General features: G+C 70.3%; 172 protein-coding genes, 10 pseudogenes and 1 riboswitch. Of the genes and pseudogenes, 94 read left to right on the top strand and 88 right to left on the bottom strand.

Features of this window, described 5'->3' with window-relative positions:
• Window positions 1-535: 535 nt before the first annotated feature.
• The 3 genes from M2271_RS23635 (at window position 536) to M2271_RS23625 (ending at window position 4,567) form a co-directional block, all read left to right on the top strand.
• The gene (locus M2271_RS23635; RefSeq protein WP_280889294.1) at window positions 536-1,627 is read left to right on the top strand and encodes a chitinase; all 1,092 of its coding nucleotides are present in this window, start codon (window positions 536-538) and stop codon (window positions 1,625-1,627) included.
• Window positions 1,628-1,781: 154 nt separating this feature from the next.
• A complete protein-coding gene (locus M2271_RS23630) occupies window positions 1,782-3,404 on the top strand; it encodes a ricin-type beta-trefoil lectin domain protein (RefSeq protein ID WP_280889293.1) in 1,623 nt (540 codons plus the stop codon).
• A gap of 257 nt (window positions 3,405-3,661) precedes the next feature.
• Window positions 3,662-4,567 carry a hypothetical protein gene (locus M2271_RS23625; RefSeq protein WP_280889292.1) on the top strand — a complete coding sequence of 302 codons (906 nt, stop codon included), beginning with the start codon at window positions 3,662-3,664 and terminating at the stop codon, window positions 4,565-4,567.
• Between the two features lie 141 nt (window positions 4,568-4,708).
• Here the strand turns inward: M2271_RS23625 and M2271_RS23620 are convergent, their stop codons facing one another.
• Window positions 4,709-5,347 carry a DUF6879 family protein gene (locus M2271_RS23620; protein WP_280889291.1) on the bottom strand — a complete coding sequence of 213 codons (639 nt, stop codon included), beginning with the start codon at window positions 5,345-5,347 and terminating at the stop codon, window positions 4,709-4,711.
• A complete protein-coding gene (locus tag M2271_RS23615) occupies window positions 5,340-5,609 on the bottom strand; it encodes a hypothetical protein (RefSeq protein WP_280889290.1) in 270 nt (89 codons plus the stop codon). The genes M2271_RS23620 and M2271_RS23615 overlap by 8 nt, the downstream gene beginning before the upstream one ends.
• 230 nt (window positions 5,610-5,839) lie before the next feature.
• Between M2271_RS23615 and M2271_RS23610 the strand changes: the two genes are divergently transcribed.
• Together M2271_RS23610 and M2271_RS23605 are read left to right on the top strand one after the other, a co-directional pair.
• On the top strand, window positions 5,840-6,250 hold the full coding sequence (locus M2271_RS23610; RefSeq protein ID WP_280889289.1) for a hypothetical protein: 411 nt from the start codon (window positions 5,840-5,842) through the stop codon (window positions 6,248-6,250).
• Window positions 6,247-8,400 carry a tetratricopeptide repeat protein gene (locus M2271_RS23605; protein WP_280889288.1) on the top strand — a complete coding sequence of 718 codons (2,154 nt, stop codon included), beginning with the start codon at window positions 6,247-6,249 and terminating at the stop codon, window positions 8,398-8,400. Before M2271_RS23610 ends, M2271_RS23605 begins: the two co-directional genes overlap by 4 nt.
• 269 nt (window positions 8,401-8,669) lie before the next feature.
• Here the strand turns inward: M2271_RS23605 and M2271_RS23600 are convergent, their stop codons facing one another.
• Window positions 8,670-9,068 (bottom strand): hypothetical protein, encoded by a 399-nt coding sequence (locus M2271_RS23600; RefSeq protein ID WP_280889287.1) that lies wholly within the window; start codon window positions 9,066-9,068, stop codon window positions 8,670-8,672.
• Window positions 9,065-9,361, bottom strand: coding sequence for a hypothetical protein (locus tag M2271_RS23595; protein WP_280889286.1), 297 nt, complete (start codon window positions 9,359-9,361; stop codon window positions 9,065-9,067). Before M2271_RS23595 ends, M2271_RS23600 begins: the two co-directional genes overlap by 4 nt.
• A gap of 143 nt (window positions 9,362-9,504) precedes the next feature.
• Here M2271_RS23595 and M2271_RS23590 point away from each other — a divergent pair.
• Window positions 9,505-9,732 (top strand): annotated as a pseudogene (locus M2271_RS23590) (hypothetical protein); the annotation flags it as partial.
• Window positions 9,733-9,918: 186 nt separating this feature from the next.
• Here the strand turns inward: M2271_RS23590 and M2271_RS23585 are convergent.
• Window positions 9,919-10,122 carry a DUF397 domain-containing protein gene (locus tag M2271_RS23585; RefSeq protein WP_280889285.1) on the bottom strand — a complete coding sequence of 68 codons (204 nt, stop codon included), beginning with the start codon at window positions 10,120-10,122 and terminating at the stop codon, window positions 9,919-9,921.
• Window positions 10,119-10,991: a helix-turn-helix transcriptional regulator gene (locus tag M2271_RS23580; protein ID WP_280889284.1), complete on the bottom strand. Its 873-nt coding sequence runs from the start codon at window positions 10,989-10,991 to the stop codon at window positions 10,119-10,121. The genes M2271_RS23585 and M2271_RS23580 overlap by 4 nt, the downstream gene beginning before the upstream one ends.
• Before the next feature lie 186 nt (window positions 10,992-11,177).
• Here M2271_RS23580 and M2271_RS23575 point away from each other — a divergent pair, with 186 nt between their 5' ends.
• Window positions 11,178-11,957 (top strand): ATP-binding protein, encoded by a 780-nt coding sequence (locus M2271_RS23575; protein ID WP_280889283.1) that lies wholly within the window; start codon window positions 11,178-11,180, stop codon window positions 11,955-11,957.
• 42 nt (window positions 11,958-11,999) lie between these two features.
• Here M2271_RS23575 and M2271_RS23570 read toward each other — a convergent pair whose 3' ends face one another.
• Entirely contained in the window at window positions 12,000-12,410 is a 411-nt protein-coding gene (locus M2271_RS23570; protein WP_348539186.1) for a MazG-like family protein, read from the bottom strand.
• A 183-nt stretch (window positions 12,411-12,593) separates the two neighbouring features.
• Between M2271_RS23570 and M2271_RS23565 the strand changes: the two genes are divergently transcribed.
• Both M2271_RS23565 and M2271_RS23560 read left to right on the top strand, forming a co-directional pair.
• On the top strand, window positions 12,594-12,920 hold the full coding sequence (locus tag M2271_RS23565) for a nuclear transport factor 2 family protein (protein ID WP_280889282.1): 327 nt from the start codon (window positions 12,594-12,596) through the stop codon (window positions 12,918-12,920).
• Window positions 12,921-13,441: 521 nt separating this feature from the next.
• A pseudogene (locus M2271_RS23560) lies at window positions 13,442-14,679 on the top strand (alkaline phosphatase D family protein).
• Here M2271_RS23560 and M2271_RS23555 read toward each other — a convergent pair.
• Window positions 14,666-15,673, bottom strand: coding sequence for a Gfo/Idh/MocA family oxidoreductase (locus tag M2271_RS23555; RefSeq protein ID WP_280889281.1), 1,008 nt, complete (start codon window positions 15,671-15,673; stop codon window positions 14,666-14,668). The pseudogene M2271_RS23560 and the gene M2271_RS23555 sit on opposite strands and share 14 nt — an antisense overlap.
• Before the next feature lie 87 nt (window positions 15,674-15,760).
• Here M2271_RS23555 and M2271_RS23550 point away from each other — a divergent pair, with 87 nt between their 5' ends.
• The 3 genes from M2271_RS23550 (at window position 15,761) to M2271_RS23540 (ending at window position 19,539) form a co-directional block, all read left to right on the top strand.
• Window positions 15,761-17,116: a multidrug effflux MFS transporter gene (locus M2271_RS23550; protein ID WP_280889280.1), complete on the top strand. Its 1,356-nt coding sequence runs from the start codon at window positions 15,761-15,763 to the stop codon at window positions 17,114-17,116.
• Window positions 17,117-17,150: 34 nt separating this feature from the next.
• Entirely contained in the window at window positions 17,151-18,266 is a 1,116-nt protein-coding gene (locus M2271_RS23545; protein WP_280889305.1) for a serine hydrolase domain-containing protein, read from the top strand.
• Between the two features lie 283 nt (window positions 18,267-18,549).
• A complete protein-coding gene (locus M2271_RS23540) occupies window positions 18,550-19,539 on the top strand; it encodes a small ribosomal subunit Rsm22 family protein (RefSeq protein WP_280889279.1) in 990 nt (329 codons plus the stop codon).
• A 12-nt stretch (window positions 19,540-19,551) separates the two neighbouring features.
• On the opposite strand, the gene M2271_RS23535 is transcribed toward M2271_RS23540, so the two are convergent.
• Entirely contained in the window at window positions 19,552-19,749 is a 198-nt protein-coding gene (locus tag M2271_RS23535) for a DUF6243 family protein (protein ID WP_280889278.1), read from the bottom strand.
• 120 nt (window positions 19,750-19,869) lie between these two features.
• Here M2271_RS23535 and M2271_RS23530 point away from each other — a divergent pair, with 120 nt between their 5' ends.
• Both M2271_RS23530 and M2271_RS23525 read left to right on the top strand, forming a co-directional pair.
• Complete coding sequence (locus tag M2271_RS23530; RefSeq protein WP_280889277.1) at window positions 19,870-20,490, top strand: TetR/AcrR family transcriptional regulator; 621 nt, start codon at window positions 19,870-19,872, stop codon at window positions 20,488-20,490.
• Between the two features lie 192 nt (window positions 20,491-20,682).
• Window positions 20,683-21,420 carry a bifunctional DNA primase/polymerase gene (locus M2271_RS23525; RefSeq protein ID WP_280889276.1) on the top strand — a complete coding sequence of 246 codons (738 nt, stop codon included), beginning with the start codon at window positions 20,683-20,685 and terminating at the stop codon, window positions 21,418-21,420.
• Between the two features lie 148 nt (window positions 21,421-21,568).
• Here the strand turns inward: M2271_RS23525 and M2271_RS23520 are convergent, their stop codons facing one another.
• The 4 genes from M2271_RS23520 to efeO are packed head-to-tail and all read right to left on the bottom strand — an operon-like array spanning window position 21,569 to window position 25,846.
• Window positions 21,569-22,570 (bottom strand): hypothetical protein, encoded by a 1,002-nt coding sequence (locus M2271_RS23520; protein WP_280889275.1) that lies wholly within the window; start codon window positions 22,568-22,570, stop codon window positions 21,569-21,571.
• Window positions 22,530-23,402 (bottom strand): iron uptake transporter permease EfeU, encoded by an 873-nt coding sequence (efeU, locus tag M2271_RS23515; RefSeq protein ID WP_280889274.1) that lies wholly within the window; start codon window positions 23,400-23,402, stop codon window positions 22,530-22,532. The genes M2271_RS23520 and efeU overlap by 41 nt, the downstream gene beginning before the upstream one ends.
• Window positions 23,403-23,405: 3 nt before the next feature.
• A complete protein-coding gene (efeB, locus tag M2271_RS23510; protein ID WP_280889273.1) occupies window positions 23,406-24,659 on the bottom strand; it encodes an iron uptake transporter deferrochelatase/peroxidase subunit in 1,254 nt (417 codons plus the stop codon).
• A 44-nt stretch (window positions 24,660-24,703) separates the two neighbouring features.
• Window positions 24,704-25,846, bottom strand: coding sequence for an iron uptake system protein EfeO (gene efeO / locus M2271_RS23505; protein ID WP_280889272.1), 1,143 nt, complete (start codon window positions 25,844-25,846; stop codon window positions 24,704-24,706).
• A 278-nt stretch (window positions 25,847-26,124) separates the two neighbouring features.
• Here efeO and M2271_RS23500 point away from each other — a divergent pair.
• Window positions 26,125-26,301, top strand: a pseudogene (locus M2271_RS23500) (phosphoserine transaminase); the annotation flags it as partial.
• 145 nt (window positions 26,302-26,446) lie between these two features.
• Here the strand turns inward: M2271_RS23500 and M2271_RS23495 are convergent.
• Window positions 26,447-27,118 (bottom strand): FadR/GntR family transcriptional regulator, encoded by a 672-nt coding sequence (locus M2271_RS23495; protein ID WP_280889304.1) that lies wholly within the window; start codon window positions 27,116-27,118, stop codon window positions 26,447-26,449.
• A 133-nt stretch (window positions 27,119-27,251) separates the two neighbouring features.
• On the opposite strand from M2271_RS23495, the gene M2271_RS23490 reads away from it, so the two are divergent.
• The 4 genes and pseudogenes from M2271_RS23490 (at window position 27,252) to M2271_RS23475 (ending at window position 30,268) form a co-directional block, all read left to right on the top strand.
• Window positions 27,252-28,592: an MFS transporter gene (locus tag M2271_RS23490; protein ID WP_280889271.1), complete on the top strand. Its 1,341-nt coding sequence runs from the start codon at window positions 27,252-27,254 to the stop codon at window positions 28,590-28,592.
• Window positions 28,576-29,187 (top strand): annotated as a pseudogene (locus M2271_RS23485) (AMP-binding protein); the annotation flags it as partial. The gene M2271_RS23490 and the pseudogene M2271_RS23485, both read left to right, overlap by 17 nt.
• Window positions 29,109-29,393 carry a uracil phosphoribosyltransferase gene (locus M2271_RS42570; protein ID WP_348539185.1) on the top strand — a complete coding sequence of 95 codons (285 nt, stop codon included), beginning with the start codon at window positions 29,109-29,111 and terminating at the stop codon, window positions 29,391-29,393. The pseudogene M2271_RS23485 and the gene M2271_RS42570, both read left to right, overlap by 79 nt.
• Before the next feature lie 230 nt (window positions 29,394-29,623).
• Window positions 29,624-30,268 (top strand): PhzF family phenazine biosynthesis protein, encoded by a 645-nt coding sequence (locus M2271_RS23475; RefSeq protein ID WP_280889269.1) that lies wholly within the window; start codon window positions 29,624-29,626, stop codon window positions 30,266-30,268.
• Between the two features lie 61 nt (window positions 30,269-30,329).
• On the opposite strand, the gene map is transcribed toward M2271_RS23475, so the two are convergent.
• A complete protein-coding gene (map, locus tag M2271_RS23470; protein ID WP_280889268.1) occupies window positions 30,330-31,187 on the bottom strand; it encodes a type I methionyl aminopeptidase in 858 nt (285 codons plus the stop codon).
• Between the two features lie 60 nt (window positions 31,188-31,247).
• Between map and M2271_RS23465 the strand changes: the two genes are divergently transcribed.
• Complete coding sequence (locus tag M2271_RS23465; protein ID WP_280889267.1) at window positions 31,248-31,478, top strand: hypothetical protein; 231 nt, start codon at window positions 31,248-31,250, stop codon at window positions 31,476-31,478.
• 360 nt (window positions 31,479-31,838) lie between these two features.
• Here the strand turns inward: M2271_RS23465 and M2271_RS23460 are convergent, their stop codons facing one another.
• Complete coding sequence (locus M2271_RS23460) at window positions 31,839-33,050, bottom strand: ROK family transcriptional regulator (RefSeq protein WP_280889266.1); 1,212 nt, start codon at window positions 33,048-33,050, stop codon at window positions 31,839-31,841.
• 180 nt (window positions 33,051-33,230) lie between these two features.
• On the opposite strand from M2271_RS23460, the gene M2271_RS23455 reads away from it, so the two are divergent.
• Window positions 33,231-34,865, top strand: a complete 1,635-nt coding sequence (locus tag M2271_RS23455) for a hypothetical protein (protein WP_280889265.1) — start codon at window positions 33,231-33,233, stop codon at window positions 34,863-34,865.
• 34 nt (window positions 34,866-34,899) lie between these two features.
• Here the strand turns inward: M2271_RS23455 and M2271_RS23450 are convergent.
• Both M2271_RS23450 and M2271_RS23445 read right to left on the bottom strand, forming a co-directional pair.
• Window positions 34,900-35,148: pseudogene (locus M2271_RS23450) on the bottom strand (MFS transporter); the annotation flags it as partial.
• A gap of 78 nt (window positions 35,149-35,226) precedes the next feature.
• On the bottom strand, window positions 35,227-35,829 hold the full coding sequence (locus M2271_RS23445; RefSeq protein ID WP_280889264.1) for a hypothetical protein: 603 nt from the start codon (window positions 35,827-35,829) through the stop codon (window positions 35,227-35,229).
• A gap of 106 nt (window positions 35,830-35,935) precedes the next feature.
• Here M2271_RS23445 and M2271_RS23440 point away from each other — a divergent pair, with 106 nt between their 5' ends.
• Genes M2271_RS23440 through M2271_RS23430 form a run of 3 tightly spaced genes read left to right on the top strand, consistent with a single transcriptional unit; the run spans window position 35,936 to window position 38,006 of the window.
• Window positions 35,936-37,009: a sialidase family protein gene (locus M2271_RS23440; RefSeq protein ID WP_280889263.1), complete on the top strand. Its 1,074-nt coding sequence runs from the start codon at window positions 35,936-35,938 to the stop codon at window positions 37,007-37,009.
• A gap of 33 nt (window positions 37,010-37,042) precedes the next feature.
• Window positions 37,043-37,753: an NADPH-dependent F420 reductase gene (gene npdG, locus M2271_RS23435; RefSeq protein ID WP_280889262.1), complete on the top strand. Its 711-nt coding sequence runs from the start codon at window positions 37,043-37,045 to the stop codon at window positions 37,751-37,753.
• A 4-nt stretch (window positions 37,754-37,757) separates the two neighbouring features.
• Window positions 37,758-38,006: a hypothetical protein gene (locus M2271_RS23430; RefSeq protein ID WP_280889261.1), complete on the top strand. Its 249-nt coding sequence runs from the start codon at window positions 37,758-37,760 to the stop codon at window positions 38,004-38,006.
• A 13-nt stretch (window positions 38,007-38,019) separates the two neighbouring features.
• On the opposite strand, the gene M2271_RS23425 is transcribed toward M2271_RS23430, so the two are convergent.
• Entirely contained in the window at window positions 38,020-38,820 is an 801-nt protein-coding gene (locus M2271_RS23425) for a site-2 protease family protein (RefSeq protein ID WP_280889260.1), read from the bottom strand.
• A 349-nt stretch (window positions 38,821-39,169) separates the two neighbouring features.
• Between M2271_RS23425 and M2271_RS23420 the strand changes: the two genes are divergently transcribed.
• On the top strand, window positions 39,170-42,700 hold the full coding sequence (locus M2271_RS23420) for a BTAD domain-containing putative transcriptional regulator (RefSeq protein ID WP_280889259.1): 3,531 nt from the start codon (window positions 39,170-39,172) through the stop codon (window positions 42,698-42,700).
• 57 nt (window positions 42,701-42,757) lie between these two features.
• On the opposite strand, the gene M2271_RS23415 is transcribed toward M2271_RS23420, so the two are convergent.
• From M2271_RS23415 to panB, 6 genes and pseudogenes are all read right to left on the bottom strand, one after another.
• Complete coding sequence (locus tag M2271_RS23415) at window positions 42,758-43,579, bottom strand: ABC transporter permease (protein WP_280889258.1); 822 nt, start codon at window positions 43,577-43,579, stop codon at window positions 42,758-42,760.
• Window positions 43,576-44,607: an ATP-binding cassette domain-containing protein gene (locus tag M2271_RS23410; protein ID WP_280889257.1), complete on the bottom strand. Its 1,032-nt coding sequence runs from the start codon at window positions 44,605-44,607 to the stop codon at window positions 43,576-43,578. Before M2271_RS23410 ends, M2271_RS23415 begins: the two co-directional genes overlap by 4 nt.
• A gap of 114 nt (window positions 44,608-44,721) precedes the next feature.
• Window positions 44,722-45,134 (bottom strand): annotated as a pseudogene (locus M2271_RS23405) (dihydrofolate reductase); the annotation flags it as partial.
• Window positions 45,076-45,873: a thymidylate synthase gene (locus tag M2271_RS23400; RefSeq protein ID WP_280889255.1), complete on the bottom strand. Its 798-nt coding sequence runs from the start codon at window positions 45,871-45,873 to the stop codon at window positions 45,076-45,078. The gene M2271_RS23400 and the pseudogene M2271_RS23405, both read right to left, overlap by 59 nt.
• Window positions 45,874-45,941: 68 nt before the next feature.
• Window positions 45,942-46,073 carry a hypothetical protein gene (locus M2271_RS23395; RefSeq protein ID WP_280889254.1) on the bottom strand — a complete coding sequence of 44 codons (132 nt, stop codon included), beginning with the start codon at window positions 46,071-46,073 and terminating at the stop codon, window positions 45,942-45,944.
• 177 nt (window positions 46,074-46,250) lie between these two features.
• Complete coding sequence (panB, locus tag M2271_RS23390) at window positions 46,251-47,171, bottom strand: 3-methyl-2-oxobutanoate hydroxymethyltransferase (protein WP_280889253.1); 921 nt, start codon at window positions 47,169-47,171, stop codon at window positions 46,251-46,253.
• 181 nt (window positions 47,172-47,352) lie between these two features.
• On the opposite strand from panB, the gene M2271_RS23385 reads away from it, so the two are divergent.
• From M2271_RS23385 to M2271_RS23360, 6 genes and pseudogenes are all read left to right on the top strand, one after another.
• Window positions 47,353-48,942: an MFS transporter gene (locus M2271_RS23385; protein WP_280889252.1), complete on the top strand. Its 1,590-nt coding sequence runs from the start codon at window positions 47,353-47,355 to the stop codon at window positions 48,940-48,942.
• A gap of 473 nt (window positions 48,943-49,415) precedes the next feature.
• Window positions 49,416-50,021 (top strand): TetR/AcrR family transcriptional regulator, encoded by a 606-nt coding sequence (locus M2271_RS23380; protein WP_280889251.1) that lies wholly within the window; start codon window positions 49,416-49,418, stop codon window positions 50,019-50,021.
• Window positions 50,022-50,207: 186 nt separating this feature from the next.
• On the top strand, window positions 50,208-51,257 hold the full coding sequence (locus M2271_RS23375; RefSeq protein ID WP_280889250.1) for an endonuclease/exonuclease/phosphatase family protein: 1,050 nt from the start codon (window positions 50,208-50,210) through the stop codon (window positions 51,255-51,257).
• 101 nt (window positions 51,258-51,358) lie between these two features.
• Window positions 51,359-52,594, top strand: coding sequence for an MFS transporter (locus M2271_RS23370; RefSeq protein WP_280889249.1), 1,236 nt, complete (start codon window positions 51,359-51,361; stop codon window positions 52,592-52,594).
• Between the two features lie 90 nt (window positions 52,595-52,684).
• A pseudogene (locus M2271_RS42565) lies at window positions 52,685-53,384 on the top strand (DUF4158 domain-containing protein); the annotation flags it as partial.
• Window positions 53,332-53,578, top strand: a pseudogene (locus M2271_RS23360) (Tn3 family transposase); the annotation flags it as partial. The pseudogenes M2271_RS42565 and M2271_RS23360, both read left to right, overlap by 53 nt.
• A 92-nt stretch (window positions 53,579-53,670) precedes the next feature.
• Here the strand turns inward: M2271_RS23360 and M2271_RS23355 are convergent.
• Window positions 53,671-54,066 (bottom strand): cupin domain-containing protein, encoded by a 396-nt coding sequence (locus tag M2271_RS23355; RefSeq protein ID WP_280889248.1) that lies wholly within the window; start codon window positions 54,064-54,066, stop codon window positions 53,671-53,673.
• 52 nt (window positions 54,067-54,118) lie between these two features.
• Here M2271_RS23355 and M2271_RS23350 point away from each other — a divergent pair, with 52 nt between their 5' ends.
• A complete protein-coding gene (locus M2271_RS23350; RefSeq protein ID WP_280889247.1) occupies window positions 54,119-55,111 on the top strand; it encodes a helix-turn-helix domain-containing protein in 993 nt (330 codons plus the stop codon).
• A gap of 34 nt (window positions 55,112-55,145) precedes the next feature.
• Here M2271_RS23350 and M2271_RS23345 read toward each other — a convergent pair whose 3' ends face one another.
• The 4 genes from M2271_RS23345 to M2271_RS23330 all read right to left on the bottom strand — a co-directional run bounded on the left by M2271_RS23345 (window position 55,146) and on the right by M2271_RS23330 (window position 58,835).
• The gene (locus M2271_RS23345; RefSeq protein ID WP_280889246.1) at window positions 55,146-56,120 is read right to left on the bottom strand and encodes a site-specific integrase; all 975 of its coding nucleotides are present in this window, start codon (window positions 56,118-56,120) and stop codon (window positions 55,146-55,148) included.
• Window positions 56,121-56,506: 386 nt separating this feature from the next.
• Entirely contained in the window at window positions 56,507-57,868 is a 1,362-nt protein-coding gene (locus M2271_RS23340) for a glutamine synthetase family protein (protein ID WP_280889245.1), read from the bottom strand.
• A gap of 293 nt (window positions 57,869-58,161) precedes the next feature.
• On the bottom strand, window positions 58,162-58,299 hold the full coding sequence (locus tag M2271_RS23335; protein WP_280889244.1) for a hypothetical protein: 138 nt from the start codon (window positions 58,297-58,299) through the stop codon (window positions 58,162-58,164).
• Between the two features lie 134 nt (window positions 58,300-58,433).
• Window positions 58,434-58,835 (bottom strand): DUF4234 domain-containing protein, encoded by a 402-nt coding sequence (locus tag M2271_RS23330; RefSeq protein ID WP_280889243.1) that lies wholly within the window; start codon window positions 58,833-58,835, stop codon window positions 58,434-58,436.
• Between the two features lie 263 nt (window positions 58,836-59,098).
• Between M2271_RS23330 and M2271_RS23325 the strand changes: the two genes are divergently transcribed.
• The 5 genes from M2271_RS23325 to M2271_RS23305 all read left to right on the top strand — a co-directional run bounded on the left by M2271_RS23325 (window position 59,099) and on the right by M2271_RS23305 (window position 65,621).
• Window positions 59,099-59,374 (top strand): hypothetical protein, encoded by a 276-nt coding sequence (locus M2271_RS23325; protein WP_348539187.1) that lies wholly within the window; start codon window positions 59,099-59,101, stop codon window positions 59,372-59,374.
• 382 nt (window positions 59,375-59,756) lie between these two features.
• Entirely contained in the window at window positions 59,757-60,422 is a 666-nt protein-coding gene (locus M2271_RS23320; RefSeq protein ID WP_280889241.1) for a DUF3105 domain-containing protein, read from the top strand.
• Complete coding sequence (locus M2271_RS23315; protein ID WP_280889240.1) at window positions 60,419-61,036, top strand: DUF305 domain-containing protein; 618 nt, start codon at window positions 60,419-60,421, stop codon at window positions 61,034-61,036. Before M2271_RS23320 ends, M2271_RS23315 begins: the two co-directional genes overlap by 4 nt.
• A 310-nt stretch (window positions 61,037-61,346) precedes the next feature.
• A complete protein-coding gene (locus M2271_RS23310; RefSeq protein WP_280889239.1) occupies window positions 61,347-63,293 on the top strand; it encodes a S53 family peptidase in 1,947 nt (648 codons plus the stop codon).
• A 288-nt stretch (window positions 63,294-63,581) separates the two neighbouring features.
• Complete coding sequence (locus M2271_RS23305; protein ID WP_280889238.1) at window positions 63,582-65,621, top strand: NAD(+) synthase; 2,040 nt, start codon at window positions 63,582-63,584, stop codon at window positions 65,619-65,621.
• Between the two features lie 27 nt (window positions 65,622-65,648).
• On the opposite strand, the gene M2271_RS23300 is transcribed toward M2271_RS23305, so the two are convergent.
• On the bottom strand, window positions 65,649-65,927 hold the full coding sequence (locus M2271_RS23300; protein WP_280889237.1) for a DUF397 domain-containing protein: 279 nt from the start codon (window positions 65,925-65,927) through the stop codon (window positions 65,649-65,651).
• Window positions 65,899-66,783 carry a helix-turn-helix transcriptional regulator gene (locus tag M2271_RS23295; protein ID WP_280889236.1) on the bottom strand — a complete coding sequence of 295 codons (885 nt, stop codon included), beginning with the start codon at window positions 66,781-66,783 and terminating at the stop codon, window positions 65,899-65,901. Before M2271_RS23295 ends, M2271_RS23300 begins: the two co-directional genes overlap by 29 nt.
• Window positions 66,784-66,894: 111 nt before the next feature.
• Here M2271_RS23295 and M2271_RS23290 point away from each other — a divergent pair, with 111 nt between their 5' ends.
• A complete protein-coding gene (locus M2271_RS23290; RefSeq protein ID WP_280889235.1) occupies window positions 66,895-67,119 on the top strand; it encodes a hypothetical protein in 225 nt (74 codons plus the stop codon).
• Window positions 67,116-67,529, top strand: coding sequence for an ATP-binding protein (locus tag M2271_RS23285; RefSeq protein WP_280889234.1), 414 nt, complete (start codon window positions 67,116-67,118; stop codon window positions 67,527-67,529). The genes M2271_RS23290 and M2271_RS23285 overlap by 4 nt, the downstream gene beginning before the upstream one ends.
• On the opposite strand, the pseudogene M2271_RS23280 reads toward M2271_RS23285, so the two are convergent.
• Window positions 67,480-67,701 (bottom strand): annotated as a pseudogene (locus M2271_RS23280) (hypothetical protein); the annotation flags it as partial. The gene M2271_RS23285 and the pseudogene M2271_RS23280 sit on opposite strands and share 50 nt — an antisense overlap.
• A gap of 115 nt (window positions 67,702-67,816) precedes the next feature.
• On the opposite strand from M2271_RS23280, the gene M2271_RS23275 reads away from it, so the two are divergent.
• Window positions 67,817-68,431, top strand: coding sequence for a DUF1326 domain-containing protein (locus tag M2271_RS23275; RefSeq protein ID WP_280889233.1), 615 nt, complete (start codon window positions 67,817-67,819; stop codon window positions 68,429-68,431).
• Complete coding sequence (locus M2271_RS23270) at window positions 68,428-69,186, top strand: DUF2182 domain-containing protein (protein WP_280889232.1); 759 nt, start codon at window positions 68,428-68,430, stop codon at window positions 69,184-69,186. The genes M2271_RS23275 and M2271_RS23270 overlap by 4 nt, the downstream gene beginning before the upstream one ends.
• A gap of 138 nt (window positions 69,187-69,324) precedes the next feature.
• On the opposite strand, the gene M2271_RS23265 is transcribed toward M2271_RS23270, so the two are convergent.
• Entirely contained in the window at window positions 69,325-69,837 is a 513-nt protein-coding gene (locus tag M2271_RS23265) for a pyridoxamine 5'-phosphate oxidase family protein (protein ID WP_280889231.1), read from the bottom strand.
• Window positions 69,838-70,026: 189 nt separating this feature from the next.
• On the opposite strand from M2271_RS23265, the gene M2271_RS23260 reads away from it, so the two are divergent.
• Window positions 70,027-73,059 carry a bifunctional [glutamine synthetase] adenylyltransferase/[glutamine synthetase]-adenylyl-L-tyrosine phosphorylase gene (locus M2271_RS23260; RefSeq protein ID WP_280889230.1) on the top strand — a complete coding sequence of 1,011 codons (3,033 nt, stop codon included), beginning with the start codon at window positions 70,027-70,029 and terminating at the stop codon, window positions 73,057-73,059.
• A 73-nt stretch (window positions 73,060-73,132) separates the two neighbouring features.
• Here the strand turns inward: M2271_RS23260 and M2271_RS23255 are convergent, their stop codons facing one another.
• Entirely contained in the window at window positions 73,133-74,092 is a 960-nt protein-coding gene (locus M2271_RS23255) for a phosphatase PAP2 family protein (RefSeq protein WP_280889229.1), read from the bottom strand.
• Between the two features lie 152 nt (window positions 74,093-74,244).
• Between M2271_RS23255 and M2271_RS23250 the strand changes: the two are divergent.
• The 5 genes and pseudogenes from M2271_RS23250 to M2271_RS23230 all read left to right on the top strand — a co-directional run.
• Window positions 74,245-74,469, top strand: a pseudogene (locus M2271_RS23250) (ABC transporter permease); the annotation flags it as partial.
• A 15-nt stretch (window positions 74,470-74,484) separates the two neighbouring features.
• Entirely contained in the window at window positions 74,485-74,628 is a 144-nt protein-coding gene (locus M2271_RS23245) for a hypothetical protein (protein WP_280889228.1), read from the top strand.
• 85 nt (window positions 74,629-74,713) lie between these two features.
• On the top strand, window positions 74,714-76,411 hold the full coding sequence (locus tag M2271_RS23240; RefSeq protein WP_280889227.1) for a glycoside hydrolase family 13 protein: 1,698 nt from the start codon (window positions 74,714-74,716) through the stop codon (window positions 76,409-76,411).
• Window positions 76,412-76,699: 288 nt separating this feature from the next.
• Complete coding sequence (locus M2271_RS23235; protein ID WP_280889226.1) at window positions 76,700-78,322, top strand: fused response regulator/phosphatase; 1,623 nt, start codon at window positions 76,700-76,702, stop codon at window positions 78,320-78,322.
• A 127-nt stretch (window positions 78,323-78,449) separates the two neighbouring features.
• Window positions 78,450-78,803: an isomerase gene (locus M2271_RS23230; protein WP_280889225.1), complete on the top strand. Its 354-nt coding sequence runs from the start codon at window positions 78,450-78,452 to the stop codon at window positions 78,801-78,803.
• A 9-nt stretch (window positions 78,804-78,812) separates the two neighbouring features.
• On the opposite strand, the gene M2271_RS23225 is transcribed toward M2271_RS23230, so the two are convergent.
• The 3 genes from M2271_RS23225 to M2271_RS23215 form a co-directional block, all read right to left on the bottom strand.
• Complete coding sequence (locus M2271_RS23225) at window positions 78,813-79,529, bottom strand: TetR family transcriptional regulator (protein ID WP_280889224.1); 717 nt, start codon at window positions 79,527-79,529, stop codon at window positions 78,813-78,815.
• A gap of 229 nt (window positions 79,530-79,758) precedes the next feature.
• Complete coding sequence (locus tag M2271_RS23220) at window positions 79,759-81,693, bottom strand: hypothetical protein (RefSeq protein ID WP_280889223.1); 1,935 nt, start codon at window positions 81,691-81,693, stop codon at window positions 79,759-79,761.
• 49 nt (window positions 81,694-81,742) lie between these two features.
• Window positions 81,743-82,219, bottom strand: coding sequence for a tetratricopeptide repeat protein (locus M2271_RS23215; protein WP_280889222.1), 477 nt, complete (start codon window positions 82,217-82,219; stop codon window positions 81,743-81,745).
• Window positions 82,220-82,379: 160 nt separating this feature from the next.
• Between M2271_RS23215 and M2271_RS23210 the strand changes: the two genes are divergently transcribed.
• Window positions 82,380-82,826: a hypothetical protein gene (locus M2271_RS23210; protein WP_280889221.1), complete on the top strand. Its 447-nt coding sequence runs from the start codon at window positions 82,380-82,382 to the stop codon at window positions 82,824-82,826.
• Window positions 82,827-82,980: 154 nt separating this feature from the next.
• Here the strand turns inward: M2271_RS23210 and M2271_RS23205 are convergent, their stop codons facing one another.
• The 10 genes from M2271_RS23205 to M2271_RS23160 form a co-directional block, all read right to left on the bottom strand.
• Entirely contained in the window at window positions 82,981-84,594 is a 1,614-nt protein-coding gene (locus tag M2271_RS23205) for a DUF1996 domain-containing protein (protein WP_280889220.1), read from the bottom strand.
• A 203-nt stretch (window positions 84,595-84,797) separates the two neighbouring features.
• Complete coding sequence (locus M2271_RS23200; RefSeq protein ID WP_280889219.1) at window positions 84,798-85,451, bottom strand: response regulator transcription factor; 654 nt, start codon at window positions 85,449-85,451, stop codon at window positions 84,798-84,800.
• Window positions 85,436-86,728 carry a sensor histidine kinase gene (locus tag M2271_RS23195; protein ID WP_280889218.1) on the bottom strand — a complete coding sequence of 431 codons (1,293 nt, stop codon included), beginning with the start codon at window positions 86,726-86,728 and terminating at the stop codon, window positions 85,436-85,438. Before M2271_RS23195 ends, M2271_RS23200 begins: the two co-directional genes overlap by 16 nt.
• Before the next feature lie 118 nt (window positions 86,729-86,846).
• Entirely contained in the window at window positions 86,847-87,884 is a 1,038-nt protein-coding gene (locus M2271_RS23190) for an SDR family oxidoreductase (protein ID WP_280889217.1), read from the bottom strand.
• Window positions 87,885-88,002: 118 nt separating this feature from the next.
• Complete coding sequence (locus M2271_RS23185; protein ID WP_280889216.1) at window positions 88,003-88,623, bottom strand: winged helix-turn-helix domain-containing protein; 621 nt, start codon at window positions 88,621-88,623, stop codon at window positions 88,003-88,005.
• Between the two features lie 447 nt (window positions 88,624-89,070).
• Window positions 89,071-90,099: a glutamine synthetase gene (gene glnII, locus M2271_RS23180; RefSeq protein ID WP_280889215.1), complete on the bottom strand. Its 1,029-nt coding sequence runs from the start codon at window positions 90,097-90,099 to the stop codon at window positions 89,071-89,073.
• A 345-nt stretch (window positions 90,100-90,444) separates the two neighbouring features.
• Window positions 90,445-91,140, bottom strand: a complete 696-nt coding sequence (locus tag M2271_RS23175; protein WP_280889214.1) for a hypothetical protein — start codon at window positions 91,138-91,140, stop codon at window positions 90,445-90,447.
• A 139-nt stretch (window positions 91,141-91,279) separates the two neighbouring features.
• On the bottom strand, window positions 91,280-91,639 hold the full coding sequence (locus tag M2271_RS23170; RefSeq protein ID WP_280889213.1) for an arsenate reductase family protein: 360 nt from the start codon (window positions 91,637-91,639) through the stop codon (window positions 91,280-91,282).
• Window positions 91,640-91,744: 105 nt separating this feature from the next.
• Window positions 91,745-92,596, bottom strand: a complete 852-nt coding sequence (locus M2271_RS23165; protein WP_280889212.1) for a helix-turn-helix transcriptional regulator — start codon at window positions 92,594-92,596, stop codon at window positions 91,745-91,747.
• A gap of 16 nt (window positions 92,597-92,612) precedes the next feature.
• The gene (locus M2271_RS23160) at window positions 92,613-93,371 is read right to left on the bottom strand and encodes a DUF6879 family protein (RefSeq protein WP_280889211.1); all 759 of its coding nucleotides are present in this window, start codon (window positions 93,369-93,371) and stop codon (window positions 92,613-92,615) included.
• A gap of 172 nt (window positions 93,372-93,543) precedes the next feature.
• On the opposite strand from M2271_RS23160, the gene M2271_RS23155 reads away from it, so the two are divergent.
• From M2271_RS23155 to M2271_RS23135, 5 genes are all read left to right on the top strand, one after another.
• Window positions 93,544-93,747: a hypothetical protein gene (locus M2271_RS23155; RefSeq protein WP_280889210.1), complete on the top strand. Its 204-nt coding sequence runs from the start codon at window positions 93,544-93,546 to the stop codon at window positions 93,745-93,747.
• Window positions 93,744-93,959, top strand: coding sequence for a hypothetical protein (locus M2271_RS23150; protein WP_280889307.1), 216 nt, complete (start codon window positions 93,744-93,746; stop codon window positions 93,957-93,959). The genes M2271_RS23155 and M2271_RS23150 overlap by 4 nt, the downstream gene beginning before the upstream one ends.
• A 247-nt stretch (window positions 93,960-94,206) precedes the next feature.
• Window positions 94,207-94,707, top strand: a complete 501-nt coding sequence (locus M2271_RS23145) for a hypothetical protein (protein ID WP_280889209.1) — start codon at window positions 94,207-94,209, stop codon at window positions 94,705-94,707.
• A gap of 72 nt (window positions 94,708-94,779) precedes the next feature.
• Window positions 94,780-95,436: a class I SAM-dependent methyltransferase gene (locus M2271_RS23140; protein ID WP_280889208.1), complete on the top strand. Its 657-nt coding sequence runs from the start codon at window positions 94,780-94,782 to the stop codon at window positions 95,434-95,436.
• A gap of 274 nt (window positions 95,437-95,710) precedes the next feature.
• A complete protein-coding gene (locus tag M2271_RS23135) occupies window positions 95,711-96,025 on the top strand; it encodes a hypothetical protein (RefSeq protein WP_280889207.1) in 315 nt (104 codons plus the stop codon).
• Window positions 96,026-96,184: 159 nt separating this feature from the next.
• Here M2271_RS23135 and M2271_RS23130 read toward each other — a convergent pair whose 3' ends face one another.
• The 6 genes from M2271_RS23130 to glnA form a co-directional block, all read right to left on the bottom strand.
• On the bottom strand, window positions 96,185-97,369 hold the full coding sequence (locus M2271_RS23130) for a winged helix DNA-binding domain-containing protein (RefSeq protein ID WP_280889206.1): 1,185 nt from the start codon (window positions 97,367-97,369) through the stop codon (window positions 96,185-96,187).
• Window positions 97,370-97,553: 184 nt separating this feature from the next.
• Window positions 97,554-99,215: an alpha/beta fold hydrolase gene (locus M2271_RS23125; RefSeq protein ID WP_280889205.1), complete on the bottom strand. Its 1,662-nt coding sequence runs from the start codon at window positions 99,213-99,215 to the stop codon at window positions 97,554-97,556.
• Between the two features lie 47 nt (window positions 99,216-99,262).
• Window positions 99,263-99,844, bottom strand: coding sequence for a hypothetical protein (locus tag M2271_RS23120; protein WP_280889204.1), 582 nt, complete (start codon window positions 99,842-99,844; stop codon window positions 99,263-99,265).
• Between the two features lie 2 nt (window positions 99,845-99,846).
• The gene (htpX, locus tag M2271_RS23115) at window positions 99,847-100,767 is read right to left on the bottom strand and encodes a zinc metalloprotease HtpX (RefSeq protein WP_280889203.1); all 921 of its coding nucleotides are present in this window, start codon (window positions 100,765-100,767) and stop codon (window positions 99,847-99,849) included.
• A 216-nt stretch (window positions 100,768-100,983) separates the two neighbouring features.
• Window positions 100,984-101,277 (bottom strand): hypothetical protein, encoded by a 294-nt coding sequence (locus M2271_RS23110; RefSeq protein ID WP_280889202.1) that lies wholly within the window; start codon window positions 101,275-101,277, stop codon window positions 100,984-100,986.
• A gap of 119 nt (window positions 101,278-101,396) precedes the next feature.
• A complete protein-coding gene (gene glnA / locus M2271_RS23105) occupies window positions 101,397-102,806 on the bottom strand; it encodes a type I glutamate--ammonia ligase (RefSeq protein ID WP_280889201.1) in 1,410 nt (469 codons plus the stop codon).
• A gap of 200 nt (window positions 102,807-103,006) precedes the next feature.
• Between glnA and M2271_RS23100 the strand changes: the two genes are divergently transcribed.
• Window positions 103,007-103,474 (top strand): RDD family protein, encoded by a 468-nt coding sequence (locus M2271_RS23100; RefSeq protein WP_280889200.1) that lies wholly within the window; start codon window positions 103,007-103,009, stop codon window positions 103,472-103,474.
• A 271-nt stretch (window positions 103,475-103,745) separates the two neighbouring features.
• Here M2271_RS23100 and M2271_RS23095 read toward each other — a convergent pair whose 3' ends face one another.
• The 4 genes from M2271_RS23095 to lipB form a co-directional block, all read right to left on the bottom strand.
• The gene (locus M2271_RS23095) at window positions 103,746-104,447 is read right to left on the bottom strand and encodes a DUF4191 domain-containing protein (protein WP_280889199.1); all 702 of its coding nucleotides are present in this window, start codon (window positions 104,445-104,447) and stop codon (window positions 103,746-103,748) included.
• 100 nt (window positions 104,448-104,547) lie between these two features.
• Window positions 104,548-104,778 carry a hypothetical protein gene (locus M2271_RS23090; RefSeq protein WP_280889198.1) on the bottom strand — a complete coding sequence of 77 codons (231 nt, stop codon included), beginning with the start codon at window positions 104,776-104,778 and terminating at the stop codon, window positions 104,548-104,550.
• 281 nt (window positions 104,779-105,059) lie between these two features.
• Window positions 105,060-106,049 carry a lipoyl synthase gene (gene lipA, locus M2271_RS23085; RefSeq protein WP_280889197.1) on the bottom strand — a complete coding sequence of 330 codons (990 nt, stop codon included), beginning with the start codon at window positions 106,047-106,049 and terminating at the stop codon, window positions 105,060-105,062.
• Window positions 106,050-106,170: 121 nt separating this feature from the next.
• Window positions 106,171-106,968: a lipoyl(octanoyl) transferase LipB gene (lipB, locus tag M2271_RS23080; protein WP_280889196.1), complete on the bottom strand. Its 798-nt coding sequence runs from the start codon at window positions 106,966-106,968 to the stop codon at window positions 106,171-106,173.
• A gap of 263 nt (window positions 106,969-107,231) precedes the next feature.
• Here lipB and M2271_RS23075 point away from each other — a divergent pair, with 263 nt between their 5' ends.
• Window positions 107,232-108,668 carry a regulator gene (locus tag M2271_RS23075; protein ID WP_280889195.1) on the top strand — a complete coding sequence of 479 codons (1,437 nt, stop codon included), beginning with the start codon at window positions 107,232-107,234 and terminating at the stop codon, window positions 108,666-108,668.
• 156 nt (window positions 108,669-108,824) lie between these two features.
• Here M2271_RS23075 and M2271_RS23070 read toward each other — a convergent pair whose 3' ends face one another.
• The 4 genes from M2271_RS23070 to M2271_RS23055 all read right to left on the bottom strand — a co-directional run bounded on the left by M2271_RS23070 (window position 108,825) and on the right by M2271_RS23055 (window position 113,051).
• Window positions 108,825-110,351: an NAD(P)/FAD-dependent oxidoreductase gene (locus tag M2271_RS23070; protein WP_280889194.1), complete on the bottom strand. Its 1,527-nt coding sequence runs from the start codon at window positions 110,349-110,351 to the stop codon at window positions 108,825-108,827.
• 158 nt (window positions 110,352-110,509) lie between these two features.
• Window positions 110,510-111,406, bottom strand: coding sequence for a TIGR01777 family oxidoreductase (locus M2271_RS23065; RefSeq protein ID WP_280889193.1), 897 nt, complete (start codon window positions 111,404-111,406; stop codon window positions 110,510-110,512).
• Window positions 111,407-111,505: 99 nt separating this feature from the next.
• The gene (locus M2271_RS23060) at window positions 111,506-111,721 is read right to left on the bottom strand and encodes a hypothetical protein (protein ID WP_280889192.1); all 216 of its coding nucleotides are present in this window, start codon (window positions 111,719-111,721) and stop codon (window positions 111,506-111,508) included.
• 145 nt (window positions 111,722-111,866) lie between these two features.
• Complete coding sequence (locus tag M2271_RS23055; protein WP_280889191.1) at window positions 111,867-113,051, bottom strand: MarP family serine protease; 1,185 nt, start codon at window positions 113,049-113,051, stop codon at window positions 111,867-111,869.
• Between the two features lie 202 nt (window positions 113,052-113,253).
• Here M2271_RS23055 and M2271_RS23050 point away from each other — a divergent pair, with 202 nt between their 5' ends.
• Window positions 113,254-114,069: a peptidoglycan recognition protein gene (locus M2271_RS23050; RefSeq protein WP_280889190.1), complete on the top strand. Its 816-nt coding sequence runs from the start codon at window positions 113,254-113,256 to the stop codon at window positions 114,067-114,069.
• A gap of 57 nt (window positions 114,070-114,126) precedes the next feature.
• On the opposite strand, the gene M2271_RS23045 is transcribed toward M2271_RS23050, so the two are convergent.
• From M2271_RS23045 to M2271_RS23015, 7 genes are all read right to left on the bottom strand, one after another.
• On the bottom strand, window positions 114,127-114,645 hold the full coding sequence (locus M2271_RS23045) for a DUF4240 domain-containing protein (protein WP_280889303.1): 519 nt from the start codon (window positions 114,643-114,645) through the stop codon (window positions 114,127-114,129).
• Between the two features lie 54 nt (window positions 114,646-114,699).
• On the bottom strand, window positions 114,700-115,674 hold the full coding sequence (locus M2271_RS23040) for a WYL domain-containing protein (RefSeq protein WP_280889189.1): 975 nt from the start codon (window positions 115,672-115,674) through the stop codon (window positions 114,700-114,702).
• A gap of 102 nt (window positions 115,675-115,776) precedes the next feature.
• Window positions 115,777-118,482 carry a pyruvate dehydrogenase (acetyl-transferring), homodimeric type gene (gene aceE / locus M2271_RS23035; protein WP_280889188.1) on the bottom strand — a complete coding sequence of 902 codons (2,706 nt, stop codon included), beginning with the start codon at window positions 118,480-118,482 and terminating at the stop codon, window positions 115,777-115,779.
• 424 nt (window positions 118,483-118,906) lie between these two features.
• Window positions 118,907-119,530: a GntR family transcriptional regulator gene (locus tag M2271_RS23030; RefSeq protein WP_280889187.1), complete on the bottom strand. Its 624-nt coding sequence runs from the start codon at window positions 119,528-119,530 to the stop codon at window positions 118,907-118,909.
• 362 nt (window positions 119,531-119,892) lie between these two features.
• A complete protein-coding gene (gene sucB / locus M2271_RS23025; protein ID WP_280889186.1) occupies window positions 119,893-121,650 on the bottom strand; it encodes a 2-oxoglutarate dehydrogenase, E2 component, dihydrolipoamide succinyltransferase in 1,758 nt (585 codons plus the stop codon).
• A 69-nt stretch (window positions 121,651-121,719) separates the two neighbouring features.
• A complete protein-coding gene (gene lpdA / locus M2271_RS23020; RefSeq protein WP_280889185.1) occupies window positions 121,720-123,108 on the bottom strand; it encodes a dihydrolipoyl dehydrogenase in 1,389 nt (462 codons plus the stop codon).
• 282 nt (window positions 123,109-123,390) lie between these two features.
• A complete protein-coding gene (locus M2271_RS23015) occupies window positions 123,391-124,929 on the bottom strand; it encodes a leucyl aminopeptidase (protein ID WP_280889184.1) in 1,539 nt (512 codons plus the stop codon).
• 290 nt (window positions 124,930-125,219) lie between these two features.
• On the opposite strand from M2271_RS23015, the gene M2271_RS23010 reads away from it, so the two are divergent.
• On the top strand, window positions 125,220-126,041 hold the full coding sequence (locus tag M2271_RS23010) for an endo alpha-1,4 polygalactosaminidase (RefSeq protein WP_280889183.1): 822 nt from the start codon (window positions 125,220-125,222) through the stop codon (window positions 126,039-126,041).
• Between the two features lie 81 nt (window positions 126,042-126,122).
• Here the strand turns inward: M2271_RS23010 and M2271_RS23005 are convergent, their stop codons facing one another.
• Window positions 126,123-126,971: an adenosylcobinamide-GDP ribazoletransferase gene (locus tag M2271_RS23005; RefSeq protein WP_280889182.1), complete on the bottom strand. Its 849-nt coding sequence runs from the start codon at window positions 126,969-126,971 to the stop codon at window positions 126,123-126,125.
• Window positions 126,972-127,042: 71 nt separating this feature from the next.
• Here M2271_RS23005 and M2271_RS23000 point away from each other — a divergent pair, with 71 nt between their 5' ends.
• Window positions 127,043-127,795 (top strand): hypothetical protein, encoded by a 753-nt coding sequence (locus M2271_RS23000; RefSeq protein ID WP_280889181.1) that lies wholly within the window; start codon window positions 127,043-127,045, stop codon window positions 127,793-127,795.
• Here M2271_RS23000 and M2271_RS22995 read toward each other — a convergent pair.
• The 3 genes from M2271_RS22995 to cobT all read right to left on the bottom strand — a co-directional run bounded on the left by M2271_RS22995 (window position 127,747) and on the right by cobT (window position 131,799).
• Complete coding sequence (locus tag M2271_RS22995) at window positions 127,747-128,433, bottom strand: hypothetical protein (protein WP_280889180.1); 687 nt, start codon at window positions 128,431-128,433, stop codon at window positions 127,747-127,749. The two genes, M2271_RS23000 and M2271_RS22995, sit on opposite strands and share 49 nt — an antisense overlap.
• Window positions 128,430-130,157: a phosphatidylglycerol lysyltransferase domain-containing protein gene (locus M2271_RS22990; protein ID WP_280889179.1), complete on the bottom strand. Its 1,728-nt coding sequence runs from the start codon at window positions 130,155-130,157 to the stop codon at window positions 128,430-128,432. The genes M2271_RS22995 and M2271_RS22990 overlap by 4 nt, the downstream gene beginning before the upstream one ends.
• Window positions 130,158-130,554: 397 nt before the next feature.
• Entirely contained in the window at window positions 130,555-131,799 is a 1,245-nt protein-coding gene (gene cobT / locus M2271_RS22985) for a nicotinate-nucleotide--dimethylbenzimidazole phosphoribosyltransferase (RefSeq protein WP_280889178.1), read from the bottom strand.
• A 42-nt stretch (window positions 131,800-131,841) separates the two neighbouring features.
• Between cobT and M2271_RS22980 the strand changes: the two genes are divergently transcribed.
• The gene (locus tag M2271_RS22980) at window positions 131,842-132,705 is read left to right on the top strand and encodes a class I SAM-dependent methyltransferase (protein WP_280889302.1); all 864 of its coding nucleotides are present in this window, start codon (window positions 131,842-131,844) and stop codon (window positions 132,703-132,705) included.
• A gap of 22 nt (window positions 132,706-132,727) precedes the next feature.
• Here the strand turns inward: M2271_RS22980 and M2271_RS22975 are convergent, their stop codons facing one another.
• Window positions 132,728-133,930, bottom strand: coding sequence for a bifunctional adenosylcobinamide kinase/adenosylcobinamide-phosphate guanylyltransferase (locus M2271_RS22975; RefSeq protein WP_280889177.1), 1,203 nt, complete (start codon window positions 133,928-133,930; stop codon window positions 132,728-132,730).
• Window positions 133,931-134,207: 277 nt separating this feature from the next.
• Between M2271_RS22975 and M2271_RS22970 the strand changes: the two genes are divergently transcribed.
• Window positions 134,208-134,423: a hypothetical protein gene (locus tag M2271_RS22970; protein ID WP_280889176.1), complete on the top strand. Its 216-nt coding sequence runs from the start codon at window positions 134,208-134,210 to the stop codon at window positions 134,421-134,423.
• Window positions 134,424-134,618: 195 nt separating this feature from the next.
• On the opposite strand, the gene M2271_RS22965 is transcribed toward M2271_RS22970, so the two are convergent.
• A complete protein-coding gene (locus M2271_RS22965; RefSeq protein WP_280889175.1) occupies window positions 134,619-135,320 on the bottom strand; it encodes a methyltransferase domain-containing protein in 702 nt (233 codons plus the stop codon).
• 83 nt (window positions 135,321-135,403) lie between these two features.
• The gene (locus tag M2271_RS22960) at window positions 135,404-136,042 is read right to left on the bottom strand and encodes a DUF3043 domain-containing protein (RefSeq protein ID WP_280889301.1); all 639 of its coding nucleotides are present in this window, start codon (window positions 136,040-136,042) and stop codon (window positions 135,404-135,406) included.
• Window positions 136,043-136,274: 232 nt separating this feature from the next.
• Here M2271_RS22960 and M2271_RS22955 point away from each other — a divergent pair, with 232 nt between their 5' ends.
• The 4 genes from M2271_RS22955 to M2271_RS22940 all read left to right on the top strand — a co-directional run bounded on the left by M2271_RS22955 (window position 136,275) and on the right by M2271_RS22940 (window position 139,424).
• Complete coding sequence (locus M2271_RS22955) at window positions 136,275-137,045, top strand: PspA/IM30 family protein (RefSeq protein ID WP_280889300.1); 771 nt, start codon at window positions 136,275-136,277, stop codon at window positions 137,043-137,045.
• 33 nt (window positions 137,046-137,078) lie between these two features.
• Complete coding sequence (locus M2271_RS22950) at window positions 137,079-137,357, top strand: hypothetical protein (protein ID WP_280889174.1); 279 nt, start codon at window positions 137,079-137,081, stop codon at window positions 137,355-137,357.
• A gap of 124 nt (window positions 137,358-137,481) precedes the next feature.
• A complete protein-coding gene (locus M2271_RS22945; protein ID WP_280889173.1) occupies window positions 137,482-138,744 on the top strand; it encodes a sensor histidine kinase in 1,263 nt (420 codons plus the stop codon).
• Window positions 138,741-139,424: a response regulator transcription factor gene (locus tag M2271_RS22940; RefSeq protein ID WP_280889172.1), complete on the top strand. Its 684-nt coding sequence runs from the start codon at window positions 138,741-138,743 to the stop codon at window positions 139,422-139,424. Before M2271_RS22945 ends, M2271_RS22940 begins: the two co-directional genes overlap by 4 nt.
• A 129-nt stretch (window positions 139,425-139,553) precedes the next feature.
• Here the strand turns inward: M2271_RS22940 and nadA are convergent, their stop codons facing one another.
• Complete coding sequence (nadA, locus tag M2271_RS22935; protein WP_280889171.1) at window positions 139,554-140,738, bottom strand: quinolinate synthase NadA; 1,185 nt, start codon at window positions 140,736-140,738, stop codon at window positions 139,554-139,556.
• Between the two features lie 291 nt (window positions 140,739-141,029).
• On the opposite strand from nadA, the gene M2271_RS22930 reads away from it, so the two are divergent.
• The gene (locus tag M2271_RS22930; protein ID WP_124004201.1) at window positions 141,030-141,386 is read left to right on the top strand and encodes an iron-sulfur cluster assembly accessory protein; all 357 of its coding nucleotides are present in this window, start codon (window positions 141,030-141,032) and stop codon (window positions 141,384-141,386) included.
• Window positions 141,387-141,543: 157 nt separating this feature from the next.
• Here the strand turns inward: M2271_RS22930 and M2271_RS22925 are convergent, their stop codons facing one another.
• Complete coding sequence (locus tag M2271_RS22925; protein WP_280889299.1) at window positions 141,544-143,064, bottom strand: hypothetical protein; 1,521 nt, start codon at window positions 143,062-143,064, stop codon at window positions 141,544-141,546.
• A 677-nt stretch (window positions 143,065-143,741) separates the two neighbouring features.
• A complete protein-coding gene (locus M2271_RS22920) occupies window positions 143,742-143,975 on the bottom strand; it encodes a hypothetical protein (RefSeq protein ID WP_280889170.1) in 234 nt (77 codons plus the stop codon).
• Between the two features lie 137 nt (window positions 143,976-144,112).
• On the opposite strand from M2271_RS22920, the gene M2271_RS22915 reads away from it, so the two are divergent.
• The gene (locus tag M2271_RS22915; RefSeq protein WP_280889169.1) at window positions 144,113-145,087 is read left to right on the top strand and encodes a carbohydrate kinase family protein; all 975 of its coding nucleotides are present in this window, start codon (window positions 144,113-144,115) and stop codon (window positions 145,085-145,087) included.
• Window positions 145,088-145,103: 16 nt separating this feature from the next.
• On the opposite strand, the gene M2271_RS22910 is transcribed toward M2271_RS22915, so the two are convergent.
• Window positions 145,104-146,480 (bottom strand): cysteine desulfurase/sulfurtransferase TusA family protein, encoded by a 1,377-nt coding sequence (locus M2271_RS22910; protein ID WP_280889168.1) that lies wholly within the window; start codon window positions 146,478-146,480, stop codon window positions 145,104-145,106.
• Between the two features lie 272 nt (window positions 146,481-146,752).
• Between M2271_RS22910 and coxB the strand changes: the two genes are divergently transcribed.
• The 4 genes from coxB (at window position 146,753) to M2271_RS22890 (ending at window position 151,236) form a co-directional block, all read left to right on the top strand.
• Window positions 146,753-147,712, top strand: coding sequence for a cytochrome c oxidase subunit II (gene coxB, locus M2271_RS22905; protein ID WP_280889167.1), 960 nt, complete (start codon window positions 146,753-146,755; stop codon window positions 147,710-147,712).
• Window positions 147,709-149,451: a cytochrome c oxidase subunit I gene (gene ctaD, locus M2271_RS22900; RefSeq protein WP_280889166.1), complete on the top strand. Its 1,743-nt coding sequence runs from the start codon at window positions 147,709-147,711 to the stop codon at window positions 149,449-149,451. Before coxB ends, ctaD begins: the two co-directional genes overlap by 4 nt.
• The gene (locus M2271_RS22895) at window positions 149,448-149,846 is read left to right on the top strand and encodes a cytochrome c oxidase subunit 4 (protein WP_280889165.1); all 399 of its coding nucleotides are present in this window, start codon (window positions 149,448-149,450) and stop codon (window positions 149,844-149,846) included. The genes ctaD and M2271_RS22895 overlap by 4 nt, the downstream gene beginning before the upstream one ends.
• Before the next feature lie 130 nt (window positions 149,847-149,976).
• Window positions 149,977-151,236 carry an Ig-like domain-containing protein gene (locus tag M2271_RS22890; protein ID WP_280889164.1) on the top strand — a complete coding sequence of 420 codons (1,260 nt, stop codon included), beginning with the start codon at window positions 149,977-149,979 and terminating at the stop codon, window positions 151,234-151,236.
• A gap of 136 nt (window positions 151,237-151,372) precedes the next feature.
• On the opposite strand, the gene M2271_RS22885 is transcribed toward M2271_RS22890, so the two are convergent.
• A complete protein-coding gene (locus M2271_RS22885; RefSeq protein ID WP_280889163.1) occupies window positions 151,373-151,783 on the bottom strand; it encodes a hypothetical protein in 411 nt (136 codons plus the stop codon).
• Window positions 151,784-151,973: 190 nt separating this feature from the next.
• On the opposite strand from M2271_RS22885, the gene M2271_RS22880 reads away from it, so the two are divergent.
• The 6 genes from M2271_RS22880 (at window position 151,974) to M2271_RS22855 (ending at window position 159,110) form a co-directional block, all read left to right on the top strand.
• Window positions 151,974-152,594: a heme-copper oxidase subunit III gene (locus tag M2271_RS22880; protein ID WP_280889162.1), complete on the top strand. Its 621-nt coding sequence runs from the start codon at window positions 151,974-151,976 to the stop codon at window positions 152,592-152,594.
• Window positions 152,595-152,656: 62 nt separating this feature from the next.
• Complete coding sequence (locus M2271_RS22875) at window positions 152,657-153,466, top strand: c-type cytochrome (RefSeq protein WP_280889161.1); 810 nt, start codon at window positions 152,657-152,659, stop codon at window positions 153,464-153,466.
• A complete protein-coding gene (locus M2271_RS22870; protein WP_280889160.1) occupies window positions 153,463-154,521 on the top strand; it encodes a Rieske 2Fe-2S domain-containing protein in 1,059 nt (352 codons plus the stop codon). The genes M2271_RS22875 and M2271_RS22870 overlap by 4 nt, the downstream gene beginning before the upstream one ends.
• Window positions 154,518-156,179 carry a cytochrome bc complex cytochrome b subunit gene (locus tag M2271_RS22865; RefSeq protein WP_280889159.1) on the top strand — a complete coding sequence of 554 codons (1,662 nt, stop codon included), beginning with the start codon at window positions 154,518-154,520 and terminating at the stop codon, window positions 156,177-156,179. The genes M2271_RS22870 and M2271_RS22865 overlap by 4 nt, the downstream gene beginning before the upstream one ends.
• 136 nt (window positions 156,180-156,315) lie before the next feature.
• Complete coding sequence (trpD, locus tag M2271_RS22860) at window positions 156,316-157,380, top strand: anthranilate phosphoribosyltransferase (protein ID WP_280889158.1); 1,065 nt, start codon at window positions 156,316-156,318, stop codon at window positions 157,378-157,380.
• A 72-nt stretch (window positions 157,381-157,452) separates the two neighbouring features.
• Window positions 157,453-157,569, top strand: a riboswitch (SAM riboswitch).
• 179 nt (window positions 157,570-157,748) lie between these two features.
• On the top strand, window positions 157,749-159,110 hold the full coding sequence (locus M2271_RS22855; protein ID WP_280889157.1) for an aminotransferase class V-fold PLP-dependent enzyme: 1,362 nt from the start codon (window positions 157,749-157,751) through the stop codon (window positions 159,108-159,110).
• 39 nt (window positions 159,111-159,149) lie between these two features.
• On the opposite strand, the gene M2271_RS22850 is transcribed toward M2271_RS22855, so the two are convergent.
• Window positions 159,150-159,431, bottom strand: coding sequence for an Lrp/AsnC ligand binding domain-containing protein (locus tag M2271_RS22850; protein ID WP_280889156.1), 282 nt, complete (start codon window positions 159,429-159,431; stop codon window positions 159,150-159,152).
• Window positions 159,428-160,171, bottom strand: a complete 744-nt coding sequence (locus tag M2271_RS22845; RefSeq protein ID WP_280889155.1) for a rhomboid family intramembrane serine protease — start codon at window positions 160,169-160,171, stop codon at window positions 159,428-159,430. The genes M2271_RS22850 and M2271_RS22845 overlap by 4 nt, the downstream gene beginning before the upstream one ends.
• A gap of 170 nt (window positions 160,172-160,341) precedes the next feature.
• On the opposite strand from M2271_RS22845, the gene M2271_RS22840 reads away from it, so the two are divergent.
• The 5 genes from M2271_RS22840 to M2271_RS22820 all read left to right on the top strand — a co-directional run bounded on the left by M2271_RS22840 (window position 160,342) and on the right by M2271_RS22820 (window position 165,701).
• Window positions 160,342-160,581 carry a hypothetical protein gene (locus M2271_RS22840; RefSeq protein WP_020939540.1) on the top strand — a complete coding sequence of 80 codons (240 nt, stop codon included), beginning with the start codon at window positions 160,342-160,344 and terminating at the stop codon, window positions 160,579-160,581.
• Window positions 160,582-160,649: 68 nt separating this feature from the next.
• Complete coding sequence (locus tag M2271_RS22835) at window positions 160,650-161,993, top strand: NYN domain-containing protein (RefSeq protein WP_280889153.1); 1,344 nt, start codon at window positions 160,650-160,652, stop codon at window positions 161,991-161,993.
• A 209-nt stretch (window positions 161,994-162,202) separates the two neighbouring features.
• On the top strand, window positions 162,203-163,249 hold the full coding sequence (locus M2271_RS22830) for a C40 family peptidase (protein ID WP_280889152.1): 1,047 nt from the start codon (window positions 162,203-162,205) through the stop codon (window positions 163,247-163,249).
• 203 nt (window positions 163,250-163,452) lie between these two features.
• On the top strand, window positions 163,453-164,475 hold the full coding sequence (locus M2271_RS22825; protein ID WP_280889151.1) for a C40 family peptidase: 1,023 nt from the start codon (window positions 163,453-163,455) through the stop codon (window positions 164,473-164,475).
• 32 nt (window positions 164,476-164,507) lie between these two features.
• Window positions 164,508-165,701, top strand: a complete 1,194-nt coding sequence (locus M2271_RS22820; RefSeq protein WP_280889150.1) for a hypothetical protein — start codon at window positions 164,508-164,510, stop codon at window positions 165,699-165,701.
• Between the two features lie 169 nt (window positions 165,702-165,870).
• On the opposite strand, the gene M2271_RS22815 is transcribed toward M2271_RS22820, so the two are convergent.
• Window positions 165,871-167,103, bottom strand: coding sequence for a glycosyltransferase family 87 protein (locus M2271_RS22815; protein ID WP_280889298.1), 1,233 nt, complete (start codon window positions 167,101-167,103; stop codon window positions 165,871-165,873).
• A 126-nt stretch (window positions 167,104-167,229) separates the two neighbouring features.
• Between M2271_RS22815 and M2271_RS22810 the strand changes: the two genes are divergently transcribed.
• Together M2271_RS22810 and M2271_RS22805 are read left to right on the top strand one after the other, a co-directional pair.
• Window positions 167,230-168,372 carry a glycosyltransferase family 4 protein gene (locus tag M2271_RS22810; protein WP_280889149.1) on the top strand — a complete coding sequence of 381 codons (1,143 nt, stop codon included), beginning with the start codon at window positions 167,230-167,232 and terminating at the stop codon, window positions 168,370-168,372.
• A gap of 284 nt (window positions 168,373-168,656) precedes the next feature.
• On the top strand, window positions 168,657-170,243 hold the full coding sequence (locus M2271_RS22805) for a GMC oxidoreductase (RefSeq protein ID WP_280889297.1): 1,587 nt from the start codon (window positions 168,657-168,659) through the stop codon (window positions 170,241-170,243).
• A 19-nt stretch (window positions 170,244-170,262) separates the two neighbouring features.
• On the opposite strand, the gene M2271_RS22800 is transcribed toward M2271_RS22805, so the two are convergent.
• A complete protein-coding gene (locus tag M2271_RS22800; protein ID WP_280889148.1) occupies window positions 170,263-172,059 on the bottom strand; it encodes an AMP-dependent synthetase/ligase in 1,797 nt (598 codons plus the stop codon).
• Window positions 172,060-172,431: 372 nt separating this feature from the next.
• Between M2271_RS22800 and M2271_RS22795 the strand changes: the two genes are divergently transcribed.
• The 6 genes from M2271_RS22795 to M2271_RS22770 all read left to right on the top strand — a co-directional run bounded on the left by M2271_RS22795 (window position 172,432) and on the right by M2271_RS22770 (window position 177,681).
• Entirely contained in the window at window positions 172,432-173,187 is a 756-nt protein-coding gene (locus M2271_RS22795) for a metallophosphoesterase (RefSeq protein WP_280889296.1), read from the top strand.
• A 277-nt stretch (window positions 173,188-173,464) separates the two neighbouring features.
• Complete coding sequence (locus M2271_RS22790) at window positions 173,465-173,908, top strand: SRPBCC family protein (RefSeq protein WP_280889147.1); 444 nt, start codon at window positions 173,465-173,467, stop codon at window positions 173,906-173,908.
• Between the two features lie 108 nt (window positions 173,909-174,016).
• The gene (locus M2271_RS22785) at window positions 174,017-175,186 is read left to right on the top strand and encodes an ArsA-related P-loop ATPase (RefSeq protein WP_280889146.1); all 1,170 of its coding nucleotides are present in this window, start codon (window positions 174,017-174,019) and stop codon (window positions 175,184-175,186) included.
• A gap of 91 nt (window positions 175,187-175,277) precedes the next feature.
• Window positions 175,278-175,775, top strand: coding sequence for a DUF5304 domain-containing protein (locus tag M2271_RS22780; protein WP_280889145.1), 498 nt, complete (start codon window positions 175,278-175,280; stop codon window positions 175,773-175,775).
• Window positions 175,776-175,830: 55 nt separating this feature from the next.
• Window positions 175,831-176,784, top strand: coding sequence for an ROK family glucokinase (locus M2271_RS22775; RefSeq protein WP_280889144.1), 954 nt, complete (start codon window positions 175,831-175,833; stop codon window positions 176,782-176,784).
• A gap of 150 nt (window positions 176,785-176,934) precedes the next feature.
• Window positions 176,935-177,681 (top strand): endonuclease/exonuclease/phosphatase family protein, encoded by a 747-nt coding sequence (locus M2271_RS22770; protein ID WP_280889143.1) that lies wholly within the window; start codon window positions 176,935-176,937, stop codon window positions 177,679-177,681.
• A gap of 105 nt (window positions 177,682-177,786) precedes the next feature.
• On the opposite strand, the gene M2271_RS22765 is transcribed toward M2271_RS22770, so the two are convergent.
• Entirely contained in the window at window positions 177,787-178,407 is a 621-nt protein-coding gene (locus M2271_RS22765; RefSeq protein ID WP_280889142.1) for a hypothetical protein, read from the bottom strand.
• Window positions 178,400-179,179, bottom strand: coding sequence for an alpha/beta fold hydrolase (locus M2271_RS22760; RefSeq protein WP_280889141.1), 780 nt, complete (start codon window positions 179,177-179,179; stop codon window positions 178,400-178,402). The genes M2271_RS22765 and M2271_RS22760 overlap by 8 nt, the downstream gene beginning before the upstream one ends.
• Window positions 179,180-179,358: 179 nt before the next feature.
• Between M2271_RS22760 and M2271_RS22755 the strand changes: the two genes are divergently transcribed.
• From M2271_RS22755 to M2271_RS22740, 4 genes are all read left to right on the top strand, one after another.
• Window positions 179,359-180,117, top strand: coding sequence for a lysophospholipid acyltransferase family protein (locus M2271_RS22755; RefSeq protein ID WP_280889295.1), 759 nt, complete (start codon window positions 179,359-179,361; stop codon window positions 180,115-180,117).
• Between the two features lie 81 nt (window positions 180,118-180,198).
• Window positions 180,199-181,404 (top strand): DUF5931 domain-containing protein, encoded by a 1,206-nt coding sequence (locus M2271_RS22750; RefSeq protein WP_280889140.1) that lies wholly within the window; start codon window positions 180,199-180,201, stop codon window positions 181,402-181,404.
• Window positions 181,401-182,093: a response regulator transcription factor gene (locus M2271_RS22745; RefSeq protein ID WP_280889139.1), complete on the top strand. Its 693-nt coding sequence runs from the start codon at window positions 181,401-181,403 to the stop codon at window positions 182,091-182,093. Before M2271_RS22750 ends, M2271_RS22745 begins: the two co-directional genes overlap by 4 nt.
• Before the next feature lie 99 nt (window positions 182,094-182,192).
• Window positions 182,193-183,221, top strand: a complete 1,029-nt coding sequence (locus M2271_RS22740) for a 6-phosphofructokinase (RefSeq protein ID WP_280889138.1) — start codon at window positions 182,193-182,195, stop codon at window positions 183,219-183,221.
• A gap of 137 nt (window positions 183,222-183,358) precedes the next feature.
• On the opposite strand, the gene M2271_RS22735 is transcribed toward M2271_RS22740, so the two are convergent.
• Entirely contained in the window at window positions 183,359-185,254 is a 1,896-nt protein-coding gene (locus tag M2271_RS22735) for an anthranilate synthase family protein (protein WP_280889137.1), read from the bottom strand.
• A 324-nt stretch (window positions 185,255-185,578) separates the two neighbouring features.
• Between M2271_RS22735 and M2271_RS22730 the strand changes: the two genes are divergently transcribed.
• Window positions 185,579-186,931 carry a 3-deoxy-7-phosphoheptulonate synthase class II gene (locus M2271_RS22730; RefSeq protein ID WP_280889136.1) on the top strand — a complete coding sequence of 451 codons (1,353 nt, stop codon included), beginning with the start codon at window positions 185,579-185,581 and terminating at the stop codon, window positions 186,929-186,931.
• Window positions 186,932-187,096: the final 165 nt, after the last annotated feature.

Genomic DNA, 187,096 nt, shown 5'->3' with positions numbered 1-187,096 from the left:
GGATTCGCTGTCCCCATGGGGAGTCGTGATCGCAGGGGTGGGGAATTACATGACGCTGATCATGCAGATCGTGGGGAATTGCCTGACCGTCGACACGTCCGAAGCCGGCAGGCGCGGCCAGGCTTCCGGGGCAACCGGGCGGATCACGCCCGAAGTCTAACCTTGGCTCTGTCGAGGATCTTGGTGTTCGGCCGCCGGTGATCATGGTGGTGAGCCAGTCCCGAGGGTATGTGGCCCGCGAGATTCCTGTTCCTGCACATGGCGCGCGAGACGCTGCGAGGCGGAAGTCAACGGTCCGTGGAGCGGCCGTCAACAAGCTATAGACACCCTGGCGGTTGTGTTGGGCAGGCGGCGGTCCACGCCGTCTCACCCAGGAGCGGCACGGCCTCACGCCAGGGAACACCGACGCCTACGGGGAAGATCCCCCGTTTCTCACACATTCGCGGCCTCGAGCCGACCAAGGAGTGGTATCCGCATGCCCACATCCCTCGTCCATCAGTTACCAGAGAGACGCGTTTCTTCTGCCACGTCCGCGGTGCTGACAGCACTCACGGTGCTTGCCGCACTCATCGCCGCACTGTTCGTGGCCGTGCCGACCGCCTCGGCAGCGGATGGCCAGATCCAGGGGCTGGCCGGCAAGTGCGTCGACATCGCGTCGGCGGACAGTACGAACGGCACACCCGTGCAGCTCTACGACTGCAATGGGACCAACGCTCAGATCTGGTCCAATTCAGGAGATGGAACCCTGCGTGCGCTTGGGAAGTGCCTCGACGTCGTCGAGCGCAGCACGGCGGACGGCGCGGCCGTTCAGCTGTGGGACTGCACGGGCGGCGCCAATCAGCAGTGGGTGGTCACCGCGGCTCGCGACATCGTCAACCCCGCCGCCGACAAGTGCCTGGACGTCCGCGAGAACAACTCCGCCAACGGCACCCCGCTGCAGATCTGGACCTGCACCGGCAAGTCGAACCAGAAGTGGACGGCACCTGCGAGCGGGGGCGGTTCGACGTCCGGCTTCGTGGTCAGCGAGGCCCAGTTCAACCAGATGTTCCCGAACCGGAACAGCTTCTACACCTACAGCGGGCTGGTAGCGGCGCTGAGCTCCTACCCGGCGTTCGCGAAGACCGGCAGCGACACGGTCAAGAAGCAAGAGGCGGCCGCCTTCCTCGCCAACGTCAATCACGAGACCGGCGGCCTGGTCTATGTGGTGGAGCAGAACACCGCCAACTACCCGCACTACTGCGACTCGAGCCAGCCGTACGGTTGCCCGGCCGGTCAGTCCGCCTACTACGGGCGCGGCCCCATTCAGCTCAGCTGGAACTTCAACTACAAGGCGGCAGGTGATGCCCTCGGCATCGACCTGCTTCACAACCCCTGGCTGGTTCAGAACGATTCCGCCGTGGCCTGGCGCACCGGTCTGTGGTTCTGGAACACGTCGACCGGCGCCGGCTCGATGACCCCGCACAACGCGATGGTGAACCAGGCGGGCTTCGGACAGACCATCCGCGCCATCAACGGCTCTCTCGAATGCGATGGGAAGAACCCCACGCAGGTGCAGAGCCGGGTGAGCGCGTACCAGAGGTTCACCGCGGTCCTCGGGGTCAGCCCGGGCGGCAATCTCTCCTGCTGAACCCCACCCGTGCGGCGCCGGAGCGGCCGGGATCGCACGGCACCCGAGCCCCCTCACTGGGCGGACACTCAGCGTTCCTGTGACTGTACGGCGCCCAGCGGCGCCGTGCAGTCACCACCACTTCGCTCTCTTGTCAACGGACAGGAAAACTCTTATGAATTCGATGCAGAAGCGCTTCGCGTTCGCGACAGCGTTTGGTTTTCTGATGCTCTCGGGGGCGTCAACGAGCGCCGTCGCGGCAGCCGCCGCGCCGAACTCGGCTCAGGTTTCGACCCAGGCTTCGACTCAAGCTTCGACTCAGGTTTCAGCTCCGCAGAGTTTCGCGCACCCGGGAGTAAACATAACCTCGACGCAACTCGAGTTCGTGCGGACCAAGGTCCAGCAGAACGCGGCCCCCTGGAAGGGGGCGTACGACGACATGATCAGCGATCCTCTGGCCTCGCTTTCGCGTGTCCCCACCCCTCGCCCGGTCGTCAACTGCGGTAAGAGCAGCAATCCGGACAACGGGTGCACGAACGAACGGCAGGACGCGATCGCCGCCTACACCGACGCACTCGCGTGGGCCATCAACGGTGACGAGCGGTACGCCAAGAAATCGATCGAGATCATGGACGCCTGGTCGTCCACGATCACGGGTCACACGGGGGAAAACACGGGTATTCAAACGGCGTGGTCGGCCGCATCGTGGGTGAAGGCCGCCGAGCTCATGAAGTACCAGTATCACAACTGGCCGAATGCCGACCGCTTCGCGAACATGCTGCGTTCTGTCTACCTTCCCGTCGTGGTGAACGGCGATGACAGAACCAGCAACTGGGACCTCGTCGAGGCCGAGGCCTCGATGGGGATCTCCGTCTTCACCAATGACGGGGCCACCTTCGACAAGGCCGTCGACCAGTACCTCGCACGCGTGCCCGCATTCGTCTATCTCGAATCGGACGGGCCCACGCCCCATCGGAGCCCGGACGGCGGTTTCAACTGGGAGACCGCGAACCGCTACATCACCGGGATGACGCAGGAGACGTGCCGGGACTTCGTGCACACCGGCTACAGCATCGCCTCGATGTCCCACATCGCCGAAACGGCTCTCATGCAGAACCTGGATCTCTACCCTCAGGTGGGAGAACGCCTGCGGCAGGCTCTGGGATGGCAATCCACCCAAGAACTGCGCGCGGCCCCGGAACCGGCGAATCTGTGCGGTAGCGGATCCCTCAAGCGTGGCCTCGGCCCGGTCACGGAGACCGGGTTCAACGCCCTGCACACGAGGCAGGGAATCGCCATGGCGAACACCCAGGCCCTGACGGAAGGCAGCCGCCCCTCGGGAACGAACTACCTGTTCGTGGCCTGGGAGACGCTGACCAACGCGAACAACCCGGTGATGCCCAACACCCAGCTGCCCACCGGGCCGATCACCGGCCTCGGCGGCAAGTGTGTGGACATCGCCGCGGCCAACAGCACCAACAACACCGCCGTCCAGATGTACGACTGCAACGGCACTGATGCGCAGCAGTGGACCGTGGGCGGCGACGGTACCCTCCGAGCGCTCGGCAAGTGCATGGACCTCGCCGCCGCCGGCACGGCGGACGGTACCAAGGTGCAGTTGTACGACTGCAACGGCAGCGCCGCCCAGGTCTGGCAGCGCGGCGACGGGGACACCCTGGTGAACCCGGCCTCAGGCAAGTGCCTGGACGTCACCGAGATGTCCACCGCCAACAACGCCCGGCTGCAGATCTGGTCCTGCACCGGCACCGCCAACCAACAGTTCCACCTGGCGGTCTGACCCGGGTTTCCCGCTGTCAAGCCGCCGGGACCCGTCCGGCGCCCCTGGTGATCAAGCCTCGTCGCACGCTCCACCGCGCAAGCGGCCGCAGGGCATGCGTCAGCGCCTGACCGTCAGGGGCCGGCTGATGGCGGAGCTGGACCGGGGGTGGCGGGGATGACGGTGCGTTCGATGAGGCCCGCCGCTGTCCATACGAGGCCACAACTGAGCTGACCCAGCACGGCCCTTGGAGCGCGGAACTACTGTAGGTTTCTGCTATGAAACCGGGCAAAGGCATCGAGAACCCCGAGTCGCGCTTCTCCGCGGTGCTGCTGGCGGCAGCGAAGCTTCCGGGTGTGCGTATCGACAGGGAGGCGTACCTCCGAAGTGCGCTGGCTCGTCATTGCTCCGAGGACGACATCCGGAGAGCGACAGAAGAGACACCCGCTGCGGCAGGCATCCCTGTCGAGGTTCTCGACAAGTTGGCCAACGACTCCATCCGCTTCGAAACCGCCAAGGTCAGCGCTCTCTCCGCCGCCGCCGGGATACCCGGCATCCTCGCCCTTCCTGCCACCGTGCCCGCCGACGTGGCCCAGTACTTCGGTCACATGGTGCGTATCGCGCAGAAACTCGCGTACCTCTACAGCTGGCCCGATCTGTTCTCCGGCGAGGGTGACGACGTCGACGACGCGACCATGGGGGTGCTCACGTTGTTCTTCGGCGTGATGTTCGGCACTCAGTCGGCGAACGCCGCGGTAGGGAAAGTCGCGGGGATGATGGCGGAGCAGGTCGCCAAGAAGCTGCCCCAGAAGGCACTCACCCAGGGTGTCGTCTACCCGATAGTGAAAAAGGTCGCGGCGTACCTCGGCGTCCAGATGACGAAGCAGTCGTTCGCGAAGACCCTCTCGAAGGCCATCCCTCTCGTAGGGGCCGCTGTCTCTGGCGGGCTCACTTTTGCGACCTACCTTCCGATGGCCAAGAGGCTCAAGAAGCACCTCGCCGGCCTGCCCCTGGCGGAACCGTCGCACCGAGTGACGGACAGTGAAGTCATGGATGGCGACTTCGTGGACGGTGAAGTCGTGGAGGGCGAAGTCGTGGAAGACCACGAGCCCTTCGCCGCAGCGCGCGTTGAAGAGCACGGCGCGGAGACCACGGCCGCCAAGCTGGAGGGACCTCACTCCTGACACCGCGAGCGCCCGTCTGAATCCCGTCTGAATCCCGTCTGAATGTCGAAGGGGCGGCCGAGGTGGCGGGTGTTCTCGTCGTCGCCGCCGGGGGCGGTGGGCTGTCAACGTGAGGGCTCGCTCGTCACCCCGTCCTGCTGATCACCGCGAACCGCGAAAACCCGTCGGAGTACCGGACGTCTCTGGCGGGGCGAGGGTGGCGATCTCCCGGTCGAAGAAATCGTGGAATCCCTCACCACGCTCATAAAGCGCGTCGAACCCGGCGTTCGTTTCTTGGATCAGTGAGCGGTCGGTGTAACGGTTGGCTCCGGACGCATTTCCGTCCTCGTCGTAAACGACCTCGTACATGGCTGCATCGCCGAGAATCACTACTTCTGGAACCGGGCGAGTTCTCTCGATGTTCGAAATATCGCGAGCGTCGAGAACCTTGATGTCGTCGCCCAGGTCCACGCGTACGCGCAGGACGAACAACTCCCATTGCACGTACGGCGTGATCGGGAATTCCACGACGCGAAGACGGCGCTGAGTGACGCCCAGTCGCGCTGCCTTGCGGAGCTCCTGCGCGTAGTCCTCGCGCCTCTCGTCGGCAAGGGACAGAGCCTTGTCCCAGTCACCGTCGGCGAAGGCCTCCCAGCTCGGGAAGCCGGGCTCCTTGAAGTGCTGGCCGCGCTCAAGCTTGTTGAGGAAGCCGATCCCGCTGGTGTAGACCCGCCCTAAATCCGCGTGGTAGGTGGGGCGGTCCAGGTGTTCGGAGGCGCTGCCGGGGAAGGAGTCAAACACTGGGGATGTCCGGCTTCGCCGCGATGAGCATGTTCCTGGGGATGACCACGAGGCGTTCGTCCGCCCCGATCGAGACCCCTTCGGGCAGGTTCCTGCCGAGTGACTGGGTGAGGTCCCGGCCGATGACAGCGATGTCGCCGTTGGTGAGTTCCCAGATGTCCGGGCAGTCAGGAGTTCCGGTTGTGTTTCCGAGTTCCTGGGGTGTTTTCCCCAGCCGCTGTTTGAAACTGGTGTCCGGATTCGCTTCCCATGGCCTGGTCATTTCCCTCGCCCCCTGGATCAGTCTGGATGCCTCACTGTAGCGTGCAACTTGCCTGCCTGGCCATGTGTGGGAACCGGTCCGCGGGGGTAATGGCGAAGATTGATTCCTCCTTGTCTCATGTCGCTCAGGGCTGGAATGATATTGATCGGAAAGAAAATCATGCCAACGCCCGACAGGCGACACCTTCCATCTGTGCTGTCGGAAAATCGGGTGAACGGAGGAGGGCGGCTGTGGACCCAGAAGTGACCGTGCTCGCACAGAGTGCGGGGACCACCTTGGTCACGTTGATGGCGACCGATGCCTGGCACCAAGTGCGTGACGGGATCACGCAGCTCTGGCGCCGGACGCAACCCGAGCGCGCCGAGACCGTCGCCGTCGAGTTGGAGGCCGGTCGCGAGGACGTGCTGGCCGCCGCGGCAGCCGACGACCAGGAAACCCTGGACGAACTACGCCTTCAATGGCAGGGGTTGGTGCGGCGGTTGCTCGTGGCCCGGCCCGCTGCCGTCGAGGAACTGCGCGCACTGCTGGACCAACTCGATCCCGGTGGCTCGGCCGCCCGGCAGATCACCCAGCACGCCACCGCGTCCGGTCAGGCCCGCGTCTACCAAGCGGGACGTGACCAGCACATCGCCGAGCGATGACGGGCGGGACGGACGGCCACGCCGAGGACCACGGACGGGTCTACCAGTCGCGGGGCGACCAGCACATCAGCGAGCACCACCACTACGGCGTTGACGGGCCGGAGCACGGCGGGCCGGACTCGGTGCGACGCCCGGCGGTCGGCCGGCCCCCCGTCGCGCTCCGCGACCGCAGCGACGTGATGGAACGCCTGCGGGCGAGCGTCGAGGCGGAGCGGGGCGGCCAGGTCTACGTGCTGTACGGCATGGGCGGCTCGGGCAAGACGGCGGTCGCCTGCGCCCTGTTCCAGGAGGCCACCGGAGAACAGGGTCGGGTGGGCCTGTGGGTCAACGCCTCCGACCGTGCGAGCCTGCGCGCCGGGATGCTCGCCGTTGCCGCCGACCGAGGAGCGGGGGACGGTGAACTGCTCGCCGCACGCAACGGTCTCAGACCTGCCGCCGATCTCGTCTGGACGTATCTCGACCGTTCCGCCGAGCCCTGGTTACTGGTCCTGGACAACACCGACGAGCCGGAGATCCTGCGGGACGGCGACTGGCTGCGCACCAGCCCGCGCGGCACCGTCCTGGTGACCACACGGCGAGCGGCGGCCCGGTGGTGGCCGGGCGCCGAGCTGCAGTACATCGGCGTACTGCCCCGAGAGGACGCCGCGCTGGTGCTGCGCGATCTCGCACCCCACAGCGGTACGACGGAGCAGGCGGCGCGGGTCGCGGACCGGCTCGGGCGGCTGCCTCTCGCCCTCACCCTGGCGGGCGGCTTCCTCTCCCACCAGGTCATCGACCCCTGGACGATGGACGCCTACGGGGACCAGCTCGACGGAGACGAACGGGTCCAGCTGATCGACCGGGGAGCCGAGGCGCTGTCCGAAGCGGACCCCCGGCGTCTGGTCGGCCTGACCTGGCAGCTGACCCTCGACGCGTTCGAAGCGCGCGGGCTGCCCGAAGCGGCGGCACTGCTCAGACTGCTGGCCCGGTTCGCCGCCGAGCCGCTGCCGCTGACTCTGCTCAACCACTCGGGCATCGGCGCCGTACTGCCTCGTGCCAAAACCGAGACAGCCCTCAGAGCCCTCCTCGACCAGTCCCTGTCCGAGGTGGTCGACGCCGCCGGCGCGCGCTGCGTACAGAGTCACGGCATCCTGCTCGACAGCGTCTCGGCCGCGACCCCCGCGGACCTGGTGCCGGCCCTCGACACGACAGCCGTCCGGCTGCTCGACGCGGCCGTGCCCGGCGTACCCGACGCGGGGCCGCACGATCCCGGACTGCGCCTGCTGGTACCTCACGCATTGGCCCTGCTGCGGCACGTCGGCGGGCCGTCCGCCGCCGACGCCCTGGCCGTCGCGACGCGGCTGTCGGTCGCCCTGCACCGGACGGGTGACTACCTCTCCGCCTGGGAGACCGCCCGCAGCGCGGCTGACCTGGCACAGCGACTCCTCGGCGCGAGCCACCGTACGGTCCTCGCCGCCCGCTCCAGGGCGGGGCGGGCGCTGTTCCGGCTGGGCAGGTACGCCGAAGCCGAAGCGGCGCTCCGCGCGGTCCGGGACGCCCAGGAGCGCCTGTTCGGCGCCGACGACCCCGACACCACGGACAGCGGCTACGGCCTCCAGCTCGTGCTGGCGAACCTCGGCAGACGCGAGGAATCCGTCGCGCTGCTCCGCGACACCGTCGCCGGGCGGCGCGCGGCGCTGGGCCCCACGCATCCGCTGACCCTGCGGGCCCGCGCCAGCCTGTTGGAGATGCTGCCCGCCGCCGAAGTGGTCACCGAGGAAGACGGTGCACTGCTCTCGTTGCCTTCGGAGTGCGACCGGCTCCTCGGCCCCGACCGCACCGTGACCCTGGGCGCCCGACACAACCACGCCTGGGCGCTGTACCTCCTGGGCCGCTTCGACGAGGCCGACCGTGAGATCCGGCGGGTCGCCGAGACGTATGTGCGGCGTTTCGGGCCCGAGTACCCGATCGTGCTCGCCGCCCGGCAACTGTTCTCCCGGACCCGGGCCGCGCTCGGCCATGTGGAGGAGGGGATCGAGCTGATGACCGATGTGGTCGCACGGCGGGAACGCGACCTGGGACCCGCGCATCCCTTCACGGTCGCGAGCCGTCGGTTGCTGGACGAGTACCGATCGGGTCGATGGCGCCCGCCGCAACCGCCTGGTGGATGACAGCGGGATGCGGCGACGGTGCGTTCCGGATCGCGCACTCTCCCCGGTGACGCTCAGCGTGCGGACGTTCGTAGGATTGGCACGTCGCGTGTATCGCCGCCTACCCGTATTTCCGGATTCTCCCCTACGATCTGGACCGGTGGCCGGCCTCGAACCGGGGCGGTGGACCGCACCACGTGGGCCGAGTCGGTGTGCCACGTCCGGGCATCAGGGGGAGCGGGGGCACACCGAAGGAAGCGAGCTGCGAACGGGGACGGGCCGTGGACGGCTCAGAGCTTCACGACGACCACGCGGTCGGCGCACAGCTTGCGCATGTCGTCCTCGTCCGACGTGAACACGGTGACCGGGCCGGGCTGTCGCAGAGCAACGACCGCGAGGGCCGCGTCGATGGCGTACTTGTGGCCGTGCAGGCCCGCCTCCTTCAAGAGGCCGGTCGCCTCCTTGGCGATCTCCTCCGTCACCGGTTCGATACGGATCTTGGAGAGAGCCCAGTGCCACTTGGGGAGGTAGCGCGTGGGGTCGTAAGCCTCGATGAGAGTCATCGAGGTGGTGACGACCGGGATGCCCGCATCGTCGGCGTGCCTCAGATAGGCACCTATGCGACGCCCCCCACGCACCCACTGCGAAAGCCCTTCGCTGTCGAGTACGTAGACCCGGTTTCCGGTCACGCGGCATCCCGCTTCCGCCTGAGCGGCTGCTCAGTGGTTTCGCGGGCACCGGTCCGCTCGGCGTGCTGCCGCTCCAGGTCGCGATGCTCGGCCTCGACCTCGGCCAGTTCCGCCTCGGTGATCTCCCCATACTCGGACTCCCACCACCGCACCGCCTCGTGCAACCGCTCCCGCTCTCGCTGGCGCTCTATGGCGTGCGTGACATAGCGGCTGAAGCCGCCCGGGCCGACCTCGGTCCGGATGGCCTCGGCGAGCTCCTCGGGAAGTGTCACGGTGTACTTCTTCGTTGCCATACCGCCGACCATACCGAGAGTCGGATCGGCTGGCCAGCGGGCAACGGACATCCCGCACGATCGAGTACAAGCGGTGGCGGAGACCACCAGATGGAGAGCGTGACCGGTAATGGCCCAGCAAGCCGCCCCTCCTCCGCGATGTCATCGACATCAAAGAGAACATCTCCACCTCGGACTTCGTACTGTCCCTCGCCGAGGCGACGACACCCGAAGGCGCCCAGAACGCGCTCAGGGACTACGTCGTCACCGAGCGGCTGCTGGAGAACTTCGACGAGGCGCTGGCGCTCATCAAGTCCTCGCTCGACGGGCACCGTTCCAAGGCGGCCTACCTGCACGGCTCGTTCGGTTCCGGTAAGTCGCACTTCATGGCGAGTCAGGCGGAGGGGAGCGCAAGGGGAGCGCGGACGCCTTTGGGCTGTGCGACACCGGGTAGGGACAGCCGGATTGTGGCACGTCCTCTGATGTGGGGAAAACGGGACCTGGGCCTTGGGGGAGGATCCGGAGTGAACTCGCCGGTGTGCGGGCCGACTTTCACTGCATGAGGCTCCCGGCTCCGCTCAGCGCAGGTGGGCGATGAACGGGCTCCAGGCGTGGGGGGTGAAGGCGATCACGGGGCCGGTGGGGTGCTTGCTGTCGCGGACGGGGATGAGGGCGGGGAGGTTGTCGGCGACTTCGAGGCAGTTGCCTTGCCCGCCGCTATAGCTGCTGGCACGCCATGCCGCTCCCGCGACTACGGGCTCTATGTGATGGTCCTGGCTCATGCTCGGTACTCCTTGGCGATGCGGCGGATCAGTGTGAGTGATTCCGCTGGCGGCAGCGCTGTGGTGCGGGCGTCGTCGAAGAGGGTGCGGTAGTACGCGACCTCTGGTTCGCGCTCCATCCAGATGTTGCCGGTCGGGGTCTCCGTCAAGACGAGGTCGAGAGATGTCACCTGAGGAAAGCTCAGCAGCAGATACGGGCCGAACATACCTGAGTGAGCACCGCGCGAGAACGGCAGTACCTGGACAGTGATGTTGGGGCGCTCCGCCACCGTGGCGAGGTGCTCCAGTTGTGCCTGCGTCACTGTGGGGCCACCTACGTGCTGACGGAGGGCCCCTTCCGCCACTACCGCCCAGAGGGACATGGGGTCCTCGTCGGTGAGCCGTTGCTGCCGGGCGAGCCGCACCTGGACGAACTGATCGATCTCCTCAGGTGTCTTCCAGGCGCGTGAAGCGACCGTCACTGCGCGGCCGTACTCCGCCGTCTGAAGTAGCCCTGGGATCAACTGCACCTCATAGGTTCGGACGCTGTCACAGATGGCCTCCAGTTCGATCTGATCGCGGTACGAGTCGCCCAGTACGGATCCGTATTGATGCCACCAGCCATCGCGGCGGCGTCGGTTGGCTCGCTGTGCCATAGCTCCGAGGCGGTTACGCGTCTCCGGGTCCTCGACCCGATACGCAGACATGAGTGCGTTCAGATCCGGGGTGCGGACGGGTACGTGCCCGTTCTCCATCCGGCTGATCTTTCCTTTGGTGCAGTCGAGCAGCTCGGCTGCTTCGGCCATGGACACACCTGCCGCTTCACGGAACTTGCGGAGTTCATCGCCGAGTTGGCGTCCGAGGACGGTGGACGGTTTGACAGTAGGCATGTGTGACTCCTACCAGAGGCCAGACCTGCAGGACGTGGGGCTTACTCGAATGAGTGAATCAGGCCTTGCAGGCTCCATGCAATATTGCGCCATTCTATATGCTGCGGAACGCTGTGAGTGGATCGCCAGTAATTGGCGCTGCAGCGCGAAGGCTTGATCAGCAGCTATCGACCCTCAGGGGGCGTCATGGCAGAGAGCTTGGGATCGAACGAAGTCGCGTTCCGGCTGTCCCGCTGCCGTCGAAGTGTGCCGAGATCCCGGGCGGCGTTACACGCTGTGCTCGGAGGCTGGGGAGTGGCCCAAGATGTTCTGGAATCAGCAGAGTTGGTGCTCTCGGAGCTGGTGACCAACGCGCTGCGTGTGCGTGTGCCGAGTGACCGGCAGGTGGGTGTACGGATCGTCAGATCGCTGGAGGACGGGTTGCTGCGGCTGGAAGTCAGCGACGCGGGCCCGGGCAGGCCCGAAGTGCGGACTCCTGGCGACGAGGAGACCGGCGGGCGCGGGCTGTTGCTCGTGGAGGCGTTGGCTCACCGCTGGGGAGTCGACGAGCGCCCGGGCGGGATCGGGAAGACCGTGTGGGCCGAGTTGAAAGCGCCGGACATCGTGGCTGCGTCCGACGGGCGAAAGGTCGCGGCGGTCATGGTGCGGGCTGGTCAGCGAGTGCGGGTGTGGGGTGAGTGGCGTGCTGTCCGTAGGGTGCGGACCGAGTCGTACGCAACCGGTGGACTCGCCGTGGTGCTTGGACTGGACGAGGGCCCGGCGCTACGGGTACACGCGGCCGAGCCCTTGACTGTCCGGGACGGTGGCGTGCCCTCCGCGCAGGAAGGCAGGAGGGCACGCCGGGGTGATCAGTGGTCCATCCCTTCGGCGGGGGCCGTAGGCCGGCTGGGACTGCAGGCCGGTTGGGGCCGTGTGCCCGAGTTCGGCGCGGCTGGTGCTCTGTGTGCACCGCCCGCGCCTCGGTGAGAGCGTGAGCGCGCGGTGAGCGCGGTGGCTAGTGCCGCGGCACTAGCCCAGCGAACGCTTCGTCACCTTCGCCAGATGCCGGGTGAAGACCTCGCGGGTGTCCGGGGTGAGCGTGCGCAGGGCCACCAGGGCGGTGATCACCACGTCGCACAGCTCGCCCTGGACGTCCTCCCAGGTGTGCGTGACGCCCTTGCGCGGGTTCTGGCCGGTCGCCCCGATCACCGCCTGGGCGACCTCGCCGACTTCCTCCGACAGCTTCAGCATGCGCAGCAGCAGGCCTTGGTCGCCCCCGTTCGCCCGGTTGGCGTCCAGCCACGCCCACAGCTCGTCGATGGAGTTCCATAGGTCAGGGGCCGGCTGGGGGAGGCCCGTGGTGGGCTGGGGGAGGCCTGCAGGCGGGGCGGGTGTCGTCCCGGGGGAGAGTGGTGCCGTCCGTGCGGCCGGATCAGTCATGTGGGCAGCGTGTCACGCGCCCCGGCACCGACGACATCGTGTCTCTGCTCGTCACCCCCTCGACCTACTCGTCGAACGCCTCCTCGAACAACGCCTCCTGCTCACCCCGACCCTCCCCGCTCCGTCCCGCCCCCGGTGCCCTTCAGGTGGCAGGCCACGGTGGGGGATGTGAGTCTGGCTGGCATGACGATTCAGACAGCCAAGCTGCGCGACCCGGCCGTCCGCGCCTTCGTGTCCGCCGTCAACGCCCACGACCGCGAGGCCTTCCGCGCGCTGCTCGCACCCGGCGCGACCATGGCGGACGACGGGTCCGACCGGGACCTCGACGAGTGGACCGACCGGGAGATCTTCTCCTCCCACGGCCACATGAAGGTCGACAACGAGTCCCGGGGCGGTCGCGCCCTCATCGCCCGCTACAGCAACGACAGCTGGGGCGAGATGCGCACCCGCTGGAGCTTCACGGTCGACGGCGACGGAAGGATCGCCCGCTTCGAGACCGGGCAGGCCTGAACCTCGTACGACCGACAGACCAGAGCAGACCAGAGCAGACCAGCCCAGCCCAGTTCAGCCGAGCTCTCGAAGCATGCGCGGATCAGCGCGGCATTCGACGTGGCGTTCAACGCGGCAGCCGTTCCCCTGCACCGGTGCGTCCTCGCGGTCCCGCGCGAGGCCACCCCCACCCGATGCGGTGGAACGGCTGCCGCCTCCCCCCTCGGGAGTGGCCAACGGAAGCCGTCTCCTCCAAGTGTGAAGCTCTTGTGGAGATGGTCAAGAGCATAAGCCTGTTCACCGGCTTATTTGAAGTGGAGCGCGTAATTCCGTTTGTGTAAGTTGGGCAGGCGGCGATCGGGCGCGCGACTCAGTCGCGGCCTACCTCGTTCGTTCGTATGGCGTTCACGGCCGCGCGGCGCAGGCGAGGGTCCGCCCTGCGGAACTCATCCATCCGCCATTTGGCTGTTGTGTACGTGCCAATCGGGTGTCGTCCCCGGCCACTCCAATGTCCCCTGACGCATTCGTCAGGGGAGGACCGGATGACACCCGCAGCACACCCGTCCCAGCATGCCGCCGAACTGCGCGCGGCCGCCCGGCACATCGGCCGCCGCCGTTTCCTGACCGTCACCGGAGCCGCCGCCGCGCTCGCCGTCTCCGTGAACCTGCCCACCGCCGGCACCGCGAGCGCCGCCGAGTTCGACGCCGCGCAGATCGGTGAGAACCCCTTCACCCTCGGCGTGGCCTCCGGCGACCCGCTGCCCACCTCCGTGCTCCTGTGGACCCGGCTCGCTCCCGCCCCGTACCAGCCCGACGGCGGCCTCCCGGGGAAACGGGTGCTGGTCCGCTGGGAGGTGGCGCACGACGAACGGTTCCGCCGGATCGTCAGACGCGGCGCAGCGGTGGCCCACCCGGAGTTCCACCACACCGTCCACGCCGAGGTCGGCGGCCTCGACTCCGACCGTGTCTTCCACTACCGCTTCCGCGTCGGCAGTTGGATCAGCCCGACCGGCCGTACCCGCACCGCGCCGGCGCCCGGGTCCCGTCGCTCATCCTCGCCGCCGTCTCCTGCCAGGCGTACCACGACGGCCACTTCACGCCGTACGGTCATCTCGCCGCCGACGACGTCGACGTGGTCTTCCACCTCGGGGACTACCTGTACGAGTACGCCGTCAACTCGGTCGGCGGCAACCGGAACTACACCGATCGGACCCTCCCCGCCGTCTTCAACCGCGAGACGCTGACCCTGGAGGACTACCGCCTGCGCTACGCCCTCTACAAGTCCGACCCCGACCTGATGGCCGCGCACGCCGCGCACCCCTTCGTGGTCACCTGGGACGACCACGAGACCGAGAACAACTACGCCGACGACGCCCCCGAGAACAACGTCCCGCCGGAGGAGTTCCTGCTGCGCCGCGCCTCCGCCTACCGCGCCTACTGGGAGCACCAGCCGCTACGCCGCCCCCAGCCGCCCGAGGGCCCCGACATGCGGCTCCACCGGCGCCTGCACTGGGGACGGCTCGCCCAGTTCGACGTCCTCGACACCCGCCAGTACCGCTCCGACCAGGCCTACGGCGACGGCTCCCAGCTGCCCGGACCGGACATCGACGACCCGGCACGCACCATGACCGGCGCCACCCAGGAGCCCGTCGCCCTGGGCCGCGAGCAGGCGCGGGCCGACTTCCGGACGGTGCCGTACGTGACCAGGCCCGGGGCGCCGGTCACCACGGCCGCGTCCTTCGTGACGCGGGTGGGGGAGCAGGGCCTCACGCCGGCGTGAGCGTGTCCTCCGAGGGATAGCGGACGCCGACGCGGTCCCGGATCGCGTCGAGCGTCCGCATCACGGCGAGGGTGCCGTCGAGCGGCACCAGCGGGGACTCGGTCCCGCCCGCGCGCAGGGCCCGCATCACCTCCTGGGCCTCGTGCCTGAGGCTGCCCCGCTCCGCCGGGCCGGTCGTGAACTCCTCCGGGTCACGGCCGTCCCGGTGCAGCACGAAGCGGTCGGTGTGGAAGAAGCCGTACGGGATGTCGATACGGCCCAGCGAGCCGGTCACGGACGCCGTGGTGGCCGTACCGCCGATGATGGAGCAGTGCACCGAGGCGAGCGCGCCGCTCTCCCAGGACAGCAGCGCGCCCGTCTGGAGGTCGACGCCCTCTTCGGAGAGCACCGCCCGCGCCACGACGTCCGCGGGCTCACCGAGCAGCAGATGCGCGAACGACACCGGGTACACGCCGAGGTCGAGCAGCGCGCCCCCGCCCTGCAGCGGGTCGCGCAGCCGGCTCTGGGGCGGGAAGGGCCCCGCCAGGCCGAAGTCGGCGTGCACGCTGCGCACCTCGCCGATCGCGCCGTCCCGCACCAGGTCGGCCAGGCGCCGGATCAGCGGGTTGCAGTACATCCACATGGCCTCCATCAGGAAGCTCCCGCGCGACCGGGCGAGCGCGACCAGCTCCTCCGCCTCCCGCGCGTTCAGCGTGAACGCCTTCTCGCACAGCACGTTCCGCCCGGCCTCCAGGCACAGGCCGGCGGCCGCCCGGTGCGCCGAGTGCGGGGTGGCGACGTACACGACGTCGACGTCCTCGTCCCGCGCCAGCGCGTCCCAGTCGCCGTACGCCCTCGCGATCCCGAACCGCTCCGCGAACGCCTTCGCCGACTGCTCGGTCCGCGAGGCCACCGCCACCACCTCCGCGTCCGGCAGGTCCACCAGTTCCGCGGTGAACGCGGCCGCGATTCCACCGGTCGCCAGGATCCCCCAACGCACCTTCTGCTCCGTCATCCCGGCTCCACCCTCGCTCACGTGACCCTCGGCACTCTGTACGAGCTGAGAGCATAGGTGGCGGATCACTTGAAGAGGGAGGGGCACATGCCCGACCAATGGGCATCGACATCACAGACATCACAGACATCAGCGACACCGCCGTCGCCATCGATACCCTCGCAGGCATCGGCATCGGCATCGGCATCGGACGTGGCGCGGGCGGCCGTGCCGACAACGGAACCGGCCGCCCGTGCGCTGCGCCGCACCGGACTGCTGGTCACCCTGATCCTGAGTTGTCTCACCGCCACGCCCCCGCTGGCGATGGACATGTACCTCCCCTCCCTCCCGGAGGTCACCGAGTCCCTGCACGCCCCCGCCGCGACCGTCCAGCTCACCCTCACCGCCTGCCTCGCGGGCATGGCGCTCGGCCAGCTGGTGGTCGGACCGATGAGCGACAAGTGGGGCCGCCGACGCCCCCTGCTCATCGGCCTCGCCGTCTACGTCGTCGCCACCGCCCTGTGCGCCGTGGCCCCCACGGTCGAGCTCCTGGTCGTCTTCCGGCTGGCGCAGGGCCTCGCCGGTGCGGCCGGGATAGTGATCGCGCGGGCTGTCGTCCGTGACCTCTACGACGGCGTGGCCATGGCCCGCTTCTTCTCCACCCTCATGCTGATCTCCGGGGTCGCCCCGATCGTCGCGCCGCTCATCGGCGGGCAGATCCTGCGCGTGACGGACTGGCGGGGCGTGTTCATGGTGCTGACGGTGGTCGGGACGCTGCTGGCGGGTGTCGTGTGGGCGAAGCTCCCCGAGACCCTCGCACCCGCCGACCGCCACCCTGGAGGGGTCGGCGAGGCGCTGCGCACGATGCGCACCCTGCTCGCCGACCGCCGGTTCTCCGGCTACATGCTCACGGGCGGCTTCACCTTCGCCGCGCTCTTCGCCTACATCTCGGCCTCGCCGTTCGTGATCCAGGAGATCTACGGGGCCTCCCCGCAGACGTTCAGCCTGCTGTTCGGGCTCAACTCGGTCGGCCTGGTGATCGCCGGCCAGATCAACGGCAAGGTGCTGGTCGGACGGGTGAGCCTGGACCGCGTACTGGCCGTGGGCCTCGCGATCGTCATCACCGCCGCGACCGCGCTGCTGCTGATGTCCCTGAACGTCTTCGGCGAGGTAGGCCTGGCCCCCATGGCCGCCGCGCTGTTCGTCCTGATGTCGGCGATGGGCATCACGATGCCCAACACCCAGGCGCTCGCCCTCATGCGTGTCCGGCACGCCGCGGGCTCCGCCTCCGCCCTGCTCGGTACGACGTCCTTCCTCGTCGGCGCGCTCGCCACACCGCTCGTCGGCATCGCCGGGGAGCACACCGCCGTCCCGATGGCCGTCGTCCAACTGGCCGCCGCACTGGTGGCACTGGGCTGCTTCATGGGAATGTGCCGTTCCCGGAAGACCGGAAGAGGCGTGTGACCGCGGAGGGAGCAGGGAGCTGAGCGCACCGAGACTGCGCCACGACACACCGGAACGGGCCGGACTCGATCCCGAGGAACTGCGCCGTCTCGCCCGGGAGGTCCACGACCTCACCACCGGCGAGCGACCCTGGGCGGCGGGCGCCGTGGTGGTCGCCGGGCGCGGACCGGTGATCGCCCTGGAGGAGGCCGCGGGCTGGGCCGTCCGCTACGCGTCCTACGACCCCGTGACGGACACGGGCGTGGAACTCCCGCCGGGAGCCCGCGTCCCGACGACCGTCGGCACCCCCTTCGACCTGGCCTCCCTCACCAAGCTGTGCACCGCGGTCGCCGTCCTGCAGCAGCTCGAACGGGGCACCCTGGGCATCGACGCCCGGGTCGGCGCGTATTTGCCGGACTTCCGCGCCGCCGCCGAACACGGCATCACCGTACGGGAGCTGCTCACCCACACCTCCGGACTGCGCCCCGAACTCCCGCTGTACGACTGTGCCGACGACGGGGAACGCCTGGCGCGGCTCCGGGCGGAGTCCCCGATCGGCGCCCCCGGCACGTACACCTACTCCGACCTCAACCCGCTCCTCCTCCAGCACCTGCTGGAACGCGTCACCGGCCGCACCCTCGACGTCCTCGTCCGCGACGGCATCACCCGCCCCCTCGGCATGACGGCCACCCGCTTCGGCCCGTGCCCCGGCGCGGCGGCCACGGAGGACCAGCGGCGGCCCTGGGCCAAGGCGGACCGGGGGATGCTGCGGGGCGAGGTCCACGACGAGAACGCCTGGGCGCTGGGCGGGGTGGCCGGTCACGCGGGCCTGTTCTCGACCGGCCGGGACCTGGCGGTGTTCTGCCGCGCGCTGCTGACGGGCGGTTCGTACGGCCCGGCCCGCGTCCTCGGCCCCGACTCGGTGGAGCTGCTGCTGACCCCGCCGGGGCTCGGCTTCGCCCTGGACCAGCCGTGGTTCATGGGCGAACTGGCGGGACGCGGAGCGGCGGGCCACACGGGCTTCACGGGAACGTCGTTGGTCCTGGACCGTGCGACGGACACCTTCCTCGTCCTGTTGGCGAACACGGTCCACCCACGAAGAAGGCCCCCGGACAACAGCCCGAGGGCGGCAGCGGGGACGCGGATGGCACGGGCGGTGCGGGGGAGCTGACGCAGGTGGTGCGGGGGAGCACGGGCGGTGCGGGGGAGCACGGGCGGTGCGGGGGAGCTGACGGCAGGTGGTGACGTACGGGGCCCACGTCCTGCCCAAAGCCAAGAGCCCGGAGCCAAGAGCCCGGAGCCGGGAGCCGGGAGCCCGGAGCCCGGAGCCCAACAAAGCCGGGAGCCCGGAGCCCAAAGCCGGGAGCCCGGAGCCGGGGAGCCCAAAGCCCCCAGCCCAAAGCCCCCAGCGAGTACCTCACCAACACCACGGCACCGCCCCATAGAATCACCGGGTGAACGCCCCCGTAGCCCCGGCCGAAACTCTCCGTACCGCCGTCGCCGCCCTGCTCGACGGGCTTCCGCCCAAGCAGGCCGCCCAGGCCGTCGACCGGCTGATCGCCACCTACCGGGGTACCACCCCCACCCACAGCCCCATCCTCCGCGACCGCGCGGACGTCGCCGCCTACGCGGCCTACCGCATGCCCGCCACTTTCGAGGCGGTGCACGCCGCGCTGGAGGCGTTCGCGGACGCCGTCCCCGACTGGACCCCGGCCGGCCACACCGATGTCGGCGGCGGCACCGGCGCCGCGACCTGGGCCGTCACCGCGACCTGGGACGGCGAACGCCCCGTCACCGTCCTCGACTGGGCCGAACCCGCCCTCACCCTCGGCCGCGAGGTGGCCACCGCCAACCCGGCCCTGCGCAACGCCCGTTGGCAGCGCGAGAGGATCGGCACGGCACTCACCCTCGACCCCACCGACCTCGTCACCGTCTCCTACGTCCTCAACGAGCTCACCGCCCCCGACCGCGCCGCCCTCGTCGACACGGCCGCTGCCGCCGCCCAGGCCGTGGTGATCGTCGAACCCGGCACCCCCGACGGCTACGCCCGCGTCATCGAGGCCCGCGACCGCCTGATCGCGGCCGGCTTCCACATCGCGGCGCCCTGCCCGCACAGCGCCGCCTGCCCCATCGTCCCCGGCGAGGACTGGTGCCACTTCTCGGCGAGGGTCAGCCGCTCCTCCCTGCACCGCCAGGTCAAGGGCGGCTCCCTCGCCTACGAGGACGAGAAGTTCAGCTACGTCGCCGCCGCCCGCTTCCCCGTGGCGCCGGCCCCCACCCGGGTGGTCCGGCGCCCGCAGATCCGCAAGGGCCAGGTCCTGCTCGACCTGTGCGAGGCCGAGGAACAGCTCAGCCGCCGCACGGTCGCCAAACGCCACGGTCACCTCTACAAGGCGGCCCGCGACGCCCACTGGGGCGATGCCTGGCCCCCGGCGGACCGTTAGGACCCCTTCTGGTCACGACGACTCGTCGCCCGTAGCCGCCTCCTTGCTCGCGCGTTCTTCCTGGAGCCTGCGCAGCAGCTCCCGTTTCTGGTCCTGGAGGGCCGGCCCGCCGAACCGGCCGCCGCGTTCGCCGCCCCGCAGGGCCTTTCGGCCGAGATTCCTGCGGGTGCCGCCGACGCCGAGCATGTTTCCTGATCCGCCCCGGGACATGAAGGTCTCCTCTCGATGGACTGCTCGATGGACTGCCGATATGACGAGACGTGTCGTCTCGCTCCTGCGTCATCACTGTCCGGCGAGACGCCGCGTCTTGTCAACTGATAAATTCGGGCCATGGCCGTCAAGAAGTCCGCCCCCGACACCGCCCGCCGCAGCGAGAAGTCCCGCCGTGCCATCTACGACGCCGCTCTCGCCCTGGTCGCCGAGGCCGGCTACCCCAAGACCACCATCGAAGGCATCGCCGCCCGCGCCGGCGTCGGCAAGCAGACGATCTACCGATGGTGGTCGTCGAAGGCGGACGTCCTGCTGGAGGCCTTCATCGACCTGAGTGAACAGGCGTCACGGGAGGCGGGCCCGCAGGACGTGTACGTCATCCCGGACACCGGCGACCTCGCCGCCGACCTCAAGGCCGTGCTGCGGCTCACCGTCGACCAGCTCAAGGACCCCCGGTTCGAAGCGCCGTCCCGTGCCCTGGCCGCCGAGGGCGTGGTCAACGAGGAGGTCGGCCGGATATTCATGGCCAAGCTCCTCGAACCGTCGCTCCAGCTGTACGTCGACCGGGTGCGCGCCGCGCAGGAGGTCGGCCAGGTCCGCCGGGACATCGACCCCCGCATCGCCCTGGAACTCTGGGTCTCGCCCCTCGCCCAGCGCTGGCTCCAGTACACGGGCCCGATCTCCTACGAGTACACCGACACCCTCGTCGACTACGCCCTCCACGGCATCGCACCCCGCTGAGATCAACTGCTCGACGGAGCGCCACAGTTGAGTGAGCGGTCACGGGCGCTGGACGCGCCGCACTCGGCGCCGGTGTGCGCCCCTCTTGCTCCGCCTGCCCCCTCCCTGTCGCCCGCCCCGGTCCCCCGGAGCGAGAGAGAATGGGACCATAGGGCATGCTGTTCCGCACGACAGCGAGGTGAGAGGGGATAGATGAGCGCGGAGTTCGGTGGCCGTACCGGCCGGCAGGGCAAACTCTCCCAATGGCTGCGGGGACGACGCCCGCAGGAGGCCGCCACGGACAACGGCGGCCGTGAAGCTCTGCTGCTCGCCGCCGCCGGAGCGGGCCTGCCGCTCGCCCCCGCCGCCCACCCCGCCCCCGGCTACGGTTGTTCCTGCGACCGCGTCGGCTGTCCCACCCCGGCCCGGCATCCGGTGTCGTTCGCCTGGCAGACCCAGTCGACCACCGACCCCGCGCAGATCGAGCGCTGGGCCCGCCATCAGCCGCAGGCCAACTTCATCACCGCGACCGGCATGGTGCACGACGTCCTCGACGTGCCGGTGGAGGCCGGTCTGGAGGCGCTGGAGAGGCTGCTCGGCGCCGGCATCGACGTCGGTCCGGTCGCCGAGAGCGACGACGGCCGCCTCCTCTTCTTCACCCTCACCCGCGGCACCCCCGAGGACGAGGACGAGTGGTGGCCCTGCGAACTGGACTGCCACCCCGAGACGATGGACGAGCACCCGGGCCTGCGCTGGCACTGCCGCGGCTCCTACGTCCTCGTCCCGCCCGCCCGGCTCCCCGGCGACCAGCGGGTGTACTGGGTCCGCGGCCCCGAACACCCGCTGCCCGACCCGCTGACCCTGCTGGAAGTCCTCACCGACGCCTGCGCCCGCCATATCGGCGAGGAGCCCTACCACCACACGAACGGTGCCTGGCCCCTGCGCCACTGAACGGCACGGGCGCCTCTGAGCGGCACGGACGCCCCTGAAACGCACGGAACGCCGCTGACGGCATGGAACGCCACGGAGCGCCCCGGAAAGCCGAGCCGCAACGGGTCCGCTACGACCACCACGAGCCGCTACGACCGTCCACGACCCGCTACGACCCCTGCGCCGAGGTCAGTCCCTGGATCCGTCCCAGCACCGTCACCCGCTGGTCGCCCGCCGCCTTCGCCGGTTCCAGGGCCACCTCGTTGGAGACGAACTCCATGGTGAGCGACTGCTTGATCTCGCCCTTCGTCAGGGCGAGCACGTCGTCGGTGGGCGTGGGGATCGAGGCACCCGGGTAGGCCGTCTGCTTCTGGTAGTGGTGCGTGGAGAAGAACACCAGCGCCCCGCCGTCCGCCGTCCGCAGGGCCAGCGGCGCGTAGTCACCGCTCGTCAGCGGCTCGTCGATGTACTGGCTGACCAGCCCCGGCCTCTTGGCTTCCTTCGCGCGCTGCGCACGCCACACGCTGGTGTGCGGGCCGTTCGCGAAGGCGCCCTGGCCGTCCTTCAGGTATGTGGTGTAGTCCTTGCTCACGTCCGCGGGCCTGACGGTCAGTCCGGCCGACTTCGTGTCGACCGCCTCGGCCCAGCCGTCCGTGTCCTTCTTGAACTCCGGCACCTTCCCGGGCGCGACCAGCGTCAGATAGGCCACCTGCCACGGCTCGTCGAGGCTGCCCCGGGTGAACGCCAACAGCCAGCGGGCGCTGCCGCCCTTGTTGCCGGCCGCGTCGACGACGAACCAGCGCGGCCAGCCCGCCTTCTTCGGGATCGTGTACTTCGCGTCCGACAGCTTCAGCGGACTGTGCGCGGGGTTGCCGTCCGGGTTGTTCGCGGCGCCGGCCTTCAGCCGGGCCGCGTCGATGGCGGAGAGGGCACCGGTGACATGGCCGGCGTCCAGCGAACTGTCGTACGCCTTGTCGGCGGCGTTGTATGCGGCGGTGAACTGTCCCAGTGCCTTGGCGGCCTCCGCCGCGGTGGTCGCGGGCAGCACCTCCCGCTCGCCGTGGACCACCATGCAACCGCTCGCCGTCAACGACAAAGCGGTCAGCGAGGCCGCTATCAGTGCGCTCCGGTCAAGCCTGCGGAGCCTCAGAGGGCCGCGATCCCTGCTCATCAGGTTGCTTCACCTTCCCCTTCCCGGAGGCGAACCCTACCGGGGACAGGAAGAGGGCGAGCGTCGGGATCAGGTACAGCAGCCACACCGTGACCTGGAGAACCGTCGGATCGGGCTGGAAGTTGAAGACGCCCTTGAGGAGAGTGCCGTACCAACTGTCCGCCGGGATGGTGTCGCTGATGTCGAAGGCCCTTTTGTTCAGGCCCGGCAGCCAGTCGGCCTCCTGGAGGTCGTGGAGGCCGTACGCCAGCACGCCCGCGGCCACCACGACCAGCATGCCGCCGGTCCAGGTGAAGAACTTGGCGAGGTTGATCCGCAGGGCACCGCGGTAGAACAGCCAGCCGAGGAACACCGCCGTGGCGATGCCGAGGGCGGCACCGGCCAGCGGGCGCGGGGTGCCGTCGCTGGCCGCGTGCACCGACGTCCACACGAACAGGGCGGTCTCCAGGCCCTCGCGGCCCACCGCGAGGAACGCGGTGGCGACCAGGGCGCCCGTGCCCATCGTCAGGGCGGCGTCCAGTTTGCCGTGCAGTTCCGACTTCAGGTGCCGGGCGGTGCGCCGCATCCAGAACACCATCCAGGTCACCAGGCCCACCGCGACGATCGACAGCGAACCGCCGAGCGCCTCCTGCGCCTCGAACGTCAGCTCCTGCGAGCCGAATTCGAGCGCGGAGCCGAACCCGAGCGCCAGGACGACGGCGACACCGATGCCGATCCAGATCGGCCTCAGGGCGTCCCTGCGGCCCGTCTTGACCAGGTAGGCGATCAGGATGCAGACGACGAGGCTGGCTTCCAGCCCCTCACGCAGACCGATCAGATAGTTGGAGAACACGGGTTACGCCTCCTTGGAGAACAGGGTGCTGCCCCACCAGTCGTCCTTGTCCCGGACGCCGGGTGGGATCGCGAACACCGCCGAACCCACGTGCTGGATGTACTCGTTGAGCGCGTCCGTGGCCAGGTTGCGCTGGATCTGGATGAAGCCCTTGCGGACGTCCCGCTGGTACGCGAGGAAGAACAGCCCCGCGTCCAGTCGGCCCAGGCCGTCCGTGCCGTCGGTGAAGGAGTAGCCGCGGCGCAGGATCGTCGCCCCGTGGTTGGCGGCCGGGTGCGCGAGCCGTACGTGCGCGTCGGGCTTCATCGCCTTCAGGAACGGCTCGTCGCGCTCCTTCGCCTTGCCGACCGGGGCGCCCTCGCCCTTGTCACGGCCGAAGACGTCCTCCTGCTCCTGCAGCGAGGTGCGGTCCCAGGTCTCGATGTGCATCCGGATGCGGCGGGCGACGAGGTAGGAGCCGCCGTTCATCCACTCGGGGCCGTCGGCGGAATCCGCCCACACGAACTTCTTCAGCCGGTCGGTCTCCGTGCCGGCGATGTTGCGGGTGCCGTCCTTGAAGCCCATCAGGTTGCGCGGGGTCTGCGCGTCCGGCGTGGTCGACGAGGTCTTGCCGAAGCCGAGCTGCGACCAGCGGATGACGACCGTGCCCATGCCGATCCGGGCCAGGTTGCGGATCGCGTGCACGGCGACCTGCGGGTCGTCCGCGCAGGCCTGGACGCACAGATCGCCGCCGCTGCGGTTCTTGTCGAGGTTGTCGCCGGCGAACTGGGGCAGGTCGACGAGGGCCTCGGGCCGCCGGTCCGCGAGGTCGAACTTCTCGAACAGCGACGGTCCGAAGCCGATGGTGAGGGTCAGCCGCGAGGGCTTCAGTCCCAGCGCCTCGCCGGTGTCGTCCGGCGGTGCCTCGGCGAGTCCGCCGTACCCACCCTCGCCGACCGCGTGACCGGCGGTCATCTTCCGCGCCGCCTCGGTCCAGTCCTTCAGCATCCGCGTGAGCTCGGCACGGTCGTCCGTCGTCACGTCGAACGCGGCGAAGTGCAGCCGGTCCTGCACCGGGGTGGCGATGCCGGCCTGGTGGGTGCCGTGGAAGGCGACCGCGGCGCCCGTCTCGGCGCCGGCCGGGTCCACGTCCGCACCGGCGCGGGTCATGGCCACCGTGCCGCCGGCCGCGACGGCACCGAGCGCGAGCCCGGCACCGCCCCAGCCGATCAGCGCGCGCCGGGAAGGCGCGACGGTGTCCGGGGTGTTGTCCGTCATGGTGGTGCCCCTTACGTCCCCTGGTCCCCTGGTCCCGTTCTCCACTACGACGTCGCGACCGCGGCGGCGAGCTTGGACAGCGGCTCCGCGAGCGCGTTGACCTGGTCCGACAGCTTCTTGCGAGCACCGTCGGCGACCTTGTCGTACGAGACGAAGTCGTAGGACGACGGGTCGGCGCGGTACTTGTCCAGCAGCGTGTTCAGCGCGGCGAACTGCTTGTCCAGCTCGGTGGCGAGCGCGGAATCGTTCTCCTTGGCGACCGGCTTCAGCAGTGCGTACGACTTCTGGGCGCCCTCGACATTGGCCTTGAAGTCGACGAGGTCGGTGTGGGAGTAGAGCTCCTCCTCGCCCGTGACCTTGCCGGTGGCGACCTCGTCGAGCAGTTCCTTGGCGCCGTTGGCCATGGAGGTCGGGGTGATCTGGGCCGTGCCGACCCGCTTCTGCCAGTCCGTCAGGTCGGTGATCAGCTTGCCGGCGAGGGTCTTCTCCTCGGCGCCGATCTTCTTGTCCTGCCAGAGTGCCTTCTCCAGCCGGTGCCAGCCGGTCCACTTCTGGCCGCCCTCCAGGCCGTCGGCGCGGACGTCGACCTTCGGGTCGATGTCACCGAAGGACTCGGCGATGGGCTCGGTGCGCTCCCAGCCGATGCGGGAGGGCGCGTAGGCCTTCTTCGCGGCCTCGATGTCGCCGTCCTCGACCGCTTTGGCGAACGCCTCGGCCTTGGGCAGCGTCTCGTCGGCCTGTTCCTGCGCGTAGGTGCGGTAGGCGGCGACGGCCTTGTCCAGGCGGGGGTCGCGCTGGGTGACCTTGCCGCCGGTGGCCTTGACGTCCTGTCGGATGCCGTCGCCCTTCATGCCGGGCTTGCAGGCGATCCGGTAGTCGCCCGCCTTCACCTCGGCGGTGATCTTCTGCTTGGTGCCGGGGCCGATGTTCTCCCGCTCGGTGACGATGCGGTCGTCCGGAAAGAGGACGTAGACCTCGGTGACCTTCGAGCCCTTGTTCTCGATGGCGAGTTCGAGGTGCCCGGCCGGGAACTCCTTCTTCGACACCTCGCACTTGTCGTCCGTCGCCGTCACCTTGATGACCCGGTCGCCGTCCGCCGACCCGCTCTTCTCGGTGCACCCCGTGACCGCGGCGAGCGCCGCCGCGGTGGCGGCGGCGGTGAGGGCGGAGAATCTGACGGCTCGCATGCAGGCTCCAAAGGAATGGCCGAAAAGGAACGCGTGACGAGCCTCACATAAGGTGAGGCTCGCCTAACATATCTAAGGTTTTCCTTACTCGTACCCGCCCAAGCGGTGATTCACCTCTCATGAATGCTGTATGGGCACGAATCGATCACGGTGGCCAAAAATGGATCTCATGGAATGGTCAAGCGATGGTCAAGGCATCCGATGCGGTTGATCTGGGCGGCTGTGTGGCGGTCTCCGTCGGCTCGTCGCCGGTCGTAGCGGGCGGCGGCCATCGGATCGAGGCGGGCGTCGACGTGTACGCCTTCACCCACAACGAGAGGTCCACCGGTGTCGCTCCCGTCAAGCGCGTACCGGGTGCCGACGACGGCTCCCTCGTCCTCGTGGACGCCACCTCCGGCGCCGGCGGTCTGCCCGTCGACATCGCGGAGACCGACGTGTACTGCTTCGCCCCGCAGAACGTCGAGGCGCTGACGAAGTGCGTCGACCACGTGATCGAGAAGCTCTCACCGCTTCCCGTACGAGGACGGGGCGCCCGGTGTTGATCACCGGGCGCCCCCGTCGTCGTAGCCGCAGGAAGAAGCGTGACCGTCGCTCCGACCGTTACTCGTACTTCTCGGCGGGAGCGCAGTCCATGTAGGAGCCGGACTCGTACGCCGCCCGGTCGCTGTCGCGTTCGCGGATCGCCTCGACGAGACGGGCGTGGTCCTGGAACTGCTCGGGGCGCAGCGTGTCGCCGAAGTGGTCCAGCAGCGAGTCCCGGATCAGCTCACCGAGGTCCGCGTGCAACTCGGCCAGCACGGTGTTGTGGGACGCGCTGACGACGGCCAGGTGGAAGGCGACGTCCGCGTTCGCGAAGCCGAGCCGGTCTCCGGTCGACCACGCCTGCTGCCGCTGCCCCAGGACGAGTTCGAGCCGTTCCAGATCCTCCGGGGTGCGGCGGGCACAGGCCAGCCGCGCCGCCCGGATCTCCAGGGCGCTGCGGACGTCGGTGACGTCCTCCGTCCGGGCCCTTTCGAAGCGGGTCCGCATCATGCCGGCGAGTTCGCTGGTCGCCTTCACGTAGGACCCGGAGCCGTGGCGGATTTCCAGCAGACCGGTGTGCGCGAGGGCCCGGACGGCCTCCCGCACGGTGTTCCGGGCCACGCCGAGCTGATCGACGAGCTCCGACTCGGTCGGGATGCGTGAGCCCACGGGCCAGGCCCCGGAGGTGATCTGCCGTCGCAGTCGGGTGATCACCTGGTCGGAAAGCGCCTGGCGGCGGATGGGATCCATGGTCATCCCATCAGTCTATGACAGTTCTTCTTGAGTGGACCAGTGGACCCACCTAAGACTCATCCCATGAATCCATGAATCTACTGCCGAACCACTAGACATCGAGTCATGGGATGAGTCTACGATGGGTCCTATGTCGAAGAGTGAGCTCAACAGGCACGCCTCGCACCCTGGCCCCGACCAGAACACCCCCGTCAGCACCTCCCCCACGTCTCCCACCCCCCGCACCTCGCGCACCCCCCGGGCTTCCCGGGAGATGCGAGGACTGGCGGTGGCGGCGCTCGTCCTAGCGGCACTCAACCTGCGGCCGGGGGTCACCAGCCTGGGGCCGGTTCTCGAAGAGGTGCGCGACAGCCTGTCCATGAGCGGCACTCTGAGCGGAGCCCTCACCTCCATCCCCGCCGCGTGCTTCGCCCTGATCGGCTCCACAGCCCCGGCCCTGGCCCGGCGTTACGGCGCGGCCGGTGCCATCGCCGTCGCCGGTACGGTGCTGACGGCCGGCCTCGCGCTGCGGCCGTTCGCCGCCGACCCCGCCCTGTTCGTCGCGCTGACCGCCCTGTCGCTCGCCGGCATCGCCATCGCCAACGTGCTGCTCCCGGGCGTCGTCAAAGAGCGCTTCCCCGACCGGGTGGGCGCGATGACCGGCGTGTACTCCATGGCGCTGAACGTCGGCGCCTCGTCCGCTGCCGCCGCGACCGTCCCGCTGACCGAGGCGTTCGGCGGCAACTGGCGGTACGGCCTGGGAGCCTGGTCGGTCCTGGCCGTCATGGCCGTACCCCCCTGGCTGGCCCTCGCCCGCCGCCGACGGCCACCGGGAGCGGAGCCGGTGGCCGCGAACAACCGGCACGACCCGCAGAACCCAGAGCACCCAGAGCACCCGCAGAACCCGCAACTCCCTCCCCGGGTCCGGCTCTCCCGGAACCGCACCGCCTGGGCGCTCACCGCCTACTTCGGACTCCAGGCCAGCTCCGCGTACATCATCATCGGCTGGCTGCCCCAGATCTTCCGCGACGCCGGGCTCTCCGCCCAGACCGCGGGCCTGCTCTTCTCGGGCACCTCCCTGCTCGGCGTACCCCTGTCCTTCGCCCTGTCGGCGATGGCCGGGAAGCTGCGTCACCAGAGCGGGATCGCGGCGGCGATCGGCGCGTGCGGCCTGGCCGGATTCACCGGGCTGTGGGTCGATCCGGCTGCCGCACCCTGGCTCTGGGCGCTCCTCCTGGGCGTGGCCAACTGCTCCTTCCCGCTGGCCCTGACCATGATCGGCATGCGCGGCCGGGACGCCGCCGCCGTCGTGCGGCTCTCTGGCTTCGTACAGGGCTTCGGTTATCTGTTGTCGATTCCCGGACCCGTCGTCGTGGGCGTTCTCTACGACCGCTCCGACGGCTGGCGGCTGCCCCTGGCCTTCATCCTCCTGCTGACCCTGGTCCAGATCGCGGCAGGCCTGCTGGCGGGCCGCAATCGCCAGATCGGCTGAAAAGAAAAAGACTCCTCCCGCTCCAGAAAAACCGTTTTTCGAGACGGTGCACCTCAATACAGAGGACCTCGCCTACGTCATCTACACCTCCGGCAGCACCGGAAAGCCGAAGGGTGTGATGGTCGAGCACCGGAGCGTCGTCAGTCAGATGCGCTGGCTGCACGACGACCGCGGAATCGACGACAGCGAGATCATTCTCCAGAAGACCCCCATGAGCTTCGACGCGGCGCAGTGGGAGATTCTCGCCCCCGCCTGCGGAAGCACCGTCGTGATGGGAGCGTCCGGCGTCTACCGCGACCCCGAGGCGATCATCGCCACGATCCAGCGGCACGGCGTGACCACGCTCCAGTGCGTCCCCACCCTCCTCCAGGCGCTCCTCGACACCGAGAACCTCTCCGCCTGCCGGTCCCTGCGCCACATATTCAGCGGCGGTGAGGCACTCTCCCGGACCCTCGCCGCCCAGTGCCTCGACACCATGCCGACGGCCCGCCTGGTCAACCTCTACGGCCCGACCGAGTGCACGATCAACGCCTCGGCCTTCGTCGTGGACCGTACGGCGGTGGACGACGGACCCCGCACCATGCCGATCGGCACGAGGTCCTGCGCGAGCTCGGCGTACCGGAGGAGCACATCGTCTTCGTCAACTTCATCACCGTGGCGGAGGGCATCACCGCCGTGTGCGAGCGCTACCCCGGGGTCCGGATCGTGACGTCCGCCATCGATGAGGGGCTGAGCGAGGACGCGTACATGCTCCCCGGTATAGGCGACTTCGGCGACCGCTACTTCGGAACGAACCGCTAGGCACCGGAAGAGGCCGGTAGGCACCGGAGTCAGGCGAGGCACTCCTCACCGGACTCCGGACTCCGGTGGCATGCTCCGTCAGGTCGCCGTAAACCTCATACCCGGCGCCCTTGCAGAGCTGAGAAGGGGCCACACGTCCCCGACCGGCTGCCGGTCCGACAGACCGAGCAGAAACCGCGGCACACAGACGGTAGCCGGCTGGGCCCTCCCAGGCAGGGCACAATGCCCGCGTGACTGACTACGACGTACTCCGCGTCTTCTGCGGAGCGAACGGTGGATACGGCAACGAACTCGGCGTCGTCCGTGAGGGCTCCGTCATGCCCGACCCGGCGGAGCGGCAGACGTTCGCCGGAAAGCTCGGCTTCAGCGAGACCGTGTTCGTGGACGACCCCGAGCGCGGGGTCATCGACATCTACACCCCCACCCTGCGGCTGCCCTTCGCCGGTCACCCCTGCGTCGGCACGGCCTGGCTCCTCGACGTGCCCGAACTGATCACCCCGGCCGGAGTCGTCGGCACCCGCCTGGACGGCGAGTTCAGCTGGATCGAGGCCCGCGCCGAGTGGGTCCCGCCGCGCACGCTGCGCCGGTACGCCACCGCCGCAGAGGTCGACGACCTGCCGTTCCCGCCGCCGGGGGAGTGGGTCTACGCCTGGGCCTGGGAGGACGAGGCCGCCGGCCGGGTCCGGGCCCGTGCCTTCCCCGGCCGCGACGACGGCATCGAGGAGGACGAGGCGACCGGCGCGGCGGCCCTGCTCCTCACCGACCGACTGGGCCGCGCCCTGAACATCACGCAGGGCGCGGGTTCACAGATCCTGACGGCTCCGCAGCCGGGCGGTTGGGTGGAGGTCGGAGGCCGCGTCCTACTGGAACGGTAAAAAGCACGGCGGCGGTGCTACCGCTGGGCCGCGGGAACACCACGGCTGGGCTACGGCAGGGCTACGGCAGGGTCAGAATGTCCGCCCCCGACTCCGTCACCACCAGCGTGTGCTCGAACTGGGCGGTCCGCTTCCGGTCCTTGGTCAGGACCGTCCAGCCGTCGTCCCACATGTCGTACTCGTGCGTCCCGAGCGTCAGCATCGGCTCGATCGTGAAGGTCATCCCGGGCTGGATGACGGTCGTCGCGTGCGGGCTGTCGTAGTGCGGGACGATCAGACCGGAGTGGAAGGAGGAGTTGATGCCGTGGCCGGTGAAGTCCCGCACCACTCCGTACCCGAACCGCTTCGCGTACGACTCGATGACCCTGCCGATGATGTTGATCTGCCGGCCCGGCCTGACCGCCTTGATCGCGCGGTCGAGGGACTCCCGGGTCCGTTCCACCAGCAGCCGGCTCTCGTCGTCGACGTCCCCGACCAGGTACGTCGCGTTGTTGTCGCCGTGCACCCCGCCGATGTACGCGGTCACGTCCAGGTTGACGATGTCACCGTCCCGCAGCACCGTCGAGTCCGGGATCCCGTGGCAGATGACCTCGTTGACCGAGGTGCACAGCGACTTCGGGAAACCGCGGTAGCCCAGCGTGGACGGGTAGGCGCCGTGGTCGCACATGTACGCGTGCGCCACCCGGTCCAGCTCGTCGGTCGTGACCCCGGGCACGATCAGCTTCGCGGCCTCCGCCATCGCCCGCGCCGCGATCCGGCCCGCGACGCGCATCGCCTCGATCGTCTCGGGTGTCTGCACCGCCGGTCCGGTGTACGGCGCCGGCGCCGGCTTGCCCACGTACTCGGGCCGACGGATGTTTCCGGGTACGGAACGGGTGGGAGACAGCTCCCCTGGTACGAGCAGCGACTGGCCAGACATGCCAGCGAGTCTAACCAGCGGACGTGGGGCACCATGTCCGTGGCGAAAGGAGAGCCGCTCATGGCCCTGTTCAAGAAGCGCACGGTCGGCAAGCCGGGCGAGTGGTACTACTGCCTGGAGCACAAGAAGGTGGAGGAGGGGCCGGAGTGTCCGGCCAAGGACCGCTTCGGTCCGTACGCCTCCCGCGAGGAGGCCGAGCACGCGATGGCGACGGCCCGCGAGCGCAACGTCGAATGGGAGAACGACCCCAAGTGGCACGACGCCCCTGCGGCGGGCCGGGACGACGACTGACCGCCATAGGAGCATCCCTTCCGGCTACGCGGCCTCGGCCGGTGCGGCTGCCGCACGCTGTTCACGCAGCCGCACCGCGTGCTCGTTTTCGACCGGCCGGTGCACCCCTGCACCGCCGCCCTGATGTCGGCCGCGCCCACCCTCGACTTTCCGGGACGGCGCACGACGAGGAGATCCAACTGCGCGGGAAAACCCCCTCCCCGTACGACATTCCGTCCGGCTGCCGGTTCCGCACCCGCTGCTGGAAGAGCGAGGCCCGGTGCGCCGAGCACGCTCCTGTGACCGTCACCCGCGGAAGCACGGCGGACTCCGGGCAGGAACCGCACCGGGGCCTGTGCCACTTCCCGCTGGGGGCCGGCGCTACGGGAGCATGAGCCCGCGGGCGGCCGCATTCGTGGTTCGTGCCAGGTGCGCGGCTCCGAGGAGCTCGGCGTCGTCGGCGAGCCGGCCGAGGGTGAGGGTCAGCGCGCGGTAGGCGCCGGCGGGCATATGCCTGCGCAGCCCGTCGTGGAGACCCTCGATGACGGGAGCGGCGGCGGGTCCGAGCGTGCCGTCCACGACGATCATCTCGGGGTTGAGCATCACGCAGGCGGGGGCGAGGTGACTTCCGACGAGGCGGCCGAAGTCGTCAAGGACACGGCGGACGGTCGCCTCGCCCTGTGCGGCGAGCCCGAGGACGTCGTAGATGCTCACGTCGGGGCCGAACAGCGGGCGGGCGGCTTCGAGGAGGTGATCGGTGGTGGCGACCACACCGAGACATCCGCGGGCACCGCAGCGGCACATGGGGCCGGCGGAGTCGACGTGGAGATGGGACAGTTCGCCGGCCAGGCCGTTCGCTCCGCGCACGAGCTGCCCGTTGACGATGAGCCCCGCGCCCATTCCGGTGACCAGATGCAGGTGGATCACGTGCCGACGCCCTCGTGCCGCGCCGAACGCCAGCTCGCCGAGGGCGGCGAGGTTGCACACGTTGTCGACGCTCGCGGGTACGCCGAAGGCCCTGGTCAGATCCGGTGCCACATCCCTGAACAGCCACGCGGACATGGGCGGGCGGTCCGCGGGTACCGGGTCGGGTGCCGGCGCGAGCATCGACAGTCCGGCCCCCTGCCGGTAGGGCACCGGCAGACCGAGCACCACGCCACTCATGGGCGCCGTACTGCGTGCGTCGTCGCGGGCCCTGGCCAGCAACCGGACGGATTCGGCGACGATGTCGGGGCACTGCATCCAGTCGTACGGTGTCTCGACCCGCCCGAGCACCTTGCCTTCGGTGGACACGAGCCCGGCGCGGGCGACGCGGTGCGTGATGACGACCGCGCCGACGAGGGAGGCGTGCCTGGCCAGCCGTAGCCCGGCGGCGGGGCGGCCTCGCCCGCGCGCCTCCTTTGCCGCGGGGCCGGGTGCCTCCTGAAGCAGTCCGCGCGCCAGGAGCCGGGCCGTTGCCCCGGCGACCGTGGAGAGCGGCAGCTGTGCGAGCCGGGCGAGCTGGGAGCGGGTGAGAGCCTCGTGCCGGCCGAGCAGCTCAACGACACTCCGCTCGGCACCGCGTGGGCCCGCCGGGCCGTGATTCACCGTCACGGCCGCACCGTATGGCTTTACAGCCGATTCCGCGAATATTAATCCGAACCGCAATGGTCGACTCGTTGTATCGGAGCCCCGGGAGACGTCTACTTTTCCTCCGTGTGATCACGCGCCGCCAAAGACCCGGTGAACAGCGCGAGCCCGCCTGTCCGTTCCCCGTGCACGTCGAGGAGAGCCATGACCGAACCCCACGCCCGCTCAACTGGGCCCACGCGGCGCCAGATCCTCCTCACCGGTGCGGCCACGGCCGGTACGGTCCTGGGCTCGGAACTGCTCGACGCCGGCCCCGCGGCGGCGGCCGACACCTCGTCCACCGCCGCTTCGGCCGCCGTGGACCTCACGCGGCCGACGTCGCCGTTCCCTCACGTGTGGGAGCGCGTCGTCAGCGGTGACTGGGCCAAGCAGGCGCTGAGACGCGATTACCAGGACCAGCTGTTCGACTGCCACGACGAGCTGGGCTTCGAGTCGCTCCGCGTCCACGGTGCCCTCAACACTTCGATGAGTACCTACTCCCCGACCGTGAACGGACGGCCGAGGAATCCGGCGTTCTCGAACGACGACTACTCGTTCTTCAACATCGACCAGATCTACGACGCTCTCGTGGATCGCGGCATGCACCCGTTCGTCGAGCTGAGCAGCATGCCTGCCAGTCTTCAGGCGTCCGCCCCGCCGTTCAGCCTCATGCTGTACGACTTCAACCAGATGGAGCCGAAGGACTACGCGCTCTGGGGCAAGGTCGTCGGCGACTTCGCGCGACACATGGTGGACCGGTACGGCCTCAGCGAGGTCCGCAAGTGGCCGTTCGAGGTGTGGAACGAGCCGAACCTGTCCGTGTTCTTCAACGGGGACCAGCAAGCCTATTTCAGGCTCTACCAGTACGCCGCGGAGGCCATCAAGAACGTCGACGCGAGCCTCCGGGTCGGTGGCCCGGCCACCTCGGCCGGACAGCTGAGCTTCGGGCCGCCCCGTTCGCCGGGTGTGCGGTACTACCGGGAGTTCATGCAGTGGGCCACCGACAAGGATGTCCCGGTCGACTTCGGCAGCGCCCACGGCTACGAGAGCGACACGGGAACGGGGCCCCAGGGCCCGGCGTCGTTCTTCAAGCAGAACCGCGCCGACACGCCGTCCGGCCTTCCGCTCTACATCTCCGAGACCAACGTCACCTCCGACATCGGAAACCCCGTCCTGGACCGGTCCGACGCGGCGGCGAGCTTCCTGCGCACGATCACCGAGACCGTCGGGGTCGTCGACGCGCTGGCCTACTGGTCGTTCACCGACATCTACGAGGAGATGGGTCAGGCCGACAAGCCGTTCCACGGCGGGTTCGGGCTGCGGACCATCCACGGCGTCAAGAAGCCCGCCTACCGCCTGCTGCAGATCCTGCACACGGTGGGCGAGCACCGCGTGCCACTGACCCTGGCGGGCGCCCCGGACACGGTGGGCGGGCTCGCGGTCACCGGCGGCGTGCGCGGCGGTGTCGACGTCCTGCTGTACAACCACGCCCTCGCCACCGGCGACGGCAGCGCCTCCGTCCCGGCGCGGCCCGCGACCCTCACCGTCACCCTGCGCGGCGTGCGGGCCGGGGCCCGGGCACGAGTCCGGCGGATCGACGAGGACCACACCAACCCCTACCGGGAGTGGGTGGAGCTCGGCTCGCCGGAGTATCCGACCCGCCGGCAGCTGCACGACATCGAGAAGGCGAGCGAGGTCGACGACCGGCCCCTGGAGCTCAAGTCCGACCGCGGTACCGGTGTCGCCCGGTTCACCCTCACCCTGCCCCCCGAAGGCGTCGCCGCGGTCCACGTCGGCTGACGCTCCTCGTCCGCGTTTCGATCAGGGGCCCGGACACCACCAGCGGCACCAGCTCCACCGCCCCGATCGCCCCCACCGCGGCGGCCGACCCGGTCAGATCCTTCAGCTGCACCGGAAGTGCCACGAACGTCAGGAACGTCCCGAAGTTCGAGATCAGCCCCGAGAACCACAGCCGCCGGAAGTCGAGGGATGCCCGCCAGGGGGCGAGATCGGGGAGGAGAGCACGGAGCCCGGACGGCGGGGCGTCGACGGGAACGGGAGGCGTGGGGGAGTCATCGGTCACGAGGGGTCATGGTCGGACGCGGGCCACTCACGGGCAACTGCTTTTCGCACCACCGCAGTTCGGGGCCACGGGCGCGGGTCACCAGCGGGGCGGGGGCGGGGCCGTCAGGGTTTCCGCCAGGTGGGACAGCCGGTCCCGGAAACGCCGGCGCCCCCGTGGCACCGGCACCGCGTTCTCCCCGGCCGCCGCGCTCACCAGGTGCTGGACCGTGTCCAGGTCCAGCTCCGCCCCGTCCGGCACGCGCAGCGCCTCGTGCGACATCGTCGACAGTTCGTTCCCGCCGTCGCCGAGCGCCAGTACCGTGGCCCCGGCCCGGCGGGCGTCGTGCACCCGCTCCAGCAGCTCGGCGCCCGGCTCGTCCGGTGACACCACCAGCAGCGTCTCACCCCGGCGCGCCGCGGCGAGCCTGCCCGGCCCGACCGCGAGGTGCGCCGGATCCGATGGGCGCGCGTCATGGCGGACGAGCGTCGGCGCCAGCTCCGGCATGCCCGACCACGCCGCCTCGTCGACCAGATGGGCCGCGAGATGCCACGGCTCGTACTGCGCCGTGCCCACCAGCAGCAGACCCCCGCCGTGCGACACCACGGCCCCCCGCAGCGCCCCCGCGAACCGGCGGGTGGCGCCCAACCACTCGGTCCCGGCGAGCACTTCGCGCAACAATGCGACCCGTACGGCATCCATACGTCCGCATCCTGCCGTAATTGACGGTTCGTTACACGCGGTTCACCCCGAATTCGCCCGACTCGGGAAGAAAGCCGACCGACCGTCCCTCAGGAGGAGCGCCACCATGCCGACCATCACCGTCCCCTTCCGTGCGGGCCACGAGGGCTACGCCGGCTTCCGTATCCCGGCGGTCGTCGTGACCGCCGCCGGTACCCTCCTCGCCTTCTGCGAGGGCCGGGTCGACTCCGGCCGCGACTGGGGACATATCGACATCGTCGTGAAGCGCTCCACGGACGGCGGCCGCACCTGGGGCCCCTTGCGGGTCGCCGCCGACAACGGCACCGACCTCGCGGGCAACCCCGCCCCCGTCGTCCTCGACACCGGCCGGATCCTGCTCGTCCACGTCCGCTCCGCCGCAGGCGCCTCCGAGGCCGCCCTGCTGCGCGGCGAGGTCCCGGAGGCCGACGGCCGCCGGGTGTGGGTGCGGCACAGCGACGACGACGGTGCCACCTGGTCCACGCCCCGGGAGATCACCGGCCAGGTGAAGCGGCCCGGCTGGCGCTGGTACGCCACCACCCCCGGTCACGCGATCCAGCTGAGCACCGGCCGGATCGTCGTCCCCGCCAACCACACCCTCCCGCCCACCGGCACCGACGTGGGCGACGAGGCCAAGTACAACGGCGGCCACTGCCTGCTCAGCGACGACCGGGGCGAGACCTGGTCCCTCGGCTACCTGGACGAGAACACCGACGGCTACGTCAACGTCAACGAGACCACCGCCGCCGAACTCCCCGACGGCCGCGTCTACTTCAACACCCGCACCGACTCCACCTCGCCGGGCAACCGGGCCGACGCCCACTCCGAGGACGGCGGAAAGACCCTGACGTACCCCTTCCGCCCGCAGGCCGGTCTCGACGGTCCCGTCTGCGAGGGCAGCCTCCTCCAGCTCCGCGCCCCCGACGTGCTTCTCTTCTCCGGGCCGGCCCTCCCCACCGGCCGGGCGCTGATGACGATCCGCGCCTCCACCGACGGCGGCACCACCTGGCGCCCCGTCCACACAGCCGACGGCCTCCCTGCCGCCTACTCCGACCTGGTCCGCGTCGACGCCGACACCGTCGGACTCCTCCACGAGACCGGCGACTTCGGGGCGTACGAGAGGATCGTCTTCCGGCGGATCCCCGTGACACGGCTCACCTGACCGAGGCGGGCGCGACGGACGTAAAGTCGGCCCATGACCTCTACCGATACCGAGAGTGCACAGAAGGCCCCCGCCAAGGACCCGTGGGACCTCCCCGACGTCTCCGGGCTCGTCGTCGGCGTGCTCGGCGGCACCGGCCCGCAGGGCAAGGGCCTCGCCTACCGGCTCGCCAGGGCCGGCCAGAAGGTGATCATCGGCTCGCGCGCCGCCGACCGCGCCCAGGCCGCCGCCGAGGAGCTCGGGCACGGCGTCGAGGGCGCCGACAACGCCGAGACCGCCCGCCGCAGCGACCTCGTGATCGTCGCCGTGCCCTGGGACGGCCACGGCAAGACCCTGGAGTCCCTGCGCGCGGAACTGGCCGGCAAGCTCGTCGTGGACTGCGTCAACCCGCTCGGCTTCGACAAGCAGGGCGCCTACGCGCTCAAGCCGGAGGAGGGCAGCGCCGCCCAGCAGGCCGCCGCCCTGCTGCCCGACTCCCGGGTCACCGCCGCCTTCCACCACCTGTCGGCCGTCCTCCTCCAGGACCCGGAGATCGACGAGATCGACACGGACGTCATGGTGCTCGGTGAGGTCCGCGCGGACGTGGAGATCGTCCAGGCACTGGCCGGCCGCATCCCGGGCATGCGCGGCGTCTTCGCGGGGCGGCTGCGCAACGCCCACCAGGTGGAGTCGCTGGTCGCCAACCTGATCTCGGTGAACCGCCGCTACAAGGCGCACGCGGGACTGCGGGTCACGGACGTGTGAGGGGATGGGGGACACTGGTCCTCACCGCCTTGTGTCCCCCGGTATCCGTGTCCCCCGACAGGAGAATCCCCGCATGCCCCGCCTGGCCCTCTACGCCCTTGTCGTCTGCGTCCTCGCCGTCGCCGCGGCGGTCGTCTCCTTCATGCAGGGCAACCTTCTCGGGATCGTGTGGGTGCTGCTCGCGGGCCTCTCGTCCAACATGTGCTGGTACTACGTGAAGCGCGAGAAGGTGCGGAAGGCCGTCACCCGCTGAGACCGGAAGGCCGTCACCCGTTGACCGAGCAGAACTCGTTCGTCCCCTGCCAGAAGCGGTAGAACTCCTGGCCGCAGTACGTGTCCAGATCGCTGATCCCGAGGCTCTTCAGGATCGCGTCGATCACGTCGAAGAAGACGCCGTTGACCGCGGGCAGCCACAGCAGCGCGAACACGAACAGCAGACCGAACGGCGCGAACGGCTCCACCTGGCGCTTGATCTTGTACGACAGCCAGGGCTCGATCACCCCGTAACCGTCCAGACCCGGCACCGGCAGGAAGTTCAGGAGCGCGGCAGAGACCTGGAGCAGGGCGAGGAAGGCCAGCGCGAACCGGAAGTCCGCCGGCACGCCGTCCAGCGCGTCCAGCCAGAACGGGGCCGTGCAGACGATCGCGAACAGGACGTTCGTCAGGGGCCCGGCCGCCGAGATGACACTGTGCCGCCACCGGCCCCGGATCCGCCCCCGCTCGATGAAGACGGCACCACCGGGCAGACCGATGCCCCCCATGATCACGAAGATGACGGGGAGCACGATGCTGAGCAGGGCATGGGTGTACTTCAGCGGGTTCAGCGTGAGGTAGCCCTTGTCGCCGACCGTGATGTCGCCGCTGTGCAGGGCGGTGCGCGCGTGCGCGTACTCGTGCAGACAGAGCGAGACGATCCACGCCGCCGTCACGAACAGGAACACGGCCACTCCGGGCTGCGCGGCGAACCCGGTCCAGGTGGCCCAGCCGGTGACCGCCGTGACGGCGAGGATCCCGAGGAAGACGGGACTGATCCGCCGATCGCTGTGACGGGTGGTGGCGGTGGTCATGGGGCTCCCTGACAGTCGTGCGCACAGTGGGACTGCCCGACCGTACCGGGCGTACGGGGGAAACGTCTCGGGGGTGGCCGGGGGTTCCGCGGCGACGGTAGGCGTGCGCGGCGGTGGAAGGTGTGCGCGGCGGTGGAGGCGTGCGCGGCCGTCGGCTCCTCGCTTTCGGCACCGGCCTCTGTCGGCTTCGGTGCCGTACCGGCCGGTGTCGGCTCCGGTGCGGTACCGGCCAGTGTCGGGCTGGGTACCGTACCGGCCTCTGCCCGCTTCGGTTACCGTACCGACCTTGCGGTCTCATGGCCGCCGCGCCGACAAAACCCCGTGACCGGCTCCGACGGCACCCGAGACAATGGACCCCGTGCACTATCGCATCCTCGGCACCACCCAGGTACTCCGTCCCGACGGTACGACCGTCCCGGTCGGCGGGGCGCGGCTGCGCGCGCTGCTGACCGTGCTCGCCCTGCGGCCCGGCCGCACGGTCCCCGCGAGCCTCCTGGTGGACGAGGTGTGGGACGGCGACTCGCCCGCCGACGCGACGGGCGCGCTGCAGGCGCTGGTGGGCCGGCTGCGCCGGGCACTCGGCGCGGACGCGGTCGCCTCGGCGGACGGCGGCTACCGCCTCACCGCCGCGCCGGACGACATCGACCTGCACCGCTTCGAGCGGCTGGCCGGCGACGGCACTCGCGCGCTGGCCGACGGCGACCCCGCGAAGGCGGCCGGCGTCCTCGACGACGCGCTCGCCCTGTGGCGCGACCCTGCTCTCGCCGACCTCCCCGACCGCACCGCCGAGGCGGCCCGCTGGGAGACCCGGCGCCTGGACGTGCTGCGCGCCCGCCACACCGCCGCCCTCGCCCTCGGCCGCGCCGACCAGTCCCTGCCCGAGCTGACCGCCCTGTGCGACAGCCACCCCCTGGACGAGTCGCTCCAGGCCCTGCGCCTGGGCGCCCTGCGCGACACGGGCCGCACAGCGGAGGCCCTGGCCGCCTACGAGGACGTACGGCGACTTCTGGCGGAACAACTCGGGGCGGACCCGGGACCGGAACTGCGGGCGCTGCACGGGGAGTTGCTGCGGCCGAAGAGCGGGGAGCAGGGCGGCTCCCACGTCCCGCCCGTTCCCGGTTCCGGCCCCGGTCCCGGCTCCCACGTCCCGCCCGTTCCCGGCCCCGGCCCCGGCTCTCACGCCTCCCCCGCCTCCAGCGCCGCCGGATCCCCCGCCGTTGAGCCCCGCGCAGCCCACGCCCCCGCATGGCCCGCGCCCCCCACCTCCGCGCATGGCCCCAACTCCGCACCTCCTCATGCCTCCGTGCCTCCTCATGCCTCCGCGCCTCCCCATGCCCTCGCGCCTCCCCTCACCCCCGGGGCGCCCCCGCACCCCGGCAACCTCCGGGCCCGTCTCACCTCCTTCGTCGGCCGGGAAAGCGACATCGAGGTAATCCGGGGGGATCTCGTCCAGGCGCGGCTGGTGACGTTGCTCGGGCCCGGTGGGGCCGGGAAGACGCGGTTGTCGCAGGAGGCTGCCGAGACCGTGCGGGACGCGGCGCGGGACGGGGTGTGGCTGGCGGAGCTCGCGCCCGTCGACGACCCGGCAGCCGTACCGGAGGCCGTGCTGACCGCCTTAGGGGCCCGGGAGACCGTGTTGTACGGCGCCGGTGCCGAGGCGATCCGGGCCGGGGCCGAGCGGCACGACGACCCGGTCGAGCGGCTCGCGGAGCACTGCGGCAGGCGCCGCATGCTGATCATCCTGGACAACTGCGAGCACGTCGTCGACGCGGCGGCCCGGCTCGCCCAGGAGCTGCTGGAACGCTGCCCCGGACTGACGGTCCTGGCCACCAGCCGCGAACCCCTCGGCATACCGGGGGAGTTGCTGCGCCCGGTGGAGCCCCTGCCCGAGCCGGTCGCGCTGCGACTGTTCGCCGAGCGGGGCGCGGCGGCCCGGCCCGGATTCCGCGTCGAGGACGCCCCCGACGCCTGCGGGGAGATCTGCCGGCGCCTCGACGGACTGCCCCTCGCCATCGAACTCGCGGCAGCCCGCCTCCGCATGCTGACGCCCCGTCAGATCGCCGACCGGCTCGACGACCGCTTCCGTCTGCTCACCTCCGGCAGCCGTACCGTCCTGCCCCGCCAGCAGACGCTCAGGGCCGTCGTCGACTGGTCCTGGGAGCTGCTGGACGAAGGCGAACGGGACGTCCTGCGACGGTTGTCGGTGTTCGCGGGCGGCTGCGACCTCGCCGCCGCGGAGGCCGTATGCGGGCCGGCCGTACTGGACGCCCTCGGCTCGCTGGTCGACAAGTCACTGGTCGTGGCCGCGCCTTCGGGTGACGGGGAGATGCGCTACCGGCTCCTCGAAACCGTCGCCGAGTACGCGCGCGAACGGCTCGACGAGACCGGCCGGCGTGCCGAGGCCGAGCGCGCCCACCTCACGCACTACCGCGAACTCGCCCGCACCACCGACCCGTTGCTGCGGGGCTTCGGTCAACTCGCCGCCATCGAACGGCTGGAGCGTGAGTACGAGAACCTCCGCACCTCTCTGCGTCATGCCGTCGCCGAGCGTGACGAGCAGGAAGCGCTCTGCCTCGTCCTGTCGCTGTGCTGGTACTGGCAGATGCGCGACCTGCGCATCGAGGCGCGCAACTGGCTCGCCGAGGTCATGGCCCTGGGCCCCGACCCGTTCACCGCGCCCGTCCGCAAGGCCGCCCCGCTCTGGGAGCGCTGCACCGACATGCCGCCCCCGCTCACCGGGGAACTCCTCACCGAGGCGCGGCGCGGTGTCCATCTCGCCCATCTGGCCTGCATGGACACGGAGTTGGAGGCATGGGAGTCACCGCGGGCGAAGGAGAAACTCCGCCTCATCACCGAGGTCTACGAACCCGGCCTCCCGCAGACCTGCCGCACCCCCGGCATGTTCTGGTTCTACGCCGTGATGCTGACCGGCGACATGGACCGGCTGGTCGTGATCCTCGACGCCTCCGTCCGCACCTGCCGCTCGGCCCCCGGCATGGAGTGGGAACTCGCCACCACCCTCCAGATGCGGGCCAACATCCTCGCCAACCGCAGCGACTGGGCGGGCGACGCGGCCCGTGACGCAGACGAGTCGCTGGAGATCTTCCGCCGCCTCGGCGACGCCTGGGGAACCGCCGAGGCGCTCTCCGCGCGCGGCGAGGCCCATGAACGCATCGGCGCGTACCAGCTCGCCGCCGCCGACTACGAGGCGGCGATCGGGTACGCCGAGGGCCTGGGCGCCCGCGCCCAGGTGGCGGTACTGGGCGCCCGGCTCGCCGGCGCGCTCGTGGAAGGGGGCGAGACCGAGCGGGGTGAGCGGCTTCTGCGCGAGGTGATCGAGCAGCCGATCGGTGCGGGCGGCGAGGCGATGCCCGCAGCCCGGTTGTTCCTCGCGAGCCGGCTCGTCGCGACCGGCCGGATCCCGGAGGCGCGCGAGCAACTGCGGTTGCTGCGCGAGGAGTTCAAGATCGCCTACTTCGTTGTCTTCGACGCCTTCATCCTCGGCGCCGAGGCCTGGGTGGAGGCGGCCGACGGCAACTACGAGGAGGCCTTCGACAAGATCCGGCAGGCGCTCCAGCGGGCCGCCGACCCGCTGTCGGAGGCCATCGCCCCGCACATGCGCCCGCTGTACCTGGGCGTCTCGGCGATCTGTCTCGCCGAGGTCGACGGCGGCCGCCGGGCCGGTGACGGCGCCCGCTGCATCGGCGCCGCGCGGGCGCTGCTGCCGGCCGGGCACATCGTGACGTCCATGGAGCGCGACGTGTACGGCCGTGCCGAGCGGCACACGCGCGCCGTGCTCGGCGACGAGGCATACGAGGCGGCGTACGCGGAGGGCGGTGCCCTCTCCGCCGGGGAGGCCACCGCGCTGGTCCTGCTCTGACGCGTACGTCACGTCGTACACCGACGCCTCGTGACCGAGGCGTCGTACACCGCCGCGTCAGCTCTTCGTACGGAACTTGTGGATGGCGACCGGCGCCATCACCGCCGTGATCGCCACCGACCAGGCGACGGTCACCCACAGGTCGTGCGCGACCGGGCCGCCCACCATCAGTCCGCGGGCCGCGTCCGCGAGCGTGGACAGCGGGTTGTAGTCGGTGAAGGCCTGCAGCCAGCCGGGCATCGACTGGGTCGGTGCGAAGATCGACGAGCCGAACTGCAGCGGGAACAGCACCAGGAAGCCCATCGCCTGCACGGACTGCGCGCTCTTCATGACCACACCCAGGGTGAGGAACACCCACATGATCGACGAGGCGAACAGCGCGGACAGGCCCACGGTCGCGAACAGGCCGGGCCAGTCGTTGATGTCGAAACCGACCAGGACGGCGACGATCATCAGCACGGTGGTCGCGAACAGCATCCGCCCGAGCTCCACCGCGATCTTCGCGAACAGCACCGAGCCGCGCCCGATCGGCAGGGACCGGAAGCGGTCCATGACACCGGAGTTGAAGTCCTGGCTGAAGCCGGTACCGACGCCCTGGGACATGGTCATGGCCATCATCGCCAGCATGCCGGGGATCACGTACTGCACGTACGCGTCCTGCCCGCCGCCGAGGGACTGCCCGATCGAGCCGCCGAAGACGTACACGAACAGCAGGGTGAAGACGACCGGCATGAGCAGGGCATCGAACATCGACTCCGGGTCCTGCCGGATCCACAGCAGGTTGCGGCGGATCAGGGCCCCGGTATGGCGCACGTGCCCGCGCAGCGGGATACGGGCGTCTCCCGTGAGGTCGGGGACGGGTGCGGTGGTGGCGCTCATACGGCGACCTCCTGGCGGTCGGTGGCGGTCTCGTCGGGCGTGGTGTCCTGCGGGGCACTGGCACGGTGGCCGGTGAGGGACAGGAACACCTCGTCCAGGCTGGGCAGTTCGGTGGTGATGGAGGAGAGCGTGATGCCGCGCGCGGTGACCGCGCCGACCACGGCGGTCAGCTGCTCGTCGCTGAGGATCGGGACCAGGACGGATCCGCGCTCGGTGTCGATGGTGGTGGCGGCGAGCCCGGTGATGCCCAGCTCGTCCAGCGCGACGGCGAGGGGCCGCAGGAGCAGCGGGTCGGCCGGCCGGACCCGCAGGGACCGTCCCCCCACCTTCGCCTTCAGCTCCTCGATGGCTCCGCCCGCGATGACCTTGCCGCGGTCCACGACGGTCAGCTCGGAGGCCAGCTGTTCGGCCTCCTCCATGTACTGCGTGGTGAGCAGCACGGTGACCCCGTCACCGACCATGCGCTTGACCTCGGTCCACACCTCGTTGCGGGTGCGCGGGTCGAGGCCGGTGGTGGGCTCGTCGAGGAACAGGACGGCGGGCCGGCCGATCATCGACGCCGCCAGGTCGAGCCGCCGCCGCATACCGCCGGAGTACGTCGACGCAGGGCGCTTGGCCGCGTCGGTGAGCGAGAACCGCTCCAGCAGCTCGTCGGCGCGGGCGCGGGCCGTCTTGCGGGGCAGGTCGAGCAGCCGCCCGATCATGTACAGGTTCTCCCAGCCGGGGAGCTTCTCGTCCACGGAGGCGTACTGGCCGGTGAGTCCGATCACCCGCCGCAGCTGCCGGGGCTGCCGTACGACGTCGTAGCCGGCGACGGTCGCCTGCCCGGCGTCGGGCTGGATCAGGCTGGACAGGATCCGCACCAGGGTGGTCTTCCCGGCCCCGTTCGGCCCGAGCACCCCCATCACGGTGCCCTCCCGCACCTCCAGGTCGACCCCGTCCAGCGCCTTGGTCTCCCCGTAGTGCTTGACCAGCCCCCGCACGGTCACGGCGACCGCGTCACTGGAGTTCTTGTCGATTCGTGTCATGGGAACGACAGTGCCAGCCCCCACCGACAATGCACCGACAGACCACCGACACCCACCGACAGACACCGACAGCCCACCGACAGGGTTTTGAGGAGCCGGTCCCGCCCGTCACGCCGTGGCGGATCCCAGGGCGGCACGGTAAATTTCCCGCCGCCGATCACCCATGCCGCCGCAGCAGGGGCGGCTGGCTCCAGCGGATCGCCTGCGAGTTCCAGCGCCTGGGCGACGGAACCGGCGCGCTCCGCGCCTTCGGCCACCCACTGTGGGTCGCGAGTCACCACGATGTTGCGCCTGCCGAACAGCGGGCGGAATCGCGGAGGCAGCGAATCCCATGTCTTGCGCCCCATCACCACTGGATGACCGAGGGTGGTCGCCTTGAAATGCGCCATGTCCTCAGGCAGTCGCCACGGAATAGCGTTGTCCGCGCCGATTACGCCATCAAGGGTCTGCGCCCAGATCAGCCCGACTTCACACCGCGACCGGGGCTTTGATGGCCGGGTGGTGCTGGTAGCCGAGCACTTCCACATCGGCGTAGGCGTAGTCGAAAAACGAGTCGGCTTGGCGCAGACGCAGCTCGGGGAACTCGAAGGGGGCGCGCGAGAGCTGCTCGGTCACCTGCTGCACATGGTTGTCGTAGATGTGACAGTCGCCGCCGGTCCAGATGAAGTCACCCGGTTCGAGACCGACCTGCTGCGCCACCATGTGCGTGAGCAGGGCGTAGCTGGCGATGTTGAACGGGACACCGAGGAACAGATCCGCACTGCGCTGGTACAGCTGGCAGGAGAGCCTGCCGTCGGCGACGTAGAACTGGAAGAAGGCGTGACACGGCGCGAGGGCCATGTCGGGCAGCTCGGCGACGTTCCAGGCGGAGACGACCATCCGGCGTGAGTCCGGGTCTCGGCGCAGCGTGTCGAGGACTTCGCTGATTTGGTCGATGTGCCTGCCGTCCGGGGCGGGCCAGGAGCGCCACTGCGCGCCGTAGACCGGGCCGAGTTCGCCGTTCTCGTCGGCCCATTCGTCCCAGATGGTGACGCCGTGTTCTTGCAGCCAGCGGACGTTCGAGTCACCGCTCAGGAACCACAGCAGTTCGTACACGATGGACTTGTGGTGCACCTTCTTGGTGGTGACCAGCGGGAACCCCTGCGAGAGGTCGTAGCGCAGTTGGTGCCCGAAGACACTTCGGGTGCCGGTGCCCGTCCGGTCGGCCTTGGCCGTCCCGGAGATGAGCACCAGCCGCAACAGGTCTTCGTACTGGGTGTCCGCCACAGCCGTCGAGTCTAGTGGCGACCTAAACGCGGACCCTACGGTCCCGCAGCTGGAGCATCGGTGACACGTCACAGCCCGGCGACCTGTGCCGATGTGAGCTCGGCCTCCTCGTCGGCTCCGCAGGCATCCAGGGCGAAGAGGCCGATGACGAGCAGCACAGCAACGGCCACGGCCGTCACGCACCCACGAAGTAACTTCATGCCCTGCCTACTTGTACGTCGTTTCCTGCCACTTGATCTCCACCCGGAATCCCGCGAGTCGCAACGGCACAGCCCGCCGACGGGGGAAGATCGGCGGGCTGCTGTGGTGCCACAGTGGCTCGTTGGCTCGTTGGCTCGTTGGCTCGTTGGCTCGTTGGCTCGTTGGCTCAGCTCGGCTCAGTGAACGGAGTTCTCCTCGCGCGGGAACGTGCCGCCGACCACGTCCTGCGCGAACGCCTTCGCCGCGTTCCCCATGACCTCACGCAGATTCGCGTACTGCTTCACGAACTTCGGCACGCGCCCACTGGTCAGACCCAGCATGTCCGTCCACACCAGCACCTGCGCGTCCGTCTCGGGGCCGGCCCCGATGCCCACCGTCGGGATGTGCAGGACCCGGGTCACCTCGGCCGCCAGCTCCGCCGGAACGAGTTCGAGGACCACCGCGAACGCTCCCGCGTCCTGGACGGCCTTCGCGTCCCGCAGCAGCTGCTGGGCCGCCTCCTCGCCGCGCCCCTGGACGCGGTAGCCCATGGCGTTCACGGACTGGGGGGTGAGGCCGATGTGGGCCATCACCGGGATCCCGGACTCCACCAGCAGCTCGATCTGCCGGTGCGAGCGCTCCCCGCCCTCCAGCTTGACCGCCCCGACCCCGGCCTCCTTCACCAGCCGGGTCGCCGAGCGCAGCGCCTGCACCGGACCCTCCTGGTAGGACCCGAAAGGGAGGTCGCCGACGATCAGGGCGCGCTGGGTGCCCCGGACGACGGCCGCGGACAGCATGGTCATCTCGTCGAGCGTGACGGGCACGGTGGTCTCGTACCCGAGATGGCAGTTGCCCGCGGAGTCGCCGACGAGCATGACCGGGATCCCGGCCTCGTCGAAGACGGACGCGGTCATCGCGTCGTACGCGGTGAGCATGGGCCACTTCTCGCCGCGCTCCTTGGCGGCGGCGATGTCGCGCACGGTGATACGGCGGGTGCCTTTGCCCCCGTACAGGGTCTTGCTGCTGCCGTCGGGGGTGCTGTTCCCTGCAGGGGAGGTGCTGTCTCCCACAGGGGAGGTGCTGTTCCGCACAGGCTGGGCAGCCGAGAGCTGCGTCATGGCAACGGCTCCTTCAGTCATCTCGAGGCGCCCTGACGGCGTCCCCGGATCGCCTCCATGGTGGCACCTCGTGCCGGTGACGGCTAGGGGAGGCCGCTGTGACCGAGACGGCAGTAAGGTCTGGGTAAAAGATTTACGATACGAGACGGTCTCGTATCTTATTCGCCCTAGGCTCGCCCCCATGACTACTGCAGTCCCTGACTCCCGGGTACCGGAGGCGGTGCACCGGCGCCGTTGGGCGATCCTCGGTGTGCTGATGCTGAGCCTGCTGATCGTGGTGCTCGACAACTCGATCCTGAACGTCGCCATCAAGACGATCTCGACGCCCGCCCCCACCGGTCTGGGTGCCACCCAGAGCGAGCTGGAGTGGGCGATCAACTCCTACACCCTCGTCTTCGCGGGCCTGCTGTTCACCGCGGGCCTCCTCGGTGACCGGCTGGGCCGCAAGAAGGTCCTGCTCGGCGGTCTGGTCGCGTTCGGCGCCGGCTCCGCCCTCGCCGCCTTCTCCGGCTCGCCGACCGAGCTGATCGCCTTCCGTGCGGTGATGGGCTTCGGCGCGGCCTTCGTCATGCCCGCCACCCTCGCCGTCCTGATGAACGTCTTCGAAAGGGAGGAGCAGCCCAAGGCCATAGGCATCTGGGCCGGCGGCGTCGGCCTCGCCATCGCCATCGGCCCGATCACCGGCGGCGTCCTGCTCGACCACTTCTGGTGGGGTTCGGTCTTCCTCATCAACGTGCCGATCGTCATCCTCGCGCTCGGACTGATGCTCTGGCTGGTTCCCGACTCCCGCGACCCGCGGCCCGGCCGGATCGACGCCGTGGGTGTGGTCCTGTCCGTCATCGGTCTTGTGCTGCTCGTCTACGGCATCATCAAGGGCGGCCAGCTCGCCGACTTCACCGACCCGCAGGTCCTCGCGACCATCGGCGCCGGTCTCGCCGTACTCGTCGCCTTCGTGGTGTTCGAGAAGCGCAGCGACCACCCGTCCATCGACGTCACCTACTTCAAGAACAAGGTCTTCTCGGCCGCGATAGCCGCCCTCGCGCTGGTCTTCTTCGCGCTGATGGGAGTGACCTTCTTCTCGGTCTTCTACACCCAGAGCGTGCGCGGCTACTCCCCGCTGCAGACCGGCCTGCTGATGCTGCCGCTGGCCGTCGGCCAGATGATCTTCGCGCCACGCGCCCGGCTGGTCGTGGAGCGCTTCGGATACCGGGCCACCACCACGGCCGGCATGGCGGTCATCGCCGCGATGCTGGCCGCGTTCGCCACCCTGGAGGCGGACACGCCGATCTGGATCCTGGAGGTGATCTTCTTCCTCATGGGCACCAGCATGGCGCACATCATGACCCCGGTCAGCGTCGTCATCATGCAGGCCCTGCCCCGCGAGAAGGCCGGCTCCGCGTCCGCGCTCAGCAATACCTTCCGCCAGGTCGGCGGCGCCCTCGGTATCGCCATCCTCGGCTCGGTCCTGTCCACGGCGTACCGCAACGGCATCGAGGACAAGCTCGGCCTCCTGCCCCCGGACCTGCGGCACACCGCGGGCGAGTCCATCGAGGCGACCCTCGGTGTCGCCGCCCGGCTCGGCCCGAAGGGCAAGGCCCTCGTCGACCCGGCCAACGACGCGTTCCTGCACGCGATGCACCTCACCGCGCTGTGGGGAGCGGGCGTCGCGGTGGTCGGCGTGGTCGTGGTCGCCCTGTACCTGCCGGGGAAGAAGGCGGCGGCACCTCAGTCGGGCAAGGAGGAAGAGGAGTTGGTGACGGCGGGGGAGTAGGGGGCAGGGGTGTGGTCACCCCCGCGCGGGGCGGGGCCGGGGTGTGGTCTCCCCCGTGCGGGGCAGGGCCGCGCACGGGGGAGAATGCACTTCAGGAGGCGAAGGGACAGCAACTTGAATCCTCCCCCAGCTGAAGCTGGGGGATTCCTGGCTCACGCTGCCTGCGGGTCAGCGACCCAACAGGTCTTCCACGATCAACACCAGCCGGGTTGAAACCAGCCCGGTTTGATACGCCAAAGCTTGGAGGTGCCTGTGCTGTCTTGGCTCTCGATCAGCACGGTGTACGCGCTTGGTTCTTGCAACGCACGGTGTGCAGGTTACCCGATCAGGTGGACGGCGTTTCGCCCTGGAGGCGAAATTTCGCCTCCGGCCCTGCTCCGCAGGAGTCCGGTTCCTCCCCGGCCCGAAGGCCGGGGCATCCTCGGAGGAATCCGGTGAACCTTGCGGAAGGCCGGCCTCCCAGAGTCGGCTCCATGAAGGGACGGCCTCGCAGCGAGGCCGTGGAGCGGGCCATCGTCGAGGGGGTGGTGAAGCTCCTGGAGGACGGTGTGCCGCTCGCGGAGCTGTCCATCGAGCGCATCGCCCGTACCGCCGGCGTCGGCAAGGCCACCATCTACCGCCGCTGGAGCGGCAAGGAGGAGCTGTTCGCCGACATCGTGGGTGCCGCCGAGCTGCCGACACCCGACCTGCCCGGCACCTCGATGCGCGACGACCTCGTGGCCCTCCTGGAACAACTGCGTCGGCGCGGCCTGATGACCCGCTCCTCCGTGCTCCTGCACAACGTCTACGCCCAGATGAAGAGCAGTCCCAAGATCTGGGCCGCTTACCACAGGACCGTCATCGAGCCGCGCCGCCGGCTCCAGGTCGAGATCCTGCGCCGCGGGCAACGCAACGGCGAACTGCGCGCGGACGTCGACATCGACCTGCTGAACGACCTGTTCGTCGGTCCCATGCTGCTGCGCACCGTGATGCGTCCCGACGCCGACCTCCCGGAAGGCCTGGCGGAGTTGATCGTCGACACCCTTCTCGAAGGGCTGCGGCCCGTCAGCTCACCGTCCGTCAGTTCGTCCTCGCCGTAGCCCCCCTGTGCGTGTTTCGTCACAGAGGGCGCTTTCCCTGCCTGTGTCCGGAACTGGGCGTGCCCACTTGTGCGTCATGTGTCCGTACGGCCGTCCGGGCACGGGCGGGACGGAGCCGATCATCCCCTAGGGTCGTAGGGACACAGGGGGCGAACGGTGTGCACGGGCAGGCAGTGAGGCGACGGTATGGCGCAGCAGGCGTACATGACGGAGACGGACAACGGAGGCTCGGGGCCCGAGCGCCCGGGAACCCGGATCCGACGCCTGGTGAGCCGTCTGTTCGCCGGCCGGCTCGCTGACCGGGGGATCTGGCGCCGGGGCCTCGTCCTCGCCGCCCTCGCGTTCCTGGTCGCCCTGGTCATGGTGCTGCACGCGCAGATCCCGAACGCGGTCGGCAACCTCGGCAGCCTCATCGAGACCTTCCTGCCCTGGCTGGGCGTGTGTGTCCCGGTCCTGGTGCTGCTCGCGCTGGTGCGCAAATCGGCGACCGCGCTGATCGCGGTGCTGTTCCCGGCGATCGTCTGGCTGAACCTCTTCGGTGGACTGCTCGGCGACAAGGCGGGCGCCGGCGGCGACCTCACGGTGGTCACGCACAACGTCAACGCCGACAACCCGGACCCGTCGGGCACCGCCCGGGACGTGGCCGCGTCCGGCGCGGACGTGGTCGCCCTGGAGGAGCTCACCACGTCGGCTGTGCCGGTGTACGAGGAGGCGCTGACGTCGACGTACAAGTACCACTCGGTGCAGGGCACGGTCGGGCTGTGGAGCAAGTACCCCCTGACCGGCGTCAGGGCCGTCGACATCAAGCTGGGCTGGACCCGCGCGATGCGCGCCACCGTGACCACGCCGGCCGGGCAGGTCGCGGTGTACGTCGCCCATCTCCCGTCGGTGCGGGTGAAGATGGAGGCCGGGTTCACGGCCCGGCAGCGGGACAAGAGCGCGGACGCGCTGGGCGAGGCCATCGCCCACGAGAAGCTCACGCAGGTCGTGCTGCTCGGCGACCTGAACGGCACCATGAACGACCGCGCGCTCAACGGCGTGACCGCCCAGATGCGCTCCACGCAGGGCGCGGCGGGCAGCGGCTTCGGGTTCAGCTGGCCGGCCTCGTTCCCGATGGCGCGCATCGACCAGATCATGGTCAAGGGGATCGAGCCGGCGGGCTCCTGGACGCTCCCCCAGACCCCGAGTGACCATCTGCCGGTCGCCGCGCGTGTGAACGTCGACACGTCGTCCTGAGCCGACCTGCTGGAATAGTGGGCCGGGGAGTCTTTGTTCCGGAATTGAACATACGCTTGCACGGAACCCCGCACTCCCTTTGAAAGGCAATGGTTTTTTTCATGCCCCTGGCCCTGCTCGCCCTCGCCGTGGGCGCCTTCGGCATCGGTACGACCGAGTTCGTGATGATGGGCCTGCTGCCCGACGTCGCCGACGACCTGCACATCTCGATCCCCGCGGCCGGTCACCTGGTCTCGGCGTATGCGCTGGGCGTGGTCATCGGTGCCCCGCTGCTCGCCGCGGTCACCGCGCGCATGTCCCGCCGCACGGTCCTGATCGGCCTGATGGCCCTGTTCGTGCTCGGCAGCGTGCTCTCCGCGTTCGCTCCCGACTACCACTGGCTCCTCGCGGCCCGCTTCCTCAGCGGCCTCCCGCACGGCGCCTTCTTCGGCGTGGGCGCCGTCGTCGCCACGACCATGGTGGCTCCCGAACGCAAGGCCCGCTCCGTGTCCCTGATGTTCCTCGGCCTGACGGTCGCCAACATCGCGGGCGTTCCCGTCGCCACCCTCATGGGGCAGCACCTGGGCTGGCGGGCCACGTTCCTCGGGGTCGGCGCGATCGGCCTGGCGGCGATAGCCTCGCTGGCGCTGCTGATCCCGCACGACCACTCGCCCGCCCCCGCCACGGGGCTGCGCGGCGAGCTGGCGGCCCTGCGGTCGCTGCCGGTCTGGCTGGCACTGGGTACGACCGTCGCCGGCTTCGGGGCGCTGTTCTCCGCGTACAGCTACATCACGCCGATGCTCACGGACGCCGCCGGGTACGCCGACTCCAACGTGACGCTGCTGCTGGCGCTGTTCGGCGTCGGCGCCACGGCCGGCAACCTGCTCGGCGGACGCCTCGCCGACCACGCGCTGCGGGCCACGCTGTTCGGCGGCCTGATCTCGCTGGCCGCCGTGCTGGCGCTGTTCCCGCTCCTCATGAGCACCCAGTGGAGCGCGGCGCTTGCGGTCGTCCTTCTCGGCGCGGCGGCCTTCGTCACCGGCTCCCCGCTCCAGCTGATGGTCATGGAGAAGGCCTCGGCGGCCCCCTCCCTCGCCTCCTCCGCCAACCAGGCCGCCTTCAACCTGGCCAACGCCGGCGGCGCCTGGATCGGCGGTCTCGCCCTCGCCGCGGGCCTCGGGGCGACCTCCCCGGCGCTGGCCGGCGCGGCACTGGCGGTGCTCGGCCTGGGCGTGGCCGGAGCGGCGACCGCCGTGGACCGGCGCCGGACCCATTCGGCGGGCCGGGAACGGGTGGTCGCCTCGTACGTTCCCCAGGGCATGGGGTCTGAGGAACATCCGGGTCAGATCGTGCGCTAAGGGTTCGCTGGGCTGTTTGGCGCTTTGACCTGGGGTGATTGGGCGTCGGAGCCTTCGTGGGTCGTTGTTTTCGATCTTCGGAGAGTTGTTGTGGCGGTCGAGTTCCTGACGGATGGGCAGGCGGCCCGGTATGGGTCGTTCCACGAGGTGCCCTCGCGGGCGGAGCTGGAGCGGTACTTCTTCCTGGACGACGCGGATCGGGAGGCGGTGCAGGCCAAGAGGCGTGCGCACAACCCGCTCGGGTTCGCGGTCCAGCTGACGAGTGTGCGGTTCCTGGGCCGATTCATGGCGGACCCGCGGCAGGTGCCGGCGGAGGTGGCGGAGTACCTGGCCGGGCAGCTGGACATCGAGGACGCCTCGTGCCTGAAGTTGTACGGCGAGCGGGACGGTACGGCCCGTACGCACGCCGGGGAGATTCAGGAAGACGGGGGCTGGCGGGACCACGCCGAGGTCCGCGAGGAACTGGCGGGCTGGCTGGACGCGCGGGCGTGGACGACGGGGGACGGGCCGAAGGCGTTGTTCGACGCGGCGGCGGGGTGGCTGCGCGAGGGCCGGGTGCTGCTGCCGGGGGTGAGTCGTCTGGCCCGGCTGGTGGGGTCAGTGCGGGAGGCGGCGAACCAGCGGCTGTGGCGCGGACGCACTGAAGTACGGGCGGCTGTCCCACGTCGACCAGACGTATCTGCGGCTGGCGACCTACCGGGCCGCGAACGCCGCCCTCATCGGGCACCAGGCGTCCAGAGGACCAGATCGGGGCGCTCGGCCTGGTCCTCAATGCGCTCGTGCTGTTCAACACCCGCTACATGGACGCCGCGCTCACCCAGCTCCGCGCCGACGGCTTCGAGGTGCGCGACGAGGACGTCGCCCGGCTGTCCCCGTTCGTGCGTCACCACATCAACGTGCTGGGCCGGTACTCCTTCCAGCTTCCCGACCGACCTGCCTGGCGGAATGCGCCCCCTGCGCGCTCCGGACACCGCCGAGGATTGAGTCCCGCGCCGCTCTCGCCGGGCAGTCGGTGAACGTAACCGACCCGGCGGCAGGCTGTCGCCAGGGGCAGTGGCGTGCCGAAGCCTGTCGGGTCAGGTGCTGAGTGCGTGTCCGGTTGTTGAGTCGACGTGCTCGGGGATCTTGTCGTGGCGATCGCCCACGGTCGGTGTCCCGGTGGGCTCGAACATGAGGATTGCGGCGCCGGACGGAGCGTACGGCTTGTGCTCTGTGCCTCGGGGGACGGTGAAGACCGCCCCCTGTGGGAGCAGGACCGTGCGCTCCCCGTCGGGCTCGCGCAGGGAGATGCGCAGCTCGCCGTCGAGTACCAGGAAGAACTCGTCGGTGTCGTCGTGCACGTGCCAGATGTGTTCGCCCTCGACCTTGGCGATGCGGACGTCGTAGTCGTTGACGCGCGTGACGATGCGGGGGCTCCACAAGGCGTCGAAGGAGGCCAGGGCCTTGCTGAGGGGGATGGGTTCGCTGCTCATGGGCTCATCCTGAGCCGTTTCGCATGGCCGCCGTGAGTGCTAGGAATTGCACATGACGAAAGAATCCTCGCACGTAGCTCACGCGGCGGGCGTACACCGGGTCGTCGTGATCGTGGACGAGAACTCGAACCCCTTCGAGCTCGGCTGCGCGACCGAGATCTTCGGTCTGCGCAGACCGGAGATCGGCCGTGATCTCTACGACTTCAGGCTCTGTTCCCCTGAGCCCCGCACCATGATGCGAGACGGATTCTTCACGCTCACGGGAGTCGCCGGCCTGGAAGCGGCCGACGCGGCGGACACCTTGATCGTCCCCAACCGCCCGGACATCGAAGTGCCCCGCCGTCCGGCCGTGCTCGATGCCGTCCGCCGGGCACACGCCCGAGGTGCGCGCCTGGTCGGCTTCTGCAGCGGCGCCTTCACACTGGCCGAGGCCGGAGTCCTCGACGGGCGCAGGGCCACAGCGCACTGGCAGTGGGCGGATTCCTTCCGGGCCCGCTTCCCCTCTGTCCAGCTCGAAGCAGACGTGCTGTTCGTGGATGACGGTGACATCCTCACCGCGGCAGGCAGTGCAGCTGCGCTCGATCTTGGGCTGCATGTGGTCCGTCGCGACTACGGCGCGGAGGTCGCCAACTCTGTGAGCCGGCGGCTGGTCTTCGCGGCGCACCGGGACGGTGGGCAGCGGCAGTTCGTGGAGCGTCCCATGCCCGACCTGCCGGACGAGTCCTTGGCACCTGTCCTGGCCTGGGCCCAGGAACGGCTGGACTCACCGCTCACCGTGTCCGGCCTTGCGGCGCGTGCGGCGGTCAGTCCGGCGACGCTGCATCGCCGCTTCCAGGCACAACTGGGCACGACACCGCTGGCGTGGCTGACGGGGGAACGGCTTGCTCTGGCGTGCCGGTTGATCGAGCGAGGTGAGTCCCGGTTCGAGGTGGTCGCGCGACGCAGCGGGCTTGGCACCGCTGCCAATCTGCGCACGCTGATGCGCCGGGAGACCGGCATCACACCGTCGGCGTACAGGCGCCGGTTCGGGCCGGAGGCGAACTGACGGCGGGCATCCCTGCCGACGAACCACGTGTGCTTCATCGTCTGCTATCGCCAGGGGCGAGCAGGCTTGTCAGCTCCGAGATCGCCTCGTGGGAGGGCTTGAAGCAGCGGCGGACGTTCTCCGGCTTCTTGTGCCGGGACTTCGCCATCAGCATCAGCAGGGAGGCACCCTGCTCGCCGAGGTGGGTGAGGGCGGAGTGGCGGTACTCGTGCAGGTCCCAGCCGGTCCCCGGGCCGCGCACGGCGGTGTGCTCGTCCAGCAGAGCGCGGGCCTGGCCGTAGGAAAGGCGGGCCAGGCCGGTGTCCGGGCACACGTCGCGCGGGCTGACGACCTTCCCCGGGCCGGGGCGGCGGTGGGTGACGAACACCGGTCCGCGAGTACGGCCGCGCAGCAGGCGGGGCAGGAGCCGGGCGGTGCCTGCGTCCCAGTACACGGTCTCCAGCACGAAGTCCTCCCGGGCCTGCCCTCGGCGGCGTGCCTTGCTCCGGGCGCCCTTCGCCTTGACCTGGCAGCGGCGGGCGGAGAGGTCCAGGGCCTCGATGTTCACGCCGAGGATCTCCTCGGACCGCCCGGCGGTCTCGTAGAGCATCCGCCACAGCGTCTTCTCCCGCAGGTGCACCTCGCGCCGGGCGATGAGCCGGTCCACGGCCATCTTGGAGCGGGCCGGGGTCTCGGAGTCCGGCACCGCCGGCCGCTTCGTCCAGGCCGGGACCGCCGGGCCGTCGTAGCCGTACGACTCGCACCAGCCCAGCCAGGACAGCACCGCGGCCCGGCGGGCGTTCCAGGTGTTGACCGCCGCGGTGCCCCACAGGATTTCCAGGGCCTCGCGGATCTCGTCGTCCGCAACCGACCCCAGCGGGCGGCCCTCCCCGATCCGCTCGGCGGTCTTACCGACGCCGACCCCGTAGCTGCGGACGGTGTTCGGGTTGCGCAGCGAGTCGAGGAAGGCGTCGGCCGCCGCGCGGACAGTCAAGGCATTCCCGGCCGGCAGCTGCACGACGGTGGGCACCGCTTCCCCCTTGCCACGGATAACAGGGCCTCCTCACGTACGGCCCGGAGAACGTCACCGCAGGTGACGAACCAAGCTCCCCCAGATAATAGGGCGTTATCTGTAGGAGGACTTCAGACCGCTCCCGCCGCCAACACTCCGTCAGCCGCCCACCAGGGCCGACGCAGGCCTAGCGCACGATCTGGCATGGATGTTCCGCAAGCCCCGGCATGGCGGCGTCGCGGCGCTGACGCGCACGACCGGCAGGAAGACGCCAACGGGCCGGCGGTCGGACAGCACCGTACGGCCGACAGAAAGACGCCACGGGGCCGACGGTCACAGACCATCGGCCCCGTGGTCGATCAGCGGGAAGCCCGCTTGCAGGCAGCCCTTACGCCCTTACGCCCCTACAGAACCGGAAGGTTCTTCCGCAGCTCGAAGGCGGTGACCTCGCTGCGGTACTCCTCCCACTCCTGGCGCTTGTTGCGCAGGAAGAAGTCGAAGACGTGCTCGCCGAGGGTCTCGGCGACCAGGTCGCTGCGCTCCATGAGGGTCAGGGCCTCGCCCAAGTTCTGCGGGAGCGGTTCGATGCCCATCGCGCGGCGTTCGGCGTCGGAGAGGGCCCAGACGTCGTCCTCGGCGCCCGGCGGAAGCTCGTAGCCCTCCTCGATGCCCTTGAGGCCGGCGGCCAGCAGGAGGGCGTAGGCCAGGTAGGGGTTCGCGCCCGAGTCCAGGGAGCGGACCTCCACGCGCGCGGAGCCGGTCTTGCCGGGCTTGTACATCGGCACGCGGACCAGGGCGGAGCGGTTGTTGTGGCCCCAGCAGATGTACGAGGGGGCCTCGCCGCCGGCGCCCGCGGTGCGCTCGGAGCCGCCCCAGATGCGCTTGTAGGAGTTCACCCACTGGTTGGTCACCGCGGAGATCTCCGCCGCGTGCTTCAGCAGGCCAGCGATGAAGGAGCGGCCGACCTTGGAGAGCTGGTACTCCGAACCGGACTCGTAGAACGCGTTCCGGTCGCCCTCGAAGAGCGAGAGGTGTGTGTGCATGCCGGAGCCGGGGTGCTCGGAGAACGGCTTGGGCATGAAGGTCGCCTGGACGCCCTGTTCCAGTGCCACCTGCTTCATGACCAGGCGGAACGTCATGATGTTGTCCGCCGTCGAGAGCGCGTCGGCGTAGCGGAGGTCGATCTCCTGCTGGCCGGGGGCGCCCTCGTGGTGGGAGAACTCGACCGAGATGCCCATCGACTCCAGCATGGTGATCGCCTGGCGGCGGAAGTCCATGCCGATGTTCTGCGGGGTGTGGTCGAAGTAGCCGGAGTTGTCGGCCGGGGTCGGCCGGGAGCCGTCGGTCGGCTTGTTCTTCAGCAGGAAGAACTCGATCTCCGGGTGGGTGTAGAACGTGAAGCCCAGGTCGGAGGTGCGGGCCAGGGCCCGCTTGAGCACGTACCGCGGGTCCGCGAAGGACGGCGAGCCGTCCGGCATGAGGATGTCGCAGAACATCCGGGCGGTGCCCGGGGCCTCCGCGCGCCAGGGAAGGACCTGGAAGGTCGAAGGGTCCGGCTTGGCGATCATGTCGGACTCGTAGACCCGGGCGAAGCCCTCGATCGCGGAGCCGTCGAAACCGATGCCCTCATCGAAGGCCTGTTCCAGTTCGGCCGGGGCCACGGCGACGGACTTGAGGAAGCCCAGCACGTCCGTGAACCACAGGCGTACGAACCGGATGTCACGCTCCTCCAACGTCCGGAGCACGAACTCCTGCTGCTTGTCCATCTTGCGCTTCCCCATCCTTGCTGGTCAGGCCGCCTGTCTCCGGTCCCGCGGGAGGCGGTCGGGCACCCGAGCATCCCACCACAACAGCATTTCATGCGCGTTGCGCACCATGATCGTCCAGGCGACCTCGGCGTGAACGCCTCGCGTCCGGCAGATGTACTGCTCACTGCCCATCTTGCCTGCTCGAACCGGCATCCGTAACGGCTGCCCCCGCCCCGTTCGTGAGCGATGCCCGTGAGCGACACCACTCCCGTTTGATTTGCAGGTCAGATGCAAGTTCAAGGCGGTGCCGATCAGTCGAGCCATGAAAAGCCACGAGGAGCCACGATGCTGTCCGAGCAGTCCTCCGTCACCGTCCGCGCCACGATGCTGTCCGAGTAGTCCTCCGTCACCGTCCGCGCCACGATGCTGTCCGAGCAGTCCTCCGTCACCGTCCGCGCCACCCTGCCCGCTGTCGCCGCCGCCATGACTCGCGCGGAGCCGCTGGCTCACTGGTCGAGACGGTCCGCAGCTCGCGCGTGGTGCGGAAGCTGAACGAGCCTCCGGAGTCCTGTCACGGCGCACGTCAGGCTGCGAGAGGTACCTGCGCGCCCTCTTCCGGGATCTGGTAGTGAGTCCAGATCTGGTTCAACTCGTGCTGGTAGTAGAGCGGGTACAGAGCGGCCACGATGAAAAGGATGAGTCCGATCCAGGGATTGCAGTCCCGCTGCATCCCGGCCGACTGCTGCATGCGGGCAATACGCAGACCGGTGTTGTAGACCGATACGAAGGGGGGAATGATCACCAGCCAGCCGACGGTGACAGCCAGAAGGGCCAACACCGGATTGACCTCGATCCGCTGATCAAAGTCACGAGCTTCGCGATTCACTTTGTAATACCAGACCAGATGGTAGATGCCCAGCGTGATCAGCGGCCAGACCAACCAGACGAGAAAGATGTTGCGGGTCTTGCCAGCGCGACCTGACATGATGCACCTCCCGTAAACCCAGTGCATCACGATCGGCTACGCCGCGCGCGTTGCGCGATGTGGGCAACAGGGAGGCATCCCTGACGGCCACCGGGCGGGCCTCGGCCGGCCTCTCCGCACCAGAGGGCAATGTGTGCGGACCTCGCGGTGCAGCGAACGGCAACCACCCACCCTCTCCACATATCCACGCAAAGGAGACGAATAGGTGCGGTGGATGTGAGAACCCGGTCAGTGAACCTCTCTCACGAACGGAGCGCACCGTGATCATCAAGAAGATGCACGACATGGGCATCCGCAGCGAACACGCCTACACCGCAGCCGTGGCCTCCATCGGGCTCTCCATCTTCACCTGGCTCGGCAGCGTCAAAGTCGAACCCGGCTCCCACGCAGACCTCGCCCGCGCCGACAGGTGGGGCATCTTCGTCGGCGAATGGGCGCCCACTTTCTTCGGCCTCGGCGTCGCCCTCTCCCAGCACGAACAGCAAGACGGCACCCTTGCCGCCAGCGTCCACGAACTGCGGGAGCAGAAGGCCGGCTGACGACGCGGTTGACGCTCGCCCTCCGACAATGAGGGCGAGCGTCAACGCTCTGTTTACGAGCCACCGTCCACGAGCCGCTGTCCGTGAACGAGCAGTCCCGCACGACCTCCGGGTGCCGTGGCATGCAGCCGCAGCCGCAGCGACACGCGAAGGCCCCACCCGACACCCGTCGGGACAAGCAGGGCGAAGTGATCACCTCGTCAGGCGGCGATCACTACTGACGAATCGAGGACAATGCACACCTATGTGGCAAATTATCCTTTGGTTACGCGGCTGATCACACGGTTCCAGCCTTTCCGGCGCCCTCTCTGCGAACGTGCTGTCCCTCCCCCTTACGATCAGCGGACCCGACCGGCACCCTTTCCCCTGAAGGACACATCTCATGGGCTCCGCCAAGAACAGCAACAACGCGGCACGCAAGGCGCGGATAGAGGAGATGCGGCGTGCCGAGCAGGCCCGGGAGCGGCGAAACCGGATCCTGACCATCGCCGCGAGCGTGGTGGTCGTCGCCGGTCTCGTCGTGGGGGCGGTCGTCCTCGTGCAGTCGCAGTCCGACGACGACGGCGGCACGGCGGCCGACGGGAAGACCTCGGGCAGCTTCGAAACGGGCTCGGACGGTGTGAAGACCTGGAAGGGGAAACTGGGCCGCACCCACGTCGCCAAGACCGTGAAGTACCCGGTGGAGCCCCCCGTGGGCGGCGACCACAACCAGGTCTGGATGAACTGCAACGGCGACGTCTACACCAAGGGACTCGACGACATGAACGCCGTGCACTCCCTGGAGCACGGCGCGGTGTGGGTGACGTACACCGACAAGGCCAAGAAGGCCGACGTGGACGCGCTGGCGGCGAAGGTGAAGCAGACGCCGTACACGCTGATGAGCCCGGACGAGAAGCAGAAGGACCCGATCATGCTGACCGCGTGGGGGCACCAGCGCACGGTGACGAGCGCGAGCGACCCGGCCGTCGGCAAGTTCTTCGAGAAGTTCGTGCAGGGGAAGCAGACGCCGGAGCCGGGCGCCGCGTGCACGGGCGGGCTGGCGCAGTGAGGTTCGCCGGAGTCGCCGTGGCCGTGGCGGGGGTGCTGGTCGCGGCGGGTGCCGTCAGTTATGCCGTCGCCGAGGACGGGGGCTCGAACCCGACCCCCGCCGTCGACTCTGCGGACGCCGGGTTCGCGCGGGACATGGCGGTGCACCACCAGCAGGCCGTCGAGATGTCGTACATCGTGCGCGACCGCACCGACGACGAGGAGGTGCGGCGCCTCGCGTACGACATCGCGCAGACGCAGGCCAACCAGCGCGGCATGATGCTGGGCTGGCTCGATCTGTGGGAGCTGCCGAAGGTGTCCGCGGACCCGCCGATGGCCTGGATGGGGATGGGGGACATGCCCACCGGTAAGGACGGGGCGCTGATGCCAGGGATGGCGACCAACAGCGACCTGAAGAAGCTGGGCACATTGAGCGGCAAGCAGGCCGAGGTCCTTTACCTCCAGTTGATGACGGACCATCACAAGGGCGGCATCCACATGGCCGAGGGCTGCGTGGACAAGTGCACGGTCGGCGTGGAGAAGCGGCTCGCGCAGGGCATGGTGAACGGTCAGCAGTCGGAGATCGACCTGATGGCGGGCATGTTGAAGGACCGGGGCGCGAAACCGCGGGCGTAGTTGTGTGAGGGGGCGATGTTCGTGGCGGGGGAGTCGGCGAGGTTCGTAGCAGATGAGCCGATGACGTTCGTAGCAGGTGAGCCGGCGACGTTCGTAGCAGGTGAGCCGGCGGCTTCCTAGAGGGATAACCCTCGGCGTTCGTACCGGTTTCGTGCTGGGTTAACCCTCAAATGGTCGTGTCATTAGGTTAATTGGGCTCTTCTTGGGATCGGCATTCCCCTGGCATGAACTGTTCATCGCGAGAGTGGCCACCGAGAGTGGCCACCGTCGGGTGATCCACTCGCGACGAACGAACCGCACAGGGGGTTCCATGAGATCCAACCGCGCCAAGGGGCGCGCCGCGGTGAGCATGGCGGCGACACTGCCCATGCTCGCCGGTGCGCTGGTGCTCGGCATACCCGCGGCGCACGCCGCGGACAACGCCGGCCGGGACACGCTCGCGGGCACCAAGCCCGCCTGGGCGACCGCCAAGGCCGACAAGGGCGCCACCGCGGACGCTTCCCAGGTCACCGCCCGGGTCTACCTCGCCGGCCGGAACGCCTCCGGTCTGGCCGCGTACGCGAAGGCCGTGTCGGATCCGAACTCGGCCGCGTACGGCACGTACCTGAGCGCGGGGCAGGCGCAGGCGCGCTTCGGCGCGGGCAAGGCGCAGGTCGCCGCGGTGAAGTCCTGGCTGAGGTCCGCGGGCCTGAAGGTCACGCGTGTCACACAGCACTACGTCTCCGTCTCCGGTGACGTGGCCGCCGCCGAGAAGGCGTTCGGCACCCAGCTGCACAACTACGCCAAGGGCTCCAAGACCTACCGCGCGCCCGCGAAGGCGGCCTCCGCGCCGGAGAGTCTGAACGGTGCCGTCCTGACCGTCACCGGCTTGGACAACGCGCCGCACGTGGCCCGGCACGCCGATCAACTGCCGCCGCCGGACGCCGTGTTCAAGAACGCCGGGCCGTTCTCCTCGTACTACGGCTCCACCGTCGCGAGCACGCTGCCGGACGCGTACGGCGGGAAGATCCCGTACGCCGTCCAGGGCTACACCGGCAAGCAGTTGCGGTCCGCCTACGGCGCGGGCAGCTACACGGGCAAGGGAGTGCGGGTCGCCATCACCGACGCGTACGCCTCGCCGACCATCGGCTACGACGCGGCCACCTACGCGAAGAAGCACGGTGACGGGGCATACGCCGGCAGCCAACTGCACCAGGTGCTGCCGAAGAAGTACACGAGGACCGAGGAGTGCGGGGCGGCCGGCTGGTACGGCGAGGAGACCCTCGACGTCGAGGCCGTGCACGCCCTCGCGCCCGCCGCGGACATCACGTACGTGGGCGCCGCCTCCTGCTACGACGACGACCTGCTCGACTCGCTCAGCCAGGTCGTCGACCACCACCTGGCCGACATCGTGTCCAACTCCTGGGGCGACATCGAGGCCAACCAGACGCCGGACCTCGCGGCCGCCTACGACCAGGTCTTCCAGTTCGGCGCGGTCGAGGGCATCGGCTTCTACTTCTCCTCCGGCGACAACGGCGACGAGGTCGCGAACACCGGGACCAAGCAGGTCGACACCCCGGCCAACTCGGCGTGGGTGACGGCGGTCGGCGGCACCTCGCTGGCGGTCGGCAAGGGCGACACGTACCTGTGGGAGACCGGCTGGGGCACCGAGAAGGCCGCGCTGTCGGCCGACGGCACGAGCTGGGCCGGCTTCCCGGGCGCGTTCACCTCGGGTGCGGGCGGCGGCACCAGCAAGACCGTCGCCGCGCCCTTCTACCAGAAGGGCGTCGTCCCGAACGCGCTCGCCACGGCCAACAGCGCCGCCGGTAACCGTGTCGTCCCGGACATCGCGGCGATCGCCGACCCGAACACCGGCTTCAAGGTCGGCCAGACGCAGACCTTCCCGGACGGATCGCAGCAGTACAGCGAGTACCGCATCGGTGGCACCTCGCTGGCCTCGCCGGTGATCGCGGCTGTGCAGGCCCTGGCCCAGCAGGCGCGCGGTGGCAAGCCGATCGGCTTCGCCAACCCGGCGATCTACGCGAACGCGAAGTACGGCTCGAAGGTGTACCACGACGTCACGGACCACCCGACGGGCTCCGGCCTGGCGGTGGCCCGCGTCGACTACGCCAACGGCTACGACGCGTCGGAGGGCCTGCTGACCTCCGCCCGCACCCTCGGCGCGGACAGCTCGCTCACGGCGGTGAAGGGCTACGACGACGTCACCGGCGTGGGTACGCCCGCGGGCGGTTACGTGGAGTCGTACCGCCGACGCTGACAACAGCGACAGCGACAGCGGCAGGGCAGTGCGCGCCCGCTTCCCGACGGGGTTCGTCGGGAAGCGGGCGCTCGCGTGTGCGCCCGCGGTGCGGAGGCGGGGCGGGGCGGGCCTGTGATACCGGCGATACGGAGGCGGCGAGGGGGCCACCAGCCCATCGTGTCGCTCTGACGATTACACTGGAAGCGTGTCTCGACTTCGACTCGTGCTGACGAGCTGACGAGACGAGATCCACCCCGTTCGTCCTCCGTGCCCGTCCACTTCTCCCGTTCTCCCGAGGAAGCACCGTTGAACTTCTGGTCGGTCTACCAGCACGGCTTCGCACGCATCGCCGCGTGCACGGGCCACACCGTCATCGCGGACCCGCCCGCCAACGCCGCCGCGGTGCTGCGCCAGGCGCGCGAGTGCGCGCAGGACGGGGTCGCGGTCGCCGTCTTCCCCGAGCTGGGCCTGTGCGGCTACTCGATCGAGGACCTGCTGCTGCAGGACGCGCTGCTGGACGAGGTCGAGCAGGCGGTCCGCTCGGTGGTCGAGGGGTCGGCCGAACTGCTGCCGGTCCTGATCGTCGGCGCCCCGCTGCGCCACCGCAACCGGATCTACAACTGCGCGGTGATCGTGCACCGCGGCCGTGTCCTCGGCGTCGTGCCCAAGTCGTACCCCCCGAACTACCGGGAGTTCTACGAGCGCAGGCAGCTCGCCCCCGGTGACGACGAGCGCGGCGGGACGATCCGGGTCGGCGGTCAGGACGTGCCGTTCGGTGTGGACCTGCTCTTCGAGGCGGCGGACGTCCCCGGGCTGGTGCTGCACGCGGAGGTCTGCGAGGACATGTGGGTCCCGGTGCCGCCGAGCGCCGAGGCCGCCCTGGCCGGCGCGACCGTCCTCGTCAACCTCTCGGGCAGCCCGATCACGGTCGGCCGGGCCGAGGACCGCAAGCTGCTGTGCCGGTCGGCGTCCTCCCGCTGCCTCGCCGCGTACGTCTACGCGGCGGCCGGTCTCGGCGAGTCCACCACCGACCTGTCCTGGGACGGACAGACCCTGATCTACGAGAACGGGGTCCTGCTGGCGGAGTCCGACCGCTTCCCGACGGGCGACCAGTACGCGGTGGCCGACGTCGACCTCGACCTGCTGCGGCAGGAGCGGATGCGGATGGGCACGTTCGACGACAACCGCCGTACGCACGCAGCGCGGACCGGGGACTTCCGGACGGTGTCCTTCGAACTCGACCCGCCGGCCACGGACCTGGGCCTGCGCCGCCGCCTCGAACGGTTCCCGTTCGTGCCCGCCGACCCCGACCGGCTCGCCCTGGACTGCTACGAGGCGTACAACATCCAGGTCGCCGGACTGCAGCAGCGGCTGGCCGCGATCGGCGGCCCGAAGGTGGTCATCGGCGTGTCCGGCGGCCTCGACTCCACGCACGCGCTGATCGTCGCCGCCCAGGCGATGGACCGCGCCGGCCGCCCGCGCACCGACATCCTGGCCTTCACCCTGCCCGGCTTCGCGACCAGCGACCACACCAAGGACAACGCCCACAAGCTGATGAACTCCCTCGGCGTCACCGCGGCCGAGCTGGACATCACGCCCACCGCACGGCTGATGCTGAAGGAGATGGACCACCCGTTCGCCTCCGGCGAGTCGGTGTACGACGTCACCTTCGAGAACGTGCAGGCCGGACTGCGCACCGACTACCTGTTCCGGCTCGCCAACCAGCGCGGCGGCATCGTGCTCGGGACCGGTGACCTGTCGGAGCTGGCGCTCGGCTGGTCCACGTACGGCGTGGGCGACCAGATGAGCCACTACAACGTCAACGGCGGGGTGCCGAAAACCCTGATCCAGCACCTCATCCGCTGGGTCGGAGGCAGCGGCCAGTTCGACGAGGACACCGGGGAGACGCTCGCCGCGATCCTCGACACCGAGATCAGCCCGGAACTCGTACCGGGCGAGGAGATGCAGTCCACCGAGTCCAAGATCGGCCCGTACGCGCTGCACGACTTCACCCTCTTCCACGTGCTGCGCTACGGCTTCCGGCCGTCGAAGATCGCCTTCCTGGCCTGGCACGCCTGGCACGACGCGGAGGCCGGCGCCTGGCCGCCGGGCTTCCCGGAGGCCAAGCGGGTGGCGTACGACCTGCCCGAGATCCGGCAGTGGCTGGAGGTGTTCTGCCGTCGCTTCTTCGCGTTCGCCCAGTTCAAGCGCTCGGCCATGCCGAACGGGCCGAAGGTGTCAGCCGGCGGTTCCCTCTCCCCGCGCGGAGACTGGCGCGCACCGTCGGACAGCAACGCGCGGGCCTGGCTGCGGGACCTGGCCCGGTTCGACGCGCCGGAAGCGTGAGGGTGACGGCCCACCTGGGTCCCGGGTTCACCTCTTGAGCGAGGCGACGAAGGGGGCCCAGGCGGTGGCGGTGAGGATGACGGCGGGGCCTTGGGGGGCCTTGGAGTCGCGGACGGGGACGAGGCCGGGGATGTTGTGGGCGACTTCGACGCAGTCGCCGCCGCTGCCGTTGCTGTAGCTGGATTTGCGCCAGAGGGCGGCGCCGGGGAACTCGCTGGCGACTTCGACGCAGTTGCCGCCGCTTTCGTTGCTGTGGCTGCTCTTGAACCAGAGAGCGTCACTCAAGTCGATCCGGTTGCTTGCCATTTCGATAATCCTCTGCCGCTGACTTGATCATGGCGAGGGACGTGTCTGGTGACAGTGCTACGGCCCTGAGCAGATCGTACGACCTGCGGTACTCCTCCACGAGGGCTGGATCATCGATGGTGTCACCGCTGTGCAGGGACTCCGTGTAGAACAGCGGCGGTGCGTCCGTAAAGGTCATGATCTTCGCGCTGCCCAGCATGAAGGGATGCGGGCTGCACTTCCGCAGAACGATCTGCGTAACGATGCGGCGGCGTTCGATCAACTCCACGATCCGCTCTAGCTGCTCGGCCATCTCGGGCGGCGGCAGAATGGCGTCGGTGAGCAGCAACTCGTGCAGAATCACCCAGTACGACGGTGTGTGGTGGTCCATTTCGAAGAGCACGGCCCGGGCCATCCGCGCGCTTACCTTCTCCTCCACCTCATCGTCGAGCGACAAAGGGTGCGTCGCCCGCACCACAGCTCGTGCGTACGCGGGTGTCTGAAGCAGTCCGGGACACACCGTGGGGCTCCACTCCTCCATGGTCTTGGCGTGCTTCTCCGCCTCCAGGACCTTCTCGAAGTACGCGGCGTGCCCAGCCCTCCGCGACTTCCGCACGTCCTCGCAACGCCGCTCGAAGAACCCGTCAGTGCCCAGCACCCGATCCGCATGGCGGGCCAGATCGATCGGCATGCGTCGCTCCCCGCGCTCGATGTCGCTGAGGTACGTCGTGCCGTAGAAGCTGCCCTTGAGGAACGCTTCCAATGACAGTCCCGCCGCCTCCCGCTTCCACCGCAGCTCCGTGCCGTAGAAGTCGGGGACGCTGATCGAACCGTCGATGTCCTTGCGTCGGACCACGTGCTCACCGCCGTAACTCATTGTCCGGATTCCGCGGTTCACGTCGCGGACGCGAACCGCCTTCCACGCTAGCGAGCATGGCGACATTCTGTGAGCGATTTGTCACACACCGCACGGAAGGTTGCCACCCCCATGCCCGACCAGCTCCCCACCGCCTATGACGTCACCCTCTGCGTCGAGAACCTCCGCACCGCCCTCGCCCTGCACGACATCAAGCTGCCGTCCCTACGCGCGGACCTGCCGAGCTTCGCGGGCACATACGCGCCACCGGCCGGCCTGGTGGCGCTCGGAAACTGCAACACGGCCACGGCACGCGCACTGGCCGCCGCGCTCCACAAGACGGCGGCCGAGCGATGACCTTCGAACTCAGCCTGCTCGCGACCTCGAAGGCCGTGCCCGAACTGCGCCACCACCTACGCGCACTCGATTTCGAAGTCCGGCTGTGTGCGACGGAGTTACTGACCAACGTGATCGACCACCTCGGCGAGGGCACCCCGGTGACCGTCCGCGTCACCGGGACCGACCTCGGTCACACCCGCATCGAGGTCACCGATCCGGACCCGCGCGCCCTGCCCACCCTCCTGTCCGCCTCCGAAACGGCCGAGTCCGGCCGCGGCCTGACGCTGGTCGACGTACTTGCCCGGCGTTGGGGCGTGGAGCAGGGAGCGGACCGCAAGACGGTCTGGTGCGAGCTGGCCCAACCGGAGCAGCAGCTGGTCACGCAGAACGAGGCAGCTGTTCGCGCACCCATGCGGGATCGGGATTGACGTGAGGTCGGCCGGCCACGACGACGGTCGGCACGGTCTCGTTGCCCTCGTTGACCGCCCTCACCGCCGCAGCTCCAACAGGGCTCCCGCCAGATGTCGACCCAGTGCAACTTGCGGGCGCGCCGGCCCAACCGCAGTAGGTACCCCCCGGTCGCCAGAAGACGACGGGCCGGTGCGCGATGGGGGTCGTCAGGAAATAGCCTGGAGAAGAGCGGCACCGGGCGGAGCGGACCCTCTCGATGCATCCCCTTGACCCCGGGGGGGCCGCAAAACAGGGAGGAAGAGTCATGCCCTGGAATCTGAACGGCACGTACCTGGAGAGCTGTAACTGTGACGTGGTGTGCCCCTGCACCACCTCGGGCCTCACCGCACCGGCCGACCACGAGCGCTGCCAGGTGACCTTCGCGTTCCACGTGGACAGCGGGAACGTGGACGACGTCGACGTCGCCGACCGCAGCGTGGCCGTCTTCATCGACGGGCCGCGGGTGATGGCCGAGGGCGGCTGGCAGGTGGCGCTGTACGTCGACGCTTCAGCCGACGACGGCCAGGCGGAGGCGCTGGGCAAGGTCTTCTCGGGCCAGGTGGGCGGGCCGATGGCGGGGCTCGCTCCGCTCATCGGCGAGGTCCTCGGCGTGGAGCGCGTCCCCATCGACTACCGCGACGACGGTCGCCACCACGCCGCGCGGGTGGGCGATGCCATCGACATCGAGATCGAGGACCAGATCGCCCCGCAGTTCGGCGAGGACGGTCCGGTGATGGGCCTGACGGGCATGTTCCACCCGGTGAACAGCACACTGACGATCGCCCGGTCCACCCGGGCGACGGGCGACGGCGTGTACGGCCGGTCCTGGGACTTCACGGGCGGCAACGGACACTCGGCGCCCTTCACATGGTCCGGATGACCGGTGGGCCGGTCACCGTCCGCATCCGGGTGGCCCCCGCCGGGCTGCTGCTGGTCGTGGCGGCCGCCTCCTGGGTCTGGATGGTGACGCGCTGGGGCGGCATGTCGGCGATGCCCGGCACCATGGGCCTTGGCCTGGCCGCTTTCCTGGCCGTGTGGACGCTGATGATGACTGCGATGATGCTGCCCGCCACAGCACCCGTCGCCGCCTTGTACGCACGCACCATCACCGTGCACCGGGCATCGCGCATGGTCGTTTTCACGGTCGCCTACCTGCTCGTCTGGGCCGCGGCCGGGCTGCCGGCGTATGCGCTGGCTGTCGGCCTTGGCCGGGCGGCACGCCTTCCCCCCGCGGCGGGGACAGCAGTGGCCGCGGCCGTGTTCGCGGTCAGCGGCGTCTACCAGCTCACGCCTCTCAAGGACCGTTGTCTGGCGAGGTGCCGTTCGCCGATCGGCCTGATGCTGCGCTACGCCTCGTACCCGGGGGCCTCGCGCGATCTGCGTGCCGGAGCCCACCACGGGGCCTTCTGCCTGGGCTGCTGCTGGTCGTTGATGGTGCTGCTGGCGGCGTTCGGTGTGATGAACCTGTGGGCCATGGTGGTCCTGGCCGCCGTGATCACCGCCGAGAAACTCGCTCCGGTCGGTCGCCTGGTGGCCCGTGCCGTGGGGATCGCCTCGATCGTCCTGGCCGTCGCCGTCTTCTGGGTCCCGGCGCTGGCTCCGGGTCTCACCGGCGGTGGTACGGCCGGGATGTGAGGGCGGGCCGCGCCCGCCGAGAAATCACCAGCCGGGCGGGTACGTGAGGGGTTTCGTCCTTGTCCTCGGTGATGTCGCACAACCGTTCACGTAGCGCCGTGACGTAGGCCGTGATGCGCAGCCGTCACCCGCGTCGCGTCACACGAACCGCCACCGTGTCTGGCTGAACGGCTCCCCCTTGCCGAAGCCGAACACCGTGTGCGGCGCCACCGCGAAGACGACGGCGTGTCCCGGCCCTTGCTGGAAATACCCCTCCTGCACCTCGTAGTGCCAGAAATCGCCGTACTTGGTCTTCCACGCGGTGGCCAGCTCCCGCAGCCGGCCGTCGTCCGAGACGCGCACCGCCTCGCCCTCGATCACCAGGTCGTAGCCCTTGTCCCAGATGTTCGTGCCCGTGGTCAGCACGACGTTCGGGTTGCGGGCGAGGTTCTTCGCCTTGCGCTCGTCCGGGCCGGTGCAGAAGTGCAGCGCCCCGTGCGCCCACACCGCGGGCAGCGGTGTCACGTGCGGCCGCCCGTCCGGCCGTACCGTCGAGATCCAGAACAGCTCGGCCGCGGCCAGCAGCGCCGCGGCGTCCGGCCAGGAGATCGCGGTGGCCGACTCGTCGCTGTAGCGTGGGTCGAGCCGGGTCTCGGGTTCCTTGTCGTTCATCAGCGGCCTTCCAGACGTGCGCCTCAGCGGCTCTGCGGACAGCTCTCACTCCCTGGCCTTCCCCGCTCTCCCGCGCTCACCCGTACAGTCCGCCCGGGCCGTCACAACTCGTCGGCGTCCGCCCCGGCGCTTCCCACGGCGGCTCCGGTTAGGCTCGGGCCCGTACGACCTTGATCGGAAGGGAGCCGGATGATGGCGCCGGGGCGCAGGAGCAGTACCTTCACGCGGCTGCTGCGGCACGGTTTCACCGATCCCTCCGCCGCCGAGCGCCTGCTCGAGAGCGCCGAACTCGCGCACATAAGAGATGACCCGGTCCTCCTCGACGCCCTGGGCGGCACCGCCGATCCCGATCTCGCGCTGCACGGTCTCGTACGGATGCTGGAGGCCCAGTGCGGCCCCACCGCCCGGCGGGAACTGCTCGACACGGTGATAGCGGCCAAGCCGCTGCGCGACCGGCTCCTCGGCGTGCTCGGCGCCTCCGCCGCGCTCGGAGACCACCTCGCCCGCCACCCGAGCGACTGGCATGCCCTCGTCATGTACGAGCCGCGCGACCTGCACCCCGGGGTGGAGGAGTTCGAGCACGGTCTCGCGGAGGCCCACGACCCGGTCTCCCTGCGCGTCGCCTACCGGCGCTGTCTGCTGTCCATCGCCGCCCGGGACGTGTGCGGTACCACCGACCTCGCCCAGACCGCCGCCGAGCTCGCCGACCTCGCCACCGCGACCCTGCGCGCCGCCCTCGCCCTCGCCCGCGCCGCCGCGCCCGACGACGCGGCGCTGTGCCGGCTCGCGGTGATCGCGATGGGCAAGTGCGGCGGCCACGAGCTGAACTACGTCTCCGACGTCGACGTCATCTTCGTCGGCGAGGCCGCCGAGGGCGCCGACGAGGGCAAGGCCGTCCGGGCCGCGACCCGGCTCGCCTCGCACCTGATGCGGATCTGCTCGGAGACGACCGTCGAGGGCTCGATCTGGCCCGTCGACGCCAACCTCCGCCCCGAGGGCAGGAACGGTCCGCTGGTGCGCACGCTCTCCAGCCACCTCGCCTACTACCAGCGCTGGGCCAAGACCTGGGAGTTCCAGGCCCTGCTCAAGGCCCGCCCGGTGGCCGGCGACGCCGAACTCGGCGAGCAGTACATCGCCGCCCTCGAACCCCTCGTCTGGCAGGTGGCCGAGCGGGAGAACTTCGTCACCGACGTGCAGAAGATGCGCCGACGGGTGGTCGAGAACATTCCGGTCGCGGAGGTCGAACGCGAGCTGAAGCTCGGGCCGGGCGGCCTCAGGGACGTCGAGTTCGCCGTCCAGCTCCTGCAGTTGGTGCACGGCCGGGCCGACGCCTCCCTCCGCAGCGGTACCACCCTGGACGCCCTCCAGGCGCTCGCGGCGGGCGGTTACGTCGGCCGCGCCGACGCCGTCCAGCTCGACGACGCCTACCGCTTCCTGCGCTCCATGGAACACCGCATCCAGCTCTACCGGCTGCGCCGCACCCACCTCGTCCCCGAGGGCGAGGCCGACCTGCGGCGCCTGGGCCGCTCCCTGGGCCTGCGCGCCGACCCGGTCGCCGAGCTGACCCGCGAGTGGAAACGGCACACCGGCGTCGTACGACGGCTGCACGAGAAGCTCTTCTACCGCCCGCTGCTCGACGCGGTCGCCCAACTCTCCCCGACCCTCGAATTCACTCGGGCGGGGGGACCCCCATCCGGAGAAACCCGGCTGAGCCCCGAGGCGGCCCGCGAGCGCCTGATCGCCCTCGGGTACGCCGACCCGGCGGCCGCCCTGCGGCACCTGGAGGCGCTGGCGTCGGGTGTCACGCGGAAGGCCGCCATCCAGCGCACCCTGCTGCCGGTGATGCTCGGCTGGTTCGCCGACTCCGCCGACCCGGACGCCGGACTGCTCAACTTCCGCAAGGTGTCGGACGCGTTGGGCAAGACGCCCTGGTATCTGCGCCTGCTGCGGGACGAGGGCGCGGCGGCGGAGAACCTGGCCCGCGTGCTGTCCGCCGGCCGCCTCGCGCCCGACCTGCTGATGCGCGCGCCCGAAGCGGTCGCGCTGCTCGGCGACGGCGACGGGGGAGGACTCGAACCGCGCGGGCGGGCCCATCTGGAGCAGGAGATCCTCGCCGCCGTCGGCCGTGCGGGCGGCGCCGCGCAGGCGGTCACCGCCGCCCGCGGGGTGCGCCGTCGCGAACTGTTCCGTACGGCCGCCGCGGACATCGTCCGCTCCTACGGCACCGAGGCCCAGCAGGCCGAGGACGACCAGGGCGCGCTCGTCGACCGGGTCGGCGCGGCGGTGTCCGACCTGACCGCGGCCACCCTCGCGGGCACCCTGCGCGCGGTGGTCCGGGAGACCTGGGGGGACACCCTGCCCACCCGGTTCGCGATCATCGGGATGGGCCGCTTCGGCGGCCACGAACAGGGCTACGGCTCCGACGCCGACGTGCTGTTCGTGCACGAGCCCTGCGAGGGCGTCGAGGAACGGGAGGCATCCCAAGCGGCCGCCAAGGTCGTCTCCGAGATGCGCCGGTTGCTTCAACTCCCCAGCGCGGACCCGCCGTTGCTCGTCGACGCGGACCTACGGCCGGAGGGCAAGTCCGGTCCGCTCGTCCGCACCCTCACGTCGTACGAGGCGTACTACCGCCGCTGGTCCCTGACCTGGGAGGCGCAGGCGCTGCTGCGGGCCGAACCGGTCGCCGGGGACGAGGAGCTCGGCCGCCGGTTCGTCGAGCTGATCGATCCGCTGCGGTACCCGCGGGCGGGGCTCGGCGACGACGCCGTACGGGAGATCCGGCGGCTGAAGGCGCGGATGGAGTCGGAGCGGATGCCGCGCGGCGCCGACCCCAAGCTGCACACCAAGCTCGGGCCCGGCGGCCTGTCCGACGTGGAGTGGACCGTGCAGCTGCTGCAGATGCGGCACGGGGCCCAGGTGCCCGGGCTGCGCACCACCCGCACCCGGGCCGCGCTCGCCGCCGCCCGCGCGGCCGGCCTCCTCCCGGACGAGGACGCGGCGGTCCTCGACGAGGCCTGGGTGCTGGCGACCCGGGTGCGCAACGCGGTGATGCTGGTGCGGGGACGGGCCGGCGACACGTTCCCGTCGGAGGTCCGGGAACTGGGAGCGGTGGGCCGTTACCTGGGGTACGGCCCGGGACACGTCGGCGACATGCTGGACGACTACCGGCGTACGGCACGCCGGTCCCGCGGGGCCGTGGACGAGCTGTTCTACGGAGGGTGACGGCGCGCCGCGGGGTGGTGGAACGGAGGGTTTCGGCGCCCCCGGGGTGGTAGGGCCCTCGTAGGCGTCGAACCTACTTCTTCGTGGACAGCAAGGTGCCGTCCGCCGCCTTCGGCTTCGAGTTCCCCTTCGAGTTCCCCTTCGAGTTCCCCTTCGCCCTGGGCCTCGTCTTCGCCTTGGGTCTCGTCTTCGCGGTCGCCTTCGCCGGGACCAGGCGCGGCAGCGCGTACGGCAGCGCCCCGTACCAGACCCACGCCACCGTGAAGCCGAACGCGAGGCAGAGAAGGCCGCCCACCGCGTCGAGCCAGAAGTGGTTGGCGGTGGCAACGATGACCACCAGGGTGAGCGCCGGGTAGAGCAGGCCCAGCACCCGCGCCCACGGCGCCGACGCCAGTATGAAGATCGTCAGACCGCACCACATCGACCAGCCGATGTGCATCGACGGCATCGCGGCGTACTGGTTCGACATGTTCTTCAGGTCGCCGGAGGCCATCGAGCCCCACGTCTGGTGGACCATGACGGTGTCGACGAAGTGGCTGTTGTTCATCAGACGCGGCGGGGCCAGCGGAAACAGGTAGTAACCGACCAGGGCGACGCCCGTGGTCGCGAAGAGGACGAGGCGCGTCGCGCCGTAGCGGCCGGGATGCCTGCGGTAGAGCCAGACCAGAACACCCAGCGTCACCACGAAGTGCAGCGTCGCGTAGTAGTAGTTCATGCCGACGATCAGCCAAGCCACCGAGTTCACCGTGTGGTTGACCGACTCCTCGACGGCGAGGGAGAGATGGTGCTCGACCATCCAGATCCAGTCGGCGTTGCGCAGCGCCTCGCTCCGCTGCTCGGGGACCGCGTTGCGGACCAGTGAGTACGTCCAGTAACTCACCGCGATCAGCAGGATCTCGAACCAGAGGCGGGGCCGGCGCGGAGCACGCCGGCGACGCGGCGAACCCTGCTCCTGTCCGGCCGCGACGGGGGACGGAACGGCCGGTTCCCGGCCATCCTGTGTCGTCACGGTCGTCACGGTCGTCTCAGTCATAGGCGCAGAGTCTGTCAGAAAAGCCCTGTCTCACCGATCATCCACCGGTCGGGTCCGGGCCGCACGTCGTACACCTGACAGGCCCATGGAACCCACGTACGACCGGCTCAGGCACCGTGATGTCTTTGATCGGCTGCAGACGGCGATGATCGTCGCTCGGCACCACCGCCATCGGGGTGATCATCTCCGCGACCACCGGTCCCGCGGTCTCGCGCATGCGCCTGCCGGGCTACCGGAAGCACACGTGGGTGTTCCCGGTCATCCAGATGTTCCCGGTGGCCGTACTCATGGAGCCGATGTACCAGATTCTGTCGGACCCGCAGCTCATCGACAGCTAAATTGGCCTCATCCGCGTGCGCGGCGTGACCACCGTCCCGTAGTGCGCATGGCTGATGAAGGGCTGTCTCGACGTCATCCCGTTCGAGACCGACGAGACCGACGAGACCGACGAGACCGACGAGGCTGACGAGACCGGACGCCTGTCCATCCGACCCCGTAGGCGCCGCGGCCGCCTCGTCACCGGCAGCCGTACGTAATGCCTGCAATCTCCGTAGTCTCTGCAATCTCCGTATTCTCCACACCAGCTTCCCGACCGAAACCCCGTTACGCAGCAAGGACGCCATGAGCCAGCAGCACTCCGCCGACCCGGCCCCGACCCCCTTTTCTGAAGCGGCCGTCGCCATCGTCGCCAAGCGCCGCGACTGGTGGCGGGACGCGGTCATCTACCAGGTCTATCCGCGCAGCTTCGCCGACGGCGACGGTGACGGCATGGGCGACCTGCAGGGCATCCGTACCCGACTGCCGTATCTGCGCGACCTCGGCGTGGACGCCGTGTGGCTCAGCCCCTTCTACGCCTCCCCGCAGGCCGACGCCGGCTACGACGTGGCCGACTACCGGGCCGTGGACCCCATGTTCGGCAACCTCCTGGACGCCGACGCGCTGATCCGCGACGCCCACGGGCTGGGCCTGAGGATCATCGTCGACCTGGTCCCGAACCACTCCTCCGACCAGCACGAGTGGTTCAAACGGGCCGTCGCCGAGGGCCCCGGCTCACCGCTTCGGGACCGCTACCACTTCCGCCCCGGAAAGGGCGCGAACGGCGAACTCCCGCCCAACGACTGGGAGTCGATCTTCGGCGGCCCGGCATGGACGCGGGTCACCGAGCCGGACGGCACCCCGGGGGAGTGGTACCTGCACCTCTTCGCCCCCGAGCAGCCCGACTTCAACTGGGACCACCCGGCTGTCGGCGACGAGTTCCGCTCCATCCTGCGCTTCTGGCTCGACATGGGCGTCGACGGCTTCCGGGTCGACGTGGCCCACGGCCTGGTGAAGGCGGCGGGCCTCCCGGACCTGGGAACCCACGACCAGGTCAAACTGCTGGGCAACGACGTCATGCCGTTCTTCGACCAGGACGGTGTCCACGCGATCTACCGCCAGTGGCGCACGGTCCTCGACGAGTACGCCGGTGACCAGATCTTCGTCGCCGAGGCATGGACCCCGACCGTCGAGCGCACCGCCCACTACGTCCGCCCCGACGAGCTCCACCAGGCCTTCAACTTCCAGTACCTGAGCACGGAGTGGGACGCGGACGAACTGCGCGGCGTCATCGACCGCACCCTGGAGGTCATGCGCCCGGTCGGCGCCCCCGCCACCTGGGTCCTGTCCAACCACGACGTCACCCGCCACGCCACCCGCTTCGCCAACCCGCCCGGCCTCGGCACCCAGATGCGTACCGCCGGCGACCGCGACCTGGGCCTGCGCCGGGCCCGGGCGGCGACCCTGCTGATGCTGGCGCTGCCGGGATCGGCGTACGTCTACCAGGGCGAGGAACTCGGCCTGCCGGACGTCGTCGACCTGCCCGACGAGGTCCGCCAGGACCCGGCCTACTTCCGTGGCGCCGGCCAGGACGGCTTCCGCGACGGCTGTCGGGTGCCGATCCCCTGGACGCGCACGGGATCGTCGTACGGCTTCGGCGGCGGCGACAGCTGGCTGCCGCAGCCGCAGGGCTGGGGCGAGCTGAGCGTCGAGGCCCAGACCGGCGTCGCGGGTTCCACCCTGGAGCTCTACCGGGCCGCTCTCGCCGCCCGCCGTGAGCAGCCGGACCTGGGCGCGGGCGCCTCCGTGGAGTGGCTGCGCGCCCCCGAGGGCGTTCTCGCCTTCCGGCGCGGGGAGTTCGTGTGCGTCGCCAACACCGGCGGCGAGTCGGTGACGACTCCGGCGTACGGACGTGTCCTGCTCAGCAGCCGTGAGATGACCGAGGCGGACGGCGAGGCGAAGGTGCCGGCGGACACGACGGTGTGGTTCACCACGCGCCTGTGAACGCGCCCGTGAACGTGCCTCTGAAACGGGCCTCTGAAATGAGTCTCTGACACGGGTCTCTGAACGCGCCTCTACATCCTCTTGCATCACCTTCACGCGGCCCGCTGCCCCTTCCGGCGGCGGACCCTATCGTCAGGTCGTCCTCCTACGAGCCGGAATCCGATGTGTTTCGCCGTTCCGGGCAGAACCGTCGCGACATTTTCCCCGACTTCCTGACAAGGGCATTACGGTAGTGGGGCAGACCTGAATCCGGGTCTGCCCCACCTGTGTTGTCCCAGGGGCTGACAGATGGACGTCAACGACAAGCAGACCGGCACGACCGTGCTGGTCGTGGACGACGTGGCGGACAGCCGGTACGCACTGGCCGCCGTGCTCAGCCGCGCCGGTTACCGGGTCGTCGCGGTCGCCACCGGATATGAGGCGCTCACTCAGCTCGACATACGGCTGCGCAAGGGGAACCTGCCCGACGTGGCCCTGATCGACGTGAACCTGCCGGACATGAGCGGCTTCGAACTGTGCCGTCGGCTCAAGGAACGGCCGCGCATGGCCGGCCTGCCTGTCGTGCACTGCTCCGCCGTCTCCGTGATCCAGGGCGACCGCTGCCAGGCGTTGGACGAGGGCGCCGAAGCGTATCTGGCGATGCCCGCCGAGCCCGAGGCGATCGAGGCGGCGGTCCGGGCCGCGGTGCGCGCCGCCCGGCTGCGGGCCGACGGCCAGGCGCTGGTACGGCGGCTGACGCTGCTCTCGGAGACGATCGTCACCATCCAGGCGGCACGCTCCCTGCAGGAACTCGCCGACGCCGCCGCCGACGGCACCGCGCGGCTCACCGGCTCTCCCGCCGCCGTCTTCGTCCTCGACCAGGGCGACGAGTTGCACCGCGGCCTCTCCCGGGACCGCACCTCGGTCGCGTTGCCCGACGAGGGCGCCCACCGGACCGTGGCGGGTCTGCTGCGGCGGCTCACCCGCGGGCAGTCCGGGGTGCAGATCACCACCGTGCCCGCACCGCTGTGGCCCGCCGGGTTCTTCCGGCCCGGCGTGCAGCACGACGCCCGGCTGGCGCTGGCCGTCATCCAGGACGGCAAGGCCTCGGTGTGTCTGGCCGCACCCACCCGCGGGCTGCGCCGGGCGGGCCCCGAGGCCGAGACCCTGCTGGCCCAGCTCGCCCAGGCCACCGCGCTCGCCGCCGAGCCGCTGCTCATGTACCAGGTGGAGCGGCATGTCGCCCTCACCCTCCAGCACAGCTTCCTGCCCCAGCCGCACCGGCTGCCCGAACTGCCCGGTATCAACGTCGTAGTGCGCTATGTGCCCGCCTCCAAGGAGACCGAGATCGGCGGCGACTTCTACGCCGCGCTGCGCACCCGCGAGGGTGTCCTCACGGCCGTCGGGGACGTGGTCGGGCACTCGCTGGAGGCGGCCACGGTCATGGTCGAGATACGGCACGCGCTGCGCGCCTACTGCGTCGACGAGAGCGACCCGGCGGTGCTCGCCGAACGCCTCGACCGGATGCTCCAGCAGTACCATCCGGACGTCACCGCCACCGTCTGCCTGGCCCTGGTCGACCCCACCACCGGACGCACCCGCATCGCCAACGCCGGCCACATCCCGCCGTTGATCATCCGGGACACCAACAGCGCCGACTACGCCAAGGCCGCCGGGCCCCTGCTCGGGCTGGGCCTGCCCCATCCGCCGCCCACCGAGCTGTTCCTCGAACCCACCGACCGGCTCCTCATGGTCACCGACGGTCTGATCGAGACCCGGGGCACGGACCTGGAGGTCTCGATGGAGCACCTGCGTGCCGCCGCGTCAGGCGCCCTGCCCGGCCCGGACGCCCTCTGCGACACCCTCCTGGCCTGCTTCGGCCACGAACGCGAGGACGACATCGCGATGCTGGCACTGCAACTGAAGAACTGAGGGCGACCTCGTGATGCCGGCGCTGCGACTGAAGAGCTGCGTCTGAAGAGCTGAGGCTGACATCGCGATACCGCCGCTGCGACCGAAGAACTAGGGTGACCTCTGTCGCCTCAGAACAGGAGCGCTCATGCCGCAGATCACCGTCGACTACTCCGCCATCCTGGCGTCCGCCTTCGACCGGGCCGGTTTCGCCGAGGCCCTGCACTCGGCGACGATCGAGATCGCGGCGGCGAAGCCGGAGGCCTGCAAGACGCAGTTCCGCCCGTCCGCGTACACGGTGGTCGGGCACGAGGACGAAGGGCACGCGGTCGTCCACGTCACCATCGGGCTGCTCGCCGGGCGCACCGAGGAGACCCGCGCGAGGCTGACGGAAGCCGTCGTGGAGCTGCTGACCAAGCACATCGACGACGACGGTTTCGTCCTGCACGCCTCCGCCGAGGTGCGTGACCTCGACCCGTCGTACCGCAAGGCAGAACGCTGACCGTTCCGCTCAGGACGCCGACTGCAGCAGCCGGATCACCAGGTCGCCGAACGGCCCGTCGTCCGGCTCGTCCTCGACCATGCGGCGCAGCAGCTCGCTCATCTCCGCATCGTGCGCCGCGCTGACGGTGGCGAGCGCGGCGAAGTCGTGCACGAGCTGCACCTCCAGCTCGGCCCGCGGGATGTGCCGGCCGTCCAGCCAGATCAGCGCGGTCGACTCGGCGAGCGAGATCCAGGAGCGGACGACCAGATCCAGTCGTGCGGACGGATCCGTCACGCCGAGATGCGAAAGGATCTGGTCGTACGCGACCTGCCGTACGGAGTCGATGAGCGCGTTCGTCGCCGAGACCGTGCTCACCGACGGGGCGCCGCCCACGGTGCCGGCCGGGCCGCCCCGCAGCAACGCCGAGAAACCGGGGCCGTGCTCGTCGACGAAGTCGAAGAACCGGCGCATCACCCGCAGCAGCCGCGCCCCCAGCGGACCCTCGTGCGGCTCCACGAACCGGCCTGCGAGATCCTCGGCGGCGCGCTTCAACGCCGCTTCGTACAGGCTGAGTTTGCCGGGGAAGTAGTGGTAGACCAACGGTCGCGAGATGCCCGCGGCCACGGCTATCTCGTCGATGGAGACCTCGTCCGGCGACCGGCGGCTGAACAGGTCGAGCGCGACGCCGATCAACTGCTGCCGCCGCTCCTCGACACCCATTCTGCGGCGCACCACGGTAGTCATGCGAACACCTTACCGATTGAATCCGGCCCCGAACGGACGGGACCGGCCATCGGTGTTCACTTCTCCAGCGCGAAACGCTCACTCCGCGCCCTCGACCCGCAGATCAGTGCCGCGTGCCCGGCGGGCAACCCGGTCGTGTCCGCCCATCCCCCAACTCCCCTCCCTTGTAGCGGAGTTCGGTAACGGTGTGGCTGGTGCCGCGACGGGGCGAACAGCACCTGTCGCGGCACTAACCCAGTCCGTCGACCGGCAGTCCGTTCTCCAGGGTTCCCTGCAGGCCGGCCTGGGCGCCCTGCAGGGTCTTCACGGTGAGCAGGTTGCCGTTCGACGTCCCGCGCACTCCGCCCGTCGCGCTGATCGACGACATTCCGCGGCTGCCCGCGGCCAGCAGGTACCAGGAGCCCGCCCCCGACTTCCACAGCACACCGGCCAGCACCTGCGGATCACGGGGACCGCAGTCCGGCACGTCCTGGGCCTTCGCCGCGACCGCCCCGTACGTCCCGCCCGGTGTGTGGAACTGGGCCAGCACACGGGCGCCGCCACCCCGCCAGGTCTCGGCCCGGGTGCACACCCAGGTCCCCGAACCGCTCCCGTCGGGCAGCGGCTGCGCGGCGTACTCCCAGGCGTTCACGCTTCGGACGCCCGCGGCGCGCACCGCGGACAGGGAGCAGGCGAACGGGGCCCAGCCGCGCAGCGCCTGCGCGCCGGACACCTCGTGCGTCGACCCGGGCCGGCCGGTGGTGAGGCGGGCCGGGACCAGCTCGCCCAGGTCCGTCAGCAGGCGGGTGCCGGAGGTGTCCGTCACCTGGAGCACGTTCCACGAGGTGCACGCGCTGGTCCGGACGGCGGGGCTGGCCAGTGGTGCGGTGGTGCCGTCGGTCAGGGGCAGGTCCCTCGCACCGGAGCCCGGCTTCAGCAGGTCCCGCTCGGCCGCCTTCTTCACCCAAGGGGCCGTCAGATAGCGGACGTTGCCGTCGGCCCGGCCCAGCACCACCGCGTTCGCCCCGGCCCCGGTCGCGCCGTCGACCCGCGCGAAGTCGAGCGCGGCTTTCTTGCCGCTGTCCTTCGACTCGGCGTAGCGGGCGATGCGCAGACCGTCGTAGAGGATCACCACGTGCGCGTTGTCGACGGTCCCCGCGTACAACAGCTGGGGAGGTCCGGCCGGGCCGCCCGACGGGGTGCCGGGGGTCGCGGAGACCTGGACGGCCTCGCCGGGGCGGGCCCAGACGGCGAGGGCACGGCGCAGGAGGTCCTGGTCGCCGGCGAGGTCGCCGCGGGCGGGCCACACCGAGAAGTCGGTGCGCGCGGACGACTGCCAGGCAGTGGGGGCGACCCTGGTCAGCTTCGCCGGGTCCAGGGCGGCCTGGGCGGCGGGGTTTCGCGCGTACGCGGGCGCGGCGGCGCCGTCCGGACCCCAGCCGTCGCCGGGCAGGCCGAGCAGCGCACCGCACACCGCGACCGCGGCGGCCGCGGCGAGCGTCGCCTTCATGTGCTGCCTGCGCCGCATCAGGTCGGTGGGCCGGGCCTGGAGCGAACAGGGGTCGAACTCGGGGGAGTCGAGCAGCGCGTACGCCGCGGTGATCCCGTCCGCCTCGCGCAGCGCACAGGTCACGTCGTCGACGCCCGCGGCCGTCAGTACCGTGCGTACGTCGCCGTCCGGGAGCTTCTCCAGGCCGCGCAGCACGTACGCGGCACGGGCCGGGCCGGACAGGGCGGACAGCCGCTGGTCCAGGGCGAGTTCCTCGGCGCCGCCCGAGCGCGGGAAGAGCTTGAGGCCCCGCACCTGGGGCAGCGACGGCGGCAGCTGGGACCGCTTCGGCCACGCCGTGCGCTTCAGCGGCAGCCCTGCCTCCAGCGCCGTACGCAGCACCTTCAGACGCACGAGGGCGTACCCGGGGTCGGCGTCGCGGCCGGTCGACTGGGCCGGGATCACGGGGGCGGGCGTGCGGCCCCGGGGCAGGGCACGCTGGACAAGGGCGTGCGCGGTCAGCACGCGCCTGCCTCGGCCGAGGCCGGGCGGCAACACCAGATAGGCGAGCCGGACAAGCCGCGGATAGTGCTCGACGAGTGCGGCCTCGGCCTGCTCGACGTCGACGACCGGGTCGGTGGACGAGGAGGCGGTGGAGGAGGGGCCGGGGCGCGGGGCGACATCCTGTGACTGCACGTTCAGCAGAACGAGCGAACCCGGGGATGGTCACCGCCACCCGGGTGACTCACCCCTCCGGCGCGACCAGAGCCCGCGCGTAGGCGGCCATCGACCGCTGGTAGCGCGGCAGATGGGGGGCCAGCGCGCCCAGGACGAGGGACAGGCCCTCGCGGTCACGGCCGAGGCCGGACAGGCACAGGGCGAGCGTCGCACGTACCGCGTCGTCCAACTCGTCGGAGGGAGCGTCGAGTTCGGGCGTCAGCAGCTTGACGCCCTCCTCCGGCTGCCCGATGTTGCGCAGGGAACTGGAGAGCTGGATCTTGGCACGCCGCCCCTGGTAGCCGCTCAGGCCGAGGGTGAGCGCCTCCCGGTACAGCGGGACGGCCCGGTCGGAGTGGCCGGTCGAGTCCCAGGCGCAGGCCTGCTCGAAGGGGCTGAGGGGGCTGTCCGACGGCAGCTCGGCGACCAGGGCGTCGATCAGGGCACGGAAGTCCTCCGCGTCGTCTTCCGCGTAGTCGTCGAAGGTGGCCCAAGCGGCGGCCACACGATCTTCCCAGTCCTGGTTCACCGGTCCACTCTCGCACGGGTGTGCCCCACGAAGCACCCGATTTGAGCACGGCGTGCTCCTCGGCCGTATCGAAGAGGACGGGCCCCTCGCCGGGGCCGGCTGAGGCATGGTCTGATGCAGGCGACCGGAGGAACAGATGAGGCTGACCCGACCGATACTCGCGCTGAGCGGCGCGGCGCTGATGTTCGCGCTGGCGGGCTGCGGCGGTTCCGATGCCCCGAAGGCCGCCGCCGTACCGAAGACGGCGACCGGCAGCCTGGAGCACCTGGCCGCCGAGGTGAAGTGCACACCGAACATGCAGACCGACGCGGACGAGATCCGCCAGGCCATCTGCAAGAACACCGACGGCAAGTTCATCCTCGTCACCTTCGCCACCGACCGCGGCCAGCGCGAGTGGATCAACGGGGCCAAGGACTACGGCGGTCACTACCTGGTCGGCCGCAAGTGGGTGGCCGTCGGCGAGACCAGCACCGTGACGGCGCTGCGCACCACACTCGGCGGTGACATCGAGGAGGGCAAGGACCACTCCGCGCACGAGGGGTCGCACGAGCCCTCCGGGAGCGCGAGCCACTCCGGTCACTGACCGCGCCCGGTATACAAGGCCGGTCAGTGACCGCGCCCGGTATACGAGCCCGGTCACCGGCCGGGCCCGGCACACGAGAAAGCCGGCGGTGAGGAATCCTCACCGCCGGCTTTCTCGGTCGATCGCGGGGATCAGTTGACGCGATCCCGGTGGATCACTTACATGCCTTGCCGGTGTTGATGCAGTCGACCATCTGGTTCATCGTGTCCTGGGAGAAGAAGTTGATGAAGTCGTTGTGGTCGGTGATCGGCTTGTGCAGCTGCTCCGGGAAGGTGTCCACCGCGTACGGGTTCACCACCGCGCCGTTCTCCAGCTTCGGGGCCGGGACGTCGTAGGTCAGACGGACCTGGAGCTGCGGGATGGCCTTGAAATTGTTGCCGCAGGTGCCGTCCGCCTGGGCGAAGGCCACATGCGTGCGGTGGTTGGCGCTGTCGATGTTCTGACCGTCCCAGCAGCTCTGGAAGTTGGTCGTCCGGACCACCTGGCTGCCCTGCGGGCAGATCGGGTACTGGTCCTTCAGCTGCACCTTGTCCTCGAAGCCGGTGCAGCTCCAGTTCACGTTGGCGTTGGCGTTGCCGTTGACGAATGCCTTGGCGTCACCGGTGATGATGCGCAGCGCCGACGGCATCGCGACGACGTCGCCCTTGGCGTTGCCGACGAACTTCAGCTCGGACACGGCCGGCTGGAGGATCTTGCCGACGTTGCCCTCCTTGCCACCGCCGTCGTTGTTCTGGTCGAAGTCCTGCGTGCCGTCCTGCACACGCAGCACCGGCCAGAAGTACGAGGACTTGTCGCCCTGGTTCTGGCAGCTGGTGGTGCCGCCCGCCAGCTCCTGGTCGCTCGCGAAGGCGTCGTTGTTCTGGTTGCCGACGTAGTCGTGCAGGTGGTGGGCGCCGTTGGTGACACCGGGGGCGACGATCACGTTGTCCGTGTTGTGGTTGTCGTTCCCGTTGGTGCCGCAGTCCGAGGTGAAGGTGCCCGTCGAACCGCCGGCGCCGTTCGCGGGGAGCCCGTTCTGGCCGACACCCAGCTGGGCGTTGCCCTGGACCGTGGTGATGTCCACGAAGTCCGCCGCGGCCGGGCCGTTGCCACCCTGGCCGTTGTTCTGGCCGCCACCTTGCTGACCGCCGCCCTGCTGGCCACCGGCCTGCTGGTCGCCACCCTGCTGGCCACCGGCCTGCTGGTCGCCACCTTGCTGGCCACCGGCCTGCTGGTCGCCGCCCTGCTGGCCGCCGCCTTGCTGGCCACCGGCCTGCTGGCCGCCGCCTTGCTGGCCACCGGCGTTGGTCTGCGGATCGGCGGCCTGCGGGGTGCAGGCGGCGAGCTGGCTCAGGGAGCCGTTGAATTTGCCCCCGACTCGCTGGATGTTGATCCGGATCCGGTCGATCGTCGCGGTCCGCTTGTCCTTCAGGGGACCGACGATCGAGTTCTGGACGAAGCTCGTGTCACCCGCCTGTGCCTGGCGCGTGGAAGCGAGCCGGGCGTAAGCCTCGGTGATCTGCTTGTCCAGGAGCGCCAGCTCCTTGTCCACCCCGGGGCGTGCCCCCTTCGGCACGCTGGTCAGCTTCTGACCCACATCGGGGCACGCGATGGTTGCTACCTGCCCGGCGGCGGCCTTGGTCTGGTTGCGCGCCGAGTTGTTGGACTCGTGCGCCGAAGCGTAGAAGTTCGCCCAGATCAGCCCGCCCCCACCGAGCGCTAGGGCCGCCGATGCTGCCACGGCCTTCGTGGCCATCGACGAACGGCGTTTACGTGTGTTGCGTCCCATGGAACTCCTCTGACTTCCTTGCGGGGCAGCATCGAGGCGCCCGACAGGAGTGAAGCGGCTCCCATTCATACGCAGCCCGTCCCACGGGTGTTCAGCCGTCTCAGAAATTGGTGAGAGATTCGTGTGCCAAAAGAGGTGTCAACTTTCCCTGGAATACCGAGTGTTGTTGATCCCTTACGGCACGTGCGAAATCCGATCCGTTTTCATCGGTCCTGGTCCAGATAGGCGAGAACCGCCAGAACGCGACGGTTGTCATCGTCCGACACCTCAAGGCCCAGTTTGGCGAAGATGTTTGAGGTGTGCTTGGCGATCGCCCGTTCCGTGACGACGAGCTGCGCCGCGATCGCCGCGTTGGACCGGCCCTGCGCCATCAGCTCCAGCACCTCCCGCTCGCGTGGGGTCAGCCGGCCCAGCGGCCGGTCGTCGGCCGCCCGCCGGGACAGCAGCTGCTGGATCACCTGCGGATCCATCGCCGTCCCGCCCGCCGCGACCCGTCGTACGGCGTCCACGAACTGCTCCGCGTCGAACACCCGGTCCTTCAGCAGATAACCGACGCCGCCGCTGCCGTCGGCGAGCAGCTCGCGCGCGTACAGCTGTTCCACGTGCTGGGACAGCACCAGCACCGGAAACCCGGGTCTGGCCCGGCGGGCGTCGAGCGCGCATTGCAGGCCCTCGTCGGTGTGCGTCGGCGGGAGCCGGACGTCGACCACGGCGACGTCCGGCTCCAGTTCGGCCAGCGCACGGGCGAGTTCCGGCCCGGTCTCGACGGCGGCGGCGATCTCGAAGTCGTAGGCCTGAAGGAGCCGGACGAGTCCGTCGCGCAACAGGAACAGATCTTCGGCTAGGACAACGCGCAAGGGATCTCCATGGTGACCATGGTGGGGCCGCCCGCGGGCGAGCTGACGGCCAGGACGCCGTCGAATGTACCGAGGCGCCGCTCCACCCCGGCCAGGCCCGAACCGGCCCCGATCGCCGCGCCGCCCCTGCCGTTGTCGGTGAGCGAGATCCGCAGCATGTCGTCCGTGTGGTGCAGGTCGACCCAGATCCGGTCGGCGCCGGAGTGCTTGACCGCGTTGGTCAGCACCTCGCTGACGGCGAAGTACGCGGCCGACTCCACCGGGGCGTCCGCCCGGCCCGGCAGTTCCACGTTCACCTCGGTGGCGACGGGCAGCCGCAGCGCCAGCGCCCGTACGGCGTCGCCCAGCCCGCGCTCGGCGAGCACCGGAGGATGGATACCGCGGACGAGTTCGCGCAGCTCGGTCAGAGCCTCGGCGGAGGACTGACGGGCCTGGGCGAGCAGCCGCTTGGCCTGCTCCGGATCCTTCTCCACCAGGACCTCGATGGTGCCGAGGTCCATGCCCATGGCGACCAGCCGGGCCTGCGCCCCGTCGTGCAGGTCCCGCTCGATGCGCCGCAGTTCGGCCGCGGAGGTGTCGACAGCGTCCCTCCGGGTCTCGGTCAGCACCCGTACCCGCTCGGACAACTCCCCCTGGTCGGAGGCGAGGACGGCACGGGTGAGGCGGAAGTGGGCGTGCAGCAGGCGGGGGGTGAGGGAGGGGGCGAAGAAGAGCAGGACCAGGCCCAGGGCGCCGGCGGCGAGTGCGGAGCCCTGGCCGGTGACGTGCACGAAGCCGTACCAGTACCCGCCGGGCAGGACTCGCCACAGCCCGGCCGCCACGGTGAACCCCTCCAGGGCATAGAAGAGCAGCGCGGCCGACAGCAAGGCGGTCAGGAACCCCGCCGTCATGTCGACGGGCAGCCACCGCAGATCCCGCCAGGTCGCGGGGTCACGCAGCATTCCGAACGTGCGCGTCCACGGGTTGGCACCCTTGGGGATCGGCCGGTACGCCGAGGGGATCCGCACCCCGCACCACTCCGCCGCCAGGACCCGCCGCCAGTCCGCGAACGCCCGCACCCCCGTGAGCACCCACGGCGTGGTGACGATGCCTACGCCGACCGGGATCAGCGCGATCGACACCACGGAGAGAACGAAACAGAGCACCGCCCCCGGCAGCGCCACGAGCGCCAGTCCGAGCCCCCGCAGCGCCGCCGGCCCGACGCTCCGCAGCGCCGCCGCCCCGACGCCCCGCAGCCGTGTTCCTTCGCCGTCGCCGCTCTTCGTCTCTGTGGTCATGCCGTCAGTCTGGCCGAGGACACGAGGGGGGTCACGGGGGTTGGACGGCCGGTCAGGAGGTGGTCCCAGGTACACCTCCGCCGTCGTGTTCGCCCCCGACTCCGTCCCCGCTTCCGCTTCAGGCCTCGCTTCCGCTCCCGCTTCCCTTCCCGCTCTCGGCCGCCGCGAGTGCCTTCACCTCCAGCTCCGGGTCGAGGCCCACGGCCGGCCGGTCCGGGCGCTGCGGCGGTGCTCCGCCGATGTCCCGCAGCCAGCGCCAGGTGTCGGCGACGGTGTCCGTGACCGGACGGCAGCGCAGGCCCGCCGCGAGGGCCCGGGAGACGTCCGCGCTGTACAGGGCCACGTGGCCCTCACTGCCCGGGGGCAGCCACACCGGCAGCTGCAGCCACGGCTCGATGCCCGCGCCGAGGATCACCTCCGGGTCGGTCCAGCGGAGCTCGGCGGGCCCGCCGGTGACCTCCGCACAGGCGTCCAGCAGCGAGCCCATGGTGGCGTGCCCGGACGGACCGACGAGGTTGTACGGTCCGCTCGCCTCCCGCTCCACCGAGTCGAGGATCCACTCCGCCAGGTCACGGACATCGACGTACTGGAGGGGCAGATCGCGCGGCCCGGGCGCGAGGACGGGGCCGCCGCGGGCGATCCGGGTCAACCACCACGGCAACCTGCCGACGTTCTCGTACGGCCCGAGGATCAGCCCGGCCCGTACCAGCAGGGAGTGGTCCGCGCCGAACGCCTCGACGGCGGCCAGCTCACCGCCCCGCTTGTCCCGGGCGTAGTCGGTCTCCCCGGCGTCGGCGGCCGCGCCCGGGACCGGCGGCGCGTCCTCGGTGTAGCCGGTGCCCCGGGGCCAGGCGTACACCGAGCAGCTCGACACGTACACGTACCGTCCGGCGCGGCCCCGCAGCAGCCGCGCCGCGTCCCGTACCGCCCGGGGCGCCGCAGACCAGGTGTCGACCACGGCGTCCCAACGGTCGCCGTCGTCGGCCAGAGCGGCGAGCCCGTCGGGCGCGGTGCGGTCGCCGTGCAGCGACCGCACCCCGGCCGGAGGCTGGTGGCGTCCCCGGTGGAAGACGGTCACCTCCCAGCCCCGGCCGAGAGCCGTCTCGGCGACAGCCCGTCCCGCGAACTCGGTCCCACCCAGCAGCAGAAGTCTCATACCGACGACTCTGCCCGTCCCGGCCTCACGACGGAACGGACTTAGCCGTCAGCAGAGGACCAACGCCCGGTCCGCGGCGGACAGCCGTCGGCGACGGTCGACGCTCGGTCGGCGACGGTCAACGCCCGGTCGGCGGTGTGTACTTGTAGCCGACCCGGCGGACCGTCTGGATCGTCCGGCGGTGCTCGGCGCCCAGCTTGCGGCGCAGCCGGGCGATGTGGACGTCGACGGTACGGCCGTCACCCACATGCCCGTAGCCCCACACCGTGGTGACCAGCTGGTCGCGGGTGTGCACCCGTTGCGGGTGACTGACGAGGTGGGCGAGAAGTTCGAACTCCAGGTAGGTGAGGTCGAGTTCACGTCCGTCCACCGAAGCGGTGCGCCGTACGGTGTCGATCCGGACCAGCGGTTCGACCGTGCCGACGGCCTTCTCGTCCGCCTCCGGGACCGATGACGTGCCCGGCAGGCCGGGCACCGCCGCCGGCAGGAACGGCGGCTGCTGATCGGCCGGGACGAGCACCAGGTAGCCGATCATCGGGGGCTGGCCCGGCAGCGTGGGCAGGGTGTGCGGGGGAGCGGGCAGCCAGGTGGCACCCGGCGGCAGGAAGTCCGCGATCTCGACGACCTCGTCCCGGTCGACGGCGCGCAGACGGTGCCGGGCGGAACCGTGGGCCGGGACGGAGGAGGCGGTGCGGGTGGCGGTGCGGGCCGCGGTGGAGAGAGAACGAGTGGTCGCCATGAGAGGTCAGCTCTTTCGCGCGAGAAGTCCGTCAAAGAGGTCGACGTTCCCGAGTTCGTGGTCGGGCTCGTCGAGGGACGTACGTCGTTTCGCGCTGGCCGAAGGCCGGGGTGTACGGCTTTAGAGGGCCGGCGCGTTCCTCGCGCGGCAACACACCCGGTCGTAGTCGTGGTGCTGACGGGAAGGCCAGAACGGCTCGAGGTCGACACGACCCGTCGCGATGCACTTCTGGAATCCGGTCATGGGCCCATTGAAGCAGAGACCGACCGTCATGTGGACCCTTCTCTCACAGCTTGGAGGCCTCCTTGGCGTGAAGTAGACGACACCCGCCCACCATGTGGACAGCCCGCCCCCGGGCAGCGCGAAGGGGCGCCCACCGGAACTCGGAACTCGGGTGGACGCCCCTTCGGGGAGCTGCTGGCGGATCAGCGGCGGATCACCGGCGGATCAGACCTGGCCGGCCTTCTCCAGGGCGGAGCAGCAGGTGTCGACGATCAGGCGGGTCACCAGGTACGGGTCGACGTTGGCGTTCGGGCGGCGGTCCTCGATGTAGCCCTTGCCGTCCTTCTCGACCTGCCACGGGATACGGACCGAGGCACCGCGGTCGGAGACGCCGTAGGAGTACTCGTTCCACGGGGCGGTCTCGTGCAGACCGGTCAGGCGGTCGTCGATTCCGGCGCCGTAGTTCTTGACGTGGTCGAGCGGCTTGGAGCCCTCACCGAGCGACTCGGCGGCGGTGATGATCGCCTCGTAGGTCTCGCGCATCGCCTTGGTGGAGAAGTTGGTGTGCGCTCCGGCGCCGTTCCAGTCGCCCTTGACCGGCTTCGGGTCCAGCGTCGCGGCGACACCGAAGTCCTCGGCGGTGCGGTAGAGCAGCCAGCGGGCCACCCACAGGTGGTCGGAGACCTCCAGCGGGGAGACCGGACCGACCTGGAACTCCCACTGGCCGGGCATGACCTCGGCGTTGATGCCGGAGATGGCGAGGCCCGCCTTCAGGCAGTTGTCCAGGTGCGCCTCGACGATGTCACGGCCGAAGATCTCGTCGGCGCCGACACCGCAGTAGTAGCCGCCCTGCGGGGCCGGGAAGCCGCCCTTGGGGAAGCCGAGCGGGTAGCCGTCCTTGAAGAAGGTGTACTCCTGCTCGATGCCGAAGATCGGCTCCTGCGCGGCGAACTTCTCGGCGACCTCGGTGAGCGCGGCACGGGTGTTGGACTCGTGCGGCGTCATGTCGATGTTGAGGACCTCGCACAGGACGAGGATGTCGTCGCCGCCGCGGATCGGGTCCGGGCAGGAGAAGACCGGCTTGAGGACACGGTCCGAGGAGTGGCCCTCGGCCTGGTTCGTGGAGGACCCGTCGAAGCCCCAGATCGCCAGTTCCGCACCCTTGGCGTCATCCGCCAGGATCTTCGTCTTGGAACGGAGCTTGGCGGTCGGCTGGGTGCCGTCGATCCAGATGTACTCAGCCTTGAAGGCCACGGGCCACTTCCTTCGGGGGTCTGTCAGACGCACTTGCGGGTGCTGAGGGTGCTGCGGGTGCTGTGGCGCTGCGGCACTGGGGCGCCGCACTCGCTGCCCGGCAGCCTGTCAACAGGCGATTTCCCGATCATTGCTCGAATGTGAACCCCGTGTTACCTGGCCGTGCTGTGTCGCGACTCACGGTGTGAGGGACGGCGGGGCGCTCGGAGCGGCCGGGAATCAGGCCCGCCAAGGAGCGCGAGGGCGCCTCGTATGCGATCACAGACGTGCCGGTCCCGCGACCCCTGGCCGGGGGCGGCGGGACCGGTGACACGTATGACACGTACGGCTGGGTGCGTCCTGACCTCACCCCACCTTCTCGATCACAGCCCGGCGGATCAGGAACTTGCCGGGCTCGCGGACCTGCTCGAAGGCCGCGTTGTTCAGCAGGGCACAGCTGCCGGAGACCGAGGTGACCTCCACCGTCGTGGACTTGTTGTTGTCCAGGTTGGTGACCTTCAGTTTTGTACCCGCCGGGAACTGGTTGCTGGAGGCGGCGGGGGCGCCCTCCTCGCCGGACAGGGTGACGGTGGAGCCGTTGCACACCTGCTGTCCGGTGGCGGCGGCATCGCCACCGTTCCCCGCGGCCGGGGGCTGCGAGGCGGGGGCGCTCGTCGCGGGCTGACCGGCCTGCGACGGCGGAGCGGTCCCCGGGGGTTGTGCGGCCTGCGACGGTTGCGTGGCCTGGGAGCCCTGAGCCGATTCCCCGACGACGCAATCGGACGCTTCCTGCTGGCGCTCGATCTGAGCGATGACCGCCTCGCGGTTGGCGATCCTGGCCTCGGACTGGGCGTCCGGAGCGGCCTGTTGATCCGCGATGAACTTCTGGTTGTTGCCGAGGGCGGTGGCGAGCCCCTGACAGACGGTCGACTCCGCCGCCGTCTGCGGAGCCGCGGCGTTCGAGGTGCTCGCCATGACGAAGGTGCCGCCTCCCGCCACCGCCGCCGCGCTCACCAGCAGCGCGACCTTCTTCCTTCTGCTGAGCGTTCTCCTACGCGACATGCGCGCCTCCTGGGGCTGTCGGGGGGTGCGTGCGCCGCTATGTACGAGATACCGAACGATGTTACTCAGTGGTTACAGGAGTCACTGAAGTGACCTGCGTCACGCGAAAATCGGACCGTTGTCCTGACCCCTGCGACGGTTACCGGGACAGCGCGTCCCGCACCGCTTCGTCGGTGCGGGCCACCACCGCAGTCCCGTCCTCCGCCGTGATGATCGGACGCTGGATCAGCTTCGGGTGCGCGGCGAGGGCTTCGATCCAACGGTCGCGCGCACTCTCGTCCCGCGGCCACTCCTTGAGGCCGAGCTCCTTCGCGGCGGCCTCCTGGGTGCGGGTGATGTCCCACGGTTCGAGACGCAGACGGTCCAGTACGCCCCGGATCTCGTCCTCGCTCGGTACGTCCTCGAGGTAGCGGCGGACGGTGTAGTCCGCACCCTCGGCGTCGAGCAGCGAGAGTGCGCTGCGGCACTTGGAACAGGCCGGGTTGATCCAGATCTCCATGCCTCCCACGGTACGCGAGAACCCGTCCGCCACCTGCGTCAGGCCGCCCCCGTAAAGCCCTTGTGGCCAGGGGCTTTGGCGGGAGTGGCGGGCGGGAGAGCAGCCTCAGCGTGAGTTCAGCGCTCGGCGCGCTGCGCTGATGAGGTTCTGCGCGTCGACGCCGTACACGGCGGATTCCTGGAGTGTCTTCCAGGTCCGCAGGTAGGTGTCCACGCCAGTTTCGTCGTCGATCCACAACTCCGCGTGCCAGTTCTCGACGATCACCTGGCGGTCGTCGTAAATCCAGAAGGCGGTGGCCGGAGGGATCTTGAGGGAGGCGGACAGCGGGATGATGCCCAGCTCCACCGTGTCCAGGCCGACAGCTCCTGCAAGGCGGTCGAGCTGGGCCGCAAGCACTGTGGGCGGACAGAGCAAGGCATGAAGGGCGGCTTCCCACAAGAGGAGGTGGAAGCGCTTCGAGGAGTCGTACAGAGCCTCTTGGCGCTTCATGCGGGACCGAACTGCCTCCTCGGTGTCGCGTGGAGATCGCTGTAGCTCCGCGTACCTCGTGAAGATCGACCGGGCGTAGTCCGGCGTCTGGAGAATCCCGAAGATCATGGAGGACTCCCAACCACGGAGCGCGGAGGCGTCGACATGAGCGCTCAGGTGCGTGTCCTGGACCGCCTTGTGCCCCGAGGCCAGCTGCCGTCGCCATGACCGGATGTGCGACTCGAAGCCCCGGAGGCGGGCCAGTAGTTCGTCGTAGGCCTCCGGCTGACCGGTCGCCTCGGCCCACTTGCGCAGATCATCGGGTGTTGGAGTCTGCCTGCCGTTCTCCAGCCTGCTGACCTTGGACTTGTTCCACCCGTACTGCTGGGCGAGTTCCGTGCCGGTGAGCCGGCCTCCAGAGGCGGAGAGCCGGAGTTCGCGTAGTCGTACCCCGAGTGTTTCTCGCGCCTGCTGGTAATCCGTGCTCACCGGTATGCACCTGCTCTCAGTCCTCCTTCGCGGTCAGTCGTGCCGCGAACTCTTCATACGGGATGGCGTGGTGCATCGCCGCGTCACGCGTCATGGCGTACCGCAGGACCTTCATGGGCTCTGTGATCAGTTCGACGTTGACCAGGTTGTCGCCGTCGTCGAAGTTGAGCATCGCGACCAGCCGGGAGTCGAAGATCCAGAAATCTTCGGCGGGGAGGCTGAGTTGGTCGGCGTCCGCACGCCAGAGGTTGAGGATCTTCTCGCCGACGGCGCTGTTGCGGCGCGCGTTGTCGAGCAGATAGAGCTGTCCGGCCGTCGGCGGGTTGTCGACGATGCGGACACGCTCGAACCGTTTGCCGAGACCGGTCTGCTGGCGGCGCTCTGCACACCACTCGGCGTCGACGCCCTCCCAGTTGACGGGCTCGCCACCGGTGAACTGGGCGTACATGTCCGTGACTTCGTCGGACGCGTACCGGCAGCGGGTTTCCAGGCGCCATGCCGTGTGCTTGAACTGCGTAAAAAGACGGTCGAACTCGTCCAGCCCGATACTGCTCGGCATGCGGGTGACCTCCTTGGGCGCGAAGTCGACGAGTAGTTCGCGTGGCACCACGATCGGTACCTCCCCGTCATTCAGGTGCTGAAGTTGGGCGACGTCGTCAGGGTCGGTGAGAGCCGGGCCGTGCACGATGACCTCCCCCGTGTCCAGGTCTTCGTGAATGGACGGGCACCCGTTGACGCCGCTGCCCGTGCCGTTGAAAAGAAGTCGTCGGGCCATGACCACGTCCTTCCGATGGGGACTGATTTCCTAAGCTTCCCCGAGGCCGGCGTCTTCTGGTGAGGGTTCCGTCGACCCGTATCAGCAACCTTGCGCAACCTCGCCAGGTAGTCAAGCAACCTCGCGCAACTTCCATGGCGACCCTCAACTTCATCTCCGTAGCGTGCCGTTCATGGCTACGACGGAACTGCGGGAAGTCGACCCGCATGCGGCAGTGGAGTCTCTGAGGGCAGTGCTCACCGAGGTCGGGATCGTCTTCCCGTCCCTGGGTGTCGACTTCGCGAACCCCGACCTGAAACTCGTCGAACTGGGGCGTGTTCGTGCCGACGTGGCCGAACTACTGGCTGGCGCACTTCGACGAGGAGGCCGTGAGTGAGGGCGACGCAAAAGGTCGGCGCCCTCGTCGTCGACACGAAGACGGACAAGATCGGCTACGTGATGGGGCACGCCGGCCTCTACGTCCAGCTCCGACCGCCGGGCGGCGGACGAGAGTGGGACGCGGCCCCCGACGCCATCCGGCAGGCGACGGACACCGAAGTGTTGCGTGCCCGCGTGACCGAGATGAACAGGGCGGCACGACTCAGATGACCGGGCCCGCTGCTGAGCTCCTGCCTGCGTCGGCCGAGTGCGCGTCGTCGCCCAGTCCTCCAGGTCCTGACTGACAGAACGCCTCGACGTCAGCCCACCCTCGACACCTGTTCCGCCGGAGGTCCGTAAACCTCCCGGCGGGGCGGGTCTGCAGCCCCGCCCCAGGCACTCCATCCCGGACAGGTCGAGCCTCGGGCGGGCCACCAGCACGGCACGACACCTCCCAGATCCCAGAAAGGGAACGTCCATGACCGTCACGCTCGACAGCCCTTCTCGCACTCGCACCAGGGAACCGAAGGAGTTGCTCAACGCCGTCCAACCGCGCATCAGGCATCTGACCGTCAATGTCCTCGAAAGCGGCATGAGTTTGTGGGACCGCGAGGTCGCCCTGCTGCTTCGCGACCACACGATGGTTCGCGACATGGCCGAACGCATCCTCGGCAACGCCGTCATGTACACCATCGGTTGCATGGAACACCCCGAGGTCCACCTCGGCGTTGGCAAGCTCGTCGACATCGGTGTCCACCAGCTCATCCTCGACACTCCCGTGTGGTGGGCTCTGTGCGACGTGTACAACGAGGGTCGTTACCAGCACCACGCTCCGTTCATTGAGCGGCGTCGTGACGGATTGTGCCTGCGCACAGCGGATTTCCTGAAGTCCATGGGGTTCGCCATCGACGAGGAGCTGTGGGCGATCGACGGCACGGACTGCTCGCCGTGCGACAACAAGGTCCCCGACAGTCACTGAACCGTCCTACGCTGGCGCCTGCCCTCGATCCCTCGGAGGGCAGGCGCCAGCCCCCTGCAACGAGGAACCGCCTTGCCCGCACAACATGACATCGCCGCTGAGACCGAACTGTGGGACACCTACGCCGCCTCCGCGTTCAAGGACGACGCCGAGCCGGGCTTCTGCTGGACCCAGTACGCAGGTCACGGACCCGGCGCTGAATTGCTCGGCGACCCGCGCTCCGTGCTGGAGATCGGCTGCGGCACCGGCCGCGCCCTCGCCTACCTTGCTCAGCGCGGCATCACCGCTCAAGGCGTTGACCTGTCTCCTGTCATGGTCAAGAAGACGACCGAGAAGTGGGCCGGCACCGGCGCGGCGTTGGTGTGTGCCGAGGTCCTGGAGTACCTGAGCGAGCACGAGGACGTGTACGACGCCATCTACTCCATCTTCGGAGCCGCCTGGTTCACCGACCCGTTGCGTCTCTTTCCGCTCGTCCGCCGGCGGCTCAAGCCGGGCGGCGTCTTCGTCTTCTCGCACCCTCCAGCCATCCCAGGCGCGTACGGGCCGCAGGGCATGTACAAGGGTGGGTTCGCCGGCAAAGCGATGTTCAGCTACCGCTACAGCTACCGCCCGGCCGTGTGGGAGCGCTTGTTGATCCGGGCTGGGTTCGCCAGAGCTGACGCGCAGGTCCTCGACGCGCCGCAGAGTGGTCACATCGGAACGCTTTTGGTCCGCGCTGTTGCCACGTGACTCGTGACTTGTGACTGGGGTGGCGGGAGTCTCCCGCAGCGGGGCCTTCGGCATGCCGACAGACCACTCTGTTCGAATCTGGTGCCGTCTCACACGCATCTCGCAGACCTGACGTGACACGGCGGCAATTCCCTTGCTCACCTGGTCGTTTGATGGACTCCGTGGACTCCCCGGATGTCAGTGGTGGACGGTAGACTAGGAGCAGTGTTCGAGGGTGTGGCCGGGGTCGCCGAAGTCCCCGGTGGGACACCCTGACCACGACAGGAGGATGCCTGTGCCCGCTGCCGCACTGAAGCCGAAGCCGCTGCCGACCCAGTCCACCGTGAAGCGTCCCGTGCTGCTCGATCTGCCGTACGACCCGGTGGAGAAGCGGCCGTTGCCGCCGGGGCGACCGCGCGACTGGTACGTGAGCCACAATCGGCGTCTCAAGGCGATGCGCCTTGCGATCGCCCTGCTCGACTCGGGGGTGTACCTGCCCAACCAGGCACGCAACGAGACGATACGGAGCGCTGCCGAGCTGATCGGGGTGCATCCGCCGTCGGACACGACGTGCCACATGGTGCGGGCGTTCATCCGGTACTCGAGGTGAGCGGTGGCGCCGGGCGCCCCGTGATGTCGGGGCGCCCGGCGCCGACGTGTCCGTGAACGGGGGCTCCGCCCCCACACCCCGGCCCGTACTACCCACCCCTCGCCCCGGTGGTCGCACCGTGCGCCACCGGAGCGAGCCCAGCTCCTGCACCGCCAGCTCCTACGCCGCCAGCTCCTTCTCCACCGGCGTCCGGAAGCGCGGCGTCACCCTCGTCGTCCCCACCCATCCCCGCAACCGCTCCGCCTCCGCCGCGATCGCCGCCTCCGCTTCCCGGCCCACGCCCTCCGTGACGAGGATCCGCCAGACGATCTCGCCGTCCGGCCGCTGGGCCCAACCGCCCACCACCCGGCCGTTCCACCACACCGTGGGCCCCACGTTGCCGCTGCGGTCGAACAGGGCGGGGCGCAGCTCCGGTGCCAGGTACCAGTCCCGTTGCTGCCATCCCATGGCCGTCGGATCGAGTCCGGGCAGCAACGCGGCCCAGGGTTCGGCGGGGTCGGACACCGAGTCGACGTCGCCGGCGACGACGTAGCCGACGCCCTCGTCGAGGGTCACCGGCCGGGCTCCGATGGCCGACAGTGCCCGGCGGACCTCGGTCACGCGCCAGCCCGTCCACCACTTCAGGTCGGCCTCGGTGGCCGGCCCGCACGCGGTGAGCCACCGTCGCAGGAGTGCGGCCTGGGCCTCGGCCGGGTCCAGTTCGGGGTGGGCGGGGGCCACCGCCCAGCGGAACTGGCTGGAGGTCCAGGAGCCGAGGGGCCGGCCCCGGACGACTTTGCCCTCGACGCCCAGCACCTTCAGCAGCCGCGTGGAGACGGTGTGGACGCCCTCGTAGCGCTTCCCGGCCGCGTACACGAACTGCTGCCGCAGGCGCGGCTCTTCCGCGGCGAGTTCCGCCGCCGTCGCCTGCCCGCGCCGGGTGAGCGCGGCCAGCGCCGCGTTCTCGACCTCCTTCAGCCACGCCGTGTCCGGCGCCCCGGCCACTGCCATGTCCCTGAGCAGCGCGGTCCGCTCCCGGGCCGCCACGGTGAGCCCGGTGGAGGCGTGCACCACCGCGGTCAGGTCGGTCGGGAACACGAAGACCGTGTGCCGCATGCCGTGCATACGGACCAGCGCGCGATCCTCGTACAGGGCCCGGCTCGTCTCGGGCACCGTCCGCGCCGGGTCCGTCAGTCGCGCTCCCACGGCCAGGTACACCGTCGCGGGGTCCGTGCCGTGCAGGGCGACCAGGGAGGCGGCGACCTCCTCCGGGCTCCCCGCCCGCGCCGGCCCGGCCAGCCGGTGCCGCAGCGCGAGCCGCGCCCGCCGCTCCGCCACACCGATGTACCGCTCCTGGTCACCCATGCCGGCCTCCGTCCTCCCTGTCACGTCCCTCCCCGTCACGTCTCTCCCCGTCACGTCCTCCGTGAAGCATCCTGCCCGACGCCACTGACAATCGGGCGGCCCCGATCACCGAGGGCCCACACCGAGGACCCACACCCGAGTCCACAACGAGGGCCCACACCGAGGACCCAGTCTTCGGGAACGATCAGGCGTACGCCTCCAGCAGCCCGGCCACGTACCTCTCCAGCCGCCCACCCAGTACCTCGGGCGTCAGGTCGGTGCGGCCCAGCTCGCGCCAGGGACCCGCGAGTTTCGCCGCGTCGGGGGAGTACGCCAGGGCGTCCAGCAGCCGCCAGTAGAGGTGGTCGGGTCCGTCGGCGAGACGGTGGCCGCCCCGCGCCTCGTAGCGGGCACGGAAGTCGAGGCCGTACTCCGGGCCGTGCAGCAGGGCCAGGGCCGTCGAGCAGTGGGCGACGTCCAGGTCGGCGGGGCCCCACGAGGTCTCGACCCAGTCGACGACCCCGCTGATCCGCAGCCCGTCGCCCCTCCGGTCGCCCCTCCCGTCGAACAGGACGTTCCCCGGGTGGAAGTCCCGATGCAGGAAACAGCCCTCGTAGGGCGGGGGCTCGCGGCGGATCACGTCCACCGCCCGCTCCCACAGCGGTCCCGGCGGTGTGCGTGCCCGCTCCGGAGACGTCCACGCCTGGTACGCGCGCGGGCGCTCGTCCGGTACGACCCGGTGGATCCGGACGAGTTGGGCGGCCAGCAGGTCCAGGCGACGTTCCAGCTCGGCGGTGTCCTCCTCGTCCACCCGCACCCGGCCCGGGAGCAGCGACATCAACAACGAGGGGTGGTCGCAGAGTTCGGCCGAGGCGTCGACGGCGAGCGGCCGTGCAGCCGGGATGCCCTTTTGGCCGGCGAGGGCCGCGAGGACGGACGCCTCGCGGGCCAGCAGCCCCGTGGCGTGCCGGCGGAAGAAAGGCTTCACGAAGGTCCGCAGCACCAGCCCGGTGCCGTCGTCGAGGGTGAGGCACCGCATCTGGGAGCTCCACCCGCCGGACAGCGCACGGATGCCGACCACCGTCCGCCCCGGAGGCAGTTGCTTGGCCACCCATGACCGGGTCGCAGCCCACCCCGGGGTGAGGACGGCCGATACGAACTCCCGCCGGTCCTCGGCATGGTCCCGCAGCCACAGCCCCAAGTGGTGGTCGGCGTCGGGCAGTTCGAAGCGTGTGAACTGCGCCCGGGCACACAGCGCGTCCTGGACGGTCTCCGTCACCTCCGGCGGGATCACCGCGTCCGTTCCCGGCACCGCCAGCACCGCCCGCCCCGGGTACGTCCGCAGCACGTCGAGCGCGGGTGACGCACGCCAGCTGCCCGGTGTGCGGATGATCGCGCTGAACCGTCCCCGACCGTCCCCGAACGGCACGTCCCACGCCTCCCCCGCGTACACGGCGGGCGCGCACAACCCCAGCGCCGTCACACGGTCCCCGTAGTGCGCGGCCAGATCCGCGACCGTCTGGCCGCTCATGCTGAACCCGACCAGGATCAGCGGCCCGTCCGCCGGTACGTGCGCGTCGATCACGGCGACCGCCTGCTCGCAGCGGCGCCGCAGACTCAACTCCCGCAGCTCGCCCGTGCTGTCGCCGTGCCCCGAGAAGTCGAGGGCGAGACCGCGACAGCCGCGCGCCACGAACTCGTCGAGCAGCGGCAGCAGCCGCCCCTTGCTGCCGTTGCCCGCGCCGTGCAGCACCACGGCGGTGGCCGCCCCGGACGCCCCCGACACCCCGGCCGCGCCGCCACCGCCGTACACCCCGCTGAGTCGTTCACCGTCGTGCTCGTACGCGAAGGGGATCAGCTCGCTCATCCCCTCATTCACTCACGCCGAGAAGAGGACGTGGCGGCAGCCCCCGGTCACAGTCCGGGAGCGTCCCAGAGCGGGAACCAGCGCGTCTTGTCCTTCTCGATGCGCAGGTCGTTCTCCAGCAGGGCGGCCACCTGAAGCTCCAGCGCGTTGTCGCGTCTGCCCTGGCCGGGGAGCGTACACAGCGGATAGAACGAGCCCCGCTTGTACAGGTACACCAGCGCCAGCGAGCGGCCCTGAGGGTCCTGGAAACCGGCCAGCGAGCACAGCAGCTGGGGCCCGAAGCCGTTGACCTCCATCGAGCTGTTCACCGCATGCAGGTCGTTGACCAGCAGCGGAAGCTGGTCGGAGGTGCGCTCCGAGACCAGCCACGAGTAGCCGTACTCGTCCCGGCGCAGTTCCACCGGCGGCCCGTCGCGGTCGGTGTCCGCGTCCAGCAGGGCCTGCACCTCGCGGTGTGTTTGTTCGAAGGCCGCGCCCTCCACCGTGGCGAAGCACACCGCGCCGCGCCCGGTCGGGGTGAATGAGGTCGTCGCCTCCAGCGTCACCGCGGCGGAGGGCAGCGCGAAGAGCTGGTCGAGATCGGGCGCGACCGGCTTCGTTCGGCCGAGCAGGATGTCCAGCAGCCCCATCCTCAGCCGGCCCTCCCCGGGGTAGCCGCCTCGCCCAGCTCACCGGAGATCCGGCCCAGCTGCTCCAGCCGCTGCTCCAGACTCGGGTGGGTCGAGAACAGCCGCGCCACACCGGGCTCGCGGCCCAGCGCGGGAGCGAAGTAGAAGGCGTTGAAGGCCTGCGCCGTCCGCAGGTCCTCGCTCGGGATCCGGGCGATGTCGCCGGAGACCTTGGTGAGTGCGGACGCCAGCGCCGAGGGGCGGCCGGTGAGCAGCGCCGCCGCCCGGTCCGCCGCCAGCTCCCGGTACCGGGACAGCGCCTTGATCAGCAGGAAGCTGATCGCGTACACGGCCGCCGACACCCCCATCACGGCGGCGAAGACCATCGCGGTGTTTTGGTCCCTGCGTCCGCCGCCGAGGATCTGTGAGTAGAAGGCGAACCGTACGACCAGCCCGGCGATCACCCCGAGGAACGACGCGATGGTGATCACGGCGACGTCCTTGTGCGCCACGTGCGACAGCTCGTGCGCGAGGACACCCTCCAGCTCCGCCGGCTCCAGCCGCCGCAGCAGGCCGGTCGTGACACAGACGACCGCGTTGTCGGGATTCCGGCCGGTCGCGAACGCGTTCGGCATATCCATCGCCGACACCGCGACCACCGGTTTGGGCATGTCCGCGATCGCGCACAAGCGGTCGACGACCGCGTGGAGTTCGGGAAACTCCTCCCGCTCCACGACCCGCCCGCGCATCGCGAACAGCGCGATCCGGTCGGAGAACCAGAACTGGGCGACGAACATCGCCGCCATCAGGACGGCAACCAGTATCCAGGACTTCAGCAGCACGATCAGCGCGACGACGAAGGCCACGTACAGCAGCCCCAGCAGAAACATGGTGACCGTCATCCGCACGGTCAGTCGTCGGTCGCCCCGGAAGCGGCTCTGCATCTCGCATCACCCCGCAGGTCAGGCACTCGTCCCACTGACCAGTGTGCACCCGCCCCGGCCATGAAGCGGTCGCGATCAGCCCTAGGGCCAGCAAAGGCTCAGCCCTGGGGCCAGCAAAGGATCAGCCCTCGAGTCCGGCCGTCCGGGACCCGAGCGGGCGGCGGACGTGTCGGGGTGCGGTCAGTACGGCGCTCAGTACGGCGCCCGGGAAGGCGGTCAGTACGGCGCCCGGAAGTTCGCGTAGCCCAGCAGCAGAATGATCGCCGCCACACACCCGAGCACGACGACGGTCGACACCCACGACGACCGGCGCGGCCCCGCCGGATCAGGATCCGCGCGGAACGGCTGGGGCCGCGGCGGGTTCTCCTTCCACCGCGCGGCCAGCATCCGCGCCCGCGCGGAGGGCTCCTTGTGCTCCGCCTTGTCGGCCCACCTGAGGTCGAACTCCCGCTCCGGGGTGTCGGCCCATCCGAGGTCGGACTCCCGCTCCGCGTCGTCCTGTTCGGGCATCCCCGCAACGCCGCCTTCTCTCTCGAACGGTTGTGCAGAAAACCATACGACGGCGCCCCCGCCCTGAGAAAACCAGGAGCGGGGGCGGCAAACGGTTCACGCCGGGAGGCGCGGTCCGGTCACACGTCGAAGTACAGCTCGAACTCGTGCGGGTGCGGACGCAGCTGCAGCGGCGCGATCTCGTTGGTGCGCTTGAAGTCGATCCACGTCTCGATCAGGTCCGGCGTGAAGACGTCGCCCTGGAGGAGGAACTCGTGGTCGTCCTCAAGGCGGTCGAGGACGGCCGGCAGGGAGGTCGGGACCTGCGCCACGCTCGCGTGCTCCTCGGGAGCCAGCTCGTACAGGTCCTTGTCGATCGGCTCGGCCGGCTCGATCTTGTTCTTGATGCCGTCCAGGCCCGCGAGCAGCAGCGCGGAGAACGTCAGGTACGGGTTGCCGGAGGAGTCGGGCGCACGGAACTCGACGCGCTTGGCCTTCGGGTTCGAACCGGTGATCGGGATACGCATGGCCGCGGAGCGGTTGCGCTGCGAGTACACCAGGTTGATCGGGGCCTCGAAGCCCGGCACCAGACGGTGGTACGAGTTCACCGTCGGGTTGGTGAACGCCAGCAGCGACGGGGCGTGCTTGAGGATGCCGCCGATGTAGAAGCGGGCGGTGTCCGACAGGCCCGCGTAACCGGCCTCGTCGTAGAACAGCGGGTCGCCGTTCGCCCACAGCGACTGGTGGACGTGCATGCCCGAGCCGTTGTCACCGAAGATCGGCTTCGGCATGAAGGTCGCGGTCTTGCCATTGCGCCAGGCCACGTTCTTCACGATGTACTTGAAGAGCTGGAGGTCGTCGGCCGCGGCGAGCAGCGTGTTGAACTTGTAGTTGATCTCGGCCTGGCCGGCGGTGCCCACCTCGTGGTGCTGACGCTCGACCTGGAGGCCGGACCTGCCCAGCTCCAGGGAGATCTCGGCACGCAGGTCGGCGAAGTGGTCGACCGGCGGGACCGGGAAGTAGCCGCCCTTGTAGCGGACCTTGTAACCACGGTTGTCTTCGACGGCGCCGGTGTTCCAGGCACCCGCCTCGGAGTCGATGTGGTAGAAGGACTCGTTCGCGGTGGTCGCGAAGCGGACGCTGTCGAACACGTAGAACTCGGCCTCGGGGCCGAAGTACGCGGTGTCGGCGATCCCGGTGGAGGCGAGGTACGCCTCGGCCTTCTTCGCCACGTTGCGCGGGTCACGGCTGTACTGCTCGCCGGTGATCGGGTCGTGGATGAAGAAGTTGATGTTCAGCGTCTTGTCACGGCGGAAGGGGTCGACCCGGGCGGTCGACAGGTCCGCGCGCAGCGCCATGTCGGACTCGTGGATGGCCTGGAAACCACGGATCGAGGATCCGTCGAAGGCAAGCTCCTCGTCCGGGTCGAACGACTCGACGGGCACCGTGAAGTGCTGCATGACGCCCGGCAGGTCGCAGAAGCGGACGTCGATGAACTTGACGTCCTCGTCCGCGATGAACTTCTTGGTTTCGTCGGCGTTCTGGAACATCCAGCTCCTCCTACTCCCGGCCGTTCCCGTGCCGGGGTGGTAGTTCGTTCGTGCGGCCAGTGCGGTGGCACACGCTGACCTCGACCCTAGGGACGGGTGATTTCTCTGACGTGACCCATTTGTTTCACGCAAGTTAACCGGACACTGCCCGCTCCACCCCACCTGTCCGTATCGCGAAACGGGCGCAGTACGGTGTAGCCGTGGACAAGAGGGAAGCAATCGGTTCGTGGCTCTCGGGCCCGCGGGCGGCCGCCGAGGACGCCGGTGTCGACTTCGGATACCGGGGCGAACAGCTCGGACTCCCCGAGGAGGGGCCGGGGTCGATCGCCCGCCCGGGGAGGCGCCTCGGGGCGCTGGTCGTGGACTGGGCGATGAGCGCCCTGATTGCATCCCGGTTGATCACTCAGAGCTACGACCAGACGGCCTCCAACTGGGCCCTGCTGGTCTTCTTCGTGATGGGCGCGCTCACGGTCGGCACCGTCGGCTTCACGCCGGGCAAGCGTCTCTTCGGCCTGCGCGTGGTCGCCCTGGACACCGGCCGCGTCAACCCCTGGCGCGCCCTGCTCCGCACCGCCCTGTTGTGCCTGGCCGTCCCGGCCCTGATCTGGGACCGCGACGGCCGGGGCCTGCACGACCGACTGGCCCGCACGGCGGAAGTACGGATCTGAGGCCGGTCGCCGAGGTCCTCCCCTGCGAAGCCGAAGCGCACCCGCCGATCCGACGAAGCGGATCCGACGACGTCGATCCGACGAAGCCGATCAGACGAAGCCGATCAGACGTACCCGATCAGACGTACCCGATCAGACGAAGCGGATACGACATACCCGATACGACGAAGAAGGCGCCCGGAGTGATCCGGACGCCCTCTTTTTTTCTGACGTTTCTGACGTGGGAGGTTGCTGATTCTCTGACCTGGGAGGTTGCCGACGCGGAGGGGGGTCAGCGCGCCTTCGGTCCGCCCTTCGGGAGCTTCATGCCCTTGGGCATCGGCCCCTTCGGCAGTGGCATGTTGCTCATCAGATCACCCAGCGCCCGCAGCCGGTCGTTGGTCGCGGTGACCTGCGGACCGGTGAGGACACGGGGGAGCTTCAGCATCGCGGTGCGCACCTTCTTCAGCTCGACCTGGCCCTCGCCCGTACCCACGATCAGGTCGTGCACCGGCACATCGGCCACGATGCGGTTCATCTTCTTCTTCTCGGCGGCCAGCAGGCTCTTCACCCGGTTCGGGTTGCCCTCGGCGACCAGCACGATGCCGGCCTTGCCGACCGCCCGGTGCACCACGTCCTGGCTGCGGTTCATCGCCACCGCGGGGGTGGTCGTCCAGCCTCGGCCCACGTTGTCCAGTACGGCCGCGGCCGCGCCCGGCTGTCCCTCCATCTGCCCGAAGGCGGCCCGCTCGGCCCGGCGCCCGAACACGATCGCCGCCGCGAGGAAGGCGAGCACGAGGCCCAGGATGCCGAGATAAACGGGGTGACCGATCAAGAAACCGATCGCGAGGACGACACCGAAGGTGACGATTCCGACAGCCGCGAGAACAAGGCCGACCTTCTTGTCGGCCTTGCGGGTCATCTTGTAGGTCAGAGCGATCTGCTTGAGTCGCCCGGTGCTCGCAGCGTCCGCTGCCGTGTCCTTCCGCGCCATGCGGTGAAGTCTACGTGGCCCCAGGAGCGCGGACGACGGCAGTGTCCGCGGGGGAGGGAGGGGGAAGGACAGGGAGGGGCGAGGCTGGGAAAGGGATGCGTCAGGGGCGGACGGTGAAGGTCTGATCCAAGGTCAAGGTCTGATCCGAGGTCTGATCCAGGACGCGCTGCACGTCGACCCGGTCCTTGGCGCGGCGTCGGTCCTCCAGGACGGAGGTCCAGGCGTTGCGGCGGGCGGTGCGCTGGCCGCCGCTCATGAGCACGGATTCGACGGCACGGAGTGCGTCGGTGAACGAAGGAATCGCTGTGGCGCGAACGGGTGCGGCCTGCATGATGGAGGTCCCCCTCGATACCGCTTCCGGTATGGGTGCACGTGGTGTAAATCCAGGGTCACTGATTGGTGTTACCAGGGCATGACCGACCGGTCAAACGCCCATGAATCCTTGACGCGAGGGCCGCGGGCACGGACGCGGCCCTGATGGGCGCCCTCATCTGGGAGGACGGTCAGGACCGCGTCGGATCGGCCGCTACCGGCGGGTAGCTGCTTGTGCGGGAATTCACACGATTGCTCCGCTCCGTGCGGGGCAAGGAATGTGACGGTACGTCCGGCAGGTCAGACGGCCTGCGAGCCGACGTACGAGCTCTCCTGTCGCGGAGCAGCTGACCGACGCTGCTCGACAGCCATCTGGTACAGCCGCCCGGCACGGTACGAGGACCGGACCAGCGGGCCCGACATCACGCCGGAGAAGCCGATCTGCTCGGCCTCCTCCTGCAGTTCCACGAACTCGTGCGGCTTGACCCAGCGTTCCACGGGGTGGTGGCGCACGCTCGGGCGCAGGTACTGCGTGATGGTGACCAGTTCGCAGCCGGCGTCGTGCAGCTGCCGGAGCGCCTCGCTGATCTCCTCACGGGTCTCGCCCATGCCGAGGATGAGGTTCGACTTGGTGACCAGACCGTGGTCGCGGGCCTCGGTGATGACCTTCAGGGAGCGCTCGTAGCGGAAACCGGGGCGGATGCGCTTGAAGATCCGGGGGACCGTCTCGACGTTGTGTGCGAAGACCTCGGGGCGGGAGGCGAAGACCTCTTCGAGCAGCTCCGGCACGGCGTTGAAGTCCGGGGCGAGGAGCTCGACCTTGGTGCGGCCGGCCGCACGGGAGGCGGTCTGCTCGTGGATCTGGCGGACCGTCTCGGCGTACAGCCAGGCGCCGCCGTCCTCCAGGTCGTCACGGGCGACGCCGGTGATGGTGGCGTAGTTCAGGTCCATGGTGACCACGGACTCGCCCACCCGTCGGGGCTCGTCGCGGTCGAGGGCCTCGGGCTTGCCGGTGTCGATCTGGCAGAAGTCGCAGCGCCGGGTGCACTGGTCGCCGCCGATGAGGAAGGTCGCCTCGCGGTCCTCCCAGCACTCGTAGATGTTGGGACAGCCGGCTTCCTGGCAGACGGTGTGCAGGCCCTCGCTCTTCACGAGGTTCTGCATCTTGGTGTACTCGGGACCCATTTTCGCCCGGGTCTTGATCCACTCGGGCTTGCGCTCGATGGGGGTCTGGGCGTTCCTGACCTCCAGGCGCAGCATCTTGCGTCCGTCGGGTGCGACTGCGGACACATCGGCTCCCTGCTGATTGCTCTGAGTAAGCTTCGATTCTTCGGCGTACACCAGGGTACGCCCGTGCTTGTCGGGCCCTGCACGGGAGTCCAACCCCAGGACTGCGGGGCTCATTCCCGGCTCAGGCCGTCGCCTTCTCGATCTCCCGCGGCTTCAGTTCCGCGTTCACGAGTACGTCCGCCAGGTGCCGCTCGACGACGGGCAGCACCTCGTCGATCGTCACGTCCCGGCCGAGCTCGTTCGCGAGGGACGCCACCCCGGCGTCCCTGATCCCGCACGGGATGATCTTGTCGAACCACTTGTTGTCCGGGTTCACGTTGAACGAGAAGCCGTGCATCGTGACGCCCTTGGCCACGCGGATGCCGATCGCGGCGACCTTGCGGTCCTCACGGCGCTGCCCGGCGTTGGAGGGGGCGTACTCGGGCCCGTCCAGGCGCGGGTCGAACTCCTCGTCCTGCAGACGCGGGTCGAAGTCCAGGGAAAGACCGCCGAGCAGCGGGCGCTGCTCCACCGGGTCGCCGAGCACCCACACCCCGCTGCGGCCCTCGACCCGGGTGGTCTCCAGGCCGAACTCCGCGCAGGTACGGATCAGGGCCTCTTCGAGGCGCCGTACGTGCGCGACCACGTCGACCGGACGCGGGAGCTTCTGGATCGGGTAGCCCACCAGCTGGCCCGGGCCGTGCCAGGTGATCCTGCCGCCGCGGTCGACGTCGACGACCGGGGTGCCGTCGAGCGGCCGCTCGTTGTCCGCCGTGCGCCGGCCGGCCGTGTAGACCGGGGGGTGTTCCAGGAGCAGCACGGTGTCGGGGACCTCGTCGGCGAACCGTGCCGCGTGCACCCGCCGCTGTTCGTCCCAGGCCTCCTGGTACTCGACGGCGTCCGTGCCGAATCCCATCCGGACGAACCGCAACTCACCCACGGCAAGCGCCTCCCTTGAAGCCCCGACGGTCGTAAGGCACGAAACGTGCCCACGCCACTGTACGTCCGGCCGTCACGCGTCAGCCGTGCGGCCAATCCTCACACGATCGGATGAACGAATGTCGAAGTGTGCGATCAGCTGCTCACTCTCCGCTACATTCGCGCCGTTCGCAGAGGCCATCAGGGCTGCTCACAGGCAATCCGGGCACCGCAGCGGCCGCGCAGGCCTCAGTGGGGCCCGAAAGGCAGGAGACCGCACCGCAGATGACGGAACGACCCGCGCAGCGCAGTCCCAACCGACAGCTCGCCGCGCTCATCGCAGAAGCGGGGTTCTCCAACGCGGGGCTCGCCCGTCGAGTGGACCAGCTCGGTCTCGAACACGGGCTGGACCTCAGATACGACAAGACCTCCGTGACCCGGTGGCTGCGCGGGCAGCAGCCCCGCGGCACCACCCCCGCCCTGATCGCCGAGGTCTTCACCCGTCGCCTCGGCCGCAGACTCACCGCCCAGGACCTCGGACTCGACGCCTGCGCGCCGGTCTACGCGGGCCTCGAATTCGCCGCGACCCCCGAAGAAGCCGTGGACATCGTCGGCGGGCTGTGGCGCAAGGACACCGGCAGCCACGCCGAGCTGCGCCGGATCGCGTTCACCCCGGCGGGACTGGTGGTGCCGAGCCGGGACTGGCTGATCGGCCGGCCCGACGACAAGGTGGCCCACGGCGAACCGCCGGTCCGGCCACCCGCGCCGGTCCGCCCGGGGGTGCCCCGGCAGCGCGGACAGGCCGAGCGCGGCCCCGGCCAGAAGGTCACCGGCGGAGACATCTCCGCCCTGCGCTCGGTCGGCGAGCTGTTCCGTTCCCTCGACGACATGTACGGCGGCGGCCACGCCCGCCAGGCCCTCGTGCGGTACCTGGAACATGAGTGCGAACCGATGCTGCGCGGCACCTACGGCGAGCAGACCGGCCGCCGCCTGTTCGCCGCCGCCGCCGACCTGACCAGGCTCGCGGGCTGGACGTCGTACGACATCGCCGCGCACGGTCTCGCCCAGCGCTACTTCGTGCAGGCGCTCAGGCTCGCGCAGGCGGCCGGGGACCGGGCGTACGGCTCCTATGTGCTGGTCACGATGAGCCGGCAGGCCGTCTATCTCGCTCACGGGCGGGAGGCCGTGCAGCTGGCGCGGGTGGCGCAGCAGGGAGTCGGGACCAACGTCCCGCCGGTGGTGCAGGCGCTGCTGCACTCGGCCGAGGCGCGCGGGCACGGGGTGCTGGGCGAAGTGCGCGCCTGCACCGCCTCCCTCGTACGGGCCGAGCGCGCCCTGGAGGCGGCACGGCCCGGTGACGAGGTCCCGCACTGGGCGGGGTTCTTCGACGAGGCGCAGCTCGCCGACGAGTTCGGGCACTGCCACCGCGACCTCCAGCAGTTCCGCGCGGCCGCCCAGCACGCGGAACGCTCCCTGCAACTGCGCGCCCCCTCCTACGCCCGCAGCCGCCTGTTCTGCCGCGTCGTCCTGGCCTCCGCCCGCCTCGGCCTCGGCGAACTCGACCAGGCCTGCGCGCTGGGCGCCGAGGCGGCAGGCGCGGCGGCCGAGATGCGTTCGGTCCGGGCGATCGAGTACGTGCGGGACTTCGAGCGCAGGCTGGAGCCGTACAGGGACGCGGCCCCGGTGCGGGGGTACCGGGACAAGGTGGCGGCGCTGGGCTGACTCCGCCCCAGGGCGCCGTGCTCAGGGTCGTCCTTCGGGCCGGCCCCAGGACGCCGTGCTCAGGGCCGCTCTCAGGGCCGTCCTCGGAGTCGTCCTTCGGGCCGGCTTCGGGGCTGCTTTCAGGGCGGCCCCTCGGGGTCGTCCTCAGGGTCGCCTTCAGGCCGCCCGGGCGGTCGGTAGCGGGTCCGCCCGGTGCATGGACCCCGCCGCCCCCAGGTCCGCCAGGATCGCCGCCGACGCCCGGTGGGCCGAGTGCAGCGCGCCCTGCACGGTGCTGGTGTCCCGGTGGTCGCCGCACACGTACAGGCCCGCCAGCACCCGTACCGGGCGGCGCAGGTCGTGCGGCGGGCGCATGGCGGGTACCGCGTCGGGGGTGTGGTGGACGGCGAGGGTCTCCCAGTGCCGGGTCGAGGTGCCGTAGAGGCGCGCGAGGTGCGTGCGTACGGCGATGTCGAGGTCGGCCGGGGGCGGGCCCAGGACCGTCGAGGAGACGAGCGTGCGGCCCGCCGGCGCACGGGCGGGGTCGACCCGGCTGACCACGGCCGTGTGCGCGACCGGCCCGCCCCGGTCAGCGTCGAGCAGCAGCGACGTTCCCGTGCCCGGCGGCTCGTCGGTCGTGTGGTGGACCACCGTCACCGGATGGAAGTCAGGCACCCGCAGGCCGGGCAGCAACTCGGCCGCGGCGCGGGCGTCGGTCGCGAGGAGCACCGCCCGGCAGCGGAGTTCACCGTGCTCCGCGGTGGTCACCGACGTCGTGGACACCGAGGTGACCCGGACGCCCGTGCGCACGGTTCCCGGCGGCAGTGTCCGGGCGAGCAGCTCGGGCAGTGCCTCGGCCCCGCCTTCCGGCACACACAGCCGCCCCCGCGCGAAGGAGCGCAGCGCGAGGTCCGCGCATCGGCTGGACGTGGTCAGATCCGGGTCGCACAGCAGGGCCGCGAGCAGCGGGCGCAGAAAGGCGTCGATCGTCCGGGCGGGCAGGCCACGGGCGGCGAGCGCCTGACCGGCGGGCAGTTCGAGGCGGGCCAGGAGACGCTCGACGGGCGTGTGCGCGATCCGGGAGAGCGCGGCCCCGAGCCGGGCCTGGTCGACGGCGGTGCCGAGCGGCGCGCTCCCGCGGGGCGCGCTCCCGCGGGGCACGCCGCGGGCGGCCCCGGGCGCGGCGGCCGGCCAGGGAACACCTCGGCTCCTCGCCCCGGTGCCCGGACGAGGAACGGCCCGGCTCCGCGGCGCGAAGACCGGCTCCGGACCACCCCAGTCGTTGGACGCGAGGGTCTGCCGGGACACCACCCGGCCCGTCGGCGTGGCCGCCGACCTGGGGGCGCCCGCCAGGGCGCGCACCGCGTGGAGTGCGCCCCGTGCGCCCCCCGTTCCGGCGAGGACGCCCGCACGGTGCTGGCGTCCGTCGCTGTGCAGCAGCACACCCGGAGCGAAGGGGCGCAGCACCAGGGCGTCCAGCCCGGGCGTCAGTCGTAGGTCGGGATACGCGGTGGACAGCAGCTGTCCGACGCGGTCGAGCCGGAAACCGTCGACCTTCTCGGTCGACATACGGCCGCCCGGACCCGGGGCGGCCTCCAGTACGACGGTCGTCACTCCTGCGCTGGTCAGCCGATGCGCCGCGGAGAGCCCGGCGACCCCGGCTCCCACGATCACGACGTCCGTCTGGTACGCGGGCTCAAGCACGTGCCCCTCCTCGAGGTTGCGCGGCCGCTGGAGACGTCATGTCCCCAACTGGCTCCGGGAATACCCGAGTTCGGGTCGAGGGTAGGGCCGCGACCGGTCCTGGACAGTCGCGCATCGGCAGGGCACGGTCGCACGACGGTCGCATACGACCGCACCCGTCACAGGGCCGCCCGGATCGCCTCCTCGATCTCCGGGAACGCGAACGTGAACCCCGACTCCAGCAGCCGCTTCGGCACCACCCGCTGGCTGCCCAGCACGTCCCCGGCCATCTCGCCGAGCGCGGCCCGCAGCACCGGCGCCGGCACCTGGAACAGTGTCGGCCGGCGCAGCACGCGCCCCATCGCCGCGGTGATCTCACGGTTCGTCAGCGGCCGCGGGGCGGTGATGTTGAACGGCCCCGACAGGCCGTCGGTGTCGATGAGATGGCGGATCGCGGCCACCTCGTCGTGCAGCGCGACGAACGACCAGTACTGCCGCCCATCGCCCATCCGCCCGCCCAGCCCCGCCTTGAACAGCGGGAACAGCCGACCCCAGGCGCCGCCCTCGCGGGCCACGACCAGGCCGGTCCGGGTGAACACCGTCCGGATGCCCGCCTCCTGGGCCGGTGCCGCGGCGCCCTCCCACGCCACGCACAGTTCGGGCAGGAAGCCCTTGCCGGGCGGCGCGTCCTCGTCGACGGGCCGGTCGCCGGTCTCGCCGTAGAAGCCCATCGCGCTGCCGTTCACGAAGACCCGCGGCGGCTCGTCCAGCCCGGCCACCGCCTCGGCGAGGGCCGCCGTGCCCAGCACCCGGCTGTCCCGGATCCTGGCCTTGTAGGCGTCCGTCCAGCGACGCGAACCCACGTTCGCTCCGGCCAGGTTGACCACGACGTCACACCCGGCGAGCCCGGCCACGTCGACGTACTTCCGCGCGGGGTCCCACCGGACCTCGTCCGGCGTCCGGGGCTCCCGGCGCACCAACCGCACCACCGTGTGCCCGTCCGCGGTCAGGGACCGCACGAGGGCGCCGCCGATCAGACCGGAGGAACCGGCGACCGCGATCCTTGAAGGTTCCATGGCCTCATTCTGCCTGGTAGGTGCGTAAAGCCCCGGTCTGGGCCTGGTCCGGTCCTGGTCCGGTCCCGGTCCGACCCTGGTCCGGTCCCGACGACGTGCTCATGGGCCGCACCCTCTGACCTGGTCGGCCGTGTCGGTCGTACGGCGTCTGCGCACGACCAGGCAGAGCGGGACCCCGGCCAGCGCGGCCGCCGTGGCGAAACCGGCGAGCACCCAGCCGGGGTCGACCGGGTGCTCGGCCGGGGCGGCGGCGGTGAGGGCGAACAGGGCGACCATGACGAGGGCCGGCCGGAGAGCCGGGAGCGCGGGTGACATGCGTCCAGAGGTACGCCTGTTCGCACCGCCGGACATGGCATTGCCCCGCCCGAGGGCGAGGCGAGCGCGCGTACCGCGATACGCGTGATACCGCACCGGCGGGCGCCCGGCGTCGGTTCCGGTTCCGGTTCCGGTTCCGGTTCTGTCAGGACGTGACCAGGTCGCCCGTGTCCACCGGTGCCGTCGCGTTCGCCGCGCGCTCCGCGTCGTTCGCGACCTCGTCCACCGTCAGCACGTACCCCGTCTCGTCGTCCGAGGTGGAGCGGGCGAAGACGACGCCGTAGACCTTGCCGGTCGTGGTCAGCAGCGGGCCGCCGGAGTTGCCGGGGCGGACCGTGGAACGGATCGAGTAGATCTCGCGGGTGACGGTCGCGTCGCTGTAGATGTTCTGCCCGGTCGCCCGCACCCGGTTCGCCAGGGTCGCCGCCTGGAGGTTCAGGTCGCCGTCCTGCGGATAACCGGCGACGACGGCCGAGTCGCCGCGCTTGGCGTCGGCGTCGAACTGCAGCACCGGGGCGCTCAGCTCGGGGACGTACAGCACCGCCACGTCCTTGTTCGGGTCGAAGAACACCACCCGTGCCTGGTACGCCCGTCCCACCCCGCCGATGCGCACGCTCGGGTCGTCGATGCCGGCCACCACGTGCGCGTTGGTCATCACATGCCGCGGCGCGTACACGAAGCCGCTGCCCTCGCGGCCCTGGGTGCCCGCGACGCCCTCGATCTTCACGGTGCTCCGCTTGGCGGCGTTCATGGCGCTCGGGGTGACGCTGTCGCCGGTGGGCCTGGCGACCTCGGCCGTCGACTCGTTCTCGAAGGGGTTGAAGACCTGCGGGAAGCCCGCCTGGGTGAGCGCGGAGGTGGCCCGGGAGAACCAGGCGGGGGTCGTGTCCGGCATCGTGTTCTGCACGGCGCCCAGCAGGGCCGAGTCCCGGATCGCGGTGGTGACCAGCGGGGACGAGGACGCGCCGAGCACGCTCGCGGCCACCCAGGACACGACCAGCACGGCCACCGCGTTGGCCGCGGCCCCGCCGACCCCGTCGGCCACCCTGAGCGGCCCCCGGTCCAGCTCGCGCCGCAACCTGAGCGCCAGCCGCCCGGCGAGCTCATGCCCCACGGCGGCCGGGATCAGCACCGTCAGCACCGCGGTAACCGTCGCAGAGGTGGTCCCCGGCGACGCCAGGTCCATCGTCCATGGCAGCACCCACACGCCGATGACCGCGCCGCCCACGAAACCGGCGAAGGAGACACAGCCGGCCACCAGTCCGCGCCGGTAGCCGGACGCCGCGTAGGCGAGGATCACCAGCAACAGCAGGATGTCGAGCAGGTCCACGGAGCCGCCTTTCTGTCGGACCCCTCAGGGGGCGCCTCCTAGTACGCGTCAGACGCGCCCAGTGATCAGCCTCGCGCACGGGGCCCATCCTGGAACCGGCCACGCGCGTGCATCTGGAAAAACGTCGCGGACACGGACGATGGTTCCACCGCGTGGCACACCACACATCGCGGGCACGGCGGATCCGGCGGACAGTGGGACCATGTGCGTCCTGCGAAGGTCGCGGCGGGCACGGAGACGCCGCCCGGTACGGATACCGGGCGCGGCGCTCGTGCTGCTGGGGTGCCTGACGGGGCTGACCGCCGTCGTCGCGCTGGTGCTGTACGTGATCGGGTCCGAGCACACGGCCGGGACCGACGCCGCCCGGCAGGACGCCGTCGCCCGCCGTCCGGCCGCCCCGCACGCCGCGACCAGACCGCGCATCGTGCCCCGCTCGGCCTGGCTCGACGACGACACGCGGCGCCCTCAGCCGCCGCCGCGCTACGACGACAAGGTCGTCGCCGTCTTCCTCCACCACACCGACTCGCCCAACAGCTACGCCTGCGCCGAGGCACCCCGCATCATCCGCTACCTCTACGCGGGGCAGACCGGCACCCGGGACTGGGACGACATCGGCTACAACTTCCTCGTCGACCGCTGCGGCACCATCTACGAGGGCCGCGCGGGCGGCACCGAGAGGCCCGTCACCGGCGCCCACACCCAGGGCTTCAACCACCGCACGGCCGGGATCGCCGCCCTCGGCACGTTCTCCGCCGGTGTCCCCGTCCCGAGGGCGATGACCGACTCCATCGCCGCCCTCGTCGCCTGGAAGCTGGGCCTGGCCGACATCGACCCCCGCGCGAAGGTCCGCCTGGTCTCCAGCAACAGCCTCAGCCGGTACGCGGACGGCACCGCCGTCCTGCTGCCCGCCCTGGCGGGCCACGACGACGGCTACAGGACGCGCTGCCCCGGCGCGGCCCTGACCGCCCGGCTGCCGGCGATCAGGGAGCGGGCGGCACGGTTGCAGGGCCGGCCATGAGGGTCACCCCATGAGGGTCACCCCATGAAGGTCACCCACGCTCACCGGACCTTCCCGTCAGCCCCGGAAGCGGTCCCACAGCTTGGGACAGCGCTCCGACAGCACCCGCTCGTTCTCGAAGTCGAGGGAGGTCCCCGCCGGTTCGGAGGCCGCGGGCGGAAGGCCCAGGTCGGGCGCGACGGCACCGGTGAGCTGCTCATAGGCCTCGTCCGCGGCGTAGCCGAGCTCCTCGCCGTCGCCGTCGAGCTCCTCGTCGAAGTCGTCCAGGAGATCGGCGAGCGAGTCCGGGTCGTGCACGCCGCCCTCGTAGACCTCGCGGCCCTGGCCGATCAGCCAGCAGCGGAAGTAGTCGAAAGCGTCGTCGCTCGCCCCGTCCAGCAGGATCCAGGCGGCGCCCCACAGGTCCCAGGTGTACGCGCGGTTGTAGCGGGCCTCGAAATGACGGGCGAAGTCGAGGACCATCTCCGGATCCAGCTGGAGCAGCCGGTCCACGAGCAGGTCCGCCTGCTCCTCGGGATCGCCCTCGGCGGCCTCGCGACTGGCGTCCACCAGCTCCCAGAACTCCGTCTCGTCCATCACGGGTCAAGCATCGGCCCTGGACGGGTGGGACGCACGTGGTGAGACGGATTGTTATGTCCCGTACAGCGCGGCCAGTCCGGCCGCGTCCCGTATGAAGCGCGCCCGCAGACTCTTCGGCGCCAGCACCTCGGCCTCCGGCCCGAGCACCGCGAGCTGGGCGTGCGCGACCTCCTCGGACTCCACCGGGAGCGTCAGCGTCACCCACCCCTGCTCGTCCGGCGGGCCGGCGGCCTCCAGCGCCTCCCGGGCGGACGGACCGTCCACCACGTACGGCAGCGCCCGCGCGCCCTGCCTGGAAAGCCGTACGACGGCCTCGGCGCGCAGGATCGAGCGCGCGAACTGCTCGGCCCGCTCGTCCCAGAAGCCCGGCAGATCGAACTCCTCGTCCCGCGCGAACCGCTCCTCGCCCGCCTCCACCGCGGTGAACCGGTCGATCCGGTAGACCCGGTGGGAGCCGTGCCCCGCCACCCGTGCGCACAGGTACCAGACCCCCGCCTTCAGCACGAGCCCGTAGGGTTCCAGCTCCCGCACCACCTCGCCCTCGCCGCGACAGTAGCGCGCGGTGATCCGCCGGTCGTCCCACACCGCGTCCGCGACGGCGGGCAGCAGGGTGGGCGTCTTCGGCTCCTTGAACCAGCTCGGCGCGTCCAGATGGAACCGCTGCGCCGCCGTACGCGAGGCGTCCCGCACCGACGGGAGGAGGGCCGCGGACACCTTCAGCCGGGCCGCCGAGGCCGCGTCCTCCAGCCCCATCTCGCGCAGCGCCCCCGGCACCCCGGACAGGAACAGTGCCTCGGCCTCACCGCGGGCCAGCCCGGTCAGTCGCGTGCGGTACCCGCCGATCAGCCGGTAGCCCCCGGCCCGCCCCCGGTCGGCGTACACCGGCACGCCCGCCTCGGAGAGCGCCTGCGCGTCCCGTGTGACGGTCCGCTCGGACACCTCCAGCTCCCGCGCCAGCTCGGCGGCGGTCATGGACGGCCGGGACTGGAGCAACAGCACCATCTTGATCAGGCGGGCAGCACGCATACGTTCATGATGCCGGGGCCCACCGACAACGAGGGGGCACGGCGACAGGGCACAACGAAGGGGCACGGCGAGAACGCCGTGCCCCTCTGAAGAAAGTGATGCCTACAGGCCGTAGCGCTCCCGCGCCTCCTTCACCGCGGTCGCCTTGACCTCGCCGCGGCGGGCCAGCTGGGCGAGGGCGGCCACGACGACCGACTGGGCGTCGACGCCGAAGTGGCGGCGGGCCGCCGCACGGGTGTCCGAGAGGCCGAAGCCGTCGGCGCCCAGCGAGGAGTAGTCCTGCTCGACCCACTGCGCGATCTGGTCCGGGACCTGGCGCATGTAGTCGGAGACCGCGAGCACCGGGCCCTCGGCGCCCTGGAGCGCCCGACGGACGTACGGGATCCGCTCCTCGCCGCGCAGAAGGTCCGCGTCGGCCTCCAGCGCGTCCCGGCGCAGCTCGGTCCAGGAGGTCGCGGACCACACGTCGGCGGCCACGCCCCACTCCTCGGCGAGCAGCTTCTGCGCCTGCAGGACCCAGTGGATCGCCGTGCCGGAGCCCAGCAGCTGGATGCGCGGGGCGTTGTCCACGGGGGACAGCCCGGCCGACTCCGCCGTGTTGAAGCGGTACAGGCCCTTGACGATGCCCTCGTCGATGCCGGACGGCTTGGCCGGCTGCGGCATCGGCTCGTTGTAGACGGTCAGGTAGTAGAAGACGTTCTGGTCCTCGCCCGGGGCCGCCTCGCCGTACATCCGGCGCAGGCCGTCCTTCACGATCGCCGCGATCTCGTACGCGAACGCCGGGTCGTACGACAGGGCGGCGGGGTTGGTCGCCGCGATGACAGGGGAGTGGCCGTCGGCGTGCTGGAGGCCCTCACCGGTCAGGGTGGTCCGGCCGGCCGTGGCGCCGACGAGGAAACCGCGGCCGAGCTGGTCACCGAGCTGCCACATCTGGTCGGCCGTGCGCTGCCAGCCGAACATCGAGTAGAAGATGTAGAACGGGATCATCGCCTCGCCGTGCGTCGCGTACGACGTCGAAGCGGCGATGAAGTCGGCCATCGAACCGGCCTCGGTGATCCCCTCGTTGAGGATCTGGCCGTTCTTGGCCTCCTTGTAGTACATCAGCTGGTCGCGGTCGACCGGCTCGTACGTCTGGCCCTTGGGCGAGTAGATGCCCAGCGACGGGAACAGCGACTCCATGCCGAAGGTGCGCGCCTCGTCCGGGACGATCGGCACCCAGCGCTTGCCGGTCTCCTTGTCGCGGACCAGGTCCTTGATGAGGCGGACGAAGGCCATGGTCGTGGCCACGTTCTGCGAGCCGGAGCCCTTGTCGAACGAGGCGAACGTCTTCTCGGCGGGGGCGGGCAGGGGCGCGAGGGCGTGCGTACGGCGGGCCGGGGCCGGGCCGCCGAGGGCCGCGCGGCGCTCCTGGAGGTAGCGGACCTCGGGGGAGTCGGCGCCCGGGTGGCCGTAGGGCACCACGCCGTCCACGAACTGGCTGTCCGAGATGGGCAGTTCCAGCAGGTCGCGCATCGACTTGAACTCGTCCACCGAGAGCTTCTTCATCTGGTGGTTGGCGTTCTTCGACGCGAAGCCCTCGCCGAGGGTGTGGCCCTTGACCGTCTGCGCCAGGATGACCGTCGGGGCGCCCTTGTGCTCGACGGCCGCCTTGTAGGCCGCGTACACCTTGCGGGCCTCGTGGCCGCCGCGGGAGAGGTGGAAACACTCCAGGATCTTGTCGTCGCTCAGCAGCTTCGCCATCTCGACGAGCGCCGGGTCCGAGCCGAAGAAGTCCTGGCGGATGTAGGCGGCGTCACGGGTCTGGTACGTCTGCACCTGGGCGTCCGGTACCTCGCGCAGGCGGCGTACGAGCGCGCCGGTCGTGTCGAGCTGGAACAGCTCGTCCCACACCGACCCCCACAGCGTCTTGATGACGTTCCAGCCGGCACCGCGGAACTGGGCCTCCAGCTCCTGCACGATCTTGAAGTTGGCGCGGACCGGGCCGTCGAGGCGCTGCAGGTTGCAGTTGATGACGAAGGTGAGGTTGTCGAGCTCCTCGCGGGCGGCGAGCGCGAGGGCCGCCGTCGACTCGGGCTCGTCCATCTCGCCGTCACCGAGGAACGCCCACACGTGGGACGCGGAGACGTCCTTGACGGCGCGGTTGGTGAGGTAACGGTTGAAGCGCGCCTGGTAGATCGCGGACAGCGGGCCGAGACCCATCGACACCGTCGGGAACTCCCACAGCCAGGGCAGCCGGCGCGGGTGCGGGTACGACGGGAGGCCGTTGCCGCCCGCCTCCTGGCGGAAGTTGTCGAGGTGCTGCTCGGTCAGCCGGCCGTCGAGGAAGGCGCGGGCGTAGATGCCCGGGGAGGCGTGGCCCTGGATGTACAGCTGGTCGCCCGAGCCGGGCGATTCCTGGGATTCCTTGCCCTTGAAGAAATGGTTGAAGCCGGTCTCGTAGAGCCAGGCCGCGGAGGCGAAGGTGGCGATGTGGCCGCCGACTCCGTGCTTCGCGCCCCGGGTGACCATCGCGGCCGCGTTCCAGCGGTTCCACGCGGTGATCTTCCGCTCCATCTCCTCGTCACCGGGCACGGACGGCTCGGCGGCGGTGGGGATGGTGTTGACGTAGTCCGTCTCCAGCAGCTTGGGCAGCGCGATGCCGTTGCCCTCGGCACGCTCCAGCGTGCGCCGCATCAGGTACGCGGCACGGTGCGGGCCGGCCGCCTTGGCGACCGCGTCCAGCGAGGCCTGCCATTCGGCGGTCTCCTCCGGGTCCCGGTCCGGGAACTGGTCGAGCGCGCTCGGCTGGATGGCTTTGGGGTCGGTCATGTCGCCGCCTTCCTCAGTCGAAGGGGGTTCCCTATGGGGTTATCGGGGGTGCCCTTTGTCTTTGGCAGGACAGGGCGGGGGCCTCGGTGCTGTGACACCTCGCGGCTTCCGCCGCGTGGCCCGTCGGAGACTGTAACCCTCTGATCGATGATCGATCAAAGGGTTGAAGGGCAAAACTTCTCGATTACGAGAAAGTAGGCACGCGGTGCCTTTTCGGTGGACACCGCGTGCCGCGCCTTCGGAGAGTTTCCGCAGGTGAGCTTGGGTGTACGTGGGTGTGCACGGGCGCGCTCCGACGTGCGCGGGCGCGCTCGGACGTGCATGGGTGTGCATGGGCATGCTCCGAGGTGCATGGACGTGCACGGGCGCGCTCGGCTGGGCACGGGTGCGCTCGGCTGTGCGCTCGGTTGTGCTCTCGGTTGTGTCAGGCCCGCGGGGCGCACCCCAGTACATGCGCCTTCACCAGCTCCGCGATTCTCGGGTCCCGCCGCCGGAACGCCTGGACGAGCGCCTCGTGCTCCTCCGCGTAGGACTGCTGCACGGTCCCCAGCCAGCGGATCGACAGGGCCGTGAACACCTCGATGCCCAGGCCCTCCCAGGTGTGCAGCAGGACCGAGTTGCCGGCCGCGCGGACCAGTTCCCGGTGGAAGCCCACCGTGTGCCGGACCTGGGCCGTGCCGTCGGACTCCCGGTCGGCCTCGTACAGCGCGGCGACATGCGGCTCCAGCGCCGAGCAGTCCTCCGCCAGCCGCCCCGCGGCCAGCTCCGCCGCGATCGCCTCCAGACCGGCCCGGACCGGGTAGCTCTCCTCCAGGTCGGCCGCCGACAGGTTCCGCACCCGTACGCCCTTGTTCGGCGCCGACTCGATCAGCCGCAGCGACTCCAGCTCACGCAGCGCCTCCCGCACCGGGGTCTGGCTGACCTCCAGCTCGGTCGCGATCCGCCGCTCCACGATCCGCTCGCCCGGCTGCCAGCGCCCGCTGACGATCCCCTCCACGATGTGCTCGCGGATCTGTTCGCGCAGCGAGTGGACGACGGGCGCGGTCATGAGGGCTCCTTAGAAAGGGGCCGCCCATCGGCCCCGGGGGCGTTTGACGTTTAGACAATAAGGCCGGTTCGCTCCGCGGGAGGGGCGCGTAAGGGTGCTTTCGCGCAGGTGAGACGAGACTTACATGTTCATTACGCCCCTTCGTGCTCCCGCCGCGCGCCCCTGACGCAGGTGCCCTTTCCTCGCGCCTGTGGCGCCGGTGTCCCGCCGTGCGCCCGTGACGCAGGTGTCCTCTTCCCGCGCGCGGAGGCTGGTGGGCCCCGGCGCGCGCCCGTGACGCTGGTGCTCCCGCCGCGCCATGACGCCGATGCCCCCGCCCGGAGATTCCGGACGGGGGCATCGGCGTACTGCACTGAGCGGGGTTACAGGCCGAGCTCGACCTCGAACTCGCCCGCCTCCAGGATCCCCTTGACCGCGGTCAGGTAACGGGCGGCGTCGGCGCCGTCCACCAGACGGTGGTCGTAGGAGAGGGTCAGGAACGTCATGTCGCGGACGCCGATGACCGTGCCCTCCTCCGTCTCGATGACGGCCGGACGCTTGACCGTGGCACCGATACCGAGGATCGCGACCTGCCCCGGCGGCACGATGATCGTGTCGAAGAGCGCGCCGCGCGAACCGGTGTTGGAGATGGTGAAGGTCGCGCCGGACAGCTCGTCCGGGGTGATCTTGTTGGCGCGGACCTTGCCCGCGAGCTCCGCCGTGGCCTTGGCGATACCGGCGATGTTGAGGTCGCCGGCGTGCTTGATGACCGGGGTCATCAGGCCCTTCTCGGAGTCCACCGCGATACCGATGCTCTCGGTGTCGAAGTAGGTGATGGTCCCCTCGGCCTCGTTGATCCTGGCGTTGATGGGCGCGTGCGCCTTCAGCGCCTGGGCCGCGGCCTTGACGAAGAACGGCATCGGGGACAGCTTGACGCCCTCACGCGCGGCGAAGCCGTCCTTGGCCTGGGCGCGCAGGCGCATCAGGCGGGTCACGTCGACCTCGACGACCGAGGACAGCTGGGCCTGCTCGTGCAGGGCCTTGACCATGTTGTCGCCGATGACCTTGCGGATGCGGGGCATCTTCACGGTCTGGCCACGGAGGGGAGAGGCCTCCAGGGCCGGCGCCTTCTTGGTGGCCGGGGCAGCGGCGGCGGCCGGAGCCGGAGCGGCTGCGGCGGCCTTCGCGGCCTCGGCGGCGGCGACGACGTCCTGCTTGCGGATACGGCCGCCGACGCCGCTGCCCTTGACGGTGGCCAGGTCGACGCCGTTCTCGGCGGCGAGCTTGCGCACCAGCGGGGTCACGTAGGCGCCGTCGTCGCCGGAGGTGGCGGCGGGCGCCGGAGCCGGGGTGACCGGAGCCGGAGCCGGAGCGGACGGGACCGGCGCGGGAGCCGGGGTGGTCTGCTGCTGCGGGGCCGGAGCCGTGGGCGCCTGCGGAGCCGGAGCCGGAGCTGCGGGCGCGGCCGGGGCGGGAGCCGGAGCCGGAGCGGCCGGGGCGGCGGCCGGAGCCGCGCCCGGGGCGCCGATGACGGCCAGCTTGGCGCCGACCTCGGCGGTCTCGTCCTCGGCGACCGTGATCTCCAGCAGCACACCGGAGGTGGGCGCCGGGATCTCGGTGTCGACCTTGTCCGTGGAGACCTCGAGCAGCGGCTCGTCGGCCTCGACGGAGTCGCCGACCTCCTTCAGCCACCGGGTGACGGTGCCCTCGGTGACGGACTCGCCGAGCGCGGGCAGGACGACGTCCGTGCCCTCGGCGCTGCCGCCGCCGGAAGCGGCCTCGGCGGTGGGAGCAGGCGCCGGGGCGGCCTGCTCGGTGGACGGCTGGGCGGCCGGGGCCGGCTCGGGGGCCGGTGCTGCGACCTCTTCGGCCACGGGGGCCGGGGCGGCAGCAGGCGCGCCCGTGCCGTCGTCGATGACGGCCAGCTCGGCGCCGACCTCAACCGTCTCGTCCTCGGCGACCTTGATGGACGCCAGGACACCCGCGGCGGGCGAGGGGATCTCGGTGTCGACCTTGTCGGTCGACACCTCGAGCAGCGGCTCGTCGGCCTCGACGCGCTCACCCTCGGCCTTCAGCCAGCGGGTGACGGTGCCCTCGGTGACGCTCTCGCCGAGCGCCGGAAGGGTTACGGAAACCGCCATGGTTTCGGTTGCTCCTTACGAATTGCGGAAGTCTGTGTTCGTCGCGGAGTCGCGTTCGCCGACCGAGGGTCAGTCGTGCGCGTGCAGGGGCTTGCCGGCGAGGGCCAGGTGCGCCTCGCCCATCGCCTCGTTCTGGGTCGGGTGGGCGTGGATGAGCTGGGCGACCTCGGCGGGCAGCGCCTCCCAGTTGTAGATCAGCTGGGCTTCGCCGACCTGCTCGCCCATGCGGTCGCCGACCATGTGGACGCCGACCACGGCACCGTCCTTGACCTGGACGAGCTTGATCTCGCCCGAGGTGTTGAGGATCTTGCTCTTGCCGTTGCCCGCGAGGCTGTACTTCAGAGCGACGACCTTGTCCGCGCCGTAGATCTCCTTGGCCTTGGCCTCGGTGATGCCCACGGAGGCGACCTCGGGGTGGCAGTACGTCACCCGGGGTACGCCGTCGTAGTCGATCGGAACGGTCTTCAGACCGGCCAGACGCTCCGCCACCAGGATGCCCTCGGCGAAGCCGACGTGCGCGAGCTGGAGCGTCGGGACCAGGTCACCGACGGCGGAGATGGTCGGAACGTTGGTGCGCATGTACTCGTCGACCAGGACGTAGCCGCGGTCGATGGCGACGCCCTGCTCCTCGTAGCCCAGGCCCTGGGACACGGGGCCGCGGCCGACCGCCACCAGCAGGACCTCGGCCTCGAACTCCTTGCCGTCGGCGAGGATGACCTTGACACCGTCCTGGGTGTACTCGGCCTTCGAGAAGAACGTGCCCAGGTTGAACTTGATGCCGCGCTTGCGGAATGCGCGCTCAAGAAGCTTGGAGGAGTTCTCGTCCTCGACCGGGACGAGGTGCTTCAGGCCCTCGATGACCGTGACCTCGGAGCCGAAGGACTTCCACGCGGAGGCGAACTCGACGCCGATGACACCGCCGCCCAGGATGATCGCGGACTTCGGCACGCGGTCCAGGACGAGGGCGTGGTCGGAGGAGATGATCCGGTCGCCGTCGATCTCCAGGCCCGGCAGCGACTTCGGTACGGAGCCGGTCGCCAGCAGGACGTGACGGCCCTGGACACGTTGGCCGTTCACATCGACGGAGGTGGGGGAGGACAGCCGGCCCTCGCCCTCGATGTACGTCACCTTGCGGGAGGCGATGAGCCCCTGAAGGCCCTTGTACAGGCCGGAGATGACACCGTCCTTGTACTTGTGGACCCCGGCGATGTCGATGCCCTCGAAGGTGGCCTTGACGCCGAACTGCTCGCTCTCGCGGGCCTGGTCGGCGATCTCGCCCGCGTGCAGCAGGGCCTTGGTGGGGATGCACCCCTTGTGCAGGCAGGTGCCGCCGACCTTGTCCTTCTCGATCAGGGCGACGTCCAGGCCCAGCTGCGCCCCGCGCAGGGCCGCGGCGTAACCACCGCTACCACCGCCGAGGATCACTAGGTCGAAAACGGTGCTGGCGTCGTTCGCCACGTCACGTCCTCCATGCATGTGCGCCACGCCGGTCTCCAGTGACCGGTCGGCGGCTGGTGTCCGGCCGCTCGTTCTTCGGCCCTTCGGTGGGGGCCCTGTCCTGCCGAGCCCCATCTTCGCACCTGTCACCGGTGAAAGAGACGCCGGGCCGGGCTGTGAGACGCACCACGCTCATTTGCGACCGCACACCGGACTGCCGGGGCGGCGCCGATCCGGGCGGCCGGGCGGCAACCGGCCGCGGGGCCTCGCACCATCCGCATGCGAGGCCCCGCCGACCAGAACTCAGCCCAGATCGCCCGCCGCGGTCAGCTCGGCCAGCCGGACCAGCGTGCGCACGGCCGTCCCCGTACCACCCTTCGGCGTGTATCCGAACGGTCCGCCCTCGTTGAACGCGGGCCCCGCGATGTCGAGGTGCGCCCAGGTGATCCCCTCGCCCACGAACTCCCGCAGGAACAGACCGGCGACCAGCCCGCCGCCCATCCGCTCACCCATGTTCGCGATGTCGGCGGTGGGGGAGTCCATCCCCTTGCGCAGGTGCTCCGGCAGCGGCATCGGCCAGGCCGGCTCGCCCACCTCCTCGGCGGCCTCGTGCAGCGCGGAGCGGAACGCGTCGTCGTTCGCCATGATCCCGAACGTCCGGTTCCCCAGCGCCAGCATCATCGCCCCGGTCAGCGTCGCCACGTCCACGATCGCGTCCGGCTTCTCCCCCGAGGCCGCCCACAGCGCGTCGGCCAGCACCAGCCGGCCCTCCGCGTCGGTGTTGAGGACCTCGACCGTCTTGCCGCTGTACATGCGCAGCACGTCACCGGGCCGGGTCGCCGAGCCCGACGGCATGTTCTCGGCCAGCGCCAGCCAGCCGGTGACGTTGACCTCCAGGCCGAGCCGCGCGGCGGCGACGACCGCGGCGAACACGGCGGCCGCCCCGCTCATGTCGCACTTCATCGTCTCGTTGTGGCCCGCCGGCTTCAGCGAGATGCCGCCCGAGTCGTACGTGATGCCCTTGCCGACGAAGGCAAGGTGCTTCGTCGCCTTGGAGGAGGTGTACGACAGCTTCACCAGCCGCGGTCCCGACGCCGACCCGGCGCCGACCCCGAGGATGCCACCGTAGCCACCCTTGACCAGGGCCTTCTCGTCGAGCACCTGCACCGTGATGCCGTGCTCCTTCGCCGCGGTCTGCGCGACGGCGGCGAAGGCCTCCGGGTTGAGGTCGTTCGGCGGCATGTTGATCAGGTCGCGGGCGCGGTTGAGCTCCTCGGCCACGGCAACGGCGCGCGCGACAGCCGCCTTGTACGCGCGGTCGCGGGGCTTGCCGCCCAGCAGCGCGGCCTCGGCCAGCGGCGCCTTGCCGTTCTTCGCCTTGGCACCCTTGCCGTCGGAGGCGGCGGCTCCCTTGTACGTGTCGAAGGAGTACGCCCCAAGCAGCACGCCCTCCGCGACCGCGCCGGCGTCGGCGGGGTCCGTGAGCGGCAGCGCGAACGCGGCCTTCTTGATGCCGGTGAGGGCGCGCGCGGCCACCCCGGCCGCCTTGCGCAGCGCCTCCGCGTCGAAGCCGGAGTCCTTGTCTGGCTCGGCGCCCAGGCCCACCGCCACCACGAGCGGGGCCTTGAAGCCGGCCGGTGCGGGCAGCTTCGTCACCTCGCCCTCGGCCCCGGCGGCGCCGAGGGTCTCCAGGACGCCGGCGAGTGAGCCGTCGTACGCCTTGTCCACGGCCTCGGCACCCGGTGCGACGACCGGGCCCTCGGCGCCCTTGGCAACACCGATCACGATCGCGTCGGCCCGCAGGCCGGGCGCCGCGCTGGTGCTGAGAGTGAGAGCAGTCACGGTGGTGGAATCTCGCTTCCGTATGAAGTGTGCGTGGCCGAACGCGGGTGGGCCGACCGGGCCCGACAACCGACCCTAGATCCCTCCCGCGGAACGGTCTTCACCTGGGCTGGTGAATCCCCGACACGAGCCTACGCTCGGCGCTGCTTCCGATCGTTCCCGCGGGCACGCACCGTACGCCCGCCGTAACCGACGGGGTGCGGGGTGCCGGGGTGCGGGCCGCGTGCTGCGTGCGGCGTGCTCCGGGAGATCATCCTTGGGTAAGTCGCCGACACCCTGGAGCCTGCCCGGTGAGACGCCCGATCCTGCACCTCGTTCTGCTGAGCGCCGCGCTCCTGCTGTCGGCGGCCTGCACGACAGCCCCCGCCGAGGGCCCCGAGCACGCCGGCCCGTCGGCCGGCACGTCGGCCGGCGCACGCTGGCAGCCGCGCCCCGGAGTGGCTTGGCAGTGGCAGCTCAGCGGCCGCCTCGACACGAGCGTCGACGTCCCGGTCTACGACATCGACGGCTTCGACCAGGACGAGGCGACGGTCGCCGCACTGCACGCCGACGACCGCAAGGTGATCTGCTATCTCTCCACCGGTGCCTGGGAGGACTGGCGCCCCGACGCCGGGAAGTTCCCCAGGTCGGTGCTGGGCAGGGGCAACGGCTGGGAGGGCGAGCGCTGGCTCGACATCCGCCGCACCGATGTCCTGGAACCCTTGATGGCGGCCCGTGTCGACATGTGCCGCGACAAGGGCTTCGACGCGGTGGAACCGGACAACATGGACGGCTACCGCAACCGCACGGGCTTCCCGCTGAAGGCCGCCGACCAGCTCCGCTACAACCGCCTGATCGCGGAACTCGCCCACGACCGCGGCCTGGCGGTGGGGCTGAAGAACGACCTGGACCAGATCCCGCAGTTGGTGGGCGACTTCGACTTCGCCGTCAACGAACAGTGCGCCCAGTACGACGAGTGCGCCGACCTCAAACCCTTCATCGCGGCGGACAAGGCCGTCTTCCACGTGGAGTACGAACTCCCCACCAGCCGCTTCTGCGCCGACTCCCGCCGCCTCAAGCTGAGTTCGATGAGCAAGAAGTACGAACTGGGCGTGTGGCGCCAAGCCTGCTAGGGCCGTACCACCGGTGCCGTACCACCGGTGCCGTACCACCGGTGCGGCGCCACTTGGACCGCGCCGCTTTGGGCCGCGCCGCTAGGGCCCGAGGGCCAGCACCACGAGCGCGGTCGTCGCCGCCGTTTCCGCGAGCGCCCCGAACACGTCCCCGGTCACCCCGCCGAACCGCCGTGTGCAGCGCCCCAGGAGAAGCTCGGACACCCCGACGGCGGCGGCGACCGCGCAGGCCGTACGGACGACGTCGTACTCCCCGAGGAGTGCGCCGGCGCCCGCGGCCGCGACGAGGACGACGACCGCCGTGAGCACCGCGGCCCGCACCGGCAGCACGCCCGCCACCGCCGCACCCAGCCCCTCCGGCCGGGCGGCCGGTACCCCGCTGCGGGCGGCCAGGGTGAGGGCGAGGCGGGCGGCGGTCGCCGCGACGACGGCGGCCAGGGCGCCCCGGGTCCAGGAGGCGCCGTAGAGCTGCGCCAGCGCGGCGACCTGGGCCAGCAGCACGAAGACGAGGGCGAGCACACCGAACGGCCCGATGTCCGACTGCTTCATGATCCGCAGCGCGTCCGCGGCGGGCTTGCCGCTGCCGAGACCGTCCGCGGTGTCGGCGAGGCCGTCCAGGTGCAGACCCCGGGTCAGGACGGCGGGTACGGCGGCCGAGGCGACGGCGGCCAGCAACGGGCCCGCGCCCATGTACAGCAGGAACAGACCGAGGACCGCCGCGCACACACCGACCGCCAACCCGGCCACGGGAGCGCAGAGCATCCCCGCGCGGGCCGCCTCCCGGTCCCAACGGCTCACCTCGACCGGGAACGCGGTGAGCGTACCGAAGGCGAAACGGAGACCGTCCGGGCAGGAGGCGGCCGGTGGTGAGGGCGGCGGGGGCGGGGAGGACGGCGGGGGCGGCGGCGAGGACGGCGGGGGCGTGGACACCGGCGCAGGCTACCCGGCGGTCGCGAGGGCGCCCAGAGGGCGTGGACAGCAGCCCTGGATAAAGTGACCATATGGGACATTGGTTGCAGCGGAACATCATCGAGCCGGGCAAGCTGCCGCTGCTTCTCGCGCTCACCGCGTTCGTCCTCACGTTCCTGATCACCCGGGTCGTCACCCGCATGATCCGGGCGGGCAAGGGGCCCTTCGGCAACGTCAGCACTGGGGGAGTGCACATCCACCATGTGGTCCCCGGTGTCGTCCTCACCATCCTCGGGGGCTTCGGGGCGGTCGCCAGCAGCCGGTACGGCTTCGGCTCGGCCGCGTTCGCCGTCGTCTTCGGTATCGGCGCGGGCCTGGTCCTGGACGAGTTCGCGCTGATCCTGCACCTCGCGGACGTCTACTGGACGGAGGCCGGCCGCAAGAGCGTCGAGGTCGTGGTGCTCACGGCGGCCTTGGTCGGCCTGGTCCTCGCCGGGTTCACGCCCTTCGGCGTGAACGACGTGTCCCAGGGGGAGCTCCAGGACCGTGGCAGAGTCATCGTGTCCGTGGCGGTCAACTTCTTCTTCGCCCTGCTGGTCCTGAGCAAGGGCAAGGCCCGTATGGCGATCTTCAGCGTGATCGTCCCGCTGGTCGGCCTGATCGGTCTCGTCCGGCTGGCCCGCCCCGGCTCGCCGTGGGCCAAGCGCCTGTACCGCCGCCGTCCGCGGGCCCGTGCCAGAGCCACCCTGCGCGCCTACCGTCACGACCGCCGCTGGGCGGGCCCCCGCCGCAGGATTCAGGACCTGATCGGCGGCAAGCCCGACCCGGCGATCGCCCGCAGGTGACGCAGGGCCGACGCCCCGCACGGCAGCAGGACCACCCCGATCGCCGCCAGGTGTTCCTTGCCGGCCAGGTTCTCCTTCAGCGCCACCTCGACCACCATCGCCGCGACCACCGCACCGGCGGTGACATACGCGCGGTAGCGCCAGCCGAGGAAGACGGCGAGGCCCACCACGGCCGCCGACGGGCCGGTGTCCACCACCTGCGCGTCCGAGCCGGGCAGGCCCAGCGGGTGGCCGGGGCCCAGCCAGACGCCCAGGCGGGCGTACAGGGTCCCGGCGAGCGTGGCGGCGTAGGCGAGGGCGAGGGTCCGCCATCGGCCCAGACAGATCTCGGCGATCCCGAACACCAGCAGGATCTGCGCCAGGGCGCCCCAGGCGGGCAGGTCCAGCGCGGGCACGAACAGGGAGAGCGGGGTGCGCAGCAGTGCCGGCCACAACGGGTCCTCGGCGCGCACCTCCCCGAGGTCCCGCACGAACCGACAGCCCCCGGACTGGTTCTGCAGCGCGTGCAGGAACGCGGTCAGACACACCGCCCCGATCGTCATCCAGGCCGCCCGCCACCTGCGCTCGATCAGCGGTTCGCGCACGGTGACGTACAGCAGTCCCCATTCGGCGCGGGCCCAGCGGGTGAGCGTGTTCATCCAGTGGTCCTCGTCCCCGTGAGCTTCGGCAGCCCCGGCGCCTCCAGAAACCCCTCCGCGCGCGCCGACGCGAGGCCGATGCGCGGCAGGTCCGCGCTCTTCTCGAAGAGCAGGAACCGCGGCTCCCAGACGGGCCGGTACTTGGCGTTGGCGCGGTACAGCGACTCGATCTGCCACCAGCGCGAGAAGAAGCTGAGCAGTGACCGCCACAGCCTCAGCACCGGCCCGGCACCAAGACGTGCGCCACGTTCGAAGACCGAACGGAACACGGCGAAGTTGAGTGAGACCTGAGTGATCCCTGAATCCCGGGCGGCGCGCAGCAGTTCGATGACCATGAACTCCATCAGCCCGTTGTCCGAGTCCCGGTCGCGCCGCATGAGGTCGAGGGACAGCCCGTGCGGCCCCCACGGCACGAATGACAGCAGCGCCCTCAACTCGCCCTGGGCGTCCATGCATTCGAGCATCACGCAGCGGCCGTCCGCCGGATCCCCGAGCCGCCCCAGCGCCATGCTGAACCCGCGCTCGGTGGCCCCGTCGCGCCAGTCGTCGGCGCGCTTCACCAGGTAGGTCATCGCGTCGGCCGGGATGTCCTCGTGCCGGCGGACGCGCACCTCGTACCCCGCCCGCCGGACCCGGTTGCAGGCCTGCCGCACGGTCCGCATGGCCCGCCCCTCCAGCGTGAACCCGGCCACCTCGACAAGGGCCTCGTCCCCGAGCTCCAGGGCGTCGAGACCATGCCGGGCGTACACGGTCCCCGCCTCCTCGCCGGCACCCATCACCGCCGGGATCCAGCCGTGCGCCCGCGCCTCGGCGAGCCAGGGCCCGATCGCCCCCGGCCAGGCCTCCGGGTCGCCGATCGGATCGCCCGAGGCCAGCGACACCCCGCCGACGACCCGATAGACGACGGCCGCCTTGCCGGTCGGCGACCAGATGACGCTCTTCTCCCGGCGCAGCGCGAAGTACCCGAGGGAGTCCCGCTCGCCATGCCGCTCCAGCAGCGCCCGCAGCCGGCTCTCGTCGTCCTCGGTGAGCGGGTCGACGGCACGCCGGGAGCGGAAGGCGGCGTACAGGACGGCGAGGACGAGGGCCGTGCTGAGCACGTTGATGACGACGTTCACCCAGTTCGGCGGGTCGACCCCGGGGAAGCGGAAGCCGTCGGCGGTGACCGAGACCAGCCGCAGGACGCCGTAGCGCCAGCGGTCCCGGAAGGCCGACGGGCCGGGCGCCCGGTTGGTGACCGTCACCAGCAGCGCGGCCAGCAGCGAGGACACCAGCAGCCCGCCGACGGCGACGGCGGCGGCGAGCTTCGGGTTGGACCGGTCACCCTTGGCGTAGAACTCCCGCCGGCCGGCCAGCAGCGCGGCGACGAAGGCGGCGGTGAGGACGAGGGAGACCCAGTTCTGCGCGTACTGCCGGACCTCCGGGAACGCCATCGCGAGACCGAGCAGCCCCAGGAACGGCCCGGCGAGGGCGAGGTTCAGGATCCACGCGGCCCGCTTGCGCCGCCGCATGGTGATGGCGAGGAACGCCGTGAACACGCCGGAGGCGAAGCCGGCGGTGAGCAGACACGGCGTGAAGTAGTTCTCCTGGTTGTGCCGTCGCACGTCCTGCCCCAGCGAAACCCACACCGCGCTGAGGAAGTTGACGAACGCGACGGCCCGCAGATACCAGACGGCGAGCGCGGCGGCCCGCCCGGACGAGAGGACGGACCGTGGCCGGGACACCGAGGTATTCCGGTCCGCCGGGGTCTGCGAGTCCGGCGGAGTCTGCGGGCCTGGCGAGGTCTGCGAGTCCGGCGGAGTCTGCGGGCCTGGCGGAGTCTGCGGGCCCGGCGTCTGCCGGTCGGTCGAAGGTGCCTCGGCCGAGGTTCGCCGGTCCGCCGTGCCGTGTCGGTCCGCCGTGCCCGGCTGGGCAGCCGCACCCTGCCGGGCCGGGGGCTGATCCTGTTCCGCGGCAATTCGGGCATATCCCATGAGGCGGGATCATAGGGGCGCCGTTGCGCGTTTTCCTTCCAGCGCAACGGCCCTCATGTTCTCTTTTCCGCCGCGGTGCCACTCGGCCCGCGTGGTGCGGTCCGGCGGTGCCGAACGCGCCGCCCCTGATGCCTACCGCCCCTGACGCCTACCGCTCCTGCGGCTCCACGGAGTTGCCCGGTTCCTTGGAGCCAGCCAGCTCGGCTGGGTTGCCCGGTTCCTTGGAGACAACCGGCTCGGCGGGGTCGCCCGGCTCCTCGGAGTCGTCCCGCCCTTCAGAGTTACCCGACGCCTCGGAGCCGGCCCCCTCCCTGGAGTCATCCGGCTTCTCGGGAACCTCAGGAACCGCGGGCTTCTCCGGCAACTCCGCGGCCAGCGCCGCCGCCGCCTGCACCAGGGGCAGTGCGAGCAGCGCCCCCGCCCCCTCGCCGACGGTCACCCCGTGATCGAGCAGCGGCTCCAAGGCCATCCGGTCCAGCGCTTTGCCCTGTCCCGGCTCCCCGCTCTTCTGTCCGGCCAGCCACCAGTCCGGCGCCCGGAACGCGATCCGCTGCCCCACCAGCGCGCAGGCGGACACGACCACCCCGTCCAGGATCACCGGCATCTTCCGCACCGCGCTCTGCAGCAGAAACCCGGTGATCGCGGCGAGGTCGGCGCCGCCCACCGTCGCGAGCAGCTGCAGTTGGTCCCCGAGTACCGGCCGGGCCCGCCGCAGCGAGTCCCGGATCGCCGCGCACTTGCGCATCCAGGCCAGGTCGTCGATCGCCTGCCCGCCCCGCCCGGTCACCACGGACGCGTCGGTCCCGCACAGCGCGGCGATCAGTACGCCCGCCGCGGTGGTCCCGCCCACGCTGACATCGCCGAGCACCACCAGATCCGTACCGGAGTCGGCCTCCTCGTCGGCCACCGCCACCCCGGCCCGGAAGGCGTCCTCCGCCTCCTGGAGGGTCAGCGCGTCCTCGATGTCGATACGCCCGCTGCCCCGCCGTACCCGATGCCGTGAGACCTCGCCCGGCAGCGACTCGGGCGCGCAGTCCAGCGCCATGTCGACCACCCGCACCGGCACCCCGAGCCGCCGGGCGAGCACCGACACCGGACGGCCGCCCTCCAGGACCTCCCGCACCAACTCCGCGGCGGTGCCCGCGGGCCGCGCGGAGACGTCCAGTCGGGCGATGCCGTGGTCCCCGGCGAACAGCAGGACCCGCGGCTGCTCGATCGGCCGCACCGGTACGGCGGACTGCGCCGCCGCCAGCCACTCACCCAGGTCGTCGAGGCGGCCCAGTGCTCCGGGCGGCACGATCTGACGTTCCCGACGCGCCTCGGCGTCGCGGCGCACACCGCCGTCGGGGCGCTCGATCAGATCGGTGAAATCGTCGAGATTAAGCGAGCTCATTCGCCGAACAGTACCGGCCTCGATCGAACATGACGGCGCCACATCGGCACGACGACGGGGCCACGTCGTTGCGCACAAGATCGGCATCCCATACGTTCCCGTTTGCAGCGGATTGTCGTACGTCTCCGGGAGTCGCCCATGTCCGCACCTTCAGCCGTTCCGGGCCCTCGCGCGCCCTATGTCTCCTCTTGTCTGTCCTCCGCACCCTCCACGCGGCGTCTTCGCTCCGCCGCCCGCGCGATGCTGCCGTTCCCCGAGCCGGAGAGCTGGCTGGACGTGGGCACGGGCGAGGCCCGTTTCCCGAGGACGGCGAAGGAACTCTTCCCCTACACGTCCTTCGACGGCCTGGACGCCACCCTCCACGTCGAGTGGGCGCGTCAGGTCGAACGCGTCGAGGAGGCCCATGTGGGTGTTCTGACGGACCCGCGGATCGCGGCCCGGCTGCGCGCCCGTTACGACGTGGTCAGCCTGCTCCACCACCTGCCCCGCACCCCGGACCCCCGCGAACTCCACGCCGCCGTCGCTGTCCTGCGCCCCGGCGGCCACCTCCTGCTCGAAGCCCCCGACCCGCACTGCGCGTTCGCCGCGCTCCTCGGCGAGCGGTGGCTCCCGCGGGCCCGCGGTGTGCGCCTGCTGCCCCTGGACGACCTCCGCACGGAACTGGAGTCACAGGGCTGCAGGGTCCTCGTGACGGACCGCCACAGCGCGCACGTCCCCCAGGACCTGTCGGCCGCGCTCGCCCTGGCCCTCCCCAGGTCCCTGCCCTCCTGGCTGGCCACCCCCCTGCTGGCGACGGCCAGGGCGCTGGACCACGTCCTGGCTCCGCTGCTCAGACGCACCCGCTTCTCGAACACCTACCGGCTCATCGCCCGCCGCGAGGCGTCAGCCCCGTCGTCAACCCCGTAGTGCCCCGTCGTCAGCCTCGTCGTCAACCCCGTAGCACCAGCGCCTGACCCGCCACCACCAGCAGCACCTGCTCGCACTCGTTCGCGAACGCCGCGTTCAGACGCCCGAGTTCGTCCCGGTAGCGCCGGCCGGACGCGGTGGCCGGCACGATGCCCGACCCCACCTCGTTGGACACGGCGACCACGGTCCGCCGGGTGGCCCGCACCGCCTCCGTCAGCTCCCGCATCCGCGTCCGCAACGCCCGCTCCCCGCCGTCGGCCCACTCCACGTCGTCCCACGCCCCGACGGCGTCCATCGTGTCCGTCAGCCACAGCGACAGACAGTCGACGAGCAACGGCGGCCCGTCGTCCGCCAGCAGTGGCACCAGGTCGCACGTCTCGGCCGTACGCCACGACCCCGGCCGGCGCTCCCGGTGCACGGCCACCCGCGCGGCCCATTCACCGTCCCCGTTCCGCGACCCCCCGGTCGCCACGTACAGCACGTCGGGGAACGCCTCCAGTCGCCGCTCGGCCTCCACCGACTTCCCGGACCGGGCCCCGCCCAGCACCAGCGTCCGCCGCGGCACATCCGGTACGTCCTCGTACACGCCCACCACCAGAGTCGTCCCGTCCGGCACCGCCCGCGCCCCCGCCGAGGCCAGTCGCCGCCGCACCTCGGGCCCCGGCGGCACATCGTGGTCGAGGTGCACGGCGACCACGTCCGTCGTGGGTCCGACCGCCCCCACCGCCCGCAGCCGGGCCAGCCCGTCCGGCCGCCCCACGACATCGGCCAGCACCATGTCGTACGTCTCCGTGGCACCCTCCTCCAGCCCGGCCGGCGCGCCCCCGGGCGGCAGGTACAGCAGCCGCCGCCCGTCCGGTGCGGTCACCGCGTACCCGGTGCCGGGCGCGTCCATCGCCACCGCCCGCACCCGATGCCCCGTCAGCAACGCCAACTCCCGCCCGTCCGGCACCCGCCCGGGCTGCGGCAGCCCCACCGGCACCTCGACCGCGGGTCCGTCGTGCGGATGCGACAACAACACCTGCCGTACGCCGCCCAGCGAGTGCCCGGCCCGCGCCGCCGCGAACGCGGCCCCCGGCGTCAGATCGAGCAACAGCGTCCCGTCCACGAGCACCGCGGTGGCGGCCCGCGCGGCATCGCCGAGCGCCCCGGTGCAGGCCGCGCAGGGACAGTCGGGGCGGGGCAGCCCCGCGGGGGCACCGGTACCGAGCAGGGTGAGTTCCACGCACCGATTTTCGCCGCTCGCCGCCGCTCGCGCGCGACCGGGGCGCCCCAAAGGGGCGCCGGGCCGTATCGGTGGGCGACGACTCCGCCGCGGGGGCGCGACAAGCCCCGCCAAGCCCGCCAAGCCCGCCGGCTCGCGGACGAGCGGACGAGCGGACGAGCGGACGACAAACAACGTCGTTCCTGACGGCGCGCCCCGCCGAACGCATAGGCTCGGAGCAGGAGCCGGACCAAGATCCGGCTTCTGTTCTGCTCGTGCTCATACGTGGGAGGCGTACATGGCGGCATGGACGTGGCGGTTCGAGAAGGCCGACGGGACGGAGGTCCAGCCCGCGGTGCAGCCCGAGGAGTTCACCACGCAGGGGGACGCCGAGTCCTGGCTCGGGGAGCACTGGAAGGACCTGCTGGCCGGTGGCGCCGAGCAGGTGCGGCTGTTCGAGGACTCCACGGAGATCTACGGCCCGATGAGCCTGCGCGCGGCCGAGGAGGCCTAGGAAGCGCGGGAGGGGCGGGGGCGGCCGTGCGCAGGCCGCCCCTTCTCGCCGCTCCCGAGTCCCGCAGGGTTGCCGTGTCCGGCTCGTACTGGCTCGTGGTGGCTCGTAGCGAGTGACTCGTAGCGACTCAGTGGCTAGTAGTGAGTGACTCGTAGCGATTCAGGGACTCGTACTGATGAGCGAGCCCCCAGGGGCTCAGCCGCGCACTCCGCACAGATGCAGCAGGGCCGCCACCCCCCGGCACGGATCCGTCCGGCCCGCCCGCTCCTCGGCCGCGAGCAGTGTCTCCAGGTCAGCTGGGACCTCGGCCTCGTCGGCCGTCGTGTCCGTGAACACCCGTACGCCGTACCAGGCGTGCAGGGGTGCCCCGATCCCCGCGAGCGTCGCGGTCAGCGTCTCCAGCCGGTCGGCCCGGACGTCGAGGCCCAGCCGGTTCCGGTATGCGGTGCTGTCGAAGGCGGCCAGCGCGCCGGCCCAGTCGCCGGACAGCCCCGGCCGCATCGCCAGCGCGTCCGCGTTGCGCACGAGGAGCGACAGCAGCCCGCCCTGGGCGAGCATCCGGGCCAGCCCCGCCAGCAGTGGATCCGGCTCCTCGACGTACATCAGTACGCCGTGGCACAGCACCACGTCGAAGCTGCCCGGCAGGAAGTGGACCCCTGTGTCCCGCCCGTCGCCCTCGATGATCCGCATCCGCTCCCGGATGCCCTCGGGCTCCCCGGACAGGGCCTCACGGGCCGAGGCGATCATCGTGGCGTCCTGCTCCAGGCCGGTGACCCGATGCCCGGCGCGGGCCAGCCGCAGCGCCTGCGTGCCCTGGCCCATCCCGACGTCGAGCACCCGCAGCCGCTGCCCGACCGGGAACCGGCCGACTATCTGCTCGTCGAGCTGCCGGGCCACCAGCTCCTGGCGTACGACATCCCGCAGCCCGCCCAGCCTGTTCAGCCAGGCATTCGCCGCGCCCCCGGTGAACGGCGTTGTGCTCAGGGTCGCTCTCCACGCTTGACCTGCGGCTTCGGCAGCCGGAGCCGGCGCATCTGGAGGGAGCGCATCAGCGCGTAGGCCACCGCGCCACGCCGGTTCTGGTCCGGGAAGCGCTCGGCCAGCCGCTTCTTCAGGCGGAAGCCGGTGGCGATCGAGTCGAGCACGATCAGCACGATCACGATCAGCCACAGCAGCAGCGCGATGCTCTGCAGCGACCCCACCCGCACCATGCTCAGCACGAGAATGACCACGGCCATCGGCAGGAAGAACTCCGCCACGTTGAACCGCGAGTCGATGAACTGGCGGGCGAACTTGCGGACCGGGCCCTTGTCGCGCGCGGGCAGGTACCGCTCGTCGCCGGTGGCCAGCGCGGTGCGCTGCTTCTCCAGCTGGGCACGGCGCTCGTCGCGCTGACGCTTGCCGGCCTCCTTGCGTGAGGTCGGCGTGGTGGCCACGCTGCGGCGCACCGACTGGGCCTCACTCCGCTTGGGTGTGGGGCGGCCCTTCGGGGCCTGCGGGTCACGGGTCTGCTTGGAGTCGGTCAGGGTCGCCTTGTCGGCGGCCGGGGCCTTCTCATCCTTCGCGCGGCTACGGAACACAAAGACCAAGGGTACGGGGTCCGCAGGCGTGGACCGCAGCCAGGTGGGGAACGATCCGGCAACGTCAGTCGTCTGTAACCCTGAAGGTCACCTACTCCTCACGCCGGAGCAGGGCCCTCACCAGTCGTCCTTGGGGATGAGCGCATCAGTCCCCGAACAGTGCGGTAATGGATGCAGGGCCCGTACTGTGGGTTCTGTTGCAGGAGCCGAGCTGGAGTCCGTCAGAAGGGGGCGCGCGAAGCCCATGAGCGGTGTCATGAAGCGTATGGGGATGATCTTCCGCGCGAAGGCGAACAAGGCCCTTGACCGGGCCGAGGACCCGCGCGAAACCCTCGATTACTCGTACCAGAAACAGCTGGAGCTGTTGCAGAAGGTGCGCCGCGGGGTCGCCGACGTGGCGACCAGCCGCAAGCGCCTGGAGCTCCAGCTCAACCAGTTGCAGCAGCAGTCGGGCAAGCTGGAGGACCAGGGTCGCAAGGCGCTCGCGCTGGGCCGTGAGGACCTGGCCCGCGAGGCGCTCTCGCGCCGGGCCGCGCTCCAGCAGCAGGTGACCGACCTGGAGACGCAGCACTCCACGCTCCAGGGCGAGGAGGAGAAGCTGACCCTGGCGGCCCAGCGGCTCCAGGCCAAGGTCGACGCCTTCCGTACGAAGAAGGAGACGATCAAGGCCACGTACACCGCGGCCCAGGCGCAGACCCGCATCGGCGAGGCGTTCTCCGGCATCTCCGAGGAGATGGGTGACGTCGGGCTGGCGATCCAGCGCGCCGAGGACAAGACGGCCCAGCTGCAGGCGCGGGCCGGCGCGATCGACGAACTGCTCGCCTCGGGCGCCCTGGACGACCAGTCCGGCATGCACAAGGACGACATCCAGGCCGAGCTGGACCAGCTCTCCGGTGGTACGGATGTGGAGCTGGAGTTGCAGCGCATGAAGGCGGAGCTGGCCGGCGGCAGCAGCGCCGGGCAGCAGGCCCTCGAAAGCGGCACGAACCAGCAGCAGTCCTCGCAGCAGCCGCAGGACACCCCGCGCTTCGACAAGCAGTGACCAGCAGTAGGGCCCACGCCTGAGGAGGGCGACATGATCGTACGGATCATGGGGGAGGGACAGGTGAGGCTGGCCGACGGCCACCTCACCGAGCTGAACACACTGGACGACGTACTCCTGAGAGAGATGGAGAACGGCGACGGTCCCGGTTTCCGCCGCACACTCCAGGCACTGTTGTCCAAGGTCCGGGAACTGGGCGAGCCGTTGCCGGACGACTCCCTGGAACCGTCGGAACTGATCCTCCCGTCGCCGGACGCGACGCTGGAGGACGTACGGGAACTGCTGAGCGACGACGGCTTGATCCCGGGCTGAGACTCACGTCCTGCCCGACCGGGCCGGGCTCGACCCGGACGAGGCCCGCGCGGTCGTCGCCACCGTCACCGGCGGCGCCGCCTTCTCGGCCCTGGACGACTCGGACACGAGCCCTTGGACACACGTGAGCACCATCGAGCGCGCCCGGCGTCGGCTGAAGGCGCACCCTCTCGCGCTGGACGCCATCCTCGCGACCGGCGTCCTCGCCTGCATGGTCGCCGGCTCGTTCGTGGACCCGGGCGGACATCGGGGCGACTGGACCCTCCGCACGCCCGCCCCCCTCAGCCTGGTCCTCATGGCCCTCGGCGCCACCGCCCTGGTGTTCCGCCGCCGCGCCCCCATGACGGTTCTCGCGCTCACCGGCAGCTTCTCCCTGATCGAGGCCGTCGCCAGCGACCCCCGCGCTCCCGTCGCCATGGCCGCGGTGATCGCCCTCTACACCGTCGCCGCCACCACCGACCGCCCCACCACCTGGCGGGCCGGCCTGCTCACCATGACCGTCCTCACCGGCGCCTCCATGCTCGCCGGCCCCCTCCCGTGGTACGCCCAGGAGAACCTCGCGATCTTCGCCTGGACCGGCATCGGCGCCACCGCGGGCGACGCGGTCCGCAGCCGCCGCGCCTTCATCCACGCCATCAGGGAGCGCGCCGAACGGGCCGAGCGCACCCACGAGGAGGAGGCCCGCCGCAGGGTCGCCGAGGAACGCCTGCGTATCGCCCGCGACCTGCACGACGTCGTCGCCCACCACATCGCGCTGGTCAACGTCCAGGCCGGGGTCGCCGCCCATGTCATGGACAAGCGGCCCGACCAGGCCAAGGAGGCCCTGGCCCACGTACGGGAGGCCAGCCGTTCCGCGCTCAACGAACTGCGGGCCACCGTCGGCCTGCTGCGGCAGTCCGGCGACCCGGAGGCGCCCACCGAACCCGCCCCCGGCCTGGACCGGCTCGACGAACTCGTCGGCACCTTCCGCAGCGCCGGCCTGCGGATCGAGGTCGCCCGCGCCGACCACGGGACCGCCCTGCCCGCCGCCGTCGGCCTGGCCGCCTACCGCGTCATCCAGGAGGCACTCACCAACGTCCAGAAGCACGCCGGGACGGAGGCGAAGGCCGAGGTCAGCGTCGTACGCGTGGGACCGGACATGGAGATCACCGTCCTCGACGACGGCTCCGGAGAGGACGACCACTCCGCGGACGGCGGTGGGCACGGCCTGCTCGGCATGCGGGAGCGGGTGACCGCCCTGCGCGGCACCCTCACCACCGGTCCCCGCTACGGAGGCGGCTTCCGCGTCCATGCGATCCTGCCGGTCAAGACCAGCACCACCGTCACCGCCACCGGCACCGGCACCGCCAACGCCACCGTCACCCGAAAGCCGGGGGAGCCCGTATGACCATCCGTGTCCTGCTCGCCGACGACCAGGCCCTGCTGCGCAGCGCCTTCCGCGTGCTCGTCGACTCCGAGCCCGACATGGAGGTCGTGGGCGAGGCGTCCGACGGAGCGGAGGCAGTGCGACTGACCAGGCAGGAGCGCGCCGACGTCGTCCTGATGGACATCCGGATGCCCGGCACGGACGGTCTCGCCGCCACCCGCATGATCAGCGCCGATGCCTCCCTGGCCCATGTCCGCGTGGTCATCCTGACCACCTTCGAGGTCGACGACTACGTCGTACAGTCGCTGCGCGCGGGCGCCTCCGGCTTCCTCGGCAAGGGCTCCGAGCCCGAGGAACTCCTCAGCGCGATCCGGGTCGCCGCGGGCGGCGAGGCCCTGTTGTCCCCGGCTGCCACCAAGGGCCTGATCGCCCGCTTCCTCGCCCAGGGCGACGCGGCGGACGACGAGCGTGACCCCGCCCGCAGGGAACGCCTCGGCGCCCTCACCGTCCGGGAGCGCGAGGTGCTGGTCCAGGTCGCCGGCGGGCACTCCAACGACGAGATCGCCGAGCGGCTGGCGGTCAGCCCGCTCACCGTGAAGACGCATGTCAACCGGGCCATGGCCAAGCTGGGCGCGCGGGACCGGGCCCAGCTGGTGGTGATCGCGTACGAGTCCGGGCTGGTACGTCCAAGGGTGGAGTGAGCTCAACCCGGCCGTACCGCGCCCGGAGTACGCGCCGGACAGGCTGGTGCCGGCGCGGGCGTATGACGGCCTGATCCGCGGCGGCCGGGTACCGAACCACACGTTCCGGTGCCCGGCCGTCGGCATGGGTTAGGGCAGCGCCAGCATCCGCTCCAGCGCCAGCTTCGCGAACGCCTCGGTCTCCTGGTCGACCTCGATCCGGTTGACCAGGTTGCCCTCGGCGAGGGACTCCAGGGTCCACACCAGGTGGGGGAGGTCGATGCGGTTCATCGTCGAGCAGAAGCAGACCGTCTTGTCGAGGAACACGATCTCCTTGCCCTCGGGCGCGAAACGGTTCGCCAGCCTGCGGACCAGGTTCAGCTCCGTGCCGATGGCCCACTTCGAGCCGGCCGGAGCCGCCTCCAGCGCCTTGATGATGTACTCGGTCGAGCCGACGTGGTCCGCCGCGGACACGACCTCGTGCCGGCACTCGGGGTGCACGAGCACGTTCACACCGGGGATCCGGGCGCGTACGTCCTCGACGGACTCCAGGCTGAAGCGGCCGTGCACCGAGCAGTGGCCCCGCCAGAGGATCATCTTCGCGTCGCGCAGCTGCTCGGCGGTCAGCCCGCCGTTCGGCTTGTGCGGGTTGTAGAGGACGCAGTCCTCCAGGGACATGCCCATGTCCCGCACGGCGGTGTTGCGGCCGAGGTGCTGGTCGGGCAGGAACAGCACCTTCGAACCCTGCTCGAAGGCCCACTCAAGGGCCCGCTGGGCATTCGAGGACGTGCAGATCGTGCCACCGTGCTTGCCGGTGAACGCCTTGATGTCCGCGGAGGAGTTCATGTACGACACAGGCACGACCTGCTCGGCTATGCCGGCCTCGGTCAGCACGTCCCAGCACTCGGCGACCTGCTCGGCGGTGGCCATGTCGGCCATCGAGCATCCGGCGGCGAGGTCGGGCAGGACGACCTTCTGGTCGTCGCCCGTCAGGATGTCCGCGGACTCGGCCATGAAGTGCACACCGCAGAACACGATGTACTCGGCCTCCGGACGCGCGGCCGCGTCCCGGGCCAGCTTGAACGAGTCACCCGTGACGTCGGCGAACTGGATGACCTCGTCGCGCTGGTAGTGGTGGCCGAGGACGAACACCTTGTCGCCGAGCTTCTCCTTGGCCGCACGGGCGCGCTCGACCAGGTCCGGGTCGGAGGGCGAGGGCAGGTCACCTGGACATTCGACACCGCGCTCGCTCCTCGGGTCGGCCTCACGGCCGAGGAGCAGCAGGGCGAGAGGAGTCGGCTGTACGTCGAGCTCCGGGGTCTGGGCGGTGGTCACGGCACGCACCCTTTCTGGTTTTCTCTACTTTTCGTCGAACTGACGTTATCTATCATAACCTGCTTCATGTCACTTTGACGATGGTCATAACGTCGATGTGACGTGAATCCCGCACCCCTTGTCGAGCCGACTCGAGCGGTCCTGTTCGCTTCCACGCGGGTGTGCGAGCATGAAAGGGAAGAAGAACGAAGAAGGAAGTGGAAACACGGTCCCAGGCCCGGAATGAATCCGCGGCCCCGTCGGTTGCAACCGTCGGCAAGGCAGTCTCCGTACAACCCGGGAGAGATGTAGATGTCCGTATCGGACGAGACCAGCACCGTCACCGACGGCATCATCCTGTCCGACGCCGCCGCGGCGAAGGTCAAGGCCCTGCTCGACCAGGAAGGCCGCGACGATCTGGCGCTGCGCGTCGCCGTTCAGCCCGGCGGCTGCTCCGGCCTGCGGTACCAGCTCTTCTTCGACGAGCGTTCCCTCGACGGTGACGTCGTCAAGGACTTCGGCGGTGTGAAGGTCGTCACCGACCGCATGAGCGCCCCGTACCTGGGCGGCGCGTCCGTCGACTTCGTCGACACCATCGAGAAGCAGGGCTTCACGATCGACAACCCGAACGCGACCGGCTCCTGCGCCTGCGGCGACTCCTTCAGCTAGCCCCGGCCGGTAGCTGAGAACACTGAACAGCGCGAAGGCGGCGACCCCCTCCGACAGGGTCGCCGCCTTCGCGCATGTCCGGGACGGGGGTGTCCGCGCATACCCGGGACGGGATCGTCGTGTCACGTCACGTCCCGTCCCGGACGTCTGACAGGCCCTACCGCGTTCCGGACGTCTCCGGCAGCAGCGCCCCCGCCTTCTCCAGCGGGATCGCCTTGGCGTCCGAGCCCACGACCGTCCGGTCGCCGAGCGGCTCGTCCAACCGCACGGTCTTCTCGTACACCTTGGCGATCAGGATGCAGACCTTGTCCGGCCACCGGGTCTCGGTCACCTTCACGGTCACCTTGTCCCCGCTCTCGCTCGCGGTCGCCGCGTAGTCGGCGCACACCCCGCCCGTGAAGCTCACGGTCAGCTCCCGTCCCTCGGCCGTGTAGCCGTCCACCCGGACGTTCCGCGGGGCCGTAGCCGCCGTCGGCCGGTCGCCCGGCCCGGTCGGCCGCGCGGACGGCGAGCCCGGCCGGGCCGACGGTGCGGGTGCGGTCAGGTACGCCGGGTCGACAGCCGGATGCGTCACCGTGAAGTCGTCCCTCGCGCCGGTCGCCCGCACATCGAACAGCCAGGACGGCACCAGCGTCTGCCGCCCGGCCACCGTGTGCGAGGCCAGCCCGAACACGGCCTTCTCGACGGTCAGCGTCTGCTTCGCCGGAGCGCCGGTGGAGGAGTCGCCGGATCCGCAGGGCGCCTCCAGCCGGTCCTTCGGCGGTACGGGGGTGGCGCAGCCGCCGACGCCCATGCGGTGGTCGGTCCCGGGCGCCGCGTTCAGCAGCGCCAGTGTCTCCTGCGCGCTCAGCACGGGATACGTGTCGCCCTTCACCGGCGCCTTCAACTGGCCGTCGCCGCTCACGACGTCGCCCCGCGCGTCGACGATCACGCCCGTCGTCCAGCCGTACGTGGGCAGGTCCCCGATCACCGGTTCGGCGTTCACGATCCGCTGGGCGCCCAGGGTCCGGCTCGCGTCGACCTTCGTGTCGTCCTGACCCACCGCCTTCAGGACCGGCGCGGCCGCCTTCCTCGCGACCGCCTCGCTCACCGGGGCGCCGCCCGGGTCGGCGGGGGTCTTCGCGCACACGGTCGCGCTCTGGCAGTTGTCCGTACGGGGTGAGTAGCGGTGGAAGGTCCAGGCGCCCGGCGCCTGCCGGTTCACCTGGAGACTCGGTCCCATGCCGTCCTTCGCCCCGACCGTCCAGGCCTGCCCTGCGGCGACGGGCGTCCCGTCGACCCCGAGCGCCTCGGCCAGGTCGGCCACCTCGTCCTTGGTCACCTGACCCTGCGCCCGGTACACGGGCGCCGAGCCGGGGCCGTCGGGGAGCGTGCCGGCGGCGCGGTAGGTGACGCCGTAGGGGTTGGGCTCGCCGGGCGCGATGCCGTTCGTACCGTTCGTACCGCCGGCCTCGGAGTAGTCGTCCAGGGCCAGCGGCGGGGGAGTGCCGTCACCCGGCGCCCCGGACGTCGTACGCCCGCCCGAGCCCGCGGATCCGTCGGCGGCGGTCGTGGCGAAGTACGCCCCACCGCCCCCGACCAGCAGCACGGCGGCGGCCACGGAGACGACGACGGCGGGCGAGCGGTGCCGGCCCGAGCGAAGGCCGCCGCGCTCCTCGACGTCCTGGTCCCGGGGGATCTCTGCATCGGGGACGGCATCGGGAACGGCATCGGAAGAGCCATCGGGGGTGGGGGAGGGAGTGGCGGCGGGCCTCTCAGCGGCGGTTGCGTCGGAACCGGGTTCGTCGGAACCGGCTTTGCCCCCGCTTGCCTCACCCGTACGGGTCTCTTCCGTACGGGTGTCTTCCGTACGGGTGTCTTCCGCACCGGGCTCGACAGAGTCGAGGACATCCGTGCCACTGTCAGCGGCACCGGGAGGCTCCTCGGCACCGGATGGCTCCTCGGCACCGGAAGCCTCGGCAGAGACAGCAGCCTGCTCCTCCGGAGCGTCCTGCTCCTCCGAGGCCCCCTGCCCCTCCGAGGCACCCTTCGTCTCCGCTGCCCCCTTCGTCTCCGCGGTGCTCTGCTCCTCGGCGGAGCCACCCGCGCCCCGCTCCTCCACGGAGCCGTCGGCGTCGTCGTTGTCGGGTCGCTCGGTGTTCACCGCATCGCTCCTTCGGCTGCGTGTCTGCCCCATGACCCTGACCCGGCCCTGTCAAAAAGGCCGGCTACCGGGTCGTATGCCGCATCCCCTTGACGGGGGACAGCGATGGGACGCAGCGGGGGAGCGCACGGTTCCCTGGAACGCGCCGCCCGGGGCCGCCCTCCGGAAGGCTCCCGGAAAGTCAACGGCGGACTCCGCGACTCCGCCAGTCCCTAGTCGCCGTACTCCGACATGGCGTCCAGCAGCCGGGCCGACGCCGGGGGCACGGTTACGCCGTGGATGAGTGACGGGGGGACCGGAAGGGCAGTGATCCGGTCGGGCACCGCCCAGTGGGGGGCCATCCGGGCACCGTCGCCGCGCAGTGACGCCAGGTCGCCGTCCAGGCCGCCCTCGATGTCGCCCTCCAGGCCGACCGGGGCGGGTGCATGGAGCTCAAGGTTCCTCATAGCGGCACCGTAGGCACGGGCGCTCCTGCGAAGAAAGATCTACTATCGGGTAGTTTTGGCGGCTTCAGTGACCCGCGCCGACCCGATAGCGTGAACAGTCAATCCGCACTCCCGCCTCCACAGGAGAGTCAATCGCCGTGCGTATCGCAGTCACCGGCTCCATCGCCACCGACCACCTCATGACCTTCCCCGGCCGCTTCGCCGACCAGTTCGTCGCGGACCAACTGCACACGGTCTCGCTCTCGTTCCTGGTCGACAACCTCGACGTACGCCGGGGCGGCGTGGGCGCGAACATCGCCTTCGGCATGGGCCAGCTCGGCACCCGGCCGATCCTGGTCGGCGCCGCCGGCTTCGACTTCGACGCGTACCGGGCCTGGCTCGACCGGCACGGCGTCGACACCGCCTCGGTGCGCATCTCCGAGACCCTGCACACCGCCCGCTTCGTGTGCACGACCGACACCGACCACAACCAGATCGGCTCCTTCTACACCGGTGCCATGAGCGAGGCCCGCCAGATCGAGCTGAAGACCGTCGCCGACCGCGTGGACGGCCTCGACCTGGTCCTGATCGGCGCCGACGACCCGGAGGCGATGCTCCGCCACACCGAGGAGTGCCGCTCCCGGTCCATCCCCTTCGCCGCCGACTTCTCCCAGCAGATCGCCCGGATGAACGGCGACGAGATCCGCATCCTGCTGGAGGGGGCCACGTACCTCTTCTCGAACGAGTACGAGAAGGGCCTCATCGAGTCCAAGACGGGCTGGACCGACGCCGAGATCCTCGCCAAGGTCGGCCACCGGGTGACCACCCTCGGCTCGCGCGGCGTCCGTATCGAGCGGATCGGTGAGGACCCGATCGAGGTCGGCGTCCCCGAGGAGGAGCGCAAGGCCGACCCCACCGGCGTAGGCGACGCCTTCCGCGCCGGTTTCCTCTCCGGTCTCGCCTGGGGCGTCTCCCATGAGCGCGCCGCCCAGATCGGCTGCATGCTCGCCACGCTCGTCATCGAGACGGTCGGCACCCAGGAGTACCAGCTGCACCGCACCCACTTCATGGAGCGCTTCACCAAGGCGTACGGCGACGAGGCCGCCGTCGAGGTCGGGGCGCACCTGAGCTGAGTCAGGAGACGCTGAGTCAGGAGAGCCGGCGGACCACGTAGGCCGAGCCCCGTTCCGCCGGCTCCTCACCCACGTACTCCTGGCCCCGCATCTCGCACCACGCGGGGATGTCCAGCCGCGCCGCCTCGTCGTCGGAGAGCACCCGGACCGTGCCGCCCACCGGCACGTCCCCGATGACCTTCGCCAGTTCGATCACCGGGATCGGGCACCGCCTGCCGAGCGAGTCCACGACCAGGACGTCCTCGTGCACGGCGGTCTCGGCGGCCGGCGCCCCCAGCTTCTCCCGCACCCCGGCCACCGCCCCCGGCAGCAGCTCCAGGAACCGCTCGACGTCCTCTCTCGTCGTCCCCGGCGGCAACGACACCCGCACGTTTCCCTCGCTCAGCACCCCCATCGCCCTGAGCACATGGCTGGGCGTCAGCGTGCTGCTCGTACAGGACGAGCCGGACGAGACGGAGAAACCGGCGCGGTCCAGCTCGTGCAGCAGTGTCTCTCCGTCGACATAGAGACACGAGAAGGTGACGATCCCGGGCAGCCGCCGCCGTGGATCGCCGACCACCTCCACATCCGGCACCGACCGCGGCACCCGCGCCCGGATCAGCTCCGTCAGCTCCCGCAGCCGTGGCGCCTCCTGAGCCGCCTCGGCCCGCACGGCCCGCAGCGAGGCAGCCGCCGCCACGATCGCCGGAATGTTCTCGAACCCGGCCGCCCGCCCCGACTCCCGCTCGTCCGCGGGCCCTCGCGGAGCGAACCGCACCCCTTTCCGTACGACGAGCAGCCCGACCCCCGGGGGCCCGCCCCACTTGTGGGCGCTGGCCGCGAGCAACGACCAGTCGCCCGCCACCCTCCCCCACGCCAGCGACTGCGCCGCGTCCACCAGCAACGGCACCCCGGCCGCCCGGCACACCTCGGCCACGGAGGCCACCGGCTGCTCGGTCCCCACCTCGTGATTGGCCGACTGCAGGCAGGCCAGCGCGGTGTCGGTACGCAGGGCGTCCTCGTACGACCGCACGCTCACCGCGCCCGTACGGTCCACCGCGACCTGGGTGACCGTCCCGCCGTCGGCCTCGTGCGCGTCGGCCGTGTGCAGCACCGAGGAATGTTCGACCGATGACACGGTCAGGTGACGTCCGACCCGCCGGCGGCCCGCCAACGCCCCCGCGATCCCCGCGTGCACGGCCCGGGATCCGGACGAGGTGAAGACCAACTCGTCGGCACGGCAGCCCACGAGCTCGGCAGTCGTCTCCCGCGCCGCGTCCAGCAGCATCCGCGCCCGGCGCCCCTCCCGGTACAACCGCGCGGGATCGGCCCACCCCTCGTCCAGGGAGGCCAGCAGCGCCTGCCGGGCAACGGGGTGGAGTGGGGCACTGGAAGCAGCGTCGAAGTACGGCACAGGGCAACGCTAAGCGCCCCGAAGGGGCGTGGGGAACTGCGCGGTCAACCACAAACCACCCGCACACACCACACAAGCCGCACTCCCGAGCCATTGGGCGCCACTCGGAATAAGCCGCGGCGCGTATGCCCCCCTCCCCGCGACCCCCCGGAGGGCGTCGGCTAGGGTTTGCTCCGCATAAACATCCAAACCCCTGCCCGACGCAGGGCGGCGACCGACCAGCGAGAAGGCCGCAGCCAACCGCGCGGGCGAGACTCTCGGGAAGGCGCTACGTGAGTCCCAACGGCTCCGACCGCTCGCCGCGGCGCCCGATGCGGCGGAAGCTGCTGCAGGCACTGACCGCGGGCCTGGTCCTGGCGACCGCCACCGGTTGCACATACGAGGACTTCCCCCGCCTTGGCATGCCCACCCCGACCACGGAAGAGGCTCCGCGGATCCTCTCCCTGTGGCAGGGCTCATGGGCCGCCGCGCTCGCCGTCGGCGTGCTGGTGTGGGGCCTGATCCTGTGGAGTGCGTTCTTCCACCGGCGCAGCCGCACCAAGGTCGAGGTCCCTCCACAGACCCGGTACAACATGCCCATCGAGGCGCTGTACACGGTGGTCCCGCTCATCATCGTCTCGGTGCTCTTCTACTTCACGGCCCGTGACGAGTCGAAGCTCCTCAGCCTCAAGAAGAATCCCGACGTCACGGTCAACGTCGTCGGATTCCAGTGGAGCTGGGGCTTCAACTACGTCGCGCCCGTCGACGGTTCCAGCGGCAACGCGAAGACCGACGCGAACCTGGACGCGATCCCGAAGCGATTCAAGGACGCCTTCCCGGCGAACGCCGGCGGTGTCTACGACGTGGGCACGCCCGGCACGCGGAACCCGCAGACCGGCAACCCGGGCCCCACCCTGTGGCTGCCCAAGGGCAAGACGGTCCGCTTCATCCTCACCTCGCGGGATGTCATCCACTCGTTCTGGGTACTGCCGTTCCTGATGAAGCAGGACGTCATCCCGGGCCACACCAACGCCTTCGAGGTGACTCCCAACAAGGAGGGCACCTTCCGGGGCAAGTGCGCCGAGCTGTGCGGCGTCGACCACTCGCGGATGCTGTTCAACGTGAAGGTCGTCTCCCCCGAGCGCTACGAGCAGCACCTCAAGGACCTCGCCAAGAAGGGGCAGACCGGTTACGTTCCCGCGGGCATCGAGCAGACCGCCCATGAGAAGAACCGGGAGACGAACAACCTGTGAGCATCCTCAATGAACCTCAGGGTGCCGCGGCAGCAGGGTCCCATTACGAGGACGAGCTGCCGGTCAGGCGCCAGAACCGCGGCAGCGTGGTCATCAAGTGGCTGACGACCACTGACCACAAGACGATCGGGACGCTGTACCTGGTCACGTCGTTCGCGTTCTTCTGCATCGGTGGCGTGATGGCGCTGTTCATGCGCGCCGAGCTGGCCCGTCCGGGCCTGCAGATCATGTCGAACGAACAGTTCAACCAGGCGTTCACGATGCACGGCACGATCATGCTGCTGATGTTCGCGACGCCGCTGTTCGCCGGCTTCGCCAACTGGATCATGCCGCTGCAGATCGGCGCGCCGGACGTGGCCTTCCCCCGGCTGAACATGTTCGCCTACTGGCTGTACCTGTTCGGCTCGCTCATCGCGGTGGGTGGCTTCCTCACCCCGCAGGGCGCGGCCGACTTCGGCTGGTTCGCCTACAGCCCGCTGTCGGACGCGGTCCGCAGCCCGGGCATCGGCGCCGACATGTGGATCATGGGTCTGGCCTTCTCCGGCTTCGGCACCATCCTCGGCTCGGTCAACTTCATCACCACCATCATCTGCATGCGCGCGCCGGGCATGACCATGTTCCGCATGCCGATCTTCGTGTGGAACGTGCTGCTGACCGGTGTCCTGGTCCTGCTGGCCTTCCCGGTCCTGGCGGCCGCGCTGTTCGCGCTGGAGGCGGACCGCAAGTTCGGCGCCCACGTCTTCGACGCGGCAAACGGCGGAGCCCTGCTCTGGCAACACCTCTTCTGGTTCTTCGGCCATCCAGAGGTGTACATCATCGCGCTACCGTTCTTCGGGATCATCTCCGAAGTGATCCCGGTGTTCTCGCGCAAGCCGATGTTCGGCTACATGGGCCTGATCGCGGCGACCATCTCCATCGCGGGCCTGTCCGTGACGGTGTGGGCCCACCACATGTACGTCACCGGCGGTGTCCTCCTGCCGTTCTTCTCCTTCATGACGTTCCTCATCGCCGTGCCAACAGGCGTGAAGTTCTTCAACTGGATCGGAACGATGTGGAAGGGGTCCCTGAGTTTCGAGACCCCGATGCTGTGGGCGACCGGCTTCCTGATCACCTTCACCTTCGGTGGTCTGACCGGTGTCATCCTGGCCTCGCCGCCGATGGACTTCCACGTCTCCGACTCGTACTTCGTGGTGGCGCACTTCCACTACGTCGTCTTCGGCACCGTCGTCTTCGCCATGTTCTCCGGCTTCCACTTCTGGTGGCCGAAGATGACCGGCAAGATGCTCGACGAGCGCCTCGGCAAGATCACGTTCTGGACCCTGTTCATCGGGTTCCACGGCACCTTCCTGGTCCAGCACTGGCTGGGCGCCGAGGGCATGCCCCGTCGTTACGCGGACTACCTCGCGGCCGACGGCTTCACCGCCCTGAACACGATCTCGACGATCAGCTCGTTCCTGCTCGGCCTGTCGGTCCTGCCGTTCCTCTACAACGTGTGGAAGACGGCCAAGTACGGCAAGCCGGTCGGCGTCGACGACCCGTGGGGCTACGGCCGGTCGCTGGAGTGGGCGACCTCCTGCCCGCCCCCGCGTCACAACTTCCTCACCCTGCCGCGGATCCGCAGTGAATCCCCGGCGTTCGACCTGCACCACCCCGAGATCGCCGCGCTCGACCAGCTCGAGAACGCCGGTCACGGGGAGAAGGCTCTGGCCGGCAACGGCGGCAAGGAGGCCGGCAAGTGAAGATCCAGGGCAGGATGTTCATCTGGCTGAGCGTCTTCATCCTCGCCATGGCGATCGTCTACGGCGTGTGGTCGAAGGAGCCGGCCGGCACGACGGCGCTCTTCCTGGCCTTCGGTCTGTCCGTCATGATCGGCTTCTACCTCGGCTTCACGGCCAAGCGGGTGGACGCCGGTGCCCAGGACAACAAGGAAGCCGACGTCGCGGACGAAGCCGGTGAGGTCGGGTTCTTCAGCCCGCACAGCTGGCAGCCGCTCTTCCTGGCGGTCGGCGGCGCGCTGGCCTTCTTCTCGGTGGCGATCGGCTGGTGGCTGATGTACTTCTCGGCGCCGCTGATCCTGCTGGGCCTGTGGGGCTGGGTCTTCGAGTACTACCGCGGTGAGAACCGCACCCAGTAGCACGAGGCGAGCTCTCCGGAGCCCGGACACTCCGTAAGGAGCGTCCGGGCTCCTGCTTTTGCAGCACATCTTGTCCCTCGTTCGAGTCGCCCAGCGCGCCGCGCTTGACGGGGCTTCCTAGCGTGAGCTCATGAACCACGCACCCCGTAACCGCACTGTCGTCGGCTGCACGCTGCTGGTGATCGCCCTTGGCGGGGGCCTCACCGCCTGCAGCGGCGACCACCCGCTGTCCGCCGAGCCGTACGACGCGGCGGACGAGATCGCCGTCAAGGGCCCCGTCGGCGACGGCAGGAAAGCCGACCCCGACAAGCCCCTGGAAGTCACCGCCGAGGACGACGACGGCCGCATCACGGACGTGACGGCCCTGGACGCCACCGGACGCTATGTGGCGGGCGAACTCTCCGCCGACGGCACCCGCTGGCACAGCACCACCCCGCTGGCCGCCAACGCCCACTACACGGTTCGGGTGAGCACGGAGGACGAGGACGGCGCCCCCGGCCGCAAGGTCCTCACCTTCGACACCGGCAAGCCCGTCACCCAGAAGCGCCTGGACGTGACGTTCGGGCCGAAGACGGGCGAGTACGGCGTCGGCCAGCCCGTCACCGCCGAACTGAGCAAACCGGTCAAGGACAAGGCGCAGCGGGCCGTCGTCGAACGGGCCCTCAAGGTGTCCTCCATACCGGCCGTCGAGGGCGGCTGGCACTGGGTGGACGACAAGGAACTCCACTACCGGCCCAAGGAGTACTGGCCCTCCCACGCCACCATCCAGGCCCGCAGCAACCTGGAGGGCATCAAGATCAGCGACCGGCTGTGGGGCGGCCGGGCCAAGCCGCTCAGACTGACCACGGGCGACCGGGTCATAGCCATCACGGACGCGTCGTCGCACTCGATGACGGTCTACAAGAACAACGAGGTCATCAAGGAGATACCGGTCACCACCGGGAAGCCCGGCTTCGAGACCCGCAACGGCGTCAAGGTCGTCCTGGGCAAGGAGTACTTCGTACGTATGCGCAGTGCCACCGTCGGCATCTCCGAGGGCTCCTCGGAGTCGTACGACCTGCCCGTCTACTACGCCACCCGGGTCACCTGGAGCGGCGAGTACGTCCACGCCGCCCCCTGGTCCGTCGGCTCCCAGGGCTACGCCAACGTCAGCCACGGCTGCACCGGCATGAGCACCGGCAACGCCGAGTGGTTCTTCAACGCCGTCCGCGAGGGTGACGTGGTGAAGGTCATACACTCCGACGGCAACACGATGGAGACCTTCGGCAACGGCTTCGGCGACTGGAACCTGGACTGGACGAAATGGCGCGGCGGCAGCGCCCTGGTGGCCGGAAACCCGGAGGGCCCGGACCCGGAGGAAGAGGCACGACTGAGGCCCCAGAGCGTCTGAGCGCCACCTCGACGGCAAGCGGCCCGAAGGCCCCGAGCTCCTGGATGCTCAGAGCACCTGGACGCTCAGAGCCCTTTGGACGCTCAGAGCCCTTTGGACGCTCAGAGCCCTTTGGACGCTCAGAGCTCCTGGACGCTCAGAGCTCCTGGACGCTCAGAGTCTTGCTCTGCCGCAGCAGGGAAGCCAGGGCCGACGCGAACTCCACCGGATCCACCGGCAGCGTCACAGCCGCCTCCGCGCGGCTCCAGGTGGCCAGCCACGCGTCCTGCGGCCGCCCCATGAGCACCAGCACCGGCGGACACTCGAAGATCTCGTCCTTGATCTGCCGGCAGACCCCCATGCCCCCCATGGGCACGGCCTCACCGTCGAGGACGCAGACATCGATCCCGCCCTTGTCCAGTTCCTTGATCACGGCGGCCGGAGTGGCGCACTCCAGGAACTCGACCAACGGAACATCGGGGGCCGGCCGCCTGCCGGAGGCCAACCGCACCTGCTCGCGGGTGTTGGAGTCGTCGCTGTAGACCAGCACCGTGGCGGTCGGCTGCATGCTTCCTCCGTGACATCGGCGTCGTACGGACGTGAGACGGGCGGGGCCCGATGCCGCGGATGTTACTCCCTTGGACAGCCTGTCAACACCTGTCGGAACACCGCTTCCGTGGGCCATACGAGCCGCACGCGAGCTGCGAACACTCCGAACGGCACCCCCGGGAGTGAGGGCGGGATAAGCGACCGACATAATGTCGGTCGTGGCGACAGCAACGACAGTAGATACCGGGCACGCGCACCCGTCGGTCAACCGGCCGAACCTCACCAGCGTCGGAACCATCATCTGGCTGAGTTCCGAGCTGATGTTCTTCGCGGCCCTCTTCGCGATGTACTTCACCCTGCGATCGGTGACGGGTCCTGATCACTGGAAGGAGATGGCGGGCGCCCTCAACGTCCCCTTCTCGTCGGTGAACACCACGATCCTGGTGCTCTCCTCCCTCACCTGCCAGCTCGGCGTCTTCGCCGCCGAGCGCGGTGACGTGAAGAGACTCCGCGGTTGGTTCATCCTCACCTTCATCATGGGTGCGATCTTCATCGGTGGTCAGATCTTCGAGTACACGGAGCTGGTGAAGAAGGACGGGCTCTCGCTCTCCTCCGACCCGTACGGCTCGGTTTTCTACCTCACCACCGGCTTCCATGGCCTGCACGTGACGGGCGGCCTCATCGCCTTCCTGTTCGTCCTCGGCCGCACCTACGCGGCCAAGAGGTTCACGCACGAGCAGGCGACCGCCGCGATCGTCGTGTCCTACTACTGGCACTTCGTCGATGTCGTCTGGATCGGCCTTTTCGCCACGATCTACCTGATCAAGTAGCCGGGACCGCTCCCGCAATTCCAGAAGCATCGACGCAGAAGATCCTGACACCGGGGTAATCCGTGAAAAAGCTCTCCGCACGACGACGCCATCCGTTGGCGGCGGTCGTCGTACTACTCCTCGCGCTGGCATGCACCGGGGGGCTGTACGTCCTGTTCGCACCCACGGACAAGGCTGCGGCCGACGAAACCGCCCAGTCTCTCGCCATCGACGAGGGCAAGAAGCTCTACTCCGTGGGCTGCGCCAGCTGCCACGGCACCGGCGGTCAGGGCACCTCCGACGGTCCGAGCCTCGTGGGTGTGGGCGCCGCGGCCGTCGACTTCCAGGTGGGCACCGGCCGTATGCCGGCCCAGCAGCCGGGCGCGCAGATCCCGAAGAAGAAGGTCATCTACACGCAGGCCGAGATCGACCAACTGGCCGCGTACATCTCCTCGCTGGGCGCCGGTCCGAACGTCCCGACCAACGCGCAGTACGGCCCCCAGGGTGCCGACATCGCCAAGGGCGGCGAGCTGTTCCGCACCAACTGCGCGCAGTGCCACAACTTCACCGGCAAGGGCGGCGCGCTCACGCACGGCAAGTACGCACCGGACCTCGAGGGCGTCAACCCGAAGCACATCTACGAGGCCATGCAGACCGGCCCGCAGAACATGCCGTCCTTCCCCGACACCACGCTGTCGGAGCAGAACAAGCAGGACATCATCGCGTACCTCGACGCGGTCAACGGTGACGACACCGAAAGCCCCGGCGGTCTTGAGCTGGGCGGACTCGGTCCGGTCAGCGAGGGCCTGTTCGGCTGGATCTTCGGCCTCGGCACGCTGATCGCGGTCGCCGTGTGGGTCGCCGCTCGGACCGCAAAGGCCAAGAAGTCATGAGTAGCCAAGACATTCCAGAAGAGAACCTGCCCGCAGAGCAGGAGCACGCGCACGGCGCGGTAGGCGTCGCGGACGAGAAGGACCCGTTCGCGGATCCCGGTCTGCCGCCCCATGAGCACCGGGTCCAGGACATCGACGAGCGGGCCGCCAGGCGGTCCGAGCGCGCGGTCGCCCTGATGTTCACGGTGTCGATGCTGGCCACCGTCGGCTTCATCGCCTCGTATGTGACGATCCCGCACGACAGGGCGGTCTACGTCTTCCCGATCGGGCACGTCAACGCGCTGAACTTCGCGCTGGGCCTGACCCTGGGCGTGGCGCTGTTCGCGATCGGCGCGGGCGCGGTCCACTGGGCCCGCACCCTGATGTCCGACGTGGAGGTCGCCGACGAGCGTCACCCGATCGAGGCCGCACCCGAGGTCAAGGCCAAGGTCATGGCCGACTTCCAGCAGGGTGCCAAGGAGTCCGCGCTCGGTCGCCGCAAGCTGATCCGCAACACGATGTTCGGCGCGCTGGCCCTGTTCCCGCTCTCCGGCGTGATGCTGCTGCGTGACCTCGGCCCGCTGCCCGGGACCAAGCTCCGGCACACGATGTGGCAGAAGGGCAAGCTGCTCGTCAACATGAACACCAACGAGCCGCTGCGTCCGTCCGACGTCGCGGTCGGCTCGCTGACCTTCGCCAAGCCCGAGGGCCTGGAGGAGCACGACGAGGAGTTCCAGACCGAGATCGCCAAGGCCGCCCTGATGATCGTCCGGATCCAGCCGAAAAACATCAAGGACAAGCGCGAACTCGCCTGGTCGCACCAGGGCATCGTCGCGTACTCGAAGATCTGCACCCACGTGGGCTGCCCGATCTCCCTGTACGAGCAGCAGACGCACCATGTCCTCTGCCCCTGCCACCAGTCCACCTTCGACCTCTCCGACGGCGCCCGGGTGATCTTCGGCCCCGCCGGTCACGCCCTGCCGCAGCTGCGCATCGGTGTGAACGACGAGGGCTACCTCGAGGCGCTCGGCGACTTCGAAGAGCCCGTCGGTCCGGCCTTCTGGGAGCGCGGATGAGTACTACAGCCAGCAACACGAGTCCAGCTGCCGACGGCGCGGCGGGCCGCTCCCGCGGCAAGGCCCCGGCCGGCGAGAAGGTCGCCGACTGGGCCGACGGACGGCTCGGGATCTACTCCCTGGCCAAGGCCAACATGCGCAAGATCTTCCCCGACCACTGGTCGTTCATGTTGGGCGAGGTCTGCCTCTACAGCTTCATCATCATCATCCTCACCGGTGTGTATCTGACGTTGTTCTTCCACCCGTCGATGAACGAGGTGGAGTACCACGGCAGTTACGTCCCGCTGCAGGGCCAGCTGATGTCCGAGGCGTTCAACTCGACCATGCACATCTCCTTCGAGGTGCGCGGTGGTCTGCTGATCCGGCAGATCCACCACTGGGCGGCGCTGATCTTCCTCGCCGGCATGTTCGTGCACATGATGCGCGTCTTCTTCACGGGTGCCTTCCGCAAGCCGCGTGAGGTCAACTGGCTGTTCGGTTTCCTGCTGTTCGTCCTGGGCATGTTCACCGGCTTCACCGGCTACTCGCTCCCGGACGACCTGCTCTCCGGCACCGGTGTCCGCTTCATGGAGGGCGCGATCCTGTCCGTGCCGATCGTCGGCACGTACCTGTCGTTCTTCCTCTTCGGCGGCGAGTTCCCGGGCGGCGACTTCGTGGCCCGCTTCTACTCGATCCACGTGCTGCTGCTGCCGGGCATCATGCTCGGCCTGGTCGTCGGCCACCTGATCCTGGTCTTCTACCACAAGCACACGCAGTTCGCGGGCCCCGGAAAGACGAACAACAACGTCGTCGGCATGCCGCTGCTGCCGGTCTACATGGCCAAGGCCGGAGGCTTCTTCTTCCTGGTCTTCGGTGTCATCGCGGCCATCGCGGCGATCGCCTCGATCAACCCGATCTGGGCCATGGGCCCCTACCGTCCGGACCAGGTGTCGACCGGCGCCCAGCCCGACTGGTACATGGGCTTCTCCGAGGGCCTGATCCGTGTGATGCCGGGCTGGGAGATCAACTTCTGGGGTCACACGCTCGTCCTGGGCGTGTTCATCCCGCTGGTGATCTTCCCGCTGGTGCTGGTCGCGATCGCGGTGTACCCGTTCATCGAGTCCTGGGTCACCGGCGACAAGCGCGAGCACCACATCCTGGACCGCCCGCGCAACGCCCCGACGCGTACGGCCTTCGGTGTCGCCTGGATCACCTGGTACATGGTGCTGCTGATCGGTGGTGGAAACGACCTGTGGGCCACCCACTTCCACCTGTCGATCAACTCCATCACCTGGTTCGTGCGGATCGCGTTCTTCGTCGGACCGGTCATCGCGTTCGTCATCACCAAGCGGATCTGCCTCGGCCTCCAGCGCCGCGACAGGGACACGGTGCTGCACGGCCGCGAGTCGGGCATCATCAAGCGCCTGCCGCACGGTGAGTTCATCGAGGTGCACGAGCCCCTCAGCCAGGAGCAGCTGCACACGCTCACCGCGCACGAGCAGTACCGCCCGGCCGAGATCGGCCCGACGGTCGACGCCAACGGCGTCGAGCGCAAGGTGAAGGGCTCCCAGAAACTGCGCGCCAAGCTCAGCGAGGCGTACTACGGCGAGGAGAGCCAGGTCCCCAAGCCGAGCGTCGAGGAGTACAAGGAGATCACGAGCGGCCACGGCCACCACTGATCACCGCGTCGCCACACCACGGCAAAAGGCCCTCGTCCGATCTTCGGACGGGGGCCTTCAGCCGTGCCCCGCGCTGGATAGGCTGACCCCGACGAGAACCGTGTCCCGCAGTCCGGGACTGACTCAGGAGCGGCTGATGAGCGCTGTGACCCCCGCTGGAGGCGACACCGCGGCGGACCGTTCCTGGCCGGAGGTACTGAGCGCGCTGCTCGGCGGGCAGGACCTGAGCACCGCCGACACGGCGTGGGCGATGGACCGCTTCATGAGCGGCGAGGCCACGGACGCCCAGATCGCGGGCTTCATGGTGGCGCTGCGGGCCAAGGGCGAGACGGTCGAGGAGATCACCGGTCTGGTCGAGGCGATGTACGCGCACGCGCAGCCCCTGGACATCCCCGGTCCGGCCGTCGACATCGTCGGTACGGGCGGCGACCGGGCCAGAACGGTCAACATCTCGACCATGTCCGCCATCGTGATCGCGGGCACCGGGGCGAAGGTAGTCAAGCACGGCAACCGGGCGTCGTCCTCCGCGAGCGGGTCCTCCGACGTGCTGGAGAAGCTCGGCATCAACCTGGACCTGGCGCCCGAGGGCGTGGCACGGGTGGTGGAGGAGGCCGGGATCACCTTCGCCTTCGCGGCCAAGTTCCATCCCTCGATGCGGTTCGTCGGCGCGGTCCGGCGGGATCTGGGGATCCCGACCTCCTTCAACCTCCTCGGTCCGCTGACGAACCCCGCCAGGGTCACCGCCTCGGCGATCGGCTGCTTCGACACCCGGATGGCGGGGCTCATCGCCGGCGTACTGGCCGAACGCGGCTCGTCCGCGCTGGTGTTCCGCGGCGACGACGGCCTCGACGAGCTGACCACCACGGCCACCTCCCGGGTGTGGATCGTGCGCGACGGCAAGATCACCGAGGAGGCCTTCGACCCGCGGGACGTCGGCCTGGACCTGGTTCCCGTGGAGGCGCTGAGAGGCGCCGACGCCGCCTACAACGCCGACGTCGCGCGGCGCCTCCTGGACGGCGAGAAGGGGCCCGTGCGGGACGCCGTACTGCTGAACTCGGCGGCCGCGCTGGTGGCGCTGGAGCCGACCGGAGCGCCGCTGACCGAGCAGATCAGCGCCGGGATGGAGAAGGCGGCACGGTCCGTCGACTCCGGCGCCGCGCAGCGGACGCTGGAGCGGTGGGTGTCCGCCAGCAACGCCTGACGATCGCACGGGTGTCCCGCGATCCGGACACGGGTTGCGGGACCGCGATCACTCCCGTACGTTTTTGCACCAGGTCATGAGTGACAGTCATGAGGCCCCGGCCGACTGTCCGGCAACCCTCCGTCCGTGGCGGGGTGCCCCGGGTGAAGACCAGGCCGTAGGCAGCAAGGTCTACGGCAAGCGCGGACCCCTCGCACTCGTCTGAGTGAGCGCGGCCAGGGGTCCTGGTCGTCGAGGAGCTTCCGTGAGTCAGCGAATGCGATAGGGCCGCAGAGCCCCGCCTCCGCATCCCCTTCCTCATCCTTCTCCACGCTTGAGCCGTACCCGCTCGCGTGGTGAATCAGCCTGCCTCATACGGGAGTTCAGTCATGTCCGTCTCCACCGCTGCCGCCGCCCAGACCGTCTGTGCCCCGCTGCCCGTGCTGGGCCGGGAGGTCACCGTCCCGCTCGTCACGGGTGGCGAGGTCACCTACGCGGCGCTCGACTACGCGGCCAGCGCCCCCGCCCTGCAGCGCGTCTGGGACGACGTGGCCGCGTACGCCCCGTACTACGGCAGTGTCCACCGCGGTGCCGGCTACCTCTCGCAGCTGTCCACCGACCTCTTCGAGAACGCCCGCAGGACGGTCGCCGAGTTCCTCGACTGCCGGCCCGACGACCAGCTGGTCTTCACCCGGTCCACCACCGACTCCCTGAACCTCCTCGCCGCCGCGCTCCCGGCCGACTGCCAGGTGTTCGTCTTCGAGACCGAGCACCACGCCTCGCTGCTGCCCTGGCAGGACACCCACGTCACCTACCTCGACGCCCCGCGCACCCCGGAGCAGGCCGTCGCGACCCTGGAGCGCGCCCTCGCCGACCGCGACCCTCGCGGCCCGGCCCTGGTCTGCGTCACCGGTGCCTCGAACGTCACCGGGGAGCTGTGGCCCGTACCGGAGCTGGCCGCCGCCGCCCACGCGCACGGCGCCCGGATCGTCCTCGACGCCGCCCAGCTCGCCCCGCACCACCCGGTGTCGGTGCGGGACCTCGACGTCGACTGGGTCGCCTTCTCCGGGCACAAGCTGTACGCCCCCTTCGGCTCCGGCGTCCTGGCCGGCCGGGCCGACTGGCTGCGGCAGGCCGAGCCGTACCTCGCGGGCGGCGGCGCCAGCCGCAAGGTCACGCGGCGCGAGGACGGGGGAGTGGACGTGGAGTGGCACGAGAGCGCGGCGCGGCACGAGGCCGGGTCGCCCAACGTCATCGGCGCCTACTCCATCGCCTCCGCCTGCAAGGCGCTGACGGAGGCCGGCTTCGACAGCCTGGTCGCCCGTGAGCGGTACCTGATCGAGAAGGTGCGGGCCGGCCTCGCCGAGGTGCCCGAGGTCCGGATCCTGTCCCTCTTCGGGGACGACGCCCCGCGCGTCGGCGTGATCTCCTTCGTCGTCGACGGCTGGAACAGCTCCCACGTCGCCGCCGCGCTCTCCGCCGAGTACGGCATCGGCGTGCGCGACGGTCTGTTCTGCGCCCACCCGCTGGTCCGCACCCTCCTCGGCACCGGCCCCGAGGCCCAGGGCGAGTGCGGAGCCCCCGAGGCCGCCCCGGGCGAGAAGTCCCTGAACGCCATCCGGGTGAGCTTCGGCGCCGGAACGCCGGACGAGCACGTGGAGCGGTTCGTCAAGGCCGTGAAGGAACTGGTGCGGGACGGCGCGCGGTGGAACTACCGGACCCAGGACGGCCGTTGCGTCCCCGCGGTCTGATCAGAACGCGCTGACGAGGCGGGGTTCACGAGGCGGGGTTCACGAGTCGAGTCCGATCGCGAACGCCGCCTCCAGGTCGTGCTGCGAGTACGTACGGAACGCCACGTGCGTGTCCGTCCCCTCGACCCCCGGAATCTTGCTGATCCGTCCGGGGATGATCTCCGCCAGGTCCTCGTGCCGCCTGACCCGGACCATCGCGATCAAGTCGTACGTACCGGTGACGGAGAAAACCTCGCTCACGCTGTCCAGCGAGGCGATCGACTCGGCGATCTCCGGAATCCGGTCCACGCTGGTCCTGATGAGCACGATCGCGGTGATCACGGTTGGTTCTCTCCCTCGGGGGCCGGAGCTGGGGCGGTCCTCACTTTAGTCCCACGCCCGAAACGGGCCCACGCGTAACCGAAGCCCAGCCCGAAGCCGACCAGGTGGGCCAGGTAGGCCACTCCCGGCCCCTGGGAGGCCCGCCCGGCCGCCAGCCACTGCAGCGCCGCCCAGAAGGGCAGCACCACCCACGCCGGGAAGCGCAGCGGCAGGAAGAAGAGGAACGGCAGAAGACTGGTCACCCTGGCCCCGGGGAACAGGTACAGGAACGCGCCGAGGACCGCCGAGATCGCCCCGGACGCGCCGACCAGGGACTGCTCGGAGTCCGCGTTGGCGGCGGCATACCCCAGCAGGGCGAGGTAGCCGCAGCCGGCGTAGAACACGGTGAACTGGACGCGGCCCATCCGGTCCTCGGTCATCACCCCGAAGACGTAGAGGAAGAGCATGTTGCCCAGCAGGTGCACCCAGCTGCCGTGGACGAACAGGGCCGTGGCAGGGGTGAGCGCGGCGCGCGCCGAGCCCTCGAACAGTTCGGTCGGGAGCACCCCCCAGCGGTGGAAATAGGCCCGCTGCGCGGTGAGCAGCGCCTCGCCGGAGCCGTACGCCGGATCGAGGCCCGCGGCCGGACCGATCAGGAAGATCAGGGAGCACAGGGAGATCAGTCCGTACGTCACCGGCGCGGGCGAGCTCCGGACCGATCTGCTCGCCCTGCCGATCGTCCGGCTCCAGTTGCTGATCATGAGCACAGAGCATGACGTAAGGGACGCAAAGGCCCAGACCGCCTCGCCGCCGTGGACGGCCGAGCGGCGAGTCCTCGCCAGGCCGTAGGGTGACGATCCACATGTACCGGGGATCACCTCACATCCCCGACACTGGAAGTACCGACACGAGAAGGAAGCGAACAGTCACGATGACGGTTCCCCTGCCGACCGCCACGACGCGGTGGCGCTGCACACTCTGCGGCAACCTCACCCGCTTCGACGTGACCCGCTCGTCGAAGGTCGTCGAGTACGTCCACCTCGACCTGGCCGGAGAGCCGAACGTCGAGGAGCGCGAGGTGGTCAGTGAGACCATCGAGTCGGTGCGCTGCCGCTGGTGCAACGCGGTGGACCAGGTGGAACTCGTGGACAGGCCGGGCGCCGGCTCCTGACGATGGGGGTCCCCCCGCTCGAGCGAAGTCGAGAGTGGGGGAGGGTCCCGCAAGGCATTGGGGTGACGATGGTGGAGACCGCAGGCGGGGGGCCGGGCGACGGCGCCGCTGAGGTGCTCGACCGTCCGCTGCCCGACGGCGTGCGCCGCAGGGTCGTACAGATCGTCTCCGACGGTTTCGGCGGGCTGACCGTCGGCGAGCTGCCCGCGCAGCTGAGGCAGTACGCCCGGTTCGCGCCCAACCGGCGGGCCAAGTTCGCCGGCAACGCGATGGCGGCCGCTCTGGAGACCGATCCGCTGTTCCGGCAGCGCATCGGCGAGAAGTTCCGGGAGGCCCAGCCGGAACTTTCCGGCGCCCTCGACTCCGGCTCGCCGCCCCCGGCCGCGGACCCGCTCGACGTGGCGGCCGCGGCCTACGTACTGCGGCCCACGGGCTGGGTGAAGCTGGTGACCGCGGCCGGCGAGGAGGCCCAGCGGGCCGACGCCGAGCGCGCGGACGAGGAGAGCCGGGCCGAGCTGGAGCGGCTGCGTGAGGAGCTCGACCGGGCCCGTGAGCAGACCCGGACCGAGACCGAGCGGCTGCGCGGTGAGCTGGATTCGGCCAGGAAGGCAGCGGACTCGCTGCACCGGAAGCTGCGCGCCGCCCTGAGCGATGTGAAGCGCGGCGAGGCCGCGCTGCGCAAGGCGCACGGCGAGATGGAGACCGCGCGCGCCGAGGGGCAGGCCCAGATCTCCGCCGTCGAGAGCGAGTCGCGGCGGCTGAAGGCCCGCCTCACCGAGGCGGAGGCCGCCCTGGAGGCCACGCGTCGGGCGGCCCGCGAGGGACGCAGCGTCGAGGACATGCGCGTACGGCTGCTTCTGGACACCTTGCTGGACGCGGCACAGGGGCTGCGGCGGGAGCTGGCGCTGCCGCCCGTCTCCGTGCGGCCGGCCGAGACCGTGGACGCGGTCGAACCGGGGCGAATGACCCCCAAGGACATCGCGGCGCGGGCGTTGTCGGAGAACGACCCCGCGATCCTCGACCAACTGCTGGCGCTGCCCCAGGCCCATCTCTTGGTCGACGGCTACAACGTGACCAAGACCGGCTATCCCCAGATGCCCCTGGAGAAGCAGCGGTTGCGGCTCCTCGGTCAGCTCTCGCAGCTCGCCGCGCAGACCGGGGCGGAGGTGACCTGTGTCTTCGACGGGGCCGAGTTGGCCGCGCCGGTGCTGCTGGCGCCGCCGCGCGGGGTGCGGGTGCTGTTCTCCAAACCGGGTGTCACTGCCGACGAGTTGATCCGCCAGCTCGTGCGCGCGGAGCCCCCGGGCCGTCCGGTGATCGTCGCGTCGACCGACCGCGAGGTGGCCGACGGAGTGGCTCGGGCGGGAGCCCGGCCGGTCGCTTCTGTGGTGCTTCTCAAGCGGCTGTCCTGAATCCGTCAACGTAGAGGTTTAACGCCTGAATTGGCGGAATGGTCACGCAACGTAGCGTCAACACGGCGTCACTTCCTGTGGGTTGAGTGCAAAGAATGCAGGGTGTGATGATATTTTTCGTGTGAGGATTTGAACTGATCACAAGAAGGTCACTAAGGTCGGCTCGAACCTCTGAGCGGGTGATCACTCAAAAGAAGGAGTTCACCTCCGTGGCGTCCCATCGTCGACCCAAGCAGCCGAGCCGTACTCGGGTGACCGTGCTCACCACTGCCGCCGCCGCTGCCGTGGCCTTCAGCGCCAACGCCGCCAATGCGGCGCCCAGCGAGAAGCCGAGCAAGGACGAGGTCAAGACCAAGGTCGACGCGCTCTACGAAGACGCCGAGGCGGCCACCGAGAAGCTCAACGGGGCCACGGAGAAGGAGGAGAAGCTCCAGAAGGAGATCTCCACCATCCAGGACAACGTCGCCCGCGGCCAGGCGGACCTCAACGAGCTGCGCGACTCCATGGGTCTGGCGGCCGCCGCGCAGTACCGTACCGGCAGCATCGACTCCTCCCTGCAGCTCTTCCTGTCGTCGAACCCGGACGACTACCTGGACAAGGCGTCCACCGCCAACCAGCTCAGCGACCAGCAGGTCGAGGCGCTGAGGAAGATCCAGGAGAAGCAGCGGGAGCTCGCCCAGGACCGCTCCGAGGCGTCCGGGAAGCTCCAGGACCTCGCCGCCACCCGTACCGAACTGGCCAAGAAGAAGAAGCAGGTCCAGAGCAAGCTGGCCGAGGCGAACAAGCTCCTCAACTCGATGACGGCCGCCGAGAAGGCCGCCCTCTCCGCCCAGCAGGACCGCGCCAGTCGTGCCTCGACCGAGCGGGTGGAACTCGCTGACACCCCCGCCTCCGCCGGTTCCGGCCGCGCCGCGGCCGCCTTCTCGGCAGCCCAGAGCCAGCTCGGCAAGCCGTACTTCTACGGCGGCACCGGCATGGCCTCCTTCGACTGCTCGGGCCTGACCTCCTACGCCTACGCCCAGGCCGGCATCGGCATCCCGCGCACCTCGGAGTCCCAGGCCACCATCGGTCAGCGCATCTACTCCCAGAGTCAGCTCAAGGTCGGCGACCTGGTGTTCTTCTTCAACGACCTGCACCATGTCGGTCTCTACGCGGGCAACGGCCAGATCATCCACGCGCCGCGCACCGGCACGGTCGTCCGTTACGAGTCGATGAGCACGATCGGCGGCCCGTTCATGTTCGGCGTCCGCGTCTGACCCGGACGGTTCAAGATCAGGACACCGCACCGCCCGAACGGGCGAATCGCCACGACATGAAATGACCCCACGCCCCGCCCATGACCTGCGTCATAGGCGGGGCGTCGCGTTCGGGTACCCCGGAGGTCGTTGGTGGGGCCCCCTCCGCCGGGCTACTGTCTGCCGCGTTTCCCTGTCCGCCAGCGGAAGGAGTGCGGCTTCCCGTGGGGTCCCATCGCCGCCTTGCACCGTCCGGGTTCGACCGGGGCGCCAGTGCAGCGCTCTGTGTCATGTCAGCCGCGGCCGCAGCCCTCGGGGTCCTGCCGGCCACCTCGGCCGTCGCCGCACCGCACGACGACACCCGTGCCGAGGTGGACCGCCTCCACGAGGAGGCCGAAGCCGCCACCGAGGCCTTCAACAAGGCCGACGAGCGCGCCGCCTCGCTGCGCGAGGAGGTGAGCGGCGCCCAGGACCGCATCGCCCGCCAGCAGGAACGCATCAACACCTTGCGGGACGCGCTCGGTTCGCTGGCCGGCGCCCAGTACCGTTCCGGCGGCCTCGACCCGTCCCTCGCGCTGCTGTTCTCCGACGACCCGGACGACTACCTCGACAAGGCCGCCGTCCTCGACCGGATCAGCGCCCACCAGGCCGGGAAGCTCAAGAGCCTCCAGTCGGCCATGCGCGAACTCGCGCAGGAGCGCTCCGAGACGGGCCGCAGGCTTGCCGAACTGGAGAAGAGCCGCAAGGCCGTCGCCTCCCACAAACGGACTGTGGAGGCGAAGCTCGCCAAGGCCCGGGCGCTGCTCAACTCCCTGCCGTCCGACGAGCGGGCCGCCTACGACCGGGCCTCGCGTTCCGGCCGCGCGGACCTGCCCGACCTCGGGAGTGCCGCGGCGCCCTCGGCCCGGGCGGCGGCCGCCGTCGCCGCGGCCCGGGCCGCGCTCGGCAGGCCGTACATCTGGGGCGCCAACGGCCCCTCCGGCTTCGACTGTTCGGGCCTGATGCAGTGGTCGTACGCGCAGGCCGGCGTCGCCCTGCCGCGCACCTCGCAGGCCCAGCGCTTCGCCGGCCTCCAGGTCCCGCTCTCCCAGGCCCAGCCCGGTGACCTGGTCACCTATCGCAACGACGCCAGCCATGTCGCGATGTACATGGGCAACGGCCAGGTGATCCACGCCCCCTACCCCGGGGCGCCGGTGCGCTACGACCCGGTGAACATGATCCCCGGAGCGACCGTCACACGGGTCTGACCGCGCGCCCACGTCCCCCGTACGATCGGAACGTGGCAGGACGAGGGCGGGCGCCGGGACGCGGAGCCGTGGCGTGGTGTCTGGTACTGCTCGTGGCCCTGGTGGGCTGCGGCGGCAGGCCCGCCACCGACCACACGCGGACGGACCTCCAGCAGATCCTCGACCGGCGGGCGACCGCGGTGCTCGACCGGGACCGCGCGGCGTTCGTCCGGACCGGAGCGCTGAGCTGGTTCGAGAACCTCAGCGCGGTCCCGCTCGCCGCCTGGTCCTACCGGGTCACCGCCCTGCACCGCACCGGCGACACCGCCACCGCCGACGCCGAGCTCAGCTACCGCGTCCAGGGCTACGACCAGGCTCCCGTCACCGTCGGCCGCACCCTGGAGCTCTCCCTGGACGCGGGCGGCCGGTGGTACGTGGACGCCGAACAGCCCGCCAGGAAGTCCCCACAGCAGCCGTGGGACCAGGGCGAGGTGATCGTCGTCCGCGGGGAGCACAGCCTGGTCCTGGGGGTCGGACAGACCGGTGAGGCACTGCACGTCTACGCCGACCTGGCGGACCGTGCCGTGCCCGCCGTGTCAAAGGCGTGGGGCACCGACTGGTCCCGGCATGTCGTCGTCCTCGTACCGAAGTCGCTGGAGGGCATGGCGGGGCTGCTCGGCTCGCCCGTCTCCGCGTACCGCGGGATCGCCGCGGTCACCACCGGCGAGACGGGCGCACCGGCGCGGGCGCCCGCGGACCGGATCATCGTCAACCCCGACGCGTACGGCGTCCTCGGCGCGCTCGGCAAACAGGTCGTGCTCACCCACGAGACCACCCATGTCGCCACCCGCGCCCACACCACCCCCGCGACACCGCTGTGGCTGTCCGAGGGATACGCGGACTGGGCCGGCTACCGCGACAGCGGCCGTACGCCCGCGCAGGCCGCGCCGGAGCTGCGGGACACCGTGTCCGCGGGCAAGGTGCCCGCGGCGCTGCCGCCCGACCAGGACTTCGGCTTCAGCGGGAACGCGACCGATCTGGCACGGGCGTACGAGGGCGGCTGGATGGCCTGCCGGATGATCGCCGAACAGTGGGGCGAGGTACGGCTGGGCGCCTTCTACCGGACGGTGGGCACGCACCGGAAGCGGGCGGGGGCGGTCGAGGACGCGATGAAGAAGGTCCTCGACATGACACCGGAGGCGTTCACCGCCCAGTGGCGGGACTATCTGCGGGAGCAGTTGGGCTGAGGGGGCTGTCCGGGGGCGCAGTCGGGCTGAGACGGCCGGGGGCGGCAGGTGGCCGGGTGCGGTCCGGCGGTCCGGGTGCCGCCTTCGTCGCCGGGCCCGGTGTCGCCCGCGACGGTGGGCCGTGGCTCAGGAGGCTGTGGTTCAGGAGGCGTGGTTCAGCAGGCGTGGTTCAGGAGGCCGACGTCTCCTTGGTGCGGGGTGCCTGACCCGGGATCTGGGCCTGCCCGGGCTTCGGGACCGTCGCGCGCCACAGGATGCGGGCGGCGGTGACGGTGGCGAGGACCAGCAGCACGTTGCGGACGCTGAGGAGGATGACGCCGAGCGGGTCGCTCGCCACGACGTGCGCGAACCAGAGCGGGAACTCCAGGACCGTCACGAAGCACGCCACCAGGAGCATGCCCGCCGGCGCGCCCATCCGGCTGTCCCGGAAACACAGGCAGACCGCCGCCAGGCCGACCAGCCACACCAGGTACTGCGGGCTGATCACCCGGCTGGTGGTGGTGAACATCAGCACCGCCACGAAGGCCGCGTCGGCCATGGTGTGTGCCTCGAACCGGGTCGCCAGCAGCCGCCACAGCAGCAGCCAGCCGAACGCCATGCCGGTCAGCGCGAGCGCCGCGGTGCTCACGTAGGTCACCCACGGCCCGACGAACTCGACCGAGCCGTAGTTCAGCAGCACCTCGCCGGCCCAGCCGTGGTGCCGGGCGACATGGAAGACGAGGGAGCCGAGCGACTCCACCTCGGTGCCCCGGTCGCGTTGGAAGGTCAGGAAGGCGAAGGCGCCGGGCATGGAGACGGCGAACACCGCGGCCAGCCCGGAGACGGTCACCGCCGCCGCGGCCCAGGTACCGCGCCTGCGGGCGCCCAGGAGCAGCAGGGCCGGCCACACCTTCAGCATCGCCCCGAAGCCCGCCAGGGCACCCATCAGCCGGGGGTGCCGGGAGCCCGCGAGCAGGGCGGCGACCGCGACCGCGACGACCAGCACGTCGTAGCGGGCGTACACGGTCGGCCCGAGCAGCGGCACGCCCGCTCCCCACACCCAGGCCCCGCGCAGCCGCCGGCCCGGGCGCAGGCCCGCGTACACCAGCAGGGCGAGGACGACCAGGTCGGCGAGGAAGGCGAGGACGAAGAACGCCGAGGCGTAGTCCAGGCCGGGCAGCAGCGCGGGGGAGAGGATCGCGAGGGCGGCGGCGGGCGGGTACTGCCAGGTGACGTCGTCCAGCGGGAAGGTGCCGGTGCGCAGGATGTCGTACCAGTCCTGGTAGATGACCGACACGTCGCTGGTGACGTCCGGGCCGGGGAAGACGTACACCTTGAACACGAAGAGCAACAGCAGCAGCCTGGTCACGCCCCAGGTGAGCAGCAGGCAGGTCGGTGACCGCCTCGCGCCCGTCGTCCCCACGTGCTCCATGCTCCCCTGCCGTTCGATTCCGACGTGAAGGGAACATGATGTCCCGCTCCTCTGTGAGCGTGCCATAAACGCGGCCGGGGGCCGTCGGGAGCGGGCGGTTCGGTAGGGTCTGCGGCGATGCACAAGACTCTCGTCGTCACGAACGACTTCCCGCCCCGGCCGGGTGGGATCCAGGCGTTCCTGCACAACATGGCGCTGCGGCTCGATCCCGAGCGGCTGGTCGTCCACGCGTCCACCTGGAAGCGCTCCCGGGAGGGCGTCGAGGCCACCGCCGCGTTCGACGCCGAGCAGCCCTTCACCGTCGTACGGGACTCCACGACGATGTTGCTGCCGACGCCCGGGGCGACCCGGCGGGCCGTCGGGCTGCTGCGGGAGCACGGGTGCACGTCGGTGTGGTTCGGGGCGGCGGCGCCACTCGGGCTGATGGCGCCGGCGCTGCGCAGGGCGGGCGCCGAGCGGCTGGTCGCCACCACTCACGGGCACGAGGCCGGATGGGCGCAACTGCCCGCCGCGCGCCAGTTGCTGCGCCGGATCGGGGAGTCCACGGACACGATCACCTATCTCGGCGAGTACACGCGCTCCCGGATCGCCGCCGCGCTGACACCGGACGCGGCCGGACGGATGGCGCAACTGCCGCCCGGGGTCGACGAGAAGACCTTCCACCCGGGCTCGGGCGGCGGCGAGGTCCGGGCGCGGCTCGGGCTGACCGACCGGCCGGTGGTGGTGTGCGTGTCCCGGCTGGTCCCGCGCAAGGGGCAGGACACGCTGATTCTGGCCATGCCCCGGATCCTGGCCGCCGAGCCGGACGCCGTCCTGCTGATCGTCGGCGGCGGACCCTACGAGAAGGAACTGCGCAGGCTCGTCCACGAGACCGGGGTCGCCGATTCCGTGCGCTTCACGGGCGCGGTGCCCTGGTCGGAGCTGCCCGCGCACTACGGCGCCGGGGACGTGTTCGCGATGCCGTGCCGGACCCGGCGGGGCGGGCTCGACGTCGAGGGGCTCGGGATCGTGTACCTGGAGGCCTCGGCGACCGGGCTGCCGGTCGTCGCCGGAGACTCCGGTGGCGCCCCGGACGCGGTGCTCGACGGCGAGACCGGCTGGGTGGTGCCCGGCGGGTCCGTGGAGCAGGTCGCCGAACGGATCGTCGTCCTCCTCGGGGACGCCGAGCTGCGGCGGCGGATGGGGGAGCGGGGACGCGCCTGGGTCGAGGAGAAGTGGCGCTGGGACCTGCTGGCACAGAAGCTCAAGCAGCTGCTGTAGGACGCCCCGCAGGGGCGCGAGGCTGTGCCGATCCGCGTTGATCCAAGTCGATCCGCGGCTCGGCCGCGTGGGCGCGGTACACCGCACTGCGCGGGTGCGGTACACCGCACGCGTGGGCGCGGCACGCCGCACACCACCCGCAGCTGCCCCATCCGCGCGCCCGGCCCAACAGATGGCGTCTGCGGCCGACAAGACCCCTAGCCGGAACCGGAAAATCCGCACATGCTGCGAACATGACAGAAAAACTGATGCAGCATCAGCTGACGAGACGTCACATGCTGGGTATGGCCGCCCTGCAGACCGCGGCCGCCCTCGGCTTCACCCGCGTCGGCCTCCAGTCCGCCCGGGCGGCTGAGCCCGACGCCGCCGAAACCGCCCCCGCCATCGTCGTCGGCTCCGGATACGGTGCCGCCGTCGCCGCCCTCCGCCTCGGCCAGGCCGGCATCCGCACCCTCGTGCTCGAAATGGGCCAGCTCTGGAACACCCCCGGCTCCGACGGCAAGATCTTCTGCCCCACCACCGCCCCGGACCAGCGGTCCATGTGGTTCCGCACCCGCACCGAGGCCCCGCTGGCCTCGTTCCTGTGGCTGGACGTCGTCAACCGGAACATCAGCGCGTATCCCGGGGTCCTGGACCGGGTTCACTTCGACGCCATGTCCGTGTACGTCGGCCGGGGCGTCGGCGGCGGTTCCCTGGTCAACGGTGGCATGGCGGTCACGCCGCTGAAGTCGTACTTCGCCGAGCAGTTCCCCACCGTCGACGCCGACGAGATGTACAACACCTACTTCCCGCGCGCCCGTTCCGCACTCGGCGTCAACAGCGTCGACCCGGCCTGGTTCGAGTCGACGGAGTGGTACACCTTCACCCGGGTCTCGCGCGCCCACGCGCAGAAGACGGGTCTGAAGACCACCTTCGTGCCCAACGTCTACGACTTCGGGTACATGCAGCGCGAGGCGGCCGGCACGGCCACCAAGTCGGCACTGGGAGGCGAGATCATCTACGGCAACAACCAGGGAAAACGGAGCCTGGACAAGACGTATCTCGCCGCCGCGCTCGGCACCGGCAAGGTCACGATCCACACCCTGGAGAAGGTGACCGGGATCAGCCGGGCGAACGACGGGACGTACGTCCTGACCGCCGACCGGATCGACGTCACCGGCAAGGTCGTGGAGACCAAGCAGTACGGCTGTACGTACCTGTTCCTCGGCGGCGGCAGCGTCGGCACCAGCGAACTCCTCGTCCGCGCCCGGGAGACGGGCACGCTCCCGGCGCTGAACGCCGGCGTGGGCGCCGGGTGGGGTACCAACGGCAACGTGATGCTGGGCCGCGCCAACCACCTGTGGGACACGGTCGGCGCCAACCAGTCCACCATTCCGGTCATGGGCATCGACGACTGGGCCAACACCGACAACCCCGTCTTCGCCGAGATCGCCCCGATGCCGGCGGGGCTGGAAACCTGGGTCAGTCTGTATCTGGCGATCACCAAGAACCCGCAGCGGGCGTCGTTCTCGTACGACGCCTCGACCCGCTCGGTGAAGCTCGACTGGAGCGCCGCCCACAGCGCCGTCTCGGTGGGCATGGCGAAGAAGCTGTTCGACCGGATCAACGCGGCCAACTCCACGATCTACCGCTACGACCTGTTCGGCTCGTCCAACAAGATCTTCGCCGACGACTTCACGTACCACCCGCTCGGCGGCTGTGTGCTGGGCAAGGCGACCGACAACTACGGCCGGGTGAAGGGGTATTCGAAGCTGTACGTCACCGACGGCTCGCTCGTGCCGGGGTCGATCGGGGTGAACCCGTTCGTGACGATCACCGCGCTCGCCGAACGGAACATGGCGCGGGTCCTCGCCGAGGACACCACGCCATGACACTCCGTCAGCAGGCCTGCTACTTCTGGTAGATGGCCTCGATCTCGGCCGCGTAGTCCTTCGCGACCACATTGCGCTTGAGCTTCAGCGACGGCGTGAGGTGGCCCGAGTCCTCCGTGAACTGGGAGGAGAGAATGCGGAACTTCCGCACCGATTCCGCCTTCGACACCGCGGCGTTGCCGTCGTCGATCGCGGCCTGGATCGCCGCCTTCAGGTCCGCGTCATCACGCAGCGACGCCGCGGTGGAGCCGGCCGGTTTGCCGTGCTCGGCCGCCCAACGGCCCAGGAACTCCTCGTCGATGGTGACCAGCGCGCCCACGAACGGCCGCCCGTCGCCCACCACCATGCACTCCCCGACCAGCGCGTGCGCCCGGATGCGGTCCTCGATCACGGCCGGGGCCACGTTCTTGCCGCCCGCCGTGACGATGATCTCCTTCTTGCGGCCGGTGATGCGGAGGTAGCCGTCCTCGTCGAGGGTGCCGATGTCGCCGGTGTGGAACCAGCCGTCGGCCAGCGCCTCCGCGGTCGCGGCCTCGTTGTTCCAGTACCCGGTGAACAGGTGCTCGCCGTGCAGCAGCACCTCGCCGTCGTCCGCGATCCGGATCACCGAACCGGGCAGCGGCTGGCCGACCGTGCCGATCTTCTGGCGGTCCCACGGGTTGAAGGCCGTCGCGGCACAGGACTCGGTCAGGCCGTAGCCCTCCAGGACCGTGAAGCCGATACCCCGGAAGAAGTGCCCCAGGCGCTCGCCCAGCGGGGCGCCACCGGAGATCGCGTACTCGCCCTTGCCGCCGAGCGCCGCGCGCAGCTTGCTGTAGACGAGCTTGTCGAAGGTCTTGTGCTTGATCTTCAGACCGAGCGACGGGCCCGACGGGGTGTCCAGCGCCTTGCTGTACGCGATCGCGGTGTCCGCGGCCTTGTCGAAAATCTTGCCCTTGCCGTCCGCCTGCGCCTTGGCCCGCGCCGAGTTGTAGACCTTCTCGAAGACCCGCGGGACGCCCAGGATCAGCGTCGGCCGGAACGAGGCCAGCTCGCCGGTGAGGTTCGTGATGTCCGGGACGGCGCCCAGCTTGATCGGTGCCATCATCGGCGCGACCTGGATCAGCCGGCCGAAGACGTGCGCCAGCGGCAGGAACAGGAGGACCGAACACCCGCCGGTGCGGAACAGCGGGCGCAGGCGCTCGACGACGTTGCCGCACTCGGCGAAGAAGCTGCGGTGGGTGAGCACACAGCCCTTGGGCCGGCCGGTGGTGCCGGAGGTGTACACGATGGTCGCCGGGTCGTCGGCCTTGGCGAGCGAGCTGCGCTTGTCGACGGCGTCGTCCGTGACGTCCTGGCCGAGGCGACGGAGTTCCTGCACACCGCCGGCCTCGATCTGCCAGACGTGCTTGAGCGCGGGCAGACCGTCACGCACCGACTCGACGGCGGCCGCGTGGTTGTCCAGTTCGACGATGCAGGCGGTGGCGCCCGAGTCGGAGAGGATCCACTGGACCTGCTCCGGCGAACTGGTCTCGTACACCGGCACGGTGATCGCGCCCGTGCTCCAGATCGCGAAGTCCAGCAGCGTCCACTCGTAGCGGGTGCGGGACATCAGGGCGACCCGGTCGCCGGGCTGCACGCCGGAGGCGATGAGCCCCTTGGCGGCGGCGTGCACCTCGGCGAGGAAGACGGTGGCCGTCACGTCCTGCCACACACCGCCCGCCTTGCGGGCGATGACGGCGACATCCGGGTGCTGCGCGGCGTTTCTCCGGACGATGTCGGTGAGATTGCCGTCCGCAGGGACCTCGTACAAAGCCGGAAGGCTGAACTCGCGCAAGACTGCTGCTCCTCATAGGGCGCCGACGCCACGACGTTGCTGATGCGACGGTGCGGTCCACGGCCCGGGCAGGTGCTCAGGGCCCTCACCCCGGGGCCTGGGGGCGCCGCGGTGGAAAACCTGAGTACGACTGGACCGATCGGATGTTACCCGCCGGTATGGCTCCTTCGGCAGGGGCCCCGGCGAGATGTTCGCCGCGTCATACAGATCGGTGTTTCTTCGTGTCGGGTTTCTTCGCGCACAGTAGTCCACGTACTAACTGACTGGCCAGTAACCCCATGTTCCGCCGCCTCTGTTCACGTATGCCGCACACGCTTACGCTTGATCGACATGGCACCCACACCGCCCGGTAACGACAGGACGCGCGTTCATGTGGTCAGCGACGTGCACGGAAACGCCCGCGACCTGGTTCGCGCCGGTGAGGGCGCGGACGCCCTGGTCTGCCTGGGCGACCTCGTCCTCTTCCTCGACTACGCCGACCACTCGCGCGGGATCTTCCCCGACCTCTTCGGCGTGGAGAACGCCCACCGCATCGTCGCGCTGCGCACCGCCCGCCGTTTCGAGGAGGCGCGCGAGCTCGGGGCCCGGCTGTGGGCGGGCGTCGGCGGAGACCGGGCGGCGGTGATCGAGCAGGCGGTACGCAAGCAGTACGCCGAGATGTTCGCGGCCTTCCCGACGCCGACGTATGCCACCTATGGCAATGTCGACATACCGTCTTTGTGGCCGCAGTACGCCGGCCCGGGCACGACCGTGCTCGACGGGGAGCGGGTGGAGATCGGCGGCTGGGTCTTCGGCTTCGTCGGCGGCGGCCTGCGCACCCCCATGCGCACGCCGTTCGAGATCAGCGACGAGGAGTACGCCGCGAAGATCGAGGCGGTCGGCGAGGTCGACGTGCTGTGCACGCACATCCCGCCGGAGGTGCCGGAGCTGGTCTACGACACCGTGGCACGCCGTTTCGAACGGGGGAGCCGGGCGCTGCTGGACGCGATCCGGCGCACGCGGCCCCGGTACGCGCTGTTCGGCCACGTCCATCAGCCGTTGGCGCGGCGGATGCGGATCGGGGCGACCGAATGCGTGAACGTGGGGCACTTCGCCGGGACCGGGAAACCGTGGGCGCTGGAATGGTGAGCGAGCGCGGGGATGAGTGTCGCGGGATGAGCGAGCGGGGGAACGTCGAGCGCGAGGATGGGTGAGCCGGGAACGCCGAGCACGGGAACGCCGAGCACGGGAACGCCGAGCACGGGAACGCCGAGCGCGGGATGGTGAGCGTGTGGATGGTGAGGGCTTCCCGGTGACCGGGGCGGATGGGGTGAAGTCGGCCGGTCGCGTGCGCGGTAGCCTTCACGCTGCACACACGTGCGCAGCACGACCTCAGTACCGGCCCGTATCTGGAGGAGCCACGGCGATGGCGGAACACACCAGCTCGAGCATCACGATCGAGGCGCCACCGGCCGAGGTCATGGCGGTGATCGCCGACTTCGCCCGCTATCCGGACTGGACCGGAGAGGTGAAGGAGGCGCAGGTCCTCAAGACGGACGAGCGGGGCCGCGCCGAGCAGGTCCGGCTCGTCATGGACGCCGGCGCCATCAAGGACGACCAGACCCTGGGCTACACCTGGACGGGCGACCACGAGGTCTCCTGGACCCTGGTCAAGTCCCAGATGCTGCGGTCCCTCGACGGCTCCTACCTCCTGAAGTCGGCGGGCGCGGGGGCGACGGAGGTCACGTACCGCCTCACCGTCGACGTCAAGATCCCGATGCTCGGCATGATCAAGCGCAAGGCGGAGAAGGTCATCATCGACCGGGCCCTGGCGGGATTGAAGAAGCGGGTGGAGTCGGGGAAGAGGTAAGCGGGTGGAGTCGGGGAAGAAGTAGGGGACCTGGCTGGTAGGGGACCTGGTCGTGCCGGGTACCCGGCAGTGCGCGCCCACCATCCGCCTCCGTTACGGTTCACCCCCATGCGCACCATCCTGATCACGGGCCCCGGCGGCAGCGGCCGTACCACCGTCGCCGCCGCCACCGCCCTCGCCGCCGCCCGTGAGGGCACCCGCACCCTCCTCCTCGGTGCGGACCGCACCGACACCCTCGGCGCGGCCCTGGGCACGGCGACGGGACCGGCCCCCCGACAGGTCGCGCCGAACCTCACCGCCTGGCGCCCGGACGCCGCCGAACGCTTCCGCGAGGACCTCACCGCGTTCCAGTCCCGCGCGACGACCGCCCTCGACCTGCTCGGCGCCTCCCGCCTGGACCCCGAGGAGGTCACCCCCCTGCCCGGCGCCGAGGAGCTCTCCCTGCTCCGCGCCCTGCGTGATGCCACCCTCGCCGAGGCCCACGACCTCGTGGTCGTCGACCTCCCGCCCATCCCGCAGGCGCTCGCCCTGTTCGCGCTCCCCGAGGAACTCCGCCGCTACCTGCGCCGACTGCTCCCGCCCGAGCGGCAGGCGGCCCGCGCCCTGCGCCCCGTCCTCGGCCGGCTGGCCGGCGTGCCGATGCCCGCGGAATGGCTGTACGAGACCGCCGCCCGCTGGGACGTCGAGCTCGCCGCCGTCGAGGCGGTGCTCGCCGACCGCGACACCGTCGTACGGCTGGTCGCCGAACCCGGCCCGGCCGGTGCCGACTCCGTCCGCGGGGCCGGCCTCGCCCTCGCCCTGCGCGGCCTGCGTCCCGACGTGCTGGTGGCCAACCGGGTCCTGCCGGAGGCCGCGCAGGACACCTGGTCGGCCGGTCTGATCGCCCAGCAGCGCAAGACCCTGGACGAGTGGCGGGCGCCGTACGACGTCCGGACCGTCGCTCATCGCGGCCACGACCCGCGCGGCACCGACGATCTCGCCGCGCTCGCCGTCCCCGGGGTCAACGGCACGACCTCCACCGTCGGGTGGTCCGTGACCGACCGGCTCGCCGAGGACGGGGTGCTGGTCTGGCGCATCCCGCTGCCCGGCGCCCTACGCGACGAGCTGGACCTGATCCGGCGCGGCGACGAACTCGTCGTCAGCGCGGGCCCGTTCCGCCGGATCGTGCCGTTGCCGTCCGCGCTGCGCCGCTGCACCGTCGCCGGGGCCGCCCTGCGCGACGGCGAGTTGCGCATCCGGTTCGCGCCGGACTCGGGTCTCTGGCCCCAGACCCGGTGAACCGGTTCACCGGATGTCTGGCCGCAGACCGTGAACCGGCCGGGCCCGTTCGGGTAACGTCGTAGAGACGAACCGTAGTCAGGAGTCCGTCATGAGCGAAAAGCTCCCCCCGTCCGAGGAGGGCGGGCGCGAGGCCGTGGACGAGGCGCGGGCGACCGACGCCGACGCCTGGGCGACGGCCTGTGCCGAGGACCTCGCGGCGGAGAAGACCCGCCGCCGCACCCAGTACGGGCCGCCTCCGGGCACGGCCGCCGAGGAGCTGCGCAAACTCGTCGACACCGTCGCGGACAAGCTGTCCGGCCTCCAGTCCCCGCTGCTCGGGGCGGTCGCCGGTCCGGCCGCCCAGCAGGTGGTGAAGCAGGTCGTCCAGCAGGCCAAGGCCGCCGTCGAACCCGTGATAGAGCGCAATCCGGACCTCTTCGACCATCTGGCCAACGCGGGGAGCGAGCTGCTGGCCGCGTACCGGTCGGCCGTCCAGGCCCAGGAGCGGCGCTGGACGACCCCCGAGCGAGACGCGCGCGACCTCGACGAACCCCGTCGCGGCAAGGGCGACGAGCCCGGCCCCGGCGAACGCATCGACTTGGACTGACGCCCCCCTCGGGTACGGTTGGCCGTAGCGGGGCTCGACCGAAACTGAGGGATTCATGGGACTCACCATCGGCGTCGATATCGGCGGCACGAAGATCGCAGCCGGTGTGGTCGACGAGGAAGGCAACATCCTCTCGACCCACCAGGTGCCGACCCCGGGCACGCCCGACGGCATCGTGGACGCCATCGCCTCCGCGGTCGACGGCGCGCGCGCCGGGCACAAGATCGTCGGCGTGGGCATCGGTGCCGCCGGCTACGTCAACCGCCAGCGCTCGACGGTCTACTTCGCGCCGAACATCGACTGGCGCCAGGAGCCGCTGAAGGAGAAGGTCGAGGCCCGCGTGGGCCTCCCGGTCATAGTGGAGAACGACGCCAACGCGGCCGCGTGGGGCGAGTACAAGTTCGGGGCCGGCAAGGGCCACCGCAACGTCATCTGCATCACCCTCGGCACCGGCCTGGGCGGCGGCATCATCATCGGCAACAAGCTGCGCCGCGGACACTTCGGGGTGGCCGCCGAGTTCGGCCACATCCGTATGGTCCCGGACGGCCTGCTGTGCGGCTGCGGCTCGCAGGGCTGCTGGGAGCAGTACGCCTCCGGCCGCGCCCTCGTCCGGTACGCCAAACAGCGCGCCAACGCGACCCCGGAGAACGCGGAGATCCTCCTCGGCCTGGGTGACGGCAGCCCCGAGGGCATCGAGGGCAAGCACATCTCCATGGCTGCCCGCCAGGGCGACCCGGTCGCCGTCGACTCCTACCGCGAGCTCGCCCGCTGGGCCGGCGCCGGCCTCGCCGACCTCGCCTCCCTCTTCGACCCGTCCGCCTTCATCGTCGGCGGCGGCCTCTCGGACGAGGGCGAACTGGTCCTCGACCCCATCCGCAAGTCCTACAAGCGCTGGCTGGTCGGCGGCAACTGGCGCCCGGTGGCCGATGTGATCGCCGCGCAACTGGGCAACAAGGCAGGCATGGTCGGCGCCGCGGACCTGGCGCGAGAGCCCGACCCGATCATGTGACGGTCCCTGCTGGACGCGGAACCTGTTCCTGCGCAGGGGCGCGGGGCTGTACACACACGCGGATCCGCCGCGTGGGCGCGACACGCCACGACAGACCGGTAGTCGCGCACAACCCTCGCGCCCCGAGCTCTTGGGCGTAAATTGATCCACATGGCGCCGCTCCCAGAGTCCCGCACAGACCCCGACGGTTCAGCTCTCATCCGCGTACTGAGCTACAACATCCGCTCCATGCGCGACGACACCGAGGCGCTGGCAAGGGTGATCAGCGCCTGCGCCCCCGACCTGGTCCTGATCCAGGAGGCCCCCCGTTTCTTCCGCTGGCGCAAGAAGCTCGCCCGGCTCGCGGCGGCCTCCGGCCAGGTGGTCCTCGCCGGCGGCGGTACGGCCGCGGGACCGGCGCTTCTCTGTTCCCTCAGGGCGACCGTCGAGCGCACCGAGGACGTCCTGCTTCCCCTCACACCCGGCCAGCACCGGCGTGGCTTCGCCACCGCGGTCGTACGGTTCGGTGGCGCCCGCGTCGGCGTGCTGAGCTGCCACCTCTCGCTCCAGAAGGACGAGCGGTACGAGCAGAGCGGCATGCTCCGTGACCGGCTCGCCGGCCTGGGCGTGGACCACGCGATCGCGGGCGGCGACCTCAACGAACACCCCGGCGGCCGCACCTTCGCCCGCCTCGCCGAAGGCCTCCAGGACTGCTGGGCCACCGCTCCCTGGGGCGGCGAACACACCTGGACACGCACCGCCCCCCAGCGACGCATCGACGCGATCTTCGCCACGAAGGGCATCGAGGTGCTCGGCTGCGGAGTCCCGCTGGGGCTCCCGGGGGTGGCCGAGGCCGATCTCCTCAGGGCGACGGATCACCTGCCGGTGCTGGCCGCGCTGCGGGTGCCCGCGGCTTGACGCATGGTGCCGGCCGCGCTGCGGGTGCCCGCGGCCTGGCGCACGGTGCCGGCCGGGCTGCGGGTGCCCGCGGCCCAAGGCGTATCCGCCGGACGGAGTCCGGCGTCAGACGACCGCTCCCCGCCCGGGATCCTCGTCGTCCTCGTTATCCGCCCGCATCCGCATCACCAGCGTGGCGAAGCCGCCCAGGAAACCGCCGATGGCGACCGTGGTCAGCCACCAGGTCATCTCCCAGCCGAGCAGGACCGCCAGCAGGAACAGGACGGGCCCGCCCAGCACCCCCAGCCAGGCGAACTTGGCGGTGGTGTCGGCGGTCGGCAGGGGCGGCGGCTCCGGCGGTACGAAGTGCCCCTCGTCGTCCTCCTCGAAGTCCTCTTCGGCTGCTTCCGGCGTGTTGTGGTCCCGTGGTCCGATCCCGGGCGCGAAGGAGACGGAACCGCCGAGCGGCTTCGCGGGCTTCTCCTGCTCGGACTCCTTGGGCTCCTTGGGCTTCTTGGTGGCCTGCTTGGTGTCCCCGGCCTCCTGGGGGCCGCCGTCGTTCGTCTCGCTCTCCAGCAGCGCCAGATCCTCGACCGACTTGAAGGGCTTGGTGCCCGGGGGGTCCTGCGGCTCCTCGCCGAACCCGGCGACGATGGCCGCCCACGCGGCGTCCTCGTCGAACGGGACGTTCTGCTCTTCCGGCTCGCGGTCCTCGCGCTCCTCGCGATCGGAGTCGTGCTCAGCCACGGGCGGCCGTCCCTTCCTTGCCGATGCTGGGGGCGAGCCGGGCGATGAACGCGTAGCTCTCCGCGTAGATCCGGTCCGCCTCATGGTCCAACGTCGCGACGTGGTAGCTCTGTTCCAGCACGATCTCCTGTACGTCCGTGGAGGAGACCCGACTCAGGACGCGGGCGGAGTCGGCCGCCGGCACCACATGGTCCTGGGCGCTGCGGAGGACCAGCAGCGGCTGGGTGACCTGCGGCAGCTCACCGTCGACCAGCCGGAAGAAGGTGCGCAGGGAGTGCGCGGCGCGCAGCGGCACCCGGTCGTACCCCAGCTCGGTGCTGCCCTCCTTGGCGATGTCGCTGGCGATGCCCTTCGTCGTCCGGACGAGGTGGTGGGCCACCGGAAGGGCGTACGCGGCCAGGCCGTGCATCCGGTTCGCCGGGTTGACGACCACGACACCGCTGAGCGCGTCCCCGTGCTTGGCGGCCAGCCGCAGTGCGAGGGTGCCGCCCATCGACAGGCCGGCCACGAACACCTGAGCGCACCGCTCACGCAGGGCACGCAGCTCCCGGTCCACCTCGGCGTACCAGTCCTGCCAGCCGGTGAGCTGCATGTCCTCCCAGCGGGTGCCGTGGCCGGGCAGCAGCGGCAGGGAGACGGTGAGATCGCGCTCGGCCAGATACTCCGCCCAGGGGCGCAGCGACTGGGGCGAACCGGTGAAGCCGTGACAGAGGAGGATCCCCGTTTCCCCGCCCTCGTGGCGGAACGGCTCGGCTCCAGGGAGGACCGGCACCTTCGGTCTCCTGTTCATGAGAAGGGCGTGGATTCATGAGAAGGGTGTGAACGAGTCCAGGTGTGCTTCACCGTACGCGACCGTACGGACACCGACCAGGGCCGTCGGTCCCTTCGATGACGCTGCGGGTTAAGGTCTGATCCACGGACACAGGAGGCAGTCGGTTGTTGTACGGCACGATGAAGGTCGCCATCGGAGGGCCGCTCAAGGTTGCTTTCAGGCCCTGGGTGGAAGGCATGGAGCACATTCCGGCCGAGGGCCCCGCCATCCTGGCGAGCAATCACCTGTCGTTCTCCGACTCGTTCTTCCTGCCCGCGGTCCTGGACCGTCAGGTCACCTTCATCGCGAAGGCCGAGTACTTCACCACGCCCGGCGTGAAGGGCCGGCTGACGGCCGCGTTCTTCAAGGGGCTGGGCCAGCTCCCGGTGGACCGTTCCGGCGGACGCGGCGCGGGTGAGGCAGCCATCAAGAGCGGCCTGGAGGTACTGCAGCGCGGTGAGCTGTTCGGCATCTATCCGGAGGGCACACGCTCGCCCGACGGCCGCCTCTACCGGGGCAAGCCCGGCGGCCTCGCGCGCCTGACGCTCGCCGGCGGCGTCCCGGTCATACCGGTCGCCATGATCGACACGGAGAAGATCCAGCCGCCCGGCAAGGTGATGCCGAAGCTGATGCGGCCGGGCATCCGCATCGGCAAGCCCCTGGACTTCAGCCGCTACCAGGGCATGGAGCACGACCGCTTCGTCCTGCGCGCTCTGACCGACGAGGTCATGTACGAGATCATGAAGCTCTCCGGCCAGGAGTACGTCGACATGTACGCGACCGCCGCCAAGCGGCAGATCGCGGAGGCGGCGAAGGCCGAGAAGGACGCGGAGAAGGCGGCGAAGGCCGCAGCGGCACAGGCGGAGAAGGAACAGGCCGAGAAGGAACAGGCGGATTAGGGGCGGTCCGGGCCCTGATGCCGCGGCATCAGGGTGGGGCCGGATCGGGGGGTGGGGGAGTTGGCCAGGCGCGAGAGGGTCATGACGATGTCGGTCGAGCTGCCGCTGTGGCGTGCGCTCACCGCGTACCGGGTGCTCGCGATGCTGTACGCGGTCGGCCTGTTCGCCACCGTCTACGACGGGTTCGTCCGCCCGGGCGTGGCCATTGCCTACTATGTCGTGCTGTTCGTGTGGACCCTGGCCACGCTTCCCCGGGTCGCGAACGCGGCGGCCTGCACCAAGCGCTTCCTCGCCGTCGACCTCACGATCGCGATCACCGGCATCCTGCTCACCCGTGTCGCCGACGAAGCCGCGCGGATCGCGGAGGGCGGTCCGACGCTGCCGTCGATATGGACCGCGGGCTCCGTGCTGGCCTTCGCCCTCAAGGGCGGCTGGCGCTGGGCGGCCTTCGCCTCCACCGGCGTCGCCCTCGCCAACCTGGCCGAGCGCGGCGCCCCGACCCGGGACACGGTCCACAACGTGATCCTGGTGTGGGTCGCCGCCATCGCCATCGGGTACGTCGTCGAGGTCGCCCGCGCCTCCGAGCGCACCCTCGCCCGCGCCCTGGAGATCGAGGCGACGACCCGGGAGCGGGAGCGGCTGGCCCGGGACATCCACGACAGCGTGCTCCAGGTGCTGGCGATGGTGCAGCGGCGCGGCGCCGTCATCGGCGGGGAGGCGGCCGAGTTGGGCCGTATGGCCGGCGAGCAGGAGGTCGCCCTGCGCACCCTGGTCTCCGGCGGCCTGGTCCCTGTCTCCCGGGTGTCGGAGGACGAGGCCGAGGGAGCCGTCGTACGGACCGTCGACGAGCCGGACGACGACACCGGGCCGGTCGACCTGCGCTCCCTGCTCGCCCCGTACGCTGCCGCGAAGGTCAGCCTCGCCGAGCCCGGCGCCCCCGTGCCGCTGCCCCCGGCCGCGGCGAGGGAGCTGGCCGCCGCGGTCGGCGCCGCCCTGGACAACGTACGCAAGCACGCCGGAGAGCAGGCGCGGGCGTGGATCCTCGTCGAGGACGAGCCCGACGAGGTGATCGTGACCGTCCGGGACGACGGACCCGGTATCCCCGACGGCCGGCTCGCGCAGGCCGAGGGCGAGGGCCGGCTCGGCGTGGCCCTGTCGATCCGGGGCCGGCTGCGCGAACTCGGCGGCAGCGCCGATCTGATCTCGGTGCCCGGCCAGGGCACGGAGGTCGAACTGAAGGTACCGAAGCAGACACAGTCCTCACAGGGGAAGGCGGCGAAGCGATGACGGACAGCGACGAGCGTCAGCAGGGTCCGATCAAGGTCATGGTGGTCGACGACCACCCCATGTGGCGCGACGCGGTCGCCCGTGACCTGGGTGAGTCGGGCTTCGACGTGGTCGCCACCGCGGGCGACGGCGACCAGGCCGTGCGCCGGGCGAAGGCAGCCGCGCCGGACGTGCTCGTACTCGACCTGAACCTGCCGGCCAAGCCCGGCGTCCAGGTCTGCAAAGAACTCGTCGCCGCCAACCCGGCGTTGCGGGTGCTCGTGCTGTCCGCGAGCGGGGAGCACGCCGATGTGCTGGAGGCCGTGAAGTCGGGCGCGACCGGCTATCTGCTGAAGTCGGCGTCCACGGAGCAACTGGTCGACGCGGTCCGCCGTACGGCCGCCGGTGACCCCGTCTTCACCCCCGGTCTGGCCGGCCTGGTCCTCGGCGAGTACCGGCGCCTGGCGTCCGATCCCGGCTCCGCCGCCCCGGACGCCGACCAGCCCAAGGTTCCGCAGCTCACCGAGCGGGAGACCGAGGTGCTGCGCCTGGTCGCCAAGGGCCTGAGCTACAAGCAGATCGCCGAACGACTGGTCATCTCCCACCGCACGGTCCAGAACCACGTCCAGAACACCCTCGGCAAGCTCCAGCTGCACAACAGGGTCGAGCTGGTGCGGTACGCCATAGAGCGCGGACTTGACGACGAGTGACAGAAAAGTGACAAATTGACAGTCCCGCCCACGCCGGAGTGACCTGCGTCACCATTAGCGTGACGTTCAGCAGGCAACCTCTGGCGAAGGGACACTTCCATGCGCGTCGGAGTACTGACCGGAGGCGGCGACTGCCCCGGGCTCAACGCCGTCATCCGGGGAATCGTCCGCAAGGGCGTACAGGAGTACGGCTACGACTTCGTCGGCTTCCGGGACGGCTGGCGAGGCCCCCTGGAGAACTACACCGTGCGCCTGGACATCCCCGCGGTGCGCGGCATCCTGCCCCGTGGCGGCACCATCCTCGGCTCCTCCCGCACGAACCCGCTCCAGCAGGAGGACGGCATCCGCCGGGTCAAGGAGAACCTCGCCGAGCAGGAGGTCGACGCGCTCATCGTCATCGGCGGCGAGGACACCCTGGGCGTCGCCGCCCGGCTGTCCGACGAGGACCACGTGCCCTGTGTCGGCGTGCCGAAGACGATCGACAACGACCTGTCCGCGACCGACTACACCTTCGGCTTCGACACCGCCGTCAACATCGCCACGGAGGCCATCGACCGGCTGCACACCACCGCCGAGTCGCACATGCGGGTCCTGGTCTGCGAGGTGATGGGCCGGCACGCGGGCTGGATCGCCCTCCACTCCGGACTGGCCGGCGGGGCCAACGTCATCCTCATCCCCGAGCAGCGCTTCGATGTCGAACAGGTGTGCGCCTGGGTGACCTCCCGGTTCCGGGCGTCGTACGCCCCCATCGTGGTCGTCGCCGAGGGAGCGATGCCCCAGGACGGCGACGTGGTCCTCAAGGACGGCTCGCTGGACTCCTTCGGGCATGTGCGGCTGTCCGGCGTCGGCGAGTGGCTGGCCAAGGAGATCGAACGGCGCACCGGCAAGGAGGCCCGCACCACGGTCCTCGGGCACGTCCAGCGCGGCGGTACGCCCAGCGCCTTCGACCGCTGGCTCGCCACCCGCTTCGGTCTGCACGCCATCGACGCCGTCCGGGACGGCGACTTCGGCAAGATGGTCGCCCTGCGCGGCACGGACATCGTCCGCGTCCCGATCGCTGAGGCCACGGCCCGGCTGAAGACGGTCGATCCGAAACTGTACGAGGAGGTCGGGGTGTTCTTCGGCTGAGCCCCACGAACCACCACGGTCGGGCCGCCACGGTCGGGCCGTGGGTCGCATGTCCGGGATGTTTGGCAGGCCCGGCATGTTCGGCCCACGGCCCGGAGTGACGGTCCTCGACCCAGCCCCTCGACCCAGCCCCTCGACTACCTACCGGGCCGCCGCTGCGAGAACGTGCCGGTGTCGCGCAGCCGACGGACCAGGTCCCGCACGATGACCGCGCCGTTCAGCGTGAGCACCGACTCCGGGTGGAACTGCACGCCCGCCACCCCCGGCCCGCGCAGGGCGTGCACCTCTCCCGAGGAGCTGCGGCTCACCTGCACGCCGTGCGCGCCCAGCTCCGCGGCCGCCTCGTCGTCGCAGCGCGCCACGAAGCTGTTGTAGAAGCCGACGGTCTCGGTCCGCCCGAACAGATCGATCGCCGTCTGCGCACCCTGGTACGGCACGTCCTTCCGTACGATCTCCAGGCCCAGCTCGGCTGCGAGCAGCTCGTGCCCGAGGCAGACGCCGAGGACGCCGTGCCGGTTCTCCCGGAGCACCTCGGCGGCCAGGGCCCGCAGCACCCGCATCCTGGGGTCGGCGGTGTCGGAGGGGTCGCCCGGGCCGGGGCCGAGGACGAGCGGCCCCTCGTGCGCGCGGACCGCGTCCGGCAGGCCGGGGTCGTCGTACCGGCGGACGGTGACGGTGAGCCCCGAGGAGCGCAGGACGTGAGCGAGCATCGCGGTGAAGGTGTCCTCCCCGTCGACGACCAGGGCGTGGCCGTCGAGCTCGTCCGACGGGTCCTGCATCCGCAGCCAGAACGGGGCCAGCGAGGCCCGGCGCCCGTCGAGCGCGGCCTGCACGCGCGGGTCGTCGGCCAGCCGGGGCCGTACGGACTCCGCACACGGCCGTGACGGACGTACACCCAGGGCGGCCAGCACCCCCGCCGCCTTCGCGTGGGTCTCCGCGACCTCGCCCGCCGGGTCCGAACCGCGCACCAGCGTGGCCCCGACCGGCACCCGCAGCCCACCGTCGGCGGCGATGTCGGCGGTACGGATGAGGATGGGAGAGTCCAGGGTCTGGGCACCGCCGGAGTCCCGCCCGATCAGCGCCAGCGCACCGGCGTAGTACCCGCGCCCGACACCGTCCCGCCCGAGGGGCTCGTACCGCTCGATGACCCGGCAGGCGTTCTGCACGGGCGAGCCGGTGACCGTGGCGGCGAACATGGTCTCCTTCAGGACCTCCCGCACATCCAGCGAGGACTTCCCGCGCAGCTCGTACTCGGTGTGCGCGAGGTGGGCCATCTCCTTCAGCCGGGGTCCGACCACGACCCCGCCCATGTCGCCGACCGTGCACATCATCTTGAGCTCCTCGTCGACGACCATCGACAGCTCCTCGATCTCCTTGCCGTCGGCGAGGAAGCCGAGCAGGTGCTCAGGGGTCGGTCCCTCGGCGGGATAGCGGTACGTCCCGCTGATCGGGTTCATGACGACGGTCCCGCCGGACATCCGGACGTGCACCTCGGGGCTGGCCCCGACGAGTGTCCGGTCCCCGGTGTGCACGACGAACGTCCAGTACGCGCCCCGCTCGCCTTCGAGGAGCCGCCGGAACAGGGCGAGGGCGTCGGCTCTGGAGAATCCCGGGATCCGGCCCTCGTACGTCCGCCGGATCACGAAGTTCGCGCCCTCGCCCCGTCCGATCTCCTCCCGCAGCACCCGCCCGACGATCTCGGCGTACTCCTCGTCGGCCACGTCGAAGCCGCCGTCCTGGACGCGGACGTCGTGTGCGGGGAGCTGGGCGAGGGCCTCTTCCAGGGGCAGCGTGCGGGTCTCCTCGGGCGTCAGCACGGCGAGCGGTGTCCCGTCGTCACGGACGTCGAAGCCGCGTTCGCGGATCTGGCTGAAGGGGACGAGTGCGAGCCCCTCGTCGGGGAGGTCGGCCAGGCGGTCGTACGTGGTGACCGGGCCGATCAGCAGCTCGACCGTGTGTTCGTCGTGGCCGGGGGTGCGGCGGCGCAGCAGGGCGAACGGACGGGGGTCGTGCAACAGGTCCGTCAGGTTCATGGGTCGGTCTTCCTTTTCGATCGGTTCGATCTCGAACAGTTCGATGGACTCGATCAGTTCGATGGATTCGATGGATTCGATGGAGAGGAACGACCCCGGAAACGCCGAAGGCCGCCCCTCGGGCGGCCTTCGCGAAGTCTTGCGTACGCGCAGTCAGTGGGCCGCCGGATGAGCGGTCCACCACCAGTTCTGGGTCGAATGCGCGAACATGAGACGCACCGTACCCCACGCGCGCCCGCGCCGGAGGGCGTCTCGTCTGTGGAGCGCGTCTCACCTGTCGGGCCGGGAGAAAACCGGTCGACACGACCCCGTAATGTTGGGTGCGTGACCGTGAACGCTAAGACCAGCGCCAGTGCCGGCAACACCTGGCGAGACCTGCCCGCGGCGCAGCAGCCCGAGTACCTGGACACCGAGGCTCTGCGCGCAGTGATCGCGGACCTCGAGTCGTATCCGCCGCTCGTCTTCGCGGGCGAGTGCGACCAGCTGCGTGCCCGGATGGCGTCCGTCGCCAAGGGAGAGGCGTTTCTCCTCCAGGGCGGCGACTGTGCCGAGGCCTTCGACGGGGTGTCCGCCGACCAGATCCGCAACAAGCTGAAGACGCTGCTGCAGATGGGCGCCGTGCTGACGTACGCCGCGTCCGTGCCGGTGGTGAAGGTGGGCCGGATCGCCGGCCAGTACTCCAAGCCGCGCTCCAAGCCGACCGAGACCCGTGGCGGCGTGACCCTGCCGACCTACCGCGGCGACTCCGTCAACGGCTTCGACTTCAACGAGGCCTCCCGCGTTCCGGACCCGGAGCGTCTGAAGCGGATGTACCACGCCTCCGCCTCCACGCTGAACCTGGTGCGCGCCTTCACCACGGGTGGCTACGCCGACCTGCGCCAGGTGCACGCCTGGAACCAGGACTTCGTGAGGTCGTCCCCGTCCGGCCAGCGCTACGAGCAACTCGCCCGCGAGATCGACCAGGCGCTGAACTTCATGCGCGCCTGCGGGACGGACCCGGCCGAGTTCCAGACGGTCGAGTTCTACTCCTCGCACGAGGCGCTGCTCCTCGACTACGAGTCGGCGCTGACCCGGGTCGACTCCCGCACCGGGCAGCTGTACGACGTCTCGGCGCACATGGTGTGGATCGGTGAGCGCACCCGGCAGCTGGACCACGCGCACATCGAGTTCGCCTCGCAGATCCGCAACCCGATCGGCATCAAGCTCGGTCCGACGACGACGGCCGAGGAGGCGCTGCAGTACATCGAGCGCCTGGACCCCGACCGTGAGCCGGGCCGGCTGACCTTCATCGTCCGCATGGGCGCTGACAAGGTCCGCGACAAGCTGCCCGAGCTGGTCGAGAAGGTCACCGCCTCCGGTGCGACGGTGGCCTGGATCACCGACCCGATGCACGGCAACACCTACGAGGCGGCCTCCGGCCACAAGACCCGGCGCTTCGACGACGTGCTCGACGAGGTCAAGGGCTTCTTCGAGGTCCACAAGGGCCTGGGCACTCACCCGGGCGGCATCCACGTGGAGCTCACCGGCGACCATGTCACCGAGTGCGTGGGCGGCGGCGACGAGATCTTCGTCGACGACCTGCACCAGCGCTACGAGACGGCCTGCGACCCGCGCCTGAACCGTAGCCAGTCCCTCGACCTGGCGTTCCTCGTCGCCGAGATGTACAGGGACCAGTAGAGATGTACAGGGACCAGTAGCGGATTCGCCTGTTACCGGGGCATGGAGTGGGGGGGGGGGGGGGGGGGCGGCCGCCCCCCCCCCCCCCCCGACCGGGGGGCCCCCCCCGCGGGGGGAGGGGGGGTGGGACCCAGCAGGGGGGGGGGGGGCGGGGTGGGAGCCCCC

Source organism: Streptomyces sp. LBL, from assembly GCF_029893585.1.
Lineage (GTDB): Bacteria > Actinomycetota > Actinomycetes > Streptomycetales > Streptomycetaceae > Streptomyces.
This window is presented reverse-complemented; position numbering and strand designations above follow the sequence as displayed.

Coding starts and splice junctions, on each gene's coding strand:
- M2271_RS23630 (WP_280889293.1), top strand. CDS start 1,782: ATGAATTCGATGCAGAAGCGCTTCGCGTTCGCGACAGCGTTTGGTTTT.
- M2271_RS23625 (WP_280889292.1), top strand. CDS start 3,662: ATGAAACCGGGCAAAGGCATCGAGAACCCCGAGTCGCGCTTCTCCGCG.
- M2271_RS23615 (WP_280889290.1), bottom strand. CDS start 5,609: ATGACCAGGCCATGGGAAGCGAATCCGGACACCAGTTTCAAACAGCGG.
- M2271_RS23605 (WP_280889288.1), top strand. CDS start 6,247: ATGACGGGCGGGACGGACGGCCACGCCGAGGACCACGGACGGGTCTAC.
- M2271_RS23595 (WP_280889286.1), bottom strand. CDS start 9,361: ATGGCAACGAAGAAGTACACCGTGACACTTCCCGAGGAGCTCGCCGAG.
- M2271_RS23585 (WP_280889285.1), bottom strand. CDS start 10,122: ATGAGCCAGGACCATCACATAGAGCCCGTAGTCGCGGGAGCGGCATGG.
- M2271_RS23580 (WP_280889284.1), bottom strand. CDS start 10,991: ATGCCTACTGTCAAACCGTCCACCGTCCTCGGACGCCAACTCGGCGAT.
- M2271_RS23575 (WP_280889283.1), top strand. CDS start 11,178: ATGGCAGAGAGCTTGGGATCGAACGAAGTCGCGTTCCGGCTGTCCCGC.
- M2271_RS23570 (WP_348539186.1), bottom strand. CDS start 12,410: ATGACTGATCCGGCCGCACGGACGGCACCACTCTCCCCCGGGACGACA.
- M2271_RS23565 (WP_280889282.1), top strand. CDS start 12,594: ATGACGATTCAGACAGCCAAGCTGCGCGACCCGGCCGTCCGCGCCTTC.
- M2271_RS23555 (WP_280889281.1), bottom strand. CDS start 15,673: ATGACGGAGCAGAAGGTGCGTTGGGGGATCCTGGCGACCGGTGGAATC.
- M2271_RS23550 (WP_280889280.1), top strand. CDS start 15,761: ATGCCCGACCAATGGGCATCGACATCACAGACATCACAGACATCAGCG.
- M2271_RS23535 (WP_280889278.1), bottom strand. CDS start 19,749: ATGTCCCGGGGCGGATCAGGAAACATGCTCGGCGTCGGCGGCACCCGC.
- M2271_RS23530 (WP_280889277.1), top strand. CDS start 19,870: ATGGCCGTCAAGAAGTCCGCCCCCGACACCGCCCGCCGCAGCGAGAAG.
- M2271_RS23525 (WP_280889276.1), top strand. CDS start 20,683: ATGAGCGCGGAGTTCGGTGGCCGTACCGGCCGGCAGGGCAAACTCTCC.
- M2271_RS23520 (WP_280889275.1), bottom strand. CDS start 22,570: ATGAGCAGGGATCGCGGCCCTCTGAGGCTCCGCAGGCTTGACCGGAGC.
- efeB (WP_280889273.1), bottom strand. CDS start 24,659: ATGACGGACAACACCCCGGACACCGTCGCGCCTTCCCGGCGCGCGCTG.
- efeO (WP_280889272.1), bottom strand. CDS start 25,846: ATGCGAGCCGTCAGATTCTCCGCCCTCACCGCCGCCGCCACCGCGGCG.
- M2271_RS23495 (WP_280889304.1), bottom strand. CDS start 27,118: ATGGATCCCATCCGCCGCCAGGCGCTTTCCGACCAGGTGATCACCCGA.
- M2271_RS23490 (WP_280889271.1), top strand. CDS start 27,252: ATGTCGAAGAGTGAGCTCAACAGGCACGCCTCGCACCCTGGCCCCGAC.
- map (WP_280889268.1), bottom strand. CDS start 31,187: ATGTCTGGCCAGTCGCTGCTCGTACCAGGGGAGCTGTCTCCCACCCGT.
- M2271_RS23465 (WP_280889267.1), top strand. CDS start 31,248: ATGGCCCTGTTCAAGAAGCGCACGGTCGGCAAGCCGGGCGAGTGGTAC.
- M2271_RS23455 (WP_280889265.1), top strand. CDS start 33,231: ATGACCGAACCCCACGCCCGCTCAACTGGGCCCACGCGGCGCCAGATC.
- M2271_RS23445 (WP_280889264.1), bottom strand. CDS start 35,829: ATGGATGCCGTACGGGTCGCATTGTTGCGCGAAGTGCTCGCCGGGACC.
- M2271_RS23440 (WP_280889263.1), top strand. CDS start 35,936: ATGCCGACCATCACCGTCCCCTTCCGTGCGGGCCACGAGGGCTACGCC.
- npdG (WP_280889262.1), top strand. CDS start 37,043: ATGACCTCTACCGATACCGAGAGTGCACAGAAGGCCCCCGCCAAGGAC.
- M2271_RS23430 (WP_280889261.1), top strand. CDS start 37,758: ATGGGGGACACTGGTCCTCACCGCCTTGTGTCCCCCGGTATCCGTGTC.
- M2271_RS23425 (WP_280889260.1), bottom strand. CDS start 38,820: ATGACCACCGCCACCACCCGTCACAGCGATCGGCGGATCAGTCCCGTC.
- M2271_RS23420 (WP_280889259.1), top strand. CDS start 39,170: ATGGACCCCGTGCACTATCGCATCCTCGGCACCACCCAGGTACTCCGT.
- M2271_RS23415 (WP_280889258.1), bottom strand. CDS start 43,579: ATGAGCGCCACCACCGCACCCGTCCCCGACCTCACGGGAGACGCCCGT.
- M2271_RS23410 (WP_280889257.1), bottom strand. CDS start 44,607: ATGACACGAATCGACAAGAACTCCAGTGACGCGGTCGCCGTGACCGTG.
- M2271_RS23395 (WP_280889254.1), bottom strand. CDS start 46,073: ATGAAGTTACTTCGTGGGTGCGTGACGGCCGTGGCCGTTGCTGTGCTG.
- panB (WP_280889253.1), bottom strand. CDS start 47,171: ATGACGCAGCTCTCGGCTGCCCAGCCTGTGCGGAACAGCACCTCCCCT.
- M2271_RS23385 (WP_280889252.1), top strand. CDS start 47,353: ATGACTACTGCAGTCCCTGACTCCCGGGTACCGGAGGCGGTGCACCGG.
- M2271_RS23380 (WP_280889251.1), top strand. CDS start 49,416: ATGAAGGGACGGCCTCGCAGCGAGGCCGTGGAGCGGGCCATCGTCGAG.
- M2271_RS23375 (WP_280889250.1), top strand. CDS start 50,208: ATGGCGCAGCAGGCGTACATGACGGAGACGGACAACGGAGGCTCGGGG.
- M2271_RS23370 (WP_280889249.1), top strand. CDS start 51,359: ATGCCCCTGGCCCTGCTCGCCCTCGCCGTGGGCGCCTTCGGCATCGGT.
- M2271_RS23355 (WP_280889248.1), bottom strand. CDS start 54,066: ATGAGCAGCGAACCCATCCCCCTCAGCAAGGCCCTGGCCTCCTTCGAC.
- M2271_RS23350 (WP_280889247.1), top strand. CDS start 54,119: ATGACGAAAGAATCCTCGCACGTAGCTCACGCGGCGGGCGTACACCGG.
- M2271_RS23340 (WP_280889245.1), bottom strand. CDS start 57,868: ATGGACAAGCAGCAGGAGTTCGTGCTCCGGACGTTGGAGGAGCGTGAC.
- M2271_RS23330 (WP_280889243.1), bottom strand. CDS start 58,835: ATGTCAGGTCGCGCTGGCAAGACCCGCAACATCTTTCTCGTCTGGTTG.
- M2271_RS23320 (WP_280889241.1), top strand. CDS start 59,757: ATGGGCTCCGCCAAGAACAGCAACAACGCGGCACGCAAGGCGCGGATA.
- M2271_RS23310 (WP_280889239.1), top strand. CDS start 61,347: ATGAGATCCAACCGCGCCAAGGGGCGCGCCGCGGTGAGCATGGCGGCG.
- M2271_RS23300 (WP_280889237.1), bottom strand. CDS start 65,927: ATGGCAAGCAACCGGATCGACTTGAGTGACGCTCTCTGGTTCAAGAGC.
- M2271_RS23295 (WP_280889236.1), bottom strand. CDS start 66,783: ATGAGTTACGGCGGTGAGCACGTGGTCCGACGCAAGGACATCGACGGT.
- M2271_RS23290 (WP_280889235.1), top strand. CDS start 66,895: ATGCCCGACCAGCTCCCCACCGCCTATGACGTCACCCTCTGCGTCGAG.
- M2271_RS23285 (WP_280889234.1), top strand. CDS start 67,116: ATGACCTTCGAACTCAGCCTGCTCGCGACCTCGAAGGCCGTGCCCGAA.
- M2271_RS23275 (WP_280889233.1), top strand. CDS start 67,817: ATGCCCTGGAATCTGAACGGCACGTACCTGGAGAGCTGTAACTGTGAC.
- M2271_RS23270 (WP_280889232.1), top strand. CDS start 68,428: ATGACCGGTGGGCCGGTCACCGTCCGCATCCGGGTGGCCCCCGCCGGG.
- M2271_RS23265 (WP_280889231.1), bottom strand. CDS start 69,837: ATGAACGACAAGGAACCCGAGACCCGGCTCGACCCACGCTACAGCGAC.
- M2271_RS23260 (WP_280889230.1), top strand. CDS start 70,027: ATGATGGCGCCGGGGCGCAGGAGCAGTACCTTCACGCGGCTGCTGCGG.
- M2271_RS23255 (WP_280889229.1), bottom strand. CDS start 74,092: ATGACTGAGACGACCGTGACGACCGTGACGACACAGGATGGCCGGGAA.
- M2271_RS23245 (WP_280889228.1), top strand. CDS start 74,485: ATGAAGGGCTGTCTCGACGTCATCCCGTTCGAGACCGACGAGACCGAC.
- M2271_RS23240 (WP_280889227.1), top strand. CDS start 74,714: ATGAGCCAGCAGCACTCCGCCGACCCGGCCCCGACCCCCTTTTCTGAA.
- M2271_RS23235 (WP_280889226.1), top strand. CDS start 76,700: ATGGACGTCAACGACAAGCAGACCGGCACGACCGTGCTGGTCGTGGAC.
- M2271_RS23230 (WP_280889225.1), top strand. CDS start 78,450: ATGCCGCAGATCACCGTCGACTACTCCGCCATCCTGGCGTCCGCCTTC.
- M2271_RS23225 (WP_280889224.1), bottom strand. CDS start 79,529: ATGACTACCGTGGTGCGCCGCAGAATGGGTGTCGAGGAGCGGCGGCAG.
- M2271_RS23210 (WP_280889221.1), top strand. CDS start 82,380: ATGAGGCTGACCCGACCGATACTCGCGCTGAGCGGCGCGGCGCTGATG.
- M2271_RS23205 (WP_280889220.1), bottom strand. CDS start 84,594: ATGGGACGCAACACACGTAAACGCCGTTCGTCGATGGCCACGAAGGCC.
- M2271_RS23195 (WP_280889218.1), bottom strand. CDS start 86,728: ATGACCACAGAGACGAAGAGCGGCGACGGCGAAGGAACACGGCTGCGG.
- M2271_RS23190 (WP_280889217.1), bottom strand. CDS start 87,884: ATGAGACTTCTGCTGCTGGGTGGGACCGAGTTCGCGGGACGGGCTGTC.
- M2271_RS23185 (WP_280889216.1), bottom strand. CDS start 88,623: ATGGCGACCACTCGTTCTCTCTCCACCGCGGCCCGCACCGCCACCCGC.
- M2271_RS23175 (WP_280889214.1), bottom strand. CDS start 91,140: ATGTCGCGTAGGAGAACGCTCAGCAGAAGGAAGAAGGTCGCGCTGCTG.
- M2271_RS23170 (WP_280889213.1), bottom strand. CDS start 91,639: ATGGAGATCTGGATCAACCCGGCCTGTTCCAAGTGCCGCAGCGCACTC.
- M2271_RS23160 (WP_280889211.1), bottom strand. CDS start 93,371: ATGGCCCGACGACTTCTTTTCAACGGCACGGGCAGCGGCGTCAACGGG.
- M2271_RS23155 (WP_280889210.1), top strand. CDS start 93,544: ATGGCTACGACGGAACTGCGGGAAGTCGACCCGCATGCGGCAGTGGAG.
- M2271_RS23145 (WP_280889209.1), top strand. CDS start 94,207: ATGACCGTCACGCTCGACAGCCCTTCTCGCACTCGCACCAGGGAACCG.
- M2271_RS23130 (WP_280889206.1), bottom strand. CDS start 97,369: ATGGGTGACCAGGAGCGGTACATCGGTGTGGCGGAGCGGCGGGCGCGG.
- M2271_RS23125 (WP_280889205.1), bottom strand. CDS start 99,215: ATGAGCGAGCTGATCCCCTTCGCGTACGAGCACGACGGTGAACGACTC.
- M2271_RS23120 (WP_280889204.1), bottom strand. CDS start 99,844: ATGGGGCTGCTGGACATCCTGCTCGGCCGAACGAAGCCGGTCGCGCCC.
- htpX (WP_280889203.1), bottom strand. CDS start 100,767: ATGCAGAGCCGCTTCCGGGGCGACCGACGACTGACCGTGCGGATGACG.
- M2271_RS23110 (WP_280889202.1), bottom strand. CDS start 101,277: ATGCCCGAACAGGACGACGCGGAGCGGGAGTCCGACCTCGGATGGGCC.
- glnA (WP_280889201.1), bottom strand. CDS start 102,806: ATGTTCCAGAACGCCGACGAAACCAAGAAGTTCATCGCGGACGAGGAC.
- M2271_RS23095 (WP_280889199.1), bottom strand. CDS start 104,447: ATGGCGCGGAAGGACACGGCAGCGGACGCTGCGAGCACCGGGCGACTC.
- M2271_RS23090 (WP_280889198.1), bottom strand. CDS start 104,778: ATGCAGGCCGCACCCGTTCGCGCCACAGCGATTCCTTCGTTCACCGAC.
- M2271_RS23075 (WP_280889195.1), top strand. CDS start 107,232: ATGACGGAACGACCCGCGCAGCGCAGTCCCAACCGACAGCTCGCCGCG.
- M2271_RS23065 (WP_280889193.1), bottom strand. CDS start 111,406: ATGGAACCTTCAAGGATCGCGGTCGCCGGTTCCTCCGGTCTGATCGGC.
- M2271_RS23060 (WP_280889192.1), bottom strand. CDS start 111,721: ATGTCACCCGCGCTCCCGGCTCTCCGGCCGGCCCTCGTCATGGTCGCC.
- M2271_RS23050 (WP_280889190.1), top strand. CDS start 113,254: ATGTGCGTCCTGCGAAGGTCGCGGCGGGCACGGAGACGCCGCCCGGTA.
- M2271_RS23045 (WP_280889303.1), bottom strand. CDS start 114,645: ATGGACGAGACGGAGTTCTGGGAGCTGGTGGACGCCAGTCGCGAGGCC.
- M2271_RS23040 (WP_280889189.1), bottom strand. CDS start 115,674: ATGCGTGCTGCCCGCCTGATCAAGATGGTGCTGTTGCTCCAGTCCCGG.
- aceE (WP_280889188.1), bottom strand. CDS start 118,482: ATGACCGACCCCAAAGCCATCCAGCCGAGCGCGCTCGACCAGTTCCCG.
- M2271_RS23030 (WP_280889187.1), bottom strand. CDS start 119,530: ATGACCGCGCCCGTCGTCCACTCGCTGCGCGAACAGATCCGCGAGCAC.
- sucB (WP_280889186.1), bottom strand. CDS start 121,650: ATGGCGGTTTCCGTAACCCTTCCGGCGCTCGGCGAGAGCGTCACCGAG.
- M2271_RS23000 (WP_280889181.1), top strand. CDS start 127,043: ATGGGACATTGGTTGCAGCGGAACATCATCGAGCCGGGCAAGCTGCCG.
- M2271_RS22995 (WP_280889180.1), bottom strand. CDS start 128,433: ATGAACACGCTCACCCGCTGGGCCCGCGCCGAATGGGGACTGCTGTAC.
- cobT (WP_280889178.1), bottom strand. CDS start 131,799: ATGAGCTCGCTTAATCTCGACGATTTCACCGATCTGATCGAGCGCCCC.
- M2271_RS22970 (WP_280889176.1), top strand. CDS start 134,208: ATGGCGGCATGGACGTGGCGGTTCGAGAAGGCCGACGGGACGGAGGTC.
- M2271_RS22955 (WP_280889300.1), top strand. CDS start 136,275: ATGATCTTCCGCGCGAAGGCGAACAAGGCCCTTGACCGGGCCGAGGAC.
- M2271_RS22950 (WP_280889174.1), top strand. CDS start 137,079: ATGATCGTACGGATCATGGGGGAGGGACAGGTGAGGCTGGCCGACGGC.
- M2271_RS22940 (WP_280889172.1), top strand. CDS start 138,741: ATGACCATCCGTGTCCTGCTCGCCGACGACCAGGCCCTGCTGCGCAGC.
- M2271_RS22930 (WP_124004201.1), top strand. CDS start 141,030: ATGTCCGTATCGGACGAGACCAGCACCGTCACCGACGGCATCATCCTG.
- M2271_RS22920 (WP_280889170.1), bottom strand. CDS start 143,975: ATGAGGAACCTTGAGCTCCATGCACCCGCCCCGGTCGGCCTGGAGGGC.
- M2271_RS22890 (WP_280889164.1), top strand. CDS start 149,977: ATGAACCACGCACCCCGTAACCGCACTGTCGTCGGCTGCACGCTGCTG.
- M2271_RS22885 (WP_280889163.1), bottom strand. CDS start 151,783: ATGCAGCCGACCGCCACGGTGCTGGTCTACAGCGACGACTCCAACACC.
- M2271_RS22880 (WP_280889162.1), top strand. CDS start 151,974: ATGTCGGTCGTGGCGACAGCAACGACAGTAGATACCGGGCACGCGCAC.
- M2271_RS22870 (WP_280889160.1), top strand. CDS start 153,463: ATGAGTAGCCAAGACATTCCAGAAGAGAACCTGCCCGCAGAGCAGGAG.
- M2271_RS22865 (WP_280889159.1), top strand. CDS start 154,518: ATGAGTACTACAGCCAGCAACACGAGTCCAGCTGCCGACGGCGCGGCG.
- trpD (WP_280889158.1), top strand. CDS start 156,316: ATGAGCGCTGTGACCCCCGCTGGAGGCGACACCGCGGCGGACCGTTCC.
- M2271_RS22855 (WP_280889157.1), top strand. CDS start 157,749: ATGTCCGTCTCCACCGCTGCCGCCGCCCAGACCGTCTGTGCCCCGCTG.
- M2271_RS22845 (WP_280889155.1), bottom strand. CDS start 160,171: ATGATCAGCAACTGGAGCCGGACGATCGGCAGGGCGAGCAGATCGGTC.
- M2271_RS22840 (WP_020939540.1), top strand. CDS start 160,342: ATGACGGTTCCCCTGCCGACCGCCACGACGCGGTGGCGCTGCACACTC.
- M2271_RS22835 (WP_280889153.1), top strand. CDS start 160,650: ATGGTGGAGACCGCAGGCGGGGGGCCGGGCGACGGCGCCGCTGAGGTG.
- M2271_RS22810 (WP_280889149.1), top strand. CDS start 167,230: ATGCACAAGACTCTCGTCGTCACGAACGACTTCCCGCCCCGGCCGGGT.
- M2271_RS22805 (WP_280889297.1), top strand. CDS start 168,657: ATGGCCGCCCTGCAGACCGCGGCCGCCCTCGGCTTCACCCGCGTCGGC.
- M2271_RS22790 (WP_280889147.1), top strand. CDS start 173,465: ATGGCGGAACACACCAGCTCGAGCATCACGATCGAGGCGCCACCGGCC.
- M2271_RS22785 (WP_280889146.1), top strand. CDS start 174,017: ATGCGCACCATCCTGATCACGGGCCCCGGCGGCAGCGGCCGTACCACC.
- M2271_RS22780 (WP_280889145.1), top strand. CDS start 175,278: ATGAGCGAAAAGCTCCCCCCGTCCGAGGAGGGCGGGCGCGAGGCCGTG.
- M2271_RS22775 (WP_280889144.1), top strand. CDS start 175,831: ATGGGACTCACCATCGGCGTCGATATCGGCGGCACGAAGATCGCAGCC.
- M2271_RS22770 (WP_280889143.1), top strand. CDS start 176,935: ATGGCGCCGCTCCCAGAGTCCCGCACAGACCCCGACGGTTCAGCTCTC.
- M2271_RS22755 (WP_280889295.1), top strand. CDS start 179,359: ATGAAGGTCGCCATCGGAGGGCCGCTCAAGGTTGCTTTCAGGCCCTGG.
- M2271_RS22750 (WP_280889140.1), top strand. CDS start 180,199: ATGACGATGTCGGTCGAGCTGCCGCTGTGGCGTGCGCTCACCGCGTAC.
- M2271_RS22745 (WP_280889139.1), top strand. CDS start 181,401: ATGACGGACAGCGACGAGCGTCAGCAGGGTCCGATCAAGGTCATGGTG.
- M2271_RS22740 (WP_280889138.1), top strand. CDS start 182,193: ATGCGCGTCGGAGTACTGACCGGAGGCGGCGACTGCCCCGGGCTCAAC.
- M2271_RS22735 (WP_280889137.1), bottom strand. CDS start 185,254: ATGAACCTGACGGACCTGTTGCACGACCCCCGTCCGTTCGCCCTGCTG.